The 230,686-nt window shown below is 65.0% G+C and carries 176 protein-coding genes (1 of these 176 cut by a window edge); 90 read left to right on the top strand and 86 right to left on the bottom strand.

The genetic code is table 11. The features are described from left to right. Nucleotides 1–245: 245 nt before the first annotated feature. The 5 genes from KF688_01715 to KF688_01695 all read left to right on the top strand — a co-directional run bounded on the left by KF688_01715 (nt 246) and on the right by KF688_01695 (nt 5,838). On the top strand, nt 246–1,334 hold the full coding sequence (locus KF688_01715) for an aminopeptidase P family protein (protein ID MBX3424373.1): 1,089 nt from the start codon (nt 246–248) through the stop codon (nt 1,332–1,334). 106 nt (nt 1,335–1,440) lie between these two features. Beyond that, the gene (gene accB / locus KF688_01710) at nt 1,441–1,926 is read left to right on the top strand and encodes an acetyl-CoA carboxylase biotin carboxyl carrier protein (protein ID MBX3424372.1); all 486 of its coding nucleotides are present in this window, start codon (nt 1,441–1,443) and stop codon (nt 1,924–1,926) included. A 106-nt stretch (nt 1,927–2,032) separates the two neighbouring features. Continuing rightward, nucleotides 2,033–3,379 (top strand): acetyl-CoA carboxylase biotin carboxylase subunit, encoded by a 1,347-nt coding sequence (gene accC, locus KF688_01705; protein MBX3424371.1) that lies wholly within the window; start codon nt 2,033–2,035, stop codon nt 3,377–3,379. 373 nt (nt 3,380–3,752) lie between these two features. Continuing rightward, entirely contained in the window at nt 3,753–5,087 is a 1,335-nt protein-coding gene (locus KF688_01700) for a 6-phosphofructokinase (protein ID MBX3424370.1), read from the top strand. A gap of 139 nt (nt 5,088–5,226) precedes the next feature. Further along, nucleotides 5,227–5,838 (top strand): inorganic pyrophosphatase, encoded by a 612-nt coding sequence (locus KF688_01695; protein ID MBX3424369.1) that lies wholly within the window; start codon nt 5,227–5,229, stop codon nt 5,836–5,838. 53 nt (nt 5,839–5,891) lie between these two features. Here KF688_01695 and hisB read toward each other — a convergent pair whose 3' ends face one another. From hisB to gnd, 8 genes are all read right to left on the bottom strand, one after another. Then, the gene (gene hisB, locus KF688_01690) at nt 5,892–6,485 is read right to left on the bottom strand and encodes an imidazoleglycerol-phosphate dehydratase HisB (protein MBX3424368.1); all 594 of its coding nucleotides are present in this window, start codon (nt 6,483–6,485) and stop codon (nt 5,892–5,894) included. 285 nt (nt 6,486–6,770) lie between these two features. Continuing rightward, on the bottom strand, nt 6,771–6,998 hold the full coding sequence (locus KF688_01685; GenBank protein MBX3424367.1) for a hypothetical protein: 228 nt from the start codon (nt 6,996–6,998) through the stop codon (nt 6,771–6,773). Nucleotides 6,999–7,088: 90 nt separating this feature from the next. Beyond that, entirely contained in the window at nt 7,089–7,994 is a 906-nt protein-coding gene (rsmA, locus tag KF688_01680; protein ID MBX3424366.1) for a ribosomal RNA small subunit methyltransferase A, read from the bottom strand. A gap of 89 nt (nt 7,995–8,083) precedes the next feature. Continuing rightward, nucleotides 8,084–8,683: a riboflavin synthase gene (locus tag KF688_01675; GenBank protein MBX3424365.1), complete on the bottom strand. Its 600-nt coding sequence runs from the start codon at nt 8,681–8,683 to the stop codon at nt 8,084–8,086. Between the two features lie 4 nt (nt 8,684–8,687). Continuing rightward, nucleotides 8,688–9,602 carry a CDP-diacylglycerol--serine O-phosphatidyltransferase gene (gene pssA / locus KF688_01670; GenBank protein MBX3424364.1) on the bottom strand — a complete coding sequence of 305 codons (915 nt, stop codon included), beginning with the start codon at nt 9,600–9,602 and terminating at the stop codon, nt 8,688–8,690. 89 nt (nt 9,603–9,691) lie between these two features. Next, nucleotides 9,692–10,627 carry a phosphatidylserine decarboxylase family protein gene (locus KF688_01665; GenBank protein MBX3424363.1) on the bottom strand — a complete coding sequence of 312 codons (936 nt, stop codon included), beginning with the start codon at nt 10,625–10,627 and terminating at the stop codon, nt 9,692–9,694. 153 nt (nt 10,628–10,780) lie between these two features. Then, nucleotides 10,781–12,241 (bottom strand): glucose-6-phosphate dehydrogenase, encoded by a 1,461-nt coding sequence (gene zwf, locus KF688_01660; protein MBX3424362.1) that lies wholly within the window; start codon nt 12,239–12,241, stop codon nt 10,781–10,783. 77 nt (nt 12,242–12,318) lie between these two features. Then, nucleotides 12,319–13,773: a decarboxylating NADP(+)-dependent phosphogluconate dehydrogenase gene (gnd, locus tag KF688_01655; protein ID MBX3424361.1), complete on the bottom strand. Its 1,455-nt coding sequence runs from the start codon at nt 13,771–13,773 to the stop codon at nt 12,319–12,321. 123 nt (nt 13,774–13,896) lie between these two features. Between gnd and KF688_01650 the strand changes: the two genes are divergently transcribed. Next, nucleotides 13,897–14,418 carry an efflux RND transporter permease subunit gene (locus KF688_01650; GenBank protein MBX3424360.1) on the top strand — a complete coding sequence of 174 codons (522 nt, stop codon included), beginning with the start codon at nt 13,897–13,899 and terminating at the stop codon, nt 14,416–14,418. Nucleotides 14,419–14,429: 11 nt separating this feature from the next. Here the strand turns inward: KF688_01650 and KF688_01645 are convergent, their stop codons facing one another. From KF688_01645 to KF688_01635, 3 genes are all read right to left on the bottom strand, one after another. Further along, nucleotides 14,430–16,223 carry a hypothetical protein gene (locus KF688_01645; GenBank protein MBX3424359.1) on the bottom strand — a complete coding sequence of 598 codons (1,794 nt, stop codon included), beginning with the start codon at nt 16,221–16,223 and terminating at the stop codon, nt 14,430–14,432. Nucleotides 16,224–16,280: 57 nt separating this feature from the next. Continuing rightward, entirely contained in the window at nt 16,281–17,027 is a 747-nt protein-coding gene (locus tag KF688_01640) for a transglutaminase family protein (GenBank protein MBX3424358.1), read from the bottom strand. Between the two features lie 198 nt (nt 17,028–17,225). Continuing rightward, entirely contained in the window at nt 17,226–17,921 is a 696-nt protein-coding gene (locus KF688_01635) for a protein-L-isoaspartate(D-aspartate) O-methyltransferase (protein ID MBX3424357.1), read from the bottom strand. Between the two features lie 326 nt (nt 17,922–18,247). Here KF688_01635 and KF688_01630 point away from each other — a divergent pair, with 326 nt between their 5' ends. The 4 genes from KF688_01630 (at nt 18,248) to KF688_01615 (ending at nt 24,296) form a co-directional block, all read left to right on the top strand. After that, nucleotides 18,248–18,547 (top strand): antibiotic biosynthesis monooxygenase, encoded by a 300-nt coding sequence (locus KF688_01630; protein ID MBX3424356.1) that lies wholly within the window; start codon nt 18,248–18,250, stop codon nt 18,545–18,547. A 19-nt stretch (nt 18,548–18,566) separates the two neighbouring features. Beyond that, on the top strand, nt 18,567–20,183 hold the full coding sequence (locus KF688_01625; GenBank protein ID MBX3424355.1) for a hypothetical protein: 1,617 nt from the start codon (nt 18,567–18,569) through the stop codon (nt 20,181–20,183). Nucleotides 20,184–20,270: 87 nt separating this feature from the next. Then, complete coding sequence (locus tag KF688_01620) at nt 20,271–22,220, top strand: hypothetical protein (GenBank protein ID MBX3424354.1); 1,950 nt, start codon at nt 20,271–20,273, stop codon at nt 22,218–22,220. Between the two features lie 666 nt (nt 22,221–22,886). After that, a complete protein-coding gene (locus tag KF688_01615; protein MBX3424353.1) occupies nt 22,887–24,296 on the top strand; it encodes an alpha-L-fucosidase in 1,410 nt (469 codons plus the stop codon). A gap of 103 nt (nt 24,297–24,399) precedes the next feature. Here KF688_01615 and KF688_01610 read toward each other — a convergent pair whose 3' ends face one another. From KF688_01610 to KF688_01600, 3 genes are all read right to left on the bottom strand, one after another. Next, a complete protein-coding gene (locus tag KF688_01610) occupies nt 24,400–26,562 on the bottom strand; it encodes a hypothetical protein (GenBank protein ID MBX3424352.1) in 2,163 nt (720 codons plus the stop codon). A 24-nt stretch (nt 26,563–26,586) separates the two neighbouring features. Beyond that, nucleotides 26,587–27,969: a Gfo/Idh/MocA family oxidoreductase gene (locus KF688_01605; protein ID MBX3424351.1), complete on the bottom strand. Its 1,383-nt coding sequence runs from the start codon at nt 27,967–27,969 to the stop codon at nt 26,587–26,589. Between the two features lie 162 nt (nt 27,970–28,131). After that, a complete protein-coding gene (locus tag KF688_01600) occupies nt 28,132–29,415 on the bottom strand; it encodes a formylglycine-generating enzyme family protein (GenBank protein ID MBX3424350.1) in 1,284 nt (427 codons plus the stop codon). Between the two features lie 194 nt (nt 29,416–29,609). Here KF688_01600 and proB point away from each other — a divergent pair, with 194 nt between their 5' ends. After that, the gene (gene proB, locus KF688_01595) at nt 29,610–30,761 is read left to right on the top strand and encodes a glutamate 5-kinase (GenBank protein MBX3424349.1); all 1,152 of its coding nucleotides are present in this window, start codon (nt 29,610–29,612) and stop codon (nt 30,759–30,761) included. A 194-nt stretch (nt 30,762–30,955) separates the two neighbouring features. Then, nucleotides 30,956–31,396, top strand: coding sequence for a hypothetical protein (locus KF688_01590; GenBank protein ID MBX3424348.1), 441 nt, complete (start codon nt 30,956–30,958; stop codon nt 31,394–31,396). A 44-nt stretch (nt 31,397–31,440) separates the two neighbouring features. Here KF688_01590 and KF688_01585 read toward each other — a convergent pair whose 3' ends face one another. Then, the gene (locus KF688_01585) at nt 31,441–31,845 is read right to left on the bottom strand and encodes a hypothetical protein (protein ID MBX3424347.1); all 405 of its coding nucleotides are present in this window, start codon (nt 31,843–31,845) and stop codon (nt 31,441–31,443) included. Nucleotides 31,846–32,162: 317 nt separating this feature from the next. Between KF688_01585 and KF688_01580 the strand changes: the two genes are divergently transcribed. Then, nucleotides 32,163–34,646, top strand: coding sequence for a glycoside hydrolase family 127 protein (locus KF688_01580; GenBank protein MBX3424346.1), 2,484 nt, complete (start codon nt 32,163–32,165; stop codon nt 34,644–34,646). Between the two features lie 199 nt (nt 34,647–34,845). On the opposite strand, the gene fliN is transcribed toward KF688_01580, so the two are convergent. The 24 genes from fliN to KF688_01460 form a co-directional block, all read right to left on the bottom strand. Then, complete coding sequence (fliN, locus tag KF688_01575; GenBank protein MBX3424345.1) at nt 34,846–35,493, bottom strand: flagellar motor switch protein FliN; 648 nt, start codon at nt 35,491–35,493, stop codon at nt 34,846–34,848. A 50-nt stretch (nt 35,494–35,543) separates the two neighbouring features. Further along, on the bottom strand, nt 35,544–36,089 hold the full coding sequence (locus KF688_01570; protein MBX3424344.1) for a hypothetical protein: 546 nt from the start codon (nt 36,087–36,089) through the stop codon (nt 35,544–35,546). A 120-nt stretch (nt 36,090–36,209) separates the two neighbouring features. Continuing rightward, on the bottom strand, nt 36,210–36,959 hold the full coding sequence (locus KF688_01565; GenBank protein MBX3424343.1) for an OmpA family protein: 750 nt from the start codon (nt 36,957–36,959) through the stop codon (nt 36,210–36,212). Between the two features lie 70 nt (nt 36,960–37,029). Further along, nucleotides 37,030–37,800, bottom strand: a complete 771-nt coding sequence (locus KF688_01560) for a MotA/TolQ/ExbB proton channel family protein (protein ID MBX3424342.1) — start codon at nt 37,798–37,800, stop codon at nt 37,030–37,032. Nucleotides 37,801–38,099: 299 nt separating this feature from the next. Continuing rightward, nucleotides 38,100–38,297 carry a flagellar FlbD family protein gene (locus KF688_01555; protein ID MBX3424341.1) on the bottom strand — a complete coding sequence of 66 codons (198 nt, stop codon included), beginning with the start codon at nt 38,295–38,297 and terminating at the stop codon, nt 38,100–38,102. A gap of 104 nt (nt 38,298–38,401) precedes the next feature. Next, nucleotides 38,402–40,804: a flagellar hook-basal body complex protein gene (locus KF688_01550; protein ID MBX3424340.1), complete on the bottom strand. Its 2,403-nt coding sequence runs from the start codon at nt 40,802–40,804 to the stop codon at nt 38,402–38,404. 64 nt (nt 40,805–40,868) lie between these two features. Further along, nucleotides 40,869–41,642: a hypothetical protein gene (locus tag KF688_01545; GenBank protein MBX3424339.1), complete on the bottom strand. Its 774-nt coding sequence runs from the start codon at nt 41,640–41,642 to the stop codon at nt 40,869–40,871. A 57-nt stretch (nt 41,643–41,699) separates the two neighbouring features. Continuing rightward, entirely contained in the window at nt 41,700–43,283 is a 1,584-nt protein-coding gene (locus KF688_01540) for a flagellar hook-length control protein FliK (GenBank protein MBX3424338.1), read from the bottom strand. 24 nt (nt 43,284–43,307) lie between these two features. Then, nucleotides 43,308–44,006, bottom strand: coding sequence for a hypothetical protein (locus KF688_01535; GenBank protein ID MBX3424337.1), 699 nt, complete (start codon nt 44,004–44,006; stop codon nt 43,308–43,310). Next, on the bottom strand, nt 43,997–44,446 hold the full coding sequence (gene fliJ, locus KF688_01530) for a flagellar export protein FliJ (protein MBX3424336.1): 450 nt from the start codon (nt 44,444–44,446) through the stop codon (nt 43,997–43,999). Before fliJ ends, KF688_01535 begins: the two co-directional genes overlap by 10 nt. Before the next feature lie 142 nt (nt 44,447–44,588). Continuing rightward, complete coding sequence (locus KF688_01525) at nt 44,589–45,968, bottom strand: FliI/YscN family ATPase (protein MBX3424335.1); 1,380 nt, start codon at nt 45,966–45,968, stop codon at nt 44,589–44,591. A 98-nt stretch (nt 45,969–46,066) separates the two neighbouring features. Next, entirely contained in the window at nt 46,067–46,753 is a 687-nt protein-coding gene (locus tag KF688_01520; protein ID MBX3424334.1) for a hypothetical protein, read from the bottom strand. Nucleotides 46,754–46,775: 22 nt separating this feature from the next. Next, entirely contained in the window at nt 46,776–47,978 is a 1,203-nt protein-coding gene (locus KF688_01515) for a hypothetical protein (GenBank protein ID MBX3424333.1), read from the bottom strand. A 47-nt stretch (nt 47,979–48,025) separates the two neighbouring features. Continuing rightward, nucleotides 48,026–49,693, bottom strand: a complete 1,668-nt coding sequence (locus KF688_01510; GenBank protein MBX3424332.1) for a hypothetical protein — start codon at nt 49,691–49,693, stop codon at nt 48,026–48,028. A 98-nt stretch (nt 49,694–49,791) separates the two neighbouring features. Beyond that, nucleotides 49,792–50,094: a flagellar hook-basal body complex protein FliE gene (gene fliE, locus KF688_01505; GenBank protein ID MBX3424331.1), complete on the bottom strand. Its 303-nt coding sequence runs from the start codon at nt 50,092–50,094 to the stop codon at nt 49,792–49,794. Nucleotides 50,095–50,147: 53 nt separating this feature from the next. Next, a complete protein-coding gene (gene flgC / locus KF688_01500; protein MBX3424330.1) occupies nt 50,148–50,558 on the bottom strand; it encodes a flagellar basal body rod protein FlgC in 411 nt (136 codons plus the stop codon). 169 nt (nt 50,559–50,727) lie between these two features. Continuing rightward, the gene (locus KF688_01495) at nt 50,728–51,189 is read right to left on the bottom strand and encodes a flagellar basal body rod protein FlgB (protein ID MBX3424329.1); all 462 of its coding nucleotides are present in this window, start codon (nt 51,187–51,189) and stop codon (nt 50,728–50,730) included. 174 nt (nt 51,190–51,363) lie between these two features. Then, entirely contained in the window at nt 51,364–52,827 is a 1,464-nt protein-coding gene (locus KF688_01490) for a sigma-54-dependent Fis family transcriptional regulator (GenBank protein MBX3424328.1), read from the bottom strand. After that, entirely contained in the window at nt 52,824–53,696 is an 873-nt protein-coding gene (locus KF688_01485; protein ID MBX3424327.1) for a HAMP domain-containing histidine kinase, read from the bottom strand. The genes KF688_01490 and KF688_01485 overlap by 4 nt, the downstream gene beginning before the upstream one ends. Nucleotides 53,697–53,739: 43 nt before the next feature. After that, a complete protein-coding gene (gene flgN / locus KF688_01480; protein ID MBX3424326.1) occupies nt 53,740–54,234 on the bottom strand; it encodes a flagellar export chaperone FlgN in 495 nt (164 codons plus the stop codon). A gap of 31 nt (nt 54,235–54,265) precedes the next feature. Continuing rightward, on the bottom strand, nt 54,266–56,704 hold the full coding sequence (locus KF688_01475; protein MBX3424325.1) for a tetratricopeptide repeat protein: 2,439 nt from the start codon (nt 56,702–56,704) through the stop codon (nt 54,266–54,268). A 135-nt stretch (nt 56,705–56,839) separates the two neighbouring features. Further along, nucleotides 56,840–57,097, bottom strand: a complete 258-nt coding sequence (locus KF688_01470; protein MBX3424324.1) for a DoxX family protein — start codon at nt 57,095–57,097, stop codon at nt 56,840–56,842. Between the two features lie 260 nt (nt 57,098–57,357). Next, nucleotides 57,358–58,383 (bottom strand): 3-deoxy-7-phosphoheptulonate synthase, encoded by a 1,026-nt coding sequence (gene aroF / locus KF688_01465; GenBank protein ID MBX3424323.1) that lies wholly within the window; start codon nt 58,381–58,383, stop codon nt 57,358–57,360. A 272-nt stretch (nt 58,384–58,655) separates the two neighbouring features. Then, on the bottom strand, nt 58,656–60,755 hold the full coding sequence (locus KF688_01460; protein MBX3424322.1) for a S9 family peptidase: 2,100 nt from the start codon (nt 60,753–60,755) through the stop codon (nt 58,656–58,658). Between the two features lie 480 nt (nt 60,756–61,235). Here KF688_01460 and KF688_01455 point away from each other — a divergent pair, with 480 nt between their 5' ends. From KF688_01455 to KF688_01400, 12 genes are all read left to right on the top strand, one after another. After that, nucleotides 61,236–63,815 carry a ComEC/Rec2 family competence protein gene (locus KF688_01455; GenBank protein MBX3424321.1) on the top strand — a complete coding sequence of 860 codons (2,580 nt, stop codon included), beginning with the start codon at nt 61,236–61,238 and terminating at the stop codon, nt 63,813–63,815. Between the two features lie 279 nt (nt 63,816–64,094). Next, a complete protein-coding gene (locus KF688_01450) occupies nt 64,095–65,141 on the top strand; it encodes a fatty acid desaturase (GenBank protein ID MBX3424320.1) in 1,047 nt (348 codons plus the stop codon). 306 nt (nt 65,142–65,447) lie between these two features. Next, nucleotides 65,448–65,717, top strand: a complete 270-nt coding sequence (gene rpsO, locus KF688_01445; GenBank protein MBX3424319.1) for a 30S ribosomal protein S15 — start codon at nt 65,448–65,450, stop codon at nt 65,715–65,717. A 319-nt stretch (nt 65,718–66,036) separates the two neighbouring features. Next, nucleotides 66,037–68,151: a polyribonucleotide nucleotidyltransferase gene (gene pnp, locus KF688_01440; GenBank protein ID MBX3424318.1), complete on the top strand. Its 2,115-nt coding sequence runs from the start codon at nt 66,037–66,039 to the stop codon at nt 68,149–68,151. Nucleotides 68,152–68,310: 159 nt separating this feature from the next. Then, nucleotides 68,311–69,039 (top strand): sensor histidine kinase, encoded by a 729-nt coding sequence (locus tag KF688_01435; protein MBX3424317.1) that lies wholly within the window; start codon nt 68,311–68,313, stop codon nt 69,037–69,039. Nucleotides 69,040–69,486: 447 nt separating this feature from the next. Further along, nucleotides 69,487–70,896 (top strand): sigma-54-dependent Fis family transcriptional regulator, encoded by a 1,410-nt coding sequence (locus KF688_01430; protein MBX3424316.1) that lies wholly within the window; start codon nt 69,487–69,489, stop codon nt 70,894–70,896. A 111-nt stretch (nt 70,897–71,007) separates the two neighbouring features. After that, entirely contained in the window at nt 71,008–72,927 is a 1,920-nt protein-coding gene (gene mutL / locus KF688_01425; protein ID MBX3424315.1) for a DNA mismatch repair endonuclease MutL, read from the top strand. A 92-nt stretch (nt 72,928–73,019) separates the two neighbouring features. Next, a complete protein-coding gene (gene aroE / locus KF688_01420; GenBank protein MBX3424314.1) occupies nt 73,020–74,564 on the top strand; it encodes a shikimate dehydrogenase in 1,545 nt (514 codons plus the stop codon). 133 nt (nt 74,565–74,697) lie between these two features. Beyond that, the gene (locus tag KF688_01415) at nt 74,698–75,222 is read left to right on the top strand and encodes a shikimate kinase (GenBank protein MBX3424313.1); all 525 of its coding nucleotides are present in this window, start codon (nt 74,698–74,700) and stop codon (nt 75,220–75,222) included. Nucleotides 75,223–75,406: 184 nt separating this feature from the next. Further along, nucleotides 75,407–76,768: a prepilin peptidase gene (locus KF688_01410; GenBank protein MBX3424312.1), complete on the top strand. Its 1,362-nt coding sequence runs from the start codon at nt 75,407–75,409 to the stop codon at nt 76,766–76,768. Then, entirely contained in the window at nt 76,765–77,289 is a 525-nt protein-coding gene (locus tag KF688_01405; GenBank protein MBX3424311.1) for a hypothetical protein, read from the top strand. Before KF688_01410 ends, KF688_01405 begins: the two co-directional genes overlap by 4 nt. 105 nt (nt 77,290–77,394) lie before the next feature. Beyond that, nucleotides 77,395–78,213, top strand: a complete 819-nt coding sequence (locus tag KF688_01400) for an OmpA family protein (GenBank protein MBX3424310.1) — start codon at nt 77,395–77,397, stop codon at nt 78,211–78,213. Between the two features lie 55 nt (nt 78,214–78,268). Here KF688_01400 and dxs read toward each other — a convergent pair whose 3' ends face one another. From dxs to tilS, 9 genes are all read right to left on the bottom strand, one after another. Continuing rightward, on the bottom strand, nt 78,269–80,170 hold the full coding sequence (gene dxs, locus KF688_01395) for a 1-deoxy-D-xylulose-5-phosphate synthase (GenBank protein ID MBX3424309.1): 1,902 nt from the start codon (nt 80,168–80,170) through the stop codon (nt 78,269–78,271). A 5-nt stretch (nt 80,171–80,175) separates the two neighbouring features. Next, on the bottom strand, nt 80,176–81,066 hold the full coding sequence (locus tag KF688_01390) for a polyprenyl synthetase family protein (protein ID MBX3424308.1): 891 nt from the start codon (nt 81,064–81,066) through the stop codon (nt 80,176–80,178). Nucleotides 81,067–81,178: 112 nt separating this feature from the next. Then, on the bottom strand, nt 81,179–81,544 hold the full coding sequence (gene xseB / locus KF688_01385; GenBank protein MBX3424307.1) for an exodeoxyribonuclease VII small subunit: 366 nt from the start codon (nt 81,542–81,544) through the stop codon (nt 81,179–81,181). 69 nt (nt 81,545–81,613) lie between these two features. Next, the gene (xseA, locus tag KF688_01380) at nt 81,614–82,846 is read right to left on the bottom strand and encodes an exodeoxyribonuclease VII large subunit (GenBank protein ID MBX3424306.1); all 1,233 of its coding nucleotides are present in this window, start codon (nt 82,844–82,846) and stop codon (nt 81,614–81,616) included. A 172-nt stretch (nt 82,847–83,018) separates the two neighbouring features. After that, entirely contained in the window at nt 83,019–83,846 is an 828-nt protein-coding gene (locus KF688_01375) for a lysophospholipid acyltransferase family protein (protein ID MBX3424305.1), read from the bottom strand. Between the two features lie 183 nt (nt 83,847–84,029). Beyond that, entirely contained in the window at nt 84,030–84,881 is an 852-nt protein-coding gene (locus tag KF688_01370) for a diaminopimelate epimerase (GenBank protein MBX3424304.1), read from the bottom strand. Nucleotides 84,882–85,028: 147 nt separating this feature from the next. Continuing rightward, nucleotides 85,029–85,352, bottom strand: coding sequence for a hypothetical protein (locus KF688_01365; protein MBX3424303.1), 324 nt, complete (start codon nt 85,350–85,352; stop codon nt 85,029–85,031). A 99-nt stretch (nt 85,353–85,451) separates the two neighbouring features. Further along, nucleotides 85,452–88,613, bottom strand: coding sequence for a hypothetical protein (locus tag KF688_01360; GenBank protein MBX3424302.1), 3,162 nt, complete (start codon nt 88,611–88,613; stop codon nt 85,452–85,454). 160 nt (nt 88,614–88,773) lie between these two features. Further along, the gene (tilS, locus tag KF688_01355; GenBank protein ID MBX3424301.1) at nt 88,774–89,931 is read right to left on the bottom strand and encodes a tRNA lysidine(34) synthetase TilS; all 1,158 of its coding nucleotides are present in this window, start codon (nt 89,929–89,931) and stop codon (nt 88,774–88,776) included. Between the two features lie 805 nt (nt 89,932–90,736). Here tilS and rny point away from each other — a divergent pair. The 4 genes from rny to KF688_01335 all read left to right on the top strand — a co-directional run bounded on the left by rny (nt 90,737) and on the right by KF688_01335 (nt 94,698). Further along, nucleotides 90,737–92,332, top strand: coding sequence for a ribonuclease Y (gene rny / locus KF688_01350; protein MBX3424300.1), 1,596 nt, complete (start codon nt 90,737–90,739; stop codon nt 92,330–92,332). 47 nt (nt 92,333–92,379) lie between these two features. Beyond that, nucleotides 92,380–93,198, top strand: coding sequence for a YmdB family metallophosphoesterase (locus tag KF688_01345; protein MBX3424299.1), 819 nt, complete (start codon nt 92,380–92,382; stop codon nt 93,196–93,198). 286 nt (nt 93,199–93,484) lie between these two features. Beyond that, complete coding sequence (locus KF688_01340; protein ID MBX3424298.1) at nt 93,485–93,946, top strand: DUF2752 domain-containing protein; 462 nt, start codon at nt 93,485–93,487, stop codon at nt 93,944–93,946. Nucleotides 93,947–94,026: 80 nt separating this feature from the next. Beyond that, the gene (locus KF688_01335) at nt 94,027–94,698 is read left to right on the top strand and encodes a hypothetical protein (GenBank protein ID MBX3424297.1); all 672 of its coding nucleotides are present in this window, start codon (nt 94,027–94,029) and stop codon (nt 94,696–94,698) included. Nucleotides 94,699–94,761: 63 nt separating this feature from the next. Here the strand turns inward: KF688_01335 and KF688_01330 are convergent, their stop codons facing one another. From KF688_01330 to KF688_01310, 5 genes are all read right to left on the bottom strand, one after another. Beyond that, on the bottom strand, nt 94,762–95,442 hold the full coding sequence (locus tag KF688_01330) for a hypothetical protein (protein ID MBX3424296.1): 681 nt from the start codon (nt 95,440–95,442) through the stop codon (nt 94,762–94,764). A gap of 44 nt (nt 95,443–95,486) precedes the next feature. Beyond that, nucleotides 95,487–96,395 (bottom strand): hypothetical protein, encoded by a 909-nt coding sequence (locus tag KF688_01325; protein ID MBX3424295.1) that lies wholly within the window; start codon nt 96,393–96,395, stop codon nt 95,487–95,489. A gap of 106 nt (nt 96,396–96,501) precedes the next feature. Further along, complete coding sequence (locus tag KF688_01320; protein MBX3424294.1) at nt 96,502–98,583, bottom strand: VWA domain-containing protein; 2,082 nt, start codon at nt 98,581–98,583, stop codon at nt 96,502–96,504. A gap of 190 nt (nt 98,584–98,773) precedes the next feature. Further along, nucleotides 98,774–99,226: a hypothetical protein gene (locus KF688_01315; protein MBX3424293.1), complete on the bottom strand. Its 453-nt coding sequence runs from the start codon at nt 99,224–99,226 to the stop codon at nt 98,774–98,776. Between the two features lie 134 nt (nt 99,227–99,360). Next, nucleotides 99,361–100,359: a 2-hydroxyacid dehydrogenase gene (locus KF688_01310; protein ID MBX3424292.1), complete on the bottom strand. Its 999-nt coding sequence runs from the start codon at nt 100,357–100,359 to the stop codon at nt 99,361–99,363. A 538-nt stretch (nt 100,360–100,897) separates the two neighbouring features. Between KF688_01310 and KF688_01305 the strand changes: the two genes are divergently transcribed. The 15 genes from KF688_01305 (at nt 100,898) to KF688_01235 (ending at nt 122,182) form a co-directional block, all read left to right on the top strand. Further along, nucleotides 100,898–102,154 (top strand): PEP-CTERM sorting domain-containing protein, encoded by a 1,257-nt coding sequence (locus KF688_01305; protein MBX3424291.1) that lies wholly within the window; start codon nt 100,898–100,900, stop codon nt 102,152–102,154. Between the two features lie 313 nt (nt 102,155–102,467). Then, on the top strand, nt 102,468–103,679 hold the full coding sequence (locus tag KF688_01300) for a site-specific integrase (GenBank protein MBX3424290.1): 1,212 nt from the start codon (nt 102,468–102,470) through the stop codon (nt 103,677–103,679). A 396-nt stretch (nt 103,680–104,075) separates the two neighbouring features. Beyond that, on the top strand, nt 104,076–104,540 hold the full coding sequence (locus tag KF688_01295) for a hypothetical protein (protein MBX3424289.1): 465 nt from the start codon (nt 104,076–104,078) through the stop codon (nt 104,538–104,540). A gap of 170 nt (nt 104,541–104,710) precedes the next feature. After that, the gene (locus KF688_01290; GenBank protein MBX3424288.1) at nt 104,711–105,406 is read left to right on the top strand and encodes a cation transporter; all 696 of its coding nucleotides are present in this window, start codon (nt 104,711–104,713) and stop codon (nt 105,404–105,406) included. Continuing rightward, nucleotides 105,403–105,927, top strand: coding sequence for an AbrB/MazE/SpoVT family DNA-binding domain-containing protein (locus KF688_01285; GenBank protein MBX3424287.1), 525 nt, complete (start codon nt 105,403–105,405; stop codon nt 105,925–105,927). The genes KF688_01290 and KF688_01285 overlap by 4 nt, the downstream gene beginning before the upstream one ends. Nucleotides 105,928–105,964: 37 nt before the next feature. Then, nucleotides 105,965–107,134 (top strand): ABC transporter permease, encoded by a 1,170-nt coding sequence (locus KF688_01280; protein ID MBX3424286.1) that lies wholly within the window; start codon nt 105,965–105,967, stop codon nt 107,132–107,134. 28 nt (nt 107,135–107,162) lie between these two features. Next, on the top strand, nt 107,163–108,788 hold the full coding sequence (locus KF688_01275; GenBank protein ID MBX3424285.1) for an efflux RND transporter periplasmic adaptor subunit: 1,626 nt from the start codon (nt 107,163–107,165) through the stop codon (nt 108,786–108,788). 19 nt (nt 108,789–108,807) lie between these two features. Beyond that, nucleotides 108,808–109,518 carry an ABC transporter ATP-binding protein gene (locus tag KF688_01270; protein ID MBX3424284.1) on the top strand — a complete coding sequence of 237 codons (711 nt, stop codon included), beginning with the start codon at nt 108,808–108,810 and terminating at the stop codon, nt 109,516–109,518. A 2-nt stretch (nt 109,519–109,520) separates the two neighbouring features. Continuing rightward, the gene (locus tag KF688_01265; protein ID MBX3424283.1) at nt 109,521–110,663 is read left to right on the top strand and encodes an ABC transporter permease; all 1,143 of its coding nucleotides are present in this window, start codon (nt 109,521–109,523) and stop codon (nt 110,661–110,663) included. Nucleotides 110,664–110,722: 59 nt separating this feature from the next. Further along, on the top strand, nt 110,723–112,135 hold the full coding sequence (locus KF688_01260) for a TolC family protein (protein MBX3424282.1): 1,413 nt from the start codon (nt 110,723–110,725) through the stop codon (nt 112,133–112,135). Nucleotides 112,136–112,879: 744 nt separating this feature from the next. Next, nucleotides 112,880–114,268, top strand: a complete 1,389-nt coding sequence (locus KF688_01255) for an efflux RND transporter periplasmic adaptor subunit (GenBank protein MBX3424281.1) — start codon at nt 112,880–112,882, stop codon at nt 114,266–114,268. Between the two features lie 18 nt (nt 114,269–114,286). Further along, nucleotides 114,287–117,463 carry an efflux RND transporter permease subunit gene (locus KF688_01250; protein ID MBX3424280.1) on the top strand — a complete coding sequence of 1,059 codons (3,177 nt, stop codon included), beginning with the start codon at nt 114,287–114,289 and terminating at the stop codon, nt 117,461–117,463. 62 nt (nt 117,464–117,525) lie between these two features. Continuing rightward, nucleotides 117,526–118,044 carry a hypothetical protein gene (locus KF688_01245; GenBank protein MBX3424279.1) on the top strand — a complete coding sequence of 173 codons (519 nt, stop codon included), beginning with the start codon at nt 117,526–117,528 and terminating at the stop codon, nt 118,042–118,044. Nucleotides 118,045–118,166: 122 nt separating this feature from the next. Next, complete coding sequence (locus KF688_01240; GenBank protein MBX3424278.1) at nt 118,167–119,633, top strand: trypsin-like peptidase domain-containing protein; 1,467 nt, start codon at nt 118,167–118,169, stop codon at nt 119,631–119,633. Between the two features lie 98 nt (nt 119,634–119,731). Continuing rightward, nucleotides 119,732–122,182 (top strand): heavy metal translocating P-type ATPase, encoded by a 2,451-nt coding sequence (locus tag KF688_01235; GenBank protein ID MBX3424277.1) that lies wholly within the window; start codon nt 119,732–119,734, stop codon nt 122,180–122,182. Nucleotides 122,183–122,731: 549 nt separating this feature from the next. On the opposite strand, the gene KF688_01230 is transcribed toward KF688_01235, so the two are convergent. After that, nucleotides 122,732–123,994, bottom strand: a complete 1,263-nt coding sequence (locus KF688_01230) for a hypothetical protein (protein ID MBX3424276.1) — start codon at nt 123,992–123,994, stop codon at nt 122,732–122,734. A 386-nt stretch (nt 123,995–124,380) separates the two neighbouring features. Between KF688_01230 and KF688_01225 the strand changes: the two genes are divergently transcribed. From KF688_01225 to KF688_01205, 5 genes are all read left to right on the top strand, one after another. Next, nucleotides 124,381–125,331: a ParA family protein gene (locus KF688_01225; GenBank protein ID MBX3424275.1), complete on the top strand. Its 951-nt coding sequence runs from the start codon at nt 124,381–124,383 to the stop codon at nt 125,329–125,331. A gap of 141 nt (nt 125,332–125,472) precedes the next feature. Beyond that, nucleotides 125,473–125,748, top strand: a complete 276-nt coding sequence (locus tag KF688_01220; protein ID MBX3424274.1) for a hypothetical protein — start codon at nt 125,473–125,475, stop codon at nt 125,746–125,748. A 418-nt stretch (nt 125,749–126,166) separates the two neighbouring features. Then, nucleotides 126,167–126,979 (top strand): hypothetical protein, encoded by an 813-nt coding sequence (locus KF688_01215; GenBank protein MBX3424273.1) that lies wholly within the window; start codon nt 126,167–126,169, stop codon nt 126,977–126,979. A gap of 563 nt (nt 126,980–127,542) precedes the next feature. Next, nucleotides 127,543–127,827: a helix-turn-helix domain-containing protein gene (locus KF688_01210; protein ID MBX3424272.1), complete on the top strand. Its 285-nt coding sequence runs from the start codon at nt 127,543–127,545 to the stop codon at nt 127,825–127,827. A 62-nt stretch (nt 127,828–127,889) separates the two neighbouring features. After that, nucleotides 127,890–128,294, top strand: a complete 405-nt coding sequence (locus KF688_01205; GenBank protein ID MBX3424271.1) for a hypothetical protein — start codon at nt 127,890–127,892, stop codon at nt 128,292–128,294. 380 nt (nt 128,295–128,674) lie between these two features. On the opposite strand, the gene KF688_01200 is transcribed toward KF688_01205, so the two are convergent. The 3 genes from KF688_01200 to KF688_01190 form a co-directional block, all read right to left on the bottom strand. Further along, nucleotides 128,675–129,367: a hypothetical protein gene (locus tag KF688_01200; protein ID MBX3424270.1), complete on the bottom strand. Its 693-nt coding sequence runs from the start codon at nt 129,365–129,367 to the stop codon at nt 128,675–128,677. A gap of 227 nt (nt 129,368–129,594) precedes the next feature. Next, nucleotides 129,595–129,894 carry a helix-turn-helix transcriptional regulator gene (locus tag KF688_01195; protein ID MBX3424269.1) on the bottom strand — a complete coding sequence of 100 codons (300 nt, stop codon included), beginning with the start codon at nt 129,892–129,894 and terminating at the stop codon, nt 129,595–129,597. A 628-nt stretch (nt 129,895–130,522) separates the two neighbouring features. Continuing rightward, a complete protein-coding gene (locus KF688_01190) occupies nt 130,523–131,290 on the bottom strand; it encodes a hypothetical protein (GenBank protein MBX3424268.1) in 768 nt (255 codons plus the stop codon). Between the two features lie 342 nt (nt 131,291–131,632). On the opposite strand from KF688_01190, the gene KF688_01185 reads away from it, so the two are divergent. The 7 genes from KF688_01185 to KF688_01155 all read left to right on the top strand — a co-directional run bounded on the left by KF688_01185 (nt 131,633) and on the right by KF688_01155 (nt 142,807). After that, complete coding sequence (locus tag KF688_01185) at nt 131,633–132,031, top strand: hypothetical protein (GenBank protein MBX3424267.1); 399 nt, start codon at nt 131,633–131,635, stop codon at nt 132,029–132,031. A gap of 1,786 nt (nt 132,032–133,817) precedes the next feature. Next, complete coding sequence (locus tag KF688_01180) at nt 133,818–134,105, top strand: hypothetical protein (GenBank protein ID MBX3424266.1); 288 nt, start codon at nt 133,818–133,820, stop codon at nt 134,103–134,105. Nucleotides 134,106–134,803: 698 nt separating this feature from the next. Next, complete coding sequence (locus KF688_01175) at nt 134,804–135,148, top strand: hypothetical protein (GenBank protein ID MBX3424265.1); 345 nt, start codon at nt 134,804–134,806, stop codon at nt 135,146–135,148. 5 nt (nt 135,149–135,153) lie between these two features. After that, entirely contained in the window at nt 135,154–137,979 is a 2,826-nt protein-coding gene (locus KF688_01170; GenBank protein ID MBX3424264.1) for a relaxase domain-containing protein, read from the top strand. Continuing rightward, nucleotides 137,976–140,705 (top strand): type IV secretion system DNA-binding domain-containing protein, encoded by a 2,730-nt coding sequence (locus KF688_01165; GenBank protein ID MBX3424263.1) that lies wholly within the window; start codon nt 137,976–137,978, stop codon nt 140,703–140,705. Before KF688_01170 ends, KF688_01165 begins: the two co-directional genes overlap by 4 nt. A 132-nt stretch (nt 140,706–140,837) precedes the next feature. Beyond that, nucleotides 140,838–141,425 (top strand): hypothetical protein, encoded by a 588-nt coding sequence (locus KF688_01160; protein ID MBX3424262.1) that lies wholly within the window; start codon nt 140,838–140,840, stop codon nt 141,423–141,425. After that, complete coding sequence (locus tag KF688_01155; protein ID MBX3424261.1) at nt 141,425–142,807, top strand: hypothetical protein; 1,383 nt, start codon at nt 141,425–141,427, stop codon at nt 142,805–142,807. Before KF688_01160 ends, KF688_01155 begins: the two co-directional genes overlap by 1 nt. Nucleotides 142,808–142,910: 103 nt before the next feature. Here the strand turns inward: KF688_01155 and KF688_01150 are convergent, their stop codons facing one another. After that, on the bottom strand, nt 142,911–143,381 hold the full coding sequence (locus KF688_01150; GenBank protein ID MBX3424260.1) for a helix-turn-helix transcriptional regulator: 471 nt from the start codon (nt 143,379–143,381) through the stop codon (nt 142,911–142,913). Between the two features lie 288 nt (nt 143,382–143,669). Between KF688_01150 and KF688_01145 the strand changes: the two genes are divergently transcribed. The 12 genes from KF688_01145 (at nt 143,670) to recG (ending at nt 162,213) form a co-directional block, all read left to right on the top strand. Then, a complete protein-coding gene (locus KF688_01145) occupies nt 143,670–143,888 on the top strand; it encodes a helix-turn-helix domain-containing protein (protein MBX3424259.1) in 219 nt (72 codons plus the stop codon). A 19-nt stretch (nt 143,889–143,907) separates the two neighbouring features. Next, nucleotides 143,908–146,604: a DEAD/DEAH box helicase family protein gene (locus KF688_01140; GenBank protein ID MBX3424258.1), complete on the top strand. Its 2,697-nt coding sequence runs from the start codon at nt 143,908–143,910 to the stop codon at nt 146,602–146,604. A 22-nt stretch (nt 146,605–146,626) separates the two neighbouring features. After that, entirely contained in the window at nt 146,627–147,712 is a 1,086-nt protein-coding gene (locus KF688_01135; protein ID MBX3424257.1) for a CBS domain-containing protein, read from the top strand. Beyond that, the gene (locus KF688_01130; protein ID MBX3424256.1) at nt 147,705–149,168 is read left to right on the top strand and encodes an SAM-dependent DNA methyltransferase; all 1,464 of its coding nucleotides are present in this window, start codon (nt 147,705–147,707) and stop codon (nt 149,166–149,168) included. The genes KF688_01135 and KF688_01130 overlap by 8 nt, the downstream gene beginning before the upstream one ends. A gap of 47 nt (nt 149,169–149,215) precedes the next feature. After that, the gene (locus KF688_01125; GenBank protein MBX3424255.1) at nt 149,216–149,641 is read left to right on the top strand and encodes a dual specificity protein phosphatase family protein; all 426 of its coding nucleotides are present in this window, start codon (nt 149,216–149,218) and stop codon (nt 149,639–149,641) included. Continuing rightward, nucleotides 149,638–151,572, top strand: coding sequence for a restriction endonuclease subunit S (locus tag KF688_01120; protein ID MBX3424254.1), 1,935 nt, complete (start codon nt 149,638–149,640; stop codon nt 151,570–151,572). The genes KF688_01125 and KF688_01120 overlap by 4 nt, the downstream gene beginning before the upstream one ends. Continuing rightward, nucleotides 151,547–153,505, top strand: coding sequence for a hypothetical protein (locus KF688_01115; GenBank protein MBX3424253.1), 1,959 nt, complete (start codon nt 151,547–151,549; stop codon nt 153,503–153,505). Before KF688_01120 ends, KF688_01115 begins: the two co-directional genes overlap by 26 nt. Before the next feature lie 51 nt (nt 153,506–153,556). Further along, nucleotides 153,557–156,130, top strand: a complete 2,574-nt coding sequence (locus tag KF688_01110; GenBank protein MBX3424252.1) for an AAA family ATPase — start codon at nt 153,557–153,559, stop codon at nt 156,128–156,130. Nucleotides 156,131–157,613: 1,483 nt separating this feature from the next. Next, the gene (locus tag KF688_01105) at nt 157,614–158,264 is read left to right on the top strand and encodes a hypothetical protein (protein ID MBX3424251.1); all 651 of its coding nucleotides are present in this window, start codon (nt 157,614–157,616) and stop codon (nt 158,262–158,264) included. A gap of 910 nt (nt 158,265–159,174) precedes the next feature. Continuing rightward, nucleotides 159,175–159,420: a type II toxin-antitoxin system Phd/YefM family antitoxin gene (locus KF688_01100; GenBank protein MBX3424250.1), complete on the top strand. Its 246-nt coding sequence runs from the start codon at nt 159,175–159,177 to the stop codon at nt 159,418–159,420. Next, a complete protein-coding gene (locus KF688_01095) occupies nt 159,417–159,845 on the top strand; it encodes a type II toxin-antitoxin system VapC family toxin (GenBank protein MBX3424249.1) in 429 nt (142 codons plus the stop codon). The genes KF688_01100 and KF688_01095 overlap by 4 nt, the downstream gene beginning before the upstream one ends. Nucleotides 159,846–160,131: 286 nt before the next feature. Continuing rightward, nucleotides 160,132–162,213 (top strand): ATP-dependent DNA helicase RecG, encoded by a 2,082-nt coding sequence (gene recG, locus KF688_01090; GenBank protein ID MBX3424248.1) that lies wholly within the window; start codon nt 160,132–160,134, stop codon nt 162,211–162,213. A 313-nt stretch (nt 162,214–162,526) separates the two neighbouring features. Here recG and KF688_01085 read toward each other — a convergent pair whose 3' ends face one another. Then, complete coding sequence (locus KF688_01085; protein MBX3424247.1) at nt 162,527–163,126, bottom strand: sigma-70 family RNA polymerase sigma factor; 600 nt, start codon at nt 163,124–163,126, stop codon at nt 162,527–162,529. 258 nt (nt 163,127–163,384) lie between these two features. Here KF688_01085 and KF688_01080 point away from each other — a divergent pair, with 258 nt between their 5' ends. Further along, nucleotides 163,385–165,838, top strand: coding sequence for a serine/threonine protein kinase (locus tag KF688_01080; protein MBX3424246.1), 2,454 nt, complete (start codon nt 163,385–163,387; stop codon nt 165,836–165,838). 61 nt (nt 165,839–165,899) lie between these two features. On the opposite strand, the gene KF688_01075 is transcribed toward KF688_01080, so the two are convergent. The 4 genes from KF688_01075 to KF688_01060 form a co-directional block, all read right to left on the bottom strand. Continuing rightward, on the bottom strand, nt 165,900–169,646 hold the full coding sequence (locus tag KF688_01075; protein ID MBX3424245.1) for a PQQ-dependent sugar dehydrogenase: 3,747 nt from the start codon (nt 169,644–169,646) through the stop codon (nt 165,900–165,902). A gap of 153 nt (nt 169,647–169,799) precedes the next feature. After that, nucleotides 169,800–170,591 (bottom strand): Fpg/Nei family DNA glycosylase, encoded by a 792-nt coding sequence (locus KF688_01070; GenBank protein ID MBX3424244.1) that lies wholly within the window; start codon nt 170,589–170,591, stop codon nt 169,800–169,802. After that, nucleotides 170,584–175,326, bottom strand: coding sequence for a DEAD/DEAH box helicase (locus KF688_01065; protein ID MBX3424243.1), 4,743 nt, complete (start codon nt 175,324–175,326; stop codon nt 170,584–170,586). Before KF688_01065 ends, KF688_01070 begins: the two co-directional genes overlap by 8 nt. Nucleotides 175,327–175,452: 126 nt before the next feature. Continuing rightward, entirely contained in the window at nt 175,453–176,889 is a 1,437-nt protein-coding gene (locus tag KF688_01060; protein MBX3424242.1) for a deoxyribodipyrimidine photo-lyase, read from the bottom strand. A gap of 112 nt (nt 176,890–177,001) precedes the next feature. Between KF688_01060 and KF688_01055 the strand changes: the two genes are divergently transcribed. From KF688_01055 to KF688_01045, 3 genes are read left to right on the top strand one after another with little or no spacing between them, the layout of a single operon-like run. Beyond that, nucleotides 177,002–177,769, top strand: a complete 768-nt coding sequence (locus tag KF688_01055; protein ID MBX3424241.1) for an SDR family oxidoreductase — start codon at nt 177,002–177,004, stop codon at nt 177,767–177,769. A gap of 37 nt (nt 177,770–177,806) precedes the next feature. Then, on the top strand, nt 177,807–178,217 hold the full coding sequence (locus tag KF688_01050; protein MBX3424240.1) for a hypothetical protein: 411 nt from the start codon (nt 177,807–177,809) through the stop codon (nt 178,215–178,217). Next, nucleotides 178,214–178,636: a hypothetical protein gene (locus KF688_01045; GenBank protein MBX3424239.1), complete on the top strand. Its 423-nt coding sequence runs from the start codon at nt 178,214–178,216 to the stop codon at nt 178,634–178,636. Before KF688_01050 ends, KF688_01045 begins: the two co-directional genes overlap by 4 nt. 18 nt (nt 178,637–178,654) lie before the next feature. Here KF688_01045 and KF688_01040 read toward each other — a convergent pair whose 3' ends face one another. Both KF688_01040 and KF688_01035 read right to left on the bottom strand, forming a co-directional pair. Next, the gene (locus tag KF688_01040) at nt 178,655–179,710 is read right to left on the bottom strand and encodes a TIGR03032 family protein (GenBank protein ID MBX3424238.1); all 1,056 of its coding nucleotides are present in this window, start codon (nt 179,708–179,710) and stop codon (nt 178,655–178,657) included. A 107-nt stretch (nt 179,711–179,817) separates the two neighbouring features. Next, on the bottom strand, nt 179,818–180,561 hold the full coding sequence (locus tag KF688_01035; protein ID MBX3424237.1) for an SDR family oxidoreductase: 744 nt from the start codon (nt 180,559–180,561) through the stop codon (nt 179,818–179,820). A 201-nt stretch (nt 180,562–180,762) separates the two neighbouring features. On the opposite strand from KF688_01035, the gene galE reads away from it, so the two are divergent. Then, nucleotides 180,763–181,746 carry a UDP-glucose 4-epimerase GalE gene (gene galE / locus KF688_01030; GenBank protein MBX3424236.1) on the top strand — a complete coding sequence of 328 codons (984 nt, stop codon included), beginning with the start codon at nt 180,763–180,765 and terminating at the stop codon, nt 181,744–181,746. A 297-nt stretch (nt 181,747–182,043) separates the two neighbouring features. On the opposite strand, the gene KF688_01025 is transcribed toward galE, so the two are convergent. Continuing rightward, on the bottom strand, nt 182,044–182,703 hold the full coding sequence (locus KF688_01025) for a Uma2 family endonuclease (GenBank protein ID MBX3424235.1): 660 nt from the start codon (nt 182,701–182,703) through the stop codon (nt 182,044–182,046). 182 nt (nt 182,704–182,885) lie between these two features. Further along, nucleotides 182,886–184,220, bottom strand: coding sequence for a transcription termination factor Rho (gene rho, locus KF688_01020; protein ID MBX3424234.1), 1,335 nt, complete (start codon nt 184,218–184,220; stop codon nt 182,886–182,888). A gap of 1,134 nt (nt 184,221–185,354) precedes the next feature. On the opposite strand from rho, the gene KF688_01015 reads away from it, so the two are divergent. Then, nucleotides 185,355–186,785 carry a thioredoxin family protein gene (locus KF688_01015; GenBank protein ID MBX3424233.1) on the top strand — a complete coding sequence of 477 codons (1,431 nt, stop codon included), beginning with the start codon at nt 185,355–185,357 and terminating at the stop codon, nt 186,783–186,785. A 352-nt stretch (nt 186,786–187,137) separates the two neighbouring features. Here the strand turns inward: KF688_01015 and KF688_01010 are convergent, their stop codons facing one another. Beyond that, nucleotides 187,138–187,803 carry a hypothetical protein gene (locus tag KF688_01010; GenBank protein MBX3424232.1) on the bottom strand — a complete coding sequence of 222 codons (666 nt, stop codon included), beginning with the start codon at nt 187,801–187,803 and terminating at the stop codon, nt 187,138–187,140. Between the two features lie 345 nt (nt 187,804–188,148). On the opposite strand from KF688_01010, the gene KF688_01005 reads away from it, so the two are divergent. Beyond that, nucleotides 188,149–189,210, top strand: coding sequence for a hypothetical protein (locus KF688_01005; protein MBX3424231.1), 1,062 nt, complete (start codon nt 188,149–188,151; stop codon nt 189,208–189,210). Nucleotides 189,211–189,310: 100 nt separating this feature from the next. On the opposite strand, the gene KF688_01000 is transcribed toward KF688_01005, so the two are convergent. After that, nucleotides 189,311–189,673 carry a response regulator gene (locus KF688_01000; protein ID MBX3424230.1) on the bottom strand — a complete coding sequence of 121 codons (363 nt, stop codon included), beginning with the start codon at nt 189,671–189,673 and terminating at the stop codon, nt 189,311–189,313. A gap of 480 nt (nt 189,674–190,153) precedes the next feature. Between KF688_01000 and KF688_00995 the strand changes: the two genes are divergently transcribed. The 6 genes from KF688_00995 (at nt 190,154) to KF688_00970 (ending at nt 198,188) form a co-directional block, all read left to right on the top strand. Next, a complete protein-coding gene (locus KF688_00995; GenBank protein ID MBX3424229.1) occupies nt 190,154–193,183 on the top strand; it encodes a TolC family protein in 3,030 nt (1,009 codons plus the stop codon). A gap of 226 nt (nt 193,184–193,409) precedes the next feature. Then, entirely contained in the window at nt 193,410–194,423 is a 1,014-nt protein-coding gene (locus tag KF688_00990; GenBank protein MBX3424228.1) for an aspartate-semialdehyde dehydrogenase, read from the top strand. Nucleotides 194,424–194,533: 110 nt separating this feature from the next. Further along, nucleotides 194,534–195,334 carry a tRNA pseudouridine(38-40) synthase TruA gene (gene truA, locus KF688_00985; protein MBX3424227.1) on the top strand — a complete coding sequence of 267 codons (801 nt, stop codon included), beginning with the start codon at nt 194,534–194,536 and terminating at the stop codon, nt 195,332–195,334. 199 nt (nt 195,335–195,533) lie between these two features. Continuing rightward, nucleotides 195,534–196,427, top strand: coding sequence for a serine/threonine protein kinase (locus KF688_00980; protein ID MBX3424226.1), 894 nt, complete (start codon nt 195,534–195,536; stop codon nt 196,425–196,427). A 61-nt stretch (nt 196,428–196,488) separates the two neighbouring features. After that, nucleotides 196,489–197,463 (top strand): acetyl-CoA carboxylase carboxyltransferase subunit alpha, encoded by a 975-nt coding sequence (locus tag KF688_00975; protein MBX3424225.1) that lies wholly within the window; start codon nt 196,489–196,491, stop codon nt 197,461–197,463. Between the two features lie 287 nt (nt 197,464–197,750). Continuing rightward, the gene (locus KF688_00970) at nt 197,751–198,188 is read left to right on the top strand and encodes a hypothetical protein (GenBank protein MBX3424224.1); all 438 of its coding nucleotides are present in this window, start codon (nt 197,751–197,753) and stop codon (nt 198,186–198,188) included. A 197-nt stretch (nt 198,189–198,385) separates the two neighbouring features. Here KF688_00970 and KF688_00965 read toward each other — a convergent pair whose 3' ends face one another. After that, nucleotides 198,386–199,087 carry a CvpA family protein gene (locus KF688_00965; protein MBX3424223.1) on the bottom strand — a complete coding sequence of 234 codons (702 nt, stop codon included), beginning with the start codon at nt 199,085–199,087 and terminating at the stop codon, nt 198,386–198,388. A 257-nt stretch (nt 199,088–199,344) separates the two neighbouring features. Between KF688_00965 and KF688_00960 the strand changes: the two genes are divergently transcribed. Continuing rightward, on the top strand, nt 199,345–200,244 hold the full coding sequence (locus KF688_00960) for a metal-dependent hydrolase (GenBank protein MBX3424222.1): 900 nt from the start codon (nt 199,345–199,347) through the stop codon (nt 200,242–200,244). A 43-nt stretch (nt 200,245–200,287) separates the two neighbouring features. Here KF688_00960 and dtd read toward each other — a convergent pair whose 3' ends face one another. Further along, nucleotides 200,288–200,740, bottom strand: a complete 453-nt coding sequence (gene dtd, locus KF688_00955; GenBank protein MBX3424221.1) for a D-tyrosyl-tRNA(Tyr) deacylase — start codon at nt 200,738–200,740, stop codon at nt 200,288–200,290. Nucleotides 200,741–200,916: 176 nt separating this feature from the next. Here dtd and KF688_00950 point away from each other — a divergent pair, with 176 nt between their 5' ends. Beyond that, nucleotides 200,917–201,876, top strand: coding sequence for a ZIP family metal transporter (locus tag KF688_00950; GenBank protein MBX3424220.1), 960 nt, complete (start codon nt 200,917–200,919; stop codon nt 201,874–201,876). On the opposite strand, the gene KF688_00945 is transcribed toward KF688_00950, so the two are convergent. Beyond that, nucleotides 201,798–202,892, bottom strand: coding sequence for an alpha/beta fold hydrolase (locus tag KF688_00945; GenBank protein MBX3424219.1), 1,095 nt, complete (start codon nt 202,890–202,892; stop codon nt 201,798–201,800). The two genes, KF688_00950 and KF688_00945, sit on opposite strands and share 79 nt — an antisense overlap. Nucleotides 202,893–203,204: 312 nt before the next feature. On the opposite strand from KF688_00945, the gene KF688_00940 reads away from it, so the two are divergent. Further along, nucleotides 203,205–203,891, top strand: coding sequence for a hypothetical protein (locus KF688_00940; protein ID MBX3424218.1), 687 nt, complete (start codon nt 203,205–203,207; stop codon nt 203,889–203,891). Nucleotides 203,892–204,015: 124 nt separating this feature from the next. Here KF688_00940 and KF688_00935 read toward each other — a convergent pair whose 3' ends face one another. Both KF688_00935 and KF688_00930 read right to left on the bottom strand, forming a co-directional pair. Then, nucleotides 204,016–204,198, bottom strand: coding sequence for a hypothetical protein (locus tag KF688_00935; protein MBX3424217.1), 183 nt, complete (start codon nt 204,196–204,198; stop codon nt 204,016–204,018). 221 nt (nt 204,199–204,419) lie between these two features. After that, on the bottom strand, nt 204,420–204,998 hold the full coding sequence (locus KF688_00930; GenBank protein MBX3424216.1) for a hypothetical protein: 579 nt from the start codon (nt 204,996–204,998) through the stop codon (nt 204,420–204,422). A gap of 190 nt (nt 204,999–205,188) precedes the next feature. Between KF688_00930 and pdxA the strand changes: the two genes are divergently transcribed. After that, on the top strand, nt 205,189–206,283 hold the full coding sequence (gene pdxA / locus KF688_00925) for a 4-hydroxythreonine-4-phosphate dehydrogenase PdxA (GenBank protein MBX3424215.1): 1,095 nt from the start codon (nt 205,189–205,191) through the stop codon (nt 206,281–206,283). 28 nt (nt 206,284–206,311) lie between these two features. Here the strand turns inward: pdxA and KF688_00920 are convergent, their stop codons facing one another. The 4 genes from KF688_00920 to KF688_00905 are packed head-to-tail and all read right to left on the bottom strand — an operon-like array spanning nt 206,312 to nt 214,259. After that, nucleotides 206,312–208,324: a SulP family inorganic anion transporter gene (locus KF688_00920; protein MBX3424214.1), complete on the bottom strand. Its 2,013-nt coding sequence runs from the start codon at nt 208,322–208,324 to the stop codon at nt 206,312–206,314. Nucleotides 208,325–208,345: 21 nt separating this feature from the next. Beyond that, a complete protein-coding gene (locus KF688_00915) occupies nt 208,346–209,803 on the bottom strand; it encodes an oxidoreductase (protein MBX3424213.1) in 1,458 nt (485 codons plus the stop codon). Continuing rightward, entirely contained in the window at nt 209,800–211,203 is a 1,404-nt protein-coding gene (locus KF688_00910) for an oxidoreductase (GenBank protein ID MBX3424212.1), read from the bottom strand. The genes KF688_00915 and KF688_00910 overlap by 4 nt, the downstream gene beginning before the upstream one ends. Beyond that, nucleotides 211,200–214,259, bottom strand: coding sequence for a DUF2309 domain-containing protein (locus KF688_00905; GenBank protein MBX3424211.1), 3,060 nt, complete (start codon nt 214,257–214,259; stop codon nt 211,200–211,202). The genes KF688_00910 and KF688_00905 overlap by 4 nt, the downstream gene beginning before the upstream one ends. Before the next feature lie 374 nt (nt 214,260–214,633). Between KF688_00905 and KF688_00900 the strand changes: the two genes are divergently transcribed. Then, a complete protein-coding gene (locus KF688_00900) occupies nt 214,634–215,314 on the top strand; it encodes a response regulator transcription factor (GenBank protein ID MBX3424210.1) in 681 nt (226 codons plus the stop codon). A 555-nt stretch (nt 215,315–215,869) separates the two neighbouring features. Continuing rightward, nucleotides 215,870–216,283, top strand: coding sequence for a VOC family protein (locus tag KF688_00895; GenBank protein MBX3424209.1), 414 nt, complete (start codon nt 215,870–215,872; stop codon nt 216,281–216,283). A gap of 55 nt (nt 216,284–216,338) precedes the next feature. On the opposite strand, the gene rnhA is transcribed toward KF688_00895, so the two are convergent. The 3 genes from rnhA to priA form a co-directional block, all read right to left on the bottom strand. After that, nucleotides 216,339–216,809: a ribonuclease HI gene (gene rnhA, locus KF688_00890; protein MBX3424208.1), complete on the bottom strand. Its 471-nt coding sequence runs from the start codon at nt 216,807–216,809 to the stop codon at nt 216,339–216,341. 140 nt (nt 216,810–216,949) lie between these two features. Continuing rightward, nucleotides 216,950–218,803, bottom strand: a complete 1,854-nt coding sequence (locus KF688_00885) for a HAMP domain-containing protein (protein ID MBX3424207.1) — start codon at nt 218,801–218,803, stop codon at nt 216,950–216,952. 344 nt (nt 218,804–219,147) lie between these two features. Continuing rightward, entirely contained in the window at nt 219,148–221,472 is a 2,325-nt protein-coding gene (priA, locus tag KF688_00880) for a primosomal protein N' (GenBank protein ID MBX3424206.1), read from the bottom strand. 282 nt (nt 221,473–221,754) lie between these two features. Here priA and KF688_00875 point away from each other — a divergent pair, with 282 nt between their 5' ends. After that, nucleotides 221,755–223,665, top strand: a complete 1,911-nt coding sequence (locus tag KF688_00875; protein MBX3424205.1) for an endonuclease — start codon at nt 221,755–221,757, stop codon at nt 223,663–223,665. 33 nt (nt 223,666–223,698) lie between these two features. Here the strand turns inward: KF688_00875 and KF688_00870 are convergent, their stop codons facing one another. After that, nucleotides 223,699–224,301: a hypothetical protein gene (locus KF688_00870; GenBank protein ID MBX3424204.1), complete on the bottom strand. Its 603-nt coding sequence runs from the start codon at nt 224,299–224,301 to the stop codon at nt 223,699–223,701. Nucleotides 224,302–224,381: 80 nt separating this feature from the next. On the opposite strand from KF688_00870, the gene KF688_00865 reads away from it, so the two are divergent. Beyond that, nucleotides 224,382–225,791, top strand: coding sequence for a HAMP domain-containing protein (locus tag KF688_00865; protein ID MBX3424203.1), 1,410 nt, complete (start codon nt 224,382–224,384; stop codon nt 225,789–225,791). Between the two features lie 113 nt (nt 225,792–225,904). On the opposite strand, the gene KF688_00860 is transcribed toward KF688_00865, so the two are convergent. Together KF688_00860 and KF688_00855 are read right to left on the bottom strand one after the other, a co-directional pair. Continuing rightward, complete coding sequence (locus KF688_00860; protein MBX3424202.1) at nt 225,905–226,444, bottom strand: hypothetical protein; 540 nt, start codon at nt 226,442–226,444, stop codon at nt 225,905–225,907. Between the two features lie 336 nt (nt 226,445–226,780). Continuing rightward, a complete protein-coding gene (locus KF688_00855; GenBank protein ID MBX3424201.1) occupies nt 226,781–227,806 on the bottom strand; it encodes an ABC transporter ATP-binding protein in 1,026 nt (341 codons plus the stop codon). Between the two features lie 189 nt (nt 227,807–227,995). Between KF688_00855 and KF688_00850 the strand changes: the two genes are divergently transcribed. Then, nucleotides 227,996–228,847 carry a hypothetical protein gene (locus KF688_00850; protein MBX3424200.1) on the top strand — a complete coding sequence of 284 codons (852 nt, stop codon included), beginning with the start codon at nt 227,996–227,998 and terminating at the stop codon, nt 228,845–228,847. A 9-nt stretch (nt 228,848–228,856) separates the two neighbouring features. Here KF688_00850 and KF688_00845 read toward each other — a convergent pair whose 3' ends face one another. Together KF688_00845 and KF688_00840 are read right to left on the bottom strand one after the other, a co-directional pair. Then, nucleotides 228,857–230,257 (bottom strand): 3-deoxy-D-manno-octulosonic acid transferase, encoded by a 1,401-nt coding sequence (locus tag KF688_00845; GenBank protein MBX3424199.1) that lies wholly within the window; start codon nt 230,255–230,257, stop codon nt 228,857–228,859. Between the two features lie 131 nt (nt 230,258–230,388). After that, nucleotides 230,389–230,686, bottom strand: the 3' portion of a protein-coding gene (locus KF688_00840) for an SEC-C domain-containing protein (protein MBX3424198.1). It continues 3,395 nt past the right edge of the window; the window shows 298 of its 3,693 coding nt (coding positions 3,396–3,693); the start codon falls outside the window, past its right edge — the gene reads right to left on this strand; it ends in the stop codon at nt 230,389–230,391.

Below are 230,686 nucleotides of genomic sequence, written 5' to 3'. Positions count from 1 at the left end.
CGCGCGAGCCTGGCTCCTTGTTCCACCGCGGTTTGGAGAGCAGGGTCGAAGCGAGCGGAGCCCCCGACCCTGTCGCAAGCTATCACAACTTTCCCCGGGCGACAAAGCGCCCGGCTTGTCATGGCCTGCTGGGGCATTGATACTGTGGGGCCGCCGCGGGCGTTAGCGTTCGCCGCGGGCGGGGACGCCGCGGCTCGCTGCCGCGACGGTCCTTCCCCCTTCCGCCTTTCCTTTCCCGCTTCGCTATGAATCACGCCGCCCGTCGCGACAAACTCCGCAAGTTGCTCAAGAAGGAGCAGCTTGACGCCCTGCTGGTGACCAACTTTCTGAACGTCACCTATCTGACCGGGTTTACGGGGGACGACAGCTATCTCGTCCTCACGGCGACCGACGCGATCATCGTCAGCGACATGCGCTACGACCAGCAACTCGGGGACGAGTGCCCCGACTGCGAACTGGTGATCCGCGGCCCGGGGACGAAGATCCTCGATTTCGTCGTGAAGACGGTCGAGAAGGTCCGCGCCCGGCGGCTGGGGATCGAGGGGGACTCGATGTCGGTGAGCCTGCGCGACTCGGTGGCCGAGGCTCTCCCCAAGGCGACGCTCGTCCCCACCAGCGGCTGGGTCGAGGAGCTGCGGGCGATCAAGGACAAGGACGAGATCGACCGGACCCGTAAGGCGTGCGAGCAGGCCCGGCGGGCGTTCGAGGTCGTCCGCGCCGGAATGACCCCTGAAACGACCGAGAACCAGATCGCCGCGGATTTGGAGTATCAGGTCCGGCGGTTCGGGGCCAAGGGGCTGTCGTTCACGCCGATCGTGGGGGTCGGCGAGCGGGGCGCCCTGCCGCACGGCAAGCCGACCGACAAGCGGGTCGGCGAGGCCGATTTCATCCTCATCGACTGGGGCGCCAACGAGGGGCTCTACATGAGCGACCTCACCCGGGTGTTGGCTACGGGGAAAATTTCCCCGAAGCTCCGCAAGCTGTACGACGTGGTCCTGGCCGCCCAACTCGCCGGGATCGCGGCGATTCGCCCCGGGGCGACCTGCGAGGCGGTCGACGCCGCCGCCCGCGGAGTGATCGAAAAAGCGGGCTACGGCAAGCACTTCGGGCATGGCCTGGGGCACGGCACGGGATTGGAAATTCACGAGGCCCCGCGGCTCGCCAGGGGGCAGAAAACCGAGCTCAAGCCGGGTATGATCGTCACCGTGGAGCCCGGCATTTACTTCCCCGAGTGGGGCGGAATCCGCATCGAGGACGACATTCTCGTGACCCGCGACGGCCACGAGATCCTCACCTCGGTCCCGAAAGAACTGGATCAATGCGTCGTGGGGTGAGTGGAAGAGGGTGATTGGCGACAGGCGACCGAAACCAATCGCCAGCCGCCAGTCGTCATCCTCCCGCCGCTCCCGGCGTCGCCATCGCATTCCCAAGGCCCTTTCCATGGCTGACAAGACCCCGCCTTCCAACGACGTGTTCGAAGTGGCCCGCGTGCGGCAGTTGGTCGAGCTCATGAACGAGTTCGACATGGCCGAGGTGAATCTCCGGCAAGGAGACCAGCGGATCCACTTGCGCAAGAAACAAGACGTGATCGCGTCGATGGCCCCGCTGGCGGTCTCGGCTCCCTCTCCGGCGCCGGTCACGGCCCCGACGGCTGCCGCTCCCCCGGCGGCGCCGGCCCCTGCGGCGGACGCGACCTACATCACCAGCCCGATGGTCGGCACGTTCTACGCCGCCCCGAACCCCGACTCGCCCACGTTCGTCAAGGTCGGCGATCGCGTCGGGCCCGAGACCGTGGTCTGCATCATCGAGGCGATGAAGGTCTTCAACGAGATCCCCGCCGAGTGCAGCGGCAAGATCACGGCCGTGCTCGTCGAAGCGGGCGCCCCCGTCGAGTACGGGCAGAAGTTGTTCCAAATCGAGAAGTGATCGTCGCGGACTTCCGCCCTTCGCGCCGCACCGGCGGCCGAGTCTGCGAACCGGCGCTCGGTCTCGCGGTCTTCCTCGCCACGCTCCTGGTCACGCATCAGTCGCCATGTTTCAACGCATTTTGATCGCCAACCGGGGCGAGATCGCGCTGCGGATCATCCGCGCCTGCAAAGAACTGGGGATCGAAACGGTCGCCATCTTCAGCGAGGCGGATCGCGGCTCGGCCTATCTCGATCTCGCCGACGAGGCGTACTGCGTCGGGCCCCCCAAGGCGGCCGACAGCTACCTGCGGATCGCCAACGTGATCAGCGCCGCCGAGGTGGGAAACGTCCAGGCGATCCACCCGGGTTACGGTTTCTTGGCTGAGAACGCCCACTTCAACGAAATTTGCCGCAGTTGCAACATCGACTTCATCGGCCCGATGCCCGAGGCGATGGCCCAACTGGGGGACAAGAACGCCGCCCGGGCCCTGGCCAAGCGGGCCAAGGTGCCGGTCGTCCCCGGGAGCGACGGGATCATCGAGAGCGCTGAGCAAGCCCTCAAGTTCGCCCACGAGGTCGGTTTCCCGGTGCTTATCAAGGCGGTCGCCGGCGGCGGCGGGCGCGGGATGCGCGTCGCGGCCAACGATCTCTCGCTCAAGAGCTCGCTCCAGCAGGCCCAGGCCGAGGCCCTCGCCGCGTTCGGCAACGGCGCCGTGTACCTGGAGAAGTACGTCGAACAACCGCGGCACGTCGAGGTGCAGGTCATCGCCGACCATCACGGCAACGCGGTCCATCTGTGGGAGCGCGACTGCTCGGTCCAGCGACGTCACCAGAAACTGATCGAAGAGAGCCCCAGCTCGAGCATCACTCCCGAGGCCCGCGCTGCGATGTGCGAAGCGGCCCGCCGGCTAATCCTCGAGGCCAACTACACGAACGCCGCGACGGTCGAATTTATCGTCGACAAGGACGGCAATTATTACTTCATCGAGGTCAACGCGCGGATCCAGGTCGAGCATCCGGTGACCGAAATGGTCACCGGCATCGATCTGATCAAGCAGCAAATTCTGGTCGCCTCGGGCGAACCGCTGCCGTTCACCCAGCACGACGTGGTGCAGCGCGGGCACGCGATCGAGTGCCGCATCAACGCCGAGGACCCCAAGCGCAACTTCCAGCCCTCGCCCGGGCGGATCGAGCGGATGATCGTCCCCGGCGGTTACGGCGTGCGGTTCGACTCGCACGCTCATAGCGGGTACGTCGTGCCTCCGTATTACGACTCGATGATCGGCAAGCTGATCGTCCACCAGCCGACCCGAACCGAGGCGATCGCCACGATGCAGCGGGCCCTGGCCGAGTTGCGCGTCGAGGGGATCAAGACCGTGATCCCGCTCCACCAGGAGATCCTCGGGCACAGTGCCTTCGTCGAGGGTCGGATCGACACGACGTTCGTCGAGCGGACGTTCTTGCCGGGCTGACGCCATGGCTGCGCCGGCGGATGAGGGGACGCTCCGACCTCGAGTTCTTTGCGGCAGCGGGGAGTCCGGCGTGGCGGTTGCCGCAAGCCGCAGCCATGCTTCGGCTTGGGCCTCGCACTCCCCAATCAGCCCGAGCAAGGCGTCCGAAGGGATTTCAGAACGCATTTCCCCCCACGGTTCCAAGGTCCCGGAATTCCCTGTCCCCCAGGGCCCGTTCCCAGTTGGCGCCCTCGCGTTTAGAATGGCGGCTCGCCCCGGCCAGGGGCGTCCCCGCCCGGGCCCTGCCGAGTTCGCGACCCGTGCGAACCGGCCCTGCCAGCCAGCCCGGCCTGCATCACGATGATTGTCTGCCCGAGAGTCTAGAGAGTTCGCCATGGCCGAAAATACGCTGTCACGTCCCCCGAAGATGCCCCACAATTTTCGTCGGGCGGCGATTTTGTTCGCCGGCGGTCCCGCCCCCGGGGCCAACGCCGTCATCTCGGCCGCGGCGGTGTCGTTTCTCCGCAACGAGATCGAAGTCGTCGGCGTGAAGCACGGCTACTCGAATCTCATGGAGTTCTCCTCGACGCGCCCGCTTGTCGAGGGGCAAGACTACGTGATGCTCGACCACCGCTGGCTCCGTCGCACCCGCAACTCGCAAGGGATCATGATCGGCACCGCCCGGGCGAATCCCGGCAAGAACGTGTCGCATCCCTCGCATTTGAGCGATCCCGAACGAGTCGCTCCCCTCAAGACGGTGTACGAGGCGCTCCGTTCGATTGGAGTCGACCTGCTGGTGTCGATCGGCGGCGACGACACCTTGAAGACCGCCAACAAGTTCAAGCTGTACCAAGACAGTCTGCCGCTGGACGCCCACCGCATCCCGGTGGTCCACCTCCCCAAGACGATCGACAACGACTACCGCGGCATCGATTTTACGTTCGGCTACTTCACGGCGGTCGACTTTCTGGCGACCGAGGTCCGCAATATGCTGGCCGACGCCGAGGCGAATCGCAGCTACTTCCTCGCCGAGAGCATGGGCCGCAGCGCCGGCTGGTTGGCCTACGGCGTGGCGATCGCCGGCGAGGCAAGCCTGGTGGTCAGCGTCGAGGACGTCGTCGGCAAGTACCGCGGCACGGAGGAGCGGATCGACCCCGCTACGGGCGAAAAGTCGACCCGCACCGTGATGAAGCTCGACGAGGTGATCACCCGCATCGTCGCCACGATCACCGCCCGCGAACGCGAAGGGAAGGAATACGGGGTGATCGTCATCGCCGAGGGGTTGGCCGAATATCTTCCCTCCCAGTATCTGGAAGGAATCTCGCGCGACGATCACGGCCATATCAACATCTCGGCCGTGAATCTGCACGACCTGTTCGCCGAGTTGATCGCCAAGGAATACAACCGCCAGACGGGCAAGAAGCGCAAGGTGACTGCGGTGCAACTCGGCTACGAGGCCCGCTGCGCCAAGCCCCATGCGTTCGACGTCATGCTGGGGAGCCAGTTGGGCGTCGGCGCCTACCGAGCCCTTGTCGAGAAGCGGCTCAACGGCGTGATGGTCAGCGTCAGCGGCCAGTTGAAGCTCGAGTACGTGCCGTTCGAGGAGTTGGTCGACCCCGAGACGCTGGTGACGGTGGTCCGCTACATCGAGCGGGACAGCGACTTCCAGAAGCTCACCCGGTTCCTGGAAACGTACGTCAACGAAGGGGACAGCGGCGGCCCCAACTGAGCCGAGCCCCCCTGAGCACCGCTATTCCGACCTCCCTCCCCGAGCACCCCGCGCGCCCGTCCCGCTCAAGCACTTTGCAGACTGCACTTTGCCGTCTGCTGTTCCCACCCGCCTTCCTCCCTCCCCCCTTCCGCCTTCCATGGGCTTCCCCTCGCCCTTCTATCGCTGGCGTCCCCACCCCTGGCATGGACTCGACGTGGGGCCCGATCCCCCGTCGATCGTGCACGCCTACATCGAGCTGACTCCGTTCGATCGAATCAAGTACGAACTCGACAAGAAGACCGGGTACCTGCGCGTCGACCGCCCCAATCGGACGTCGTCGTTCTGCCCGACGCTGTACGGGTTCGTCCCCCGCACCTACTGCGGCAACCGGGTCAAGGACCTCATTCCCGGCGCCAAGACGGGGGACGGCGACCCGCTGGACATCTGCGTTATCAGCGAACGGCCGATCCAGAACAGCGAAATCATCCTCAAGGCCCGCGTCGTCGGCGTCCTGCCGATGCTCGACAACGACGAGGCCGACCACAAGATCGTCGCCGTGTTGGAAAACGACAACATGTGGCACGAGGTCAAGGACGTCGCCGATCTGCCCAAGGTGATGGTCGACCGCCTGCGGCACTACTTCAGCACCTACAAGATGCTGACCCCCGAGGACGCCAAGGTCGACATCTCCGCGGCCATGGGCAGGGAAGAAGCCGAGAAGGTCGTCCAGGCGGCAATCGCCGATTACGTGGAACACTTCGGCGAGTGAGCGGAACCGACGAGTCTTCGTCTTGTGATCGACCGCGCGGGATGCCGCTCGCCCTACGTGCTGAGCGTCCCCTTCGTGCTCGGCACGCCCGGCATCCGGGGGTCGAGTTCGACCGCCATGCGAAACGCCCGGGCTACGGCTTTGAAGGTCGCCTCGGCGATGTGATGGCTGTTGCGGCCGTAGTGCAACAGCACGTGCAGGTTGCATAGGCAGTTCGCGGCCGTCGCCTGCCAGAAGTCTTCCAGCAGCTCCGCGTCGAAATCGCCGATCTTCTGCGACGGAGTGGGGGCGTTGTAGGCGAGCGCGTACCGCCCGCTCAGGTCCACCGCGACCGTCGCCAGCGTCTCTTCCATCGGCAGCGTGAAGTGGCCGTAGCGGCGGATCCCTGCCTTGTCCCCCAGGGCTTGTCGGAAGGCCTGACCGAGGCAGATCCCCGTGTCCTCGACCGTGTGGTGTTGATCGACGTGCAGATCGCCGACGGCGCGGACCCTCAGATCGAACGCCCCGTGCTTGGCGAACAGGACGAGCATGTGGTCGAAAAAGCCGATCCCCGTCGCGACGTCGGCCTGACCTGCACCGTCAAGCGCCAGCTCGAGCTCGATCTGCGTTTCAGCCGTTTGACGGTTGACGGAAGCGGTGCGCGGCATAGCGATCCGGAACGAACGTGACGACGTGCGAACCCAAAGTTCGGCGGAAGAGTCGGACCGCCACGCGGCCCGGAGTCCCCTCGGTTCTCATCCACTCGATCGTATCACGGACGCGTGCCGCAGGGAGCCGGTTCGCGGGCGGCGGATTCGGAAGAATCGGCCGCCCCGACCGCGGAATCGGTGCAAGCGGCAGATTTGCGGGAGAAGCGGGCCGGGGCGCACAGCCGCAAGCGCCGGAGTGAGCGGCGGCGGGGCGTTGCCGGGGGTCCCTCAGCCCCCTACGAATCAGGCCCAGTCCAGCCCGGTGGCGATTCGCAGGCGTTCCTCGAAAGCGCCCAGGAGGCCGCCGACGACCTCCCAACCGTCGTGCCGGCGGACCTCGATGTCCCCCTCGTGGTTGACGCGGACGATCGTGCCGTCCTCGACCCGGGCCTGATCCAGTTCGTCGGCGCTCAGTTCGTCGTCGTGCAGGATGTCGCGCAACGTGGCGCCGGTCAACTCGATGAAGCTCATGGCTCGGTCGTCCTCGCAGCCGGACGGGCGGAAACTCGACTCCGCCACGATACTCGCGCGTGGGCGGTTTGTCCAACTGCCTGCTGCGCGCTACAGCGTCCAGTCGGGCGCTTTGGCGCGCACGAGCTCGGTCAGCCGGAGCAGCGTCGCCACGTCGAGCTGTTCGGTCCGCACGTCGTCGGCGAACTCCATTTCGGCCAAGATTTCGTCGACTTCGGCCTTGTCGAGATGCCGCTTCATGGCCGCGACGACGTTGGCCCGCAGAAACTTGCGGCGATGGATGAAGATCGCCTTGGTGAATTGGTGAAAGTAATGCAGGTCGGGCACGGCTGCGCGCTTCGCCTCGTTGACCGCGATGCGGATGATCGCCGAGTCAACCTTCGGCGCAGGCCAGAAGACCGACGGCCCCATGATCCGCACGATCTCGGCGTCGGCCTGGCATTGCATCCAGACGCTGAGCCCGCTGTAGTCCTTCGACCACGGCGACGCGACGATGCGGTCGGCCAATTCCTTCTGGATCGTCGCGGTCATCGAGTAGGGGACGTGCTCGCACGACAGCAGGTTGCTGAGCACCGGCGTGGCGATGTTATACGGCAGGTTGGCGACCAGCTTGAACCGCCGGTCGGGGGCCTCGGCCAGCCGTTGGCCGACGGCTTCCATAACCGCCGGGTGGAAGCGGTTCTTGTTGTGCAGCGCGTCAAGCTTGAGCATGGTCACGTTGTCGAAATCGAGCAACAGCTCGCTCGCCAACTCGAACAAGTGGCCGTCGATCTCCACCGTGACGACTGCGGCGGCCTGACGGGCCATCTTCGCGGTCAGGGCGCCGGTGCCGGTCCCCACTTCGAGCACGACGTCGCGTTTGTCGAGCTGCGCCGCGTCGACGATCAACTGCTGCAGATTCAGATCAATGAGAAAGTTCTGTCCGTGCCGCGTCGCCGGGGCGATCCCCATCTCGCGGAACCGCTGCATCAGAAAGGTCTTGGTCTGGCGCGACATGGCGGCGGCGAGTGGTCAGGGGAGGGAGTTCGGAGGTCAGAGAAAGGAGGAACACGGCGCTGAGTCTGTTCGAGATCAACAATCAAACGTCACGCATCCCTGCGCCCCTGCAACTGCTTCTCGACGTACTTAGCCAGCACGTCGGTTTCCAGATTCACGGCGTCGCCGATCTGGCGAAGGCCCAGGGTCGTCGCCGCAAGGGTGTGGGGGATCAGGGCTACGCTGAACTCAGCGTCCGTCACGTCGACCAAGGTCAGGCTCACCCCGTCGACGGCCACCGAGCCCTTGCTCGCCATCTGCACGAGCAGCGCGCCCGGAGCGAAGAACCTCATCGTGCACCACTGGCCATCGTCGTGCCGCGCGGCCACGGCGCCGACCCCGTCGATATGACCGGTGACCAAGTGCCCCCCGAGTTCGTCCCCCATTCGCAGCGAGGTCTCCAGATTGACCCGGTCGCCCGGCTTCAACTGGCCGAGATTCGTGCGACGAAGCGTCTCCTCGCCGGCGTCGAACCCGAGTTCGTCCCCGGCAATCGTCACCGCCGTAAGGCAGCAGCCGTTGACCGCCACGCTGCCGCCGATCGCGGTCCGTGCGGAGACGTCGCGATCGGCGACGACCAGTCGCACCCCGGGACCGATGCGCTCGAGCGAGCGCACCTCTGCAAGACTTTGCACGAGCCCGGTGAACATCGCGTCAGCCCGCCCTTCCGTGGGCCAGCCGGCGCCAGCCGTGCCATTGCCAGCCGTGCCACAGAGCCGGGGCGATTGCATACGCCGCGCACATCACGGGGATGGCGTACCACCGCACCGCCACGAGCGTCATCACCGCGAACACGATCGCGACAAGTTGCGGAAAACTGCGCTGCCCGCGCAGCAGGTGGTTCACCAAGTGGGGGTAAGGGATCCGCGACACCATCAACAGCCCGATCGCCAGCGCCACCAGCGGCAACACCCGCTGCAGCCACCAGTCGAACTGCTCGAACAAATCCTTCCCGGCGTTGATCTCGTTGCGGAGCGTGTAGGAGAACATGGCGAAGCTGGCGATCACCGCCGCTGCCGCGGGGCTCGGCAGTCCCTCGAACCACGAGTGGTCGTCCTCCTCGTCGATCTCGACGTTGAACCGCGCCAGCCGCATTGCTGCACAACAGGCGAACAACGCCGCGATGCACCAAATCGCCTCGCGATGAACCTCGGCGAACTGGGGGCACATCTTCACCAGCAGGATCGCCGGCGCGACGCCGAAGCTCACGACGTCGCACAGACTGTCAAGCTGGGCGCCGAAATCGCTGGTGACCTTGGCGAGCCGGGCGACTTGCCCGTCGAACATGTCGAGCAACATCGCCGCGAAGATCAGCCCCCCGCACAGCATCAGGTTGTGGGTCGGGTCGACGCTGCGCAGCAACTCGCGGATCGAATCCAGCCGAGGCGAGGGCTTGGCTGCGTGGGGCGCCTCGGCGGAGTCGGTCGCCTCGATCCCCGGCGGCGCCACGAACGTCTCGTCGCCCGGCCGAGCGATTCGCGACGCGACGACGATCGCGAAGAAGCCGCACACGAGGTTGCCCAGCGTGAACAGCGTCGGAAAAACGGCGACGGCGCGGATGCGACGCATTGGGGGGGAGCGGTCGGAGGTCAGGGGGGAGAGCGCGGGACGCGATGGTGCGCGGGCTGAGCCCCTGCAGGCAGCGGGGCTTGGGACGATCAAACGAAGCGCGCCAGCACCGTCGTCCCGGCTTGCACCTTTTGGCCCACGGCGACCTCGACGCGCACCGCCTCCCGCGGGAGCACCAGTTCAGTTCGCGAACCAAGCTTGATCATACCAAACTTTTGCCCCCGCGCCAGCGGCTGCCCCGGCTTGAGCGCACACACGATACGCCGGGCGATCAGCCCCGAGATTTGCCGCACGGCCATCCGCACGTCGGGGCGAAGAGCGTCTTCCAAGCCGATCCACATATACTCGTTGCGAATCGCGCTTTCCGGGTTGATCGCGTTGAGAAACTCTCCCGGCTTGTAATCAAGCGCCGCCACGACCGCAGCCCGCGGCGAGCGGTTCACGTGGACGTTGAAGATCGACAGAAAGATCCCGACCCGTACGGCCGGCCCGTCCAGGAAGTCGTAGTGGTCGAGCTCCGTCACCTCGGCGATCGTGCCGTCGGCCGGCGAAACGATCGCGTCGGGATCGCCGGGGACGACCCGTCGCGGATCGCGAAAGAACCACAGCACCAGCCCCAGCAGCACCCCCGGCACGACCGCCGCCCAGCGCCACGGGCCGCAGCAGCAACCGGCCAGCGCCACGGTCGCCGCCAACAGCGGCCAGCCCATGAGTTGCAGCTCGGCCAATCCCCACCGCGTGAACGGCAGGTTGTCGCGCCACAAGAACGGGTCGTGTTCCGCGGGCCACCGCGCAGCGCACAGGTTCGAGCAATACTTGAGATCGCGCGGATCGAGCACCTCGTGCGGGGCGCCCTCGGTCGACCCTTCGCGCAGCGTCGCCATCCGCGCTACGTACCCGCGGCGAAAGGTCTTCAGCCACCGCCGCCGCCAGCGGCCCCAGGCAAGCTCGATCGCATAGCACTTCCCCCCGCCGGGCTGTACGCTGCGAATGTTGGCGGGGAGCGGAGCGGCAGATTCTTCCATCAATTTCAACCAGTCGGCAGGCCGACGCGCTGCAGGGAGCACGCCCCGCGTTCAATTGACTAATGTCCAAGTCCCAAATACCACTACCACGATTGAACCTCACGCCGATCACGGGTTCAACCCATTGGTCTTTGGAGTTTGGTCATTGGTCAATCATTTGAGCACCGGGCAGGTGTCGAACCACTCGCGCCCCTGGGCTTGCATCCATTCGGTGCATTCCGCGGGGCCCCAGAAGCCGGGGTCGTACATGTACAAGGTCGGGCGATCCCCCTCAGCCCACGCCTCGAGAATCGGGTCGCAGATGCTCCAGGCCGCCTCGACCTCGTCGGCGCGGGCGAACAGGCTGGCATCCCCCTCCAGCGCGTCCAAGAGCAGCCGCTCGTACGCCTCGGGCATGCTCTTGCCGCGGAACTCGCGCTGGTAGTTGAAGTCGAGATCCGTCTGCCGGATCTTCATCCCCGCGTCGGGGACCTTCGTCTCGAAGTGGAGCTGGATTCCCTCGGCCGGCTGCACCTGGATCACCAGCCGATTCCCCTCGGCCGCGGTTCGCGGCCCGTCGGCGAACAGCATGTGGGGCGGCTGGCGGAATTGAATGACGATCTGGGTCGTGCGGCAGCTCATCGCCTTGCCGCTCCGCAGGTAGAACGGCACCCCTTGCCACCGCCAATTGTGAATGCACAGCTTCACCGCCGCGAACGTGGCGGTCCGGCTGGTCGCCTCGACCCCGTCGTGCCGGCTGTAGCCGCGATACTGCCCGCGGAGCGTGTCGCGGCGAATGTCCTCGCGAGACATCGGCTTGATCGCCTGCAGGACCTTCACCTTCTCGTCACGCACGGGGTTGGCCGCGTATTTCACGGGGGCTTCCATCGCCGTGATCATCAAGAGCTGCAACAGGTGATTCTGCACCATGTCGCGCATGACGCCCGCGCGGTCGTAGTACCCGGCCCGCTTGCCGACCTCGACCTCTTCGGCCACGGTGATCTGCACGTGGTCGATGTAGTTGCGGTTCCAGATCGGCTCGAAGATCGCGTTGGCGAACCGCAGGACCATCAGGTTCTGGACCGTCTCTTTGCCGAGATAGTGGTCGATGCGATAGACCTGATGCTCGGCGAAGTGGTTGTGAACGAACTTGTTGAGCGCCTGGGCCGAGGCGAGGTCCGTGCCGAACGGTTTCTCGATGACGACCCGCCGCTTGCAGACGCCCGGTTCGCAGGCCAATCCTGCGTCGCCGAGTTGCTGGATCGCCTGCTCGTAAAACTGCGGCGCCGTCGACAGGTAATAGACGCGCGTCGCGTCGGCGCCCCCCTCGATCTCCTCGAGGAACGCCTTGAGCTTGCCGAAATCCTCGGCCACCCCGATGTCGCCGGCGTGATAGAAGACGTTCTGCGAGAACTGGTCCCACACCCCCGCGTCGAATTGCGCGCCGGCGAACTTTTCGGTCGTGGCGGTCAGCTCCTGCCGCCACGCCTCGTGCGAGAAGTCAGTGCGCGAGAACCCCACGACCCGCGTCTGGTCGGGGAGCCGCTTCTTGCGGTACAGGTTGTACAGCGCCGGGATCAGCTTGCGGCTGGTAAGATCGCCCGATGCGCCGAAGATGACGAAGGTGTGGGGCATGGCCGGAGTGTAGCACGGGTCCTCGACCCGTGTGAAAGGAAACGCGACGTAAATCTTGTGCGGGGCGAGGACCCGCACTACGGCTTTCTTCGCTCCAGCCACTCCGCATGGAACATCTCTCCGCGCGGCTTGTCGGTCCGCTCGAACGTGTGGGCGCCGAAGTAGTCGCGTTGGGCTTGCAGCAGGTTCGCCGGCAGCACCGCGCGGCGGTAGCCGTCGTAATACGCCAGCGCGGTATAGAACGCCGGAACGGGGATCCCGAGGGTCGCCGCGGTCGCCGTGACGTGCCGCCACGCGTCCTGAGCCTTGTCGATCGCCTCGGCGAAGTAGGGCGCCAAGAGCAGGTTCTCCAGCTTCGGATTCGCGTCGAACGCCTCCTTGATCCGGTCGAGGAACACCGCCCGGATAATGCACCCGCCGCGCCACAGCATGGCGCAATCGCCGAAGTTCAGCGGCCAGTCATGTTCGACCGCCGCCGCCTGCAACTGCACGAATCCCTGGGCGTAGCTGACGATCTTCGACGCGTACAGCGCCTGCCGCACTTGTTCGATGAACGTCTTCTTGTCCCCCTCGTACTTCGTGCCGTGACAGTGCTCGCCGTGCGGGCCTTTGAGGACCTTGGCGGCCCGCTCGCGCTCGTCCTTCAGCGCCGACAGGCTGCGGGCGTACACGGCCTCGGTCACCAGCGTGCTGGGGACGCCCAGGTCGAGGGCAAGTTGGCTCATCCACTTGCCGGTTCCCTTGGCTCCGGCCCGGTCGAGGACCTTGTCGACCAAGTGGCCGTCTCCCAGGTCGTCCTTGACGCTGAAAATGTCGCGCGTGATCTCAATCAGGTAACTGTCGAGCTCGCCGCGATTCCACTCGGCGAACACGTCGTACAGTTCGTCGTTCGTAAGCCCGAGCGCTTCCTTCATCAGGAAGTAGGCCTCGCAAATGAGCTGCATGTCGCCGTACTCAATGCCGTTATGCACCATCTTCACGTAGTGCCCGGCCCCGCGGGGACCGACCCACTCGCAGCAGGGGATGTCGCCGTTCGGGCCGACCTTGGCGGCGATCGCCTGGAAGATCGGTTTGACGATCGGCCACGACGCGGGGCTCCCCCCGGGCATCATGCTGGGGCCTTTAAGGGCGCCCTCTTCGCCGCCGCTCACGCCGCAGCCGCAGTAGAGCAGCCCCTTCTCCTCGACGTACTTCGTCCGCCGCTCGGTGTCCGCGTAGTAGGTGTTGCCGCCGTCGATGATGACGTCGCCAGGGGAGAGCAGGGGGATGAGCGTGTCGATCAGCGCGTCGACCGCCGGCCCCGCCTTGACCATCAGGAACACCTTCCGCGGCGCGGCAAGCGACCCGACCAGTTTCTCAAGCGTCTCGCACCCGACGAAGTTCTTTCCGGCCGCTCGGCCGGCGATGAACTCCTCCATGACCGAGGTCGTACGGTTGAACACGGCGACGCAGTAACCGCGGCTTTCCACATTCAGGGCGAGGTTCTCGCCCATAACGGCGAGCCCGATGAGTCCGAAATCGGCGGAAGACATGAATGGCAGCAGGGGGTGAGGGGCCAGGGAAATGACGAGCCGGCCGCGGCCTCCCAGGTCGCCGGGAGGGGCCGCGAAATGCGAATACTCGTGATCATGCGAGAGTTTATCCCCTGAGGCAAGTTGTCACAATCGGCCGCCGCCGCACGGCCGGCGGTCACGGTCCGGCAGCCGATCGTTCGCAACGTGGCCGAGAAACTTGAATTCACGGGAACGCCGGCGGCCGTCGATTCGGTCGACGTTCGGGCGCGAGTCGCCGGCTTCCTTGATCGCGTTGCGTTCGAGGAAGGGCAGGAGGTGAGGACGAGGCGGATCTGGCGCTGGCCCGCGATCGTGGAGTTCGCCGCCGAGCAGCGGCAGCGGGGGCTCGGTCTGCGCGAGGCCGCCGTCGAGGCGGCCCGGTTGCGGTTCCGCGCGATCCTGATGACCGCGTTGTCGTCGATCTTAGGATTCCTGCCGCTGTTGTTCGCCACGGGGGCGGGAGCCGCCAGCCGGCGCGCGGTCGGCAACGCGGTCGTGGGGGGCATGGCCGCCGCGACCGTCTTCTCGCTGCTGTTGACCCCGGTCTTCTTCGTCATCTTCCGCGGCCTAGGCGAATGGGCCAAACGCCGCATCGCGCCCCCCGCCGCGACCGCCAAGCCCTGACCGCTCGCGTTTCACGGCGCCTGCCCGTAAATCGGCAACGACCCGACCCGAACCTCGATCTTTTGCAGCTCTGACTGCAACCGCGGGTCGGTCGGACCGCCGAACCCGGCGCTGAATTCTGCGGCCTGCAAGCCTTCCGGCAGGTCCTCGAGCGTCGGCAACACGGCCGCGACGGTAAACTCGCGGGCGATCCGTTCGAGCGAAATCCGCCCCCCCAGCACGGCATGGGCGAAAACGATCCCCGCGCGATCCGCCATGAGATCGACGAAGCTGAAGCCGCTGCCGCCGTGCGAGTCGACGACCTCCTTGAGCAGCCCCGCGTCGCGCGCCCCGTCGCTGCCGAGGATCACCACCAAGTGGGCCGACACGAAAAAGTGCTTCGCCAAATCGCGCCGCCCGCGCATCGTCGGCTCGCCCACGATTTCAGCGCGGCGGCGGCGTTCGGCGTCGGGGCTTAATTGTCGTTCCACCCCCGACACCGTCGGCAGCCGCGTCAGCATCCCTTGGTCGTCGAGCGCCGTCCCGATCGCCAGGAGGAACGCTTTCTCGGCGTGCTCCTTGCGGACCCGCAACGCCGCAGCGGCCGCTTGACGCACGTACCACTCCAGCAGCCGGTCCCCCTCGTCGCTTCCCCCGGCTTGGGCCTGTTCTGCTATGTTCGCGAGAGCTTGCTCCTTGAATTGCGCCACGCGTTCGATCTGTGCGATGACTTTGCGAGCGTCCTCGACGATCGGCCCCGCCGCGGCGGAACCCACGAGCCGCTGATAGACGGCCGCCGCAGGATCCTCGGGGAGCGTCGGGTCAATCGCCGCATAGATCTCGGCCAACCGCCGCCGGGTGAGCGCCGTCGCGTCGCTGATCGAACTGATCCGCCGCAGCCGCATCTCGTCGGCCACCAGCGACATGGCCAACGTGTTCACCGGGTCGAATTGCACCCGAGCGCCCGCCTCGCGCTGCAACCCCCCGACCAACAGGGGTCGCATGACGCTGGTCGCCTCGGGGCTGTGCACGGCGCCAAGCAGATGGCCCAGTTCGTGGACCAGCAGTTCCAACCGTTCCGTGTTCAAAATCCCCTGCGCCCGTTCCTTGAGCAGGATGTGCGTGTGGAGCGGAGCCCGGGTCCCTCCCAAATGGTACCGGCCGCGCTCGACCGCGTACTGGCTTGAGAACCCGATCGCCACGCCGCCGGGGACAGGAGCAACTTCACGTTCAAACTCGGCCAACGTGCGGAAGAAGTCGCGCTCGTCGTTGTCGCTGTCCCAGGCGTCGAAGCCGACCAACTCCAACCGGACGCCGCAATGGGCCTCGATCACGTCCGAGGCGGCGGCGAGTCGTGCGCGCAGGGCCGGTTCCCAAGCGGCGGCGCGACGCGGTTCGTCGTCGTCCACCAAGGCCCGCACCTTGAGCGTCGGCGTCGCGACCGCCAGCAAATCGCCCCCCGGCAGAACCAGCGGCGGGCCGGGCCGGTCGTTCAGGCCGATTTGCTCCAGCTCGATCGGCTGGCCCGGCGCGGACTGTGCGAAAAAATAGGCGCATCCCGGCGTGAGTCGCGCCGTCCGCGATTCGTCCCCCGCTGACCACTCGATTGTCAGCGATTCCAAGCCGAACACCGGTCTCGAATCGCCAGGGGCCAACATCAAGCCGCTGGGAAGGTTGTCGTCGGCGGTCGTCTTCGCGACGAGCGGGGCGGAGGTCCGATTGCTGACCACTGCGACGGCGCCGTAACTGCACGCCCCGGCGGCCCACAGCGCTACAGCCAGCCCCAGGCAGGCCCTCCTGGCAAGCATGGCAAGGGTGACGAACACGCACGGCTCCGGCGGCGAGGGCGAGCAAGGGCGGGACGGCAATCGTTCCGCTCTCGATTATTCTAGCTCGCGCGGCGGATTCGGGCGAACCGGGCGCTCGGGGGGGAGTTGGGCCCCCAACTCCAGCATCGCCAGCACGTCGCGGTCCCGGCCCGCCATCGCGAGCGTCGCGTGCAGATTCGCCAGCATCCGCGCCAGCCACTGTCGCGGCGTCGCCCGCGCAAGCGGTTGCGGAAAATCGGCGGCCGACCGCCCAGACGCCTGCTCGACCCGGGCCAGCGCCTCGTCGCGAGAAAGGATTCCCCCGCCGAAGAACGGGTCGACGTACATTGTCCGTCCGTTTCCCGCTTCCGCCTCGGCCAGAAAGTGACCTGGGGCGTTCACGCCATGCACGACGAGACCGCAGCCGTAGGCCGTTCGCTGGTAGACCAGGGTCAGCGCAATCGGCAGCCCGCGACGGGTGCGCAACACCTCGGGGAGATAGCTGTTCGCCGGGGCGTAGTAGTCGTCGCCGTTGCCCGCGAATCCCGCCACCTCGAACAAAACGTCGTGCAGGTGTGCGAGCACCGCGTCGATCGACCGCGACCGGACCCGCGACGCCACGGCCGACACGAGCCGGGCGATCGTCGCCTCGCCCGCGGCCAGATCGGCCTCGGGCATCTCATGCAGCGCGATCGCCCAGGCCGCACGGAACAACCCCGGCGGCGACCCGATCTCGGGCAAGCTCCGCCGCCAGGCGCGCATCGCCTCCGGCCGGCAATGCACCGCAGGCGGCCGATCGAACTCTTCAAGCGTCGGAGACATGGAAAGGGGAGGGGGAGTAAGGCGAAAGCCATGGCGCGTAGGTCGGGTCGGCAGTGAACCGAAGCGAGGAGCAACCGATCGCAAACGCCCTAAAGGTCTGGATTGAGCCGCGTTGTTGCGAGGTCCCTCAGTCCGACGCGACGCGTGTTTCAAAGTCCCATGATCCCATCATCCTCCCTTCCCTCGAAACTCGCCACCCTATTCCCGCGCATCGTCGTTGTCGCCCGCGATCAGGGGCACGAACGAGAAGGCGCCGAAATCCTCGATCTTCAGACCGGCCCCTTGGTTGGTGAAGCGGTACATCGTCTGGCCGCGACGGAAGCGACCGACGGGGATGATCAACCGGCCCCCCTCGGCGAGTTGCTCGACGAGCGCCTTGGGAAGCGCCGTCGCACCGGCGGCCACGAGAATCGCATCGTACGGCGCCCGCTCGGGCCAGCCGCGCGTCCCGTCGCCAATCACGACGGTCACGTTGCCGAACCCTAACCGCGCCAGTCGCCTCCGCGCCCGCTCGGCCAACTCGTCGATCCGCTCGATCGAGATCACCTCCGCCGCGAGCAGCGACAAGACGGCCGCCGCATACCCCGAGCCGGTCCCCACGTCGAGCACGCGCTCCGCGCCGACGAGTTGCGCCAGCTCGCACATCAGGGCCGTGACGCACGGCTGCGAAATCGTCTGGTCGCACCCGATCGGCAGCGAAGAGTCGATGTACGCCGACTCGCGCAAGTGACGAGGCACGAACTCCTCGCGGGGGATCGCGGCCATCGCATTGAGAATCTGCGGATCGACGATCCCGTGTCCAGGGAGTTGACGGTCGACCATCCGCGCCCGCTCGACGGCCGCGTAATGTCGCTCTTCGTCGTCGGAGTCTCGCTCGCGCCCGTCTCGCGCCATGGCCGCCTCCTCGGCGCGGACGCTCGCCGCGCCGCACGCATTGTACGCCCCCGGCGTCGAACTCGCCAAACGCCGTCAGGGCCGGGCCAATACGTTCTCCCCGGAGCGCCATGCCTTCGTCCGCTGGGGCATGCCAGACGTGTCGGGGAAACATGGCCACGACGGCGGACCGTCGAGGCCATGCCGCACGTCCGATGGAACAACGGATCGGCCCTGACTGTCGCCGGGGAGCGGATTGTTGTCGACAGGCGTCGTGGCCTATAACAAGGGTTGCCGCAGTCGTTCGGCGGCGCCCGCTTTCCTCGTCACGCAGGACTCTTGCCGTCATGTCCGACGCCCCCGTGCGACTCATTGCCGAATTCGTCGCCAAGCCCGACCGCGCCGAAGAGCTCCGACAACTCCTCACTGGGCTGATCGAGCCGACGCACCAGGAAGAAGGGTGCGTCATGTACCAACTCTGGCGCAGCCGCGAACGCCCCCAGGAGTTTTCGTTCGTCGAGGAGTGGACGAGCGAAGCGCTTCTGGAACGCCACTTGACCGCTCCCCATTTGCAGCACGCGGCGAGCCGACTTTCCGAGCTGCTCGCCAAACCGCTTGAACTGCGAAAGTTCGACCTCGTCTCGTGAATGCTCGGCGGACTCGACCGTGACAGACGATTCGTTGCGAATTCAGGTCGAACCGCGCTCGCCTGTCCGGCGCAAGCCATCTCGTCGACCATGGTTGGCGTGGGGAGGACTGGTCGTCGCGCTTGTTGCGTTGGGCGCGTTTGCGCTGTTGCGGCCGCGCGGTTTCGAAGCCCCCCCGGCCGCTCCGCAGGTCGTGGCCCAGTCGGCGGTCGTCGCGCCTCCCGCGGCCGTTGAGCCCGCGCTGCGCGAACAGGTCGTCGACGACGACGGTCGGCTCTTGTGGGCGTCGCCGACCGCGGGGCCGCCGATCGCGCTCGGCTACGTGCCGGCCGGGACGCAAGTGCTCGTCCACCTGCGCCCCGCGGCGCTCGCCGCGCACCCCGAAGGCGCCAAGGCGCTTGCCGCCCTGGGGCCATGGGGCGACAACGCCAAAGGCGAAGCGGAGCGACTCCTGGGCCTCCCCTTGGCCGATGTTGAAGAGTTGATGCTGAGCGTCACGACCGCGACCGACGACTCGCTTCTGTTCTCCCTGCGAGCCAGGCTCGTTACCGGGGCGCCGCGGCCCGCGCAATCCGAGAGCGTCGGGCGGTCCGTACGCTTCGTCGCGACAAGCCGGTCAGGCGACGCCGACGCAATCGCCGCCACGGTGTTGGTCGTCTGTTCGCAGCAACTCGCCGCTGAGCTGCGCGAGGCGTCGACGGCCCCGCCGCTCGCGGCGGACCTCGAGCGGCTGGTCGCCGCGAGCGACGCCGACCGGCTGGCGACGGTGATCTTTGCTCCCCGCTTTCTTCAGGCCAGCGGCGGCAAGCTCGTGACCGGCGCGGCCGAACCGCTTCGAGCGGCGCTCCGCTGGCTCACCGAGGATCGCGCCGCGGCGGTCGCCCTGAGCATGCACTGGGACGACGACTTCTTCTCCGAACTGCGGACCGCGCCGGTGCGCAGCGCCCCCGCGCAGCCGACCAGCGTCCGGCTTAAGTCGCAGATCCTCGCCGCACCGGCGGCAGTCGAAGAGTTCGTCGCCGCGGCGCCGTGGCATTCGCACGGACGCCGGGTGCTGATGCGTTTGCCGGCGATGCTCCGCGCGGCTTCGCGATTCGCCCGCAACGGGGTCGAGCAGAATCAAGCGGTCGTCCGCTGCTATCTGCCGGCCCCCGCGGGACACAATCTGCTGCTGGCCGCGGAGTTGGCGCTCACCCTGCCTCGCAACGAAGGCGCCCGCGCCGCGACGAGCGAGGCTCCCCTCGACTCCCGCCCCGAGACGATCGACGGCAAACTTCGGCAAACCGTGACGCTGTCGTTCCCCAAGGATACGCTCTCCCAGGCGATCGAACTGTTGGCCGCGGAAATCGAAACGCCGATCGAGATCCTTGGCAGCGATTTGTTTCTCGAAGGCATCACCAAGAACCAGTCGTTCGCGATTGATCAGCGGAACCGACCCGCGGGCGACGTGCTCGTCGAGATCCTGCGGCTGGCGAACCCCGACCGCACGGCGACCGGCCCCGCCGACCCCCGGCAGAAACTTGTCTACGTGATCCTCTCGGCGGCCGACGGCCGGGCAGGACGCATCGTCATCACGACCCGCGCCGCAGCCGCCAAACGGGGCGAAGCACTCCCCCCCGTTTTCCGGGACGAGTAACCCCCCCGGGCATATACTGGAGAAAGCCCCCCCGCGACGCCCTCCTGCAGCGTCTCTCCCGTCACCCCTTGCCGAACGCCGTCTCCCGTGTCCCCCTTTCACGTCATCTGCGTCACCTGCTCGGCTCGGCTGACAGTGCGCAACGAGGCGCTGGTGGGGAAAATCTTGGCTTGCCCCAAGTGCGGCAGCATGGTGTTGGTGGAACCTCCGGCGAGAGCGGCCGCCGCCTCATCCGCAGTCGCCGCAAATCTGGCGTCGCCCAAGGTCGCCGAACCGCCCCCCGCAGCGCCGACATTTGACGAAGTCGCGGATCTTCATGACGATCCTGCGACCTCCGAGGTTGCCTCGGCGAGCTCGGCCGAGGCGTCATCCGTGGCGCAGTCGACGGCTTCGCGGTTCCCGGAGCGGGGCTCCGCGACCGCGATTATCGGCGGCGCGCTAGCCGGCGCCGTGGTCGTCGCCGTGGCGATGACGATGTGGTCGTCGCCCCCCGCGCCGACGACCAGCGCAAACGCCGCTCCGACCTCGACCAACGCACCGCCCGGCAGCGACACGGAAACGTCCCCCGCGCCGGTCGTCGATGCGATCGACCTGACCCAAGACGACGACGCGGTCCGCGCCGCCGCACCGACGAGTCCGCCTGATTCGATCGCCCCGTCGGTTGAACGGACGCCGGAACTTCCGACGATTGCCGCCGAGGCGCCGCTCGACGAGGCCCCGACAGACCCGCGCGTCGCCGACCCCGCGGAACCGCCGGCCGATCCTTTCGCAGACCTCCCCGCGCCCGCTGCTGATTCCGTCGCGCACGAGGCAGTCGGCGCCGACGCCCCGCGGATGGTCATCGAGTCGCCGCGCGGGAGTCGCGAGATCGATCCGCTCGACCTCGATCCCGAGGGACTCGATCTGGCGTCGCTGTTCGTCCCCGCGCGTCCCGCGACGCCCGCGACCGAAGTCGCCGAGCCCGCGCCGATTGCCGAGCCTGCGCCGAGCGACCCCTCGGTCGACGCTCCCGACGCCCATACAGCAGTGCGGCGCGAATCGGTCGGCGCCCCCGTGCGTCGCCCTGACGCGGCGACGGCGCTCGAGCTGCGATTTCCCTCGATCGCGGCAAGGAAGATGCCGTTGTGCCGCTTCGTCGATTTGGCGACGCAGCTTTCCGGCGCGCCCGTGAGCGTCACTCCGCAGCAGTTGCGGCTCGCGGGGATCGTTGCAAGCCGCGGCGTCGACGTCGACATGCAGGACGCGACCTTCGAGCAGGTCCTCGTCGCTGCCGCGAAACCGCTGCGACTCGCCCCGCGCATCGTCGGCGATCAGATCGTGCTCGAGCGGACCGACCTTCCCGCGCGGCGCACGATCGAGTATGCCGTGGGCGACTTGGCGACCGGCGAGTCCGACGCCGACGCGATCGCCCGTTGGGTCCGCGAGCTCGTCGAGCCCGAATGTTGGGACGCGGTCGGCGGGGACGCCACGCTCGCGGTCGGCGGCGACAAGCTTTCGATCAACGCTCCCGAGCCGGTGCAGTACGACGTGCTGCTGCTGTTGGAGCGGATCCGCGTCGCCCGCGGCCTGCCCGCCAAGTCGCGTTATCCGGCGAAGCTCGTCGCCGGCGAGTCTCCGTACCGCATTCTCGCTCCGCGGATGACGGCCTTGGCGACGTTCACCTTCACCGATTTCACGCCGCTGCGCGAGGTCTTCCGCCACTGGCAGGAGGAACTCGAGGTCGCCGTCTTGGTCGATTGGCCGGCGCTTGCCGGGCTCGATCTCACGCCGCAGACGCGGATCGCCTGCAGCCGGCACGGCGTTCCCTGGGACGAAGCGCTCGACGCGGTCCTCGCCCCGCTGGGGCTCGGCTGGGCCGCGGTCGACGGACGGACGATCGAGATTACCAGCCTCGCGACGCTCGCCGATCGCCGCGAAACCCACCTCTACCGCGGCGTCAGCCCGGCTGCTGGCGCGATCCCCGTCGGCGACGAGGTCTACGCCCTCAACGCCTCGCCAAGCGAACACCGGCGGCTTGCGCCGCAACCGGCGCGGTGAGCTCATCGCGCAGCCGGTTGACCGCGACGCGAGTCGGCGCGGTGTTTTTTTTCATTTCCGAGCAAGCCACTCGGCAAAGGCCCGTATTCTGCGAAGTGGCACAAGACTGCGGCTGGAACTTCCCCGGCCGATTGAGGATAATACCCCTGTTCGACGACGGATCCTCGGCGCGGAATGCGGCGGACCGGCGTCGGGGGAGGGCGAGGTCGAAATTGCTCGGCGACGCGCGCGTCGCCGAGTCCCGGGGACCCCGCCGCCTACCGATCAAGGTGATCGCAGACGCACCGCGTCGAGCCGGCGAAAAGCGAACGCGCTTGCGCGTTCGTTCGGACGGCGGGGCCCCGTCTGTTTTTTCTCGACACGGCTTGTGCTCGCAGGCCGCAATTCGAACTCGATTTCGCCCGGCAGGCGGAGGTCGCCCACGAAATCGCTCGCAACCGTTCGAGCAGTCCGACCCCGGCGGTCGGCGCGGGCTCGTCCGCGCGCAAGCGTTTTCCGCCGTGACCTCCGCGCCCGCCGTGGTATGATGCTCGCTGAATTTACGCTAAACAGGGACGGGAGTCGTTGCTCGTCGTGACGCCCTCGACCGACGAAAACGCTTGCGAGGAGAATCGACTCCCGTTGCTGTTTCTCTTGTTCCTTCTGACTCGACTTGGAATCACCCTTATGTTCGCTTGCTCGTCGCGGGGACGCTTGGCGATCGGCGCCCTGGCTTTGGCTCTGTGCATTTCGACCGTTCGGGCTGAAACTCCCTACGAACCGACCCCGGCGAATCTGGCCGCGCGCGAGCAGTTTCGCGACGACCAGTTCGGCATCTTCATTCACTGGGGAGTCTACAGCGTCTTGGCCCGCGGCGAGTGGGTGATGAACGTCGAGAAGATGACCGTCGAGCAGTACGAACCGCTGGCCGAGCAGTTCAATCCCGAGAAGTTCGACGCCGATGCGTGGGTGCAGCTGTTTCAACGGGCCGGCGCCAAGTACATGACGATTACCTCGAAGCATCACGACGGCTTCTGCATGTGGGACTCGCAGCTCACCGACTGGGACGTCGTCGATCGCACCCCCTACGGCCGCGACATCCTCAAGCAATTGGCCGAGGCGTGCGAGCGGCACGGGCTGAATCTGTTCTTTTACCACTCGCAGGTCGATTGGCATCATCCCGAGTACTACCCGCGCGGCTGGACCGGGCTCACCGCCGGGCGACCGGAAAGCGGCGACTTCAACAAGTACGTCGACTACATGAACGGCCAGCTCGCGGAGCTCCTCTCCGGCGAGTACGGCCCGATCGGCGGCATCTGGTTCGACGGGTGGTGGGACCAGCAGGCCAAGCGCTCGCCCGATCGCAAGGACGCCCCCCCCCACGAGACGCTCCTCGATTGGCGTCTGCGCGAAACCTACGACCTGATTCACGAACTGCAGGGGGCGTGTCTGGTCGGCGCCAATCACCACGTGGCGCCGTTCCCTGGCGAAGACTTCCAGATGTTCGAGCGCGATCTGCCCGGCGAGAACAAGGGAGGGCACAGCCGCGACGCCGTCGTCGGCCAGTTGCCGCTCGAAACGTGCGACACGCTCAACCGCAGTTGGGGATACAACGCGGGCGACCAGAATTTTCGCAGCGTGAAGGAGTGCGTTCACTACCTCGTTCGCGCGGCGGGGCGCAATGCGAACCTCCTGCTCAACATCGGCCCTCGTCCCGACGGCACGATCGACGAAGCCTCGACCGAGCGACTCGAAGGGATCGGCCAGTGGCTCGCCAAGTACGAACGGACGGTGCGTCCCACGCGCGGCGGGCCCGTGGCGCCGCAACCGTGGGGCGTCTCGACGGTGTCGCACTCGAAGACGAGAATCGCCCCCACGCTGTTCCTCCACGTGCTCGACAGTTCCGCGGCCGACGCCGACGACTGGCTGACGCTCACGGGAACGAAGGATCTGTCCGCGGATCGCGTCGCCCTGTTTGGCGAGGACGCCCCGGCGCTGGAGACCCGCCGCAACGACGCCGGCGACTTGGAAGTGAAACACGCCTGGGATCCCGACGCGATCGACCAAGTGCTGGTCGTGTTTCCGTACGCGCCGTGAGCATGCTTGCCGTCGTTCGTTCAGCGCCCGCGAATAGCGCGCATTGTTGCGAATGATTCTGCGAGCGAGGAATCGCCAAGCGTGAGAGAGGTCGATCGCCCCGCTACGGCGAGCGGAGCAACCCTTCGACGCGTACGGGCCATTCCGGGGGGAATCCCGGCGCGGATTGCTCCGGCCCGTCGTCCCAGCCGGCGGCCATCAGCGCCGTTGCGACAAGCACCCCGCCGTTGCCCGGCAGATAGACCGGCAGTCGCGGTTCCTGGTAGTTGTGCCCGTTGGGCAAATAGCGGTTCTTCGGCGAGGGGTGCAGCAAAGCGTCGACGGCCCGCACCGGATCGCCGCAGCGGGCCCAGGTCATGGCAAGCATGGGGTAATCCCAACCCCAGGTCGATTCCCACTGCCAATTCTCCTCAACCCACGCGGCGGTGCGCCGCATGGTCGCCGGGTCGATCCCCGCCGTCCGCGGCAACACGCCCAGCGCGGCGAGCATCGACGGATGATCGTCCGGCTTAGTGAACGGTTCCGCGGCGACCGCCGCGTAACGCCCGTCGCGTACCGGCGCCGCGGCCAAGTTGGCGAGCATGCGGTCCCAGTTCGCATTGCGAGCTCGCCCCGCGCGTTCGCGCCACGCTTGCGCCGTTTCCAGGGCGTAGCGCCAGTAGGCTAGTTCATACGTCGGGTCCCGCGTCGTTCGAGGGGCGTAGCACTCCTGCGCGGGGATCAAGGGGGGCCCCAGGTGCAGCGTCCCGGCAGCGTCAGGCTCGGCAAAGTCGGCCATGAACTCGGCCGTCGCCTCGACCAAGTCCCCGTACTGGGACAGCGTCTGATCGCCGGGCCGGGCGCGGTGCACCAACTCGGCCAGCGCGATGACGTGAGGCTGCTGCCAAACGAGGAACTCGCCGACCCCGCTGGGGGAGCTCACGCCGTCGGGGCCGGTCATTTTCGGCCATCGCACGCCGGCGTAACCCTGCCGCGCGGCGATCGCGCGGGCCTGCGGCAGGATCTCGCGATACCAGGCGAGGCTCCGCTCGAGCGCCTCCTCGCGTCCCCACAGCGCGAGGTGAGCCGCATGCCACCAGTGCATTTCGAGATGCTGCTTGCCGAACCACGAGTTGCAGACGAATCCCGTCTCCTGCGGGGGGAGCGAACCGTTGTGAATCGCCGCAAGGTACTGCGACAAGACGATGCGGCGCTCGAGTTCCCGCGCGCGGGGATCGGCGACGGCGCCCAAGTCGATCGCCCCGCCGTTGCTCCAAAACGATTCCCAATGCGCCGCCGCGGCGGCGCGGACGTCGGCGAACGAAGTCGTCGCGGCGGCGGGCGCGTGTTCCGCGGGGGATGCGTCGCGGTGCGAATCGTCCGCGCGGAACTCGACGACCAGTTCCCCCGCGTCGGCCCCGAGCCAGTTGATTCGCCGCGCATGTTCGTTCCACGATTCGACGACCGCGTCGGGGCCGGGATCGCACGTCGCGAGGTACTGCATGTCGTCCACCTGTCGCGCGAACGCGACGGGGCCCGCGGGATCGCGTCGCATCGTGGTGCGATGCCGCTCGGACTGCTCGAAATCGTCGACGGCCGGTCCCCATTCGCCGCGGGGGTAGCTGAATCGCACCGCGACGCCGAGTTCCCCCCGCGTCACGAGCGGCGACTCAATCCGCACTGCGATCGCGTCGCGCCGCGGATGGGCGACAGTCGTCACGACGACCGGCTCGCCGCGGAACCGGTAACGGCTCGTCGCGACGCCGCGCCACAGGTCGAGCGTCTGTTCGAATTCCGTGAAGTCGGCCGACTCGACGGCGCCCCCGGCGTCCTGTCCCCTCCACCACAATCCGATTCGCCCGAGGTTGAACCGATGCGGATTCGCCCGAAAGTGCTCGCCGGCCGGGGTGTTCTGCCGATCGGCGTACGTCGGCGTGCGACGGCCGACGACGAACTCGCTGAGCGTCTCTTCGTAGCGCCGGCCGTCGACGTTGGGGAACCGATGCCAACCCCAGTTCGCCATCGTGTGGAGCGGGATTGCGGGGGCGAACTCGCGATCGAGCGTCTGCAATCCCGTCGCGTCGAACGCGAACGCAAACTCCCCGTTGCCGACCTGCAGGAAGTTCTCGGCCGTCGCCGCGCGATGCACGACGTTGTGGCGTGCGACCAGTGCGCGGCGATCAATCGGGGCGACGTCCCTTGCTTGCTCCGCGCTTGAGCGCAGGGCCGCGACCAGCGCGCAGAAGCCAAGCACTCGCCCGATGGGCGCTAGTCGGTGGTTCGCCATGCCAGAACTCGTCGCGGTCGGCCGCTACGCACGCAGCATGTTGGTCTGCCCCGGCACGGGGACGGGGTAGTAGCCGTCGGCGTTGGGGACGACCGGCGGGGTCGTTTGGAACGTGTAGTCCCCGATCCCCGGCGCCGCGACGCGCTCGCTCGCCAGCGCCTGGTCCCAGGTGATCGCCTTGCCGCTGTAAGCGGCCATGACCCCCATGACGGCAGTCATCGTGGCGATGGCGCCGTTGTCTCCCTCGTTGTAGATCTCGCCGCGCCGCAGCGCCGCAAACAGGTCGTGGTGCTCCTGATGGTGGGCGTCGACGCCGGGGCGACGCGAACGCCAATCTCCCTGGGAACCGAAGATGCGGAACCGGCTCACCTCGGCATGTCCGTTCGTGCCGTGGGCGTGCTCGCCGACCTCGTTCCAACAGCCGTTGATGTGCCGGGCCTGGCTGAACATTTTCGTGCCGTCGGCGTAGGAATACTCGGCCGCAAAGTGGTCGAAGATCTGCCCCACGTCCTTGCCGGTGCGAACCTGGCGCCCCCCCATCGCATGGCACTCGACGGGATGAGCGCCGCCGTCGGGACCGCCGACGATCCAGTTCCCTACGTCGAGGTTGTGGATGTGCTGTTCAACGAAGTGATCGCCGCAGAGCCAGTGGAAGTAGTACCAGTTGCGCATCTGGTATGTCATCTCGGTGTCGCCCGGTTCGCGGTTGCGGATCCAGAGTCCGCCGGAGTTCCAGTAGACCCGCGTGGCGACGACGTCGCCGATGGCGCCGTCGTGAATCCGTTGGATCGTTTCGACGTACCGGGGGTCGTGGTGACGCTGCAGCCCGATGGCGACCATCAGGTTCTTCTGCTTCGCCTGTTCGTTGGCCGCCATGAACAGCCGGACGCCAGGGGCGTCGACCGCCACGGGCTTCTCGGCGAAGACGTGCTTGCCCGCCTCGACCGCAGCCTGGAAATGGAGCGGTCGAAATCCGGGCGGCGTGGCGAGGATGACGACGTCGGACTCGACCGCCAGAGCCTTTTTGTACGCGTCGAAGCCGACGAACTGCCGCTCGGGGGGGCAGTCGACCTTGCTGTCGGACAGCAGCGGGTGGTTTTCCGCCTTGCCTTGGGCGCACTTCTCCTCGAGCGCCCTGAGGCACGCCTGCAGGTTCGGCTCGAACGCGTCGGCCAGCGCGACGACGGTCACCGGGCCCTTGGTCTCAAGGGCCTGCAGCGCCGCGCCGGCGCCGCGACCGCCGCAGCCGATGACCGCGACTTTGAACTCGCTGTTCTCGGCGACGTGGGCCGAACGAGCAATTTGCGCCGAGGCGCCGAGAATCACGCCGCCGGCCGCAAGGGCGCCGGCGCCCTGCAGAAAGTCGCGACGAGGCAGGGCGGGGCGGGACTGCTGACGAGCGGACATAATCGGACTCCTTCGATGAGTGAGCGAGAGTTCGCTGCCGGGCGACGGGTTCCGTCGGATTGCTTGTGCGAGCGAATCGCGGCGATTCGAGCAACGAACATTCGGACGGGGCCGGTGTTGACGACCGGAGTGAGTGAATTTGACGAGCGGTCCGTGCTGCGGTTACTGGGCAAGTTTCTCTGCGGCATCGATCGCCGCAGGCAACTGTCGGTCGACCACCCCGCGTACGCCGCGCCCTTCCTGCAACCGGCGTTGCACCTGCCGAGCGATCGATTCGGTCTCGGCGTCCCAAACGCGAGGCCGATCCTCCGCGGGGACCCCTCCCCACGGCCGGACGACGCGCATGCCGATGCCGGTTGCGGGCTCCTCAGTATACCACCAGGGGCTGTGGGGAGCGTTGGGGTCGGAAAGTTTCCATTCGTCGTCCTCCGACGCCTGCCGCGCAGCGACGCGGAGCCGATCGGCCGTGTCGAGCCACGACCCGCCGCGGACCGCGCGGGGATAGGACTTCGTCGGCCAGCGAACCGCGCGGGCGCCGTCGACGGGCTCGGCGCCGACGCCGCGGAGTTGTTCGTACTGGTCGGGGGCGTACTCGTCGAGCGTCCATTCGGCGACGTTTCCCAGCATGTCGTGCAGACCCCAGGCGTTCGGCTGTTTCCCGCCGACGGGGTGAGTCTCGTAGTCGGCGTTGTCGTCGAACCAGGCGTAGTCCTCGAGCCCGTCGGCCTCGTCGCCGAAGGAGTACGCGGTCGTCGTTCCCGCGCGGGCGGCGTATTCCCACTCGGCTTCGGTCGGCAAGCGATAGTCGCGACCGGTCAGGCCGCTGAGCCATTTTGAGTACTGCCGGGCGGCGAACGGAGTCATCGACACGGCCGGCTGCTCGGGCGACTCGCCGGCGCTGTAGGTGAAGCTCGGATCGTAGAGCGGCGTCGGGCACGTCACGGCGTCGACGACGGCCACGCCGTCGGCGTCGACCGGCACGACGTGCTCGCCGATGATCGCATGCTCGGGCGAGGCCGCGGCAAGCTGCTCGAATTGCTTGAACCGTTCGTACATCGCCATGTACGACTGGTACTCGGCCCAGGTCACCTCGTGTCGGCCGACCCACATGGGGGCAATCCGGACGCGCACCTGCGGGCCCTCGTCCTCGCTGCGGTCGGCCTCGTCCTCAGGGCTCCCGAGCAGAAACTCGCCACCCGGGATCGGGATCATCTCGAACGTGACGTCCGTCCCGGGGATCGTCTCGAAGTAGGGCGCCATGAACTTGCCGTCGACCTCGACGTAAGGCCCCTCTGCAGGCCGGGCGTCGACGATTCCCGGCCCGGACGGCAACGGCGTCTCTTTCGCGCCGACGAACCCGCTCGTGAATCCGCCCGACGCAAGAACGAGCGCGAGACGCACGCTCGGAAGCAGCAGGCCTCGCGATCGACAATCAAGGCACGACATGGCGCAGCAACAGCGTGAGGACAGGTGCAGAGACGGCGCCGGCGATCGAGCGAACTCGATTGTTCCGCCGACGGTCCTACCAGGATAGGCTGAGCCGCGGCGGCTCGCAACGACCGCTTACTCCCCGCCGGGGGGACGTTGTATATTGACGACGCCCGTCCCCCGCGAGTCGCTCTCCTTCGGATCCGTTCGAAATGGCATCGGTCGTGCGTCAAGAAGTCGTGTCCGCCGCGGACACGGTCGTCGTCAAAGTCGGGAGCCGCGTGCTCGCGGGGCCCGACGGCACGCTCGACGATGCGCGCGTCGCGAGCATTGCCGATCAGATCGCCGTGCAGCACGCCGCCGGTCGGCGCATCGTATTGGTCAGCAGCGGGGCTGTGGCCGCGGGGATCGGTCGGCTGGGGCTCAAGCGGCGCCCAACGAACGTCGCCGAGTTGCAGGCGACTGCCGCCGTCGGGCAAAGCCGGCTCATCGAATCGTACAACAAGGCCCTCGCCGTCCACGGGCTGAGCGCCGCGCAGGTCTTGCTCACGGCCGAGGATTTGCGCGATCGCACGCGCTACCTCAACGTGCGCAACACGCTGTTGGCCGTGTTTCGCGTCGGAGCGGTGCCGATCATCAACGAGAACGACACCGTGTCGGTCGAGGAACTGCAAATCAGCTTCGGGGACAACGACCGACTGGCTGCGCTGGTGACGAACCTGCTGAGGGCGCCGCTGTTGGTGCTGTTGTCCGACGTCGAGGGGGTGTACGACCGGCATCCATTGGAGCCGGGAGCGCAGGTGCTGTCGACGATCACCAATCTTGCAGCGGCGCGCGGCGAGTTGGTGCACGACACGCTTCAGGTCGGCGGGCTGCGGCTCAGCACGGGGGGGATGGCGAGCAAGCTGCGCGCCGCAGGGATCGCGGCCAGCGCCGGCGAAAACGTGATCATCGCCGCGGGGCGACGCCCCGACGTTCTGACGGACGTGCTCGCCGGCGAAGAAGTCGGGACGCTCATCTTGCCCGAGGGACGAAGCATCGACAGCCGCAAACGGTGGATCGGCTGGAGCGCTCGACCCGCGGGCAAGCTGACGCTCGACGACGGCGCCCGCGCGGCAGTCGTCGCGCAGGGGCGCAGTCTGCTGGCCGTGGGAGTCCGCGGCGTCGAGGGGGACTTCGTCAAGGGAGACGTCGTGAGCCTGTGCGACGTCGCGGGGACCGAATTCGCTCGGGGGCTGATCAATTACGCCGCCCCCGAGATGGAAAAGATCGCCGGCCAATCGACCGAGCGGATTGCGGATCTGCTCGGCCATTGCCCCTACGACGAAGTCGTCCACCGAGACAATCTGGTGCTGGTAAGTTGACGCCAGCGGTCGCCAGCGAGGTTTGTCCGGGGCGAGGCGAACCCGTCATAGTCGGCACGACCGGACCCTCACGAGCCGGTCGGGGCCCGCGCCGGGCGAGAGTGTTGGAATCGGCGGTTCGGTCTGATTAGCGTGGACAGAAGAGCGGCGCCTCGGTCGCCGCACCCTGGTCACGCAGAACCCAAAGTGCCGCCATGCGCCGCCTGCTGCTCGCCTATGTCATGTCGTCGATTGCGACCGTCGGACGCGCCGACGAGACGTTGCCCCCGGGCCCTGCGGTTCCGACAGAGACGGCTGTCGTCGTCCCGAACGCGTCCGTCACGCTGTCGGCCGCCGAGCAGCGTCTGCACGACTACTTGTACTTCATCTATCCGCAGTACGTCGCGGCGCTGCAGGATCACATCCAACTTGCCCAGAGGGAAGTCGACGTCCTTGCGGCCCGCGTGAAGGCGTATCGGCCGTTTGAGTCGTTTCGGCAGAACTCGCCGACGTGGACCGCGGAGCAAGACGCGCGGCTGGCATTGCTGGCGGCCGAGCAGCGATTGCGGATGCTGCGGCGAATCGACGCCGACCTGTGGATCTACCACCGCGCGAACATCGCGCGACTGACGGTCGGAGCAAGTTGCGTCCAGTAACGGGCGGTTGAGCGATCGTTCGCGGGCGACTTGGCGCCGCGTCATCAAGCCACCGCTCGGCATTCAGCCTGCGCGGCCAACGCGCAGAACCGCTGCGCATCGCCGGCAAGGAATTCCGCGGCAAAGCGAGTCAGATCTTCGAGCAGCGCCTCGAATCCTTCCGACTCGATCTCGTGTCGCTCGGCGAGCAGCGAGCTCGACTCTTCGACCCCGAGCAGGCGCATGTACTCGGCATGTTCGAGGACCCAGTCGCCGACTCGAAAGCGGACTTCTGCGAGCCCCCACTGGTAGCGCAGTTCGATGGCGCGATCGCCGGCGACGAATCGACCCTCGGCGGAATGTCCCTCGTCCGAGACCTCTCCCGGCTCGAAGCCGAACCCGGCGTAGTTGAGGAGCGGAGCGAGAATCCGAGAACCGGCGAGCAGCCGGGTTTGCGGGTCGAAGGCCATGCGCGATCCTTGTCCTGAGGAAGCGTGCCGACGAGCGAGCCAAGAGGGCTCGGCTGGCGACGCCGCGGAGCGCGGGCTCGAAGGGCGTCGTGTGGTCGGTCTGGGGCAAGTTCGTCCTGCCCGTCCGCTTGGTTCGGGGTCTTAGTGTACGTGGCGCAGGCGCTTGCTCAATTACAATTCTCCGCGGTCAGCGCGATTGGTGCGCACAGTTCCTGGCCAGCGACATGGTTCAACTGACGATGCGGTTGGCGTAACATGTTGGCTTCGCTGCGGTTATCGATCTCGGCGGAGAACATCCAAAGAACGCGGAGGCGGTCATGCACATCGGAAATAATTCAGGAATTCTCGCCGTCATCGTCGCATTGGCGACGAGTTCGGCGGAGTGTCGCGCGGCTGAGGAGGGGGCGAATCATGTGCGGAGGGATTACCCCATTCGACCCGTTGCGGCCACGGCGGTGCGTTTTGCCGACGAGTTTTGGGCGCCGCGGTTGGAGACGAATCGCACGGCGACGATCCCCACCTCGTTCGCCAAGTGCGAAGAAACGCACCGCCGCGAGAACTTCTTGATCGCCGCGGGAAAAAGCGACGCCGCTTGGGAGGGAGACTACGGCTTCAACGACAGCGACATCTACAAAGTGATCGAAGGCGCCTCGTACGCGCTGATGACGCGCCCCGATCCGAAGCTTGACGAGTATCTCGACGGATTGATCGCCGACGTCGCGGCCGCTCAGGAACCAAGCGGATATCTTTACACCCTGTGGACCGCAAAGAAGAAACCCGCCAACTACGATCGCATGGTCGTGCGAGTCCGCGAGAAGCCGTTCGACAACTTGCAGCACGATCACGAACTGTACAACTACGGCCACTTGTACGAGGCGGCGGTCGCCCACCACGCGGCGACCGGGAAGCGGTCGCTGCTGGACGTGGCGATTCGCACCGCGGACCAACTGGTCCGGGAGTTCGGCCCCGGCAAGATCGAGTCGACCAGCGGCCATCCTGAGATCGAGGTCGGGCTGGTCAAGCTGTATCGCGCGACCGGCAAGCAGGAGTACTTGGACCTTGCCCGATACTTCATCGATCTCCGAGGACGCAAGACGAAGGATCGTCCCCAGTTGTGGGGCGAGTACTGTCAGGATCACGCCCCGATGCTCGAACAGGACGAAGCGGTCGGACATGCGGTGCGGGCGCTCTACCTCTACGCGGGAGTCGCCGACGTCGCGGCCCTTACGGGCGACGAGCGGTACGTCGCCGTGATGGATCGGTTGTGGCGCAACGTGGTCGGGAAGAAGCTGTACGTCACCGGCGGCGTCGGCGCCACGGGCCGGGGAGAGGCGTTCGGCCGCAATTTCGAACTCCCCAACGCGACGGCGTACTGCGAGACGTGCGCCCAGATCGCCAACGTGCTGTGGAATCACCGCCTGTTCCTGTTGCACGGCGACGCGAAGTACGCCGACGTCATGGAACGGACGTTGTACAACGGATTTCTGTCGGGGGTGGCGCTCGACGGGACGCACTTTTTTTACCCCAATCCGCTGGCGAGCGACGGGGGGGCCCAACGAAGCGAGTGGTTCGGGTGCCCCTGCTGTCCGTCGAACGTCTGCCGATTCATGCCCTCGACGCCGGGATTCGTGTACGGGGTGCGCGACGACGTGATCTACGTGAACCTGTTCGTCGCGGGGGAGGCGACTCTCGACGTCGACGGCGGCCAAGTCGTCGTCCGGCAGGAGACGAAGTATCCCTGGGACGGTCGGATCCGTTTGACCGTGACGCCGAGCGACCCAGGGCGCGAACTGACGCTCAAGGTGCGCGTCCCCGAGTGGGCCCGCAACATCGCCAACGCCGAGGGGTTGTACGAATTCGCCGACGCTGCGCCCAAGCCGGCGCGGGTGACCCTCGACGGCGAGCCGGCGTGGCGACCCGCGGACGGCGGGTACGCGACGATCTCGCGGGAGTGGAACGGCGAGGAGATCGTCGAACTCGACTTGCCGATGCCGGTGCGGAGGGTCATCGCCGACGAACGGGTCGTCGCCGATCGGGGTCGAACGGCTCTGCAACGCGGGCCGCTGGTGTATTGCCTCGAGCATCCCGACGTGCCGGACGGGCAAGTCTCGAATCTCGTCGTACCCGACGACGCCCCGTTCGCGCCGCGGGTCGAGGACTCGCTCTTGGGGGGCGTGACGGTGTTGGAAGGGACCGTCACGGCGACGCATTACGAACAGCACGACGGCGAGCGCCAAGTTGCAGCCAAGCCGGTCGCGGTCCGCGCGATCCCCTACTACGCTTGGGCCCATCGCGGGCGGGGACAGATGGCCGTATGGCTGCCGCGGACGCTCGACGCGGCCGACCCGTTGCCGGCCCCGACGGTGGCCAATCGCAGCCGCGTCACGGCCTCTCCCGGGGCGCAGGGCAACCTCGCCGCGGTGGCCGACGGTCGCGTCCCGCGACGGTCGATCGACCACGAGCCCGCTTTCATCCACTGGTGGCCCCGCAAGGGGGAGGAAGCGTGGATCGAGTACGACTTCACCGAACCGGTGCGCGTCACGGCGGTCGAAGCGTATTGGTTCGACGACACGGGCTTGGGCGAATGCCGCGTCCCGGCCGCATGGAAGCTGATGCTCAAGGACGAGGCGGGCGAGTGGGACGAAGCTCCCGGCGCCGCGGAGCACGGTTGCGAACCTGATCGGATGAATCGCTGCGAGATCCAACCGAGGCTCGCCCGCGGATTGCGGCTGGAACTGACGATGCAGCCCGGCTGGTCGGCGGGCGTGCATGAGGTGAGCGTGGAGACCGCAGAGCGGTAGTCCTCGCCCAGAACCGCGAACGGCGCGAAGAGCGCAAACAACAGGAGCGGCAGCGAACTCGATGCGACGGCAGACGACCTAAACTTGGCGCAGCTGCTCGCCGGCTCTCGTCCAGGCAAGCCGAGTACGGTTGTCTGTTCGCGTCCTGTTGCGCGTTTCGCGGTTGATTGCGACGTGCGCGAGCGACGTTTCAACGCGCTCAAGCGGCGTGGTCGCTGACGACTAGCTCCGCGACGCGGACGCAGAAGTTGTCGTTCAGCACCAGAACTTCGCCGCGGGCGACCAAGCGGCCGTTGACGTAGATGTCGGCCGGGTCGCCGGCGAGTTTGTCGAGCGGGACGACGGCTCCCTTTTTGAGTCGCAGCACGTCTTCCAGGTGCATGTGGGTGCGGCCCAGTTCGATCGTGAGATCGAGTTGCACGTCGCGCATGAGATCGAGCGTGGCGCTGTCGGGGTTGGCCGACGCGCCGGCGAAATCCTGGAACTCGAACTGCTTGATCCCGCGCGGCAAGGGGGCGAGCGGCTCGTCGAACGATTCGAGCGCAGCCTCGGCCTTGTTGAGCAGGGCTTCGACGTCGCTTTGCGAGACGATCGGCTCCGGGGCCGCGGCGACTGCGGCCGCTGGCCGGGGGGCGGGACGCGGGGTCGCCGCGGGGGCCTTGGAGGCGGGCTGCCCGCCAGCGCCGCCGGCCAACAGACGTTCGATTTCGGACTGGTCGAGCGCCGCGTCGTCGCTCCCGGCCTCGGGAGCCTTGCTCGGGGAGGGAGGGGGGGCGCCCCCCGCCGCTTGCTGGGCGCTCTTGAGCAACTGTTCGATTTCGTCTTGCCCGATTTGTTCGTCTGCCATCGGAATCCTTTCCTCGCTGCGTCGTCCTCCCGTCGGCCGGGCCGGCGCGGCTACCGCTCGATGAATGAGAACTTCGGAATCACGATCTGTCGCAGCAGGGGTTTGCCCAGGGCGCGGTTCGCCTTGTCGAGCAGCTTGCGTTTAATGACGTCAAGATCGGCGTCCGTGAAATCCGTGATCTCCATGCCGCGCATCGTCACCGTGACCTGTTCGCTGATGCGGTTCTGGTTGACGAGGAACATCTCGGTGAAGGCCGACTCCTCGTTCGCCAGCACCGTGCCGAACAGGTCGAAGTCGATGTTGACGCTGGTGCCGGTGTTGGGATCGTACGTAAGAACGTGGTAGCTGCCCAGACTGACTTCGCGGGTGTTTTCGGCGACGACCCGGGGGGTCGCGCCGTCGGTCCCTTCGCCCGCTTTGTCGCTGCTAGCGTCGGAGGCAAGCTTGACGCCGACCTTCTCCACGTCCTCGGCGGAGGGGAGGATCATCGAGGCGGCGACGATCTCCAAGAGCACGATCGTCGAAACGAACGCCAGGGCCTTGAGCAGCGTCAGCAGGCTCCGCTTGCCCGAGGGAGAGGCTGAATCTTGCGACATGGCTGGGATCCTTGGATTCGTGGATTCGCTAGCAGGGTCGTCCGGCAGGCCGGAGCGAGGCACGAGGGTCGCAGGGGAGCGGGGACTGGGGAAGGGAAGACTCGAGCGTTCGGCGAGCGTTCAAGGGGCGGATCCGGCGCCGGAGCTCGGCAACGCATCGAAGTCTTCGATCCGTTCGTCCCACATGAGCACCTGCACCCGGGCGTTGCGTTTCAGTTGGTCGGGATCGACCCCGTTGTAGATCGGCTCGGTCGCTCCGGCCGCCGTGAGCCGAATCCGCGCGGATTCGATCCCTTGTTTGACGAAGTAGTCGCGAACCGCCCGGCTGCGGGCGAACGCCAGATCGTAGTGATCGCGATAACCCGCGGCGGGATTGACCGGTGCGCTGGTCGTGTGGCCGCGAAGTTCCAGCTTCTGCGGCTTGCCGGAGATCTGGTCGATGATCACGTCGAGTCCCTTGCGGACCTCGTCGGTGATCTCGGCTGCATTGCCGTCGAAGTAGACGACGCCGCCGGCCGTGGCGTCGTCGCCGGGGCGAACGATTTGCACGCGGTCGTTTTCGCCGACGACGGCTTTCACGTCGGCGCCGCCGTTGTGCGTATCTTTCCGTTTCGCTCGTCCCATCATCATGACGTGTTCCTGCTGGGTCGAATTCCGCGGGCGGATGTCGCCGGGAATGAGCGTCGCGCTCGACATCTCGTGCCCGAACATCTCGCGAAACGACTCGACCATCGCTTGGTACTTGCGATCCTCCTTAATCTCGCTCATCGAGACGAGCATGATGAAGAAGGTCAACAGCAACGACATCATGTCGCCGAACGTGACGACCCACTCGGGGACTCCCGGCGCCGGTTCTTCTGGGATGGCCATGGGAGGGACGGGGGGGTGAGCGACTGGTGACTGGGGGGTCGTCTTCGACTTTGCCGACTTCTTCCCCGCCTCAGGCCGCGTCTTTCGCGGCGCGCAGTTTCGGCGGGACGAAGGTGTTGAGTTTCTGTTCGATGACCCGCGGGTTCTCGCCCGATTGGATCGCCATGATCCCTCGGATGATGATGTCCATAGCGAGCAGTTCTTGCTTGTTGGTGTATCCCAACTTTTCGGCGAAGGGGAGGAACGCGCAATTCGAGATGACCGCCCCGTAGAGGGTGGTCAGCAGCGCGACGGCCATCCCGGCGCCGATCTTCGAGGGGTCGCTCATGTCGCCGAGCATGATGATCAGTCCCATCAGCGTGCCGATCATGCCGAACGCGGGAGCGAACCGACCCATGCAATCGAGCACCGCTTTGCCGTCGCGGTGCCGGGTGGCGACCGCGTCCATCTCGGTGCGGAGAATGTCTTCCATCACCTCGGGGCGAGTGCCGTCGACGGCCATTTGCACCCCGAGGACGACGAACTGGTTGTCGATCTCCCCCAGTTTGCTCTCCAAGGCCAGCAAGCCGTCCCGCCGCGCGGTTTCGGCGAGGCCGACGATCTCGTCGATGAGGTTGGGGATCGAGTCGAGCTTGTAGAAGAAGACCTTCATGGTCACTTTGAACACGCTGAAAAAGCTCCCCAAGGGAAAGCAGATCAGGGCTGCGGCGATCGAACCGCCGATGACGACCATCATGGACGGATAGTCGATGAAGGCGGCGAGATTGCCGCCGCCGATAATGATGGACCCCAGAACCAGGCCCAGCGCGGCGATCAATCCGATTAGCGAAGCAATATCCATGGTCGGTCAATCGACAGGCTGCGAGTCGCGAGAACGGCGCGATCCCCCGGCGGACTCGCCCCACACGATCGGAGCGGATGCGGAGCCGGCGCAACGAACTTCTCGGCAATATTCCCGACAACCATAGCATCGCCCTGCGACGCCGGGGCGGAGTCGGCGGGGGAAGTCGGCGAAGCCGCAGCGTCGGCCGGAACCGGCGCGGCCGGCGCAGGACGCACAATCGGCACGACCGGCCGCGACGATCGGATTCTGGAAGACGCGCCGATGCGCAGAGAGCGCAAGCTGATTGAGAACGGACCCTACGCGGCGTCGGGCAAAAGTCGAATCGTCCGGCGGTACTCGAGCGTGCGGTCGAGCACTTCCTCCGGCGATTCCGCGACGACGATCCGCTCGCCGGACACGAGCGTGATGAACGTATCGGGCCGCTGCTCGACGTACTTGATCAACTCCGCGTTGAGCAGAAAGGCCTCGCCGTCGAGGTGGGTGAGTTTGATCATGGAAAAGGCGAGAAGAAAAGGAGGGAGCCGAAGGAGGAGGGGGGAAGTCGCGCTGCAGGCGCGATCATTCCCCCCAGTCACTAGTCGCCAGTCACGAGTCTCCTTTACCGCCGCAGAGCCAAGAGTTCGTCAAGCAACTCCTGGACCGAGGTGATCACTCGGGCGCCGCCGCGGTATTGGGTGGAGGCGAGGATGAGCTCGATGAGGTTCTCGCCGATGTCGGTGTTGGAAAGTTCGACGGCGCCGGCGGTGACGTTGCCGATGCCGTTGGCCCCCGGGTCGCCTTGGATCGGCAAGCCCGAGTTGACCCCCGCAGCGAACAGGTTGTCGCCGACTTGCTCCAGACCGCCGTTGTTGGCGAATCGGGCCATGCGGATTTGTCCCAGATCGCGGCTGCTGCCGTTGGAGAAGACGCCCTGGATACGGCCCGTTTCGGTGATGATGAAGCTCGACAACGTACCGGCGGGGAAGCCGTCCTGTCGGCTGGCGCTGAGCTCGTTCGACGATTGGTCGAGGCCGCTGATCTGCGAGAAATCGAGCTTGAACTCCAACGGCGAAGCAGCCGGGGTGTTGACTCGGTTGATCGCGACGCGATCGTTCGACACGCTGCTGACTTGTCCCTTGCCGTCGGTCTTGACGATTCCGGTGCCGACGACCGTATCGTAGCCCGACTCGGGGTCGTTGTCGGCCGAGGTGGCGATCCATCGGAACGTGGCCTCGGTGCCGGTGGTCTGTTCCAGGACGGTCGTGATCCGCACGCTCAGCGGGCTGCCGAGACTGTCGTACACGACGAAGTCGGCCGAAGCGCCCTGGCCGTTAGCGGCCTGAGTCGAGCTGAACGTCAGCGGAATCGACGTGCGGATCCCGCTGGCGGGAGTCAACTGAAACGCGGAAAGATTGACGCTCAGCGCGTTTTCAATCCCCATGTTCGAGACGAACTGGAGCCGGCTGCCGGAGATTGTGCCGCCGTAGTTGATCGAGTCGGGAAACGAGTCCTCGGTCGCCGTCTTGACGACCCCCATCGTGTCTTCCATGAACGACAGCAGATCCTGAACCGTCGTCGTCGAGGTGATTTCGAACGTACGTTGGGCGAGATCGCGTCCCCCTTTGGTCCCGGTAAACTCCAGCGTCCCCTCTTGGAACAGATTCGAGTAGTTTGATCCGTTGCGCGCCACGACTTGCACTAGCGGCAGGCCGAACGAGATGCTCGGCCCTTCGAGATTGATTTGCGGCCCCGTCGAGATGACCGCGTCGGGCTTGCTGTCGATGTAGGACACGTCGCCGGAGAACGCCGCAATTTGGGACGGCGAGATCTGATCGACGAGATGGAACGTCTCGCTGCTGTTCCGTAGGTTGCGGTAGATTCGGATGCCGTCGAAGTCCGCCGTCGCCGGCTCCGGCAGGCTGTCGAGCCGGATGCGAGGGCTGGTGGTGGCGTCGGCGGTGACGGGGCCGAAGCGGGCCGTGGGCCGGCTCTCTTCGCCGCTGACCGAGTTATAGTACGTGACGTAATAACTGTACCCGCCGTTGTCGAGTCCCGTGTCGTTAAGCAACGTCGTCCCCGTCGCAGCGGAGTCGACGAAGACCGTCGTTCCCGTGGCGATTTGTCCGACTTGCGTGAAGTCCGTATTCGAACCGTCGTTGCGATAGATGCGAATCTGCGTGAACTCGCTTCCCGAGGCGGGTTGCGGGATGAACGCCAGATCGACCGTCGAGCCGGCTCCCACCGTCACGCTGCCGCTGACTCTCGACGCGGGCCCTTCGTTTCCGTCAGCATCGATGAACGTGACCTTGTAACTGTAGGTCCCCGCGGGCACGCTGCCGGGGGCGGCGCCGGCCGCGACGGTCGTCGATTCGGTCGGCCGCGACAACGCCGACCAGGTGGCCGTGTTGACCGGAATTTCCTTCGATCCGTCGCTGAGCACCGGGCTTTGAATGATCTCGGGGATCGTCCCGACGTCTCCCGCGGCGTTCAGTTTGCCGTCGAAGAAAACGTTCTCAGTCGCCTGGGCGACGGCCGCTTGCCCCAGCGGAATCTGGATCGCCTGCAGGCCGGTCGGTTGGATCTCGAAATTGTCGTCGACCCCGAACCCGAGCACGCGCTGACCGGTGGTCGTGACGATTTCGTTGTTCGAGTTCGTCTTGAACTGGCCGTTGCGGGTGTAGTATTGGCCGCCGTTGGAGCCCTGGACGATGAAGAACCCTTCGCCCTGAATCGCCAGGTCGAGCGGGTTCGAGCTGATCTCGATCGTCCCTTGGGTGAACTCGGGCGAGATCTCCGCGACCTTGACGCCCAGGCCGACCTGCCGCGGGTTGGTGCCGCCGCGACTGTCGGTCGGCGCCGAACCGATGGACTGCGTTTGCAGGAACTGCGTGGCGAAGTTGACCTTCGACTGCTTGAAGCCGACCGTGTTCGCATTGGCGACGTTATTGCCCGCGACGTCGATCGACGTCTCGGCGGCGTTCATCCCGGTGAGCGCCGTGCTCAAGGCGGATTGCAGACCCATGATTCTCTCTCCGAGTGAAGGGCGGGGGGCCCGGTATGCGTGCGACGGACGGCGATCCGCGCGATTATTGCGGCGGACGGATCTCGCCGACGTTTTTCAGACTGACGACGAACGTGCGGTTCGACTCGATGAGCTGCGGCGCCGCGGTGAGCACGGCTCCCGACAGCTCGCTCTTGCTCTTAGTGTCGAGGTAGGTGGATTGATTGACGTCGGCAATCGTGCCGACGAGTTGGAACGGCCCGGTTCCCCCCCCTTCGCGACGATAGACCTGCTTCACCGCGGCGCTCTTGGGAAGGTTGCTCAGCAAGATCGCCTGATCGACCCCCGCCTTGCCGTTCGTGGCGATCGACTTGCCCGGGACATTGGCGAGCGGGTCGACGCCGAAGGTCGTGCCGTTTTCCTGCCACGTGACGATGTATTCGTAGTCGCCGGCTTCGAGAGCGCCTTCGTCGCCGACCGCCTTGGCCTGTGGGTCGAGATCGAGATGGAGCTTCGGCACGCCGCCCGTGACCGACACTCGCGAGACGACTCCGGTGACTCGTTGCGAGTCGTCGGAGATCGCATCGATCTCGGCGCCGATGAGATTCGTGGCGCTGGAGATGTTTTGTCCCAACAGCACCGCATCGAGCGTCTTCGTCAGGTTATCGGTCGAGGCGATCTGCCGAATTTGGCCGATCTGACCAATCAGCTCTTCGTTGTCGAGCGGGTTGAGCGGGTCCTGATTCTGCAACTCCGCGATCATCAACTTCAAGAAGTCGTCGACGTTCACGGCATTGAGGGTGGATCGCTCGCCGAAGGGCTCGCTGGTCGAGGCGGCAGTCGTCGTGACGCGAGACATGGCGGGTGAGGGGAGTGAGTGGTGACTGGTGATGGAGACAACTGGCGCGAACGGCAACTAGATTCTGACGTCCAAACCGTCCGTGGCGTGCGGGGCAGCGGGGAGCGGCGCGGAAGCGTCGGTCGGGGGGCGCGATTCGCGGCGGGGGACGTCGGGGCGCGGGGGGCGCTCGCCCGAGTCGTTCGCATCGCGCCACGGAGTCTGGCCGTCGCTCGGGGCTTGCTGGCCGTTGCCGTCGCGCCGGACGTCGACGTCGAACCGTTCGACGCGGATGTTCTGCTCGGCCAGCCGGTCGCGAAGCGCCGGCAAGTTGTCAAGCAGCAGGTTCCGGGCCGTCGTGGTCTCGGCCTCGATCGACGCGTGCATGACCCCCTGCTGGACCTTGAGTTCAATCCTCAACGAGCCGAGTTCGGGGGGACTGAGCCGGACGCGGACCTGTCCGTCGCGCCCCTCGGCCGTGCGGATGGCGCCGCTGACGCGCTGGACGAACCGGGCACGATCGACTCCCGCCGCGTCCCCAGCCGGCGAGTCGTTCTTGGCGAGGTGAGCGGCTCGCGGGGCGCCGATGCGGTCGAGCGTCGACGGGCTCCGCGAATCGCCGACGGCCGTCGCCGAGTTCGGTGCAATCGGCGCCGGTGCGGTCGACTGCTCGGCCGACGGGGCGGGTTCGGCCGCCGCGTTCGCCGCGTCCTCGGGCGGGGCGTCATCACTCGCGCTCGCTTCGTCCGAATCCGCCGAGGATGCGCCCTTGTCGCGCTTGGTCGAGGCGACTGGTTCCGAATCGACCGGGGGATCGTTCTCGCCGTCGGCGGCGACGTCCGCATCCGAGGAGGCAGCGAACTGGTTCGGCGACTCGTTCACGTCCGATTGCGGGAGTTGCTCCGCGGTGTGTGCGGCGTTCGCCGCGGGCGCGGACTGGTCCTCGGCAGCCTCCGCAGCGAGTGCGGGAGACTTCGTCGACTCGCCTTGCGCGTTCCGCTCGCCGATAGCGGGTACGGGGGACGCGAGCGCGTCGACGACCTCGGCAGCGAGCGGACTCTTCGGAGCGTCTTCTGCGGCAACCGCGTTCTCGGCGAGGGGATCCTCGCCGTCAGTTGCCGGCTCACGGTCCGCGGCGAAATCGGCTTGCGGCGTTTCAGCAAGCTCCGCGGGGATCGCGTCGTTCGGTTTCGTCGCCATCGGCGATTCCGCCTCGTTTGCAGGAGGCACGGTCGTAACAGCTTCCTCGGAGACGAACTCGACTGGTTCGTCGACGAGATGCGCAACGAGACTCGCCGCGGCGGACGCCTCGGCGGCAAGCAATGACGCCCCATCGCCGGCGCTGGCCGCATCGACCGCTGCCGTCGCGGCGTCGTCGACTTCGGCCGTTGCGGAGGCTTCGGGGGGGCTCGGCGCGACGGAGGCGTCGCTCAATCCGGTCTTGCGGGGCAATGCCGACGAGTTCGCTCGCTCCGGCCTGGGGCGAGCCGACTCGGCTCGATCGTCTTGCTGCTCGGTTCGCAGGGGAGACGAAGAGCGTTCGCCGGGGGAGGCCGCCTTGCGAAGGGCGGCTCCGAAACGGGGCTCGCCGACGCTGCGCAACGGCTCGGGACGCACCGGCGGAGCGAGTTGCGCAAGGGGATCGATGACGGGCGCGGACATGCGTAAGGGCCTCCTGGCCGGCGATTATTTCTCTTGATCCTTGAGCGCCTTCAGGGCTTCGATCTTTTCGTCGATGAACACTTTCGTCGGGTCGTTGGAAAGCATCGCCCGCTGGACTTGGTACAGTTGGTCGAGGTCCTCGGGCTGGTCGAACGCCTTGAGCACTTCCTCGCGGCTCCGCTTCTTCAGCAGATTGAGAATGACGATCACCTCGTCGATCCGCTTGTCGTCGATGTACTTCTTGAGAATCGGCTTAGCCTGCTTCTTGGCCGAGAACCCTTCGATCTGCTCTTTGACCCGTTGCATCGCCTGATCGGCGACGAGGCTGTTCTGCTGCTGCAGGAACTGGTTCACCTCGTCCTTGAGCAGCGAGTACTCGCGGGTGGCGATTGTCAGCCGGGCAAGCTGGTAATCGAACTGCGTCAACGAGGACTCGAGTTGCTTGCGCATGGCGTCGAAATGGAGAGCTGCCGCGTCGAGTTGCTTCTGTTTCTGTTCGTACGAGGGCTCTTCCTCGGGCACGACAGGGGTCGCTTCCTTGTCAAGCTCTTGCTGGATCTTGTCGAGGTCGACCCCGTGCAGCAGGGCGGCGATGCGGAACTTGGTTTCGTCGTCGAGCCGGCCTGACTTGGCGAGGTAACTGTAGGCAAGCGCAGCCGTGACGACGGTGCCGACGCACAGGTACGCGATGAACGGGAAGAGGACGCGCGTGATCAGGCCCATGGATCAACCGCTCCCCGCCGCTGGCCGGCGATTTCGTCCATGAGTTTGCCGTCAAGTCGCGACTCTTCGAGGAAGTATTCCGCCCGTTGACGTTCCTCAAGCTTGTCAAGGACGCGGACCTGGCGGTCGGCCTCGACCACGGCTTGGCGGCGTCGCTCGATCTCGACGGCAAGTTGGCGCGATTGATCGGCAAGAGCCGTCCGACGACCCTGCAGCAACAGCGCGTACCGTTCCGCTTCGAGCAGTTGGGTGACGCTCGGCTTCGATTGCTGAACGATCGCCCGCTGCGTGCTCCGCAGCCCTGCGGCCTCGGCATCGATTCCGGCGCGCTGCTGCTGGAGGATCTGTTCGGCCTCGAGCGCCTCGGCCAACCGGGCGCGCAGCTCGTCGCGATGCTGCTCGCGGAGTCGGCGGAGAACGGCAAGGCGAAAGCGGAACATGAAGCGGAGGGGCCAGAGGCGAGAGGTCGGAAGTCGGGTTGAAATACGTCAGGCGTTCGCACCGTCGTCAACGACGGCTCCGGGCAGATTTGATTTCATCAACGCGTGGGTTATTCAGAAGTCCAAAACGCCAGTTCGTCGGCTACGGTTTCTTCGTCGTATTGCCTGGAACTTGCTGATTGGCCGCCAGGGCCCCCCCGCCGACGACTCGACCCGGGGCTTGGCAGCGCGCCGCGAGGATCCGTACGGCAGTCAGCAGGTCGTCCAGAGCTTGCGTTTCGTCAATTTCCTGCCGCAACAGCGCGTGGATCGCGTCGCGGTGTTCGATGGCCAGATCGAGCTTCGGGTTGGCGCCTTTGCGATAGGCCCCGATCGTGACCAAGTCTTCATTCTCGGCGTAAACGGCGAGGAGCTCGCGCAGCGTTTGGGCGGCGCGGCGTTGTTCGGGACTCGACAGGTCGTGGAACAACCGGCTGATGCTCTTGAGGACGTCGATCGCGGGAAAGTGCCCGCGCTGGGCGAGTCGCCGCGACAGCCAGATATGCCCGTCGAGCAACCCGCGGACCGTGTCGGCGATCGGTTCGTTTTCGTCGTCCCCCTCGACCAGCACGGAGTAGAACCCCGTGATGCTGCCGCGGACGGTGCGCCCGGCTCGCTCGACCAGCCGAGGGAGCATCGCGAACGTCGAGGGAGGAAAGCCGCGCGTGGTCGGCGGTTCGCCGGCCGACAGGCCGATTTCGCGCTGGGCGAGCGCAAACCGCGTCACCGAGTCCATGATCAACAGCACGTTCTTGCCGGCGTCGCGGAAGTACTCGGCGACGGCGGTGGCGGCGTAGGCGGCCTGCACTCGCAGCAGGGCGGGCTCGTTGCTGGTCGCCACGACGACGACGCTGCGGGCGAGCCCCTCCGGCCCCAGATCGCGTTGGATGAATTCGTTGAGCTCGCGGCCGCGTTCGCCAATCAGGGCGATCACCGCGACGTCGGCCTGGGTATTGCGGGCCATCATGCCCATGAGCACGCTCTTGCCGACGCCCGAGCCGGCGAAGATCCCCAGCCGCTGTCCTTGGCCGCAGGTCAGCAGCCCGTCGATCGCCTTGACGCCGGTCGCCAGCGGGGCGTCGATCCGCGGGCGTTCGGTGGCGAGCACGACCTCGCGGACCAGCGGAAAGCGTTCGCGCAGCATCGGCTGCGGGCGACCGTCGATGCATCGTCCGCGCGCGTCGATCACGCGCCCCAACAGGCCAGGGCCGATCTTGATGGTGCGCGTGGTGCGAACCAACTTCACAGGCGCTCCGCGGCGAACGCCGTCGAGTTCTCCCAGCGGCATGACGAGCGTATGCTCGTCGCGAAAGCCGACGACCTCGGCGTCGATCGCGCCGCCGTCCTGGCGAGCGATCTGCACCTGCGCCCCCACGGGCGCCGGCATCCCCGCGACCGCGACGGTCAGTCCGACCGTCTGCGCCACGCTGCCGGTGAGCCCGGCGACGAGAGCGGAGTCGAGTTGCGGAGCGAATGGGGACATGGAGAGAGGCAACTGCGGTTAGGCGACTTGTGGCTAGAAATTATCAACTGGCGACTTGTGACCGGCGTTCGTATTGCACGACCTGCCGCCGCCAGCCGTCAACTGTTCGGCTGGCTCCCGCCGCCTAGTTCCTCGACCAATCGATCGAGTTGCGTCTGGAGCCGTTCGTCGACGACGCCGAATTCGGTGACGACGCGGCAACCGCCGGGGGCGACCGTCTCGTCGGCGACGATCCGCATCGTGGCCGTCGGGGCGAAGATCGTTGCCAGTTGCTCCACTTGCCCGCGGATCGTGTCGAGATCTCCCGGGGCGAGTTGCACGGTGATCTCTCCGGCGCCGGCGGCCAGTTCGAGCGCCTCGCGGACCCAGGCGAGCGAGATCGCGGGATCGGCGGCCAACTCGCGGCGGACGATTCGCTCGGCCATGGCCCGAGCCAAGCCGATCGCCTGAGCTTCCCACCATCGCTGCCAGTCGTGACGGGCGTCGGCGAGTTCCTGGGCCGCGGTCTGCAAGGCGGGGATCAGCGTCTGCATTCGCTGGCCCACCTTCTGGTCGAGCACCTTCATCGCGGCCTGCTCGGCAGCGCGACGGCCATTGGCTTCGGCCTCGGCGCGGATCGCGTCGGCCGCGGCTTGGGCTTCGGCGATCAGCTTGTGCGTCTCGACCCGAACCTCCGAGACGTAATCGTCGGCCTGGGCGGTCATATCCGCGAGACTGAACGCCACGCCGCGGGTCGCCTGGCCCGAAGCCCGGGAATCGGCGGCGGATTTGATGATCGTGGCCATGAGCGCTGCTGGCGTGAAGTGACTAGGCTGCCAAGCGGGTCAAAGGAGCGACCGGCGACGGAGCCGCGGCGAGCACGGCCCGCTGCGCGGCGACGAATTCGGCGAGCGTCGCCGGACCGATCTCGGCGACGCGACGTCGCAGCGCCGCCGCCTGTCGTCGCGGCAGTCGCGCGGCCAAGCGGTTCAGGAGCTCGTTGCCCGAAGCGGCCAGCGCCAACCGAGCCGTGCGATCGTCGACTCGGCCCAGCGCCGCGGCGATCTGGCTGGCGTCGAGCCTCAGAAGGGCGGCGGTGATCTCGCTCGGAGGGAGTTCGTCAGGGACGGTTTCCTCGGCGATGCGACTCTCGTTCGTTTCAAGGGCGCCTTCGCGACGTCGCTCGCGGCGCGGCAAACGCACCGCGGTGCGCAATCGATCGCGCAATCGGTTCAGGCGTCCCTCGGAGGCGGAAGCTGGCGGGACTGCGGTCGGGAACGTATCTCGTCCGGCCGCGAGATCCTGCTCCGAGGCGATCGACGCCTGCGTGCCGCCGTCGCAGGGGCGGCTGAGGCGGGCCAAGAGCGCCGCTCGCCGATCGGGCGGCGTCTTCGCGAGCATCTTCATCGCCAAGGCGCCGCCGGCGGCCATCCGCGCTTGCCGCTGCTGGCGGTCTTCCAACCGGCGGGCGAGTTGCTGTTCAATTTCCGTGAGAATCTCCGCGTCGGCCGCGTCGAGGTTCGCCAGCCGATCGACCGTTTCGGTCTGCAGTTCGGGGGCGAGCAGGGCGAACACGGCGCTGGCCTGCTCCTCGTCGAGCCGCGTCAACACGAGCGCCACCGTCTGCGGATGTTCGCTGGCGAGCAAATTGGCGATCTCGGTCGGTTCGGCCCGATCGAGCGGTCCGCGGCGCGTCGATGTTCGCAGGGCGAGCATCGTCGCCGGCTTCAGCGCGGCTGCTTCCGACTCGGCGGAGAACTCGGCCTCGACCCCGTCAATTCGCTCCGACGAGCCCGAGTCGCTCGTCGCCGCAAACGTCTCGCGACGCACGACGGCGCCCCGAAACTCGGCGAGCACCTGCTCGCGTTCGTCGGGGTCAATCTCGTTCAGCCGCTGGAGCTGCTCCTCGACCCGGCGGCCATCGGCCGGGGACAACTGGGCCAACAGTTGATCGGCCAACGGGCTGTCGAGGCTCGCCACGAGAATGGCGACCTTGCGGAGTCGATCGGAGGCGTGAGAGGCGACGGGCACGGGAGCGACTGGCGGTTAGTGATTGGCGACGAACAACTGACGGCTGACTAACTGGCGTTGCCGATCCAGCCGCGGAGGATGGCGGCGGCGGCGTCGGGGTCTTCGCGGACGATCTCGAGGAGGTCGTCCTTCAGACTGGGCCCCTTCTTCAACTTGAGCTTCGGGCGATCGCTGAGCTCGCTGCGCTCGTCCTGCCGAGCGGTCGAACTCCCTTTGGCGCCAAGACTGGACGCGGCCGATTCGGCCAACAAGGCCGGGGTTCCGTACGCGGTGACCGACTCGGAGGGGGGAATCGACTTGACCATCGACCGGAGCATGACAAGGCTCACCAGCGCGAGCCCGGCCATCAGCAGCGTGTTCATGTTCGCCGCCGCCCAGAACAGAGCCGAAGTCGCAGCCGACGGGGGGGCGATCGCGTCCGGCGTAAGCGATTGGAAGAAGTGGACGTTGACGTCCGAGAAAGTCGACTTGGCGAGCTCTTTCGGCAACAGCGGGGCAACGACCCCTTTGATGCTGTCTTCGACCTTGCCTTGGATCGGGTCGAGATCCTCGTTGACCGGGCGATAGTCGGGGCCCTTGTCGGGATTCCGTTCGCGCCAGACAAGTTCGAGATAGTCGCTGGGGATTGCAATCGCCACGCGGACGTGCTTGGGGACGAGTCCCGCTTCCTTGAGGAGTTTCTCGGTCGTCGGAACGAAGTTCTCGACGTCGTCGTGCTCGTTCTTGACGCTGTTTTCGCTCTTGGCGACCGCTTCGTCGCCGCCGGTGCGGCCCGGGCCGTTGGCGCGGGGGCCCACCGGACCGCGGTCCTCGACGCGGTTGTTGGCGACCTCCTCGGCCCGCTTGGTCTGGCGGATCGGCACGCCGTCGCTGGGAGCGGAGATTTCACGGGATTCCGAGCCGAGCACCGGGTCGAGTTCGGCGTTCACTTGCACGCGCAAGCCCGGGATGTCGGCCAGGAGGTCCTTGACCCCGTCGCGGAGCCGTTCCTCGTAGGCGATGCGGGTCGAGTAGTAGGGATCGTCGAAGTTGGCCGCCGGCGAGGCCCCGCTACCGTTGGCGCGCGAGCCGCCGGAGAGGTCGAGCACCGTGACCTGATCGGGCTTGAGCCCCGCGATGGCCCCCGCGACCGCTTTGCGAATCATATTGACCTGATGCGGGCCGAACGCCGAATTGCCGGCCGGCTGGACGCTGACCGTGGCGGTGATCTGCTCCTTTTCGAATCCGCGGCCGGCGCGGACGTCGTACAGCACTTTGGCGTCCTCGACCCCCTCCATCATCTTGACGATCATCGAGAGCTGGCGCTCGCGGGCGGCTTTCCACTGTTGTTTGCGAGTCGCGTCTGAAAGCAGCGGGCTTGAATCGAGCGTGTCTTGCAGCAGCGTGTCGAAGTTGGTCGGCAGGGCGCCTTCGTTGGCGACCGCCGCGAGATAGGCGGCCTTCTGCCCGCGGGGAACCCGGAACCGATTGCCGACCCGGTCGTAACCCGAGAGCCCCGACTTGGCGATCGCCGCCTCAATGCGATTCGCCTCGGCGGTCTGCAGGAAGTCGCCGTTGAACAGGTAATCGTCCGCCCCGGCCCCGTGCGACTGGACGAGGTACCCGAGGCTGACGACGATCACCCCCAACAAGAGCGCAGAGGTGATCCGCGCCGCGGGGGACATCGACAGGAACAGCTCGCGAACCTGGGCGACGGCTTGGTTGATCGCATCCATGGGCGAAAGTCTTGTGTCGGAAGTCTTGAGGTCTGAGGCCGGAGTCTTGAGACGCTTGATCGGGGGAGTCGTCTGGCTCCCCGTCGCCAATCACCCTGCTAAACTCTGATGTCCTTGATCTCCTGATACGCCGCCATCACTTTGTTGCGCATCTGGAGCATCAGTCGGAAGCCGAGGTCGGCTTTTTGGACGGCGGTCAGCACTTCGGCCGGGTCGACGTCGCCGCCGGTCATCAGCGACTCGACTGCTTTGTCGGCCTGCAATTGCATCGAGTTCACGTCGTTGATCGACTCCATCAGCATTTGCTTGAAGTCGACTCCGTCGGGGCGCGCGGCGTTCGGCCCCGCCGGCGGCAACGGCAGCGAAGACCGAGCTGTGCTGAGGCCTTGGATCGGGTTCATGGGCGAACGTGACGGGTGAGTTGCGGCAGTTCCTTGCGGCAGCCAACGGACGACTACGCCAGGATCTGCAGGGACCGGGCGGCCATGTCTTTGGTGATCTCCATGACGCCGATGTTCGCTTCGTAGGCGCGGGTCGCCTCCAAGGCGTCGACGAATTCGGTCGTCATGTCGACGTTCGGGTAGGCGACGTACCCGGCGGCGTTGGCGTCGGGGTGGCCCGGTTCGTACTTCATGCGGGGGGGCGTGTTCGCGTATTCAACCGAGCCGACCTGCACGCCGACGCCGCCGCCGCTCGTGGCAAGCTGTTCGTCTGTCTGAAAGGTGACGTACCTCGGCACGTAGGGGTCGGGCTGACCGAACTCGTTGCGAGTCGTCGACATGTTCGCGAGATTCGAAGTGATCGCGTTGAGCCGCGTGCGCTGCGCCACCAGGGCGCTGGTGCTGACGTCGAGGGCGCCGAGCATGGACGACTCCTGTTCTTGTTCGGGCGGACGACCACGGAGGCACGGAGATCACGCGGAACGGGAATTGCCTTCGGCCGGCGTCGGCCGCTGGCGAATTCGCTTTTCTGTTGACGGTCTCGCGCCTTTCGCGCCTGCGTGGTTGCCGTGGCTACGGCAGTGGACGGATTGCTTACAGTCGCTCGCTGACGATCGTTCGCAGCAGACGGTGCTGCTGGTTCATGATCGTCAGGGCGAGATTGTGCTGCGCCTGGTTCTTGGCGATCTCGGTCACTTGGCGTTCGAGGCTCGTGTCGTTGTCGTCGTGGCGGAGCATGCCCTGCATGTCGCCGCGGATCTTGTCGTAGTTGGCTTGCAGGCCGCTGGGGCGCGTGCGGTCGGCCGAAGTCGTTCGGGGCATGAGCCCGGCAAGGTGCGCGTTGTACTCGAGCGTCGACGGTTCGCGGGGACGCGACGAATCGACCGCGGCTCGCAGCCGCTCGCGAAACGCCTCAGGCGAGAGGTCGCGGGCGCGATATCCCGGCGTGTCGACGTTGGCGATGTTTCCCGCGAGCACGCCGTGACGCGCTTGCGTGAAGCTGATCACCTGTTCGAGCAGGGGGATCGTCGACGTTTCTAAAAGCGATGTGAGCATGGCAGGCGAAACTTCTATAAACTCCCGGCGATTCCCGCCAGAGCGGTCGCGCGACAACCGGGCAATGCAACGAGCATGCCGGGGCGGGGGAGAGTGGAGAAGCTCGGCAATTGCGCGAATCGGGCGCTGCTGGCGCACAGCGGTGCGGCAAGACTTGCCGATCGGAGGGGCGGGCTAGCGGCAAAAATTGCCGATCGCGTTCGTCGGCGCCGCGGCGAAGTCGCGCTGCCGAGGGGCGTAGCCGTACAATCGCAGCTTGCCGCTGAGGGTCCGCACGCCGATCCCCAGCGCCTCGGCCGCCTTGGCCCGGTGGCCGTCGAAATGTTCCAGCGTGGCGACGATCAGCGCCCGCTCGACCTCGTCCAATCGGGCGCCGACTGGCAGGCTCGCCGCAGCGTCGGCCGGATCGAGCTGCGTGGACGCGGCGGGACGAGTTTCGCGGACCGCGTCGGGCTGCTGCAGCCAGGGGCGAATCTCCGCGGCGACGATCGGCTCGCCGGCGTTCAGCACGCACGCCCGGGTGACGATGTTTTCCAGCTCTCGGACGTTGCCGGGCCAGTGGTAGGCCGAGAGCAGTTCGCGGGCGTCGTCGGCCAGGACGAATCCCTCCCGCTTGAGCCGTCGCGATGCGCGCAGCAGGAAGTGATCGGCAAGCAACTGCACGTCGTCTCCGCGCTCCCGCAGCGGGGGGAGCCGCAGCGGCACGACCGCCAGCCGATAGTACAGGTCCTCGCGAAACCGTCCCGCGGCGACCTCGGTCGGAAGATCGCGGTTCGTGCAGGCGACGACCCGCACGTCGGCGGCGATCGTCTCGCTGGAGCCGACCCGCTCGAACGAGCGCTCCTGCAGAACGCGCAACAGCTTGGCCTGGAGCGGCAGATCGATCTCGGTGATTTCGTCGAGCAGGAGCGTTCCTCCCTTGGCCGCTTCGAACCGACCGACGCGGTCGGCGTCGGCGCCGGTGAACGCGCCGCGGCGGTGGCCGAACAGCTCGCTCTCGGCCAACTGGGGCGACAGGGCCGGACAGTTAAGACTCACCAGCGGCCCGGCCGCGCGGCGACTGGCCGCGTGGATCGCGCGGGCGACCAATTCCTTGCCGGCTCCGCTTTCGCCGCAGACGAGCACCGTCTCGTCGGTCGGGGCGACTTGCAGGATGCGGGTTCGCAGTTCGCGCATCGCGGCGCTGCCGCCGACCATCCCCAGGGCGTCGTCGCCGCTTGGTCCCTCGGGCTCTGCGCCGCCGAGAAGCCGCTTGCGATTGAGGGCCCGGCCGACGAGGTCTTCCAGTTGCAGTGCGTTGAACGGTTTTTCCAAATAGTCGAACGCCCCGTGGCGCATCGCCTCGACAGCCGATTCGATCGACGCGTGGGCGGTAACCATGATCGCCTGCACGCCGAGGCGCCGGCGGTTGATCTCGCGGATGAACTCCAGGCCGTCCATTCCCGGCATTTGCAGATCGGTGACGACGACGTCGAAATCGCCCGCGGTCAGTTCCGGCAGGGCTTCGACCGCGCTGGCCAGGCCCCGCACCTCGTACCCCGCGCAGCGCAGCACATCGCTCACCGACTCGCGGGCCGGGGCGTGGTCGTCGACCACCAGCACGCGGCCGAGCGAACGGGCGGAAGCGGGGCGCGTCATGCGGCGGCTCGTTGGGCGCGACGGGGGAGTTCGATCGTGAACGCGGCGCCCCCGTCGGGACAGTTGAGCGCCGTGACCCGGCCGCCGTGCGCCTCGGCGATCCGTTGCACGATCGCCAGCCCCAGCCCCGTGCCATGGTCCTTGGTCGTGAAGAACGGGTCGAAGACGCGCAGCTTGTGCTCCTGGGGGAGCCCCGGACCGCTGTCGGCGACTTCGACCTCGAACCCGTTGGGCCCGTCGTAGGAGGTGATCACCAAATCGCCGCCGCGGGGCATCACGTCGATCGCGTTGAGCGCCAGGTTGAGGATCGCCCGGCGGAGCATCTCGCGATCGGCGGTGACGGTCGAGTAGGGGGGGACGTCGATCGAGGCCTCGATCCCCTGGGCCTCGAGCTGCGGACCGATCGACTCGCAAATCTCGTCGACCAAGTCGCGGACAATGAAGGTGGACCACCGCGGTTCGCGGTGAGCGGTAAAGTTGAGCAGGTCGTTCACGGTCGAATCCAGGTTGGCGAAACCTGCCTCCGCCTTGGCGAGGATGTCGAGACTGCCGGCGTCCCCATCCAAGCGGCGACGCAGCAGGCTCAGGTACAACGTGACGGGAACCAAGCTGTTGCGAACCTCATGGGCGATGTGCGACGCCATGCGGCCGATGTCGGCGAGGCGGTTTTGACGGGCCAACTCGCGGTTCTTCGCCTCGAGCTCGTCGGTGAGCCGGGCGACCTCGGCTTGCAGCGTTTCGTGAGTTCGCTGCAGCCGCTCGGTGGCGTCGTTCCACGCGGCAAGGATGCACGCGAGACTCGGTTCGCCCGGCGGCAGTTCGAGGCCTGGGTCGCGCTGGTCGGGATCGTCGCCGGTGTACAGTTTCATGGGTCGCGGCCGGGGCGCAAGGAGCGGTTCGACCCGGGGAATACTAAACTGGCGACTGAGCGTCCAGGCCGGCTGCCGGCGCCGGCAGAGGCACGTGGGGCGCCGGGACGCCGCCGGTCGAGCGCGCATGGCTCGCGGCCAAGTACGCCGACCGGGCCCGGCTGGCGGCGTTGAAGGACTGCAACTGCTGGCCGACCGCGTCGCGGCGCTCGGTCATCGCCGCCTCGTTCCGGGCTTCGAGTTCCATGACCCGGGCCAGCAAGGTCCGGCACTCCTCCGCTTCGGCCGCGCACGCCGCCCGGGCCGCGGGGGATTCCCAGACGCGAGCATCGGGGTCCTCGCCGTGGAACGGCGCCAGCAGCTTCTCGATCGCCTGCAGCGCCGTGATGAGCTGCGACTTGGCCGACAACAGCCGCAACACGGGCGTAATCTCGCCCTGGGCGATGAACTCGGCCTGCTGTTGGCCGACGTCGAGCAGTTGCGCAAGACAACGCAGCCGCTTGTTGACCAGATCGGCGAGGGTTCTTGTCGATGACATGGGCGCTACGTTCGTGAAAGGAGGCCGAGGCTCACCACCCCGTCATCTGATCCAGCAGCAATTCCCACTGCTGCCGGCTGAAGTTGGTGCTGGCGAGGAAGTTGGCGTCGGCCGGGAGCGCGGCGAGCAGTTGTTGAGCCTGGACGATCGCCAGCCGAGCCTTGACCGGCTCGTCGAGCCGCCGCAGACAACTGGCGATTTGCACTTGGATTTCCAGCACGAACGGGTCGTTCTGGTACAGCGACGAGAGCCCCGAGTACGCCTCGCGGGCCTCGTCGAACCGCCGCAGGTCGAACAGCACGGCCCCGCGCATCATGTAGCAGTTCCGCAGCAGCATCTTCAGCAACGGGTCGTGATCGCCGCCGCCGGCCAAGGTGATCGATCGTTGAACGTCGCCGTAAGTGGCCAGCGCCCGCTCCAGATAGTCGTTCATCGCGACCCGATTCTTCTGCCGTTCGTTCTCGGTCTTGGCCTCGCGCATCCGTCGGGCCGGGGCCTCGGAGGCGCGGTGATTCGAGCGGGCGATCGTGTAGTTGGCCAGCAGCGTCTCGCTGTGTTCGGGGTAGCGAAGGACCGCCTCTTCGATTTCGCGGATCGCGTCGTCGTAGCGGGCGGTCTGGTAGTAGAGCCGGCCGAGTTCGAACTTCGAGTCGCGCCATTCGGGGCTGGTCGGCATCAGGTTGTCGCCCGTCAGGTTGGTCCACAGCAGCCGCTCCGCCTCGTCGTACTTGCCGAGCTCGCGATGCGCCCGGGCCGATTCGAGCCGGGCTTGGAACACCGCGTCGCTGCGGGGATACGTCACGATGCATTCGTCGAGCGCTTCGACGGCGAGCGAATGTTGGCTCACGGCAATGTGAGACTGTCCCAGCCGCAACAGCGCAAGGGCGTTGCGGCTGCGCGATTCGTGCTGGAGATACTCCTGGTACACCCGGGCCGCGCTGGTGTAGCTTTGCCCGGCGAAGTAGTTTTCGGCGGCTTGCCACAGGTCGTCGGGAAATTCGCGCTGCGAGAAACGCAGTCGCGCCAAGTCCTCGAAGGCCCGCCCCGCGATGCGATAGTGGCGACGCCCTTCGCGCTGGTCGTCCGCGATGCGCCACCGGTCGCCGGCGGCCCGGGGCGCCAACAGCGCAGCGCCCCAGCGGGCTTCAGTGACGGCCTGCAGCTCGACGATCTCGGTGCGACTGAACAGGTCGCGAAACATGTCCAGCATCGCGACGGCGTCTTCGTAGCGACCGACGTCGACGAAATCCTGCTGCGCAGCCAGAAGCCGCTTGCGAAGATCGGCCAGCGTGATCAGCGGGTTGACGAAGGCGGAGGGCGGAGGCGCCAACTCCAGCAACGACTGGTAGCTGGCCAACGCGTGCTCGAAGTCGCGCTTGTCGCGGTACGTTTCCGCCGCCCCGAGCATCGCGGCGAGTCCCTCCGCCGTGTCGCCGTAGAGTTTGCCGAGTCGCTGGTACTGAGCCAACGCTTCGGCGGCTTGGCCGCGAGCGGCGTAGCAGCGCCCGAGCCAATACATCGTCTCGCGCGAGACGGCTGTTCCCCCAGGGTCCGCTTCAAGCGCCTCGCGGAGCCGGGCATCGGCCTCGTCCAGCAGGGGACCTCGCTGGGGGGCGTCGGCGGCGAGCGACTCGGCCTCGACCAGCCGAATTCGTCCGGACAGCAGTTCACGCTCGGCCTTGCGTTCCGGCTGGTCGCCGGCGAGACCGAGGGCGTGGCGCGCCGGATCGGGGCGATTCAACCGCAGCAAGACGTTCGTCAGCCGGAACACCGTGTCGCCGCGCAGCTCGGGGGCCAGCGCTGCATCGTCAAGCATGTGCTGCAAATGGGCGAGCGCCCGCTGCAGGTCCGGATCGGACCGGTCAAGATACGCTGTGGCCAATAGCGAATGGATTTCGGTGCGAGGCATGTCGGGCGACTGGATTGCCGATTCCAGCAAATCGATCCCCGCGGTCGATTGGTGCCCCATGATGAGGCTGCGGCCGAGCAGATACTGGAGCTTCGCTTCGCGATCGGCGGGGATCCCCAGAGAGCGCGCTTTTTGCAAATAGCGGGCGGCCACGGCGTGCATGGCGCGGCGCCGTTCAGGCGAAAACTCGTCGTCAGCCTCGTCCGCTTTGAGGGCGCCCATGACGAACAGCGCCGTGCCGAACTTGTCGGCCTCGGCGTACTGCTGCAGTCGACCGGCGATCTGCCGGGCGTCCTCGAATTGATTGGCGTCGTACGCGGTCAACAGGGCTTCGACGGTGGCCTGCGACCCGGCGTCGACCGCCAGTCGGACAAGATAACTCCACGCCGCGAGCGACACGGCGATCAGGGTGACCCCGCCGCTCGCCGCCACGATCATGTTGCGGCGGCTGGCGCGCGACCAGGCGACGAACTTCGCCGCTGCGTCGCCGGCACGGGCGCGCAGCGAAGGCTTGGCCGGGGTCGGCTCGGCGGGAGCGGCAATTTCGGGGGCGTCGGGCACGGGGGCGGTCCTTCGACCAAGCCTGCGCAGCAGCGACCGGCGTCGGCGCGCCGCGAGCGACAGGCGGAATCGCGCGGGCTTGTAACCCACGACCGCCCGAGGCGTCAACTGACAAGTTGGCTCCGCCTCCGCGTGCTAGCTTTGCTCGCCCTCGGGATTCGGCCCGCGGAGGGCCCGGCCGACGACGTCGGGGCGACGCAAGGCGTAGCCGATCCACGCCACGACCCCCACGAGCGGGGGCATGAAGTACGGGTCTCCCACGCGCACGTGCGTGGCCGTCGCCCCGCCGAGATAGCCGGTCACGAGAATCGCCCCGATGAACGACGTTTGCGGGATGAAGTAGAGGACGGCGACCACGATCTCCAGCACCCCGATCTTCTTGATCAATTCGATCGACTAGCCGATGTGCTGAAACAGGTCCTCCTTCCCCTCCCAGTCGACGAACTTCCCGGCGGCGCTGGGACCGATCAGGAAGAAGGTCGTCAATCCGCAGAGAATCCAACCGGCGAGACGCTGTTTGTTCATGGCAAGACCTACGAGCGGGAGCGAGCGGCCAACGCGGCGCGATTGTAACGGGCGTCGAACCTCGGGGCGACGCGAAAAATTGCCCGGCGTCGGCGGCTCAGTCGCAGTTGCACGGCCTGTTTGCGGCGTCAGGCCTCGCTCCCCAGTTTGCGGTCCATGGCAGAGGCAATGCGACGACACTCGCCCATCATTTGCTCGAACTGGGCGAAGTTGAGCGTCTGGTAGCCGTCGCTCATCGCCTTGTCGGGGTTGGGGTGAACCTCGACGATCAGGCCGTCGGCGCCCGCGGCAATCGACGCCCGCGCCAGCGCCGGCACGAGCGCCGTGTGCCCGGTGCCGTGGCTGGGGTCCATGACGACCGGCAGGTGGGTGCGCTGCTGGACGTACGGGGCCGAGGCCAGAGGGAGCGTGAACCGGGTGTGAGTCTCGAACGTGCGAATCCCGCGCTCGCAAAGCATGACGTTCGGATTGCCCCCGTCGAGGATGTACTCGGCCGCCAGCAGCCATTCGTCGACCGTGGCGCTGGGACCGCGCTTGAGAAGCACGGGGCGATCGACCTTGCCGACCGCTTCGAGCAGCCGGTAATTCTGCATGTTACGGGCGCCGATCTGCAGGACGTCGGCGTAGCGGGCCACGAGGTCGACGTCCTCGGTGGCGACCACCTCGGTCACGACGGCCAACCCCGTCTCGGCACGGGCCGTCGCGAGCATCTGGAGCCCCTCCTCCTTGAGTCCCTGGAAGCTGTACGGACTGGTGCGCGGCTTGAAGGCCCCGCCGCGGAGCGCCGAGCCGCCGGCCGCCTTGACAGCTCGGGCCGTAACGACGATTTGCTCTTCGCTTTCGACGGAACAGGGTCCGGCGATGACGCCGACCGTGCCGTTGCCTACCGCAAGACTGCCGGCCCGCACCGTCGTGCTCTCGGGCTTGAGCTCCCGGCTGGCAAGTTTGTACGGCGCGAGGATCGGCAGCACCTCGTCGACCCCGGGGCCGCTCTCCAGCGAGCTGATCCCCGCGACTCGCTCCTCGCCGATCGCGGCGATCACGGTTCGTTCGGTCCCCGTGAGGACGACGGGCTTGAGGCCCAGTTGTTCGACGTGAACGGTCATGTCTTGGATCTCCTCGGCGGTGGCCGAGCGCTTCATGACGATGATCATGAGTGGGTTCTCCGGTATTGAGCCGCCGGCCTCTGACCGGCGGCTCAATGGGTGCTGACCCGGGGGTCGACTGGGACAAGAAAAAAGCCCCGGGAACCGCAAGGGCGCCCGGGGCTTGGTGGTCGTCGTCATCTGCTCGCAAGCGTTACGCACAACCTCCGGCCCTGCCGCCCGGGCAGGTGTAGGTAAACCAGAAGCTGCGGTAAAACGCGTGAGCCATGTTCCCTATTGTCGGCACGATTCCTGGGAAAAGCAAGTGAAAATCTCGCCGCCTAACTCGCGCTCGCCGCGGGTTCCTTCGCCGCCGGTTTTGACGGCATCGCTTTGCGGTCGGCGGGGAGCGACTCGGATACGCCCGGCACCTCGTCGGCGCCGACGGGGACGTGGATGCTCGAATTCTTGAAGGCGTCCCCCACGGGCTCGAACCGTCCCCCCAGGTGCTCGGCGAGGAACGCCTCGGTCACCGCGTTGAACGACATCCGGTTCTCTTCCCCCGCAAAGCCGTGCCCCTCGTCGGGGTAGAGGACGTAGGTCACCGGGATTAGCTTTGCTTGCATCGCGTCGACGATCTGGTCGGCTTCGAGTTGCGTGACCCGCGGGTCGTTGGCTCCTTGGCCGATGAGCAGCGGTCGCTTGATCTCGTCGACCTGGGCAAGCGGCGACCGCGCAAGGAGCTCGGCCCGTCCCGCCTCGGTCGAGACGTCGCCGACGCGGAGTTTCATCACGGGCATGAACGTAGCCCAGTACGGCGGGATGTTCTCCATGAGCGTCACCAAACTCGACGGCCCGACGACGTCGACCCCGCAGGCGAACGTCTCGGGGGTGAAGGTCAAGCCGACGAGCGTCGCGTAGCCGCCGTAGCTGCCCCCCATAATGCAAACCTTGTCGCGCCGGGCGATGCCTTGCTCGACGGCCCACTCGACGGCGTCGACGAGGTCGTCGTGCATCTTGCCGGCCCACTCGCCGTTGGCGGCGTTGACGAAGTTCTTGCCGAACCCTGTCGAACCGCGGTAATTGACGCTCAGCACGGCGTAGCCGCGATTGGCGAGCCACTGGTGCGTGGAGTTGAAACCCCAGTCGTCGCGGGCCCAGGGGCCCCCGTGCACGTCGAGCACCATCGGCACGGCCTCGGCGGGGACGCCGTCGCCGTCGGGGTCGCTCCCCGGGGGGAGGGTCAGATAGCTGACCAGTTCCAGTCCGTCGCGCGACGAGATAAGCGGGGCGTGCATCTTGGCCCAGGGATAGCCTTCCATGTCGTCGCGGCTGGCGAACAGGAATCGGGCCTTCTTCGCCGGGCGATCGTACAGGTAGAACTTCAGCGGCCCGTCGTCGAGGATGTACGCGACAGTCCACTTGTCGTCGGCCAGCGTGCGGCTGGTGACGATCAGTTCGCCGTCTTCAACCGTTTCTAGGTACTCGAGATCGTCGCGGATCGACTCGTCGAGGATCTGCCACTCGCGGCGGGAATAGGTGAAGCCGACCGCCTGGATCGTATGCTTGGTCGGGTGGGCGATAATTTCGCCGACGTCGGCCTTGGCGTTCTCGGCCAGCAGTTTGATTTCATCGGTCTTCAGGTTCCACGCGAACAAGGCGCCGGTGTTCCGCTCGCGGCTGTCCTGGAAGTACAGGACGTCCCCCGATTTGTCGAATCCCGCGGGTCCGGTAGTCGTCGCGTCCTCGGCGCCGATGCGCAGGAACTCCTCCCATCCGGTCTGCCCGTCGTCCCCCGCGGCCGGCTTGAGCATGAGTTGCTCTGCCTGGGGGGTGAACGTGACCGCGAACCGCACACGAAAGTCGTCGTCGGTCACGAAACCGGCGAAGCCCTCCTTGTTCTCCTGGACGAGCGTCCGCTCGCCGCTGACGAGGTCGACGCGGTAGACGTCGTGAAACCGCGGGTCGCGATCGTTGAGCCCAACGAGAATTTCGGCGGGGAACTTCTCGCTGACGCCTTCGATGACCGCGTGCACGGCTGGGAGCGGGGTGAGGTCCTTCGTCTCGCCGGTGGCGACGTTCGTGGCGTACACGTGCCAGTTCTCGTCCCCCGCCTTGTCTTGCGAGTAGAGGATGTGCTCGCCGGTGTAGGCCCAGCGATGGCCGCGGATATCGCGCAGCTTGTCGTCGGTCACCTGCTTGGCGGCAGCGAGGTCGTCGACGGGAGCGACCCAAACGTTCAGGATGCCGTCAACCGGCGCCAGGAAGCTGATCCATTTGCCGTTGGGGCTGACCCGCGCGGAGGCCTTCTGAGGATTGCCGAACAGGACGCTGCGGGGGATCAAGGTCGGTTCCTCGGCGCGGGCGAAGGGGAGGGCGAGAACAACAGCGGCGGCGACCGGCAGGATGCGCCGGGCCGCGGAACGAACGTGTCGAGTCATACGGGGATCCGTCTCCAACGAAGTCGTAAACAGCGGCGGTTCCGAACGGGCGATCGCCGACAAGGTCGCCCCATTCTTCCCGACCCGCCTCTCCGCGGCAACATGGATGCGGGGCCGTACGAGGCCCGACCGGATCACGAATCGAGCAGCGGTCCCGCCGGGCCTGTCCGCTGGCGGCGAGAATTGTTGATCGCAATTACTTTGTCGTCGCACGCAGAGCCCGCGGAGAAACAGGCAAGTCGTCCGAGCGGCCGGGGTCGCAGCACAGCCCCCAGGGAGTCCATGGGGATCTCGCCCCGTTCGCGCCGACGCATACTCTCGGGGGGAAAACGTAGGGGCTTCCCAAACTCCTCCGCGAAATCTGCTTGTCTGCGTAAGAATCCCCAGGCATGGAGCGGCAGGAGCAGGCCCGGAGTTTGCCGTGTGCGGGCGCCGAAGCTATCGTGGCGACGTGTTGCTTTTTCCCGTTGCGGGACTGCCATGTCGGGCGAGTTGCTGCCAGCCGTTGCCGCGGAGCCGAACAGGGGCGGAGTCTATCGCCCGCTGGTCGCGACGGCGCTGGCCGTCGCGGCGGGCGTGGTCGTCGATCGCCTGGGGGAAGCGTCGGCGTCGGCTGGCATGCGGGCGGCGTTCGCGGGGAGCGCGACAACGATCCTGCTCGTCTTGGCCACGAGTCTGAAACGAGTTGGGAAACAACCGGCAATCTGGTGCTTGTTGGCCGCGCTGGCCGGCACGGGCGCGGTGCGCCACGCGATTGGTTGGTCGCTTGCCAGGAGCGACGACCTCGCGCGGTTCGCCCGGGTCGAATCGCAACCGGCCTGCCTGCGTGCCGTTCTCGTTGACTCGCCGCGGATCGCGCCGCCTCCGGCAAACTCGCTGTTGCGCGCCTTGCCGCAGGGTCATTCCAGCGAAGCGACGATCGCGATCACGGCGATTCGCGACGGCGTCGTCTGGCGTCCTGCCAGCGGCAGGTGCCGGCTGCGCGTCGCGGGGCAATTGCTTCACGCCGATGCCGGAGACGCGGTGCTGTTGTACGCGCGGATCGCCCGCCCGGGGCCGCCGCTCAATCCGGGGCAGTACGATTGGGGCGCGGCGGAACGGATCGCAGGGCGGCTCGCCGAGGCGTATTGTCGCGACCCTCAGTGCGTAATCGTCGAACGTCCTGCGGCGAAGTCAGCCGTTGCGGCATGGGGGGCGAGCCTGCGGCGCGCGAGCGAGAACTCGCTGCGGTCCGCGGTGGGGCCGAGGCAAGGCGACTTGGCCGCGGCGGTCATTTTCGGCGCCCGCGAACGCCTGCCCGACAAAACGACCGAGGCGTTCCTGCGGACCGGGACGATTCACCTGATGGTCGTGTCGGGGTTGCACGCGGGGATGCTGGCCGCGATGGCATGGGGGGTGCTGCGGTTGGCCGGCTGCGGCGAGCGAGCCCGCGTCGCGGGGACGCTTACGGCGCTAGGTGCGTACGTGCTGGCAGTCGGGCCGCAGGCGCCAGTCGTTCGCGCGAGCGTGCTGGTGGCGGCGTGGCTGGCGGCGACGACCCTGGGACGCCGGGCATCGGCGGTGAACGTGCTCGCCGCGGCGGCGCTGGCGATCCTGGCGATGAATCCGGCCGAGGCCTTTCGCACGGGGACCCAGTTGAGCTTCGTGAGCGTCGCGACGCTGGTCGGCGCGAGCGGCGTCGTAGCGCGACGATCGCGTCGGACGCCGCTGCAAGATCTGCTCGCCGAGGTCCGGCCGTGGTGGGAACGATGGGGCAGGGGGGCGTTGCGAGCGCTGGCGGTCGGTTCGTTGGCGTCGACCGCCGTGTGGATCGTCGCGGGGCCGCTCGTCGCGGCGAAATTCCACATCGTCACCGTCGGCGGAGTCATGCTGACGCCGTTCTTGATGCCGCTGGTCTCGGCGGCGATGGGTGCCGGGCTGATGGCGACGACGTTGGGGTGGGTCTCGCCCGCGCTCGCCGCGATTCCGGGGGCGATCTGTGCGGGGTGCCTCGCCCTCGTGCAGCGGGCGATCGAGCGGGCCGACGCTTGGTCGTGGAGCCACGCCTATACAGCCGGGCCGAGCGATTGGTGGCTCGTGGGGTGGTATGTGCTGGGGGGAATCGGGATCCTGACGGCGCCCCGGGCCGGCAAGCTGCCGCGGATGATCGTCGCGGCGGCGCTGTGGGGAATCTGCGGATTCGGCGCCGCCGAGATGGGGCGGCGCGCCGGCGATCAACTCGAATGCACCTTTCTGGCCGTGGGGCACGGGACGTGCGTCGTCATGGAACTCCCCGGCGGGCAGACCGTGTTGTACGACGCGGGGAGTCTCAACTCGCCGGAGAGCACCGGGCGGACGATCGCGCAGTACTTATGGAATCGCGGCATTCGTCGCATCGACGCAATCGTCTTGTCGCACGCCGACGTCGACCACTACAACGCCGTACCGACCTTGCTGGAACTGATGCCGATCGACGCGGTCTACGTCTCCCCCATGATGTTCGACCCCGTGGCGACCGACGGCCGGCTGCAGGCGCCGGACTACTTGCGCGAGCAGATCAAACTGCACGGGGCGCCGCTGCGGGAGGTGTGGATGGGAGACAAGCTGCGGCTGGCCGATCCGCGCGCGGCGATCGACATCCTCTTCCCGCCGCGAGAAGGGGTCTACGGTCGCGACAACGCCAACAGCATTCTGTTGTCGGTCGAGTTTGCCGGACGGCGGGTGCTGCTGCCAGGGGACCTCGAATCGCCGGGGATCGAACTGGTCATGGCCGACCCGCCGGTCGACTGCGACGTGCTGCTTGCGCCCCACCACGGCAGTGCCGCAAGCGACCCGCCAGGGTTTGCGGCGTGGTGCACCCCCGAGTGGGTCGTGTTCAGCGGCGGCGACGCGGAGCGAACCGCGGCGGTCGATCGGACGTATCAACGGGCAGGGGCCGTGGTGCTCCACACGGCCGCGTCGGGAGCGGTTCGATTTTCACTCTCGGCCGAAGGGGTCAAAGTCGCCCCGACCGTAAGGCCTTTCCACGATCGGGCCCCGACCGCTCCCGAGGACGACTTTACTGAGACGCCATCTCAATAGCGGCGTCCGCTTGGGCTAGTATCCGGCCGAGCAATCTCGTATCTTGGGACACTCCCAAAAAGTCAGGAATCGCTGGAAATACCGACCTTTGCACTCGCGGTTCAGCGTTTCGAATGGCAAGCGGCAACCGGGTTCGGCGGCAGCGTGCTTGGGCGGGACCTGACTTAATTTCCATTGCAATTATTTTTGGCTCCGTCGACGTCTCGCCCTAAAGCCGGCCAATGATTCGCCGTACTGTCGATCTGTAGCCCCTTTCGCGTGTTAAGGAACTGATACGCCGTGTCCACCATCACGACAAAGAAGCAGGAAAGAAACCCTCGCGTCCGTCCCGTGTCCGGCGATCCGCCGGAAAACCATGACGAGCAAGGAGCCGCGATGTCCTCGAATTTCAATGCGGCGATCGACTCGGCGAGCGAGGCCGTGTCGAACGCCTGTCGGATCGCCCGTGACACCTTCAAGGAATGGGGCGTTTCATGGCCGATCGTGTCGTGGATCGTCGTGGTCCATGTGCTGGCCTGTCTGGCGTTCGCCCCCGCGTTTTTCTCGTGGCCGGCCCTGGTCACGTGCGTGGCGCTGGCCTTCGTGACCGGCAGCTTCGGCGTCTGCATGGGGTATCACCGGCTGCTGACGCACAAGAGCTTCAGCACGTATCGGCCGGTGCGGTGGCTGCTTGCGTTTCTCGGCGGATTATCGGGCGAAGGCTCGGCGTTGACGTGGGTCGCCCAGCACCGGAAGCACCATGCGTTCAGCGATCACGACGGAGATCCCCACTCGCCGAAGCACGGCCCGTGGTGGAGCCATATGCTGTGGTTCATGCCGAATTTTGGCCGCACGTGGCGCACGGAACTGTACGAGCGTTACGCCCCCGACATGCTCAAGGACAAGGTGATCGTGGCGCTGCACTATTTGTTTCTGCCGTCGCATTTCCTGACCGCGGGGGTGCTGTGGCTGCTCGGTTATTTCGGGCCGGAATCGTGGGGCCTCGGCTCGAATTTGGCCGGGTGGGGGATGGTCGTTTGGGGGCTGGGCGTGCGGATGGTCTACGTCCTGCACGTCACCTGGTTCGTGAACTCAGCGACCCACCTGTGGGGCTATCGCAATTACGAGACGACCGACAACAGCCGCAACCTGTGGTGGGTCGGTCTGCTGGCCTTCGGGGAGGGGTGGCACAACAACCACCACGCCTACCAGCGGGTGGCCCGGCAGGGGCATCGGTGGTGGGAATTCGACATTACTTGGTGCGCCATCTGGGTCATGGAGAAGATCGGCCTCGCGTGGGACGTCGTGCGGCTCAAGGATATCCCCAAGACCATGTCCACGCAGTAGTTGCGGCGAAAGTCGCCGCCAGATTCGCCTCGGCAAGCCGGTTCGACGTCCCCGGTGCGCCTCCGTCGCGGGCATGGTCGCAAGTCGAGTTGAGATTTGCGGTTGCAGTCCGGCGCGGCGCGGGTACATTGACTGGCTTGTCGTATCGGTAATTTTCACAAGTATGTAGTAGGAGTCGTTGCAGAAGGACGGAGAAGTTCAGCCGCAAGCGTCCCCGTGGCAGCCCCCCGGTTGTTGCGTTGGCAGCGCGGTCAGGCGAAGAACACGCCCCGAAGCAGTGCGACGAAGAGACGCGCAAGGCCACAGATGTCAGTCACGAAAGAGCAGAAGAGCGCCCTGGTTCAGCAGTTCGGTCGCAACACGACGGACTCTGGTTCGCCGGAGGTGCAGATCGCGATCCTGACCAGTCGGATTGCGACGATGACCGAGCATCTGCAGTCGAACAAGAAGGACTATGCGAGCCGTCGGGGCTTGCTGGGCATGGTGAGCCGTCGCCGGCGGTTGTTGGACTACGTAAAGGCCCACAATCCCGAGTTGTATCTCGATCTGCTCCGCCGGCTCGATATTCGCAAATAGTCCTGGCAGCGCCGGCGGACAGGCCCGCAGGGCGTTTGCCTTGCCAAGCTCGGCCGCCCTTCGCCAACTTCTCGATCGTCCGCGTCACGTTCGCTCGGCCGCGCTTTCGGCGCCGAAGGCGTCCCCGCTCGGCGATGCCTCGTATAGCGGGGCCTCGTATTGCGAGCGGGTGACCTCGTTGCCGCTCGCTCGGGGTCGTCAGGCCGAATTCAGAGCGTCGCCGACGTCTCGTGCCGCTTGCTTCGAGCGGCTCACGCCGGCACGGTTCTCGGCGCGCCCCCTTCACGCAACTGACTCGCCAACCAGCAGGAACAAGACATTGAACAAAGTTCGCGTTGAACGACAAATCGGCAAGGGAATCTTCTCGATCGAGACCGGCGTGCTGGCCAAACAGGCGGCCGGAGCGTGTTTGGTGCAGTACGGCGACACGGTCGTCTTCTGCGCCGCGGCGACCGACAGACCTCGTCCCGGCATCGACTTCTTCCCGTTGACCTGCGACTACCGCGAGCGAACCGCCGCGGCGGGCAAATTCCCCGGCGGCTTTCTGAAACGCGAAGGCCGCCCCACGACCAAGGAAATCCTCACCGCCCGGCTCATGGACCGGCCGATCCGGCCCCTGTTCGCCGAGGGGTTCATCGACGAAGTGCAGATCCAGGCCTTCGTCATGTCAAGCGATCGCCAGACCGACGGCGACGTGTTGGCGATGAACGGCGCCGCCGCGGCCCTGGGCATTTCACACCTGCCGTTTATGGGCCCGCTGGCCTCGGTGCGGTTGGGCAAGATCGACGGCAAGCTCGTGCCGTTCCCCACCCATGACGAACTGGAATTCAGCACGCTCGATCTGATCGTCTCGGGCACCAAGGACGCCGTGCTGATGATCGAAGGATTCTCGCGCGAGATGCCCGAGGACGAGATGACCGAGGCGCTTTTGGAAGCGCATCGGATCGTGCGGGAACTGTGCGACCTGCAAGACGAGTTGATCGCCAAGGTCGGCGTCCCGAAGATGGAATTCCAGGCCCCGCCGAGCGACGGGCTGTACGACCTGCTCAAGAGCAAGTACGCCGGGGCGCTTAAGGATGCCAAGTCGACCGAAGGGAAGCAGGCCCGCGCCGAAGCGGTCGGCGCCCTCAAGAAGCAAGTCCTGGCCGACGTGATCCCCGACCCCGAAGCGGAGGGAGCGTTCACGCTCGCTTCCTTCGGCAAGTCGTGGCATGACCTCGAAGCGTTCGTCGTTCGCGAGTCGATTCTTGCAGGCCGCCGTCCGGACGGACGCGACCACAAGACGCTGCGGCAAATCGCCTGCGACGTCGATCTGTTCCCGCGCGTGCACGGCTCGGCGATGTTCCAGCGGGGCGAAACCCAAGCGGTCGTCACCGTCACCCTGGGAACGGGACGCGACGAGCAACGCGTCGACGGACTGGTCGAGGAATACTCGAAGCGGTTCATGCTCGACTACAATTTCCCGTCGTTCTCGGTCGGCGAAGTGCGGCCGATTCGCGGCCCCGGGCGACGCGAGATCGGGCACGGAGCCCTCGCCGAGCGGAGCCTCAACCCGGTCCTCCCGGACCACGACGACTTTCCCTACACGATCCGCGTCATCTCGGACATTTTCGAGTCGAACGGATCGAGTTCGATGGCCTCGGTCTGCGGCGGGACGTTGGGGATGATGGCGGCCGGCGTGCCGATCACCAATCCCGTCGCGGGGATCTCGACCGGCTTGGTCAAGGAAGGGGACCGCTGGGTCCTGCTGACCGACATCATCGGCGACGAGGATCACTTCGGCGACATGGACTTCAAGATCGCCGGGACGCAGAACGGCATCACCGGCATCCAACTCGACCTGAAGATCAGCGGCATCAGCGAGGAGATCATCCGCGCCACGTTGGCCCAGAGCCGCGAAGCGCGAATCGAAATCTTGCGGGCGATGCTCTCGACGATCTCGCGTCCGCGGGCCGGAGTGAGCGAGAGCGCCCCGCGGTTGGTCCGCACGCAGATCAACCCCGACAAGATCGGGTTGCTGATCGGCCCCGGCGGCAAGACGATCCGGGCGATCCAGGAAGAAGCGGGCGTGACGATCGACGTCGAGGAGGACGGCACCGTCACGATTGCCGGCTCCGACGAAGCGTCAGCCGCCGCCGGCTTGGCGCGGGTCGAGGCCCTGACCGCCAGCGTCCAGGTGGGCCGCATCTACGACGGCACGGTGACCAGCGTCAAGGACTTCGGCGCCTTCGTCGAGATCCTGCCGGGCCGCGACGGGTTGTGCCACATCAGCGAATTGTCGAACGAGTACGTCGCCAGCGTCGGCGACGTCTGCAAGGTGGGCGACAAGATGAAGGTCAAGGTGATCGCGGTCGACGAACAAGACCGCGTGAAGCTGAGCCGTCGCGCCGCCATGCAGGAAGCCGATGGCGCCGTCTCCGGCTCGCCGGCTTAATTGCCGCGAACGGACATGGAAATGAAGCGCGGCAGCGGGGTCCTCGGGGGCCCCGTTGCTTTGCGCGGAGATTGACGGCGCGCCGCCAAGTTCGCTGGGAACCGGCGGCTGTTTGTTGCTGGCGGGTCTCCTTGACTGCCGACGAACCTCTGCCGCCTCATGACCGCTCCCCCCACCTCCGCCGATGTGCAGCAGCGCCTCATTGCGCAGTACACCGAAATTGCGCAGTTAGCCGGGGCGCTTGCGCACGAGATCAAGAATCCGCTGTCGACGATCCGGCTCAACATGGAACTGTTGGCCGAGGATTTAGACGATCCGCAAACGCCGGCTCAAAGACGCGCCCTCAAGCGGATCGACGTCGTCCAGCGGGAGTGCCAGCGGCTGCAGCAACTGCTGGACGACTTTCTCAACTACGCGAAGGTGCGGCGGCTCAACCTGAAGCCGACCGACCTGAACCGCGAGATCCAGGAAGTGCTGGAGTTTTTCGCCCCCGAGGCCCAGGCCGCGGGGGTCGAGGTGTTGCGGTACTTCGATCCCGACTTGCCGACGGTGCAGCTCGATCGCGAAGGATTCCGCGGGGCGCTGCTCAACCTGCTGATCAACGCCAAGCAAGCGATGCCGCACGGGGGCCAACTCGTCGTGCGGACGACCACCGTCGCAGATCAGGCGGTGCTCCACCTCATCGACACCGGGGTGGGGATCGACGACCACACGGCGGCTCACATGTTCGAGGCGTTCTTTTCGACCAAGCCAGGTGGCTCGGGCCTGGGGCTGCCGACCGCGGGAAAGATCATCGAGGCCCACGGCGGGCGGATCCAGGTGCAAAGCGAAGTGGGCCAAGGGACGCAGTTCACGATCGAGTTGCCCGCGACGCCGCGGCTGAAATGACGATGGGACGCCCTTTCGCGAACGGCGCGAATCGACAAGGAACTTCCACCGAGAGCGAGCATGACTATCCCCGCGTGGTTGCGCAGCATTATTGGCCTACGAATAGGCATTCCCGCGCATCGAGCTTCGTGCAGCTATTGCGGCGGGTCTTACTACAAATGCGGACCGTTCGCGGAAGGTCGTCGCGAAGCGCTCATTTGCGGGCGCTGCGCCCTGGAGTGTGCGAGGCTCATCAACGAAGAGCGGCAAAGAAACCCGGTTTGGAAGTCGCCCCCCCAAGTCGGCAATCGACCAACGCCTGACGCCGAGTCCTCATGACAAGCGAGGTTGAACGAGGGGTAGTTTGCCGAAGGAACAGCTAAGAGAATCTCGAATCGGCTTTTTGGAGTAAACAGCGAGAATCGCGAGCCCCTTTTTCCCCGACAGCCAGCCCCGTATCATCGCAGCATGGCCAAGACGACCGCCGCCAAAGCTGGACCGCCGATCAAGGTGCTGGTGATCGACGACGACGAGGCGCATGCCGAGACGGTCGCCGACAGCCTGGCGTCGGTCGGGTACGACTGCACGGTGGCCGACAGCGGGACGCTGGGGCTGGCGATGCTCGAGCGGGACGCCTTCGAGGTGGTCGTCACGGATCTGCGGATGAAGGATTCGACCGGGCTTGACGTGCTGGCCAAGTCGCGCGAGGTGCTCCCCGACGCCGAGGTCATCGTCGTCACCGGGCACGGCACGGTCCAGTCGGCGGTCGAGGCGATGCAGCAGGGGGCGTTCAATTACCTGCTCAAGCCGCTCGACCTCAAGCAACTGCGGGCAGTGGTCGACAACGCGGCACGGAACCAGCACCTGCGACGGGCCAACGCGGAGCTCAATCGCCGGCTCGACGAGAAGTTCGGCTTCGAGGGGGTCGTGGGGAACAGCCCCCAGATGCACGAGGTGGTCAGCCGGCTGCAGCGGATCGCCCCGACCGACGCCACCGTGCTGATTCAGGGAGACACCGGCACGGGGAAGGAGTTGATCGCTCAGGCGATTCACCAGAACAGCCCGCGGAAGAACCGCCCGTTTGTGGCGCTCAACTGCGCCGCGCTCAGCGAGAACATCCTTGAGAGCGAGTTGTTCGGACACGTGCGGGGGGCCTTCACCGACGCCAGCGCGGACCGGATCGGCAAGTTCGAGTACGCGCACGGCGGAACCCTGTTCCTGGACGAAGTGGGAGACATGCCGCTCCCCACGCAGATCAAACTGCTGCGGGTGCTTGAAAGCCGCGAGATCACGCGCGTCGGATCCAACGAACCGATTCCCGTGAACGTGCGGATCCTCTCGGCGACCAACCGAGACCTGGAAGACGCAATCGCTGCGGGAACGTTTCGCGAGGACCTGTACCATCGTCTCAAAGTCCTGACGGTGCGATTGCCTCGGCTGGCCGAGCGGGCTGGGGACATTCCGCTGTTGATCGAGCACTTCGTCAAGATGCACGCCAGCCGGCACCATAAAGAGATCACGAGCATGAGCAACGCGGCCCGGCGACGACTGACGACGTTTCCCTGGCCAGGCAACGTGCGGCAGCTCAAGAACGCGATCGAGAGCATGGTGGTCGTCGACTACGACGGCGTTTTGGACCTGGACGACCTGCCGCCGGAACTGTCGGACGGCGACGCGCTGCCGGCGCCCCTGGAAGCGACGCCGGCCGAAGCGGCAGGCCTCGGCGAACTGGTGGGCAAGCCGCTCGCGGAAATCGAGGGGATCTTCATCGGCGAAACGCTGCTAGCGACCGGCGGCAACCGCGAAGAAGCCGCCAAACTGCTGGGCATCGGCGAACGGACGTTGTATCGGAAGATTAAGGAATTCGGTCTGAATTGAAGGAGCAAGGGAAACGTCCCTCGCGGAGTTCGTCTTCGCTTTCAGTTCGCTTCGGTTGTTGATAGTCCGTCCCTCCCCATTGCGCCTGTCTTTCTTCCCCGCTTTGCGAACATGCCCACGATTCGCCAACTCTCGTCGCTTGTGGTGAACAAAATCGCCGCCGGGGAGGTGATTGAGCGGCCTGCGAGCGTGGTCAAGGAACTCGTCGAGAATTCGCTCGACGCGGGCGCCCGGCGGATCGACGTCGTCGTCGAACAGGGAGGGACCGAGCTGATCTCGATCAACGACGACGGGTGCGGGATCGCGGCCGAGGAACTGCCGCTGGCCGTGGCGAGTCACGCCACCAGCAAGATCCGCGACGCCGACGATCTGTTCCGCGTGGCGACCTTGGGATTCCGCGGCGAGGCGCTTGCGTCGATCGCGGCGGTCAGTCGGATGACAATCCGCAGCCGCGTGGCCGAAGCGGAGTCGGCCGCGGAGTTGGAGATCGTCGGCGGGCGGGCTGAACCGATTCGCCCCGCGGCCGGACCGATTGGGACGCGGATCGAGGTGCGGCAGTTGTTCTTCAACACGCCGGTTCGGCAGAAGTTCATGCGGACCGCCCCAACCGAGTCGGGGCACATCGTCGAGGCGCTTACGCGAGCGGCGCTCGCTCACCCGCGGGTCCACTTCGCGCTCTCGCACGGGGGGCGATTGCTCCACGACTTGCCGCCGGCCGACTTGCCGCAACGGATCGCGGCCCTATTCGGCCCCGACCTGGCCGCGGCGCTGATCCCGGTCGAGAGCGTCGAGCCGGAGCTGCGTCTGCACGGGTTCGTGGCCAACCCCAGCGAGAGTCGTCCCAACAATCGCATGCAGTACCTGTTCCTTAACGGCCGGCCGATCCGCGACCGATCGCTGCAACACGCGCTGGGAGAAGCGTACCGGGGGTTGTTGCTCACGGGTCGGTACCCGGTTTGTTTTCTCCACCTGGAGATGCCCCCCGCGGCGATCGACGTCAACGTCCACCCGACGAAGCTCGAGGTGCGGTTCCAAGACGGGGGGCGGGTCTACAGTCAGTTGCTCGCCACGTTGCGCACCAAGTTCCTGTCGACCGACTTGGCGGCCCGGGGCAATCTCGCCGCGGCTGCCGGCGGAGCGGGAGTGCTGGGAGACGAAGCCGCTAACACACAGGTCAGCGAGCTGGTGGCTTGGGCCCAGCGGCAGACGACGTTCGTGGCCCCACTCGAGGAGGGGGGCGGGGCGTTCGGCGATTCGCCGATCGGGGCGCGCGACCGCGGACCGCTCGCGATGCACGCGGTCGATCCGCTGGCGACGGCGCGGACGGCGATGGGGGGCGCTAGGCCGTCAGCGACGGGCGAATCGACGGGGGCGCAGCAAGGGGGCGGCGGGGAAAACTGCATCGCTGAGCAGGAGGGCCGCGTCGACGGGGGGCACGGGGTTCCCGCACCGCAAGGGGCGACCTTGCGGGCGCTGCAAATCCACGACCGCTATCTCGTGGCCGAGACGGCCGAGGGGCTCGAGGTCATCGACCAGCACGCCCTCCACGAGCGGATCCTGTACGAGGCGCTCCGCGAGCGGGTGCTCGCCGGAGCGCTCGAGTCGCAGCGGCTGCTGGTTCCCGAGCCGGTCGACCTGCCGGCGGCCGAGGCGGCCGCGGCGCTCGAGCAGCGCGAGCTGTTGGCCCAACTGGGGATCGAAGTCGAGGGATTCGGGGGGGAAACGGTGCTCGTCTCGGCCTATCCGGCCATGCTGGCGAACCTGCCGCCGCGGGAGGTGCTCCGGAGCGTGGTGGACCAGCTTCTGACCGAAGGGAAACGTCCCGAAGTGCGGGACCTGCTGGACGAACTGTTGCACATGATCGCCTGCAAGGCGGCGGTCAAGTACGGCGATCGGCTGACCCCCGAGGAGATCGAGGCCCTGCTCGCCCAGCGGCATTTGGCCCAGGACCACCATCACTGCCCGCACGGTCGGCCGACGGCTCTGGTGTTTACCCGGGAACAGCTCGATCGGCAGTTCAAGAGGATTTGATCGCCGAGCCGCCAGAGGCGAGAATTGCAGTTTTCGCGTCCGGGGCCCTCGCCCCCAATTCCAGGCCCCCAGACCCTAGTCCCCTTCTCGCCATGATCTGCGTCGCCATCGGTCGCTCGCGTCACAAGCACATGCTCGCCGAGCACAAGCACCTTGCCGAGCAAGGGGCGAAGATGGTCGAGTTGCGGCTCGACTATCTCACGAGCAAGGTGAGCATCCGCCGCTTGCTGGCCGATCGGCCCGAGGGAACGCAGATCATCATCACCTGCCGGCGCAAAGAGGACGGGGGCAAGTGGGCTGGCTCTGAGGAGGCGCGGATGCTGATCCTCCGCGAGGCGATCGCCGAGGGAGTCGATTACGTCGATCTCGAAGAGGACGTCGCGGCGCAAATCCCGCGGTTCGGACGGACGAAGCGGATCATCAGCTACCACAACTTCCGCAAGACGCCCGACAACCTGCGCGAGTTGCACACCGAGATGGCGCGGCTCGACCCCGACATCATCAAGATTGCGACGATGGCCAACACGCCGCACGACAATCTGCGGATGCTGGAGATGATGCAGGAGAGCACCGTCCCCACGGTGGGGATGTGCATGGGGGACATGGGGACCCCGTCGCGGATTCTGGCGGGCAAGTTCGGGGCGCCGTTCACCTATGCCACGTTCCACCACGAACGAGCCTTGGCGCCGGGACAGCTCAGCTTCAAGCAGATGACCGAGATCTACCGCTACGAACGGATCGGGCACGACACGGACGTGTACGGCGTGATCGCGGATCCGGTGGGGCACTCGCTGAGCCCGCACATTCACAACGCCGAGTACGAGGAGTTGGGAATCGACGCGGTCTACTGCCCGTTCCGCGTGCCGACCGACTGTCTCGATCAGTTCATGCACGACGCGCCACGGCTGGGGATCCGGGGGCTGAGCGTGACGATCCCCCACAAAGAGGCGATCGCCAAGCACCTGACCAAGGTCGATCCGGCGGTGAAGAGCATCGCCGCGGTGAATACGGTCGTCTTCGACGGCGCCGAGCGGATCGGCTACAACACCGACTACAACGCGGCGATGGATTGCCTCGAGCACAGCCTGGGCGAGATCGGCGAACAGCCGAGCCCGCTGGCGAACAAGCGGGTGCTTGTGCTGGGCGCCGGGGGCGTGGCCCGGCCGATCGTGTTCGGCTGCCGCAAGCGCGGCGCGAGCGTGACGATCGCCTCGCGCACGATGAAGCGCAGCGAGCGGCTCGCCGAGGCGTTCGACGCCAAGGCGGTCGAGTGGGAGTCCCGCCACCGCGTCAACTGCGACGTGATCGTCAACTGCACGCCGATCGGCATGCACCCGAACGTCGACGAGTCGCCGATCGGCAAAACCTATCTCAAACCGTCGATGCTGGTGTTCGACACCGTCTACAACCCCGAGACGACGCTGCTGGTCAAGGACGCCCGCAGTCGGCCGTGCAACGTGATCACGGGGGTCGAGATGTTCGTTCGTCAGGCGCAGTTGCAGTTCTATCTGTTTACGCGCAAAGAAGGCTCGGCAGCGCGGATGCACAAGACGGTCAAGCGAGTCATCGGCCCGCTGCGCGATTGGAGCGGGGAGGATGCGGGCGAAGAGCCGAACGGGGACGGAGAGGCGTCGTAACGGGGACCATGGAAAGCAGGGACCCAGTTGGAGTTCGACGTCGAATCCTTTGGCAAACGATTCAGGACGGATTTGCGGCTGACGCTGATCGTATCTTCCTCCATGTCCTCTGTGTCCCGGTGGCAGTCCTCCGATGACCGAACCGCAACGGATTGCATTGATCGGCTACCGCGGCACGGGGAAGACGACCGTGGCGCGGCTCTTGGCGACGGCGCTTGGGTGGGATTGGATCGACACCGACGTCGAGGTCGAGTTGCGAGCCGGCAAGTCGATTGCGGCGATCTTCGCCGATGACGGCGAGGGCGCCTTTCGTGATTCGGAAGCCAAGGTCGTCGCCGAGTTGTGCGGGCGCAAGCGGGTCGTGCTCGCCCTGGGGGGCGGAGCCGTGTTGCGGAAGGACAACCAGGGGGCGATCGCGACGTGCGGAGCCGTCGTCTGGCTCCGCGCCGGCGTCGACGAGATCGAACGGCGGATTGCAGCGGATGCAACGACCGCCGGCCGCCGGCCCAATCTCACCAACTCCGGCGGTCGGCAGGAAATCGAGCGCGTCCTTGCCGCCCGGACGCCGATTTACGCGGGATGTGCTACTCTTGTGGTCGATACCGACGGCAAGGCGCCCGAAACGATCGCCGCCGAAATCGTGGCGGCGATTGGCTAGCGTTTCGGATTGAACCGCTGGGACCCCAGAGCACCAAGACACGAACCGCAACGGCGCCACGGTCGCGACGACCTGCAATTTTGGCGTTGTCCGCCGCGTTCGTCGTGGTTCGCGCGTTGTTGCCACGGACGCTGCCGGCGTCCTTGGCGGTTATTTGACGTCCTCACGATGATTCGCGCCGCGCATGATTCTATTCGCTGCCATTTCTCTGCCGGTCGTCCTCGGCGTTGCGGCCACGGCGGGGCTTCTGCTGGGCGCCGCAGTGAATTGGGCGACGTACTGGCTGTCGTGGAATCGCCGGCACGTGTCGCCGTGGTCGCCGCCGCATGCCGACGCGCCTCCGCGCCGGGCGAGCGATCGGGCGCCGCTGATCGGTTGGTTCGGATTGCGGCGGGAGCACGTGGTGCACGGACCGCGGTTCTGGGTGCGACCGCTGGTCGTCGAATTCGTGATGGCCGTCGGAACGGCGGCGCTCGCTTGGTGGGAGTTCGGCCGGCTGGGGCTCGTTCGGGGGCAGTTTGCGCATCTGGCGGGGGCATGGCCGCCGGACGGGGCATTGGCGATCGACCCCGGCGCCATCCTGCCGACCCTGGCGGCTCACGCGTTGCTCGTGGCGCTCATGGCCGCGGCGAGCCTCATCGACATCGACGAGAAGACGATCCCCGACGGGATTACGGTGTACGGGACTCTGGCGGCGCTGGTGCTGTCGGCTTGGTCGCCGTTCGCCCTGCTGCCGCAAGTCGTCGCGCGCGGCGAGGAACGAGCGGCGGTCGCGGCGCCGATCCAGTTTGAGATGCCCCACGCGGTGCGCGACACGGGCATCGACCTCGAGCCGGTCGGCAACGCGGCGCCCCACCCGCTGCCGCGCACGCGGGTCGAGTCGAGCAAGTTCGCCGATCTGGCGGTCGCCGCGGGATGTTATCTGGCGTGGTGTTTGGCGCTGACGCCGCGAATCTACCGCGGTCGTCACGGAGTCTGTCGCGGGTTGGCGATCATCGGGGCGCGGGTGCGGCGCGAGGTGGCGCGCCCCCCGCTGTTGTGGCTGTGGCTGGCGGGGTGGGGAGCGATCGTCGGCGTCTGGCTGCGCGGCGGGCCCGGCTGGGCCGGCCTCTACGCGGCGCTCGTCGGCATGCTCGGCGGCGGGGCCATGGTGTGGGGCGTGCGGCTCGTCGGCTCCTGGGCCTTGCGACGCGAAGCGATGGGCTTTGGCGACGTGACGCTGATGATGATGATCGGCGCCTTCGTCGGATGGCAGGCGTGCGTCGTCATTTTCTTCCTCGCGCCGCTCGCCGGATTGCTCGTGGGAATCAGCCAGATCCTGCTGCGTCGCGGCGACGAAATCCCTTACGGACCGTTCTTGTGCCTGGCGACGCTGGCGGTCGTCGTTCGCTGGGCCGACGTCTGGAACTTTGCGGCGCCGCTCTTCGAGTTCACTTGGCTCGTGCCGGCGGCCTTGGCCGTGTGTCTGGTCCTGCTGGGGGCGATGTTGGTGCTGTGGCGGAACATCAAGGAGGCGTTGTTCGGCGTTCCGGAGGACGAGCGATGATTCGCCGCTTGCCGCAGAAGGTCGTTGATTGGAGCCGCGACGGAGACGCGCTCCGATCCCGGCGATACGGCGTCATCGAAACCGCAGGCGGGACGGTGGTCGCGGTCTATCTGCGTCCGTGGCCCAAATTGTTCAGTTGGCCCGAGTTGGGGCTCGCCGGCTCGGAACGCCGCCCGAACGGGGCGGCCGATCGTTGCTGGCTGTACTACAACCAGCCGCGGCGGTTCTCGAACTTTCTGGCGCTGAAGTACATGGCGTCGACGCCCGGCACGTCGTACGCCACGTTCCTGGCCAGCCTGCGAGTCCTCGACGGGATCGCGGCGCTCAAGGGTTCCGACGCCCTGCTGTGCGACGCCCTCAACCGACGAATCAGCGACCGGTTGTTGGCCCGCTTGGGGTGGGAACCCCACAAACCGTCGCGCTGGCATCGCAATTATGTGAAGCGGTTTTACGGCCGGTATTCGGCGCATGCACTCTCGCTGGCGTGTCTGGCGCAAAGCGATCGGCACGTGGCGTGCTAGCATCAGCGGCGAGTCGGCCTTGATGGCATTTCGCGAGGGTGATACGGTCCCGCGCGTTCGGCGAGTCTTGCGCCGAATTTCGCGCCCTCGTTGCACTTGTCGCGTATGCTCCGGAACACGCTCTTCTTGGCCGTCGTGCTTGCCGCCGCCAGCGGTTGCGGGCGGCTTGTGTTCCAGCCGAAGAACGGCGCCCAGCAAACGGCGGCGGCGCAGCAGCAGATCGCGCAGCAAACGCAGGAGTACCAAACCCGGGCCGCGGCGCTCGATCGCGACAATCAGGAGCTTGAGTCGCTCTTGGCCCAGTCGCGACAACAGATCCAACTCCTCAACGGCGAGCTCACGGCCACGCGCGAGCAGCTTCGCACCACGACCGACCAGCTCGTTGCGATGCGAACCGACAACGAAACGCTGCGGACGCAGAGTTCGCAGTTGGTGTCGACGCAACAACAGCGAGCCGGCGCCGAGATCCGAGCGAACAATTCCCTGCTCAAGAACCTGCAGATCAAAGGACTGCCCGGAGTCGAGGTCCGGCAGGACGGCGACGTCCTGCGAGTCGAGATCCCCGGCGACAGGATTTTCATGCCGGGGAGCCCCTACCTGCAAAACGGGGCCGAGCAGCTGTTGACGACCGTCGCAGCCGACTTGCGGCGAAACTTCCCCGATCACATCATCGGGATCGAGGGGCACACCGACGACGCAGCAACTCACTCGCAACAGTTCCCGACGCATCATCACTTGTCGGCCGCTCAGGCGCTCACCGTCTCGAACCTGCTGGTGCAGCGCAGCACGATGCCCGAGGCCCAGATGTTCGTCATCGGCCACGGGGCGAATCATCCGATCGTCTCGAATGCGAGCGAAGAAGGTCGAGCCCGGAATCGGCGGATCGAATTCGTCGTCTATCCCGAACGAATCGCGCTGCGGTAAGCTTGCCGAGCTTTCTCACGCAGACGCAGATGCACAGGCAGGAGCGAAAGGCTCACTACCGGGCGGCGACCGAGCGCGTCGGATCGAGTTGCAGGCAAGCGCGAACGATCCCTGCGGCGTCGAGCCCCAAGTCGGCCAACAGTTCCTCTCGTTCGCCATGTTCGACGTAGGCGTCGGGGATGCCGAGGCGACGGACCCGACCGGCGTCGACTCCCGCGTCCGCGGCGGCTTCGAGGACCGCGCTGCCGAACCCGCCGGCCAGAGCCCCCTCTTCGACCGTCAAGACCCACGGGTGATTGCGGACGGCGGCCAGGATCGTGTCGGCATCGAGCGGCTTCACGAAACGGGCGTTGACGACCGTGACTTCCAGCCCCGCTTCGTCGCGCAGGCGCTCGGCGGCGGCGAGGCACTCGCAGAGCAGCGCCCCGCCGGCGATAAGGCAGCCGTCGGCGCCCGTGCGGAGCGTCTCGCTGCGGCCCAGCTCGATGGGCGCCGGGTCGCGGTCGACGATCGCCGCAGAGGCCTTGGGATAGCGGATCGCCACGGGACCATCGTGGGCCAGCGCAAAGCGCAGCATCTCGGGCAAGTCGGCCGCGTCGCCGGGGGCAAGCACGGCAATGTTCGGGAAGACGCGGAGGTATCCCAGATCGAACACCCCATGGTGGGTCGGTCCGTCGGGCCCCGCTAGCCCGCCGCGATCGAGCATGAACACGACCGGCAGGTTCTGCAGGGCGACTTCCTGAAAGATGTGATCGTACGACCGTTGCAGAAACGTACTGTAAATGTCGACGATCGGCCGCATGCCCCCCTTGGCTTGGCCCGCGGCGAACGCGACGGTGTGGGCCTCGCAGATGCCCGTGTCGAAGAACCGGTCCGGCAACTCATCGCGAACCTTCTCGAGCTTGTTCCCCTGACACATCGCGGCGGTGAGGACCGTGACGCGCGGGTCGGCTTGCATGGCGGCGTGGATCGCCTCGGCGGCGACATGGGTGTAGCTGCGGCCGCCCCCCGATTTGAGCGTCACCTCGTCGTCGTTCCGCTCGACGAACTGCGGCGGAGCGTGAAAGGTGACCGGGTCTTCGGCCGCAGGACGAAATCCATGCCCCTTTTCGGTCATCACGTGCAACAACAGCGGCCCGTCGATCCGCTGGGCCATCTTGAGGTACTTGCGCAACAGGCCGATGTTATGGCCGTCGATAGGTCCCGCGTAGCGGATTCCCAATTCCTCGAACATCATGCCGCCGCTGAGTCCCGCCTTGGCCGCCTCCTTGATCTGGACGAGGAAGCGTTCCGTGGGATCGCCCAAGAGAGGGACCTTGGTGAGGATTCGCTGGATTTCGCCTTTGAGCCCCGTGTACGCGGGGTTCATCCGCAGGCGATCCAGCACGTCGGCCCAACTGCCGACGCGGGGGCAGATGCTCATCCGATTGTCGTTGAGAATGATCAGCATCCGCTTCGATTGCCGACGAGCGTTGTTGAGCGCCTCGAACACGACCCCCGAGGGAAACGCCCCGTCGCCGATGACCGCGACGCTGTGGCGTCCTTCCTCGGGCCTGAGAAAGTCGTCGCCGCTGGCCAGTCCCAATGCGGTGCTGACGCTGGCCCCCGCGTGGCCGGTCATGAACAGGTCGTACTCGCTCTCGACCGGGTTGGGGTAGCCCATAAGCCCCCCCTTGCTGCGGATCGTATTGAACTCGGCGAACCGCCCGGTGAGAAGCTTGTGGGGATAAATCTGATGGCCAGTGTCCCAGATGAGCCGATCGCGGCTGAAATCGAAGGTCTGGTGGAGCGCGATCGCAAGCTCGACCACGCCCAGGTTCGAGGCGAAGTGCGCGCTGCGGCACGCGATGAGATTGCACAGGACTTCGCGAATCTCCGCGGCGAGGCGTTCCAATTGGGGCAGGGTTAGTCCGTCGAGATCGCGCGGCCCGGCGATCGTCGGCAGGATGGCCGTCATCGGCATTAGTGGATTCTCCGCCTCAATTGCTCGGCAAGTTCGACGAGCGGTCCGCCCGCTGGGCCGAAGACGACGACCGCCCCCACGGCCGCCGCGGTGAGCTCGTCGGCCTTGGTCCGGCTCGCGGCGACGCCGATCAGGGATGGGTAGGTCATCTTCCCCCGATCGCGGTCCTTGCCCAACCGTTTGCCGACTTGCTGCTCGTCGCCGGAGACGTCGAGCAGATCGTCGACGACCTGAAAGGCGAGCCCGAGATTTCGGCCGTACAGGTCAAGGGCCGCGATCTGCGGATCGCTCCCCCCCGCGGCGATCGCGCCGAGCCGGAGCGAAACGCGGAACAACGCGCCCGTCTTGCGTTCATGAATTGATTGTAGTCGCTCGACCCCCGCGTGGCGAAACTGGGCGGCCAAGTCGTCGGCCTGCCCGCCGACGAGGGCCCCGGGGCCAGCCGCTCGGGCCAGTTCCCGGCAGCAGCGGGCCGCTATCACGGGGTCGGCCAAGCCGGCGGCCAGGGTCTCGAACGCCAGGGCCTGCAGGGCGTCGCCCACGAGGATCGCGGTGGCCTCGTCGAACTGCCTGTGGCAGGTGGGCCGACCGCGGCGGAGGTCGTCGTCGTCCATCGCCGGCAGGTCGTCGTGCACCAGCGAGTAGGCGTGGATCATCTCGACGGCCACGGCCGCGGGCATCGCCGTCGCCTCGTCGCCGCCGCAAGCCGCATGGGCCATGAGGACCAGTTGCGGCCGCAGCCGCTTGCCGGGGGCGAGCAGGGCGTAACGGATCGCTTCGGCCAACTGGGGCGGACAACTGTTGTCGAATTGCGCCGCCGCGGCGAGGGCCGACTCGATCGCCTCGAGTCGCGGGGAGGCCGCTGCGGTGGTCTGAACCTGCTGAGTCATGCGGTGCGTCAATTGGCAGTCTGTTGTCAAAGGGGACAGGCACGCCCGAAAAAGCTATGTCCGGGACATGATTGGCAATGGTCGGCAAGCCAGTCCCATGTTCGACAGTCGGTTAGAACAACGTGCCTTCGTCGTCCAGGCTGCGCCGCGGCGGGCCGGCCGAACGGCGCTGGCTGCGGGCAGCGGCTTTGTCGGCGAGATCCCCGGCGGATTGTTCGTCGAAGCTCGTCGATGCGATCCGACCCTGCGGGTCGATGTGCGACACGAGCTCGATCCGGCGCTCGGCGTCTGCGAGTTGCCGGTAACAGGTCTGCAGCCGACGGACTCCCAACTCGTACTGGGCAAGCGCGGCTTCGAGGCCGAGCTGCCCCCCCTCGAGCCGCGCGACGATCTGATCGAGTTCGGCAAGCGCATGCTCGAACGACGGCTCGTCGGCCTTGGCGGCGGGGGACTTCGCTTTGACTTTCTTCTTGGCCACGGCGAGGAGACGGCTTGCTTCTCTTGGATGTACGAGACTCAGGATACGGAACTTGGCATGCCGTCGGAGCTACGGGCTGCGCAGCGACGTCGACTCGACCGTGCTGATCGCGACGCCGTCGGCAAGCGTCGTCGTCAATCGGTCGCCAGGAGCGAGTTGGTTGACGGACGTCGTCAGCCGGCCCTCGCGGCTGGTTAGGCTATACCCGCGACCGAGGACCGCCAAGGGGCTGAGGGCGTCAAGCTTGCCGGCCGTCGCGGCGAGTCGGGCCTGATGAGCGCGAACCGAGGCGCCAGTTGCCGCATGAAGCCGTTGGGCCCAGTCGTCGACCCGGCAGGCGAGGTTGCGGATCGCGTCTCCGGGCCGGGCCAGAGCGGGGCGGGACGCCAGCGCGTCGAGCCGCTGCCTCAGTTGTGCACTCCGCCCGGCAACGGCCCGCTGCAACCGACCCTGCAGACTGGCGACCAACTCGGCCATCTCCTGCGCCGCGGGAACGACCCGTTCGGCCGCTTCGCTGGGGGTGAGAGCCCGCACGTCGGCCGCGAGATCGGCCAGCGTCACGTCGATCTCGTGGCCGATGGCCGAGATCGTGGGGATCGGCGAGGCGGCGATCGCGCGGACGACCGATTCCTCGTTGAAGCACCACAGGTCCTCGAGGCTCCCCCCGCCGCGCGTCACGATCAACACGTCGGGGGCGGGCCGCATCCGGGCCCCGTCGCGGATCGCGGCGACGATTTCCTGAGCGGCTCCGTCGCCCTGGACACGAGTCGGGAGGATGAACACCTCGACCCCGCGCCACCGGCGACGCAGCACCTCGAGAAAGTCGCGCACCGCGGCGCCGGTCGGGCTTGTGACCACCGCGATGCGCCGCGGCATCCGGGGCAGGGGGCGTTTGCGTTCGGGAGCGAAGAGCCCCTCCGCGGCCAGCTTGTCGCGCAGCTTGCGGAGCGCCGCTTCGAGGGCGCCCTCGCCCTGCAGACACAGTTCGTCGACGACGAGCTGGTAACTCCCCCGCGGCGGGTACAGATCGAGCCGCCCACGGCAGACGACCTCCAGCCCGTCGCGCAAATCGACTCGCAACCGAGACGCCGTGCCGCGCCAAATGACGGCTCGCAACTGGGCCGCGTCGTCCTTGAGCGTCAGATAGCAATGCCCGGATTGCGGACGCGAGAAGTTCGAGATCTCGCCCGCAACCCGCACATCGTCGAAGCTGGATTCCAGGAGCGACTTGATCTGGGCAGTCAACTGCGAGACCGACGGCGCCGATTCGGCGGCAGGACGAGTTTCGGTCGGGCGAGACATGAGCGAGACTTGCGGCAAGTGCGTCCGTGCGTGACGCCCGCATTCTAAGCGAACTGCCGGGGGACTTTATAGGCCGAGCCCGGCGAGTTCGCCTTCCGGCGAGGCGGGGCCATGGCCCGCACCTCGCCAAGACGGCAACCGCCGCGGCATCGCAAGATTAACGCCGAAGACGCTACCCGGCGATCTTGTCTTCGGCGGCGCCGCTCTCTTCGGGATTCTCGCCTGGGTCGTCATCCAGGGGCGCCGCGTAGAGCCGCGGGCGGTCGTCGAGGCGGCGAACGCTTCCCGGGGCGTCGAGCAGCAGCCCTTGTCGCCGGGCGGGGATGGAGCCGGCGACGTCGCCGCCGTTGTCGGCCCAGGCTTCGGCATGAGTCGTCAGGTCGTTCAGCAGTCGTTCGACCTGCTGGCGGCGCAACTCCAATTGGGCGCGGTCGAGCCCCGGGGCGATCCAAATCTCGGGGCCGACCATGGCTCGTGCGCGGGTAAAAGGGCGCGGCACGGCAAAGCGATCCCAACTGCGGGCCCGCCAGGGACGCTCGAGGCCGAACCCCAGCGGGACGATCGGCAATTGCAGCCGCGATGCGAGGAAGATCGCCCCTTGGGCCAGCGTGCGCCGCGGGCCGCGGGGACCGTCGGGAGTGATCGCAATGTGCATCTGCCGGCCTCGACGGGCCAGCTCCATGAGCGCCGAGGTCGCCCCGTTGTACGTCGACCCGCGGACGCAGTGGAAACCCATGTGAGACGCCACGCGGGCCAGTACGTCGGCGTCGCGATGCTTGCTCAGCAGCATCGAAAGGTTCGTGTTGCCGCGCAAATACAGCGGCAGCAGGAGATACTCGTGCCACAGGACGTAAATCCGCGAGCGCTCGGCCGGATGGATCAAATCGACGGCGGGGTCGAAGAAATGCCCGCGGTAGTCAAGCGTGCTCATCCACGAACGGATCGCCGTGGCGGCGGCGAACCCGGCGAAGCGGTTGACCAACGTTGTTTCACGCGACATGCCGGACGTCCTTGTCGGCTTGGGAGGGGCTGGGCGCGATGCCCGAGGATCGGGAGGTTGAAAGCGGAGGGCGTTGCACGAAACTCGAATCGCGAAGTTCGATACGGCCGCGATCGTCGATCGCCTTGGTTCTCGTCTCGGTCGTTCGGTATCGAAATCGTTTCGAATTTCGAGCTTGAGGTCTCACCGTTCCGGCCATTCGCCATTGAACACTTCCGCCGCGGGGCCGGTCATGAACACGTGGTTGTCGGTTTCGTTCCAATGGAGTTCCAACTCGCCGCCGCGGAGTTCGACGTGCAGCCGTCGTTCGGTGCGGCCGGTGAGCACGCCGGCGACGCAGACGGCGCAGGCGCCGCTGCCGCAGGCCAGGGTCTCGCCCGAGCCGCGCTCCCAGGTGCGTTGCCGGACGCGATCGCGCCCGAGGACCTGGACGAACTCGACGTTGACTCGCCGCGGAAACTCAGGGGCGCGCTCGACGAGCGGCCCGTATCCCAACACGAGGTCGTCGGACAACTCCTCGGCGTAGATCACGCAATGGGGATTGCCCATCGAAACGCTCGTCGCCGAAAAGGTACGATCGCCGACGGCCAGCGGGACCGCGATCGGCGGATCGCCGGACAGCGTCGTGGGGACGTCGCGAGCCGTGAGGATCGGCTCGCCCATGTCGACGCGGACCCGCTCGACCCGCCCGGCGGCCGTTTCGACCTCAAGGGCGAAGGTGCGCCCCCCCGAAGCGATGCGAAGCACGTCGCGCCGAGCGATGCCATGGTCGTACACGTACTTGGCGACGCAGCGGATGCCGTTGCCGCACATCTCCGAGTAGGAACCGTCGGCGTTGTACATGCGCATCTCGGCGTCGGCCTCGCCGGCGGCGAGATCAACGGGGCAGATCAGGATCAACCCGTCCCCTCCCACGCCAAAGTGCCGATCGGAGATCGCCCGCGCCAGCGCAGCCGGGTCAGGCGGCGTCGGTTGCGAAAAGCAATCAACGTAGACGTAATCGTTGCCGGCGCCGTGCATTTTGGTGAATTTCATTGCGGCGATTGTAGTGCAGAGGCCCGCGAGGAGGAACGGCTGCGGGCAAATGCTCCGCGTCCGCTGCAACTCGGTTCTCGTGCTTTGACGCAGCCCAAAATACTCGAGCTGTCAAAGCACGAGATTTCGGGGTTGGCGAGATTCCGCTCAGCCCATCAAGTCGAGCGAGTTGCCGCTGGTCCCGGTGGGGTCTTTGGCTCGGTGACGGAGGGCCTCCTCCTCGGCTTCTTGCTGCTGCTTGCGGCGCTTCTCTTCCCACAGCCGGCGACCGTCGGCGTCGCGGTCGCTGGTTTCGGCGTCCTCCTGCGTCTGGCCGATGCCGGCGGCCTTTTCGCTGCGGTCCTGGCCGTCGGTCTGCCGCAACTGATCGGCGGCGTCACGGCCTGACCGTTCCGTCTCCGACCCCTTGGTCTGCGACAAAGGCGCCCCGGCGGCGCTGCCGGCAATGCCTGCGGCGGGTCCGACGTTCATGGGAGCATCCTGGGGAAGGGGGATTGGTGAGTGAAGTGCTGGGCGGCGATTGGTTGGCGGTTCCTTGCGACTCTCGACTCAAATCTCACGTGTTCCTGGCTACTGCGGGGGCATCGGTTGGGGGCGGGTCGCTTGCAGGGGGGGGGATTGTTCGCCGCGGAGGGTCGTGCCGATCTGTTGCACCATCTGGCTCAGGCCCGGAAGGGCCTCAGTCGTCACCACCGGATTCGAGAACGTCCCCGCGACGTTCATCTGCATGATCTGCTGACTCGCTTGGCCGACGAACTGCTTCACGAGCGGCAGGTGAAAATCGTGACGCCCGACCACGCCGTGAAACTTGAGATTCAGTTTCTGGTCGAACCCGGTGTAGCCGACGCCGTACAGGTTGACCACGTCTCCCAGGAAATCGAGCTGGTCGAGGTAGATCGTCTGGTTTTCGAGCTTGAACCGGATGTCGCTTTGGTTGAACGCGGTCGAGTCGCGGCCCCCTGTACGGACGCGTTGCAGGAGCGACGCCAACAGCGGGAGTTCGTAGAGTTGGGCTTCGCGAATGTGAATGTTTCCCTCGCCCCCAAGGGCGTGCTCGCTTCGCCCAGCGCCGCGCAACAGCACGTTGCCGTCGAGCTTGCCGCGGAACTCGCGGCTGCCGCCGAACCGCTCGGCGACGAGCCGTTCCAGACTGACGCCGCTAAAGTCGATCTCCGTGAAGTACTGCGGCACGGGCCCGTCGTATCGGACCTGGGCGTCGAGCGCGAGGCTGCCGTCGAACATATTGGCGGTCAGTCTGCGAGGGCCCTGCCGCTTCTGCAGGTCGATCGCGTGCCTCCCGAGCAGACACTGCTGCTCGTCGACCCAGATCGGCGACCGAACATTGGTGAACATGACGTCCTGGAACACGACCGAGTCGAGATTCAGCTCTCCGGCTGACACGGCGCGCAACCCGTCGTGACGGCCTTCGAGCCGCACCATGCCGAAGATGTTCGTCAGGTCGACGCCGCACTGGAGAGTGGCCTCGTGACATTCGAGCTGGACGTCCCACTGCGTTTCGAGCGGAGCCAGCGGCGAAGCGGGTTTGTTGAACGCGAGCATTCCGTCGTGAATGCCGAAGCTGCCGCGGGGACGAAGCTGCTCGAGCAACCGGCTAAGCTGCCGGGGCAAGGCCACGAGCAGATCTTGCCGCAGCACGACTCGATCGGCGGTGAGGCCGGTAAGGGTCATGTGCCAACCGCCGTCGGGACCGAAGAAACCGCGTCCGTCGGCGGACATGGAGGTGCGGTCGTGCACCGCGCGAACCCCGGCGAGCGTCACCTCGCCGTCGTGGTAGGTGATTGCCCCGCTGACCCGCTCCATGAGGTAATCGAAAAACGTGGGACGCAGCAGGGTCGTCTCGGGGCGCGGGTAGATCGTCGCCCGCACGCTGGGATTCGCCAGATCGGTGCGATAATAGACGTCGGCCACCAGATCGACGTGACCGCGGGGACGCAATTCGGTCCACGCCTGCTGGACCGCTTTGGGGAGGGCGTCGTAGAGATCGTCGTCAAGCGGCGCCTGCTCCGCGGTGAACTGCAACACCAGCTCGGCGCCGCTCGGAACGGGATCGAGGCGCCCCTGGCCGCGAACCGTGCGCCGCTCGGCGGAGACGAGGTTGGTGAATCGCCAGTGATCGTTCTGAGCAGTGATCAACCCGCTCACGTGCCCCAGCGGGTACTTGAACCGGTCGTAGAGGACCGCGACGTCGACCAATTCCAGGCGCAGCGCCGTATCCGGCTTGTCCTGTCCCAGGGCGCGACGTTCGAGAGTCCACTCAAAATGGAACCGCCCCTGCGGATGGAGCGACCCGATGACTTCGCGCGGCTTATCGGGCAGCGCGTCGATCATCGCGGTCTCGATGCCGACGTCGCGGCCCGAAATGGTCACCCGGCCGATGGCGCCGGGGCGAGGGTCGATCACCTCGCCCACGATCCGCAGCGGCTGTCCGCCCCCGTGGCCGATCATGTCGATCGCCAGCCGCGCGGGTTGCTCGGCATCGGCGGGAGTGAACTTGAGCGTGCCGCTGCCGTTGCGCAGCCGATAGCGGAACTTGTCGGAACTAAACGCGAGTTGTTCGCCGCGGAGATGGGCCGACTCGGGTCGCCACTGCGCGCCGTCGAACCGGGCTTGGAGTTCGCCATGAACAAGCCCGGTCGGTTGGAACTGATCCCATTGGTCCTGCAAAAACGGCGGGAGCACGCGGTACAGCTCCGCGTCGAGCGGCATCCCCGCCACGCGACCGGCCATCGCGATCGGCGCCGCGACGTGCCAACCTTGGCGAACCAGTGAGAGCGAGACGTCGCTGGGGCCGCACTTCGCCTTGAAGTCCTCGATCCGCAAGCGAGCGGCGTCGGCGGTCAGTCGGGCCGTGGCCTCGGTGAGCGGGCGCGGCAGGCGCGGGTCGGAGATCCGCCCCGCGGTCCAGTGCAGGTCGGCCGCGACGACCGCCTCGCGCCAGCGCTCGGCGACGAGCGAGACCGAGACCGTGCCGCTCAGCTCGCCGCGAACCTTGGCCCCGCGGGTCGCGGGGCTCATGCGGGGTTGCAACCACGCAATGAGCGTCTCGTTGACGTGAACGCCGCCGACCTTCGCCGTGGCGCCGAGCTCATGCGCCAGCGGAAACAACGTGGCGCGGAATTCGACTCGATCGACCAGCGGCCCGCCGGCCGTGCCGTCGATCCGCACGGCGACGCCCCGCTGCGGATCTTCGGCGGTCGGGTCGACCGCGGCCGTGGCGTTGAGGTCGCGAATCACCAGCGGCTCGGCGCCCGGGTTGGCTTCGTCGCTCACCGACAGCCAACCGTCGCGCACGACGATCGGCGGCAGCGAGTTTTTGTAGGGAGGCAACGGGAACAGCGTGGCGATGTTCCATGTGCCGGTTGAACTGCGCGACAGCCATGCTTGCGGATGCTTCACCTCGATCCGCTTCACGTCGAGGTTGCCCTGTACGAGCTGCGTCACCTTGGGATTGCACGCCAACAGCAGTTCGTCGACGTGCAATAGGCGGCGTTCGTCGCGCGCAGCTCCGGGGAGCGAAAACTCGATGTCGTAAACCGCGATGCCTCGCTCGGCGATGAGCCGCGCACCGCCGACGCTCACCTTGAGCTGCGGGAAGCGCTCGGCGAGGACCGACTCGACGTGCTGCCGAATCTCGTCTGCCATGTGCGCGTACAGATACGCTCCGCCGCCAACCGCCGCGAGGAGTGCGACGACCAGGACGATCTTGAACACGGACCAGCAGGAGTCGATCAGCCGCGCGAGGATGATTCGGACCTGGGATAGACGCGAGGGAATCGGAGGCGTACAACCGCCGCCGGCGCGCACCGTGAGCGCAAACCGGGCGGGGGATGGTAGATACGCCGGCAAGGGGCGGTCAAGGCAGACCCGGCAGCTAGCGGCCCTGCGCGTTGATCGCCAGCACGTCGCCCGCGACGATCGCCCGCAGGTTGCCAGGGAGGTTGAGGGTCGCGCCCGACTTCGACTCGGCAAGCTGGGCAAGCTGCTGCCAATGCCGGCGGGTCATCGCTTGCTCGGGCAGAGCGACCTCGCGCCAAGCGGCTCGCAAGACCTCTGCGCGCATCCAAGGCGACTCCGCAGCGAGCCGTTCGCGATCCAAGCGGATCAGACGACGCTCACGATCGTCGTGGCGGGTTAATCGGGGAATGCGAGGCTCTGCGGCGCCAGCGGCGCACGGGCTGGGCCGCGCCGCCTCCTCCCGCGTCCTCACGGCGTCCTGGCTGCAGCGGCATTCTGCAAGCACGACCTGCGCCTGCGATTCGACCAGGGAGCACGCCTCGCGGGCGTCGTCGGCCAGTTCGAGAATCGCCGCGTCGAGGTCCGGCCCCGCGACGGAACGAAGCGCCGGCAGCAATTCGTGCCGCACCCGGTTGCGGGCGTACAGCGGGTCGTCGTTCGAGGAATCGTGGAACCACTCGAGTCCCGCCGCTTCGAGCGCGGCAAGCAATTCCTGCCGCGTTGCAGCGAGCAGCGGGCGAACGAGCGACACGCTAGGGCTCAGGGGCCGACATCGCTGCATCCCCCCCAAACCGCGCAAGCCCGCGCCCCGTTGCAGCCGCATCAACACGGTTTCAACTTGATCGTCGCGGGTATGGCCGACGGCCACGTACCGCGCACCCCGGGCCTCGGCCATCTCGGCAAGCGCGGCGTACCGCTCGGCCCGCGCCGCGGCCTCGACGCCATCACCATCGCGTCGGGCGCGCTGGCTCACGGGGCGCCGCTCGACCGCGAGCGGCGTCTGAAGCCGCCCCGCGAGTGCGGCGACCCACTGTTCCTGCCGGTCGGATTCGGCGTCGCGAAGCTGGTGGTTGACGTGCCCTAGCCAGAGTCGACCCGCCCCGCCAGCCGTGCGCTTGGCGGCAATCAGCCCCGCGGCGAGAGCCAGGCTGTCGACCCCGCCGGAAACGGCGACGACGACATGCACGTCGCGCCAGGCCGCGGCGGGCCACGAGCGAGTCGCGATGCGGCTCAAGTCATCCATCGGGCCGGCGTGGAGTTCATGGACGCTGGGGTCGGTGCAGAGCGGAGGCAAGTCGGTCGCCAGGGGGGGAGTGCGCGGTTCCGGCGGACCGGCGCGTCACTCTCTCGCGGGAGCAACGAACTCCCCTTGAATGGCCAAGTCGCGTTCTCCGCCATTTGCAGCCGGGGGGAGATTTGATATTGTACAGATTCGACGCAAAGGCCGCCCTGCCGAGCATTTGCGAGCCGGCAGCGAGAGGTTCTGAGGCCCTCCGCGGGCCCCGCCGCTTGCGCCGCTATGAGCATGCGTATCCACTACGCGTCCGAACGTCCGCGACCCCGCGGCGAGATCGGGCCGTTGCGATTGTTTTGAGTCGTTCGTTCGAGAAGTCAACCAGGGCAAGCGTCAGGTTCCTGCGACGCGGCCGAGGTTTCGAGATGATGGCGTTGGTGCTGGTCCTTTTGGCGATGCTTGCGTCCGCGGCAGGGCTTTGGCTTGCCGTCGGGGGAAACGTGCGCCGACCAACCGTCGCTTCGCTCGGGGTCGCGGCTGCGATGATCGCCGCGCCGGTGCGGGGGGCCTTTGCGGCCGTTCCCGAGCTGCGCGGTCCGCCTCTCCATCCTTGCGATCGTCGAGGGCGCGGCCGACTGGCCGCAGCGACGGTCGCCGGGGGGCCGCTGTCTCACGGCGGTCGGTCGGAGCGCCGCGGGCGTTAACCTGAATCTCCGCTTCGTCTTGTCGGGTCGCCGGCGCTGGTGCGCCGTCTCGCGATCCCTTCTCGTCGACCGGCTGGCAATCGCGCCGGTTTCCGCTCGCTCGGTCTTGGACGCCGCGGATCCGCGAGATTCCCTGCGGTTCACCTGCTGGAACATAGGCCATGATTGTCGCTGGACTTGGAACGCTTCTTCCTGGGCTCTTGGCCCTGACCGACGGGCAGACCACCGCCGCGGTGCTTGCGGCGGCTCTGCTGGGCATGGGCGCCGTCAAGGGGCTCGACTACCTCCGTCGCCGCGACGCCGACAAGGAGGCGGCGCTGATCCTGCAACGGGCCGAGACTGAGGCCGCTGCGCGCCGCAAGGAGGCCCAGATCGAAGCCCGCGAGATGGCCCTCCAAGAAAAGGCCAAGCTTGAAAAGGAAAACGAGGAAATCCGACGTCAACTCCACGAGCGGGAACGGCAGCTCGACAAGCTCGAAGACGCACAAACCGTCCGAGCCGAGCAGCTCGCCAAGCAGGAGAAAATGGTCGAGGGGAACCAGCGCCGCCTCGCCGAAAAGCTGGAGGACGCGGGCCGGCGGCAGAAGGAACTGGACGACCTGCTGGATCTCGAACGCCAGACGATGCACCAACTGAGCGGCCTGAGCCCCGCCGACGCCGAGGCGAGGCTGCTCAGCCGATTGGAGAAGGAGCTCGTCAAGGAACAGGGCGCGCTTGTGCTTCGCTATCAGCGCGAGGCGGAGCAAAAGGTGCAGGAACAAAGCCGGGAAATGCTGATCACCGCGATCCAGCGGTTCGCCGCGGCTCATACGGCCGAATCGACGACCAGCACGGTCGACATCCCCAACGACGAGATGAAGGGTCGCATCATCGGCCGCGAAGGGCGGAACATCCGGGCGATCGAAAAAGCGACCGGCGTGGACGTCATCATCGACGACACTCCCGGGGTGGTCATCGTCAGCGCGTTCGACCCCGTGCGGCGGGAGATCGCCCGAATCGCCCTGTCGAAGCTGATCGCCGACGGGCGGATCCACCCGACCCGAATCGAGGAGCTTGTCGCCGAGACCGAGAAGGAGGTCGAGGCCGCCATCATGAAGCACGGCGAGGAGGCGATGCAGGAGGCCGACGTGTTCGGGCTCCACAAGAAAGTCGTCGAGTTGCTGGGGCGGCTCCGTTATCGCACCAGCTACAGCCAGAACGTGCTGCGGCACTCGATCGAGGTCTGCTTCATCGCGGGCATGCTGGCCGAGGAACTGGGGATGGACGGAGACCTGGCGCGGCGGGCCGGGCTGCTGCACGACATCGGCAAAGCGGCCGACCACGACCAGGAGGGGGGGCACCCGAAGATCGGCGCCGATTTGCTCAAGCGGTTCGGCGAAGGGCCCGAAGTCGTCCACGCGGCCCTGGGGCACCACGACGACATCCGACCCGACATGCCCTACACGGTGCTGGTGGCGGCGGCCGACGCGTGCAGCGCGTCGCGTCCCGGCGCTCGGCGGGAGTCGCTCGATCGGTATATCAAGCGGATGGAAGAACTGGAAACGATCGCCACGAGCTTCTCTGGGGTGCAGCAGGCGTTCGCAATCCAGGCCGGGCGCGAGGTGCGGGTGATCGTCAGCGCCGACGACACGACCGACGAATCCGCCGCGAAGATCTGCCGCGACATCGCCAACTCGTTCGAGCAACAGCTCACGTATCCCGGCGAGATCAAGGTGACGCTCATCCGCGAGACGCGCGTGACGGAACTGGCGCGATAGCGATTATTGGCGAATGCAGAGTCTCACTCAGCGTTGAAGAGACAGCCGTGCGGGTATTGTTCATTGGCGACGTCGTCGGACGGCCCGGGCGCGATATTATTTGCGACGCCCTCCCGGGGCTGATCGTGCGCGAGCGACTCGACGCGGTGATCGTCAACGCCGAGAACGCGGCCGGGGGGTCGGGACTCACGCCGCAGATCTACAAGGACCTGATCGCAGCCGGGGTCGACGGGATCACGCTGGGGGACCATGTCTACCGGCGGCGAGAGATCCAATCCGTGCTCGAGCGCGAAGCGAACATCGTGCGCCCCGCCAATCTGCCCGAAGAGGCCGTGGGCCGCACTTGGGCGACGGTCCCGGCTCGCAACGGGGGGCAGGTGGGGTTCTGCTGCGTGCTGGGGCAGTTGTTCATGAACCCCGTCGACAATCCCTGGCGAGCCGCGGATCGGGCCCTCGCTGCGATGCCGGGGGACGTGACGGTGCGGATGGTCGACATCCACGTCGAAGCGACCAGCGAGGCGCAACTCTTGGGCCGATACTTCGACGGCCGGGCGACGGCCGTACTGGGGACCCACACGCACGTCGCCACGGCGGACGAGCAGATCCTGCCCGGCGGAACGGCGTTTCAGTGCGACGTGGGAATGACCGGCCCGCACGACAGCATCCTCGGGCGGCGGATCGACCGCGTGATGGAGACCAAGTTGACGGCTAACCCGACGCAATTCGAAGTCGCCAGCGGCGACGTGCGCATCAACGGCGCGGTGATCGAGGCCGACGATGACACGGGCCGAGCCGTGGCGATCGCCCGGTTGTGCGTGTACGAAGCGGACGTGCCGGCGCTCGCAGCGCTTGCTAGCAAGCGGTAAACCGGGACAACGTCGGCACACGACTGCATGCTTGAAGTTCGCGATTAGACGGACTTGCAGCCCCCGATTGCAGCCAAGAAGCGGTCAGGTCGAATTGTTGATTCCAGACAGCCCCGAACTCGCAGCAAGCAGGAATGCATGCTGTTTGCGGTTCTCGGAAGGAAGGCGGTTGTCGTCGTGAGAGCGCCGCCGAGGAGGGCGAGCCACTCGGCGCCACCGCTCGTTTGATTCGCCTTGCAGTTTGGGCGACCGTTTCCTACTCTCCGCGCGGCTAGGTAGTCCCTCCGTGACGCCCGAGCAAACCGAGATCGCCGAGATTCGAGCTTCGTCGCAATCGATGTCGCGGCGCGACCGTTGGCTGGCCGCCCTGGGGGCGGCCGTCCTGGCCGCGCTCGTGGCTGCCGCCGCGACGGCGACGCCCGACCCCCGCGGTTACGGAACGCACGAGCAATTCGGGTGGGGGCCGTGTTCATTTCGCGATTGGACGGGGTTCGCCTGTCCGTCGTGCGGCATGACTACGGCCTGGGCCTGCCTGGTGCGCAGCGACGTCGCGCGAGCGGCGGCGGCGAATCTGGCCGGCGCCGGGCTCGCCGTGGCGGCGCTCCTCGGTGCGCCGTGGCTCGCGTGGGCCGCGGCCCGCGGCGCGTGGCCGTGGCGCCGTCCGCGATGGGACGGCGTCGTGTATGCCGGAACTGTCCTGCTGGGGGTCGCCGCCCTGGACTGGGTGCGACGCCTGGCCGTGGGTTGACGACCGACTGCCGCGAGTTGACCGCTCGCTCGAACCGAAACACCTCCTCCGTCGCGGGCCGCGCCCGCAAGGATCGACGCATGGATCGCACATTCGCCCACGCCCCGACTGTTCATCGCGCGGCCTTGCTCGCTGCCGCGATCCTGCTGGCGACGGGAACCGGATGCATCGGCTCGATCATCGCCACGGGGGTCTACCTGTTCCAGGGGGGCAACGTCGTTCCCGCGGAGTGCAGCGATCTTGAGAATCAGCGCGTGGTGGTCGTCTGCCGGCCTCCGTCGTCGCAAGAGTATCGCCACGCCGGCGCCGCCCGGGCCGTCGGCGAACGAGTCGCCAATTTGCTCGAACAGAACGTCAAGAAGATCGACGTGGTGAGCCAGCGCGAGGTCGACAACTGGATCGACGAGCAGGATTGGGAGAACTTCAAGGACCTAGGCCGCAGCGTCAAGGCGACCCGCGTCGTGTACATCGAGCTCGACGACTTCGAGCTGTACAAAGGGAAGACGTTGTACCAAGGCAATGCGGACGTTACGGTGTCGGTGTACGACATGAACGAGCGCGGCAAGCTGATGTGGGATCGGCAACTCGGTCAGGTCCTCTTCCCCCGCAACAGCGGCATCCCCGCGGCCGACAAGCCGGTGCACGCGTTTCAGCGACAGTTCGTCGAGGTCATCTCGACGAAGATCGCCGAGCACTTCTACAAACACAACCCGAACAGCGAGTTCGCGCTGGACGCGGTGGCGAATCAGTAGCGTGCGACGGGCTCCCCGTGAGCCCCCGGGCAATGACCGGGGGCAAGAAGCGACCGATCGGGATCAGAACCCCAACGCCCTCCAGGCAATCTGGACGATCTTGACGTAGGCGTTGTCCCACGCCTCGGGCCGGAAGAACTGAACTTCCCTGTCCGGCGCACCCAGGAAGGGGCGCAACAGCCAAGCGAGTTGGATCGCCACGAGTACGTAGATCGCCGCCCACGCGACGAGCAATTTGCGGTGGCGCGGATCGCGCCGCACGAGGGGCCGAAAGAACGCCCGCAGCAAGAATTGCGCAGCGAGACTGGCGACGGCGAACATGGCGCCGTTGAACGCGAGCGCCTGATCGTAGCGTGCGGACGAAGCGTACCAGGTCATCGTCAACGGGCTGAGCGACGCGAGCACGATCGCCAGTCCGGCCTGAGCGGCGATCAGGGCACGCAGCGCTTCGCCAAAGTCGCGTCGCAAGCCCCACAAGGTGCACAACACAAAAAAGCTGGGGAGCCCGATGAGAAACGCCCCCGACAACAGTAGGGGGACCTTCACTGCGGAATAGAACGTCTGCAAGAGCCACTGGTCTTGGCCAGTCAGTCCGCGGAACGTCCCCATGGCCGCCCCGTACCACAGGGAAAAGACCAGCAAGCAAACCGCGAGCCGGGCGACGGCCGGACCCATCCGCTCGGAACGGGTCGTCCACTCCGCTCGTCGAAGCACGTCGTCGGCAGTGCCCAGGAGCGAAACCATCGTCCGCCAGGGTCCTTGAGTTCGCGTCGATGCGTCGGAAAGCGTCATTCGCCGAAAAGCAGCTTGCCGAGGGCGTGGAGAACGGCCGTAAAGAAGTTCGACTGCCGCTCGCGGAACCAGGTGAACGGCAAGTCAGGCGAGCCGATGAACGGCCGCATGACCCACCCCATTTGGGCGCCCACCAGCGCAAACAGGACGACCCAGCAGCGGAAGATCAATCGCGTACGCTGCGCAAGCGATTGACCCGCCGGCATCTCCAGCGGGCTGGAATCAAGGGACTTCTTTTCGAGCAGCGCCGCGCTTGCAGCGTCGCTCGGCGAATCGTCGGGAGATTGGCCTGCCGTCTCAGGGCCAAAGTGCGATTGACTTGCCTCGACTCGCTTCGCCGGGAGGTCCCGGGCGACTCGCGACTCGACCAGGACCGTGAGTCGATGCAATGTCTGCAACAGGAACGCGAGTCCCAGGAACCCCGCGATCGAGAACATCGCGACGTTCATCACCACGACGAACGGGTGACTGTTCGTGCTGACCGAGAAAAAGGCGACGATCGGGCCCAAGGAGGCGAGCACCGCAGCATTCACTGCGACAGCCGCCGTCAGCAATCGGCACAAGCCGTCGGCGCGCAGCCTTGATCCGATCAATGCGTTGAGCACGTACAGCGAAGGGAACGTCACCAGGAGAGTCAGCAAAAACACCAGCGGCGTCTTCACCATGGACGCCACAAGCTGCCAACACCGGTCCGCCCCGCCGGCCAATTCGGGGGGCGTCGCTTTCAGCAGCGAGTAGCTCCCCATGCATAGTCCGTAGATCATGCACAAGAGAATGATGGCGCCCAGCGTGCGGCGAACACTGACGGAAACGTCGCCGGTTTTCGCGAGAAGCTCAGGCGCCGTCGATTCGCCCCGCAACAAGCCGTCGACTTCGGCAAGCCACGTTCTCAGTTTCAGCCACATATCACCGTCTCGGGGTGCGATCGAGCGACGCTCACGCTCCTATCATCGCTGGCGGCGAAAACCGGGGCAATTGTCCCTCGGTCCCCATGGCGCGAAAACTTCGTCATCACAACGGCGGCGGGTCGCGGCGGGGCGGGCCTTCGGGGATCGGCCGGTCCTGCTGCGGGCGGGGGGGGCGATTGTTGTTCGGCGGGTTCTGTCGGGGCAGGGGGGTGTAGCCTTCGGTCCATTGCCAGCCCAGCGGCACGGCCAGTTCGCGCTGGGCGAGGTAGTGCCACGGAGTCCCCGGGTGCTCGGCGACGACCCGGTCGAGATACTCGCGCGACCGCTGCGCCGTCTTCTCCAGCGCGCTGTTGGGAAAGTCCGACCCCGGGCGCAGGATCCAGGTGTTGTTCCGCTCGCTCTTGAAGGGCATCCCCTGCTTCGCCTGAGCGAGCATGGCGTTGTAGCCGGCCGTGCGAACCTGGACCGCCAGGGCCCGCCCCATCGCCAAGTCGTACCCGGCCTGCCACCGCGGCTCGGCAAGCCGGTCGCGATCCTCGGCTCCGGTCGCGAGGATCTGCACGACGCGGTCAATCTTCGGCTGCAACACGGCTGCGGTGCGTTGAGCGGTCGTCAACGCTTGGGCGAGCTCCGCTTCGTCCCGTTTGGGAAAGCGCAGACGGACGTTCTCCATCGTCGCGGTCCAAGTGAGCGCGGCCGCCTCGACGAGCGCTCGCCGGGCGCGATTCGATCCGATCAGCCGTTCGTACTGCGCGACCGAGACGTACTCGGGCTGATAGCGGACCATGACGTCGGGATCGAAGAACCTCGCAAAGTGAACCGCCAACGTGTCGATCTCGCCCGGGCCTATCGAACGTCCCAGCGTGCGGTTAGGGTGGACGGTGAAGTAGATGCCGCCGGTCTCGAAGCAGAGCCGCGTGAGGGCGTAGGGACCAAACCCCGAATCGAGCAGTTCCTCGATCTCGCCCCGGTCGCGGCCGTCGGCGAACGACAGCTTGAGCCGCTCGGGCAGGAGCGACTCGGGTCCCAGCCGCACCGGGGGCCACTGCGGTCGCTGGTCGTACCGCGGGTCGGGATCGACCCATTTGACGCGGGCGAACTGTCGCCCGAACGGCGCCGGTCGGCCCACGACGTAGACGGGGATCGCGCTCTTGCGGCACAGATCGACCGCCTCGTCGAGCGCCGCGGCGTCGTCCCCCGATTCGTCGGTGAACACGACGATCATCACGTTGCGGCCTCCCTGACTCGCCGAACGGTATCGGCGGTACTTCTCCGCGGCCATGGCGACGGCGGTGAACACGTTCTCGACCTGCGTGTCGGCGTCGCGCATCGACTTGATCGCGAGCTCGATCGCGGCGAAGTCGTCGGTGGGCTCCGGGGTAAGGGCGCGGGGTTCGGCATCGAAGCCGACGACCGCCGTCAGCAGCGGCTTGTCTTTGTGTCGTCGGAACGCGGGATTCTCGGCCGCCTCGATCACACCCAGTTCGTCGTAGATGCGTCGAAATCGTTTCAGCACCGCCTCGCGCTCAGTGCGCATGCTGCCCGATTGGTCGAACATCCAGACGACCAGCGTGGGGCGCTGCTGCAGCGAAGCGAGGATCTCGTGGGTGATCCGGTCGATGGCGCCCTCGGCCCCTGTGGCGCCGACGCTGCCGACCCCCTGGGCGAGCGGGGCGTCGAACTTCTCCGGCGCTTCAAGGGCGTTGCGCATCAAATCGAGCGGCGCCGCTTCGGCGACGACCGGCGTCAGCGGCTCGTCGATCGACACCAGCGACTCGAGCGACAACTGCGGGGCCGAGGCAAGCGCCGAGTCCATTCCGCCGGCGCTCAGCGCCCCGAGCGCGTCGTATTCGTCGTCAGCCGAGGCGAACTCCTCGGCAATCTCGACCTCCTCGGGCAGATCGAGCGGTTCGAAAGCGAGCCCCAGGTCGGCCTCGCGCGCCGGCAGTGCGAGGGACGCCGCAGCCAGTGCGACCATCAGCACGACATGCACGACTAAGCTGGCCACCCAGGCGACCGACTCGGAATCGACGAGCGCAGGAGACGGACCGTCTAGGGGGGGGTCGGCAACCGGGAGACTGCCGAACGCCGGCCCGGCAACGGCGCGATCGTCGGCGATGAACGGTTCGGTGACGGTCGCCATATCCAGCCCGGCGGCAGCAAGAAGGGCGGAGGAGGTGGCCAAAGCGGCTCTCTCTGCCATTCTCGCTTGAGACGGAGAATCCGGCAACCAAGCTTCACGGCGGATCGTGGTGATACCGTTTGCGCCCTTGGAAGGACGCCTGGGGGCACAGTTCAGCGGAGCCCCTCGGAGATCGCCTGGGGGCTCACTTCGTTCGACCCCAGCCACCCGTCGCAACCGGTGGACTCGGGAATCATTCGCCGGGCCGCCGCAGACTTCTCCGCGTCGCCAGCTTGCGGTAAGCGAACATCAACCTCAGGTTCGGCCGCGCGAACAGCAGCCGGGTCACGAATCCCCAGAAGCCCGACCGGTGCGCGTACACGATGTGCTCGTGAATCTCGGTCACCGAGTCCGACACCGGGGTAAACGTGTGGGTGTGCTCCCACTTGAGGGCGGGGCCCTCGGTCTGGACGTCGGTGAACCCGCGGTCGGAGACCCCGCGATGGACTGCCGTCCACCGCAACGGCAGCGGTCCGACCCACAGCGTGAAACGCGAGGTCGACCCCTCGCCCAGCGGTTCGACGTCGTGCAATTGGACGAGAGTCGGCGGCGGAGTGAGGGTTTTCAGCGCACTGGTATCGCGATGAAACTCGCCGACCGCTTTCAAAGGGGCGTTGACGGTAAAGCGGTAATCGAAGACCGGCATCGAACGCGTCTTTCCATCGCGGGGCGGCGGATTCGGCGCCAAACATGGAGAGCGAGGCTCCGTCGAACTCGCCTCGCCAAGCCTCGCCCATTGAAAGCTTAACCGCAGTCAGCCGCCAGCGTACACGGCCCTTCTCACGGCGCCCGCACCAAGTTCGCCGGCTCGATCCGTCCCGCGGCGAATCCGCTGACGTTGGCGAGGGTCGTCTCGGCGATCTTCTCCATCGCCTCGCGCGTGAAAAACGCCTGATGGCTAGTGATCAGCACGTTGGAAAACGTGAGCAATCGCGCCAGGGTGTCGTCTTGCAAGACCTTGTCCGAGAGATCCTCGAAGAAGACGTCCTCCTCCTCTTCGTAAACGTCGAGGGCCAGTGCGCCGATCTTGCCCGACTTGAGCCCGGCGATGACCGCCTGCGAGTCGACCAGCGGGCCGCGACTGGTGTTGACGATCGTGACGCCGGGTTTCATCCGCGCGATCGCCGCGCCGTCGATGACGTGGTGCGTCTGCGGCGTCAGGGGACAATGAAGCGTGACGACGTCCGCCGCGGCGAGCAACTCAGGCAACTCGACGTACTCGACGCCCAGGACGAGACACTCGGGATTGGAATGCACGTCGTACGCCAGGACGCGGCACCCGAACCCGTGCAAGATCCGGCAGACCAGGGCCCCGATGCGTCCTGTGCCCAAGACTCCGACCGTCTTGCCCTGAAGATCGAATCCCAGGAGCCCGTCGATCGCGAAGTTCCCCTCGCGGACCCGGTTGAACGCGCGGTGGATGCGGCGGTTGAGCGTCAGCAACAACGCAACCGTGTGCTCGGCCACGGCATGGGGCGAATAGGCCGGCACGCGGGCGACGGCGATGCCGTACGTCTTCGCGGCGGCCAGATCGACGTTGTTGAACCCCGCGCATCGCAAGGCGACCAGTTGCGTGCCGTGGGCGGCCAGGACTGCGAGCGTCTGACCATCGAGCCGGTCGTTGACGAACGCGCAGACAACCGGGAACCCCGCCGCCAACGCGACCGACTCGGGACTCAGCCTCGCTTCAAGATAAGTCAGTTCGTGGCCATGCCGCCCGTTGGCGGCGTCGAAAAAGCGGCGATCGTACGGTTTGGTGCTGAAGACGGCGACGTTCATCGAGGGGTTTCCTTGTCAAATAATGCGGAAACAGCGAGGTCGCCCGCAGAAACTTGACCGTCCTGCTCCGTCCGAGCGAGCGTATCCGAAACTGACCGTTGCACGGAACCCCACGGAACCCGTTCGAGACGGTCTCGACGGCACGGATCGCCCGCCCCGCGCGACGGCATCTTGGACGCAAGCCGCTCATTGGAAACGATTTAGGTCTGCTTTTCGTTCGGCGGACGCTGGTAGTTTCCCATTGGTCAACCAGCCGCAGGGTCGCGAGATCGCTCCGACTGCTGGCGCTCGTCGATGAAGAATCGATCCGCGTACTGCGAATTTGCTTGACTGCGCGGCAGGGGCCGGTAGCTTGACGGTTGCGGGGAACATGCTACGGATTTTAACCCCCGTGCTTGCTTCTCTCGTGGAATGCGTCTGGTTCAGCATGTCGCCGACGGAACGGCCCGTACATGGCGCCGCTCCGCCCGGGGTTTGCCGGCGCCCGTGCGCCTGCCGGGCGAATCGTTTTCTCTTGCTCTGACGACGGGAGGGTCTCATGAGTCGGTACATTGTTTCCGGACGGTGGCGCCAAGCGCTCGCGGCGGTATGCGTCGCCGGCGCCGCCATGCCGGCTTGGGCGGGCGATTACTACACGACGGTCCCTTTCCCCGCAGGGATCTTCATCGGCGGAACCGGCGCAACGCCGGCGCATGTCGTGATCGGCAAAGAGTATTCGCACAACCGCGGCATCCCGGGAACCGATCCGCGGATCGTCAGCTTCGACGATCACGACGCGTTCGGCGCCCCCGACCCGCTGCAGGTGGTGTCGTGGGACGGCATTCCCCGCGCCGGCGTGGGGGGCGGCAACAGCGGTTCGAACGACGCGTTCGATTTCGGCGTGCCGGGGTTCAACTTTCCTCAGGGACAAGTCGACGCAATCGCCAATCGGGGCGACTTTTTGTTTCGCGAAGTGATTGAGAACAAAGCGTCGCTGTTGTTCTCGTCGACCCTCGACACGAGCGTTGTCGGCGGCGTGCATGTCTGGTGGGAAGATCCAACCGGCGCCTTCGGCATCTGGGCCGATGCCGAAACGCTTGGCATCGCCCATCCCCCGGGCCCCGGGCCGGGCGTCAATCATCACCCCGTGTTCGACCTCGATGGCCTGGAAGTGTGGGGGCCCGAGCCCCCCACGCATCTGCCCGGCGGCAATGTGGTCGTCGAGGGCTATCTCGGAGGCTTGCATGTCGCCGACTCCGATCGGTTCTCGCTTGACAACGATTCTGCTTCGGGCGTCTCCGTCTGGGCCTACGACATCGCCGCCAAAGCCATCGCCCCCTGGGTGCTGCACGCGGACGTCGTCGCGGCGGTCGAACACGCTTTCCTGGGCCCGGGGGCCGCGTTCCCGAGGGAGATTCGCGACTTGATTGATCTCGATGCCCTGATGGCACGAGACTTGGGACCGATCGCGGCCCATGGACTGTTCGCTCCCGGCGACGAGATCCTGTTCAGCATCGACCCGATCGACGCCGTCGGCATCGACGGCGGCGAGATCATCCACGCCTACTTCGACGCGGCCGGCGGAATCGTCGGCGCGTTCCTGTCGCACGGCGGCCACTTGTGGGACACCGCCTTCGACATTCGCGGGAGGTTCGGCGTGGAGTTCGAGGACATCGACGCGATCGAAGCGGTCGGCACGCTCACCGGGGACCCGATCGACGTCCCCGACCCCTACATCCCCGAACCGGCGACAATCTGGCTGGCCGGCCTGGGGCTGGCAGGAATCGCCGCCCGGCGGAGACGACGTTCGATCTGACGCAATCACGAACTGCACGTGGTGCGGCGGGGCCTCGATGTCGGGGCCCCGCCGCAACGTCTTTTCATCGGGCGTGACGCTGCGTCGGCGCCGTCAGCGCGGCCAAACGCGTCCGCGGCCCGCGCCAAGTTCCAGCCGATCTCGACGAGTAGTCCGGGTAGGATTCGAACCTACGACCAAGGGATTATGAGTCACATGCTGACGCATCTCTTTCACGGAGAATAGTGGTCTTGCACTACATTTCTGGCCGGTTTTGCACTACATTTCTGGTAGTGACTCGCCCCGAAGCTTCCTCCGTCGGGATGGCCAGACCATGCAAGGCAAGACCCGCAAGCGGCGTGTGCCGCAGCTCAAATATACCGAGACCCGTGGAATCGGTTGGCACGTATCGTACCGCGACCCCGCCACGGGGACGCCCCGCAAGCATCGCTTCGATGCCGCCAGCAAGGGCGAGGCCGAGAAGCAGTACCACGACTGGGTCGCTTCGTTCCTCCAGGGAGTGGTTCCCGAGAAGAAGACGCGTCCAAGGCCGAACCCGGCGGCTCAGAAAGCTCGGCTGGTGCAATCTGATGTGCGGACGGGTAGCTTGCTACACGTTGCGTCGAGCCTTCTGCACTTCGAGGAGGCTCGCGTGAGGTCTGAGAGTGAGCCACGACGGCCGGGCACGATCACGAAGAACCTTTACGAGCGAAGGCAGCTTTATTCCAAGGAGTTCTTGGCTTACCTGAATTCCCGGTACGGTAACGGCGCCGTCGGGCGGATGGAGTTGGCCGACCTCCAGATGCTAGACGTCGAGGCGTACAACCGGTCGCTTGTCGAATCAGGCTACTCGCATTCTCAGGTCTCCAAGCGGATGCGATTCTTGAAGACGATAATCGACCGAGCCGGGCGGCCGGAGCACGGCAGTCAGATGCTAACGTGGAACTGGGACTCGCGCGACCGCTTGCACGGCAAGCCAGCCGTGAAGCGGACGCTGCCGTCGCTCAAGCAACTCAAGCTGGTTCTCAAGGCCTGCGGTGTTCGCGAGACCGCAATGGTCTGGATGGCCATCGGATGCGGATTCGGTCAGAGAGACCTTGCCGCAGTACGGGTCGGCCAGATTGACCGCAAGAGCTACGACCTACGTCGCGGCAAGACCGGGGTCGATCGCTATGGCGAGACGCCGCCGCTCGTGTGGAAGTCGATCGCCGCCTATCTCAAGTCCGCAAAGCGGTCATCGGGCGAGTTGATGTTCCTGACGCGAAAGCTCCAGCCGCTTGTCCACGACAATACGGACTCGGTTGCGCAGTGGTGGGGCGGGCTGCGTGATGACCTTGGCGCCGCGGGAGATGGCCTGGGAGGATTCTACGTCTTGCGCCACCTCGGAGCGACCGAGTTCGGGTCGCGTCCGGGTTGCTCTATTGGAGCGATGCGACGCTGGCTGGGTCACTCCGCGAGTTCGCAGATGGCCGACGTCTACATGAAGCCCGTATCGCCCGAGGACAAGCCTGTAGTCGAGTGGGTCAGGAAGAACCTGGCGAGCTGACCCTCCCTATACAACGATTGCTGCCTGGTCACCGCCTCGATAGAGACTTGACGCTTCTACTGGTCGGAAAGCGGCGGTGGGAGCCACCTCAGCGAGTTCGCCCGAGGCCAAAGTCCGCGAAGTCGATGCAACTTCGCTTAGTTCGCGGCTCAGCAAACTGCTAGAGGCGTCAGCTCCACTGTGGTCGCCTGCGCGGGGCTTTGCAGCGAGGCCCAGACTTGGACCTTACGCCGTAACCACGTCCTTACATCTACTCAAGGGGGGATGATTGCACCGCCATTTTAGGCGTTCCGGGTTGACTTTGCGGCCAGAAGCCGTTTCGGATAAACTGATTAGCTCGAAGTTGCCGAGTACTACTCACTGTAGTCGTAGTCAGAAGTTCGTTTGGGCTTACCCATGTTTCCACGTGTCGACAATCTGAAGCAGCAAATCGCCGTCGCGGCGATCCTGCTATCATTGTCGACGCTGGCCCAGAATGCTGGGCTTTATTGCGCCCTTGGGGCTTGCGGCACAGGTGGGGTTGCTAGCTCGGCCGAGCCTGAATCTTGCTGTCACAAGCATGTTTGTGATTCAGACGAGGAGCCGGCACCTCAGCAAGATCAAGAGCACCAGCATCGCCACGATTCATGCCCTTGCCCCGATAGCTGCTGGTGCCATCAGGTCCCGCAGCCATTCGAGTTGCCGAGATCGTTCGACAAGCCCTTTGAATTGGCGTTCGTCGGCATCTTTGCTATTAGCAATGACCTTGTTCCCGGCGGTGCGTCCGATCATTCGGCGTTCGTAACTTGGTCCGCGCCTCCTAATCTGGATGACGAATCGGCCCTTCGGCGCTGCGCGAAGTTTTGCCGCTTCTTGATTTGAGTTCTCTTCTGCGCGGGGCACTCTGCCTGCGCTATGCAAGCCTGATCGGTCGCTGTTAGGTGACCTGTCGCTGTCAGGCATCTGTCGTCTTCCCACCTTCGGTTGCCCCTGCGCTCAGCGCGTAGGCATGCGGCCGCCAGGAGTATCCACATCAATTCCATGGAGGAGCTATGCGCATAAATACCAATTACCTGATTGCAGCAGCCATCACGATCGCCGCCGCATCTTCAACCGGCTTCGCCCAAACGGCCGCACTCCCACCGGGAGATAGCGAAGTACAGGTCATCGCAGAAAAAATGTGCTGCAAAGGCTGCGCCCAGAAGGTTTCTGGCCAGCTCTACACGCTCAAGGGCGTCAAATCAGTAGGAGTTGACCTCTCGACGCACACGGTGAACGTCACGCTGCCCGTCCCAAGCGCAACGACGCTGGGGCGCATCTGGCACGCCGTCGAGCAAGGGGACGGAGGTCCCACCTCGTTGAGCACGTCAACCGCCGCGTATCAAATCGTTCGTCCGCAGAACGAACAGGAACTGCGCGCTGTTCAGCAGATGGGGGCCACGCAGCATATCGTCATTGATAACCTGCATTGCAAGGGATGCGCTCAAAAGATCGCAGCTCAGCTCTACGGCCTGAAAGGGGTTACTAAGGTGAGTGTCGATATGGAGCGCGAGACCTTGATAGTCGAAACGAACCCGAAAACGCCGGTCTCTCCGTGGCTCGTAATCGATGCGGTCTCCGCAGCCAAGGAACGTCCGGTCGCGATTCGTGGAAACTACGGAACTTTGGCGATTTCCTGGGCCACTGAAGCCGCGCCGAAGTCAAACCATCAAGCTCAACAACTCATAAATGGAGGAATCCAAAGATGAATTGGACATACCTAGCACTCTTGGCATTAGCCTCTACGTTGGTTGGCCTTTCCGGTTGCGGCAGCACGCCAGCTGAGGAGTCGACCGCGCAATCTGACATTGATGGAACGCAATTCCTGCTGAGCGCAGAACCCGACGGCGCAGTGGGCGTCATTGCTGCCCGCGAGTCCGCCGAGGATGGTGCGCCCTTGGTGCTTGTCGGTCGTGTCGGCGGCTCAGCCAATCCGTGGATCGACGGCCGGGCGGCGTTCATGCTGCTCGACGCATCGATGTCAGTGGTTGCCGAAGGGGAAGACTCTGCTGAGGGCGAACTCTGCACGGGCGATTGCTGCGCCACGGAACGTCTGGCTTGCACGACGCTGGTGAAGGTCGTGGACGCCGGCGGGCAGGTGGTGCCGGTCGATTCACGCAAGCTGCTCGGCCTGAAGGAGTCCGACATGGTTGTGGTCGAAGGCACCGCCAAGAAAGACAAGAGCGGCAATTTTTCGATGCTCGCCAACCGCGTGTTCATTCGCAAATAGAGGCAGCCGCGTCGGCTGCCAATTGGAGACTCTCACCATGCTCGCATCAAAACTCCTGCCCTGGGACTATGGCGTGCGGAACCTGTTCCGCCGCCCCTCCCGCAGCGCATTGACGTTCGGCGGTCTGACGATCGTCGTGCTGCTGGTGCTAGTAGTCGTGGGATTCATTCGCGGTCTGGAGAAGTCTCTCTCGGCAACCGGCAATCCCAACGTGGTGCTCGTGTATTCGCTGTCGTCTGCGGCGGACATTGAGAACTCGTCGATTCCAGGCAGCACGGCCTCACTGCTTTCAGCGAGCGTCGATGGCGTTCGTCAAGGTCACGGCGTCGAGTACATCTCGCCGGAGTTGTACTTGGGCACGCGGATCACGACAGAAGGCCTTGAAGAACCTGGGATGGGATTGGTCAGAGGGGTCACGACAAGCGCCCCCTTGGTGCGTGACCGGGTTCAGATTGTGGAAGGCAGTTGGCCGCAGGCAGGCGAAGTCTTGGTAGGTCGCCTCGCACATTCCAAGCTAGGAGCACGAGACGAGGACCTGGCAGTTGGCAGCGAGATCGCATTCGACGGCAAGATGTGGAAGGTCAGCGGGAGGTTCACGGCCGCTGGCTCAGCGTTTGAGTCGGAGGTGTGGGCCCCGCTCGCGGACTTGCAAACGACGCTCAAACGCCAAGACCTGAGCCTGGTCGCGGTCGCCATGGAGTCACCTCAACAGGTCGCCGATATCGACATGTTCTGTAAAGAACGCGTCGACTTGGAGCTGAAAGCGGTGGCCGAAAGTGCTTACTACGCCGCTCTGCAGAAGCACTACAAACCGGTTCGCATGTTGGGTTGGGTTGTAGTCGCGCTGGTGGCAGGTTCCGGTATCTTTGCCGGGCTGAACACTATGTACGGCGCAGTGGTGGGCCGCATACGCGAACTGGCGACGCTGCAGGCGATGGGCTTTCGGCGGCGCGCGATCCTGCTCACGCTCGTTCAAGAAGCGACGCTGCTCGCGTGTGCTGCCGCCCTAGTAGCATGCGTATTGGGGCTGCTGTTGGTCGATGGGGCCGCTGTGCGGTTCACGATGGGCGCGTTCATGCTGCGCGTCGATAGCGTCGGCATCTCGGTGGCCTGCACCGTTGCGGCGCTCCTGGGCGTCGTGGGAGCGATTCCTCCGGCGGCGAAGGCAATGCGGCTCCCGGTTGTGGAAGCAATCAAGGCAATTTAGCGGCAGGGAAACTAGCCGGAGCGTTTATATGTCAGAAGAATCTTCAAAACTCGACCTCAGTCAACTGGCTGTCGACCGCGGCGCGCCGAAAGCGGCGAAACTGAGGCAGAATCGCTCGTGGCTGACGCGGTATGTCTTGCCGCTGGCGATCCTCGCAGGGTTCGTTGGGCTGTTCGGTTGGGCGGCGCGCGAGAGTTTCCTGCCGGCCCACCCGATTACAATCACGCCCGTGGTCGTCAGCAGGGCGGAGATCAAGCAGGAGGGCACGCCGCTGTTCCAGGCGGCGGGTTGGGTCGAACCGCGTCCCACGCCGGTGCTCGCCTCTTCGCTGGCTCCAGGCGTGATTCGTGAATTGCTCGTCATCGAAGGCCAGCACGTGGATCAAGGTGAGCCGGTGGCGACGCTTATCGACACCGATGCGAAGATCGCTCTTGCGGATGCCCAGGCCCGTCTCGAAATGCAGAAAGGAGAACTGGACCGCGCCGAGGCCACCTTGGTGGCGGCTCAGACGAACTTAGAGAGGCCGGTCGTCTTACAGGCGTCGCTGGCGGACGCCGACGCGCTACTGGCCAAGACGCGACGAGAACTCGATAACCTGCCGTACGCAATCGAGGCCGCGAAGACCCGTCAGTCTCTGGCCGCCGAGAACGTCCGCCGTAAAGAACTCGCGGGGGACGCCATCACCGGCCGCGTCCTACGCGAGGCCCGGGGCGAACTGGCGACCGCCAACAATGCTGTCGAAACGCTCGTTGCGAGGCGTCCGACGCTGGAATCTCAACTGGAGTCCCTCCAGCGAAAACGAACGGCGCTCGCCGATCAACTCACGCTTCTCACCGAAGAGAAGCGAGGGGTTGCCGAAGCGAAAGCAATGCTCACGATCATCCGCTCTCGCGTCGAACAGAGTCGCCTCGCGGTAGAGACAGCCCAGCTGCAGCTTGAACGTATGACGGTCCGCTCACCCATTGACGGCTGTGTCTTGAGCCTGGAGGCTCGCCCTGGTCAGTGGCTGTCTGGAATGGGCGCATCGTCGCAGCAAGGCTCAAGCGCCGTCGTCGGGCTCTATGATCCGCAGAGCCTGCAAGTGCGGGTCGACGTGCGGCTGGAAGATGTGCCCCAGGTGCAAATCGGCCAGCCGGCGCAGATAGAAACCGCGGCCCTGCGCGAAGCCATCGCTGGAGAAGTCATCTCGGTCACCACCCAAGCAGACATTCAGAAGAACACACTGCAAGTGAAAGTCGCGGTGCAGAATCCGCCCACCGTCATCAAGCCCGAAATGCTCGCCAAAGTCACGTTCCTTGCCCCACCATCACCGGTCGTCGAGGAAGAGCCGGGCGAGTCGCCGCTAAGGATGTTCGTTCCGCAAACTCTCGTTAGCGCCGCGAAAGGCAGCGCCACCGTCTGGGTAGCCAACCTGACCACGGGCCTAGCTGAGCAGAAGTCGGTCGAGGTTGGGCGCGGTGCCACCGAGGACGGATTGGTAGAAATCATCAACGGACTCGTCCCGACAGACAAACTGATCGTCGGCGGCCGAGAATTGCTGTCCCACGGCATGCGGGTGCGCGTGACCGGTGAAGATCGTTCTGCACCCGGCAATTGGTCACCGCCGAGCGGCTCCGCTGCAAGAACCGCACAGGTCGCTGAAACAAATAGCTAGTTGAATAAGGAGCCCTGCCATGTCCCTAGTTGATGTGCTGCACGTCACAAAAGAATACGCCAACGGTGAGGAGACGATTCGTCCGCTCGATGGAGTCAGCCTGTCGATCGAGGAAGGCGACTACGTTTCGCTGATGGGCGCGAGCGGCTCCGGCAAGAGCACGCTGCTGAACCTTATCGCCGGCATCGACCAGGCGACCTCGGGTGAGATCAACGTCGCCGGAACGGAAATCACGAAGCTGTCGCGTGGGAAGCTGGCCGATTGGCGGGCTGCGCACATCGGCTACGTTTTCCAAACGCACAATCTCATTCCTGTTCTCACTGCCTACGAAAACGTGGAACTGCCGCTGCTGCTGTTGTCGATGTCGGCGGCGGAACGCCAGAAGCGAGTTGAGATCGCCATGGAAGCCGTCGACCTCACTTCGCGGGCTTCTCATTACCCGCGTCAGATGTCGGGCGGACAGGAACAGCGGGTCGGCATCGCCAGGGCCATCGTGGCGAACCCGACCGTCGTAGTCGCCGACGAACCGACAGGAAGCCTGGACGACGAAACAACCGAGCAGATTCTACAATTGCTTAGTCGCGTCAACGACGAGTTGGGGATGACGCTGCTGATGGTGACCCACGACGCCGACGCCGGAAAGCGGGCCAAACGGCAAATCCGTTTGGAACGTGGGCGGCTCATGGAGAACGGCAAAGAGACGACCTCCACTCACTTGAGGACGGCCTAAAGATGTTCAAATTCGTTCCCTACGTACTCAAAAGCCTCTGGCGGCATCGCGCGCGCACGCTACTGACCGTGAGCGGTACAGCCGTTGCGCTGCTCGTGTTCTGCTTCATCGGCTCGGTGCAACAGGGACTGCTAGCGCTTACCTCCGACGCCAGCGCTGACCGCACGTTAATTGTCTTCCAGGAAAATCGCTTCTGTCCGCAGAGCAGTCGCTTGCCGCAAGACTACGGCGGCACAATCGCCAAGGTGCCGGGGGTCCGCGACGTGGTGCCGATCAAAGTGTTTACAAACAACTGCCGGGCGAGCCTGGATGCGATCGTGTTCCAAGGGATGCCGCCGGAAAAACTCACCACGGCGCGAGACTTGTCACTCACCTCGGGGAGCATGGGCTCGTTTGCTCAGCAGGACGATGCGGCGCTAGTGGGAGCGGACGTTGCGACACGCCGTGGATTGGCCGAGGGCGACAAGTTTACCATTGGAGACGTGTCGGTTGTGGTAAGAGGCGTCTTTCGGTCCAGCGTTGCGGCCGAGAACAACCTGATCTACACGCACCTGGAGTTCCTGCAACGAGCCAGAGGCGCCAACGACGTGGGAACCGTCACGCAGCTAGAAGTCCACGTGGCCGATGGAGTTGACGCCGACAATCTGGCCAAGCAGATCGACCAGGAGTTTCGCTCTGGGCCGGTGGCGACTACAACCAGGACCAAGGGCATGTTCCAGGCGGACACGCTCGGCGACCTAGCGGAGTTGATCGGCTTCGTCCACTGGCTGGGCTACGCCTGCGTCGGTTTGGTGCTCTCGCTGGTAGCGACGACAACCGTCATGTCGGTCCAAGACCGCATCAAGGAGCACGCGGTGCTGCAGACGTTGGGACTGCGTCCGCAGCGGGTGTTTCGTCTGGTGCTCATCGAGAGTGTGGTCCTCAGTACGCTCGGCGGAATTCTGGGAGTCGTCGGCAGCATCTTAATCCTCTCATCCACAGGCATGTCGGTCGCCGCCGAGGGCGTCACCATAGCGTTTGAGCCGTCGGCTGTGCTAGCAACCCAAGGGCTGCTGGTTTCCCTGGCTGTGGGGATTCTCGCGGGGCTGGCGCCGGGCTGGCATGCGTCGCGAACCGAAATCGTCCCTGCCCTTCGGCACGCATAACAAGACTCGGTGGTCAAAGAATGCTGGCAACACCGATGAATAAGGTAAGGAGGTCAAGGATGACCGCAAGCCATATATCAATCCCAATCGCTCTGCTGGTTGCTGCGGGCTGCGCATCAGGTCCGCGCGAGGTAACATCAAGCTCGCCGGCTTCGGTTACCACAAATGAAACGCCGCAAGTCGTGCAGACGAGCTACCAGGATAAGGGCGATTCCGTCGAGCTAGCTATGCCGCCGAGCGTTGAAGGGCCTTCGCAAGTGGCGGAGGAACTCGTGACGCCTACGCCGGTAGCTCAGAGTGAAGGGCTTACGCTCCAAGCCCTGGAGCAAATGGCGATGTCCAATAACCCGGCCGTTGCTCAGTCTTCGGCTCGCGTGCGAGCGCTGCGGGGGAAATGGGTGCAGGCTGGGCTGCCGCCTAATCCGACGGCCGGCTACACCGCTGGCGAAGTCGGCAACGATGGACGCGCAGGCCAGCAAGGCGGATATGTTGGGCAAACATTTATCACTGCAGGCAAACTTCAGCGTGACCGGGCCGTCGTCGCGGCGGAGATCACGCGGGCTGAACAACAGCTTGCCGCAACCCAGCGACGGGTGCTGACAGACGTTCGCAAAGCCTACTACCAGGCACTCCTAGCACAGCGTCGCGTGGAACTTGCCGAAGAGTTGCTCCAGGTGACATCCGACGCAGCGGAAGCTTCCAAGTCGCTTGTCGAGGCGGAAGAGATCCCAGTCGCGGGTCTGTTGCAGACCGAAATCCGTCAAGAGAATTCCCGTGTGTTCCTAAGGACGGCGAAAAACGCTCAAGAACAAGCTTGGCGACGTCTCTCCGCGGTGGTAAGCGGACCAGTACTGCCCCAGCAAGCATTGGAAGGCGACGTAACGAACCTACCCGAGCAACTGGACTGGCAAGATCAACTGGTCAGACTCCAATCGGAAAGCCCAGAGATAGCCGCTGCGGTAGCCGACATGGAGCGCGCGCGTCGCGCACTCAACCGCGCGAGCGTCGAAGCCGTGCCCGACATAAGTACGCAGGTGAGTGTGCAGTATGATGCGTCGTCAGAGTATACGATTGCTGGCGTGCAGGTTGGCATGCCGATTCCGCTGTGGAACCGGAATCAGGGCGGTATACGGCAAGCCCAGGCTGAGATAACGGAAGCGGAACGGAATATTCAGCGTATCGAGCAAAGCCTAGGCCAGAGACTGGCCGACGCTTTTCGAAGCTATTCGGATGCACAAGTCACCGCGACGAATTACGCGGCGGATGTCCTGCCGCGTTCTCAGCGCACCCTCGACTTGGTGCGTAAAGGCTATGAGCAAGGAGAAGTGGGGTATCTCGATCTGCTCGCTGCCCAGCAGACCTATTCGCAGACGAACCTGGCCTACTTGGACGCTCTCGGAGAGCTTTGGCAGAGCTACGCCCTGATCGACGGGCTACTGCTCGACGGGAGTCTTGCAAATGTACCGCAGTAAAGGCACGAGGTAGCTGCCGCAACGAGCCGCGATTGCCCGAAGTCGTTCTGTGGGATACACTTGTGAGTTCGAAGGCTATCACTAAATAAATCGATCAACGCCTATCCAGCGAGCAACTAATCCGTTTCCTTCTTGCCATCGCCGTTTTGACGCACGCACTGTTGGGTTGCTGCGCCCACCATGCGCATGGCGAGAGTACGTCGTGTGCTTCAGGCTGTCGTCATGAAAGATCCGTTGATGAGCGTTCGTCTGCGTGCGGTCATAATCATGCCGGCGCTACCGGTCATTCGACAAGCGAAGGGAACGTCTCGTTCGCTAGCGAAGCAGACCAGCGAGGACTCGAACCCGACTTCCCTTCCCGTAGCTGCGAAGAAGAGCAGTGCAACTGGCTTGCGCCTGGTGTAGGCTTCGACCTTGCTGAGATAGCTTTGTCCGAGTTCGACATGTCGGCAGCACTACCTGAGTCGCTTGCGCCTCCCGAGGTTCTGCGCGGCCATCTTGAGTGGCAACTCTCCTCGTGCGGACGCCGACCGCTACCGGTGCGCGCGCATCTCGCCAAGAGCGTTCTTCTTATCTGAATCGCTCCAGCTTGCCGCCGAACGGGTAACCACCCGATTCTCACGACGGCTTCTTGTTGGCAACGCGGACTACAAGTTCTGTCCGCTTCACAACGGACTCGATTGGCGCGCCCTTTTACTTGGGCGGCTTCTGCCTGCGGGTGCAGGCATTTCTCGGAGTACTAATATGTCAACACATCCTAAGAAGAAGTTATGGCTTCTAGCCGCATTTGCGGCCGCTGCCTTGATTGCAGGCGGGGCCTTCGTCATGAGAGACACGTGGCTGCCCCTGCTGCAAGCGGCGACTCGGGTGGACGGTGCCCCGACAAGCTCGCCAGCAGAAGACTCCCACGACGATCACGCTCACGACCATCCTGGACACAGTGAAGCGTCGTCGATCACGCTGAGCGAACGTGGGCTCAAGAATATCGATTTTGAGCCATTCGCGATCGCCCCTAGTGACTATGCACGTCGACTCAATGTGCCCGCCGCCGTGGTTGAAGTTCCGGGACGCTCACAGGTCCACATTACCACGCCGCTCACAGGAGTCGTCGAAAAGGTCTTTATTACTCAGGGAGAGGCCGTCGAAGCCGAACAGCCCTTGTTCGAGATGCGGCTCACGCACGAAGAACTTGTCGCGGCCCAGCGTGAGTTTCTAGAAACCCTATCGCAATTGGGAGTGGTTGAGCGTGAGCTTGCGCGTCTGAACGCGCTAGAAACAGGCGTAGTGGCGGGTAAGCGAATTCTTGAGCAACAGTACGAGCAAGACCGGATCAAAGTTGCACTAGATGCCTCCAGGCAAGCCATGCTTCTTCATGGCCTCACCGAAGATCAGGTCGAAGAGGTTCGCCGGTCCGGCAAGATGTTCCGTGAAATCACGGTACGCGCGCCCGAGCATGCTGAGACAGAAGAGGCGTGCGAAGCGCCACATCTTTTCACAGTGCAGAGCCTAGGGATTGCACTTGGAGAACACGTTGAGATCGGACGCGAACTGGCGCTGCTTAGCGACCACTGCGAACTATTGATCGAAGCTTTGGCATTCGAGGATGACGCAGCTTCCATCCGACGCGCCGCTGAGGCGGGCCTTCCCGTTGAGGCGAAGCAGCTCGGCCAGTCGTCGCCGGGCGGACAACCAACAGGGTTGGAGATTCTTTACGTCGCTGGCCAGATCGACCCGGAGTCCCGCGCTTTCAAAGTCTATGTCCGCTTGCCGAACCGCATTGCACTGGAGAAATCCGGTCCGCGTGGCAAGAAGTTCCTCGAATGGGCTTTTAAGCCGGGGCAGAGGATGGAACTCAGCATCCCTGTCGAGACCTGGGAACGCCAGATCGTCGTGCCGACCACGGCTGTCGTCGATGAGGGCGCTGAAGCCTACGTCTACCGGCAGAACGGCGATCATTTTGATCGAGTGCCGGTCCACATCCGTTACCGGGATCAGAACGCTGTGGTAATCGCCAACGACGGAGCCGTCTTCAAGGGCGACATCATCGCGGGCGACGGCGCGTACCAGATGCATCTCGCGCTAAAGAACAAATCGGGCGGCGCCATCGACCCCCACGCCGGCCACAATCATTGATCGGAAAGGACTCCACTAGTGCTCAACACAATCATCCGATTCTCGCTCCACAACCGGGTGCTCGTCGCCGCGCTGGCGGTGTTCCTGGTCGGCTACGGTGCCTGGCAGGCGTCGCGGTTGACAATTGACGTGTTTCCCAACCTCAACCGTCCGAGGGTTGTCGTCATGGCCGAGGCGCCGGGCATGGCGCCTGAGGAAGTCGAAACGCTCGTCACGTTTCCGATTGAAACTGTGCTTAACGGGGCGACAGGCGTACAGGCGGTACGCACGTCGTCGGGAATTGGCTTGTCTGTCATCTATGTCGAATTCGACTGGGGCACCGACATCTACAACGACCGGCAGATCGTCGCCGAGCGATTGGCGTTAGCCAATGACAGGCTTCCCCCCAATGTGAAGCCTCAATTGATGCCCATTTCGTCGATCATGGGCCAGATCATGATCATCGGGATGACGGCCGAAGAGGACACAACTCAGCTTGAACTTCGTACGCTGGCCGACTGGGTCGTCAGGCAACGGCTCCTCACGATTGAGGGTGTCTCCCAGGTCATTGTGATGGGGGGCGATCGGAAGCAGTTTCAAGTTCTGGTCGATCCCGACCTCATGCTGAGATACGGCGTAACGCTGCATGAGGTGAAGCAAGCGCTCGAAGAGAGCAATCAAAACACTGCTGGCGGATACCTGGACGAGCAAGGCCCCAACGAGTTTCTCGTCCGCTCGCTCGGGCGTGTCAAAACGGTCGAGCAAATCAGGGGCATCGTCCTCAAGCAGCGTGACAACCAATCGGTCACGCTATCGCAAGTCGCCAATGTGGTCGAAGGGCCGCAGGTCAAGCGGGGAGACAGCGCGGCCTTCCAGCGCGACGACGAGGGGCAGATCAACGGCGGACCGGCCGTCGTCTTGACTGTCCTTAAGCAGCCCCAAGCCGACACTCGAGTCGTCACCGACAAGGTGACCAAGGCCCTAGAAGAAATGGCCCCTTCTCTGCCAGGCGATGTCCGCATCATGCCGGAGCTGTACCAGCAAAAGGAATTCATCGATCTGGCAATCGAGAACGTCTTTGAAGCACTCCGCGATGGCGGTGTGCTGGTCGTGATCATTCTCTTCATCTTCCTAATGAACCTGCGAACAACGCTTATCACGCTCACGGCGATTCCGCTTTCCATCGCCATCACGGCGATAGTATTTGCGGCGTTCGGACTGTCGGTCAACACAATGACTCTCGGCGGTTTGGCCGTCGCGATCGGGGAACTTGTCGATGACGCGATTGTTGACGTCGAGAACATCTTCCGCCGGCTACGGGAGAACCGGCATTCCGAGTCGCCGAAGAACCCGCTGTTGGTGGTGTTTCAGGCGAGCGTTGAGATCCGCAACTCCATCGTCTACGGCACACTCATCGTCGTGCTTGTGTTCGTGCCTTTGTTTGCTCTGACCGGCATGGAAGGCCAGTTGTTTCGGCCGATGGGCGTCTCGTACATCGTCTCACTCGTCTCGTCGCTGCTGGTATCCCTGACGGTCACGCCCGTCCTGAGCTACTGGCTGCTCCGCCATCAAGGCGGTTCCGGAGAAGAGAAAGATGGGCTCGTGCTGCGGGTTCTGAAAGCCGTTGCTGATGGCGTTATCCGAATCAGTCTTCGGCTGTCGTGGATGGTGCTGATGTTAGCGCTGGCGGCTGCTGCCGTCGCCGGTTGGGCCATGTTCCGACTAGAAAGCGACTTTTTGCCGCCGTTCAATGAAGGAGCGGTGCAAATCAATGTGCTCTTGCCCCCCGGAACTTCTCTCGCGACTTCCAACCAGGTCGCAAAGAAGGTCGAAGCGAGACTTGTCGAGTTTGAGGACCTCAAGACGTTTGTACGCAAGACGGGACGGGCGGAACTCGACGAGCACGCCGAAGGGGTGAACGTCACGGAAGTCATTGCGACGGTCAGCCCCGACTCCGAGCGGTCGCGAGAGGAGGTTATCGAGAAAGTGAGCGATGCCCTCGCAGACATCCCCGGCATCGTGGTATCTGTGGAGCAGCCTCTTGCCCACCTGATTTCTCACATGCTGTCAGGCGTCAAAGCGCAAGTCGCCATCAAGCTTTACGGCGACGATTTGGATGAACTGCGTCGTCAAGCAGAAGGCATACGGGGTGCGATCTCCGGTATCGAAGGCATCCGCGACCTCCAGGTTGAGCAGCAGGTCATCATTCCACAGCTACGCATTGAGGCGGACGGCGACAAGCTGCGAATGTTTGGACTGCGACGCGCTGACGTAAACGAGTTTGTAGAAACCGCGATGCAGGGAGAAGTCGTCTCTGAAGTGCTCGATGGTCAACGCACTTTCGACTTGATGGTTCGGCTGGGGGAGGATTCTCGGGAGGATGTCGAAGCGCTGCGGCGACTGCGAATCGAATTGCCGCAGGGCGGCACGGTCAAGCTCGAAGACGTGGCTCGAATCTACAAGGCCGCTGGTCCTAACACGATCAACCGTGAGCAAGTGCGACGACGGATCGTCGTCCAGTGCAACGTTTCAGGTCGTGGCCTAGTCGATGTGGTCGGCGACATCCAGCAAAAGCTTCAGCCCGTCGTCGCGGAGTTGCCCACTGGGTACTTTGTCGAGTACGGCGGACAGTTTCAGAGCCAGAAGTCGGCGTCCCGGATGATCGCGATCTTGTTCGGCATCTCGCTCGTGGCCATGTTTTTGGTGCTCTACAAGCTCTTCCGGTCAGCCAATCTGGCCCTGCAAGTCATGGTGGCGTTGCCTATGGCGTTCATTGGCAGCGTGGCGTCGCTGTACCTCACCGGCCAGACGCTCACCATTGCCAGCATGGTGGGGTTCATTTCGTTGTGCGGTATCGCGTCCCGCAACGGCATCTTGCTGATCAACCACTACCTGCACCTAGTCAAGTACGAAGGAGAGTCGTGGTCGCGGGACATGGTAGTTCGCGCTGGCAAAGACCGACTGGCCCCAGTGCTAATGACGGCATTGACCTCGGGCATTGGTCTGATACCGCTCGCTCTGTCAGCGGGCGAGCCTGGCAAGGAAATCCTCTATCCGGTGGCGACCGTCATCATCGGCGGTTTGGTCACCAGCACGCTGCTAGAGTTCCTGGTGCGTCCCGCGCTGTTCTGGTCTCTGGGAATCGGGGCCGCACAGCGAGTCGTCCAAGTCGGCCAGCAGCAAGTCGAGCTAGTAGCTGAAGAAGAGGAAAGCTGAGACAAGGGTGCCCATGTCGGGCAGAGTATTTTATTTGTTGACTAACACGAAAAGGAGTAGCCATGAACTTGTATTCTCACATTTCTGCGAGTGTCGCGTGCTTAATTATTGCCGCAGCCGTCACCCTCAGCGGGTGTGGACAAGGCCAGAGCGGCGGTCAGTCGTCAAAATCAGCTGCCACAGGCGAGTCGCACGAACATCCCACGGAGGGCCCACACCACGGCTCTCTCATCGAGTTGGGCAACGAAGAGTACCACGCCGAACTCCTGCATGATGAGCACGCTGGGACCATCACCGTGTACATCCTAGACTCTGCCGGAAAGCAAGCCATTCCCGTGGACACCAAGGAGTTGACGATCAATCTCAGCCACGATGGGCAAGCAGAGCAGTTCTCTTTGGCTGCGAGCCCAGAGGCTGGCGATCCCCCAGGTCAATCGTCACGGTTTGTGTCGTCCGATGCAGAGCTTGCTGAAGAACTCGACCACGAGGGCGTCCAAGCCCAGTTGGTCGTTTCTGTTTCAGGCAAACAGTTGCGAGGGGTCATCGAGCATGACCATGACCACGAAGGGCATGATCATTAGTTCGATATCACTCAATGGTCTTGCGACTACGGCGGGAGAGCGAGACTGCGGTGGATGCCCCCCGCTCGTTGCCGCACTCGCTTTCCCGTTTTTGATTCACCCAATGAAATGGATTGCCGACGATGAACTACTTGACGGTTAATGCTTCGGTGCCGCTGTTATCCGCTATGATGACGACTGTGCTCCTCTCCCACTATACAAGGGCGGAGGAAGCTAATAGTCAGCACGAGAATAGCAAAGTGTCCCACGCAAAAGAGCTGTCGCAAGAATTTCGCAGCGCAGCAGAGCTGGTATCGCCTAGTGTCGTTCTTGTCGAGACACTGCGAGGGCCGCGTGAAACACCCCAATGGCGACTGCATGAACAACGGCAAAGAAACCAAGATATTTGGCAAACGCACTCCTCGCCAGATTTTCCTTATGTATCAGGCGATGAACGTGGTTCTGGGATCATTATCGACCGCTCTGGTGTCATCCTAACTTGCAATCACGTGGTTGCCGGTGCAGATGTCATCTTTGTCACCCTGCCGGATGGTCGCCGATTCGAGCCTGTCGAGGTCCTTTCCGACTCTGGTCGCGATGTGGCCGTTCTGAGGATAGAAGCCGGTGCAGAACTGCCTGCCGCAAGCCTTGGGAATTCCGATGCCTTGCAATTGGGAGATTGGGTTGTCTCAGTCGGCAATCCTTACGGTCTGGAGAGGTCGGTTAGTACGGGCACAGTAGCGGCAACCGAACGCCACACCCCTCTCAACTCCACGCCGTTGATTCAAAGCGACGCCTCTTCCAATCCAGGCAGCTCGGGTGGGGCACTTGCGAACTTGCAGGGGAAGATTGTGGGAATGCTCGCAGGCAGCATCGGCGTCGATGACGGGTTCCAAGGCATTGGACTAGCGATCCCAATTAAGGCGGCTAAACAAGCTGCGGATAAGCTGATGCAACAGGGTGCCCCAGAAGGCGCCTACATGGGCTGCGACATACAGCCTATCTCCCCCGCGATGGCCCGTCAGTTAGAGCTGCCCAAATCGGGTGGCCTCTACGTAATGTACGTGGCGGACAACACGCCAGCCGCGAATGCAAAGTTGCAGGTGGGCGACCTGATTACGCATTTCGACGACCAGCCGATCGACGAGCAATCTCCGTTGCGACAGGTCGTTGACGAACCTGCACCAGGCGAACCGCATCGGATGACCGTTTTTCGCGATGGACACGCAGAAGACGTAAGCATCGTTATGGACCATCGGCCTGAAGGTCAACATCCCTCGAGACATGTTCAGCAGGCTCACCAACATGAACCGCCGCAGGAATTTTGCAAAAGGTTCGGGCTGTGTGTCGATGAGCTGCATCCTGACACCACAGAGCTGCTGGGCTATCAACCGGATACAACGGGAGTGCTCATCACGAATGTGAAGATCGCAGGAGTAGCCTATAAGGACGGGATCGCTGCTGGGATGGTTGTTCTGCGACTCAATGACCGCGCGATCCGCAACATGGACGATTTTCTGCGAGTGACGGAGGAACTACCTAGAGACAAACCCGTTTTGATGCTTATCGAGTCACCCGAGAGACGCTACCTAACGGTGCTTGGTAGATGATACGTAATAGAGACATCGTGATTGGCCCACTTTCTTGAGAGTCCTTGGGGAACTGGCGGATGCGGTAGTCTCAAGAACACGTAATGCAGGAACGCTAGATGCCACAGAAAGCTCGACTTAAAATTGATTTCGTCCTGCCAGACGTGCCCGATTCACAGGACGCTTGCGTTGATCGCCTGAGAAGATTGCTAGATGCAAAAAAGGGAATCGACTCAAGTCATGTGGTCGAATCATCAGAGGACACCAATGGCGAGTTCTGTATCCACTACAACCCCAACGTATTGTCGCTGGCTGAAGTCCGAGACCTGTCTCAACAGATCGGACTGGAGCTGGGACAGCGATTCGGCCACTACCACACAGAACTTCAACCGATGCACGCAAGACGGGCGAGTGCCATCGAGTCGCGTCTGGCGCGAGTCAATGGCGTACTGGAAGCGGCCGTGTCAGTAGAAGGTGGCGTGCGAGTTGAATTCGATCGAACCATCGCAAACGAAAGCGTCATCCGCGAGGCGCTTGGCAACTGGTCGAGGTCGCAGCCAGCGATCGCTGGAGAACGATTCGATGAAGGCCATCAAGAGGACCACGATCACGCAGATCACGACCACGCTCACGGTGGCATCTTCGGACAGAAGACCGAGCTATTCTTTGCAATTCTCTGCGGTCTATTCTTGCTGATTGGCTGGCTGCTTAAAACATTCACTGGAGTAGATGAATGGATTCCCGTTACTACGTTCATCATTGCGTACTTCTTTGGCGGCTACTTCACGGCCAAAGAGGCAATCGAGAAGATTCGTAGCGGCAAGTTCGAGATCGATTTCCTGATGCTAATCGCAGCCGCAGGCGCCGCAGCTTTGGGGGCCTGGGCGGAAGGCGCCTTGCTGCTCTTTCTGTTCAGCATCGGTCATGCCCTGGAAGGCTACGCGATGGGTCGAGCCAAACGGGCGATCGAAGCCCTTTCGGAGCTGGCCCCACGAACAGCGCGCGTCCGTAGAAATGGACAAGAAACAGAAATCGCCGTCGAAGAGCTTCAAGTCGAAGACATTGTGATCGTGAAGCCCGATGAACGCATTCCTGCGGATGGATTCGTCATCGAAGGCGAAACGAGCGTCGATCAAGCGCCTATTACCGGCGAGAGTGTGCCCGTGGACAAGCAACCAGTGGGCGATCGTGATGACGCCGCCGCCGATCCCGAGTCGGTTGCCGCCGAGCATCGGGTGTTCGCAGGCACGATCAATCAAGCGGGAGCCATCGAAGTTCAAGTCACCAAAACGGCGGCTGAGAATACACTTGCCCGTGTGGTAACGATGGTGAGTGAAGCGGAAACACGGGTATCACCGACTCAAAAGTTCACCAAGCGGTTTGAACGCTACTTTGTGCCGTCGGTTATCGCTATCGTCCTGCTACTCTTGTTCGCGCCTCTTGTGCTGGACGAGTCATTCAGCGAATCGTTCTACCGGGCGATGGCGGTCCTCGTCGCCGCCAGTCCGTGCGCATTGGCGATCGCAACGCCAAGTGCGGTGCTGAGCGGCGTAGCGCGAGCTGCGCGAGGCGGCGTCCTGGTTAAGGGCGGCGGTCCGCTGGAAAGTCTTGGCAGCCTCGACGCGATCGCTTTCGACAAAACCGGCACGTTGACCGCGGGAGAGCCAAAAGTAACCGATGTCCGACCAGCCGAAGGCGTTGACGCAAGTGACTTGTTGCTGACAGCCATTGCTGTGGAAAGCCTCAGCAAGCACCCCTTGGCGAAAGCGGTGGTTCGTGACGGGCGATCGAGAATTGACGAGTCACGAGTTGCAAACGCCACTGACTTGCAAAGCGTCACAGGTCGTGGCATTCATGCGAATGTCGAAGGGGAGGCTGTTTACATAGGTAAAGACGAGCTGTTCAGCGAAGTCGGTGGCGCTCCAGTTCCTGACGCCATCCGTCGAGTGGTCGAATCGCTGGAGAGCGATGGCCGCACCACGATGATCGTGCGTCGCGGCGACCGTTACCTGGGCGTCATCGGGCTGATGGACAAGCCGCGCGAAGCGTCCAAACGCACGCTGCTCCGACTGCGGGAACTGGGCATCAAACGGATGATCATGATCTCGGGCGACAACCAGCGAGTCGCCGATGCCGTCGCTAAAGAGGTAGGGGTCGACGAATCCCGTGGCGACCTGATGCCCGACGACAAGGTCGCCGAGATCGAGCGCCTGCGAGGCGAAGGGGGTGTCGCAATGGTGGGAGACGGAGTCAACGACGCCCCCGCCATGGCATCCGCGTCGGTAGGCATCTCGATGGGGGCGGCCGGTAGCGACGTGGCTCTCGAAACAGCCGATGTCGCCCTGATGGCCGACAACCTCGAACACCTCCCGCTAGCAATCGGACTCAGTCGGGCCACTCGGCGAATCATCCGTCAGAATATATGGATGAGTCTCGGCATGGTCGCGTTCCTCGTGCCTGCGACGATATTCGGGCTCAACATTGGTCCTGCAGTGGCCCTCCACGAAGGCAGCACGCTAGTGGTTGTCTTTAACGCGCTGCGATTACTCGCTTACCAATCAGAACGCTGAGAAAGGACTCATAGTATTCCCTGCTGCTGGAGCAGGTGACTTCGCCGCATCGGTGAGGACACCGATGCGAGTTCACTATCACTTCAGCTGAATGAAGTTGGACCAGCTTCGGCGTCTTTGCCGAACCGCCAACTTGCTGAGGTGGCCGCGAGTCCAGGACACCGTTGCAGGTACGCGACACCGCTAAAGCCTCTCGCCAAGAGGGAAGGAAGGTAGGCCCGGAGGGACTCGAACCCCCGACCAAGGGATTATGCTTACCAGCTACGGCTTTCGCCGCCCCTTTCGGGTTTGTGGTCTGGACTGTCTCTTCTCTTTACGAGTTCGCCGTACAGTCTCTACACCTTCCCACCCCCACACCTTGCGTGTGACGGCGGGCTTGGCTCGGGATTAGCCTATCGCTGCGGCATCCAAGACGACGCTACGACTTAGCCTTCCCCGAATTTGACGAATTCTACCAAAGCCCTCCCAAGGGAAGGCCAAGGCAACCCAGTTGCTTCAAGCCATGCGACCGGTTGGTCGTTTAGGCTCCTTGCAGTTAAGTCCCCTGCTCTAACCGACTGAGCTACGGGCCCATCCTTTCTTCAACTCGCTGAACACTGTTCCGGAGCGGTCGCCGCTCGGGAAGCCCCGATTGTAGCCGATTCCGACGCTGTCGGCATCTGCCCCCGGCGCCACGCGTGCCGGGGAGCCTTCCATTCCCTTCCAAGGCTGTCGCTGATTCCGGCGCGGACCTTCGTCGAGCGGCGCGTAGGCCGCTGCGATCTGTTTACGGGCCCGGTCCTCGTCCACGCCCGCGATGTGCCGCCACAGCCCTCGCCGCACCATGGCCGCGAAGAACCCGCACGGGTTCTCGGCGCCGCAACGCTTCGCCCGCTCGGCGGCGGCGAAGAACGAGAGCTTTCCCGCCTCGGTGCGACTGACCAAGCCCGCCTTCCCCGCTTCTTCAAACAGCGCTTCGAGTCGCCTCGGGTCGGAGAGGTCCGCAGGGACCACGTTTCTCAGAATCGGTTTCGTAGAAACACCAGCATCGAGTTCTGGTCTTTGAATCCTCAAAGAGGGTTCATGGTGAATAGTAGGGGCTGCCGAATCGGCGTCATTTCCCTCGCGTTGGGCTGCCGTTTCGTGACCTCGGTCGGGCCGTCGCCAGGCGAGGTCGATGACAAACCGCGCCCCCAGACGGCCCCCTTGTCGGCCATCCTCGACCGGCCTGAGCCAGCCTAGCTCGATGAGCCTCTGACGGCTGCGATGCACCGAACGCTCGCCAACGCCGAACTGTTGGGCGACCCATGACGCCGTGCAAGCGCCGCCCGACCGAAGCTGCTTCGCGTCACGTTGATAGTAGAGGCAGCGCGCGGCGTGCCCGATAACGGTCGCCACGTCGGCCGCCGTCCCTTGCCGAGCGAGATGACGCAGCACTCGTCGCGGCACGGGAATGCGGGCGCGGCCGCCAATGACTTCGCCCTCGCGCCGTCGGAAGCGAACCGTCGATTCGCTCCACTCAATCGACCCACAATGAATGAGCCGCCTGCGGGAGCTGCTGGCTCTCCGGGCTTCCGGGGTCCCGGTGAGCCGGGCCAGTTCCAGGTCCGAGTAGGTGGGTCTGCGTCGCTCGGTCGCGGCTCGGCGTCGCGCCATCATCTCGTGCAGCGCCAGCCACGAGCGGACATCCACGAGTTTCAGGTCGTTTCGCTCGTAGCTTCGCCAGACGTTGGCCAAGGCGGCCGAGTCGATGAAGGCGAAGCCCCCGGCGATTCGGCCTTCCTGCATCCACGGGGCGGGACGGAATTGGCCGCGGTTGGTTGATTTATTCATCTCTGCTCCTTGCACAGAACAGAGTCGGCGCGGACGTGCGGTCGCTGCTTGACGACGCCCCGCAAAATGTGCGAACGTCGAAGCGTCAACTGAGGACCACGCAGCGGGAGCGCTCGACGGCTCCTACCCGCTCGCTCGGGCCTGCTCTGTTTCGTTTCCTTCAAAATGCATCAGCACGCGACGTCCCCAAGGGCGTCGCGTCTTTTTCTTTGATGCGCAGTCTCTTGCGGACGATTGAAGAACGTCTCGCATCCCAGCGCAAGAGGTCAACTTGCTCCGGGACTCCGGACCCCCGTCGCGACCAGCGGTCCGGGGTTCCGTTTCGCCTGTTGCCATCCGGCCCGCGGTCGTGCTACTCACTCCTCAGGCATTGAAGGAGAACCAGTATGGGAGAGCACGACTCGATACTTCACGACCCGTTGGCGACCACCATCGTTATCGGCAACCAAAAAGGGGGCGTCGGCAAGAGCACCAACGCCTGTCACCTGGCGGCGGCGCTCGGGGAGCGGGGCCGGATGGTGCTGCTTATCGACCTCGACCCGCACGCGGGCGCCACCAAGCACCTGGGCGTCCCCCCGGCGAGCTACGCCGGAACGCTGGAACTGCTCTGCGGCGAAGACGACTTGGCGTCGCTCGCCATCCGTGAGGGGATGCCCGATGGGGTGGAGCTGGTCGCCGCACGCACCGAACTGGCGGAGCTCGAGAAACGGGTCTCCAAGTTCGTCGACACGACGCGGCTCTTGGAGCAGCCGCTGCGCGACGCCCGCAAGTCGTACGACTACATCCTGCTCGACACGCCCCCGGCGGCCCGCTCGATCGCCACCATCGCCGCGTACTCCGAGGCGGAGTGGATTCTGCTCTCGGCCTTCCCCCATCACCTGTCGGTCGAGGGGCTGACCGAGGCGTTCCGCGACATCAACGACGTGCGTCGCTACCGCAACCACAAGCTCGAAGTGCTCGGCATCCTGCTCTCGTGCGTCGACCGCCGGGTCCGTCGCAGCCGCGAGGAAGTCGAACGGCTCGTCGCTTCGGCGCTGCCGGGGAGGGAACTCGACACGTCGATCTCGCAGGCGGCCGTGTTGCCCGAGTCATCGGCGATGGGCAAGACCGTCTTCCAGCGTTACGAGTGTCGGGGGCACCTAATCGTGCGGCAGTATCGCCGCCTGGCTGCCGAGGTCGAGCACCGCGTCGCGAACCGCCCGCAGTTCCTGGCGGGCCAGCTCGACCCGCTCGCTTTCCGCATCCCAGAGCACGTCCGTTCGCTGGTGCGTCCTGCGGTTGACCTGCTGCCCGCTTTGGAGGTCAACGCCCCCGCCAAACTTAAAGTGCTGAACTAGGGGGTGCGTATGGCCAAGGGTCTTTCGAATGGGACGCCGTCGAGCGCCGTGGCTTCCGACCTGCTGCATGCGGCGCGTGCTTGCGTGGCGCCGCCGTCATCGCCGCCTGCCGAGTCTCCCACGAGGAGCAAGCCGTGCAACGTGCGTCGTGAGTTCGCGATCCCGCCCGAGCTGGATGAGTTGCTGGGCTATGAGATCGTGCCCGCCATCCGGCGGCGGACCGGGCTGCCGGTCAACCGGAGCACCGTGGTGCGGGGACTGCTCACAACGCTCGCCGAGCTTTGGCGAGAGCGGCGGCGAGTAAACGCTTCACTCCCTGTGCCCACCAAGGACGCCGACCACGCGGCCGCCCTGGTGTTGGCTGAACTCTTTTCAACTGCTTCCGCATCCCCTGGGGAGCGGGAGGAAGTTGAGTAGCTCGATGAAGCTGCTAGCCTTCCGCCGTGGTTGCAGGTTGTGGGCTGATCGTCCCGCTTCCATTTTCTTGTTGCGAGTAGAACCGACACCGCTGGCGAGTCTCGCCGAGTCGCCGACCGATGGCGATTGCACGAGGCTGGCGGCGTGCAGCACCTAGCTAGCTTTCGAAGGTTCTGAGCGTTCGCTCAGAAGGTTCTCTCTGACGTCCGTCTCCGGCGTCTGGCCCATCGTGCCACAAGGGTCAAGGGCCGCTCGGCCCTATCTCTCTGTCGAGAGGGGTCTCGCTGCTGCTTGGGCCTGCGGCCCAAGGCTTCCCCTTGACCTCTTGTGCCCTCAGGCCAGGCGAACGCCGCCGACGGGCTCTTTCCTTACTCGTTTTCGTTGAGTCTGTCGGCTCAATGAGAAAGGAGCACTTGCGATGAAGAAAGATGATGCGAAGAAGATGAGCGACCAGGCCCTGGCCGAGTTGGCGAGCCAGCTTGAGCAGGGGCGCACCGAGGAGTACGCAAAGTACCTCGATGCGATGAGCCGGTTCCACAACTACTCGTTCGGGAACTGCATGCTGATCGCTCGGCAGAAGCCGGACGCGACCCTCGTGGCGGGCTTCCATGCTTGGAAGCGGCACGGGCGGAGCGTCAAGAAGGGTGAGAAGGGGATCTGCATCCTCGCCCCCATGGTCGGCAAGAAAGACGCGGACGAGAGTGACGAGCGGGAAGTATTTGGCTTCCGCGCGGTCCATGTGTTCGACGTCTCGCAGACCGACGGGGAGGAGATGCCCGAGCCGAACCGGCTCTCCGGGGAACCGGGCGAGCTACTGGCTCGGCTCCACCAGGTCGTGATGTCGTTTGGCATCGCGGTCTTCTACGACTTCTTCCCAGACGCCTACGGTGTCTCCCTCGGGGGACGCATCGGGTTACGGGAAGGGCTTTCGCCCGCGGAGGAGTTCAACACCTTGGCCCACGAGCTGGGGCACGAGCTGCTTCACAAGAAGGTGGAACGACTCCAGCTCTCTCGTGGCGTCAAGGAGTTGGAGGCCGAGTCGGTTGCTTATGTCGTGACGCGGGCCGCCGGGCTTGCCAACGCGATGAAGCACTCGGCCGACTACATCTGCTCGCACAAGGGGGACGCGGAGATGCTCTCCAAGTCGCTCGAACGGGTGCAGAAGGTCTCGACGCTCATTCTTCAGTCGCTCGAATCGGTCGAGTTGCTCGAAGTGAGTGAGGTCGCCTGAGGTTCTCTTCCCTTGAGGTTCTGGAATTTGGCTGCACGCCGCCGGAGCCTCAACCTTTTCGCTTCGCCCCCTACGACCTCGGCGTGGCGCTCGACCCGAGGAGAGTTGCTGTTTCGCGGCTCAGCGGGCGTCGGCAAGAGCATTCTTGTTTTGGGTTGCAAGTCGTTGTAGCTCATCTGTTTAGGCGGATGTCGGCGCTCTGGGGCGTCATTTTCCGCTAGGCGTCAGCCCTTCGGCGAACGCCTTTATTCGCCGTGTGAAAGCTCTCTTTCACGGTCTCGGCCGCCGCTCGATGCGGCCTGGCGGTAAGCACGGGCGACGGGGTCGCTCGCGAGTAGTCTTGCATCAGCCGCGAGCTGCGGTCGCCGCCCCTCGGGACTCGCACTGCAACGGCAGGTTGGGAGGGGGGGGTGGCGAGACGGTGTGGCTCGATGACGGCCTGGCCGTCTTTCGCGTTTCGTCCGCCGGGGGCCCCTGAGGTGAGCCCCGACGGACGAAACGCTGCGACGGCAGGCGAGAAGCCTTTGGCAAGACTCCTTGTTGAGAAGACGGCGCCCGAGTTGATGCGTAGCTCAAAGCACAACGCGAACCACGCTCAGCCGCCCGCGAAGGCGGACGGGGAAGGTTTGCCGCGTTGGCTCACGGTCGAGCAGATCCGCAAGTTGCAGCGGATGCGGCGCGAGAACGTGGTCGAGGCGATGGAGTCGGGAGAGTTGCCGTATGAGCGGCGGGGGCGGATTCGGTACGCAAGGCTCACCGACGTGCTCGCGTGGGAGGAGCGGCGGCTCAAGCCGGAGGCGAAGCCTTGCTCCGCAAACATTCACAGCTCACTGCTCGACCTGGCGTAAGCACGGCGCAGGCCGTTCGCCGCCGAGCGAGTATTCGGGCAACGACCGGAGGAACTCAGACGATGCAAGAACCGAACATGGTCTATCACGCTTGTCACCGCTGCACGGCGAAGTTCTACAGCCCCGTCGGTCTCGACTCGTGTCCGCGCTGCGGCGCGTGCGACTTGCTAGAGGGACCGTCGGAGCCGCCTTGGCAGAGACCGCCTACGCCGCCGCGCGAAAGCTCAGAAGCGGCGGAGTCATGCGACCACACGCCGCAAGCTTTCAATGAACAGGGCGGGCTGGTCGGGAGCTGGCGCATCGACGACTCCCAGCGTCCGCCGAGGGTCGTCTGCTCCCAGTGCGGCAAGTTCTACGGCTACCTCCGCGACGACCGGCGGCTGCAAGAGCGTCTCGAAGCGGCGTATCGCCAGCAGCAGCAGCGCCTGTCGTGTCCGGGGTGCGGGGAGGAGCCTTTTGTGGGGTGAGTCGTACACGACTTACGGAGAACAGTCAGGGAAAGAAGGACTAGCGCCTTCTTTGACAAACCAACCCTTTCACGCCACATTTTCGTTTCGCAGGTGGCTTGAGGTTCTCTTTCCTTGAGGTTATGGAATTTGGCTGCACGCCGCCGGAGCCTCAACCCTTTCTGCTCAACTCGTACGCGGGTGTACCCCCACAAGTAGCAGGAATATGCGGCACTCTTCAAGAACTGAATCTCGCGAAATGACGCGTCGCGATGATGTTACCCCCAGAAAACGCAGAGGATTATGGCCCTCGACGTTAAAGACTTTCCGAAAACGGGTTAGGAGCGGGAGAGTTTCCGGCTCACTAATGCACGTTCTGACAGCACGTCGATGAGTGCATCCTATGCAGAGCGATGTCGCATGCTCATGCCTAGAAAGCCAATGAAAATCAGCGTGAGTGAAGTTGGCTCTGGGATTGGCACCGTACCGGTTCGGATGACCATACCATCCCCAGCACCACTTACAACGTCGAGACGTACGGCGTCTAAGGCAATATCTGTTTGCAATCTTGCTTGTGTCGAAATTGCTGAACTCGATGTGACATTTCCAAACAGCGTATTCGTTGCGTCGTTCCACGTAGGAAGTGGGACTGAGAGGCCATTGACCTCAAAGATGTCAACTGACCAGTCAACGGCGGTCTCAACTCCCCCGACAAGTCCCGTGAACACGATTGACGACCCGGGCTCAAGATCACCAATCTGAAAAATCCCCTCTGCCGGAAGGCCACCTAGGTTCACAAATTCATAAAGAAGCGTAAACGTGTTTTGGCCACTTCCTACAGGATTAGTGGCGAGCCCGTTACTCATAGCGAACGGAGTGCCACTCAGGAATGCTCCCGACAATAAGTCGAATGAAGCATTTACCGTTAACTCGCTGGAGCTACCTTGCCCCGAACGGTCACCGGGTGACCAGTTAGGGAACACCACCCACTCAATTGCTTCGGAGTCGATATTCTGCGCCAAAGCCGGCTCGACCCAACAAACAGCAAACAATAATGCAGGTACGTACAGCAACACTAGTTTGGCGTTATCCATGAGATGTTACTCCCGTTCATCGATGTTCACATCGTAGTGGTGATGGCTCACCGTGAATATTAGCGCTGGGATAGTCCCCACGTTAACACATCTGGCAGCAGGGCCGACTTTTTTCGTTGTCTTTGCTGTGGCGACGGTCAGTTGGAAGCGCTGAGTCTGTATCAACGTGAGCGACCCGGCAAGCCATCGCGAATGATGACATCACTCACGTGTCATTGCTGGCAATGTCACTTGCGGACCGCGGCCTCTTCTACGGCCAGTGCGAAAACCTGGAGCACGAGGTCCATGCGGTCGGTGACGCCGACCCGCGCGAAGACCCGCGTCAGGTAGGTCCGCACCGTAGGAACCGTAAGCCCCAGGGTCTCGGCGATATCGCGGTCCTGTTTGCCGCAGAGGATCAACTCGACGATCCGCTTCTGCTGCGGCGAAAGAGCGAGCCGCTCTGCCACCCGCTTCCAGGTGGCGGCGTCACAGGGGAGTTTTGGGGGCGGCGTTTTCTTGCCAGTGGCAGGACGGCGGGCGGACATCGAACAGCTTCCCGAAAACAAAAACAGGGCGCCGAACCAAGTACGCTCCGCGAACCCCCGCCAAGGGGTATAGAGAACGTGCCCTGGCCGGCGCCCCTTTCGGGGCGCGGCTTCAAGGCACTGCCTCTCTATTGAGAATTTGGCGGTTTTCGCGGAAGCAGCGCTTTGACGCTCGCGCGTCAGTTCGGATTGTCGGCCCAGGCGCTTTCGCGCGAGGGCTGCTGTCATTCTAAGCGATGTCATCGGGAGCGTGAACGCCGCAGTGAGGACCTGCGGGGCAGGGCCGGGATCTCGGACTGGGTGGCTGCCGCCCTCGCGCTGGCACGGACCGGGCCGGGCGGGCGCCGCGGGCCCCTCCCGCGGTGGCCATCCTGGACGGCGACCCGCCGCTTGGAAGGGGAGCTTTCACGCCGACTTCACCGAAGAACCGGGTTGGGCGGCCTTCGCAACTGGCGGGAGCGGCGGCTCGTTGGCCGTCGGTGGCGATCGCTGGCCGGGGAATCGCAACCGGGTGTACTCACGAGACCGTTGCTAGACGGTCAGAGACAAGAATGGTCGAAGACGCATCCCATATATCGCAGTGTTAGCGACCACAACTTCCCGGTTGCATGCCGTCGGACCCGGCTCTTCAGCTTCGTGACAGCTGGTTGATGTGCCCTCGCTGAATGGATCTTGTTTCGATGACCTCCGCCAACTCCGCCGTGCTCGCGACCGTTGACTCAAACGGCTTCACGATCCGTCGACGAAAACGGATGACGTCGGCGGGGATGATAGAGAGTCCCGAAGCCTTTCGCTTCGAGTTCACGCGACGGAGCAGTTCGAGCATCTGCTTGCGGACCGGGGCGTACGGTTCGAAGCCGAGGTTCCAGAATCGCCAGCGGAACCATTCTTCTCGTCGGCAGCAGGCCTGGCCGACCAACTCCGCCGTGAGCTGTGTGTAGAGACTGCGGGCAATCTGAACACGCACGCGGTGCTTCCGGTCTCGCTCGGGGCTACCAAGTGGGTTCGCCTGAGTCCGTTTCAAGACGTTCCCGCCCTGCACGTACTTGATGGAGTAGCCGAGGGCGATAATGGGTACCTTCCAGCAATCGCGGATGTTCCCCGCCTCGCACTCGAAGAACTCGTGCTGGCCTTGCGTTGCGAGTAGGAGCGCGAAGCGACCGAAGCGGATGTACTGGAGGTTCGCCAGGCCCTTGTCCTTGCGGCGGAACCGTTTGCCGGAGTCCATCGCCACGCCGTACCAGCCGATGAGCTTCTCGTCGACTCGCTCCGGTTCCTTGCCGTCGGGAATCCAGACGGGCACGAAGAAGCGGTAGCCACGGTTGACGTAGCTTGTCGCCACTTGCTGAATGAAGCCTTCCCGGCTCGCTGCCAGGTAGCGATAGTCTTCTCTCAATCATCATCCTTCGATGGCGGACGCCTTCCGGCACTTTGCTCCTACTTCGGCGGCGGTTCGCCCGCAGCCAATGGCGTGCAACGCTGTTATGGCTCCATCGCCCTCTACGGTGACTAATAACCGACCGGAGCCCTCGGCCAAGTCACTTGGATTCTTCGGGGCGTTCAGAACCTGCTGTCTCATCTTGTTCCTCCTCGGTCACGACGTGGAGGGCTGTGGGACGAGAGAACCCCGGAATTGGTCAAGAGCTTTCCTCGCTTCGCTCAGACCTCTGCTCTTGACCAACTCCGAGAACCTTCTCGTTACCCGCCCTCCATAACGTCGTAACCGAGGAGTAACCCTATGCAAAGACAAGCAAGTCCTGAACACCCCGAAGCACTTTCCGCCGAGATGCTCTCGGCCCACCAGCCGCTGCCAGCGAACGTGGAGATCCGATGCCTCTCTGGCATAGAAAGCTATATCGACTACTGGGCTGAGGTCGCAGCCGCCTCCGCTGGGGAGCTCTTCGCCATGACCGTCGTCGCCATCCGTAAGCACCACGATGCGGCTCAAGTGCATCACCGGCTGGCCCCAGAGCACGGCAGTATCTATTCGCTTGGGGTTGGCAAGCTCATTGCCTTCTACAGCTTCCACCAAGGCGTGGTGCATGTCCGCGGGTACGCACCGAATCTGCCGGACCACGAACTGCCGAACAACGTTTCCGACTGTGACGCGATGGCGTTTGGTGGGTACTACTCCTGAGGCGCCATACCGCCCGCAACGGAAACGGAGGTGCGTTTGTGTTCCGGCCCAAACGCACAAAGACCGCTTAGAAAACCTTCGGTCTGCCAACCCTCCTTTCCATCACACGCGTGAGCCTTCCCTCGCTCCCGTGTGTGTTTCCTATGGAACTTCGTCCAAATCCATACTGATTCGCTCCGCGAATCAAAACCCTATCCTGCTTGCGATACCATTGCTCGTCGCACTCGGTCGCTCGCTATCGGCTCGCCGACACTCGCTAGCAACCCACCAGGGAAGCTCGCACGCGTCCGCGTCGCTCCTCGCTCCGCCAAGAAGGGCCCCGGTGTCCTGAGACTCCGGGGCCCTTGGCGAACTCACTGACGGCCTCGGCTCGATTGCCACTGGCCGGTCACGCCTTTCGTCGTTGAGGACTCCTTCCGGTGACTAGCCGGAAGCTCAAACGGGTCTGGACCTGCTCCAGCCCATCCTCCGCCGGTCGTTTGCTCGAAGCGCTGCTTCGAACATTCGACCGCTTCTACTTGGCGCCCACTCCCACGGTTCTCTCTGACTCGACGCCGGTTACGCGTCGCCCCGCCGTCACCACGACGGCGGCAAGGGAACCGCTTCCCGCATTAGTCTTGCCATCTGCATCTCGACTCACGTGGCTAGCTGCCCGTTAGACAGCGGACCTGAACCTCCGCAGAGGTCTCAACGGTGCGTGCCGGGTCCCCCCGGTCGCACTTTCGTTGACTCCAAAATGGGAGCCAACATTTCAGCGGCCAAAACACACAAACTGCCGCTTACCGTCCCGTCGAGGGCTGTTCGCCGTCCGGGGTCGCCTGTCGGCTGCCCCGAACCTACTGGCTGCGTCTTTCGAGATACTGACCGAGAAGGGGTTGCCCCCCTTTCTCCGCTTGAGCTCTTTCCGCTCCGGGCTTTTCTCCCGGATGCCCGCTCGCAACCTACGAGCGGCGGCGTTCGTCGCCGAACGCCGGGTCCACGGCTCGGCCGAGGTTGAAGGAGGCCAAGGGCCCCGTCATCCCCCTCGGGTGGATTAGCCGGTCCGTTAGACCGGGTCACCACTTCCAGCAAGACGGCCTTGCGTTGAGCGACAATCTCAACGCCAGGTCTTTCTGCGTCGCCCGTGTCTGGACCGTCCTGGCGGACGGTCGGGCGAATTGGGTCGAACCACTGGATTACTCTTGTGCGATACAAAGGCACAAGGATTAGTCAGCGGAGCACCCATCGAGCACGGACAAGCCCCTTTCGAGGCATCCGGCTCTACCGGCGAAGAGCGGTCGAGAACGACCTCGGCTGGTTAGGCCAACACGCTTAGGGAGGGGAGTCACCCGCTCCTTTACCGCGGTCTCTTCCGCCGTCAGTGAGTGCGTCACGTTTGGTGAGCACGACATGAGCGACCAGGCACGTCGGCCTCGTCGCGAACCCCCAACCATGCCCTTTCTCCCCCTGCAAATCAAACGGCGTCCCACCGGCTCGCCCCGCGTGACGTTGGCCCGCTCGTTCCCAGGGTTCGCCTAGGCGGCTCGATGGACTCTTGCGGACGCCGATTCTTGGTTTGCAGGCCATCTTCTTCGAACGTTCTTGCTAAAGAGGCTCCCTAGCCCGCGGAGCAACGGCGTCGCCAAGGGCCTCGCTGCGCTCCCGGCCCTTGTCACCCCCGCTGCTATTTTCCGCGGGGGAGCCGCTCTGTTCGTTTCGTTCTCAAGTTTCTCCTCGTGGGCGACGCCATTGCCCTCATCGATTACGAAGGGCGAATGGGTCGCCCACTTTCTAAGGAGAAACAAAGATGACTGAGCAAACCAAGAACCAGCCCATCCACGAAGTCCGACTCGGCCGCATCAAGGCGACCATCTGGCGGAACGAGACCGAAAACGGCGAACGCTTCAACGCGACGCTGACCCGGCTCTACCGCGTTGATGAAGAGCAGCGGGAGGGTCCGAAGGACAAGGGCTGGCGAGAGTCCACGAGCTTCGGCCGCGAAGACCTGCTGTTGGTCGCCAAGGTCGCGGACCTCGCCCACACGTGGATGCACTCGCAGAACGGCGAGTCGAACGGCGAGAACGGAGCTTCGTAGCCTCCATGCCTCAGCCAGACGGCCTCGACCAGCTCGGGGCCGTTTGGCTCACTTCCTGCTAGTGAACCCTTCTCTCACTGGCCCCCCATGCCAGCCTTCAAACACTGCTTGTTCGGCCGCCGCGCCCTACGCCATCCGGCGTCGGGCTCATCCTCTTTCATACAAGCCTCGACCCTGCCGGAATCTTGCGGTCCCTCCCAGGCCTCGGCATGTGGATAACTGGATTGCTGTCAGGCCTGTCCGCTCTTTGAGCGGCGGTCCTGTCTGTCCTTTCTAGGGCGGTACTCAGCAAGCTTCCTACCGCTCACCAAAACGTCACTCGCTATTAGGCTAGGGCCTGCGAGTGGCTTCGTGGCCCTCTTGGGAGGGCCACTACGAAAAAAATGACAAGCTGGTCGGGCCCGGCTAGGGCCGAGCTGTTCCGACCAGCTTGGGCGCCTCGGCGTCCAGGGCCGCCGAGGTTTTCCGCTGCACGCGTCAAAGTCTCGCTCATCGCTCGACCGCAAGAAGTGCTCCGAGTGTCTCACCGAAGAAGGCATAAATGCCTCCATCGTCGAGCCTCTCTCCGCTGCACACCCGTTGCACCTGCCGGTATGCCGGGGGGCCAGTGATTGCCTAAGAGGCCCTGCTTCCCAAGGTCGAATACGCGGATACAATGCGTATACGCCGACACGCTGGCAACGCGGTAACCTGTTGCCATGATGGGCTTTGCCACGTATCTAATGGAGAGCGTTTTTCAGATGGAACCGATGGAGAACGTCCAAGGCAAGCTGCCGCTGGAAACCTATCGGAAGCTCCGCGCCTACATGGAGCTGCACGGCATTGAGACCCGTAGCGACGCGGTCAGGAAGCTCATCGCGAAGGCCCTCGCGGACGAATCGGTCATCGAGAGCGTCCGCTTCGAGCACCAGGAGACCAGAAAAGAGATGGAGCGGCTGGCGGCCTTCCTCGCCGGGAACCTGCACGCCACCAAGCCGCTCGATTCGGCCGAGACGAAGGCGGTCATCGACCGGATCGCCGCGAAGACCAAGTCGATGGAGTAGCCGCCATGCTCTCTGCGAGCGTCGTAACTGGAGACGGGAAGTACTTCACGGACCTCGCCCGAGACGAGTACTACACCAAGGGGGGCGAGCCGCCCGGCCGCTGGTTGGGGTCAGGGGCTGTGCATTTCGCCCTGGACTGCAAGAAGGTCCACCGCGACGCGCTGAAGTCGTTGCTTCGCGGGTTCTCCCCGCTCGACCACGAGACCAAGCTGGTCCAGAACGCGGGCAAGCCGACTCGGCAGTCGGGGCTCGACTTCACCTTCTCGGCCCCCAAGTCGGTGTCGGTGTTGTGGGCGGCCGCCCCGCAGGAAGTCCAGCAAGAAATCCAGAAGTGCCAGGCCGAAGCGGTTCGGGCGGGCATCGAGTACCTAGAGCGGAACGCCGCGTATACCCGGCGAGGCAAACAAGGCTCGGAGGTTGAGCACGCGAAGCTGGTCGTTGCGACTTTTGAGCACGCCACTTCGCGAGCGGGCGACCCGCACCTGCACACGCACTGCGTCATCGCCAACGCTTGCGTCCGAAGCGATGGCACGACCGGCACACTCTACGGCCGCGTGGTCAAGGATGACGAAGGACGCATCCTCGACGTAGAGAGCCCGCTGTTCGACCACAAGATGGCGGCCGGGGCCATCTACCGAGCCGAGCTGGCGGCCCAACTCGCCCGGCGGCTCGGCGTTCAGCTCTCGATGGACGACAACGGGTTCTCGTTTGTCATCGAAGGCATCGCGAAGGAGGCCTGCGAACATTACTCCAAACGGCGCGAGAAGATCGAGGAGCAGTTGCGGCAGGTCGGATTCGAGACGGCTGAAGCCGCCGAGATTGCGACCCTATCGACTCGGACGGAGAAAGCAGAAGTCAGCCGCCCCAAACTCTTCGAGGAGTGGAAGGAAGAGCTGAAAGCGTTCGGCGTCACCACCGAGACCCTCAAAGAGGTCACGGGCAAGATGCTAGCAACGTCCTACACGCGGGAGGACTCTGCCCTGGCTCTGCGTGAGGCGGCCGAGGAGCTTGCGGGCGAGATGGGCTCGTTCCCCGTCCGCGAGCTGCACCGCGAACTCGCCAATCTGCTCCAGACGCAAGGGGTTTCCGCGAAAGAGATCGAGACGCTCGTCCAAGAAGAAATCGTGTCGGGGGAGCTGGTGAGCTTGGGCGAGGAAAAGCTATCGCGGGTGCTGTCGACCCAAGGCGTGCTCAAGGGGGAGTGGGAGTACTCGTCGCTCGTCCAGCAGAGCGCCAGCGACCCGCACCATCGCCTAGAGAACTCGACGCTCCGCACGGTGTTCCGCGAGAACGAGGAGTCGACCACGGAGCACACGCTCTCCGAGGAGCAGCGGTTTGCGGTCTCTTACCTGACCCAGGGTCTGACCCGGCGCGGCGAAGTGGCGGGTGGCGTCCGTGTGCTGACGGGGGACGCGGGGACCGGCAAGACGACCGTGCTCCGCACGGCGAAGACCGCGTGGGAGAAGGAGGGATGCCGGGTCGTCGGCGCCGCCCTCGCCGGGCGAGCTGTGCTTGAGCTGGAGAACAGCTCGGGGATCGAGTCGTTCACCGTCGCGAAATGGCTCCACGACAACGCGAAGGCTGCGAGCGAGCCGCATCGCGACTCAGCCGACCAGAAGAAGACTCCCCAGCTAGACGCCAACACGGTGCTCGTCATCGACGAAGCCGCGATGGTCGAGACCCCTTCGCTCTACCGATTGGCGTCCCTGGCGCGCGCGAAGGGGACGCTCGTCTGTCTTGTTGGCGACGAGAAGCAATGTCAGGCGATTGGCCACGGCGGGGCCTTCACCGTCACAAGCCGGGCTGTACCGGGAGAACGCTTGACCGAGGTCTGGCGGCAGAAGCAAGCCGAGGACGTGGAGGTCGCGGTGAACCTGGCGAGCGGCAAGGCGGACCTCGCCCTGCGGAGTCTCGCCGAGCGGGGACGCGTCCACGTCCGCGCGACCGAACGGGAAGCGATGGAAGAACTCGTCTCGCGGTGGAAAGAACAGGGGGTGAGGGACCCGGCGGAGAACCAAGTGCTCGTCGGCACGCACGAGCAACGCAGGTCGCTCAACGAGATGCTCCAGGCCGAGCGATTGGGCGCCGTTCAACGGACCTTGGGGGCGGCCGTCACGAATCACGAGGGGCAGAAGTTGTACGCCGGTGACCGCGTCCACTTCCGCGAGTCGCTCCACTTCTATAGAGACGCCGAAACGGTTGGCGAGGTCGTGGAGGACTTCGCGAAGAACACTTGGCTCAAGAAACAAGTGTCGCGTCGCGAGCAAATCAACCGCGGCCAGTTCGGCACGGTTCTCTCCATCAATCCGTTCGCCAAGTGCATCCGCGTGGCGATGGACGACGGCCGGACGCTCGACGTGCCGTTGGAGGTGATGACGCGTCCCGAGGAGGGACGACCCCCGCTTTTCAAAGCGATTCGCAAGGCGGAAATCGCCTTGGGGTACGCCGTCACGACCCACGCCGCGCAGGGCAGCACGTTTGAGAACATCTACGTACTGGCCGGAGGACCCGCTCAGGACCGTGAGCTGTCCTACGTGCAGTTCTCGCGAGCATCCGAGAAGACTGAGCTGTTCACCAGCGAAGGTGAGGCGGGCGCCGAACTCACGCTGCTGTCGCTCCGCAGCAAAGCCGAGCTTGAACGGGACGACCAGCAGCAAGAGGAGTACGACAAGAAGCTCAAGCACGTCTTCGAGGGAAAAGAATCCTTGAAGCAGTGTCACCTCACGCGAGTGATGTCGCGGACGCGACGGAAAGTGTTCGGGCTCGACCGCGAGAAGGAGGTCGCAAACGAAGAGCAGGAGAAAGAGCGGTCGCTGGAGCTTGAGCGATGAGCGCGCCACCACAAGTTGCTTCCGACACTCGTTTACCCATCGAGCTTGTGGCGTATAGCAGGCGACTTCACGCGCGCTGGCCGGTCACCTCGGCTGTTGAGCCTCAACTACACCTGCACGCCGACGGCCGCGTCGAAGTTGAAACCAAAGCGGGTCGCGTTTCACTTGGCCGATTGCCTTCGCACGCTCTACTTACGGACGGCGCCGCCGTGATGGCGGGTCCTCGGGGCGATGGTCGGTATCAGATCGACGTTCACCGCTCGGACTCGCACGAGGCGGTCACCTATCTTCACGAGTTCGGAGTGTGGTATCGCATCGAGTATGCGCCTATCGGGGCGAAGCATCCGCCGACGAGTTCGACACCGAAGCCACACGGCACGGAGGAAGAGGGAGTCGCGAGATTGATCGTCGACCCCGACGCTGTCGTCGAGTTGTTTGGGTCCCATCAGGCGGACTTATACGACTACCCGATTAGGCTTGATCGAGGCGGTCGAGTCGTCCTTTCCGACGACGAGGCGAGAGTCCTGGAGTTTGGAAGGACCTACACGCTGGCCGACGGGTCCGAGCTGTTCTTGACTAAGTCGGCCCCCGATGGCTTCGTCGCTCAATTGAACCTGAGACTGCGAACCTTCGACCGCTTCGGTGAAAAAACGGCTATCTGGGTCTACGACGAAAACCGGGGCTGGGCTGAGGTTAGAACCTCTCCGGAACCTCTATGGAGTAAACACCAGCCGTTTCGCCCGCTTAATCTCTCCCAGTATCACTGTACGACGCACGCACTAGGTACCAGCGTCATCCTCGACCACATCAAGCTGGGGGGGTGGCTGCTAGGAGACCGGCTGCCGATTGAGTCGGTCGAGCTGACGGAAAGCAGGCAGGTGACGCTTCTGGGGCGACACTACCTGCTGCTCAACCCGGGGGGCGTCCAGAAATTCACGTGGGGACAAATCGTCGTCTCGCAGTGGGGCAACACCGTTCAGGTCGATTTTCTCGGCTACTACTGGGAGCGCCATTTTGCATGGACGGTGCTTCATACCGGCGACGAGTGGAAAGAAGTCCGCTACTCGTGGGAACCAATCCACGACGGCGCCCCTGATGGGTTCGGTCGGTTTGCGTACGTCGCGAAACTGGAGGAGGACTTTCGTCTCAACCGTGGAGACCTAGCCGAGCCCATCCCTGGCGAGCTTTCGCTTGCCGACCGGCAGCGTGCGGACCAACTGATCGCCTCCGACTATCGGCGCCCCGTCAATCTCCCTGCGATTCGGTTCGGCGGGGCCCCTCTCCGCGAGTCGCATGTCGCGCAGCACTTCTTCTTTCACGGGAATATCGGCTCCGGCAAATCGGTCTTCATGAAGGAACTGCTGCTGCAAGTCCTCGAACGGGCGTTGCAGGACCCGCGTGTGCGGGTGCTGATCCACGACCCCAAGGGCGACTTTGTGACCATGCTCGACGACTCGTATGGCGCCGCTAATGAGTCACTGTACAAGATCATCAATCCGTTTGATGACAGAGGAGCCGCTTGGAATATTTCGCGTGACCTCGGGGTCCTCTCCACCCGACGCTTCGCCGACATGCTCTTTCCGGACGACTCACGGGACCCCTTCTGGCCGAAAATCAGCCGGGTCCTGTTCCAGGCCATCGTCGAGACGTTCTCCAGACAGGCCGAGTCGTGGGGGTTGCGGGACGTGCTTACCGCCTGCCTCTGCTGCGACAGCCTTGACGCGGTGCTTGGCCAAAGCCCCGGTGGCCGCCGCTTCAAGCGGCTGTTGAGCCAGACCCGGACGACGAAGGGGAACATCGTCCAGACCTTGATTGCTTACCTCGATGACTTCGTTCCCCTGGCGTGCGCTTCGAAGGAAGCCGAAGCGGAAGGTCGCTACTTTTCCGTTCTGGATTGGGCCCGTCGCGTCCCGAGCGAACCCCCGGTCCTGCTGATGACGGGGAGCCATCAGGCGGCCGACGTGCTGGCTTCGTACTATCGCGGCCTGATCCGCCTGGCGGCCGACAAACTGCTCGACGGTCCGGAGGTCGAAAATCCGATCACTTGGCTGTTTATCGACGAGGCACAGATGATGGCTGACCTCGACGAGCTGAGCGGCATCGCGGACAAGGGACGCTCCAAGGGGCTAGTGCTAGTGCTCGCGACGATGAACGCGCTGAAGTTTGAGCAAAAGGCGGCCGCCACCAACGAGAAGCACGCAGGCTTCTTGATGGGACTTGGCAACAAGGCGCTGCTGCGGTGCGACAGCGAGTTGGCCACCTGGTCGTCGAAGTTCTTCGGTAAAGGCTGGCGCACTAAGACCAACCTGACAACCGGCTCGACCTTGAACGCGGGACGCGACGCCAGCACCTCGGCCAGCTCCTCGGAGACAACCAGCGACCACGAGACCGACCTGGTGCCGCCGAGCGGTTTTGCGGACCTGCCGAGCGGCTCGCCTGAAGGAGGTTTCCACGCCTTCATTAAGTCCGACCCTGAAATTAACGGCGGCATGTGGAAGGACGTGCTCGCGGGCGACGGCAGGCAAGATCCGCTTCCTCCGCCGCCTCGCAACGAAGAACACGAGAAGACCGAGGAGCAGCTCGACTATCTTCCCGAGTGGGAAGCGCAAGACATCAGCCGCCTCCGGCTGCCGCCGAAGCTGCTGGCGACCCTGCGTGGTGACGCGGAGCCAGAAGACAAGTCTGACGACGCAACCGCACACGAGATTGTCGAACCCGACTTCTGAGGCCCATCGGTAGCAAGGCGGGGATGGCTACATGCGTGAGTCAACAACTATTACAATTCATTACGTGCAACCGTCGGAAACTCGGCGAGCCGCTCGTGCGCCGCTGAATCTTGCTTGGAGAAAGCGATCGTAATGCGAGTCATCCTCCTCAACGACATGAAGGACCCGAAGGCCCAACGCTTCAAGCTTGTGCTCTTGGTGTTGTTTCTGTTGCCTGTACTCGCAGTTCTGTACTACTTCACTGCCGACTACATCGCGTCACATAAGCGGCACGATTCCACGCAGGAAGATGAGATTGAGCTGCGGGCGAAGCAGGCCGCTTATAGCGCGAACGATGGCCTGCTCGAAGTAATTCAGATTGTCAAGCAACTCGACCGCGATGCAAAGCGATACTTCGGGCCCACTCACGAGTGGCCCGAGGGGCGTCCCGAGACGCACCCATCGATCATGAAGTGGGTTAACGTCAGCGAAGACACGGAGCCTTTGCGAGAGTACCACGAACTAGACGCCAGTCGACTCGCACTGGAGAAGACGCTCGCGGAGCTGGCCGAGCAAGTCGATCAGGCGGCGTCCCGTTCGAGCGGGTCGGTCGCGTCCGAGCTACGAGTCAAGCGGCTTGCAGAGCAACAACTCACCCAGGCGATCGCCGACGCCCAGGCACTCGCCGCGAGTCTCGACGATCTGGGAGCAAAGTACCTCTCATTCAAGGAGACGCAGTAATGCCCCGAGCCTTGTCCGCGTTCACCCTCAGCGGCTGCTTCATCAGCCTTCTCGCTGTGAGCAACTTGTACGCTCAGGAAGCGAAGGGACCCGCCACGTTTGCCGACCGGTTGGAGAACTACCGCCAGTCGATGTTGGAGGAGCAGAAGAACCTGCTCGGGAGCGACCCAAAGCTCGCCGAGTTCGTCGCCGTGGCCGAGCAGGCCAGGAGCCTGGTCAACGCTTCGGACCCGGCGCCGGGCCAACCGACGCTGCTCAAGCTCCATCAGGAGTTCAGCACCCGATTCAACGAGCTGCTCCAGAGCAACCTGGGGCGCTACGTCGCGACCGAACAAGAGGCGGTGCAGGCGTGCTTGCGGTTGGAAGAGGTCAAGAAGGGCTTCTCACCGGAGGCCATCGCCGAACGCTATCGTCGCCTCGGCAAGAGCATCGAGGTGCTGCAAGGGTACAACGCGACGCTCGGAGAGTTCGACCCGGAGAACAACGAGACCGCGAAGGCGATTCTCGCCGATGCGACGTGGGTGAATGACTACTACGCGAAGGTCAAGAAGCAGGTCGCCCTGCTCAACGCCTTCGAACAGACGGCGTCGGCAGACGCAGCGGCGAGTAGCGCCGACGCGGTCGCGACGAAGGCGACTCTTCGCCAGGCGATGGACGCTTATCAGGCGGAGCAGCTCTTGGAGAAGCTGGACCAGGACACGTCCGCCATTGAGAAGGCGACGGTGGAAGCCGAAGCGGCCCAGCGGGCGGCCGACGTGGAGATCATCAAGAAGCGGGCCGTGGTCGAGGTGGAAGCGAAGAAGAAGTTGGCCGCGGTGGCTCGCGAACTTCTGGCGGCCGAAATGGACTTTAAGGCGGCCGAGCAGCGGCTAACGACCGCCAGGGTGAGGCGCCAGGAGCAGGCGACGCTCGACGCCGCTGAAATGGAACGAACCCTGTCGGGCATCGACAAGGAAGGGGCGGAGCAAGAACGGCTCGACGCGGAAGAATTGGCGGCCAGGGCTCGCCTCATCAAGTACCTGCAAAGTGCGCGGGTCAAACAGTTGCTCGCACCGTTCTGCTCCCCCGGCAGCATGGCCGCCTCGAATGCGCTGGGCCAGGGAAGGAGAATCGAGGAGATCGGCAAGCATCCCATGTCGCTTTCGCAGCTCGCGAAGTGCGAATGCCTGGCGAGCACTCGTCAATCAATGGAGTATCTGATTACCGTAGCGAACGATGAGAACGACCGCCCCGGATGGCCCGTGACTCACGAGTCGTGGGAGAGACATGGGGAGACTTTCCGTGACATCGACGGAAAGAAGGTCAACCCGTGCGTCGAAGGCCAAAGGATTCTGCGCGAACACGGAGGACTGCTCGTCGAACTGAAAATGTTGAGGCCGTAAGCTTGAGCAACGACCGATGGGGGCGGGTTCCTTCCGAGAACCTGCTCCCTGCCGGTCGCGAGGACGCCTGGGCCGTTCGGTCATGTCGGGTACCGTGACTTGATCATGGATGTCCCGAATCGATGGACAACAGCTTGCGGAATCGCAAGGTTTCGAGCGTCGATTCGAGACTCCCTGGGGCGGAGTTGGAGGTCTGGGCGAGGTATCGAAGCGCCGCGTCGTGCAGCTCGTCCGCTTCCTCCTCCACGAGGCCGACCAGCCGCAGCAGCTTCTCGAACGAGAGTTCCATCAGTTCGCTGAGCGTCAATAGGTGCCTTGCGGAAGGCAGGCCGCTCCCCTTCTCCAGCTGCTCGATAACCTCGACGCTGAAGCCCGCGTCGTCGGCGAGTTCTGCTGTCGAGAGCCCGTGTTCGAGCCGCCAGTCGACGATGAGTCGTCCCAACGCTTCGCGCCCGAAGGTCGAAAGGTAACGCGGCGTGCGGAGCTGCTTCAACTCCTCCGACGGATCTGGTTTCGGTCTCAGTTCCACCACTTTGGCGCCGCGACCAGGCGCAGCGCCGTTTCTCTGTTTCATAATCAACTCCTGTCACATTGCACCGCCTCGAAATTGAAACGGCGTTTGAGCGGGAGGATGCCACAAACAGCCGCCCTAAGCGAACCCCCCCGACCAGTCGAGCCCTTTGCCTCGTCGAGTGAAGAGGCTCCCGGCGTTCTTCAACCGTTATGGACCGAACGCACGTTCGGTTGCCGCGCATTCGCGAGTTGGCGGCTTGACCCTGTGGGTGATTCCATCGCGTAGCCACGTTTGGTAAGGTTAGCTAACCTACTGCGACAGTCCGACCTGACGCCAGGAAGCGAAGCAATGCCCAAATTGGATGGCTACCTCCGAATCAAGGAGGCCGCAGAGTACCTCGGCGTCTCGCCGAACACGCTGCGGAACTGGGGACGGAGTGGCAAGCTGGCGGAGCGTCGCCATCCCATCAACCGATACCGGCTCTACGCCAAAGAGGAACTCGACGCACTGCTCAGCGAAGCCGAGACACCCGAGAAAAAGACCAGGAAGCGACGCAAGCCGAAATAGACCTCGACGGAGGGCGAACGTGCCCGACTCCTCTCACGAATCCGAATGGCTCACCCGCAAGAAGCGGATTGACCCCAAGCTCAAGGCATTGGGTTGGGAAGTCGTTCCATTCGTGGAGGGCCACGAGCTATCTGAGTACTCCCATCACGCGATTGAGGAGTATCCTACGGCCAACGGTCCCGCCGACTACGCCCTTGTCGTCAACGGTCAATTGCTTGGCGTCGTCGAAGCAAAAAAGCTCTCCCTCGGCCCGCAAGGTGTTCTGCTGCAAGCCGAACGCTACTCAAAAGGCGTCGCCGACAGCCCATTGGAATACCGTGGCTTCCGCGTCCCGTTTCTCTTCTCAACCAATGGGGAGGTCGTCTACTTCCATGACGTTCGCCACGAGCTAGAACTCTCACGCAAGCTTGCCGATTTCTACACGCCATCGGCACTCGCGGAACTCATGGCGACCGATATCGAAGCAGCTTACCCCAGGCTTCAGCGGCTTCCGAACAATCACCCCCGGCTGCGGCCATACCAAGGCGAGGCGAACGCCGCCGTTGAAGAGTCCATCATCGGCCGCAAGCGACAGATGCTAGTCGCCATGGCGACCGGCACCGGCAAGACGTTCACGACCGTCAATCAGATTTACCGGCTGATGAAGTCGGGGGCGGCCAAACGAATCCTCTTCTTGGTCGACCGACGTGCCTTAGCCGCCCAGGCGGTGAGGGCGTTCGCAGCCTTTGAGCCAGAGCCGGGCCTTAAGTTCGACCACATCTACGAAGTCTACAGCCAGCGGTTTCAAACGGGCGATTTTGGCGACGACGAGCCGTTCGACCCCAAGGTATTGCCCAAGAACTACCTGGAGAACCCGACGCCAGGTCATGCTTTTGTCTACGTCTGCACCATCCAACGGATGACCATCAACCTCTTCGGGCGGCAAGCGGTGTTTCAGACCACCTCGGAAGAGGAAATCGACGACGATGCCGAGCAACTCAAAATACCGATTCACGCCTTCGACCTCATCGTGGCGGACGAATGCCATCGCGGTTACACCACTGGCGAGGTCTCTGTATGGCGGGATACGCTCAACCACTTCGATGCGATCCGCGTGGGGCTCACGGCGACGCCCGCCGCCCACACCAAAGCCTACTTCAAGGACGTCGTCTACCGCTACGAGTACGAGCGGGCCGTCCGCGAGGGCTTTCTCGTCGATTACGACGCCGTGCGTGTGAAGTCGGACGTGCGGATGAATGGAGTCTTCCTCGACGAAGGAGAGGAAGTCGATATCATCGACCCGGACAGCGGGGCCGAGACTCGCGACGCCCTTGAAGATGAGCGCCAGTTTGCGAACACCGAAGTCGAACGCGTGGTGACCTCACCTGACTCCAACCGCAAGATAGCTCAAGAGCTGAAGAAGTACGCCGACGAGCACGAGCAGGCGACCGGGCGATTCCCGAAGACGCTCATCTTCGCCGCCAACGACCTGACCCACACGTCTCACTGCGACCAATTGGTCGAAGTCTGCCGCGAAGTCTTTGGGCGTGGCGACGCCTTCGTTCGCAAAATCACAGGGCGAGTCGACCGGCCGTTGCAGCAGATACGTGAGTTTCGCAATCGAAAGAATCCGGGGATTGCTGTCACGGTCGACTTGCTCACCACCGGCGTCGATATCCCGGACCTGGAGTTCATCGTCTTCCTGCGACCGGTGAAGTCACGCATCCTGTTCGAGCAAATGATGGGTCGCGGCACCCGCAAGGGAGAGCACCATCCCGATAAGTCGCACTTCGTCGTCTTCGACTGCTTCGACGGCACATTGCTCGAATACTTCCGCAAATCGACCGGCATCACGGCGGAACCGCCCGATAGGCCCGCTCGCACTATCCAGCAGATCATCGACGACATTTGGAGCAATCGCGACCGCGACTACAACGTCCGCTGTCTGGTGAAACGCCTGCAACGGATTGAGAAGGAAATGGATGCCTCGGCCCGCGAGACGTTCGCAGCATTCGGCATTGCCGATGGGGACGTAGGCAAGTACGCCCGTGCGTTGCCACGGAATCTGAACGACGACTTTGTTGAAACGATGAAGCTGCTCCGTGACCAGGGGTTCCAAGACCTGCTCGTCAACTACCCCCGCCGCAAGAAAATCTTCGTGCGGGCAACGGAGCACGAAGACACGGTCACCAGCGAATACCTCATCCGCGACGGCAAGGGGAACGAGTACAAGCCGGAAGACTACCTCGCCGCCTTCGCTCGGTTCGTCGAAGAGAACACCGACAAGGTGGACGCCATCGGCATTCTGCTCGACCGGCCTCGTGACTGGAACACGTCAGCCCTCTCGGAACTCAAAGACAAACTGGCCACTGCCCCTGAGCGGTTCACCATCGAGAACCTTCAGCGGGCTCACGAGCTGCACTACCACAAGGCCCTTGTGGAGATTATTTCGATGGTCAAGCACGTGGCCGACGAAGCCCAGCCGCTGCTGACTGCCGAGGAGCGAATCAACCGTGCCTTCTCGAAGCTGACCAAAAACAAGTCATTCACCGACGAACAACAAAAGTGGCTCGACCGTATCCGCGATCACTTGGTAACTAGCCTCTCAATTGACGAAGACGACTTCTCGTTCATGCCTGTCTTCGAGCAGGCAGGCGGTTGGGTGCGTGCGAATCGGGTCTTCGAAGGCAAGCTCAAGGAACTCCTCGCCGAACTTAACGCAGCCATTGCGGCCTAACTTACCTACTTCGAGAGTCATGATGTCTATTCACAAAGAGAAACTCGACCTCGCAGAGGAACAGGCTGATAAGAATGAGCCTCTGCAAGCAACTGTGCGTGAATTCCTGGGGTGGTTTGGTTTCGAGCGACGCGGTTGGCGAGTTGTACGCGACATCAGGGCAACCCTACGAGAACACAACCTCACCACACAGCCCGACTTTGAACACACGTGGTTTGATGGATCCGTTGCGTTTGTACGACCTAGTACTGAAGCAGAAAGGGTTCAGACAGCTAATGCTGAATCGGTTCTAAATATGGAGGATGTGGCGGATGCTACCATTGTCAAAGCCCTAGTCGGAGGAGCGGTTGAGGACCCAGCCTTTCGGATTGGCAAGTTAGATGCCGCAAACACTGCACCAGCGAGTATTCCTCCAACAGCGAATCTCCAGGAAGCGATAACAGTGATGCTTCGTGATAACTTTTCACAACTGCCGGTAATGACAAGTGAACGAGAGGTTAAAGGTGCAATCACATGGCAGTCGATAGCAAAGCGCACGGGGTTGGGGCACCAATGCGAGACTGTGCAGGACTGCATGGATTCTTCCGTCGAGATCGTTACTGAAGATGACTCGCTATTCCGTGTAATCGAGCGAATAAGAGAGAACGATTTTGTTCTTGTACGTGCAAAGGACAGACGCATATGCGGAATTGTTACTGTGGCGGACCTGAGCGAGACACTTGATGAACTTGGTCGACCATTTCTACTACTGAGCGAAATTGAGAACCACATTCGTGGCCTAATCGATGGGAAGTTCTCACGAGAAGAACTCAAAGCTGCCAAGAATCCAGGAGATGAGGAGCGTGAAGTAAGCGATGTGTCTGACTTGACGTTCGGCGAATACGTCCGGCTTCTCCAGAATCCAGCTAACTGGCAGAAGCTAGGTCTGCCCATTGACCGGAAGACTTTTGTCGATGACATGGAGCGAGTGAATCTAATACGCAATGACGTAATGCATTTCGACCCTGACGGTATTGGTGAAGATGACCTTGAGACGCTTCGAAAGAGTTCACGGTTTATTCAAGAACTTCGCGATTTAGCCGTGAGCCAGGAACAATGTGATGAGTGACGTTGTCCAAAAACTCTGGGGCTTCTGCCATACGCTTCGCCATGACGGCATCGACTATGGAGACTACATCGAGCAAATTACCTACTTGCTCTTTCTCAAGATGTCGAACGAGCGGGGCATTGACCTGACCAAGGTCAAGATGCGGGCGGTCGACGACCCCAAGAAAACAACCGTACTCGACTGCTCTTGGCCAGCCCTCACGTCCAAGGCAGGCACCGACCTGACCGACTACTACGCGAACGTATTGCGGGCACTCGGTCAACAAGAAGGCTTGCTCGGCGATATCTTCTCGGGGGCACAGTCGCGTTTCAACAAGCCGACCAGCCTCAAGCAACTCTTGACCACCGTCGACGAGACCGAGTGGACGACGCTCGAAGTCAACGTCAAGGCAGACGCCTTCGAGGGACTGCTCGAAAAGGCGGCTGCGGAAGGGAAGAAGGGAGCCGGGCAGTACTTCACGCCGCGACTGCTCATCCAGTCCATCGTCCGCTGCATGAAGCCCGATCCTCGCACAACCAAGGACTACAAGATTTGCGACCCCGCCTGCGGCACGGGCGAGTTCCTTGTCTCGGCGTATGAGTGGCTGCTGAGCGTCACGAAGAACGGGGCCGACCTCGACCGACCGACCGCCAAGCGGGTGAAGGCCTCCACCTACTACGGCCAAGACCTCGTCGCTCGCCCTCGCCGTCTGGCCCTGATGAATCTCTACCTGCACAACCTGGAGCCTCATGTCGGCCTGGGCGACTCCATCTACGACCCACCGCCGGGTGACCGGTTCGATTGCATCCTCACCAACCCGCCCTTCGGCACTCGCGGGGCGAATCAGGCACCCACGCGAGACGACTTCACGATCGCCACGAGCAACAAGCAGCTCAACTTCTTGCAGCACGTACTCACCACGCTCAAGCCCGGTGGTCGGGCGGCGGTCGTCGTGCCCGATAATTGCCTGTTTGCCGACCAGGCAGGCGAGGTCTTCAAAATCATCGCCGAAGACTGCGACCTGCACACCGTGCTCCGGCTCACCAACGGCACCTTCACGCCGTACAGCCCCGGCACGAAGACGAATGTCGTTTTCTTCACCAAGGGCTACCCGACCGAGACGGTTTGGATTTACGACAACCGCACCAACATCCCCGGCCTCACGAAGAAGGACCGCCCTCTCACCGCAGAGCATTTCGCCGCGTTCGAGAAATGCTATGGCAACGACCCCAATGGGCAGGCGAAGCGAAAGGCGAGTGACTCGAAAGAGGACCGCTGGCGAAAGTTCAGTATCGCCGAAGTAAAGGAACGCGACTTCAAGCTCGATAGCCTCAAGTGGCTGCGAGATGAGTCGCTCGACGACGCCGACGACCTTCCTCCGCCGGAGCAGCTCGTCACCGATGCAATCTCGGAGTTGGAGAGTGCGATACTGGAACTCAATGGCGTTGTCGCTTTGCTAGAGAATGGTGGTTCGTAGTGCAACAAGTGCTTCCCAATCTGCTCTTTGGCAACGAATCGGCTTGTATGCTCGACACGAGCGGTGCGGTGGCGGTGGTGCATGCCTGCAAGGAACCATGCCATCGTGCCGCCGTCGGCTACTCCAGCCGTAGCTTGCCAAACACGCACCCGAACTACCTGGTGTTGGAGCGAGACTACCACTTGTTCTTGAATCTGATCGACCCACCGGCTCCGCTCTTCATGATGCCGTCATTCGAGGCCTTTCTTGCGTTCGTCGACAAGCACATTGCCGAGCGACGAGTCGTCATTCACTGCAACCAAGGCGAGTCGCGTGCTCCCTCACTGGCATTGCTCTATCTAGCGAAACGGACGGATGAGTTGCCGAGCGACTCTTACGAAGCAGCGGCACAGGCTTTCCGTGAACAGTACCCCTACAATCCTGGGCGTGGCATCCAGTCGTGGCTCTCGCAGCATTGGGAGGAAATCCAATGAGTGATGGCCATGAAGGCAGCAACGGGATACTGCCAGAGGGTTGGGGCACATTTCCGCTCGGACAGTTAGTTTCTCCCTCGAAGGAGAAGATTGAACCATCCCGGTGTCCAGACGCCCCCTATCTCAGTCTTGAGCACATCGAGTCTGGCACAAATCGAATCGAATCAAAAGGAGTAGCGTCAGACGTGAAGAGCACAAAGGCCGTGTTCCATCGCGGCGACGTGCTTTACGGAAAGCTCCGTCCCTATCTGAACAAAGTCACCATCCCAGACTTCGACGGAGTGTGCTCGACCGACATTCTCGTCTTCCGCCCATCTACTGGCGTTCTTCCCGAGTACCTTCTGCGATTCCTTTCTGAGTCATCGTTTGTGCAATACGCCACAGACCATCAGAAGGGGAACAGTCTGCCACGAGTGGCATTCGGCGACTTGGCGAAGTATCCCTTGCCACTACCCCCATTCGCCGAACAGAAGCGAATCGTGGCGAAGGTCGAGGCTCTGCTCGCGCGGGTGAACAATGCCCGCGAGCGGCTCGACCGCGTGCCCGACATCCTCAAGAAGTTCCGCCAATCCGTCCTCGCCGCCGCCTGCTCGGGTCGTCTCACCGCCGACTGGCGTGAGGAAAATCCCAATGTTGAGTCAGGCGAGTCGTTGCTCTGCCTAATGCGGAAGAAGCACAAGGCGGCCTGGGAATCCGCAGAGTTGGCGAAGCTAGCTGCAAAGGGCGGAGCCCCACGGAGTGACGGTTGGAAGAAGCGATACAAGGCAGAATCAGACATTGAGCTGACTGGTCTACCGGAGGTGCCAGAAAGCTGGGCATACGGTCGGACAGATGAACTTGTCGAGCCTGACACTGTTATTACCTACGGCATCGTTCTGCCAGGCCCACAAGTCGACGAAGGAATTCCCTACATTCGCGGGCAAGACATCGACGACCGAGGGCGAATCCTTGTTGAGCAACTCGCGAGGACTGCCCCGGAAATCGCAGCGAAACATTCTCGCTCACAAATCGCAGAGGGCGATGTGCTTCTGTGCGTAATCCGAAATCTCAGAGTGGCGGTTGTGCCACCTGGGCTCGATGGCGTCAATCTGACACAGGGAACTGTGCGACTCCGTCCTTCCGATGTGGTTTCCGCTACATACTTAGCCGCCTACCTCGCAGGCCCGTACGCACAAGAGTGGATGAAGCAACGGTACGTTGGTCTCGACATGCCACGAATCAACGTACGCGATTCGAGGGCCATCCCAGTGCCATTGCCCCCTAGAGAGGAGCAGGAAGAGATTGTCCGACGAATGACGCGGTTACTCGGCGTCATCGATTCGGTCGAAGACCGTGTGAGGGAGGCTACCGCTTCAGCAGAGAATATCTCGCATTCAGTCCTAGCCAAGGCATTCGCCGGAGAGCTTGTGGAAACCGAAGCCGATCTGGCCCGCCGCGAAGGCCGTGAATACGAACCGGCTTCGGTGCTGCTGGAACGCATATTCGGGCAACCAGCAAGAGCCGCTTCGGCGGTCCAGGTGGAGAAGGGACGTGCCATCCTCGACATCCTGTTACTCCTTGAGGCATGGGGCAAACCCGTTTCAATTTCGGCCCTTGAGCCCGCTCTCGTCCTGATGAGAAACGAAGCCGCAAGGCAAACTCTGCTCAAGGGAGTCGCTACCCCAGGCCAACGGCGGTCGATGGCAAATGAGCCCGAATTTGTCGACGGACTGGACACCATTTACCAAGGTCTCATCGCAAACGGAGCCGTTCGGAAGGCAGGCAGGAGCGGCTTAAAGCTGGCGAACTCCCAACTACTGGCCAAAGCAAGCAAGGCCGACCGAGCCCGAGCCGCAGAAACACTTCAGGCAATCCGAGCCCTCAGCACTCTACGAAGTCTACCCAAGGTGGTCGCTGCAATTACCAATGAGCGATACGAGATTACCGTTTGACGAAGCGGACGAAGGAATTCGCCCGGCTGCCGACCGATTGAATCCAATCCTGTGGATTCGTCGGCTGGTCATCGTGGAACGGCTCGCTCCAGACGCTCAGCCCATTCGGGAGGTCGAGTTCCGAAGAGGTTTGAACATTGTCGCAACGGCACGCCCCGATGAACTTGTGGATGGCCCCGTGGGGCACAATGTCGGCAAGACGCTTCTCACCCGGCTGCTGCGGTACTGCTTGGGCGAGCAGCATTTTGCGAGAGAGGCCGTACGGCCTGCAATCTCGGCAGCCTATCCAGAAGGCTTCGTAATTTGCGAAGTCTTGGTTGACGGGAGCTGCTGGGTGGTGGCTCGACCAATCGGGGACACACGATCCTCCGAATCGAAGTGCCTCCAAGTCAATGACTGGCGTTCCATCCTCGAAGAGCAGAACGGCGCAGAGCGATTCGCCAAGCTCGTGGAGACGATTGAGAAAGCGACCATCGCCCGCTTTTCCGCGACGTTGTTGCCCCACGTGAATCGGCCCGTCCGTTGGCTTGACCTGCTTGCCTGGCTCAGCCGCGACCAATACTGCCGATACCGTCATCCGTTGGAATGGCGGGTAGCGTGGACGGAGTCGGGCACGGCAGATCTGCACAATGAAGACGCGAGCATTCTGATTCGCCTCGTCATGGACTTGCTCGACGACGAGGAGGCCAAGCTCATTCACCGACACAAGCAATTGCTCACCGACAAGAACGCCAAGGACGCAGAGGTTGCCAAACTGGAACAACGACTTTCGCAAACGCGACGCTTCCTCGAAGAGCGTCTGCATATCGGGTCCGAGATGCTGACCGACGACCTCTTCGGAGAAGCAGCGAGGGGACAAGCGGAGGGAACCAGAACCGCCTTGCAGAAGCAACTGGCCGATCTAGACAAGGACAGCGAATGGAGTTCTCTGCTGGAAGAGTTGGAGGTCGCCAAACAAGCCGTCGCTCGCAAAGAGCAAGAAATCGCAACCCGCACGGCGGACCGCCAAACGAAGGAAGGGGAATTGAAGCAGCACGAAGCCGCTTCAAGTGACGACCTTGCTGCATCCCTTGCCAACCTGGGCGTTCCTTGTCCGCTACCGGCTGATTCCTGCCCCATGAAGAACCCGGCACGTCAACCGGGAACGATTGAGCCCTTCAGGCAAGTACGCATTCAAGAAGCCACTCAAGAGCTACAGTCGCTCGACCAATTGCTGGCGGGCTTGGAGGAAGAGAATAAGAGCCTGATTCGCCAACGCGAGCGACTACAGACCGAGGTCGATCAGCAGCAGGCGACGCGAAGGCAGCAAGAGCGGCGAATTCGCGGCGAACTGTCGGTGCTGGACGCCGTTGTCCAAGAAGCAAAGGACTTTGTGGATTCGCAACGGACGTTGCGGACTGCAACCGGGGTACTGGCACGACTCGAACGCGACCTTTCGCAATCACGCGAGTCGCATCACTCGGCTCGGAGCCAGTTGGTACAGCGGAATGCCATACTGAACCATCACTTCAACCTCGCGTTGCGGTCGCTCGTCGCGGTGGACATTGCTGGTTCTGTGCGGATGGACATGCGAGGGCTGCACTTGTCGTTCGGCGACAAGGAGCCCGCTCTCGGCGAAGCCATGGCGACCTCAGAAACAGTGCTGAGTCTCGACATTGCCTGCCTGAGTGCAGCAATCTGCGGTCTGGGGTACTCGCCAAGGTTCGCAATTCACGACAGCCCGCGTGAGGCCGACCTTGAACCGCATATCTACGCTCGGCTCTTCGTGTATCTCAAGTCGCTCGAAGATGCGTTTGGCGGGAGTGAGCCTTCGTTCCAGTACATTGTGACAACGACGACTCCTCCGCCGCCAGACATGGAGAAGCCGCCGTATTTGCGGCTGGTGCTTGATGCCAGGAGCGATGAGGGATTGCTACTGCGTAGGCGATTCTGACAATTGGCAAGGACGTTGTTAAATACTCCCTCTTGAGATCGGCAGAAACTGATGAAAGCATCAAAAGTCTTATTGCGATGGTACAAGTCGTTCAACGTCAACTACATGAACTATGCCGACAGGAGACAAGGCATTCTCCCAAGGCCGTGGAATTCGTTGCACGTAGACGGAGGTGGGGACACTGACTACGAATTCATCGAGATTCCGATCGAGAAAGACATCACAACAATTGTCGGGGCGAACGAGAGTGGCAAGTCGCATCTCATTAGCGCCATCAGCAAGGTTATCAAAGGCACGGGCATTCCCGGTGCATGGGACAAAGGACGCGAGTTCGGCTTGACTGACTTGTGTCACTATGCGTCGGTACGTTCCAAGAATGCGACGGTCTGGCCGAACATTGGGATGGAGTTCGCCGAACTGTCGGAGCAAGAGAAGAACTCGATAGGCGAAGCCCTCGGAGCCAAGGGGGCGTCGTTGGATTTTGGGGATGCATCGCGTTTCACCGTAATCTTGGGACCGAAGAGCGACGAAGAGTTTGCATATGTCTACGTCGGGAACAGCACTACTCCCGTTACTCTTGACAAGAGCACCTTCGGTGCCCTGCGAAAACTACTGCCGACGGTCAAGTTCATACAGTCCAATGTCGCTATCTCGGACCACGTGCCTATCTGTGATCTGCTGGCCGAAATGGGCGGTAAATCCGCCGAAGGCGAAGAGTTCTTTGGCTTCGAGGCGGCGCAAGCAGCCGTGCGGTTTCTAAAGTCGCTGACGCTTACTGCGAACCAGCAAGTACCCGCGGACATCGTAGGTAAGCTTTCCACCCTACAGCAAGGGCTAACCAACTCGGCCAAGAAAAAGTCCTCGGCAGTGCTTGAGACCCTGCTGTTCCGGGATGTGCTCGAAGTCACCTCCGATACCGTTGAGTTTCTTGCCAAACTGGGCGAAGAAGACCGCAGCTACGCGGAAGGCTTGGTGGAGACTTGGAACGACGAAGTCGAGAAGACGCTCAACCTATCGCACTACTGGCAGCAAGACGACCTGTTCAAGCTCCGCATGGATTTCAAGAGGGGCATCATCTTCTTCGAAATCTCGGACAAGACCGGCGCCGTCTACACATTTCGCGAGCGAAGCTCGGGGCTTCGGTTCTTTCTTAGCTACTACATCCAGGCAAAGGCGTTGGAGATTGCCACAAGAGAGAATAACTGCATCATACTGATGGACGAGCCCGATTCGTTCCTTTCAATCATTGGGCAACGGAACCTCTTGGCAGTTTTCGAGTCCCTGGTAAGCGCCGATACTTCCCGGCGGAATACACAGTTGGTCTACACGACCCACTCGCCATTCTTGATCAATCGGAACTTCCCTCGCCGCATTCGATTGGTGCGGAAAGGCGATGCCGAAGAGGGTACCCAGTTCGTGGACGAGTCTCGATTGCGGCGTTACGAGCCGGTTCGGTCTGCGTTAGGGATTGACTGTGCTCAAACTCTGTTCATGGGCGTGACCAATGTCGTATTGGAAGGGCCGACGGACCAATTCTTGGTAAGCGAGCTTATTCGTCTCTTCGTCACGCCCGAGAACGTTAGCGACTTTCTCGACCTGAATGCGGTAGTTCTAGTTTCTGCTGACAGCGCCCCTGGCATAGAAAAACTTTTGGCGGCTTCACGATGGGGCGATGAGAAGAATCCCGCCACGGTTGTCGTAGTGGATAATGACGATGCTGGGGAACTGTGCCGAAAGCGGATCACTGGAGTTGAACGCCATCGAGACGAACTCATCAAGAATGAGTTCGTCCTGACCATTAACGAAACGCATGAAGCGGATGAGAACCAGCAATGTGTCACGACCGAAGACCTGGTGCCTACTCGGCTCTACGCCAAAGCGGTCTGTGCCTATGTAGAGCGCTGGTTCCCAGATGAATACAAGGCAAAGAAGGCAGAACTTACCGAAGCCATTGAGAACGACGAATACGGTCAAAATGGCCTGGTCGCGGACACCAAGGAAGTGATGACCCAGTTCATCCATCCAGGTCGAAACGGTTACGACAAAATGGGCGTGCTCCACGAAGTTGTGCGATTGGCGACGGTGGCGCAAGCCGAGACAGTGCCAGATGAGACATTCAAGCTGCTGCGAAACCGCATGATATCGTTTTGCAGGGCACTACGGGAGAGAATTGAAGCTAGCGAGCAGGCCGAGCGTCGCACGACGGGCAAACAAGCAGTCGTACGCGTCGTACGCGACTTCTTTGTCAAGCACAAGGAATCGACGGGTGTCTACGACCTGGAACTCGTGCTCAAACGTTTGGAACGCGAGGTTGAGCTTCTGGGAGACGATGGCGAACCGCTCAATAACTACCTTCGACATTGCCTTGACGATGTGCGGAACTTGCGTTCGTCGAATCAGCAGAGAATTGTCGAGGATGAATGGGCACAGTGGCGGGCTCGGCTCGAACGTGTTCGTAAGAACCCGTTGAATCCGAACGGCGAGGGTGGTTCCAGTCAGAATAACGAAGATGGCAAATCAACGACTGCCGGAGTTGACAGGGAGGCGACTACGACTGCGCCCACCGAGATAAGCGAAGCAGCGAGTGCCGACAAGGAGAAGGCTAGCGCAACGAGGCCGAAGTGATGCGACCTGAGACCTGCGTCGGATACCTGCTTCACTACATCGTTCACTACAAAATCGGTCGATCCTGCACTACAAAGGGCGATTATGCGTCCGTTCACTACAAAAAAAGTTTCTCGAAAGCGCTTGCCATGCAATGACTTACGGCGATTACGGCAAGGGACGCGGGGGGCATTCGGGGACTTATGAGTCCCCTGCTCTAACCGCTGAGCTACCGGACCGTACAGCAAAGTCATCCTATTTTTACAGGGTTTGTCAAGTCGTAACCGCTCACGCCCCGGGGAGGAGTGAGGGTGTCGTTTGGCCGGTGATTCGCGCTTCGAGGCCCTGCACGATGCAGTCGAAGCCGGCGCGGTTTTGTCGGCGGCAGGTTTCGACGATGGTGAGCATCGCCTCGACGAAGCGGCTTCCCGCGGCGCTTTGCGTGCCGAAGGAGCGTATTCTCCAGATCACCGCGTCGCGGCGCGCATTCTAGCGAGCGGCCCGAGCTTCTCGACCACGAGCCGCCGCCCAGGTTCAAGAACGTAGTGCTTTGTCAACTCGATTATTTCGGGTTGGCGACGATGCAACCTGCTAACAGAGTGAGATGTTGCGTCATCGCCAACCCGAACTCTAGCCAGCGTCAAAGCACTAGTGCTTTGTCAACTCGAACTCTAGCCTGTGTCAAAGCACTAGGCCATCCGTCGCTCGGCGCCCGAGTGCAAAACTATCTTGTTGTTTCGTGCAAAACTCCCGCCGGCGGCGGGGATGCGACGCCCCGTAATGGATTGCCTGCCATCGACTTGCGCGCGTTCCGCCGGAGTGCGAGCGGGCGAGTTTTGCCAGCAAAACTCCCCTCGAGCGAGCAAAACTCGCGGCCCCCTCCCGGTTCTCTCGCCTTGTGCGGGGTGCCGCCATCGCGTCCCCCAGGCCCGGAGGGCCTGACTCGCCCGACGAAGCTCGATTGAGGCCTTGGCGGCTAGTCACCGGCGGCTAGCGCCGTCCGCTCATGGTTTGGGACACAGCCTGACGTTCGTTCTACACGATGCGGCGGCCCATTTTCTACAAGAATCTTGCTGGGCTCGCCGGGTTGGGCGCGGTCGTTATCGATCTGTTCAGCCGCAAGGTCGTCGGCTGGACGCTGGGCGCCTCGCTGGCGGGAGAGCGACGACAACGCCGTCGCCGAGCGAATCTTCTGGTCGGGCACGCACGAACGGACCAAGCGCGAGACGCCCGCCGACCTCGAAGCGGCGCGGCTGAGCGTGTTCAAGGACGTCGAGACCTTTTACAATCCCGTCAGACTACATCAGTCGCTGGGCTACAAAAGCCCCGACAAGTTCGAAGCTGAACACGCCCCCGGTCTTAGCGGCGTAAACTCAAGCCCAGCCGCTGTCCGAAAGCCCTGGGCCATCGCAGTCCTATCGAGTGCGTTAGGCTACCGCATTCAGGCTAAGGGCCGTACCATATTTGGCAGGTATTGATTCACTCCGCACCATAGGCCAAAGCCATGAACGTCTATCCCGATATGGATATTCGCTACCCGGAAGGCTATGAACCATCGCTTGCAGAGAAGATGGTTTCTCGGGCAACCGGAATCTGGCGGAAGTCTGGCAGCCCGGTGAATCGGCCAATCGAAGATGGCCAGTATTTTTTTCACCGGGATGCGAGCGGCGGAATTGTGCCTTGTATTGTCTGTCTTAATCGCAGCGAGCCAGGTCACTTGGTTGTGGTTAACATCGTTCCCGACAAGATGGGCGACCAGATTTCAATTGACCAGTACGTCACGATTCTACAAGACTTCAACAGCACGATTGCAGAACCGGCAGCGGATGAAGTTGGCGGGGTGACTTCGATTGATACCAGCAAGCGGACGTTGGAGGATTACTACTCCAAGGAATCGCTGCAACTGCTGGAATACTTTTGCAAGTCGTCCAACGGCTACGGCTCGCATCCATCGGACCAAAGGAAGTGGCGGGCTTTCCTATTGCACGTTCATCGCAACGAAAAGGAACGTCCGCACGGCGATACTCTTGGACGGCTGCTGGCCGCGACCGATTGGTTTCCTCAAGATGGAATCCGAAACTTGGCAATGGAATACAACTTCGCAATGGAGTTGCTTGACCAATTTTGGCTAACCCCGATGAAAGCTAAGCCGTGACCACAACAATTCTCGCCGTAGTTAGTGTACCCTCTGTTCTGTAAAAGGGACGCGTAGCCTTCGCTGGAGCGGGGGGAGCGCAGCGACCGTAGCGGAAGCGGAATCTACGCGTCGCGGATGGCTTGAAAGGGGCGGGCCAAGACGGTTTCCTATTCGTTGTTCACTAAGCAATGAAAGGAAGCGCGCACGACCCGCCTGACGCAATCTACCGAACTCGACGCGATTGTCCAACTGCTCAGCGACCACGGCTTCGACGGCATGGCCAAGCCATCGAGACGCTCTTGAACGAGGCCATGAAGCTGCAGCGAAACTCTGGGGGCCGGTCCCTGTCAGAGCACCGCCGAGCGCCGCGGCCGCGCCGACGACTTCAAGCCCAAGACGGTGCTGAGTCGGTTCGGCAAGTTCGAACTCGCCGTGCCGCAGGTCGGGAACTTGTTTTATCTGTCGGCCCTCGAACGGGGCGACAGGTCTTCCGACCGTTTCGTCGTGTCGCCCCTCCGGGGCTGCGCATCGCGCGCGTCCTCCTTCCAGGGGCTTTCGCCCCTGGCGACAACCTGTCGGCCCTCCGGGCCTGAGGCGGCCGGGGCCCCCTCTTGCCGTCGGGTCTTTGAACAAGACGGCTGAACCCCTTGCACGGTTGTTGGGCCTTGTCCCGCAACTCAAGAATGGGAGGCCGGCGCTCGTCACCGAGGAAGCGACGTCTCTTCTGAAATCTGTCGGATGCGTTGGCGGCAGTTTATCGGCGGTTAGCGCCGTCCGCTCATGGTTTGGGACCAAGCGCGAGGCGTTCGCTGATCACGGGCGCGACTTGTTTCCTGCTGGGGGCGCCGTTTTTTCTTGACTTTCCGCGATCCTGGGGCGACACTTTGACTAGTCAGACTAGTTTTTTTGCTCGTGCCAGGAGGTCGCCGTGCCGCACGCCGAGTGGTCCATCGCCGACGCCAAGAGCAAGCTCAGCGAAGTGCTCAATCTGGCGGAGCGCGAAGCCCAGATCATTACCCGCCGGGACCGGCGGTACGTCGTCCTGGACGGGGACGAGTATCGCCGCCTGACCGGCGCCGCCCCCAGTCTGAAGGATTTGATTTTGAGCGGCCCAAGCCTGGAGGGGCTCGACCTGCTGCGCGACCCCAGCCCCGGTCGGGAGCTTGAGTTGTGAGAACCCTGATCGACACCTGCGTCCTTTCCGAAGTTCAGCGCAAGCAGGGACACCCGCGGGTTCGCGAGCGTTTTGCAGCCCTCGCCGCCGAGGACGTCTTTCTCAGCGTGCTGACCCTTGGCGAGCTGCGAAAGGGCATCGACAAGCTCAAGGCGAGCGCTCGAAAGCGAGCGCTCGCCTCGTGGTTCGACCGAGTCGTTGTCGCCGCTGGGGACCGCATCTTGTCCATTGATTTGGAAACGGCCGCGATCTGGGGCGAGATCGCCGCGAAGTCGGAAAAGAAGGGGAAGCCGATCCCCGCCATCGACGGCTTGATCGCCGCGACGGCGCTCCGCCACGGGCTTCATCTGATGACGCGCAACGTGGCCGACTTTGAAGCCACCGGAGCGATGCTGATCAACCCGTGGGCGGAAAGCGCGGACTGACTCTCCGCGATCGCCCACGCTCCAAGACGAGCGGGTGGGAAGGCGGGATCGAATCGCATTCCCGCCGGGGGGGGGACGCGACCCGTCGTTTGATCCGTCGGCCCTTGAACGGGGCGACAGGTCATTCGACCGTTCCGTCGTGTCGGCCCTCCGGGCCTGAGGCGCCCGATGAAGCTCGATTGAGGCGTTGGCGGCAGTTCATCGGCGGCTAGCGCCGTCCGCTCATGGTTGGGGACGCCGACTCGACACGGAGAGCGTCGCGGCGTGATTCGCTACAATCCATGGCATGGACCCCTCCGCCCGAGAACGCCTGACCACGCCCGTGGAATTCGTCCGCGGGGTCGGCGCTGCGCGGGGGGAGTTGCTGGGCCGGTTGGGCATTCGGACCGCGGCCCAGTTGCTGTTCCACTTTCCCCGCGATTATCAGGACCTGTCCGACGAGCGGCCGGTCGCGGAGCTTGAGGAAGGGCGGCTGTTGAGCGTTCGCGGCGTGGTGCAGGAGGTCGCTGCGGCGTCGAGCGGGTTCGGCAAGAGCCGCGTGTCGGTGCTGCTGTTGGACGGCGCCGGTCACGGGCTGCGGGCCACGTGGTTCAACCAACCGTTCATGCGCGACAAATTCCAGAAGGGGCAGCACCTGCTGCTGACGGGTCGGCCGACGCAGAAGCGGCTGATGTGGGAGATGTCGCACCCGCAGGTCACGCAGTTGGCCGACGAGGAGGCGCCGCTCGACACGAAGCTGCTGCCGGTCTACCCGCTGACCGAGGGGATCAGCCAATATGCGATGCGGAAGTGCGTGGCGGGGGCGGTCGAGGGATTCGCCGAGTTGTTGGACGAGGCGTTCCCGGCGTCGCTGCTGGCGCGGTACGACTTGATGCCGTTGGTGGAGGCGGTGCGCAAGATCCACCACCCGGCCGATCGCGCCGAGATGGAGCGAGCCCGACGGCGGTTCGTGTTCCAGGAGTTGTTCATCCTGCAACTGGCGCTGTCGATCCGGCGAAGCGAGCAACGGGCGCTCCCCGCACCGCCGCTGGAGGCGACGGCGAAGATCGACGCGCGGATCCGCCGGCTGCTGCCGTTCGAACTGACGCCGGGGCAAAACCAAGCGATCGCCGAGATCGCGGCCGATATTGCGCTCGCTCGGCCGATGAACCGGCTGCTGCAGGGAGACGTGGGGAGCGGCAAAACGATCGTGGCGTTGTACGCGATGCTGGCGGCGGTGGCGCACGGCTGGCAGGGGGCGCTGATGGCGCCGACCGAGATCCTCGCCCAGCAACACGCTCAGACGCTCGCCAAGCTGCTCGAAGCGAGCCGCGTGCGGTGGACGCTGCTCACGGGGGGCGTTTCCAAGGCCGAGCGCGACAAAGCGCTCGCGGCGATCGGGGCGGGGGAGATCGACGTCGTCATCGGGACGCATGCCGTGGTGCAAGACGCGGTGAAGTTCGCCAAGTTGGGACTGGTGGTCGTCGACGAGCAGCACAAGTTCGGCGTGCGGCAGCGGGCCGCGCTGCGGCAGGGGGAGATCGCTCCCCATTACCTGGTGATGACCGCGACGCCGATCCCGCGCACGTTGGGGATGACGCTGTTCGGCGACCTCGATTTCTCGACGCTGCGCGAGTTGCCGCTGGGGAGGCAGCCGGTAAGCACCTACCTAGTCGATCCCGACAAGGAGGCCCGTTGGTGGGCGTTCGTCCGCGATCGGCTGCGCGAGGGTCGGCAGGCGTACGTCGTGGCGCCGCTGGTCGACGAATCGGAGAGCGTGGCCGCCCCCAGCGTCGCGGCGGCGTTCGAGCAACTGACCAACGGGGAACTCGAAGCGTTCCGGCTGGGGGTGCTGCACGGGCGGATGAGCCCCGCCGACAAGGCCGAGGCGATGGACCGGTTCCGCGCCGGCGCAACGCAGGTGCTGGTCAGCACGACGGTGATCGAGGTGGGGGTCGACGTCCCCAACGCCTCGGTGATGACCGTAGCCGGGGGAGAGCGATTCGGTCTGGCACAATTGCACCAACTGCGGGGTCGCGTCGGGCGGGGCGCTCATGCGGGGTTCTGCGGGGTGCTGGTGGGCGAGGCGACCGAGCAAGCCCGCGCACGACTGCAGGCGTTCGCCGACAAGACCGACGGGTTTGAACTGGCGGAACTCGACTTCGCGCTCCGCGGCCCGGGGGACCTGTTCGGCCAGCAGCAGCACGGCCTGCCGCCGCTGTTGGCGGCCGACCTGATGCGCGACCGCGACGTACTGGAGGAAGCCCGCCGCGAAGCGCAACTGCTGGTGGCGCGCGATCCGGGGCTCAAGCACGCCGACCATGCGGCGCTGCGGCAGCAGATGCTCAAGCGGTACGGCGAGGCACTCGAGTTGGGAGACGTGGGATAGCGGCCTGGCGATCGCGCGAGACGGCGCCACGTCGTCAGCGGCAATTTCGAAGGCTCGTCGTTCCCTGCCGCTTGGAGCAATTGGAGCACCGGTCTCGGCAATCGCGGCGACTTCACGAGCGTGGCGGTCGGCGTCACGGTCGGCGCGGTTCCCGAGCCGGGGGCTTGGGGGGCTGGCGGCGTTCGCAGCCATCACCCTGTTAGGCGTCCGTGGTCGGGTCGGTTGAGGAAGGGGAGAGGCAGGCTTACGGATTCCTGCTTTCGGACGACGTGCGGCGTGGGTCCGCGCGTCCGGCCCCTGTTTCAACCGTCTGCTACTGCTCTTCGGCCAGCATCTCCTGCAGTTTCGCCAGCGATCGGGAGAGCATGACTCGCACGGCGCCATCGGTCTTGCCGAGCTTGTGGGCGATTTCCTTCGAGGGGAGCCCCACCAAATACCGCAGCCGCAGCGCTTCGCGCTGGTCGGGGGGCAGCAGGTCGAGGGCCGCCAGAACGCGCAACTGACGTTGATCGCGCGAGAACGCCTCGCTGGGAGTGGTCATGCTGGCGGCGAGCAAGTTCGCCAGACCGACCCCGGCGGCCGAGTTCTCGGGGAGCGCGGCCTCGCGCGAGGCGGCGCGCTTCTGGCTCTCGAAGAATCGCCGATGGGCGTCGATGATCTTGCGTTCGGCGATCTGAAACAGCCAGTGGAGGGGATCCCAGTTCTCCAGCGGCGTTTTCTCGAGCGAGCGAATCGCTTCGATGCTGGCGTCTTGGAGGATGTCCTCGGGCTCGATCTTCTTGGCCAGATGGGCGCCCGTCCGGCTGCGGATGAACGCCAGCAGAGCGGGGCGATTCGTTTCAACGAACTCCGCCAGGGCCGTTTCGTCGCCGGATCGAAGCCGGGCGACTATTGTCGTATCATGGGAACTCACGACGACGATCCTTGCAGTCAGCGGCAGTTGGCAAGTCGGCAGGAACCACGGAGTTACGGAGCAGGCGGAGTCGAACCACGGCGTGAGGGGCGGCCCCCACCGAGCGACCGCCCGGTTGGGATTCACCGAGTTCTCGGCGCCTCGCGACTCGGCACGGTCAGTTCCCTGGGCCCTCCGCGCCTCCGTGGTTAAGATAGAGCGGCAAAATCCGTCGGGAGCGTTTCCCCGGCTTGGCAGCGGTTACTTTCTGTTTGCGCCATGTCACCTAGCGACGGTCATTCTAGCTCACTCGGCGGCAGTTCTCCTACCATCGAGCCGGCGTGGGATGCGATTGCCGAGCGGCTCGACGCCTTTTCGGCGACCTGGGCCGTGGCGCTCGAGGTGCAGGGAGAGCCCCCCGCGATCCGCGATTTTCTCGGCAATCTGGCCGATGGCGACGCCGCGGTGCTGGCGGTGGAACTGGTGAAGCTCGACCTGGAGCACCGCTGGCAACACGGCCGTGAACCGCGAAAACTTGAACCGTATCTCGCCGACGTGCCCGAACTGGGGCCGGCGGACCAGTTGCCGGTCGAGCTGATTTACGAGGAGGTCCAGGCCCGGGTGCAGGCCGGCGACGGGGTCGACGACCTGGAGATTCGTCGCCGCTTTCCGCGGCAGGCCGACGCCGTCTGCAACCTGCTGGGCGGGATGTCGGCCCCCGGGAGTCCGACGAACACCTATTACAACGACACGGTGGTCGCGTCGGGCAAGGAGCGACGCGAGCGACCGAGCGGTCCGCCGCTGGGCGAGCTCAAGCCGGGAGACGTGATCGACGACTTTCACCTGATCACGCCGCTGGGATCGGGGGCGTTCGCCAAGGTCTACCTCGCTCGACAGCAGTCGATGGAGCGGCTGGTGGCGCTGAAGATCTCGCGCCACGTCGGCAGCGAGCCGCAGACGCTCGCCCAGCTCGATCACCCCCACGTGGTGCGGGTGTACGACCAGCGGAGCAGCGTCGACCCGCCGGCACGGCTGTTGTACATGGAGGTCGTCCCCGGCGGGACGCTGCAGGACGCGTTGTCGCGGGTCCGCGACAGTTACGACGGTCGCCCCGCGGGCGACATGATGCTGACCGCGATCGACGCGCGGCTGGCTGCGGCGGGAAGCCTGCCGCCGTCGAGTTCGGAGCGCCGCACCTGGTTCGCCGATTCCCCCTGGGCCGACGTCGTTTGCAAGTTGGGGGCCGAGTTGGCCGAGGGGCTCGCCTACGCCCACTCGCGGGGCGTGCTCCACCGCGACATCAAGCCGGCCAACGTGCTGCTGACGGCCGACGGGACGCCCAAGCTCGCCGACTTCAACGTCAGTTACAACGGCGGCCGGGCCGACGAGGACCCGACCGACACGTTCGGCGGTTCGCTGGCGTACATGTCGCCTGAGCAGCTTGAGGCGTGCCACCCGCTGCTCGGGGGCTCGCCGCACCAAGTCCGCGAGCCGAGCGACGTGTACTCGTTGGGAGTGCTGTTGTGGGAAATGCTCGTCGGCCGGCGACCGTTCGCCGACGAGGCGATTCCCGGCGGCGGCGGGACCCTTGCCCGACTGCAGCGGATGATCGACAGCCGGCGCGGAGTCGACCTGAATCAACTTGCCGCGACCCTGCCGGCGGACTGCCCTGCGGCGCTGCGTCAGACGTTGCAAAAGGCGCTCGCGCCCGACGTCGCGGAGCGCTACGCCTCGGCCCGCGAGTTGGGTCAAGCCCTGCAGCTGTGCCTCAACAAGCGCTGCTGGAAGCTGCTGCAACCGCCTACGAGCCTCGTCGGACGGATCGCCTTGGCATGGCCGATCGTCACCGTCGTATTGGCGGGACTGATCCCCAACGCCCTCGTCGCGGCGTTCAATTACCACTACAACCTGCTGCGGCTGTCGGATCCGGACTTGGAGATTTCGCATCCCGAGATAAACGACGTCCACTCGGCGCTGATGAAGACGTTCGATGCGGTTCAGTTGTGGGTCAACGGGCTGGCGTTCCCCATCGGCATCGGGGTGGGCGCTTGGTTTGCCTGGAAAACGCTGCGAATGTTGCGGCCTGATGCGCCGCGCTCGGCGAGCGTCGGGTGTTCTCAACTGCTGATGTTCGGCGGCTTCGTGTCCAAAATGCTGCTGGTCATTTGGGCGATTTCGGGAGCCGTGTTCCCGATCGCCTTGGCCTGGGAATACGCCGACCTTCGCGATGCGGAGTTCCAGATTCATTTTTTCGTGTCGCTCGCGCTGGCCGGGTTTGCGGCGATTGCATACCCGTACCTGATGATCACGGCGCTTGTCGTGCGATACTTCGTCCCCGACCAGATGCGACGAGGGGTGATCGCCGGGCCGCGCAAGTCGACGCTTGCACGGGTCGGCCGGCTCAACCGATTCCACCTCGCGTTGTCGGCCTTGGTGCCGCTGTTGGGGGTGCTGCTGATCGTGCTCTACGGCAAGCAATACGACTGGCTGCTGAAGGCGGTCAGCGGCGGGGGACTGGTCGCCTTCGCGGCAATGTTCTTCCTGGAGCGCGAGATCGATCTCGACATGCAAGCCCTCGCCCATGTCGCCGTCGACGACCGGGCCAACGCCGCGTGGATTCAAAGCGTCGAAGACTCGCAGGATCTTGCCCGGTCGAGCGCCGCGGCCGCCGGCCTTCGGCAAAGCGACGTCCGGCTGGCGTCGGGGCAAACGCCGTCCTCGCGCTCATCGTGACGAGCCGGGCGATGTTCGAGATTGAGCGGCGCAGCCTCGAACGCGTTCCCCCAGTCCAAGCCTAGAACGCCGTGAGCACAGCGGCCCCGACTTCGTCGTCGCCGTAGAGCGCGAACGCCTCGTCGGTCGCGTCGGGTTCTGCGGACCAACGTTGGTCGTCGATTAAGTCGTCGTCGCTCGCGGGAATCTCGTCGTCGAACAAGGTCTCGACCGACGGCTCCCAAGACGGCAGCTGTGCGATCGGCGGAGCAACGAACGACTCGTCCTCGTCAACCGGCGCCGAGTACGCCAGCCAAGCGAGGGCCGGATCGCTCGCCGGACCGACGCCGAATTCATTGCGCCAACTTTGCAGTTGGTCGGCCGCCAGCGCCGGTTCGACGGCGGCGGCTTCTCGTTGCCACGCCAGGAAGTCGCCGCCGTCGACCGCGCCGTCGCCGTTCGCATCGCCCGCCGATCCTGGCAACGCCGCCGCTGCGACGGCGGTCGTCGGCGTGAAGGTCAGCCGCCCGATCTTGCCGCTGATGTCGACGTAGTACATGAACCCGTCGGGACCCATCGACATTTCCACGACGGGGCCGACGTTGAGATTGAGCGGCGCGATCGAACGGAGCGAACCGTCCTCGTTGACGCGCAGATATCGCAACTGGTTGTCGCCGAAATCGGAGAAGAACAGGGCCCCGCGGTATTGCTCGGGGTAGGCGGTTCCCGTGTAGAAGTCGCCGACGACGATCGCCACCCCGCCGGCCGCGTGCGAGCGCGACCACAGCGGCGGGACGGCGTTGTTGTTGGCGTAAAACGCCGCGGCCGTCGCCAGCGTGTTGTAACCGCCCGTCTGAGCGTTTTGTCCTTGGATCCCTTCGTAGTAGGGCCAGCCGAAGTTCTTTGCCCAGCCCGAGTTGATCTCCTCATGAGTGTTCCACCCGACGTCGCCCACGAACAACGTGCCCGAATCAGGCTGGATGGCGAAGCGGAACGGGTTGCGCAGCCCGTAATTGACGACCTTCGAGCGATTGGCGTCGGGATCGCCGTTGTAGTAGGGGTTCGACGGCAGGCCCTGGCCGGTGATCGGGTCGACTCGCAGAATCTTGCCCGACAGGCTGTCGATGTTCTGTACGCGGACCGCGCGGGGATCGACGCGGCCGTACGAGGCCCCGTCGCCGTTGGCGACGTACAGCGCCCCTTCGGGGCCGAACACGAGATTGCCGACGGCGTGGGTCAAGGTGTCGATGATCAGGATGTCCTGCATCGAGCCGTCGGGGCCGCCTGTGGCAGGAATGTTGATGTCGTTGGTGCTGTCGAGTTCGGGGTGGCTGATGTTGTTCCACGTGCCGTTTGCGCCGATCAGCACGACTTCGCTCCCCGGGACGGCTCGGTTGTATCCGGCCGCGGCGTCGGCGGTGAACCGGCTGACCCGCGAGACGCGGTTTCCTCCCCCGTCGCGCCCGGCGAGCCCGGTGAAATTCGCGGTCTCCGGCGGGTCGTAGACGTAGGAGACGTACACGTACGGCGTGGCCGGAAAGTCCGGGTGAACTGCCAGACCAATCATGCCTCGGTCTTGGATAAAGTTGACCTGCGGCTGAATGTCGAGGAACGGCTGGGCCAGCAATTGTCCGTCTTGCACGACACGGACCACGCCCCGTTGCTCGGCGACGAACATTCGCCCCGTAGAGTCGAAGTCGAGCGCCGTGGGTCCCGACAGTCCTGTGGCGATCGTCTGCCCGGCGAACGTGCCCGGGATCGTGATCTGCGGCGGCGGGCTGTAAAGCTGGCTGGCGGGGATCACCTCCCAAGGGGTGCTGGGGCTCGACCATTCGAGCTTGGCGAGGGCGTAGCCGGTTTTTTCGTAGTACTCCATCATCAGGTCGTACTTTTGCCCCTCGACCAGCGCGATCGACCCTTGATGGCTGGTCAGCGCCTGATCGCGGTACTGGGCCACCAACTGGACCCCGTTCACCCACAGATTCACGCCGTCGTCGGTGCTCGTGCGGAACGTATAGGTCTCGCTGAACCGGGCCTCGACCTGTCCGACCCAGCGCACGGAAAACAGATCGGCCGCAACCCCCGGTCCGGGCGAGCCGAGGACCCAGTCGAAGTCGATCGTCGCGTCGGTCCGCTCGAAGACAAGGGACTGGTGGTACTGACCGTTGTAGTAGGCGCCCAGAAGCCCGTTGCCGCTGCCGGGAGGCGGGGGACCGTCGTCGTCGACGATGGTGATCGTCGCGGTGCGCGGCTGGCCGAGGACGGCTCCCCCCAGCACGCGATCGGTCGCTAGGTTGAACGTTTCGTTGAGTTCGTCCGTCGCGTCGTCGAGAATCGAAACGACGATCGATTTGCTCGTTTCGCCGGGAGCGAAGACGAGCGTGCCGCTGGCGGTGACGTAGTCGACGTTCGCGGTCGCCGTGCCCGGAACGGTCGTATAGTCGACCGCCACCGTCCCGGCGCTGCCGCCGGTTCGCACCACAGGAATCGACACGGTCCCGGCATTCTCGTCGACGCTGATCAGCGACGTCCCCAGGGCGATCGTGCCGGGATTGCCGGGGGTCGCATAGCGAAACTCGCCGTTGCCGTGAAGCCACTCGGTGCGCCAGTAGCCGGGCCGGATGCCGACGCCGCTGACGAACGTCCCGGTCGAATAGACGTCGGCCGCCTCGGACTGGTAAACGACTCCGCCGATCGAGACCCAATCGACCCGCAGGTTACGATCGTAGGTGTAGCTTCCCAACTCGTTGGTCAAGGCGACGCTCACCTGCGACGGCGACACCGTGCCGGTCAACGTGTAACGAAACTCGTTGAAGACGCCGGTCCCCGCGCTGCCGCCGACGTTGACGAACGTGGCGAACGTGACGCCTCCGATCCGCAGTTCCATGGTTTCATCGCCGATCGAGCCGGCGGCGCGGATCACGATCTGAGTCTGGTTGAGCTGCGGGGCGACGGCGGTGCGGTTGTCGCCGTACTGGAAGTACCCGTTGATGAACATCTTGTCGACTTGCAGAAACTGCGGCACGCCGCCGTAGCCGGGGCTGCCGGTCGTCAAGACGCCCGGAGCCTCGGATTCGTGCTTCACGTTGTCGAGCAGGATGCCGTCGATCCGCACGTTGCGATCGCCCGTCTCGGTGACGGCGTCGTTGATGAACGCGACCCGGACCTGGTTCTCGGACAACGGCGCCGAATGGTGATAGGTGAACCGCTGGTAGTTCGACCCGCCGAGGTAATCGCCGCCGGTCACGTCGTACGTGGCGACCGTGGCGCCGTCAATCTGCAGCGCAATCCGTTCCTCGCCGAGTCGCCCCGCGGCCAGCACGTCGATCGTCGAAGGGGCTTGGCCGTAGCGGAACTGGCCGTTCACGTGGAGCCAGGGGCTCTGCTTGTACCCCGGCGTCACTCCGATCCCCGCCATCCAGGTGCCGGTCGAAAAGACGTTGTCGGCGCGGGTGTCGTATCGCTTGCCGTCGAGGACGACCGAGTCGACCAAGAGGTTGCGATCCGCCCCTGCGCCGTTGAAGGCGTCGTTGGTGAACGCGACCCGCACGCGGTCGATCGTCACCGACGTGTCATGATCGTAGGCGAAGCTGGCGTAGGCGCCGGTCGACGTATTCCCCCCCACGCTGTTCCAGATCGCGACGGGAGTTCCGTCGATCAACAGCTGCATCGTTTCCGAGCCGGTCTGCCCCGCGGCATTGATCTGGATCCGAGCCCCCGCGAGCAGACGCCGATCCTCAAGGGTTTCGAACGCCAGCCGACGACGGCCAAGCGGCGAGCAGGACAACGACGTCATCAGGCGACGAGAGGACTTGAACAATTTAGCCATGATGGAGAAGAATCTCGGGCAATGCGATCTCGGCGATTTGGGCAATATGCGATATTACCCTGGCTTGATCTGCACCTAAAGCAGATCCCCGAAAAATCGGGCGGCGGCGTATGTTTCCGGAGATTTCGAGCTTCAACCCGTCGAGCCCGGCCGTCACCGCGGCGGTTGGCACGACGGGCACCAGTAGGTTGACCGGCCCGCGTCCCCTTGGCGGCGCATCTCGATGGCGCCGCGGCATTTAAGACAAGGCTGTCCGCTGCGGTGGTAGACCCATTGTCGGCTCCCGGAGCTGAGGCGGGTCTGCCGGGGGCGGCCCAGTAAATTCCGCAGCATGAGCTGCCGAGCCTCCGCGAGCAGCGCTGCCAGTTCCTGGTCGGAGTACGCCGCGACAGAGGCGAACGGATCAAGCCCGCGGATAAACAGAACCTCGGACTTGTAGATGTTGCCGATGCCGCTCACGACTCGCTGGTTCATGATCGCTTCGCCCAGCGGCGCGGCGTCCACGGCGCGGAGCCTCGCGAGCGCCTCCTCGCCGGCGAACTCCCCCGCCAGCAGGTCCGGACCCAAGTGCTGCAGTTGGGAATGCCGTCGCAGCGCGTCAGGGGATAGCAGTTCGAGCGTCTTGGGGGTGAAGCAGACTGCGTCCACTCCGCGGACCGTCAGCACCAGCGCCGCCAGGCGGGGGGGCTTTCGCCACGGCTCGCCCGGCGGGTAGAGATGCCACGAGCCGGTCATCCCCATATGCGAGTGAATGGCGCCCGCAGCGCCCAGATGCATCAGCAGGTGCTTGCCGCGGGCCTCCACCGCGACGATCGTTTCGCCTGCGAGCCCGGCGAGCGGCGAATCGCGCAGCCGGTCCCACGCCGCCGCCCGCTCGACGACGCCCCCGGCCAAGGCTCGGCGAAGCTGGGTAGCCGAGCGGAAGATCGTGTCCCCTTCAGGCATCGTCGGCGTCCTGGTCGAGGGGCTCGTCGCTCAACTCGGCCGCCAAGGCGTCGTCGCTGGCCGGCGAGGCGGCGTCGAGCGGAAATCGCCGCCGGTCGGTCGCCATCCGATCGAACCGCGTCGTCCGTCCGACGCCGCGATGGAGCGAGCCGCGCGACGTCGGCACGAAGCCAGCGCGACGCAGTTCGTCGGCCAACGGAGCGTCGCCGACCGGAGCGCCGTCAACCTGCTCCACCAAGAGCGGCCCCGCGTCGCAGGCGAGTTGAGCGAGCCGCTCGGCCAATCGTCGTCGCCAGAGCGGTTCGTCCTCGAGAGTCGGCGCGGAGAAGGTCGACAGCTTTCGCGCACCGCGGCTGAGGTATCCCAGCAATCGGCCCGTCGCCGCGTCGACGATCACCGCGGCCGAGCCGGTCCGCTGCAGCGCGGCGCCGGGATCGTTCGACGCGGGCCACTTGACCTGCGCCCCGTACGGATTGGCCGGGTCGACCGCGCTGAGCACCAGGGCGAGTTCCTGCACCGGAGCGTCGTCGCGCAACATTGGGGCTCGACGTAAGCCGTCGTCGGCGCCGGGAAGGGCGAACTGCGCCCCGCCGAGTCCCTCGATGAAATACCCTCGGCGGACCCGCCCCGCCTCTTCCATCGCTCGCAGCACCGGGTAGAGAGCCCCGAACCCGCCAGCGAGGGCCTCCCGCCCCGCGATGGTCCGCGTGACGACGCCGTAGCGTTTGAGCAATTGTTCGGCCAGCGCGGTCTGCCGCTGGGTCGGCGAGGGAACCGAGTCGCCGCCGTAGTCCAGCAACGACCAGCGACCCTCGGCGCCAGGGATCGTGGCCATGCGGCGCGAGCGAAACCGACGCCCGGCGTCACGGCCGCGTCGAGGGCGTCGTTCTCCGCTGCGCGGCCGACGAAGCCGGGAGCGGAGCGGGGCCAGCGTGTCGTTTGTCACGACGCCGGCCCACGCCAACTGCCACAGCATGTCGAGCACGTCGTGCTGAAACCCGCCCGCCTTGCGGGCCAACTCGTCGAAGAACATGGCCCCGCGCTCCCCGAGGGCGGCGACGATCCGCTGAGCCAGCGGCTCGTCGACAATTGCCGGCGGCGGTGCGAGGAGCGGAAAGCTGTCGGCCAGGTAGAGCGCGACGCGGCCATCGTGGGGGCCGCTCGCCTCGATCCCGCGCCACACGACCTCTCCCACGGCGCACAGTTCGTCCAGATCGGCGGCGAAGTAGTCGATGATCCGCCCCGGCAGAATCGCCGCGTCGAGGGCCGACGCCGCCAGCGGGATCCCCTGCAACTGCTCGACGACGTCGAGCAATCCGTCGAGCCCCCGCCGCGGTTGCGTCACCCCCTGCCACACCGGGAGAAACCGAGCGAGCGTCTCCGGCGACACGGGCTCGACTTGTTTGCGCAACCGGGCGAGCGACAACCGCTTGATCCGCTTGAGCACGCCGGCGTCGACCCACTCCTGTCCCGCAGCGCCGGGCAGGAACTCGCCGACGAGGATCCGGCCCTTCTCGGCGAGCCGTTCGAGCGCCGCGCGAACAGTCGCCTCGCCGAGTCCGAATCGCGCCGCGGCGTCGGCGACGGTGAACGGCCCGCGCGTCCTTGCGAATCTCGACAACAGGTCTCCCAGCGGATCGGCGCCTGATTCGAGGAAGGCTTCCGGCAGTCCCGGCGGGGGCTGCACCCCCAGCGCGTCGCGGAGTCGGGCCGCGTCCTCCGCCGCCGCAAGTCGTAACTCGCCCCCTAGCCGGACGCACATGATCCGTCGCACGGCGAGGAGCTGCTCGACCCACGCGGCTGCCGTCCCAGCGGCGACCGCGGTCGGGTCGACGCGGGCCTGCAGTTCGTCCTCGGCGAGGTCTCCCAGGTGGAGCAGCAGGTCGTGGATCGCGTCGGGATCGCGGACGCGCCGCTCGTCAAGCCGCTGCAGTTCCCGCTCGACTTGGTCGATTGCCGCCGGGTCGAGCAACTCGCGATAATCCGCGGCGCCCAACAGTTCGCGCAACTGACCATGATCGAGCGCAAGCGCTTGGGCCCGCCGTTCGGCCAGCGGGGCATCTCCTTCGTATAGAAAGTTCCCCGTGTAATTGAACAAGAGCGAGGCCGCGAACGGCGACGGAGCGTCGGTCTCGACCTGATGAACGCGGATCGCCTGCCGGGCGACGTCGGCCAACACGGTGCGCAGCCCGGGCACGTCGAACACGTCGCGCAGGCACTCGCGGTAGGTTTCGAGCAGGATCGGAAACCGCTCGTACCGCGCCGCCACGGCGAGCAGGTCGGCCGCCTTGCGGCGCTGGAGCCACAGCGGGGTGCGGCGATTCGGTTGCCGACGCGGCAAGAGCAGGGCCCGCGCGGCGTTCTCGCGAAAGTGCGAGGCGAACAGCGCCGTCGACCCCAAATGCCGAACGACCAGGTCCTCGACCTCGTCGGCCGCAGGGAGCAATTGGTCGACCCCTGGGGGCCGCTCGCTCTCGGGAAGTCGCAGCACGATGCCGTCGTCGGCCCACATCATGTCGATCTCAAGTCCCTGCTCGTCGCGCAACCGTTGGGCGATGGCCAGGGCCCAGGGGGCGTGAATCCGAGCTCCCAGCGGCGAGAGGATCACGATCCGCCAGTCTCCGATCTCGTCGAGAAACGACTCGACGACGATTGTCCGATCGGTCGGCGCCTCGCCGGTCGCGGCGAGTTGGTCGTCGACGTAGGCCAGCAAGTTTGCAGCGGCCCGCTCATCAAGGCCCGCTTCCCCGCGGAGCGACTCTGCGATGGCCGCGCGATCCTCCCTGGCGAGTCGTCGCGTCAACTCGCCGACGGCGCGTCCGAAGTCGAGCGGTCTCCCCGGTCCGTCGCCGCGCCAGAACGGCATCTTCCCCGGCTCCCCCGGCGCCGGAACGACGATCACGCGGTCGCGGGTGATTTCCTGCACCCGCCACGACGAGGCGCCGAGCAGAAAAATCTCGCCGGGGCGCGTCTCGAAGACCATCTCCTCGTCGAGTTCGCCGACGCGCAGCCCCGTCGCCCCCGGCTCGGCGGCGAGGAAGACGCCGTACAACCCCCGATCAGGAATCGTCCCCGCGTTCAGCACGGCGATCCGCTGCGAGGTCTTTCGCGGGCCGACCGTGCCGGCCAGCCGATCCCAATTCAGCCGCGGCCGCAGTTCCGAAAACTCGTCGCTGGGATATCGCCCGGCCAGGAGATCGAGCACGCCTTCGAACAGCGACCACGGCAACTCGGCCAGCGGGGCGGCCCCGCGCACCGTGGCATACAACTCGTCGACCGACAGCGTCTCCATCGCCGCGATCGCGACGATCTGTTGGGCGAGGACGTCAAGCGGATTGCGGGGATAGCGCGTCGATTCCACGTATCCGACGCGCATCCGTCCCGTCGCGGCGGCGCAGGCCAACAGGTCGCCGCGGTACTTGGGGAAGACGACGCCCTTCGAGGGCGCCCCGATGTGATGTCCGGCGCGGCCGATCCGCTGCATTCCCGAGGCGACCGAGGGGGGCGCCTCGATCTGCACCACGAGGTCGACCGCGCCCATGTCGATGCCCAGTTCCAACGACGACGTGGCGACGATCGCCGGCAGTTGCCCGCGCTTGAGTCGGTCCTCGATCGCCGCGCGTTGCGGCCGGGCGATCGAGCCGTGATGAGCCTGGGCGATCTCTTCGCCTGCCGACTCGTTGATCGCCGTGGCGAGACGCTCGGCAAGCCGACGGCTGTTGACGAAGATCATCGTCGCGCGGTGCCGCCGGATGAGTTCCACCAGCCGCGGGTGAATCGCCGGCCAGATCGACGGCGGCTGCGAAGGGCCCGCCGTCGGCCCCGGGGTGAACTCCTGCGGGCGCGACAGGTCCGTCATGTCGTCGACCGGCACTTCGACCGAGAGCTCAAGTCGCTTCGGCTCGCTGGCGTCGATGATCTCGACCGGGCGCCGGCGCGGCGGCTCGTCGGGGTTGGCCGTCGCCTCGCCGCCGCCCAGCAGCCGAGCGATCTCTTCAAGCGGTCGCTGCGTGGCCGACAAGCCGATCCGCTGCAGCGGACAGGCGGCGGGATTCGCTTGCCGCCGCAACCGTTCGAGACGCTCCAGCGAAATGAACAGATGCGCGCCCCGCTTCGTCGCGGCAACGGCGTGGATCTCGTCGACGATCACCGTCTCGACCCCCGCGAGCACATCGCGGGACTTCGACGTGAGCATCAGGTAGAGCGACTCGGGCGTCGTGATGAGAATGTCGGGGGGACGTCGGGCGATGTCGCGGCGATCGGCCGGCGAGGTGTCTCCCGAGCGCACCGCGACCCGCGGCAGGCAGTGGGCCGCGCCCAACCGATCGGCAGTAGCGTGAATCCCCGCCAGCGGCGCCCGGAGGTTGCGATCGACGTCGACGGCCAGCGCCTTCAGCGGCGAGACGTAGACGACGCGCACGCCGGGCGCAGGCGCGCGCACAGGCTCTCCTCGCTGCCGACGAGAGGTTCCTCCGGCCGCCGGGTCGCCGGCGGGGGAGGGCGAACCTTCGTGAAAGATCAGCCGGTCGATCGCCGCCAGGAACGCCGCGAGCGTTTTGCCGGATCCCGTGGGCGCGAGCAGCAGCGCACTTCGCCCTGTCGCGAGCGTCGGCCAGGCGGATCGTTGGATCAGGGTCGGCCCGTCGAACGAATCGGCAAACCACCGTCGCGTGCAGGGATGGAACGCATCCATGCCGGAGAGCGAGTCGACGGCGGGGGCCTCGGGAGCGGGCACGGGAATTGGCAGGGGAAGACTCGGGAGAGGCTGACGGGGCGCGACAACCGAGATTGTACCGCGCTTCGTGCCGAGGCGGCGAACGGCCCGCGCCAGCTCAGCGACCCGCTCGTGGGCAATTGGCAGCTATCCCTTGATCTCTTCGTACGCCGCGAGGGCTGCGTCGCGGGCTTCGCCGTGGTCGACGATCGGCTCCGGGTAGTCGTCGCCCAGCCTCACGCCGGCGGTTGCAAGGTCCGCCTCGTCGGCGTTCCAGGGTTCGAAAATCGCCGGAGTCTCAAGCCGGGCAAGCTCCGGAACCCAGCGGCGGATGTAGTCCCCTTGCGGGTCGAACTTCTCGGCTTGGCTGGTGGGGTTGAAGATCCGGAAGTAGGGCGCCGCGTCAGCCCCGCATCCCGCGGTCCATTGCCAACCCAGGCTGTTGCTCGCCAGATCGGCGTCGACCAGCGTGTCCCAGAACCAGCGGGCGCCGTCCTGCCACGGCACAAGCAGGTCCTTGGCAAGGAACGACGCGACGAGCATCCGCGCCCGGTTTGGCATGAACCCGGTCGCCCACAGATCACGCATCGCCGCGTCGACGATCGGGTACCCGGTCCGCCCGCGCTGCCACCGCTGCAGCTTCTCTCGACTTGCTTCCCAGGGGAACTCCTGGAACCGCTCGCGCAGCGGGCGCTCGGTCGTGTGCGGAAAGTGATAGAGAAGGTGGTAGGCGAATTCGCGCCAACCGAGTTCGCTGAGGAAATGCGATCCCCCCCGTTCAAGCGACTTGTCGCCGTCCATCGCGGCTCGCGTTGCGGCGGCGATCTGCCGGGGGCTGATTTCGCCGAAGTGGATGTGGGGAGAGAGCTTCGAGTAGCCCTCGACGTCGATACGATTGCGGTCGTCTTTGTATTCGGCGAGTCGGTTGCGGAGAAAAATATCGAGCCGCCGCTCGGCAGCAGGGGCTCCGATCTCCCAAGTCTCATAGAACTGCCGATCCCAGGGAATCCGCGGCAGAAGTTCCAGCTCGTCGAGTTCCAAGCTCGCCGGCCATCTCGCCGGCGCCGGGATCTCGCGGGGCGCCGGGGCGGGGGTCAGGTCGGCCCCGCTCGCCAAACATCGTTTCCAGAACGGCGTGAAGACCGTGTACGGCTCTTCCTTCTGCGTGCTGATCGTCCACGGCTCGTGGAGCAGACTGCCGTTGTCACTGCCGACGTCGATGCCGCGTTCCGCGAGCGCGGCTTTGATCCGCTTGTCGCGTTGTATGACTGCCGGCTCGTAGCGCCGGCACCAAACGACGCGCTCGGCGGACGTTTCCTCGACGAGCCGTTCGAGTTCGGCGAGCGAGTCGCCGGCTCGGAGCACCAGCCGCGAGCCAAGTTCACGGAGCTGCCGATCAAGACTGGCCAGCGAGTGGTGCAGCCACCAGCGGCTCGCGCCCCCGGGGGCCCAGGGGGCTTCCTCGTCGGGAGCCCAGATGAAAACGGGGATCACCGGCCCGCGTTCGACCGCCGCCGCGAGGGCCGGCTGATCGGCAAGCCGCAAGTCGAGTCGGAACCAAACGATCGTCGGACGAGCAGACATCGTGCTTGCGAGTGATCCCAAGGGGCAGCTTGCGGTTGGGCGGAGGGGGGATGCTCTGCATCCGGCTGAATGTGACCGCAAAATGTCCGCAAGACCAACCGGGATTCTGACCATGGAGGCAAATTCTTCGGCCCCCGGCGGGGTCGTCGTCCTTGGCGCCACCGGGAGCGTCGGAAGCGAACTGGCCCGCTGGTTGCGTGCCGAGGGACGCCCCGTGCTGCTGGCCGGCCGCGACGCCGAGCGGCTGGCCGCACTGGCCCACGAATTGGACGCGCCCGCGGTCCCGCTCGCGGCGACGGATTCGGCCTCGGTCGACGGGGCGATCGCCGCGGCCGTTGAGGCATTTGGCTCCGTGAGCGGCGTGGCCCATTGCGTCGGCTCGCTCCTGCTGCGCCCCGCCCATGCGACCTCCGACGATCAATGGCGCGAGACGATCGAGATTAACCTATTCTCTGCATTCGCCGCCGTTCGGGCCGCCGTACAAGCCATGCGAAGCGGGGGAGGATCGATCGCGCTGGTCTCTTCGGCCGCCGCCTCGATCGGTCTGGCGAATCACGAGGCGATCGCCGCGGCCAAGGCGGGCGTCGAGGGTCTGGTTCGCGCCGCCGCGGCGAGCTATGCTTCGCGCGGCGTCCGCGTGAACGCCGTCGCTCCAGGACTGGTGAAGTCGCACCTGAGCGCATCCTTGTGGCAAAATGAAGCGGCCGCCGCCGGATCGCGACAGATGCACGCGCTTGCGCGACTGGGCGAGCCGGCCGACGTCGCCGCCGCTCTTGCTTGGCTGCTGTCGTCAGAAAGCTCCTGGGTCACCGGGCAGGTGCTGGGAGTCGACGGCGGCTTGGCCACCGTCCTGCCGCGTCCCACGACTCGGCCCGCGTGATTGGGTCTTCGCCGCTTTCCTCGCACAGGCAGTTTGTATGTCCGCTTCGGCCGGCGCCGCGACTCCCCGGTGGATGAAGTCCGTCTTGTTGGCGGCGGCCGCGTACAACCTGGCGTGGGGCGCCTGGGCGATCGCCGCCCCGCAGGCGATCTTCCGCTGGGCGGGAGTCGATCCGCTTCCCAACTACCCGCAGCTCTGGCAATGCATCGGGATGATCGTCGGCGTCTACGGCGTCGGCTATGCGATCGCGGCGTTCGACCCGGTCCGTCATTGGCCGATCGTGCTGGTCGGACTCTTAGGCAAGATCCTCGGCCCGATCGGGTTCGCGGCGTCGGTCGCGCGGGGCGAATTTCCCCTGGCCTTGGGGTGGACGATCGTCGCCAACGACCTGATCTGGTGGATTCCTTTCGCCGTCGTTCTACGGCATGCCGCCCGAGCCGCGCGATGAACGCCGTCCTCCTCATTCACGCCGCCAGCACCTGGGCCATGGCGGGGCTGATCTGGTTCGTCCAGTTGGTCCATTACCCGCTGTTCGCCCGCGTCGGGGCCGCGGGGTTCGTCGAGTACGAGCGGCTTCATTGCCGACGGACGACCTGGGTCGTCGCGCCGCTGATGCTCGCCGAGTTGGCCTCGGCCGCGTGGCTGGCCTTGGCGCCGAGTTCGCCCGCGCCGGTCGCCGTCGCTTGGCTCGGCCTGGCGTTGGTCGTCGCCCTCTGGCTCTCGACCGCCCTGGTGCAGGCGCCGCTGCACGGCAGGTTGTCGCAAGGCTACGACGATCGGACGGCGCAAAAACTCACGACAAGCAACTGGTTTCGGACCCTCGCGTGGAGCGTCCGCGGGCTTATTGCGTTGTGGTGTTTGGCGTGAGCGACCGACTTGCGGCGGCTATTCGGCCGGCGGCGGGTCGGTCGGCGCTACGATCGTCGCGTGTTCAATCCCCGGCAGGAACGCGGTTTCGAACACCTCGTTTCCGCCGCGGACGAACTCCAGCGAACCGGTCTCGCGCCCCGTGGCGAGGTCGACCAGCGTTACCCCGGCGCGCAGCTCCCCATGCCGATCGCGCACGGGGGGGGCGTCGAGGATGTGCTCGGGGCGAATCTTCGAAAGCCCGACGATCGCTCGCCCCGCAGCAAAGCACAAGCCGCGCGTGAACCCTGGCAACGAGGCGACGGGATCGCACACGCCGGGCTCGGCGAGCCGGCAGAGGGTCCCTTCGCCCGAATTGCAGACCCACCACGCCCCCTCGTGCCGCCGCGGGGAGTGGGGCATGCAAAGTCCGCGCGCCACCGTCTCGCCCCCGGGAACCGCGACCATGACGCCGCTGGTGAAGCGATCCGCCTCGCGCCACCCTCCTTTGCGGCCCGTGGCGCAAAACGCGGTGATCATCGCCGGCTCGCCGTCGCGCATCCCCAGCCCGTTCAGGTGGCAGCGATCCTGGGGGACCGTCTCGGCGATAAACGGCGGCGTCCAGACGCGGCGAAAGCTGACCCGCTCGCTCGGTCGAGCCACGCAGTTGTAGCGCGTGTTGGCGAAGTGGATCCCGCGCCGTCCGAACGCGACGTCATGTACGTTGAGCTTGCCTGTTGCGCGACTCTCAACCAGCGCGTAGATCGCCGGCGCGGAATCGGCGTGATTCGCTTCGCGTCGAAACACGAGGAGCCGCTCGCGGATCGCGAGCGCCAATTGAGCGCCGTCGACCGCCATCCCCATCGGCCGGGCAAACTTCGTCTCGCGGATCGTCAACTCGCCCCGCGGTGCGCTGGCCAGCAGGAGTTTGCCCGAGGTGTAGGTCGTGACCGCCAGCGAACCGCCCGTCGCAGCAAGCCACTCGACGAAGTCGCCGTGCACGCGAACGCGCACCGGTCCGGCCGCGGGGCGTTGAGCGTCGGCCGAGCTCCGCTGGTCCTCGTCATCGCGGCGGGGCAGGGCAGGGGAGGACATGGACAACGACCGGCTTAGGAATTCGGAGAGACCAACCACAAGATCGCCGACGAGCTGCCTCAGCCCCCCGCTGGCCGGCGGAATCGCGCGCCGGCTCGTTCGCATGCTTACGACACCGTGTTGCCGCCGTTGACGGCGATCGTTTGGCCGGTGACGTAGCTCGCCTCCTCGCTCGCCAGAAACGCAACCGCGGCGGCGACTTCCTCCGGCGTGCCGAACCGTCGCGCAGGGACTTGCGCGGCGTAGGCGTCGCGGGTCGCTTGCGACTCGCCCGCGTGGCGCTCGACGGGAATCCACCCCGGGGCGACCATGTTCACGGTAATCCCGTAGGGAGCCAGTTCCCGCGCCAAGCTGCGCGACAGTCCCGTTTGGCCTCCCTTGGCAGCGACGTAGGCGCTGAACGGGGCCGTCCCTTGGGAGAACACCTCGCTGGTGATTTGGATGATCCGCCCCCACCGCTGCCGCTTCATATGGGGCAGGCACGCCTTGGCCAACAGGACGGGACTCTTCACGAAATAATCGAGCATCCGCTGATAGTATGCCCAGTCGGACTCTTCGATCGGCAGTTGCGGCTGGTCGCAGGTCGCGTTGATAACCAGCACGTCGATCGGCCCCAGCGAATCGGCGACGTGTCGGCAGACGTCGGGGGCCTCGGACTCGCTGGTGACGTCGCCGGCCACGAGCCACGACTCGCGGCACGCCCCTTGCAGTTCGACGAACGCCCGCTCGGCGGTCTCGCGATCGTGGACGTAGTTCATCGCCACTCGTTTGCCGCGGCGCCCCAATTCCAGGGCGATCGCCTTGCCCAGTCCGCGCGTACTGCCGGTCACCAGGGCGACGCGTGGGGACATGGACGACTCCGAACTTGAGGGGGTTTGAGCGGCGAGACCGGGATGCCCGGCGTCGTGAAACTTCGCCCGATTATGCCGCTTTCTCCCGGCCGCCGCAAACTGACGCCGCTTGACACCTCCCCCGAGCACAAGGGAACATCGCACCTGCCGGGCGTCGTGGCGTCGGCGCGGTCGCTTTCCAGCACTTCGGGATCCTGTCTGATGAACATCCTCCTCACCGGCGGCGCCGGGTACGTCGGCTCGCACGCGGCTTGGGTCCTCGCTCGCGGGGGGCACGACGTCTGGGCGTACGACAACCTCTCCTACGGCCACCGCGCCGCGGCCCCGGCGGGGAAACTCGTCGAGGGGGATCTCATGGACGGCCCCAAGCTGGTCGAGGCGATGAAGTCCCGCGGGATCGAGGCGGTCATGCACTTCGCCGCCTTCGCCTATGTCGGCGAGAGCGTCACCGACCCCGCAAAGTACTACCAGAACAACGTCGTGGGGACGCTTTCGCTGTTGGACGCCATGCGCACCGCCGGGGTCCGCAAGCTCGTCTTTTCAAGCACCTGTGCGACCTACGGCGTCCCCGACGTCGTGCCGATCACCGAGACCGAGAAGCAATCGCCGATCAATCCCTACGGCTACACGAAGCTGGTCATGGAACGGGCGATGGCCGACTATGCCCAAGCGTACGGCTTGGGGTACGCGGCCTTGCGGTACTTCAACGCCTCTGGCGCGGCGAGCGACGGTTCGATCGGCGAGGACCACGACCCCGAGACCCACCTCATCCCGCTGGTGCTCGACGTTGCGCTGGGGAAACGCCCGGAGGCGCTTGTCTTCGGCGACGATTACCCCACCCCCGACGGCACCTGCATCCGCGACTACATCCACGTCGAGGATCTGGCCGAGGCCCACATTCTGGCGCTCGAGAAGATCGTCCCGGGCGAGGGGCTCAAGCTGAACCTCGGCACAGGGCACGGTGCGAGCGTGCAGGAGGTGATCGACGCCTGCCGCGAAGTCACCGGCCATCCGATCCCGGCCCGCATCGTCGAACGCCGCGCCGGCGACCCGCCGATGCTGGTGGCCGACGCCAGCCTCGCTCAAAAGACGCTCGGCTGGAAACCAAAATTCGTCGGCATCAAACCGATCGTCGAAAGCGCCTGGGCGTGGCACAAGGCGCACCCGAACGGGTATGGGGAGTGAATCCAATTGCCCTGCTCATCGGTCAACGGACCCTTCTCATGGGAGATCGCTTGAATGTCCAAGAGACTTGGAGATCAGGGCGATTGCACCACAATGGCTACGGTTCGGCAAACTACTTTGAGGTTCAGGTTGCCGGGTCCCGCTTGATCGATATCGAAGGATGGAGTCAACGAATTGCGATTTTTCCGCTAACGACAGAATGCACGTTTTGAGTCTCACCTAGCTAGGCAGGCTCGCTGCCGACCCGTCCTGCCTGATCGGATGCAATGTGATGCAATCGCCCTGCCGGGCATGCGTCTACTGCGGGATCTCCGGCGTTTCGAAGTATTTCGCCAAGTCGATCACGAGCCCCGGCAGAACCTCGCCGCCGGTCAGTTGATCTTGCTCTCCGAGCACCGTTTGATTGTCTACGGCAGTGAAGACGTGAACGTTTTTTGTCTCGGGGTACACGTACCACACGAGCCGCGTTCCCGCCGTGAAGTAATCGCGAAGCTTGCGATCCATTTCCTCGCGGGTGTTGCCCGGGCTGATGATTTCGACCGCCAAATCGGGAGCGGCCCGAAGCACGGCAGCTTGCGGAAAGCCCGACGATTTCAAGCGCAGGTTTGACAGAAACGAAACATCGGGGAGGCGAACCTGATCGGGTTGCAGGCGGAGCATTCCGTCGGGTGCAAGCACGATTCCCAATTTGTTCTCTCTCACGAACGTGGAGAGCAACGCGATCAGTTCGACGGCAAGAAAGGATTCATAGGCTCCCATCGCTTTCCTCACCAACGTTCCGTCAATCAATTCGCATAGCGAGTCGTGGCGCTCGTTAAGCTGCAACGCGTCTTCCACGGTCGCCGTTCCCGGCGGCGGGTCGAACACGATGCGCGACAACGGCATCGGTCCCAATGCAGCGACCAGTTGATCGGCCGTCCAGACAAGCGAGGGATCGCCCAGATAAGGCATGGACATGGCGCAGCGCTCCAGGACAGGGGGACCCCTTCAGTTTATCGCAGCCGGCGCAATTCGCCAAAAGCGGCGCGAAATAGGAAGCGAGCGCTTCCGGGGCGAGCATCGGCAGGGTCCGCCCAAGGCGTTTTCCCGCTCGCTCCGAACAACGGGCCGCCGGGCCGCCGGCTAGGAACGCCCCGGCCTCAATCCACCCCCGCGCCCTTAATCAGCGAGACGAACTCGGCGTTCGACTTGAACTTGCCGAGCTTCGTGGTGAGCTGCTCCATCGCGTCGACGTGGTGCATCGACGACAGCGTGCGACGCAGCATCGTGGTGGCGTGCAGCGTCTCGGGGGGGAGCAACTTTTCCTCGCGGCGGGTGCCGGACTGCTCGATGTCGATCGCCGGAAAGACGCGGCGGTCGGCCAGCTTGCGGTCGAGCACCAACTCCATGTTGCCGGTCCCCTTGAACTCCTGAAAGATGAGCTCGTCCATTCGGCTGCCGGTGTCGATGAGCGCCGTGCCGCAGATCGTCAGCGAGCCGCCTTCTTCGAACGCCCGCGCCGTGGCGAACAGCTTTTTGGGGATGTCCATCGCCTTGATGTCGACGCCGCCGCTCATGGTGCGACCTGTGTTGCCGACCCACTTGTTGAACGCGCGGGCCAAGCGGGTGATCGAGTCCATGAGCATGAACACATCCTTGCCCATCTCGGCCAGCCGCTGGCAGCGAGCGACCACAAGCTGAGCCAACCGGACGTGACTCTCGACGTCGCGGTCGAGGCTGCTGGCGAACACTTCGCCGTTGACGTTTCGCTTCATGTCAGTCACTTCTTCGGGACGCTCGTCGATGAGCATCACGACCATGGTGACCTCGGGGTAGTTCTGCGAGATTGCCTGGCTGACCTGTTGCATGAGCACGGTCTTGCCGGTGCGCGGCGGGGCGACGATCAGCGCCCGCTGCCCCTTGCCGAGCGGGGTCAACAGATCCATCACGCGCGTGCTGAGCGGCTGCTGGCCCGTTTCCAGGCGGAACCACTCTTCCGGCGAGATCGGGGTGAGTTCGTCGAACGTCTTGACGTTGACGTAATCCTCCGGCGCCATGCCGTCGACGTCCAACAGTTCGCGCAGCCGGGGGCCCTGTTGTTTGCGTTGCGGCTGCACCAACCCGCTTAAGAGGACCCCTTCGCGGAGACCGAACTTCTCGATCATCGTGCCGGGGACAAAGGGGTCGGTCCGTTCGCGCGTGAAGTTGGACGCGGGGTCACGGAGAAAACCGTAGCCGTTGGGATGCATTTCAAGCACGCCCGAGCCGGCAAAGAGAGCGGAACCGTCGCCGTTGTCGGCGGCGAAATCGTCCTGGCGGGGCTCGTTCGCGTAGTTGCGGCGACGGTTCTGATAGCGATTGCCGCCTCCTCCGCCGCCGCCTTGGCGATTGTAACCGCCGCGGCCCCCTTGGCCCCCCTGCTGGCCGCCTTGGCCGCCTTGGTTGCCGCCTCGACCGCGATACCGGCCTTGGTTCCGCTGTTTCTTCTTGCCCATGTTGTTCTTCAAAATCCTGATCCATTTCTGGTCGCGACCGGCAAAGGTCGAGACCGACAGGCGACGTCCAAAGGCGCGCACGAACGCGCGCTGCGGGAGGTGTCGCCGACGAACGCTCCGAGAATCGAGCTGGCGCGGTCCCGAAGGGGGACGACGCGTTGAGTTGCATCCTGCTGCGGCTGGCAGCGGGCGCGACGCCCGGCAGCACAAAAAAACTGAGTCACTCCCAAGTTAGGAGGCGCGAGCATCCGCGTCGCAGCGGCGCGCACCATGCGCCCGTGCGCCGTCGCCGGTCGTCAGCGCGGGCAAACTCCGCCAATCGCTGCGACTCGGCCGCGGAAACCCCGCAACGCAAAACGCCCTGTCGCTCAACCCGTGTCGACCGCTACGGCTGGTCTGTGGCGAATGACGCCGCCGGAGCAAAGGCTGACGACAGACTGCAATCAACGGCGAGACCGCCATCGACTGGAAACTGCCCCTCAAAACAACGTGGCGCCGCGGCAAGTCTGCTGCTGACGGCTGGGCTGCCAGCAAATCGCTTGGTACGGGTCGAACTGCCAAGCCTCAGCCTTGCAAGTTCGCCAAGCGACGATCCGAAGAACTGCACCGCCAAGGGGCGCCGTAATAGGCCCAAGATCCCGTCGATCGACGGGGCGATGACCTCACTCTGCGGTAGTATTCGCCGCTGGCGACGTTCTGTCAAGCTAGCTTCTCGGATCCGCCCGAGCCGCCCTAAGTTTTTCACGGCGGCAAGATCCTTCGTTCGGCCGTGCTGGCGCCGCCAGGGGGCCGGGCCTCCTCGTTGCGGCCGAGAGCGTTTCCGCTTGGCGCTCCAGGAGGAGCCCGCCGAAGTCCGCAACTTGCTGTATGACAAAGTGTTACGGAAATTCAGCCATACTCTTCCCGCATCCGTTTGGCAGCCAGTCGCGGGGCGAGAGTCGGCACGACGTCAGCACGACAGCCCAGGCCTTCTCTCCCCCCCCGAACAATCGAAAGAATCGGCAAACTCGCCTCAATTTAGCCGACCCTCCCGGTCGATAAGTCGAACACCGACGCACCTCTGCGCCTAGCAGGCTCGGGGCCCAGTCCGCACGTTTCGGACGGGGACGACTTCGTGACTCAGCGGACATCGCCATGACCATTGCACGCCCCGGAATCTTTGTCGCCGCGATCGCTTGTTTGTTCGCCGCCGCATGGTCGCCCTCGGCGATTGCCGAGGGGGTCGCTTGGCGCACGAATCTCGACGCCGCCAAGGTCGAGTCGGCCTCGACGGGCAAGCTGCTGCTGATTCACTTCTACACGACGACCTGCGGGCCGTGCAAAGTGCTCGACAACGCGGTGTTCAGCCAGCCGCACGTGGGGCCCGCACTGGAACAGAACTACGTCCCCGTCAAGATCGACGCCGACTCCTCCATGGCGCTTGCGGGGATGTACCGGCTCAAGTCGGTTCCGACCGACGTCGTGCTCGATCCTCAGGGTTCGCCGCTGGCGTCGCTGAACTGTCCGCAACAGGCGGACAAGTATTTGGAACAACTCAGCACGCTGGCGGCACATTATCGGCAGACGATGCAGCAACAGGCGGGTTCCGGCGGCCAAGCTTCGACGAACCGAGCCTATGCGGGGCTCAACATCGCCCCGCCGCAACTGCCAGCCGCGCCGGCCGCTGGAGCCGTAAGCCCGTACGGGCAGACTCGACCCAATTACATGGCCGGGACGACGCCGGAGACAGGCTACGCCGCTCAGTACGCTGCGGGGCCATCGCAGGGCGGCGCTCCCGGCCAATCCGTTGCGAACCGGTACGCTCCGGCGCCGACAGGACCGGCTGCAGACAGTCCGCAAGTGGTGCAAAACAACTTCGTGAACGCTGCCGCGCCGGGCGGTTCTGCCTCGACGCCCGTGGCGCCGACGGGCTCGGACATGGCTGCGGCGGCGAATGCCTCTGCAGGGCGGTACGCAACTCCTCCGGCACAAATCGCCGCGAGCGCCGACGCCCAGTTTGCGGCTGCAACCTTTCCGCCCGGATCCCCTGCAGGGGGAATCACCGGGAACGGGGCTGCCCCGGGTTACGCAGCCGCCTCGGCGCAGCCAAGCACGCCGGCGCCGGGTTCGCACTTCGCCCCGCCCCCGCAAGTCGCGGCCGTCGCGCCGCAAGCTCCCGGACAATCGCAATTGCCGGCCGGCGCAGCGCCGGTCGGGCTGGACGGCTACTGCCCCGTCACGTTACGCACCGCCGGCAAATGGGTCGCCGGCAACGCCGTCGTCGGCATGGAACACCGCGGCCGCACTTACCTGTTCGTCAGCGACGTCGAGCGGCAGCAGTTCGCGGCCAACCCCGACGCATACAGCCCCGTATTCGCAGGTCAGGACCCCGTCGAGTTGCTTGACAACGGCCAGGAAGTCGTCGGGACGCGGCGACTGGGATGCCACTACGCCGGGCAGATGTATCTGTTCAGCAGCCCCGCGTCGATGCAGAAGTTCGCCGACAACCCGGCCAAGTACGCTGCCGCCGTGCGGCAGGCGATGAGCCGCATGGACGCCGCCGGCGGAGAGACGATTCGGCGGTAACGAGTGAGGACGGGCGACCGACGATTCGGCGACGAGTGCTGCCGCAACGGTGCGTCCTTGTTTCGATCGAGCGATTCCTCGGCGAATTCGCGGCTTGCTCGCCCCGGGACGCCTGTCTCGGCTAAGCTTCAGACAGTGCCCTTTCGACCGGGCATTGCCGCTGGCCAACTGAACCGAAGACTCAGTGCTGGTTCCGGCGACTCGAGCGCCTGGAGCGTGCAAAGCGCGGCACGGTCGAAAGGGCCTCTTTCTTGAGAGGCGCACAGGGAGAGGTCCGAGTTCAGGACCGGCTCCGCAGCCCGAGCATGGCCTTCGTCGCGGGCAGCAAAGCGTAGGCGTGCGCCGCGGCCGGTTACTGCTGCTCTTTCAGCATCCGTTGGAGTTGGATCATCCGGGCTCGGATATCCTCGAGTTGCGGGTTGATCCGCAAGGCCCGGCGGTAGCATTCCAACGCCGCGACAAGATCGCCGGCCAGTTGCCGGGCCTGTCCCATGGCGGCCGCCGCGCGGAAATGGTAGGCGTTGATCTCGAGCGCCTGGTGACAGTCTCGCGTCGCGGCGTCGTACTGGGCAAGATTGAAGTACGCCTGCCCCCGCTGGAACCACGCGTGAGCGATCCACGGGGCGTCCTGAATCAGCTTGCCTGCGAGCATCGCGGCCCGTTCGTAATCTTGGTCGTCGAGCTGCTCGGCAATGGCGGTCAGCCGGCGTTGCTGGGCGGCCGTGCCGACGCGCAGCCACAACTTCGCCAGCGCGTTCTCGGCCAGGGTCCGCACGCCGCGGTCCGAGTCGCACAACGCACGGCCGACGACGGTGTTGGACCGGTAATCGGCCAACCGCCCGAGAGCAATCACCGCGGCCCGACGGGCGGCTCGCTCGCCGGTTTGGGCCAATCGTTCCAGCGTGCCGACGAAATAACGCTCCGACGTCTGCCGGAGAAACGCCGCCATGTCTTGGTCGATGAGATACTGCTCGTAATAATCGACGAGCAGGGACGTCCAGGCCGGTTGATCGTGCATGGGAAGGCGCTCGTGGTAGTCGACCGGACGACGGCAAGGGTGGCGGAAGCGACGAGACGTCTCGCCGCACGGCAAGCCGGGCCTCGCGTTGCCGATCGAGCGATGCCGACGCGTCTGCAGTTCGGCAAGAGATCGGTTGCGGTTGACGGCTAATCCTGAGTGTAATTGGGGGCCGGGATCATACAAACGATTTTGAAATTCCGCCGAATTCCGCCCAGCATTCGCTTGACGCCCCCGTGGCGGCAATTACGCGCGCGCCGCCTTGCCGTCTGCGCGGCGGTCGTTGCGGCCGGACTGGCGACGGCCGGGCGCCCCGTTGCGCGCAGCGAGGACTCGCTCCGCGGAGTGCCGAACCTTGCGCGCCCGTTCGCCGCAACATGGCGCGATCAGCAGTTGGAGATCGTGCTCCAGCGGACCCTCGAAACGGCGCACACGCCCTTGTGGATCGACCGCCGCGTCGATCGGCAGCGACTCGTCTCGCTCGTCGTGCCGGATACGTCCGTTGCGGAAGCGCTGGAATTGATCGCTCGCGAAACCGGGTCCGAAGCGGCGGCGTGGAACGGCGTCGTGTGCTTTGGTCCGCCTGGCGCCGCGGACGAGATTGCCACGCTTGCGCTCCGGCTGCGCGACGATCTGCAACGGGCGCCTGCCGCGGTGCGCAAGCAGTGGCTGACGCCTCGCGCCGTCAGTTGGCCGCGACTTTCGGAATCGCGGGCGCTGGCGACCGAGTGGCTCGCGCCTGTGGGCCTGACGCCGGCGACGGCGGAATTGGCGCCGCACGACTTGCTCGCCGCGGGAAAGCTGCCCCCCCTGGCCGCAGCCGATCGCGCGGTCTTGCTGCTGGCCGGGTTCGAGTTGGCGCTCTCCGCGGATCGCGCGGGTCGGCCCGTGATCGGACCCGTGGAGCGTCCGGTCCGCGTCACGCGCGAGTACGCGGTGCAAGCCCGCAACCGCGCGGCATTCGACGAGTCGCTCGCCGAACTTGTCGCGACGGAGCTCGCGGCCGTCGTGCCGCGCGGCGGGGCAGGGCAGGGGAGCGTCGTTCGCGTCGCCGCGACGGCCGCCGGACACGCTCGGCTCAAGACCGCGCTGCGGGGCGCTCCCGGATCAGCCGCAGCCTCAACATCGCGCCCCGCTGCGGCCCCAGCCGAGCGACGCTATTCGCTCCGGCTGGAGAACCAGCCGCTGGGGAGCGTGCTCGATCAACTCGTCCGGCAGATGAACCTGCACATCAAGTGGACGGAACCAGAGCAGGCGACGGCGCTCCGCGCGGTGCGCGTCTCTTGCACGGTCGAACAAGCGACGCAGCAAGAGCTCATCGACGCCGTGCTGGCCGACGCCCGCCTGCAAGGCGAAATCCACGCCGGTCGATTGACGATCCGTCCCGCGGAACGAAGCGATCGTTGAGCACCAATCCCGAAAACGACAGCAGGCGCCCTGCGCTTGCGAGCGCGGGACGCCTGCTGATGTGCGGCAGGTTGGCTGCAGAGGCCGGCAGCGCGGCGCTTCAGCAGCCGTGCTTTTCGAGCTTCTCGCGGAGCGTGTCGGCGGTGAACGGCTTCACCAGGTAATCGGAGACTCCGGCCTGGATCGCCTCCAGCACTCGCGACTTCTCCGCTTCGGTGGTGACCATGATGATCGGCACCTTGGGATCCTGCTTGCGGATCTCTTGGATCACTTCCAGGCCGTTCTTGCCCGGCATGTTCCAGTCGGTCAGCACGAGGTCGAAATCGCCGGGATTGAACAGCTTGATCGCTTCTTCCCCGTCAGCGGCCTCAACGGCGGTGGGAACTCCCACGGCGCTGAGCGACCGCAGAATAATCTTCCGCATCGTGCTCGAATCGTCGGCAACCAACACGCGTGCGCTCATGGCGGCGGGCTCCTCACGTAGATCGCGGTTCAATCCTATTGGCGCCGGCGGCAAGTGCTCCGGCTGACATTCCTGGTCTGCCGAAAGCTAGGTCGGTCGTAGCGTATGTCAAACCCCGTCGTGAGAGGGGGGCCGTCTCGGCGGACTCCTCGGGGAGGGTTTCGCGCGTCCTGTCCGTCGTGCGGTCGAGCGGTGCAGCCTGTAGCGGTTGCGCATACATCGTGCCCGCCAGGGAATCGCCGCTCGCGGGAACCCGCCATGTCCGCCTCGGACGATCCGATCGGACTCGCCCCGGGAGGCGGGTGAGACTGGCGAGGCTGCGGGCTTCGGGAAAGTGCTGGCAGGGGCTTCGGTGGGCTGACCAACGGCGCAGGAGAGTGAATCCCCCGGATCGCTTCAAGGGGGCCCGCCGACGTGCCGAATTTGGACATAGCCGCCTGCGCGGCGCCCTTGTCCTTACGTCTTTTCCCCCGGCCCGACATGTCCGACCATCCTGCGCCGCCGCAGTCGCGGCGGTCTCTGCAGCCGACGCTAGCGGCGGGTCGGATCGCCCGTGCGCGACGCTGCGCCGGTTGGACCGCGGTCGCGGGACTCGTGGCCGTGGCGCTCGCGACGCCGGGGTGCAAGACCTCGGACTATCGCCGACGGGCTGACGCGGAAGCGAACTGCATCATCGATCACAAGGCCGCGGCCGTGTGCGTCGATCCCGAACCGCTGCGGATCGACGTCGACCCGCGCTCGCGGATGGCGGATCCCTACGATCCCGACCTTGAGCCTCAACCCCCCGACGATCCCGCGGCTCACAAGCTGATGGAGTACGTCGACTGCAAGAAGGGCTCGAAGCTGTGGAAGCGGCTCCCCAAGACGCCGTTCGTCGACAATCCCGACTGGCAGGCCCATTTGCCGCGCAATTCCCGAGGCGAGGTCGAACTCGATTTGGAAACGGCGGTGCGATTGGGACTGCTTGAATCGCCCCGCTACCAAAACGAATTGGAGGACTTGTACCTGTCGGCGCTCGACGTCAGTTTCGAGCGATTCCGGTTCGATACGCAGTTCTTCGGCGGGTCGCAGATCTTTTACACAGCCGACGGACGGGTTCGGAGCGGCACGGGCAATTCATCGAGCCAGTTCGAGGTGAGTCCCTTCTCGCCGGCGAATCGGCTGCGGCTGTCGAAACTCAACACGACCGGCGGCACGCTGGCGGCCGGCATGGCGAACTCGCTCGTGTGGCAGTTCGCCGGCCCCGACGACTACGCCAGCACGACGCTGTTGGACTTCTCGCTCGTGCAGCCGCTGTTGCGCGGCGCAGGGCGAACCCGCGTCATGGAGCGGCTCACGATCGCCGAGCGCGCGCTCCTGGGCAACGTCCGCAGCATGGAGCGCTTCCGGCAAGGGTTCTACATGAACGTCGCCGTCGGACGCGATCCGGGGCAGGGACCCTCGCGCCGCGGCGGATTCTTCGGCGGCAGCGGGTTGGAAGGCTTCGCCGGCGTCGGCGGCGGCGGCTTCGGCAACGTCGGCTTCTTCGGCGGCGGGTTCGGGGGAGGGCAGGCGGGCCAGGGCTTTACCGGCGGCGCCGGCGCGGCCGCGGCCGGCGGCTATCTCGGTCTGCTGCAATCGGCACAGCAGATTCGCAACCAACGGGCCAACGTCGCCGCTCTCAACGACAGCGTCGACCAACTGCAAGCCACCTACGAGGCGGGACGCATCGATCGGTTCCAGGTCGATCTTGCGCGGCAAGCCCTCTACAACGCCCAGAGCCAGTTGCTCACCGCTGAAAACCAGTACGAAGGGGCGCTCGACGAGTTCAAGGTCTCGACGCTAGGGCTCCCGCCGGAGATCCCGGTCAAGATCAGCGACGACATTCTCAACGAATTCAATCTGCTCGATCCCAAGCTGGAGACTGTTCAGGCGCACGTCACCGTGGTGCTGGGGCAGCTGCGCGAGTTGCGCGACGAACTGAATCGCCGCCGCGACGAGGCCGCCGCCGCAGGTCGGCAGGGCGACGAGCTCGCGATGTTGCCCGACAACTTCGAGTCGCGGCTTGAAACCTTGCTGGCCTCGGCGCTCGCCGCCGAGACGGCGATCAGCGAACGCTTGGCGGCGATCGACGCCGACTTCGCCAAGTTCGACGCCGCGGCCCCCGCACGCAAAGAGGAACTGGCGGCTCTCTCCGCCCGACCCGAGCTGCAGGCCGCCCGGCTCGACCCGGCGCTGTTCGATTTCTCCGCTCTGGAAACTCGGGCCGAGTCGCGACGCCGCGAGTTCGCCGAACTGCGCCGCCGGCTCGAAACGGAATGGCAGCGACTCGACGATCTCGGGGAGCGACCCAACTTGACTGCGGCCGAAGTGCTGTCGCCGCTGGTCGAGACGCTGACGAACGTCTCGGGGCAATTGCTCGAGGCGTCGCTGGTGCAAGCAGGCGCCCGGCTTGACGCGATCACGATCGACCCGGTCGACCTCAACTCGGAAGAGGCCTTGCAGATCGCCGCCGCGTTCCGACCCGACTGGATGAACGCCCGCATGCAACTGGTCGACACGTGGCGGTTGATCTACTTCAACGCCAACGACCTGCGGAGCGGATTGAACCTCGTGTTCAACGGCGACATCGGCAACGTGGGAGACAACCCGTTCAACCTGCGCAACACCAATGGCCGGCTGCGGGTCGGGGTGCAGTTCGACGCCCCGCTCACGCGGCTTGCCGAGCGGAACGTCTACCGGCAGTCGCTCATCGAGTACCAACAGGCGCGGCGCAACTACTACCAGTTTCGCGATCGCATCGCGCAAGGACTCCGCAACGAGTTGCGGCAAGCGCGACTCAACGAAATCAACTTCGAGCTTCGTCGGGCGGCCGTGCTGGTGGCGATCTCGCAGGTCGACCTGACGCAACTGCGGCTCTCGGAACCCCCCAAGCCGGGCGAAGAGCAGCTCTTGAGCAACACGACGGCCCGCGACCTCGTGCAGTCGCTCTCCGATCTGCTGAACGTGCAGAACGATTTCTTGAGCGTATGGGTCAATTACGAAGTGCAGCGGCTCAACCTGGAATTCGATCTGGGGGTCATGCAACTCGACCCGACGGGCGTGCGCGTGGAAAACAACATGCCGCTGCGCAACTATTTGTTGTGCCCCGAGGTGGCGATGGGGCTTAAGTGTCGGCCGAGCGACTACGTGGCGACGGTCGAGGGGCTGGAACTGCCCGAGGAGATTTCGGCGGGCGAGGCTCTGGGGATTCCCGACGGGGATGCGCCGGCCGGAGGCGACGACGCAGCGCCGCGGTTGCCCGAGGCGCCGACGTTCCCGGGAAGCGAGGCCGCGCCTGGCGAGCCGTTGCCGCCGCCGGCCGTCGAGCGGATCTCGCGCCGCGAATCGCAGCAACTGCAGGAAGACACAATTCGGGCCGCCGCGGCGCTGATCGATTGGCCCGTCGAGAAGACTCCGAGGGGCGAGACGCTGGTCTTGCCAGTGTCGGTCCGCCCCCTGCCGCCGGTCGACTCCCAGCCGGCGAAGTAGCAGGGCCGCCGCCGTCGCAGGCAGCAGGCTGGGCTCGCACCGGGAACTCCCCGCGGCACTGCAGCTCCTTTCGGGCGTCGACCGCGACGGCGCGAACATTGTCCCTTCGCGGCGAGTCGCCTATACTGCGAGGTTTACCCAAGCCGGGCCGCCGCAACTGTCTGCCGAAGCCCGCGTCCTGCCGTCGGCGCCCCCTTGCGGGGCGCCATTTCGGAGACCCCTGGCCGTGTTCGATTCGATCGCCATCGTGGGCGCCACTGGCGCCGTGGGCCGCATCATTCGTCAACTGCTCGAGGAGCGCGACTTCCCGTACAAGAAGATCACGTTCCTCGCCTCGAAACGGTCCGCCGGCACGACGATCACGTTCAAAGGGGAAGAGCATCAGGTCGTCGAGGCGACCCCCGAGGCGTTTCAAGGAATCGACTTGGCAATCGGCAGCACTCCCGACGAGACGGCCGCCGAGTTCGTCCCCTGGGCCAAGGCGGCCGGCTGCGTCGTCGTGGACGAGAGCGGACACTTCCGCATGGATCCGACCGTGCCGCTGGTGATCCCCGAGGTCAACCCCGACGACGTGCAAAAGCACCAAGGGGTGATCAGCAGCCCCAACTGCTCGACGACCCAGATGGTCGTGGCGATGAAACCGCTGCACGACGCGGGACGAATCCGCCGCGTGATCGTCAGCTCGTACCAGGCCACCAGCGGCGCCGGGGTCAAGGGACAAGAGGACCTCACGGCCGGCAGCCGGGCGGCGCTCGACGGGGCTTCGTACGACTATCAAGCCTTCAAGCACCCGATCGCGTTCAACCTCATCCCGCAGATCGGCTCGCCTAAGCACCAGGGGTACACAAGCGAAGAGATGAAGATGGTCTACGAGACCCACAAGATCTTCGGCGACGACACGATTCGCGTCTGCCCCACTTGCGTGCGCGTCCCCGTGGTCAATTGCCACAGCGAGAGCATTTTGGTCGAGACCGAAAAGAAGATCACGGCCGCCGAGGCGCGCGAGCTGTTCGCCGCGGCCGAGGGGATCAAGCTGATCGACGATCTAGCGGCCGGGGCCTACCCCATGCCCAGCCTGTGCGACGGCGACGACGCGGTGTTCGTCGGCCGGATTCGCGAGGATCTTTCCTGCGACAACGGCTTGGCGTTCTGGTGCGTGAGCGACAACCTACGCAAAGGCGCCGCGACCAACGCGGTCCAGATCGCCGAGTTGCTGGTGCGAACGGCCGCGGGGGTGTGAGCGAAGCGGGACGTTTGATGCAGGATTGTTGACGTGACTACGCTGGAATGCGAGCGGAAGCGACAGTCCTTCCCATCAACGATCGCACATCTCGCTTTCGTTTTTTGTCGATGTCCTCGTTCAAGCTGACCCTGGCCTACGACGGCGCCGAGTTCTGCGGCTGGCAGCGGCAACCAGGACGGCGGACGGTGCAGGGGGAGCTCGAGCGGGCGTGGCGCGAAACGACCGGCGAGGATGCGACCTTCGCCGCTGCGGGCCGCACCGACGCCGGAGTTCACGCTGCGGGGCAAGTTGCCAGCATCGACTCGCCGACGACGATTCCCGCCGAACGGCTGGCCGACGCTCTCAACTCGCGGCTCCCCGCCGATATGGCGGTGCTGACGGTCGAACACGCCCCCGAGGGTTTTCACGCCACGCACGACGCGCGGCAGAAGACCTATCGCTACACGCTGTACCAGGGGCGCACGAGGCCGCTGTTCGCCCGCGGGTTTGCGTGGCATATCCCGGGCGCGCTCGATCTGTCCGCTATGCGCGCCGCCGCGGCGCACCTGCTGGGCGAGCAGGACTTCGCGAGCTTCCAATCGGTCGGCAGCCCGCGCGAATCGACCGTACGGACGATTCTGAACGTGAGCGTGAGCGGGGCAGGGGAGCAGGGCGCCGACGCCGGGGACGCGACGCCCCCCGTCTGGAACGCCGCCCTGCACGAGGCCCCGGGGCTGGTCGCCGTCGACGTCACCGGCGACGGCTTTCTCTACCACATGGTCCGCACGATCGCCGGCACGCTGGTCGACGTGGGCCGCGGCCGTCGCGAGCCGCAGTGGGTGGCCGAAGCGATCGCCGCCCGCGACCGCCGCGCCGCCGGTCAAACCGCCCCGGCCCACGGTCTGATGTTGATGCGCGTCGAGTACTGACGAGCCCGACTCAGCGGGTCGCAAAGGCACGCGGAGGGAGCGGCGCACGCCGCCCGGACAAGGCGAGATCCGTGCAGTCGAGCGGCTCGTTCTCCGCTCTGACGCCTCAGCCGCGGTTTCCCGCGGAGGCGCGGGCGACTACACTTACTGGCACGATTTTTCCGATTGCCCCGCCATTGCTTTCGCCCCGTCTTCGCCCATGTCCGCCGGTCGCGAATTCGTCGGTCCTTACCGCATGTTCCATCTCATTCGCGCCGGGGCGCTGTTTGAGATTTGGGCGGTGCGACCCGTGGCCGAGCAGACCGCGTACGCAATGAAGTGGCTCCCCCCGGGAAGCCGCCACAACCGCGCCTCAGCCGCAGAGCTCAAGCACGAATTCGCCGTCGGCAAGACGCTCGATCATCCGTCGATCATCAAGACCTACGACTACGGCACGGGCAAGGACGGCACCTACCTGGTGATGGAACTGTTCAAGACGCCGAACCTGAAACAGCAAATACAGTTCGGCATCGAGCGGCTCCATTGGCGGCTCGATACGATCCTCGACGAAGCGGCCCAGGCGCTCGATCATTTGCACCAGAAGGGGTGGGTCCATCGCGACATCAAGCCGGACAACTTTCTGGTGAACGACGATAATCATGTGCGGCTGATTGACTTCAACTTAAGCCGCAAGATCAAGAAAGGGCTCGGCAAGCTGCTGGGCGGCAAGTCGCCGGTGCAGGGGACCTACAGCTACATGGCCCCCGAGCAAATCCGCGGCTTGGCCGTCGACGAGCGGTCCGACGTCTACAGCTTCGGCTGCATGGTCTACGAGCTCATGAGCGGCAAGGTGCCGTTCACCGGGACTAACATGGCCGACCTGCTGAACAAGCATCTCAAGAGCAAGCCGACGCCGCTGGGGATGCTGCAAAAGAACGTGCAACCCGAATTCGCCGAGTTGGTCCATCGGATGCTGGCCAAAGACCCGAAGGATCGGCCCGAGACCTTGCGCGAATTCCGCCAGGCGCTCAAAGCGGGCCGCTGTTTTCACATCAAACCCAAACGCCCGGTCGAACCCGACCAGCCGGCGCCGACGGATCCGGAGAAACGCTGAACGGCCCTCGAAACCGTCGCTCGTTCCTCACGCCCCCAGTCCCCAGCCCCAGCGCTTCGTTATGGCTTCCGCAAGTTTTCAACTGCCGTTCGAGCAGCCGATTTACGAGCTTGAAGAGCAGATTCGCGATCTGGAAGGGATCGAGCCGCGCACGCCGGAACTCCGCGAACAGATTCGCGCCCTCCGCAAGCAGCTCACCGAGACGATGCGCTCCATCTACAAGAACCTCGACGAATGGGAAACCGTGCGCGTCGCGCGGCACCCCGATCGGCCGATGTTCACTGACTACGTCGATCTGGTGTTCGACGAGTTCGTCGAACTGCACGGCGACAAGTTCTTCGGCGACGATCGGGCGCTCCGCACCGGGTTCGCCAAGCTCGACGAGTTCAAGGTGATGCTCGTCGGCCACCACAAAGGCAAGACGCTCAAAGAACGGAACGAGTGCTTCTTCGGCTGCGCCCATCCCGAGGGCTACCGCAAAGCGATGGAGAAGATGCACTTGGCCGCCAAGTACGGGCTGCCGATCGTCACGCTCATCGACACCCCCGGGGCCTACCCGGGGATCGGCGCCGAGGAGCGCGGCCAGGCCCAGGTCATCGCCCAGAGCATGCTCGAGATGTCGCGGCTGGCGACCCCGATCGTCTGCGTCGTCATCGGCGAAGGAGGCTCGGGAGGCGCCTTGGGGATCGGCGTCGGCGACCGCGTGGCCGTACTCGAGTACTCCTACTACTCGGTCATCAGCCCCGAAGGCTGCGCCGGCATCCTCTGGAAGAGCCATGACTTCGCCCCCCAGGCGGCCAAGGCGCTGAAGATCACGTCAAAGCACCTCAGCGAACTGGGGGTCGTCGACGACGTCGTCGAAGAACCCCTCGGCGGCGCCCACCGCGACCATCACCAGATGGCGACCCGGCTGAAGATGTATCTGGTGAAGACCCTGCGCGAACTGGCGCGGCTGTCGCCGGACGAGTTGCTCGCCCAGCGGTACGAGAAGTTCCGCAAGATGGGGCCGTACTTGGAAGCAGCGACGACGGCGTGAGGCCTAGTTTGCATTCACTGACGTGCGGCAGGGTTACCATGACCCATCGAATCCTCTTATGCTCACTGCTAATCGTCGGTATTTGCCCTTCGCCCGCCCCTGGCGAGCAACGTGGGGACGTCCGTCCCATCCAGATCCAGAATTGGGCGGCAAAGGTTCGAACCCTTGTTGCGAGAAAGGACGTTCTTCCTAAAGACACCGGTCCGCAACGAGACAAATACCGTCGAGTCCAAGAACAGACGGTCCGCGAGGCGATTTCCGGCGCTCGCGTTCGGTACAAAGTTCCAATGAGCCACCTGACCTGGAAGGACGGCGTCGCGACAGTCTATGCTGAGAATCCCTTGGCAAATCGACCTGGCCAACCGACCCCGCGGCTGAGTTTCATTCGCAGCAAGCCGCTCGAACTGCTCATGTCCGAAAAGTCGGCCTCTAAGATACGCAAAGGCGCGATCGTTTACGTCGACGCGCTCCTGATTGCTTGTCCGCCCACTTTATTTCCTGACAACGCAAGAACGAATGCGCAAGTCCTGTTCTCGCTTCAACATAGCCGGATCCCCGGACAGCCGATCGGCGTCGCCGCTTCGCGCGACTTGGAAGTCACCATCGACAAAGTCCTGTATCCATGCCGGTGGAATGCCCCAGAACAAGAGAAGGGCGAGGACAAGGACAAGGGCAAGACTGACGCTGATCCCGGGGCCGTGAGCCCCGCCGGCAACGTCCGATAATCGTTCTTATGTTCGTTTCCGGGCCGTTTTCCGCCCCGATTGGCCCCCCTGCCCGCAACGGCCGGCGTCATCGCAAAGATCGCAAAGTGAGCCGCACGGCGCTGGCCGCGGGTCGAAGCACGCTGGACGAAACTTCGCGCGCCGTGCGATCCGCGGCTGACGTCGTGCGGCTCATTACATCGGGGCGATGAACTTCGCTACCGCGATTGCGTCGACGCCGGCCAGGCCGGGGTGCTCGGCCACGTCGCTTGTTGGCTCGGCTGTTGGGCGGACGGCTGCGAGGTCGGCCAGGCGGCGCCTCCCCCCTGCTGGCTTGCGGCGGCCGATTGTTGCCGCCACAGGTCGTTGAGCTGCTGCAGGTCGCCGGACGGATTAGGACGGAAATTCGGGTCGAGCCGCTCCTCGACCTTCTTGATGTACGGATCGATCACCTTGTGGATTTCCGGCGGCGCCACGGCGTCGGCCTTGTCCAACAGCGCGACGATCGCCTGCCCGCTCTTGGAGCCGATGATCGACTCCCGCTGACCGTCCCCCAGCAGGCTGACGGCGAAGAACGTGATCGCGATGCACAACAGGACCCCCTTGGCGAACCCGACCAGGGCCCCCATCTGACGGTCGAACTCCTTGAGCTTCACGCGGTCGATCGTCCCGGCGACGATCCGAAACAACATCCAGACGATCAGCGACGTGCCGGCGTAGATCAGCAGCATCGCGAGGAATTTGTTCCAGGGGGCGTGATCGCTGACCATGGGCGCCACTTGGTCGGCGAACTTCAGCGCAACGACGTAGCTGACCACCAGCGAGGCCAACGACGCGACCTGCCAAGCGAGCCCTTTCCAGAATCCAAAGATGGTGGCGACGGCGAGCACCGCGACCATGATCATGTCGTAAGGCTGCATGGCGGAGGCGGGGGAAAGAGGCGAGAGGTCGGGGGCAGGAAATTCGCGGCGGGGAGTATATCCGTGGAGCAGGGTGCGGCGAAGGGCAATTGTGCTAGCACGCATGCTGCGCCGCAGCCGAGGCCGGCGCCAGCAACGCCAGCACCCGGCGAGATTTGTCTTGGCAAGGCAGGGGGCTTTTGCGACAGTCCGCCGTCGCGCCGCCTGCGGATCGAGCGGCTCTTCGGCGGACGTTCTTGGACTTGGATGGCGACGCCATGGCAGGTTTTCGCACTCACATCACGACCAGCACGGTGGTCGGAATCGGCTACGCGGGGTTGGGCGTCTATCGCGGCGTGCCGATCGAGAGCGCGGCGATCGCCGGCATCATGTGCAGCGTCGGCGGGATGCTGCCCGACATCGACAGCGACTCGGGCGTGCCGCTGCGCGAGGTGATGGGCTTCTTCGCCGCCGTGGCGCCCGTGTTTCTGGTCGGACGGTTTTCGCAGTTGGGGCTCAACCACGAGCAGCTCGTGCTCGCGGGACTGGCGATCTACTTGTTCGTTCGGTTCGGGGTCGCGCGGCTGTTGGCGCGGTACACGGTCCACCGCGGCATGTTTCACAGCATCCCGGGACTGTTGGTGTTCACCGGCGTGGCGTTCTTGATCACCGACTACGCCGATTTGCAGCTTCGCTACTTCAAAGCGGGGGGCGTGTTCTTCGGAGTGCTCAGCCACTTGATCACCGACGAGATCTACTCGGTCGAGTGGGCCGGCGGCCGATGGCGGTTCAAGAAGTCGTTCGGCACGGCGCTGAAATTGTGGGGCCCGTCGTTTCGCGGCAACATGTCGGTGTACGCCAAACTGGGTATCGTCGCGGTCCTGGTTCTGAGCGAGCCGGCGATGATGGATCGCTACGGCCAGCTCTCGCCGATCGTGCTCGACAAGGACGCGTTGCGCGACCGCCTGCGGACCGGGCTGAACGACGGACTAGGGCAGCGAACTCCCGCGCCGATGGTGGCCGGCGTGCAACCGACGACGCCGGAGATCACGCAACAAGGGTTCGACGTCGGCCCGGTGACGGGTCCCGACCATCCGGAAGTCGTCCCGCAACCGCCGCGGCGCGACCGCACGATTTACGACACGGCCCGCCGGATTTGGCGCCGGATTCATGAGTGAGAGGATCGGCGACGGGGCGCGAACGGGCCTCGCCGGTCGCCTGTCACTCTCCGTCCCCTCGCGCCTCCACCATCAACGTCACAGGGCCGTCGTTCACGAGGGCGACCTCCATGTGGGCGCGGAACGTCCCGGTCGCGACGGCGACGCCGCGGCGGCGAGCGAGCTCGCAGAACCGCTCGTACAGTCGCTCGGCCATCTCCGGCGGCGCCGCGGCGATGAAGCTGGGACGCCGGCCCTTGCGGCAGTCCCCCAGCAGAGTGAACTGGCTGACGACCAACAGCGCCCCGCCGACGTCGAAGACCGAGCGGTTCATCTTGCCGGCGTCGTCCTCAAAGATTCGCAGGTCGACCACCTTGTCGACAAGCCTCCGCAGCTCGTCCTCGCCGTCCTCGACGGCGACCCCCAACAGCACGAGCAACCCGCGACCGATCTCGCCGACGACGCAGCCGTCGACGGTCACGCTGGCTCGGGAAACGCGTTGCAGGAGGGCTTTCATGGGGCGCTATGGGGCGTTGACCGCCGGCGGTCGACCGAAGGAAGCGGACGTGCACTGACTCGTCGGAGACGGGCCACGGCGCCCCCGCGCCGCTCGCCGCTTGTTGCCTGGGGTCGCGGCAGACATACTACACGGCCCTTTCCTCGCCCTTCCAGCCCGATCCTTGCGCACGTGCCGTGACGTCGCCGCTTGTTCCGCTGACTTGGTACTGCGTCCTGATCCTGCTGGCGTCGCTGGCCGGGGGGATGATCCCCGTGTGGTTTCGGCTTACGCACCGGGGGATGCAGATCGCGGTCAGCTTCGTCGCGGCGGCGATGTTCGGCGTCGGCATGCTGCACATGCTGCCCCACGCCTTGATCGAGGCCCGGGCCGCGGCCGCAGGGGCCAATCCCGGCGCCGACGCGGGAACCGTCGAGAACGTCGAGTTCGGCGTCATGCTGTGGGTCCTGGCCGGCTGGCTCACCATGTTCTTCATCGAGCGTTTCCTCTGCTACCACCACCACGACTTGGAGACGGAGCCCGACGGCTCGCTGCACGAGCACGAGTGCACCGACCGCGGCCACCATCACCACGACGTCACCTGGGCCGGGGCCGCGCTCGGGCTCACGCTCCACAGCGTCATCGGCGGGGTGGCGCTCGCGGCAAGCGTATTCCACCGGCACGGCACGCTCCCCCTGGCCGGGCTGGGGACGTTCCTGGTGATCGCGCTCCACAAGCCGTTCGATTCGATGACGATCGCCATGCTGATGACGCGCGGCAAGCGGTCGCTCGCCTGGCGGCAGGGGATCAACGCCTTGTTCTCGTTGTCGATCCCCGTGGGGGCCGCGATCTTCTACGCCCTCTCGGCGGCCGGGGTCTCGCAGGACGAGGCGACGGGGAGCACGCTCTTGGCGTCGGCGCTCGCCTTCTCGGCCGGTACGTTCCTGTGCATTTCGCTCAGCGACCTGCTGCCGGAACTGCAGTTTCACCACCATGACCGCGTAGCCCTGTCGGCGGCGCTGGTGGCGGGACTCGTCGTGTCAGTGGCGGTGGCGAAGCTCGAGGGATTGGTCCACCGTCATCCCGCGTCGCCCGCCGCTTCGGCGCCGACAGAGACGGAGTCAGCTTCCGCAGACATCGCGTTCGTGCTTCGCTGATCGACGGGCTCGCGGTCCTCGACCCAATCGAGAATCCGCCAGTCGAGCCACCGCGAGTCGGGATCGCCGCTGCCGCGGGTGGCGCCGATGAAACCCAGGTGCCCTCCCCCCGGGACGACGATCACCTCGACCGAGTCGCCGCGGGGATACGCCAACAGCGGCGCCGTGGGGACGATCGGGTCGTCGACGGACGCGATGATCGTCGCCGGCTGTTCGATCTCGCTTAGCCGCGGGCCGACCTGCGTGTGAGCGTAGTAATCCTCGGCGCTGGCGAACCCGGCGGCGGGAGCGACAACCGTCTCGTCGATGATGCGCAGCCGCTTGGGACGCTGCGGGATCGGGTTCGGGGCAAGGTCCGGGTGGCGCTGCCAACGATCAAGGATTTGCTTCCAAATTAATTTAACGAAGAACTTGTCGTACGGTCGCCCGCCAGGCTTCTGAAAACGCCGCTCGACGTCGAACAGATCAATCGGCGGGCAGACCGCCAACGCCCGCTCGAGGTTGCCGGCCCGACAAGGTCCCGCGTCGGCAAGCAGCCCCAGCACGAGGGCCCCGCCCAGAGAAAACCCGACCGCCCGCACCGGGGCGTCGGGGTACCGCTCGGCGAGAAAGTTGACCGCCGCGCCGACGTCGGCGTACGCGCCGCAGTGGGTCGGCTTGCGAGCCACGTGTCGCCCTTCTCCGCAGCCGCGCATGTCCATCCGCACGACGCAGTAGCCGCGTTCGACGAGCCGCTCGGCGGTGCGGACCATGTAAGTGCTCAGGGCGCTTCCGGCAAACCCATGGATCAAGAGCACCACGGGCTCATGCTCGCGCCAGCATGCCGGGCGATCTTCGTGGAGGACGAGTTGGTCCCCCCCCTGCTCCGGCGACACGGCGTCGCATGGCACAAAGTGGCGCCGCGCCGCGTAGGGTTGATCGCGCCGCGGCAGGTAGATCCCGGCCACGGTCTGCAGATGCCCGTTCCGCAACAGCGGGTGGGGCCGAAAGGTCCATCGATCGGTTCGGGCGGGCATGGGCGGGAAAACGGGGAGGTTCGAGGCGGGGCATGCTGGCGGGAACTGGGCGACTTCGGCGCTTGGCGACGAAGTTAGCAGAAATTCCCGCGGGAGTCAGCCTCGCGCTCCCCGGCGATTTCGGGCCGGCGATTTCGGGCGTCTCGCGAGAGTTTCGCCAATCAGAACAGTTTGCCCAATTGCAGCGACCCTGACGGCGGCACGATTCGATCGAGCCGCCCCGGGGCTGATCCCGATTTTTGTTGAGGAGCCCGTCGCGGTCATTGCCGTTGAAGTCGCTTCGATTCCCCCCTAGCCACGGACGGCACGCTCATGACTCGCCCCGCTGCGGCTCGATCGATTGCCTTGGTCGTCGCCTGCGAACCCTCCGACGTCGCCGCCGACAAACTCCACGCGGCAATCCGCTCGGTCGTCGCCTCCGGGTTGCCCCTGACGCTGGCGGCCGACGAAGCGGCGATCCTCCTGTATCGCGGGCTGGGCGAGTCGGTGCGACGCACCGTGTCGCTCGTCCCCGTGATGCCGGGAGCAAAGGAATCGGCGTCGCTCGAGTCGCGGCTCGCCGCCTGCCGCGCCGCCGCCGGGGACGTCCATGCCGTCTATCTCCCCACCGGAGGGACGTTGCACGGAGCGATCGCCGATCTCAAACGGCTGGGAATCCACGCCGTGATCGATGCCGAGGGCTCCGGCCGGCGAGTCGTCCCGATCCATGTCCGCCGCGTGAACGTCGACCTAGCCCTGCCGTCGTCGAGCGTGTGGCGCCAACTGCTCGGAGGGGGTCTCGCCGCGGGTCCAACCGCCGGCCACGCCGAGTGGACCGTCGTGATCAGCGCTATGCGGCTCGCCGCTGCGGGCTTTGTGGGACAACGGCAGGTGCGACAAGCGATCGCCGCCCTGCAACGAGCCCGCCAGGCTGGCGCCGTGCAGCTTGGCGCAATGCACACCGGGGCCGCAACCGCCCGCCGCTCCGCCCCGCAGCAATCGATCCTCCGCGCCGCCTAAACAACGCAAACAACCTATTCATCCCACCCGACGGCGAAAGACGGCATGCCAGCAGCAGGCGGCCGCCGCCATAGGTTTCGGGCGACCAGCCTGACGGAGTGAGGCGCGAGGCGCAGGTGCGAGGTTACTTGACCTCGCGGAAGGCCTCGAAGCTGGCATAGCCGAGCATCGCGGCGCCGATGATGGCGCCGACGTCCATCAGCGTACTGGCGCCCTGAAACGGGATGCTGATCAGCAAATCCAGCGTGAATACCAGCGCCACGAGGCCCGCGACGACCAATCCTGCGATCGTGAGGGCCTTGGACATGGGCGACCTGGCGGCGTAGCGAACGGCTGGCATAGGGAACGGGGGGCGAAGCCCCGGGGGTCCCAGGGGGGCCGAAACCCTCAGTATAGTTGCTCATCATCGGCTGTCATGCGGGCGGACTGGGCTAATTAGGCGGATTTCCGGGGAAACGCCGGCGAAAACCTACCGCCGCGGGACGGCCGCTCCGGCAAGAGCGGTCGCTGCGAGCCCTTTTCCCGCCCTCATTGGCGAGCCGGCTCGGCCGTCGGGGCCTCGTCGACCGACAGCCCTTTGGCGATCCGAATTTCACGCACCCGGTTCACCATTCGCGCGATAACCGCTTGATTGTCGACGATATTCAGCCAAGCCCGATAGTAGGTCCAGCCTACGAGACCAATCCCAGCCAATGCGCCGGCCAAGTGAATCGAGGCCATCGACTGGGTCCCTGCTCGCCCCGTCCCCGGGTCCGACGCGGCGCCCAGGGCCACGACCCCGACGACCGAGAGCATGCCGACGACCGCCAGCGGAAACGTCCGGCGTTTGAGACGGGTACTCTCGACGAGATCGTCCACGGGAAGCGCGTAGGTCTCGGTCACCTCCTTGCACCACCGGCTCGTGCCGACGAAGTAGGTCACCACGATGCTCTCGACGAACACCACCGCGAGCGCCGCCGCAGCGCCAGCCAGCAGGTGGGTCCCCTTGTGATTGACCATCTCTTGCGTCGGCTTGTCGTAGAGGTCGCCGATCGACAACCCCAACAGCATCGCCCCCGCGTAGAGCATGAGCGACAACGAGGCGAGCGTGGGGAAGATGCGAGACATGATATCGCGTCCAGCGAGACGACGGGCCGGCGGGAGAGTATGCTGACCGACCGGCGGAAAGCGGTTCATTGTAACGGGAACCGGAGCCGTCCGCAGGGCGTTGCTCGCCGCGTGACGTCCTCGAGAATTCGCCCAGAACAGGACTCCCCCGGGGCGTTTCCGCACGTCCGCCCCCCCTCCCCTGCCCCGCATGCGAGACGGCGATCCGATGACGACCGACCCGGCTGAGAAACCGATTCTGGCCCTGACGCTCGGCGATCCCGCGGGGGTGGGCCCCGAGGTCGTCGTACGCGCCTGGGGGGACCCGCGGGTCCACGCCTGTTGCCGGCCCGTGGCGGTCGGACGCCCCGAGCATCTCGCCCAGGCAGCCGATCTTCTGGGCGTTACGGCCCATGTTCGCACGGTCGACTCGGTGACGGCGATCCGCATGCTCGGCGAAGAAACGGGGGACCGGCTCCACATCGCCTGCCTGCCGGTCGGCGACGACGAGTCGCTGGCCGCCCCTCGGGCCCAAGTCGATTCTCGCACCGGTCACGCCGCGTACGAGGCGGTTTGCCGGGCGACCCGCGGCGCGCTGGCCGGCGAGTTCGCAGGGATCGTCACCGGCCCCTTGAGCAAGGCGGCGCTCCATGCTGCGGGGCACGACTATCCGGGGCACACCGAGCTGCTGGCCGAGCTGTGCGGCGTGGACGACTTCGCAATGATGCTCTACCTGCCGCCGGAGGAGTTGCCCGGTTCGCGGTGCGGGCTGGGAGTGGTCCACACGACGCTCCACTGCGCACTGCGCGACGCGATCGATCGGCTGTCGACGGCCGAAATCCTGGCGAAGTGCCGACTCGCTCACCGGGCGATGAGCGACGGGTTCGGGCTCACAGAACCGCGGATCGGGGTTTGCGCCCTCAACCCCCACGCCGGCGAAGAAGGGTTGTTCGGCGAGGAAGAACGAACCCTCATCGCTCCGGCCGTCGAGGCGGCGCGATTCGCCGGGATCGACGCCACGGGACCGTTGCCTGCCGACACGCTGATGGTCCGGGCCCGGGCCGGCGAATTCGACGCGGTCGTGGCGATGTACCACGACCAGGGGCATATCGCGCTCAAACTCCTGGGGATGCACCGGGCGGTCAACGTGACCCTGGGGCTCCCCATCGTCCGCACGAGCGTCGCCCACGGCACGGCGTTCGACCGCGCCTGGCAGGGAACCGCGGAGTCGTCCGGCATGGTCGCCGCGATCACGACCGCAGCCAGGCTGGCGCAGCGCCGCAGGACGGCTGGCCAGGAGGCCTAGCCCGGTCGCGGCCGCGCGCGACCGGCGCTCAATGAGCGACCGCGTGTTCAACCGGCGCGCCGGCGTCGGCAAGGCGGCCGAGGAGGTCCCCCGCAGCCTCGACGGTTTCGACGCACAGAACTCCGCCGCCGACCAGCAGGGACTCGCGTCGCACCGCTGCGAGCAGTTCGCCGGACGATTCCAACGGAACCACGATTTCGATCCGCACGCTCGCGCCGTCCTCGCCGGCGCCCTGAGCAAGGCCCTCGAGGCGGCGACAATCGGCGCTGGCGAACCCAACCGCTCCCGCGCGGCGAACATGCTCGGCGATCCGCCCCTCGGCCGACGCCGCGACGTACAACGTGATCCGGCGCATGGTCGGCAGGCCCTGCTTCCGTGCGGCCAGCGCATGCCGCGACATCTGGCGGTGGGCGTCGAGCCCGGTGATCGTCAGGCGGAGCCCTTCCTGCTCGAACTCGGTCTGCACCTGTTCGAGCTTCTCCATGACGCTGTGGTCGACGAGGCGGGCGTCAGCCAGATCGATGACGAGATTGCGCCGCTGGACAAGACCGACGTCTTCGATCTGCCGCCGAAAGGGAATCCAATTGCTGAACACCGCCGAGCCGCGGGCGACGATCCGGCTCGTCTGCTCGTCGACCTCCTCGATTTCGAGATACGGCTTGAACAACGCCCGCAGCGGGACGCCGTTGACGCGGTGAATGAGCATTTTCAGGACGATCCCCGCGGCCACGCCGATCAACAGGTCGGTCGCCAGGACCATGAGCAACGTCGTGACGAAGATCGCGAGCTGCTCCTTGCCGATGCGGTAGATGTTGAGAAACTCGTGCGGGTGGGCCAGGCGAAAGCCGGTGTAAACAAGCATCCCCGCGAGGGCCGCCAACGGAATCCTGTGGAGCAGCGTCGGGATCAACGCGACGCACAAGAGCAGGAACAAGCCGTGCCACATGTTGGCGAAGCGAGTCCGGGCGCCATTGTCGACGTTGGCTTTGCTGCGGACGATCTCCGAGATCATCGGCAAGCCCCCGACGCAGGAGGCCGCCAGGTTAGCCGCTCCCACGGCCAGCATGTCGCGATTGAGATTCGTGCGGCGTTTCCACGGATCGAGCACGTCGACCGCCTTGGCGCTCAACAGCGATTCGAGGCTGCCGATGGCGAAAAACATGAAGATCCACTTCCACGCCTTCGGCTGGGCGAGCGCCCCCATGTCGGGCAGGGTCAGTTCGCGAAACATCCCCAGCGGCTTGTCGGGCATCGCCACGAGGTATTGCTCGCCCAGCTTGTATTTGTGGTTCTGCAGGGTGTAGGAGTGGGGGTGAAGCAGATCGAACGCCGACCCCATGGCCACCGCCGCCGCAAGCACGATCACCGGCGCCGGGACGAGGCCGAGGATGCGGAAGCGCCGCTTGATCGCCGGCCAAGCGAACATGATCGCGATGCTCACGAGCCCGATCGCGGCGATCGCCGGGTTCGCCTCGTGGACGTACTGCGGCATCTCGCGGAGCATCTCCAGCGGCTCTCCCTTGGCCGACACTCCAAGCGCAACCGGCAGTTGCTTGATCATGATGATCACGCCAATTGCGGCGAGCATGCCGTGGACCGCGGCGGTCGGGAAGAACTCGCCGAGGATCCCGGCGCGAAACAACCCGAAGCAGATTTGCAGCACGGCTGCGGCGACGCCGACGGCGAGTGCGGCGCGATATGCGGCGCCATCGGCGGCGGAGAAGCCTCCGACCATGCCGTCGCCGCCGAAGTCGGCCACGCACCCGGCGACGATCACGATCAACCCGGCGGCGGGGCCCTTGATCGTCAGTTCCGAGTTGCTGATGAACGTCGTGACGATCGCCCCGATGATCGCCGTGAACACCCCCGCCAGCGGCGGATACCCCGACGCCAGCGAGATGCCCAGACACAACGGCAGCGCGATCAGGAAAACCAGGAATCCCGAGAGCAGGTCATGCTGGAAATGCTTCGAGAACCCCGCGGCATTGCCGACGGGAACGTCCCCCAGGGGGACCGCGGAGAGCTTTGCAGAGGCGTTCATGTATTTGCTTTCCCAGCGTGGTCAGCGTTGCGACTCGCCGGCGGCGGATTTGGCCGCCGGACGACTCGCGGCGTCTGTGACATTCTGTTTGAGATGTTCGTTTCGCTGGTCGAGCAACGCTGCGGCCGCATGCCGGCGCGAGGAAACGCCCGGCTGCGGGTAGAGCCCGCCTCCCAGAATCAGCAGCGACAGCGCCAACACGGCCACGCGCTCCGCCGGGCGGATTCGCAGGTCGATCGTGCCGGCGTGCTCGCACCCGGTGAAGATGCGGAAGTACGCGTGCATCACCGCCAGTCCGTTGAGGGCCGAGGCGAACAACACGATCACCCCCACCAACGGCGCGGCATCGATGGCTCCCTCGATCAACAACTCGGCGGCGACGAACCCAAGCGTGCCGGGGAACCCGATGCTCGCCAGCCCGGTGAGCAGAAAGAACCCCGCCAAGGTCGGCGTCGCACGGAACATGCCATGGTAGCGGGCCAGATCGATCCGCCCGCAACGGCTCTCGATCGACCGGAGCGCCAAACCGAACCCCGTGAGAGCCAGACTGACCGACAACCACACGCACAGCGCCCCGACGAGCCCCAACGGAGTGACCAGTTCCAACCCCACGAGCACCAGCGAAGAGTTGCTCAGCAGCAGAAAACTGAAGAACCGCCGGGCGTCGCGTTGCACGAGGGCCATCCCGGCAGCGTAGACGGCGGTCGCCAGCGAGGCCAAGGCGATCAGGTGCAGCACCCAGGCCGGTGCGGTCGGCAACACCAACCGCAGCGCCGCGTAGGCGCCGGTCATCGGAGTGACGAACAAGATCGCGGCGCCCAGGCTCGCCCGTTCGAACAGGTCGGCGTGCCAACAGTGCAACGGCGCGGCGCCGCTGCGAACCAGGGCTGCGACGCCGAGCATCGCCAGCCCGCAAATCGCCGCATCGCTCCCCGGCGCCGCCCCCGCGACGATCGCCTGTCCGCCGACCAGCAAGATCGCGAACAAGGCCATGTGCAGTACGAAGACTCGCGGCGACTCGCCCCGGCGCACGAGTTCGACGGCGGGAAACACGGGGGCCGCCGCCAGCAGTGCGACGAGCAGCCACGGTTCCTTGCACGCCAACGTGGCGAGCGTGATCGACTCGGTGGCCAGGGCCATGGTGAACGAAAACCGCGACGCCTTGGTCCGCAGCGTCGCGAGGAACGTCACCAGGAACTGCAGCGCGACAAGCGGCAACAACGGGGCGCTCAATTCGTCGACCACCAACAGGTCGCGATGAAACAGCCGCTCGGCAAGATCCCACCGATCGTGAGCCTCGAAGGCGTCGAGGACGGCCAAATCGATCCACGCCCCGACCGTGCAAGCCAGCGCAATCGCCGACGCGACGAGGCTGCACCGCCGGGCCCGGTCGGGATCGCTGCGCAGCGGGATCAGGGCGGCCCCGACGAGCGGCGCCAGCACCGCGGCTTCAATCCAGGAGAAATGGAGCTCGTTCATGCGGCGTCGGACTCCAGGTCCTCGGCATCGCACGGATCGGCCTCGCAACGGGGCGGGCCGCCGGCGAGCCAGTTCGTCCACTGCCGCTCGCGACGGTGGCACCATCGAAAGAGCTCCAAGAACGGCGTCACGACGAACCGATCGAGCATCGCGTCGAGGCGGCCTCGCTCGAGCGCCCACCGATAAAGCCGGCGCCGGGCCCCCAGGGGCAACCGCACGCGGGACGGCGCGGCCAACTCGCCCAGGCGCCTGCCGATGGCGTTTTCCAGCGTCGAGTGGTCCTGCAGCAAGCTTGGCGTGCGGAGCAGTTGCAGCGTGCGAAAGCAGGCGTGGCCGATCATGTGCACGAGCGGCACGTAACGCAACCCGCAACCGATCTCAGCGGTGATGAGCCCCACTTGGGTGAGCGAGGCGAAGGCGAGCGCCGTCTTCACGTCGGGCTGCACTCGCGAGACGACCGCCCCGTAGACCGCCGTGGCCAGTCCCAGGCCGATCACCAGCACGCGGAGCGCAAGCGAGAGTTCCAACACGGGGCTGAACCGCAACAACAGGAACGTCCCCAGGTGGACCGACAACGCGCCGTAAAAGACGGCGCTCGACGGGGTCGGCCCTTCCATCGCGCGGGGCAGCCAACCGGAAAAGGGAACCAGCGCGCTCTTCCCCGCCGCGGCGGCCAACAACAAGACGCCGATTCCCAGCGCCGCTTGGGAACTCAACAGCGCCTGGCCGTGCGGCCACGGCTCCGATCCGGTCATCGCAGCGAAGTCGCCGGCGCCGGTCGCATGGTGAAGCGCCACCGCCGCCACGAGGAAGGCGGCGTCGGCGACGCGATAGACGGCCCAGACCCGTTGGCCGTTTTCGACCGGGGCGGGTCGTTCGTGAAAGAACGCCACCAACAGCGCCGACGACAAGCCGACCAACTCCCACCCCAGAAACAGCGTCTCGACCGTTCCGGCCATCACCGCGACGACCATCCCCGCGAGGAACACGCTGTAGAGCAGAAAGAACCGAGCGAAGCCCCGCTCGCGGTGAAGGTACCGCGTTGCAAACGCGCCGATCACGCCCACGAGCACGTAGCTGAGGATCACCAGCGGAACGGAGAGCCGGTCGAAGACGAACTTGAGGTGAAAATGAAACGGCTCGCCGAAATGCGATTTGGAGACCTCGACCCAGTGGCCGAACTCGATCTCGACATGGCGGGCGCCGGACAGCAACATCAACCCTAGCACCCCGATGGCCGCCAGCAGGCCGACCGACACCGACGCCTGGGCGAGGCGGGCGGTCCGCTTCTCGCCGAGCGGGCGCCCCGCGAGCATCGCGGCGCCGACGACTCCCAACTGCACGGCCGGGGCGAGCATGACGACGCGCCCCAATTGCTGCATCCACCAGGAATCGCTCATGCCGCCCCCCCCTCCCCTGCCCCGTCGCCGGGAACGCCGGTCGGCGCGACGCGAGCAAAGCCGAGGTGGTCGCGTTGCCCGCGATACCAGGCCGCCGACGAGTCGACGACCGGCAACGTCGCGGCAGAAACTGCGTGGGGCTCGAATCGCCCGCGGCGGTGCAGATGCATCGCCCTCGACTGCGGATCGAACGCGGCCAACTGCACCCACTCCCGCCCGACGAGGGCCGCGAGTTCCGCATTGGAGGCGATGATGCGCTCGAGCGTCTCGGGAGTCGTCTCAACGACGAACAGGATCCGAACCGGCTCGTGGATCTCGACCATCTGCCACGGCAACCCGGTGCGGAGATCGCTGCCCGCGCCGTCCATCACCCCGAGCATCGACGTGATGTTGTGCGGCAGCTTGGTTCCGCAGCCGTAACCGTTGTTGTCGATCCGCGAGAAGTAGTATTCCAGATTGATCCCCCCGCAGACCGGGATCACAGCGGCAAGCACCCGCGCCAGGATCGATCCGTCCTCGTCGTCGATCCGGGGGTCGTACGAGGCCAAGAACGCGCGGCGATCGAGGAACAGTCCGCGGCTCCACGCACGACGCCCGACGAGGCAGTAGGCGTTGGTCGCGTGGCCGCATTCGATGCGCACCTGCGAGAGATCGGCGGCCCGGCCCTCGACGTGTCGCAGCGCCGCCGCCGGCGAGAGCGACAACGACGCCGATTCGAATCGCCGGCACCGTTCGTGAGCGTTGCGGGTGCGGGCCTCCTCGATTGCATCGCGGGCCGTCTGGAACGCCGCGCGACGAGTCGCGGGCAGTTCGTCGAGGTCGTAGTACTCGATCCCGTCGTCCCCCGTGTTGTGGTACGCTCCGAGAAACCATGTCGATTCGGGGACCTTCAACCCGCGAGCGGCAAGCGCGGCCCGGAGCCGCGGGTCGTTGGCCATCTGAGCGAAAGCGCGGGCGTTGGGGCCCCCTCGTCCGCCGCCGCACGCGCCGCAGTCATAAGCGGCGGCGTGGGGATTGTTGAGGCTGCTTGAGCCGTGCCCCGCGACGATCACCAGCGGGGCGAAACGCTCGACGAGCCCGATTGCTCGCAAAGTCCCTTCCACAATCGCAGCCATCTCGTCGACGTGATAGCCGAGTTGATCGACGCCGCTTCCCGGCAAGGGATGGGTCCGCTCGATCGTCAATTGGGTCCGCCCCGGGACGACGATCCGTCCGAACAACTTCTGGAACTGGCCGGCCGTTCGCGGCGCCACGACGCGCAACACAAGCGGCAGCGTCGCCGCAGCGCCCATCAGGCTCGCCACGGCGCCCCCCAGCAGCGTCCGAGCCCCAAGGTTCGCCGCATGGATCACGCGGCCAATGGTGCGCCGGGCTCGCGCTTGCCGGCGGCTCGCCTCCTCAGCCGACAGCGCGGGTTTCTCCTGCAGGTAATGCCGCGGCTTGACGTTGACCGGGCAGAGCGGACGAAAGTGCGCCTCGCTGACGCCCCGATAGTACATCGCCACGCCGAAGAACCCGGCGTAGCCGAACGTCTCGCACTCCGGAGCGACCTCCTCGAGGTGACGGCGAAACGACTCCTCGCGATCGTCGATGCAGGCGACCAGTTGGAACGCCGGCAGAGCCGCAGGGCTCGTCGGGCGCGCGATCGCGCGAGCGTTCTCGCAAATCGCCCCGAGGACCTCCTCGCGCAGGCGGCGTTCGTACGCTTGGTGATAGATGCGTCGTCGTTCTCGGCTGGAGAACGCCTCGACCTCGCGCAGCAATCGGCGCCACTCGGCCGGCCGCAGACGCAGCAGATCAACCGGCGTCCACCCCCGGACCTGTGCAATCTGAAACACCCGAAACGCCTGCAGCAGCGGACTGCGGCCAGCGAGCTTGGGCTCCGCCGGAGGCGAATCGGCTGCATCGGCGCGAGCCAGAAATTTCTCGGCGAACTTCGTCAACAGCAGGCGAATGGCCGCGTACTCGAGCAGAGTTCCCGGCGGCGCGGGACGGACGGTCCACTCGGCGTTGGTTTCCATCTGCCACAGCATGCCCGCCCACCCGGGAAGCGCCAGCAGCGCGTCCCGCAGCGTCGTTTCGCGCTGCGTGTCGTCGACCGCGACTGCCGCGAGGGCCCGTTCGAGGCACTGCTCGGGCCCCAGTCCGAGTCGCCGGATCTCGGCGAGTTCCTCCGCGAGGCCGACCATCCACGGGGCGTCCGCCGGACCGTCGCCGCGAAGGTCCAAGTACGATGCGAACAGGCCCCGCTCGCGCTCGGGCAGGTCCCACACCGCAAACCCTTGATCGAGAAACGCCCCGCAGAGGCGAATCAACTCCGCATCGACCAACCGCTGCGCTCGACGATCCTTCGCAGGGATCGGCTTGGGGCGCTTTGCACTGCCTGAGTTCATGGCGACGCCGTCGCGGCAGATCTGCCATAGCAGGTGCAGCGTGAACGCATCCCACGTCCTGGCGGACCACGACTCGACGTCCTGCGGGCCGAACTGTTTGATCAACCGCGCCGTCTGCTCACGCAACCGACCTTCAGTCGCGGCGTCGGCGGCGTAGTCGCGAACCAGCCACCGGCGGGTCTGTTGGACCGAGTTTGCACAGGCCGCGGCGCTCGCTTCGGGGCGAAATCGGTACAGGGCCTCGGTCTCGTCGATGAACCAGTGGATTTCCGCGTCGGGTCCTTCACGGAGCGGACTTCCGAGCATGCTCAACCACAACTCATGTCGAGTCCCCAACGACCCGATGAGCTCGTCCCCCACCTCGTCGAGTTCGTCGATCAACTCGTGCGACAGATCCTGCGGTCGAATCCGACCGCGATTGAGCTCCGTGCGGTAGTCCTCCTCGGGGAGGTAAGGATGGCGGTCGAACAAGTCGGCCGCCTGGACAACCGCCTCGGCGAACGTCAGGTGCTCGAAGGCGTGCAGCGTGTTGTGATGCACGAACACCGTGATCGGCCCCTGCGACGGCAGCAGATGCGCAAGCCGGGCGACGGTTTCTCCGACCGAGGGGATCGACTCAGTCGCCGCCGCATTCGCGGGGCGTTCGAGCGAGAGGTGCGTCACGGGGCGGGGTCGCAGGCGGGCGAGGGGGCGGGGCGGGCTTCGCGTCAGGTCTTGGCGCGTCGTACTGCGGCGAGGCGCACAGCAGACTCACGAAGGCGCCGCCTGCGGTGGTTCTACGTCGGTTTTCGGTCTGCGGCAAAGGCGCGAGGATTACAATTCGGTAAGACCTGCCTGTGTAAGGCGGAAACGCTAGAGCGAATCATGGAGCAGCCCATGCTGTTCCGATACAATTCACCGGCTTCCCCGCCTGCGACGGATGCACTGATCCGAAACTGAACAATTGCGGCGACAGCGCGTCAATTTCGCGTACAGTCCGACAAGTCGTTTTTCGTCGCGTCGTTCCTCCCCAAGATCCCATTGAGTTCACCCGCGGCATGAACGTGCTGGTCATCGAAGACGACCCCGTCCTCGGCAAAGCGATGCAGCAAGGACTGCTCGAAGCGGGACACGATTGCACCTGGACTCGCGGCGGCGAACGCGGGCTTAAGGAAGCGCTGGCCCAGTCGGCCGACGCGATCCTGCTCGACCTCATGCTGCCGGGCGTGCCGGGGCTCGAAGTCCTCTCCCAAGCGCGGGCCCAAGGGGTCAAGACGCCCGTAATCGTCGTCAGCGCGCTGGGATCGGTCGAAGAGCGAGTCGCAGGACTCGAAGCAGGGGCCGACGACTATCTCGTCAAGCCATTCGCGTTCGCCGAGCTGCTGGCCCGGCTGCAGGCCGTCGCGCGCCGGTCGCTGCACGTCACCGCCCAACGGAGCGAGGTCGGGCCGCTGTCGCTCGATCTGGCGGTGCGGCGCGTGACGCGGGACGAGGTCGAGATCGTGCTCACGCCGACTGAGTTCAGCCTGCTGGAGTTCCTGATGCGGCACGCCGGCCAGGTGGTGACGCGCAAGATGCTGTGCGAGCATCTGTGGGACGCCGATTGGGAAGGGGTCACCAACGTGATCGAGGTCCACGTGAACCGCCTCCGCGGCAAAATCGACCGGGGCTTCGACGAACAGTTGCTGCACACCGTTCGCGGACGGGGCTACGTGCTGCGAGCCGCGGCGAACGCTTGACGCGACTGCCGCCTGACTTCCACGTCGGCTAACGTCGCATGCTCGGTCCGTTCGTGTTTGAGCGACCCGCTTCTGGTTCGACCGCTTCGCCGCGAAGTCCCGGTCGGGCGCGTTGATCGCGTTGATCGCCGACGAGATTTTTCGGTGGTATTTGGGCCGCCGCATCGAGTAGAACGAACGCTCGCCTGCGCCCAAAACCATGAGCGGCCGGCGCTAGCCGCCGGTGAACCGCCGCCAACGCTGTGACGGCGGCTCCCGGAACAAGGCGATGGAACCAGGCGCCGGCCGCGAGTATTGCTCGCCGGATGGGAATTTTGCTCGCAATATTCGCCGGACCGCACTCCGGCGGCGTCGCGCAAGTCGATGGCAGACAATCGCTTAGGAGCGTCTCGCCTCCGCCGCCGGCGGGAGTTTTGCACAAAAGACCAAGTTGCTTTTGCACGCGGCACGTTGCACATGCGGCTCGTGGTCGAGAAGCTCGGGCCGCTCGCTAGAATGCGCGCCGCCGACGGGGACGACGCCCAAGCTTTCGAACCTCTCGGGAATCCAGTCGCCATGAAATCCCGCATCAGCATGATCACGCTCGGCGTGCGCGACCTGCCCGCGGCCGTGACGTTTTACGAAGAAGGGCTCGGCCTGCCGCGAATGGAGTCGCCGCCGGAGGTGGCGTTCTTCACGCTCAACGGAACGTGGCTGGCGCTCTACGGGCGCGAGGCGCTGGCCGAGGACGCGACAGTGCCGGCCGAAGGGCGGGGATTTGGGGGAGTCGCCCTGGCCCACAACGTCGCCAGCAAAGCCGAGGTCGACGCCGTGATCGCCGAGGCGGCGCGGGCCGGGGCGACCATCGTCAAACCGCCGCAGCAGGCGTCGTGGGGCGGCTACAGCGGTTACTTCCAGGATCTCGACGGCCACCTGTGGGAGGTGGCGTACAATCCGCACTTTTGGGTCGGACCGGCGGACGAGGGGTGAGCGAGCTGCGATCGTCGGGACCGACGGGGCGCCGCTCGCATCGGGAAGGCCTGAGCTACAGGTATTTCTGATACGCGGCCACGGCCAGTTCGTCGCAGCGGTCGTTTTCGGGGTGGCCGCTGTGGCCGGCGACGCGGGTGTATTTCACGTGGTGCTTGGCCAACAGCGCGTCCAGCCGTCGCCAGAGGTCTTCGTTCTTCACGGGGACCAGCTTCGACCCCTCCTTGCGGCGCCAACCGTTGGCTTTCCACTTGGGCATCCACTCGCTGATCCCCTTGCCGACGTAGACGCTGTCGGTGAACAGCTCGACCCGCGAGCGACGTTTGAGCGTCTCCAACCCCGCGATCACGGCCATCAGCTCCATTTGATTGTTGGTCGTGTCGCGTTCGCCGCCGCTCCGTTCGATCGACTTGCCCGAGGCCGGGTGCTTGAGAACGAACGCCCAGCCTCCCGGCCCCGGATTGCCGCTGCAACCGCCGTCGGTGTAGAGGTGAACCACGGGAGCGGCGGAGGAGGAGTCGGGCATGGGGGGTGCGAAGCGCGTCCGGCAGGACAAGGCGGAGGGGACGTGGCGGAGGGGGGAGAGGATACGGCCAAGCGAGCTTCGTGGCAATCGGCTTGCTCGCGGGAATCGACGACAATCCCCGTATTGCCTTCCCCCGTGTTCTAGAACCTGCTCCCCGTCGCCCCGTTGCCGCCGATGGCGCGGAGCTCGGCCAAGTCGGGGCGGTGCTTGGTCAGCTGGCGCAGTTCCTCGGCGATCGGGGACTCGAACCGCATCGGCGCCGGGGCGTGCCAGGGGAGCAGCACGACGAACTCGCTGCCGCGGCCCAGTTCGCTGGTCACGGTGACGTCCCCCCCCAGCAGGCGGCACATTTCGCGGACGATCGACAGCCCGAGCCCCGTCCCGGAAAACTCGCGAGTCATCGCGCTGCCGGAGGGCTGCACAACGCTTCCCTGCCGAAACTTTTCGAAGATGACGGTCTGGTCCGCCTCGCTGATGCCGACCCCCGTGTCGGCGACCGTCAGGCGCAAATCCCCCGATTCGTCCTGGCGAGCGGAGACTTGGATCTGCCCGCCGTCGGGGGTGAACTTGATCGCGTTTGACAGCAAATTATTGAGCACCTGCTCGATCTTGCCGCGGTCCTGCTTCATGAGCGGCAGCCCGGGGGCGACCTCGCAATCGAGATCGATCCGCTTGCGTTCGCTCAAGGGGCGGGCCATGTCGCACTGCATCAACACGACCGACCCGATGTCGAATTCGGTCGCGCGGATTTCCATGCGGCCGCTCTCGATCTTGGCCAGATCGAGAATGTCGTTGATCATCTCGAGCAGTTGCTTCCCGGAGCGTTCGATGTTGCCGGCGAAACGCCGCTGTTTCTCGTCGAGCGTGGCGATGTTGGCCAGCAGATCGCTGAACCCGATGATGCTGTTGAGCGGCGTGCGCAGCTCGTGGCTGACGGTGGCCAGGAAGTCGCTCTTAATCTGGTTCATCTCGTACAGGCGCATGTTCACCTGGGCGAGTTCGTCGATTTTGCCGTCGAGCTCGCCGTTCACGGCGCGCAGCTCGTCCTGCTGCCGCAGCAGTTGTCGCAACATGCGATTGAACGCGGCGCCGAGCTCCTCGAATTCGTCTCCCGTTTGGATGACGGCCCGCGTCTCGACCTCGCCGCGGCGGACCGCGTTGCTGACGTCGCGCAGATGCTTGAGCGGCTTGACGATCACGTAGCGAACGATCGCGTACAACGCGGCCATCGCCAGCGCCACGGTGACGATCGCCGAGAACAGCAGCAGCGAACGGTTCTTCGCCTGCTTCTTGAGCGTGCGATCCATGTCCAGATCGACGCGAATGACCGCCAGCAAATCGCCCGCCTTCATGTTCGGCCACGCAGGGTACGTGTCGGTCAGCTGGACTTTGTGGCAGTCCACGCATCCCTGGCGGGCGAACAGCGGCTGGTAATAACGGTAGTAGTTGCGCTCGCGCGGCTCGCTCTTGGCGGCGTCGCTCACCTCGGCGACGCCGTCCTCCGGCTCGATCTTCTTCACGATATTGGCTTGCGCCCAAGTTTCGTCAGTGTGCTCGGCCTCGTCGATGTCTTTGTCGGTCTTGAGCGTTTCCCCCAGACGCTGCCAGCGGAGCATCAACTCCCACTCGAAATTGCTGGTCGGCCGGCCGATGTTCCGCTCGTTCTCGGGATGGAGGATCTGCCATTCGAAATCTTTGGTGCTCAGCAGCCGTGCGAGGGCGGCGTTCGTGTGTTTGTCGATCTCCGAGACCTGCAGATTCGCTTGCGGAGTCAGCCGCGTCTGGAACACGTTCATGTGTTCCTTCATCAGCGACTGGTTCACGAGAATTCGCGCGACGAACGAGTTCGTCTCGAACACGATCCGATCGGTCCGCGCGCCGTACCACCAGAAGCTGCTGGTGATGAGGATCAACAGGCACGTGCCGAAGAGCAGCCGGCACTTCCGCTCGAGATTCGTCTCGCCGAGCACGCGTTTGAGACCGGTGTAGCTCATGGCGAGACGGCAGAGGGGCAAGTTTCTCGGGAACTTGCGGGCAGGGGGAGTTTGCGGCGACGACCCGTTATTCTAGGGCTGCGGCGCCGGGGCGTCCAAGTGCAGGTTGTTCGGGCAGTGATACCATTTGCGCCCTTGGATGGGCGCCTGGGGTCGCAGTGCAACGAAGCCCCCAGGGAATCCGCTGGGGGCTCACTTCGTTCGACCCCAGCCACCCGTCAATTTGGCAAATGGCGTCACTACCGTTGTTCGCACCCGCGCCGCCGGCGGGGACGCCGCGACTTGCGACGCACGCTCAGCCCCCCTGCCCTCCCCGTTTCCGCCGACCTCCGACCTCTCCACCCTCACAGCATGTCCCACGGGTCGACGTCGGCGATCCAGCGGACCTCCTTCGGCGGGGCGAACGTCGCGGTCGCCGTGCGGATGATCGACTGCAGTTGCTCGACCTGGGGGGCCTGCAACTGCAGATGAAAGCGATGCTCCCCCCGCAGGCGCGGAATGGGCGCCGGCCCCGGGCCGAGGATGCGGATCGTCTCGTCCCCCGCTGCCGCGCTGCGGAGCCGCTCGCCGAGGTGCTCGGCCGACTCACGGGCCGCGATTTCGCTCCCCCCGCGGACGACCATCCGGGCCATCGAGCCGTAGGGAGGATAACCCATGGCCCGCCGCTCGACGATCGCCGCCGCGGCGAAGGCGTCGTAGTCGTGCCGGGCCGCGGCCGTGATCGCCGGATGATCGGGACTGAGCGTCTGGACGAGCACCCGGCCCCCGCGCTCCCCCCGCCCCGTGCGCCCCGCGACCTGGGCGACCAGTTGGAACGTCCGTTCCGCAGCGCGGAAGTCGGCCAAGTGGAGCGCCGTGTCGGCGTTCACCACCCCGACGAGCGTGACCCCGGGGAAGTCGAGTCCCTTGGCGATCATCTGCGTTCCCAGCAGGATTCGCAGTTCGCCGCGGCGAAACCTCTCCAGCACGTCCTCGTGGCTCGTCCGTCCGCGCATGCTGTCGGTGTCCATCCGCGCGCAGGCGTAGTCGGGGAATCGCGCGCGGATCTCCGCCTCCAGCTTCTGCGTGCCCAAGCCGCCGTACCGGATTGCGCCGCTCTTGCAGTCGGGGCAGAATTCCGGCGGCGCCTGCTCGAAGTCGCAGTAGTGGCACAGCACGACGTGCTCCTGCCGATGGAACGTCAGCGACAGGTCGCAGTGCTCGCACTTGGCGACGTAGCCGCAGGCCGGGCATTGCAGGTGCGTCGAGAACCCCCGGCGGTTGAGCAGCAGGATCACCTGCCCTCCGTCGCGCAGCGCTGCGTGCATCGCTTGATGAAGCCGCCGCGAGATCGCCCCGCTGGCGAATCGCGATTCGGCGCCCTCGCGCAGGTCGACGATCGCCACTTCGGGCATCGGCCGATCGAGCACCCGCCGCGGCAGTTCCAACAGGGCGAACTCCCCCGTGCGAGCTCGTTGCCAGCTCTCGAGAGCGGGGGTCGCGCTCCCCAGCACCAACGGCACGCCCTCGGCCTGCGCTCGACGCCAGGCGACGTCGCGGGCGTGATACCGCGGCGCCGAGTCTTGCTTGAAACTCGCCTCGTGCTCCTCGTCGATGACGATCAACCCTAGGTGCGGCGTCGGGGCGAACACCGCGCTGCGGGCGCCGACGACCACTTGCACCTCGCCCGCGGCGATCCGTCGCCAATGGCGTTGCCGCTCGACGTCGGTCAGCCGGCTGTGGAGCACCGCGATCCGATCGAACCGCGCCCGAAACCGTCGCACCGTCTGCGGAGTGAGGCTGATCTCGGGCACCAGCACGATCGCCTGCCGACCGAATCCCACCGCGTGTTCGATCGCCTGCAGATAAACTTCGGTCTTGCCGCTGCCGGTCACGCCGTGCAGCAGCATGCCGCGGGCCTCGCGAGCGTCGAGCGCCGCGACGATCTGCTCCAAGGCCGAGCGTTGATCGGCGTTGAGCGCGAGTCCCGACTCGCGCGGCGGAGCGTCGTCGACCGCTTCGCCCGTGTCGACCCGCTCGGTCCGTTCTTCGAGGAGTCCCTGCTTGAGCAGCGTACGAATCGGCCCTGTCGTGCAACCGGCCCGCTGGGCCAGTTGGGCCGCGGTCATTGGTCGCCGCGTCGCCGCCAGCGTTTCGAGCGCCTTGCGTTGCTGGGGCGAACTGAGCGGCAGCGCATCGACTCGCCGCAACTGCTGCCGAACGTCGTCCGGGAGCGACAGCAACTTCACCGCGCGGGTCCCCGCCCGGCCCCGCACCCCGGCTGGGACGACCGCGTCGAGCACCTGCCCCCACGGGCACAGATAGTAGTCGGCCATCCACCGCGTGAGCCGCATCATCGCCGGGGAGACCAGCGATTGCTCGTCGAGCACCGCCGCGACCGCCTTGAGCGCACGCCCGGTCGCCGGCTTGTTCTCGATCGCGACGCAGTAGCCGACGACCTCGCGATTCCCCCGGCCGAAGGGGACCCGCACCCGCCGACCGACCTCGAGCAGTCGCTCCGGCCGATCGGCGTCGCGAAATACGGGGGGCGCCTCGTAATCGAACTCCGCATCGGGCCCCTCGGACAGCACGATCGTGGCCACGCACTTCAGAGCGGCCGCGTCCTGCTCCCACGGCTCGGGATCGTCGGCGAACAGGTCTTGCTGCCGCGTTGAAGTCCGTTTCGTCATGCTGGATCCCGGTTTCCGTAACCCGAGGGCGTGATCGGCCCGCGAATGTCGCGAGTCGCGGCCGACCGAAATCGCATCGATTCGCGCCATTCGCGGGCCGATTGGCATCCTCCGGGCGAGGCGCTCCTATTATTGCGGAATTCCGCCCCGTTCCCAGTCGTGGCGGGATTTGCCGCGGGTGCTTAGGATAGGTGCATCGTGACCGCCTCTCGGCATCGCCCCGCGCGGGCGTCTCAAGCCGCCCCAATCGCCCCTTCGCGTCGCCCCGCCTTGCCCCGCCGCATGATCTTCCTGTCTCGTGTCGCCGTCGCGGCAGTCGTCGCGCTGCTCGCGCTCCGGCCGGCAGCCGCGCCGGCCGACGCGTACGATCCATCGCCGACCTATTACTCCACCGCGACCGGCACAGGCGCTACGCTCAAGAATCAACTGCACGACATCATCGACGGGCACACGGTCCACTCGTACGATGCTGCGCGCACGTTGCTTCAAGTCACCGATCGCGATCCGACCAACGCCAATCGCATCATCCTGGTCTACAACCGCGTCTCGCTCGACATTTCCAATCTGGGGGGCAGCATCCCGGGGTGGGACAGCGGCGTCTCGTGGAATCGCGAGCACGTGTGGCCGCAGGCCCGCGGGGTCGGTTCCAGCGGCCCGGATTCGAGCGATCTCCACATGCTCCGCCCGAGCAATCCGCAACTTAACAACGATCGCGGCAACCTCAACTTCGGCGGCGCCTACGGACAGGCGTACGGCGTGAAAATCGACGGCGGCAACCAAGTGTGGTACCCCGGCGACGCCGACGCGGGGATGATCGCCCGGCAGTCGTTTTATATGGCGGTGCGCTACGACGGGTCCGACGGCAGCACGACGAACCTGGAACTGGTCAACGGGGCGCCCGCGCTGACCGGTTCCAGCACCACGATGGGCGACTTGGCGCGCATGTTGGAGTGGCACTATCTGGTCCCTCCCGACGAGTTTGAACGCCGCCGCAACCAAACCGTCTTCGGCTACCAGAACAATCGCAATCCGTTCGTCGATCGGCCTGAGTACGCATGGTCGGTCTTCGCCAACCAGAACAACGACAGCCAACTCGCGCTGGCCGGCGCGACCCTCGGCAGCAACGGCGGTTCGACGTTGGCGGTTGATTTGGGACGGGTGCTCGTCGGCGCCCCGACCCCCGCCGCCCAGACGGTCACGCTCAACAAGACCGGCGCCGCCGGGACGTATTTCGAAGTCGTCGCCAGCGGCGCCGCGACCAGTTCGGTCACGGGACGCTACAACGCCTTCGCGACGGGAGGCGCCGGCAGCCGCTCGATCTCCGTCGGGCTGAGCACCAGCACGGCGACCGCCGGACTGAAGTCCGGGACCGTCGTGGTCGACAATCTCGACGTCACGACCGGCTCCGGACTCGGCCGCGGCGCCCAGGACGCCAACGACGTGGTGCAGATCTCGCTGGCCGTGCTCGACCACGCGAAGCCGTCGTTCCAGGGGCTCGCCCAAACGACCGCCCTCAGTTACGACTTCGGCTCGATCATCGCGGGAGGGCCCGCCCCGACGTTCTCGTTCGACATCTTCAATCTCGCGTCGACCGCCGGCTACACGGCCGCCTTGGAACTCGATCAGATCTTCGGCAGCGGCGATACGGCCGCACTGACCATCAACGCCGCCCCCTTCACCGGCGCCGCTGCGCTCGCCGCGGGCGAACACCGCTCGTTCCTCGCCGCGCTGAATCCCGCCGCAGTCGGCGACTTTGCCGTGACCTACACGTTCAGCTTCTCCGACGAGAACCTTCCCGGCGCCGTCAACCTCGGCACGATGCAACTCATGCTGACCGGCTCAGTCGTCGTCGCCGCGGATTCCGCCGATTTCACCGACGACGGCTTTGTCGACGGCGCCGACTTCCTCGTCTGGCAGCGCCATGCGGGGACGCTCGCGGGCGCCACGCGCGCCCAAGGCGACGCAAACGGCGACGGCAGCGTAACGGCCGACGATCTGGTCGTATGGCAATCGCAATTCGGCGACTCCCCGGACAGCTTGGTCCACGCCGCGGCCGTCCCCGAACCCGCGACGCTCTCGCTCGCGGCCCTGTCCCTCTTCCTGGCCCCCTTCGCCGCCCGTCGCCGCCGTCGTACGCCGACCTGCCGTTGTTCGCCTCTCCGTAGCCGTTCTCGGCTTTCGAAACTGACTTAGGAGGAATTGGGATCGGTGAGATATTTTGTCGCATCATGGGATCGCGACGGGGAGCGTGTCGGAATTGCGAACGGCCGGAGCTTCTGCTGGCTGAGCAGGAGCGTCAGTAGGCGCCGTTTCCGCCGAACAGATCGATCGCACTTGGACCGGCGAGTGGTCGAAGCCGGTCCAGGGCTGGCATCCCCTCGACCCGTTCCGCGTGGTGCAGCAAGTCGAGCTCCGCGACCAGCTCAGCTGTACGACGTCGTCGAGCATCGTGCGCCGTTGTACCGGCATGAGCCGAGCGGCCGCATCGAAGCTGCGCCGCTGCCTGGCGAGGCCGTGCACGGGGGCCTGATCGGCCCGCGCCTGGCGGCGTTGCTCGCCGATCAGCACGGGCGAATTGGCGACGGTCGTGCAAAAGGCGAGCGCGGCTTTGGCGGCGTCCCACGACGAGGGTCGCCGCGCGCTCCCCGTGCAGAGCCGACGAACAACGCGATGGAGCGGCGGTTCCGCTTTGCGGCCCAAGATCGCAAGCTGACGCGAGGAACCCGCGACGACGCCGGCCAACGGCGGTCCGAACGCATCTGGACCGTCCCGGCCGCCTGCGACCAACGAGGACGCTCCGCCTTCCGGTTCCTCGAACAATCCGTTCACGCCCTCTTCCAAAGACGCCCGTTCCACACGCTGTTGATACAAAATCCGTGAACGGCTGCTCCGAGGGTTGACTCCGTATCATGCCGACTCCCGCCATTCTCCATTCGCTGTTCCGCTCGATTCGATTTCGGATCGCCGGCTGGAACGCGCTGGCGGTGGCGGCGATCACGCTGCTGGCGCTCCTCGGCTTGCGTCAGGCCGTGAAGTGGACGTTGCTGCGCGAGATCGATCAGATTCTGGAGGAAGACGTCCGCATCATCGAGCTGGCCGTCCGCGAAACGCCCGCGGGTGATCTCGAGTCGCTCCTCGACGAGTTGCGACGCAAGACGGTCGGGCACGCGAAGCACGGCTGGTTCGTCTCGCTCACCGACGTCGAGGGGCGGACGGTTTGGAGCAGCGAGGACGAGAGAGCCGAGAAATCGAACAACGCGGAGCGCCCCTCGCGAGGCGCCGACGAGCACGAATCGCTGCGGGTCACTCGCACGGCGGCCCCGGCGAATGCGCTGGGAATTGCGGACGTCGAACTGGGATGCTCGCTCGATATGTTCCGCCAGGACTTGTCGAGGCTCGATCGGATCCTCGGCGGGATCGCGGCGTTGATCCTGCTGGCCGCCCCGTTTTGCGGGTATTGGCTGGCGGGGATCGCCACGAAAGACCTTGAGTCGCTGACCGCCACCGCCGCTCGGCTGAGACCGGCCCGACTCGACGAGCGGCTCCCCTACCACGGCGCAAATGACGAGTTCGACCGGCTCGCGCTGACGATCAACGGTCTGCTGGATCGGATCGCAGCGTATCTCGCCGAGAAGCGGTCCTTCCTGGCCAATGCCGCCCACGAATTGCGAACCCCGATCGCGGCGATCCGCAGTTCGATCGAGGTCGCCCTGGGAGCCGATCGCTCGAAGGACGACTATCGCCATTTGCTCGAGGAATTGATCGAGGAGACCGCCTCGCTGGAGACGTTGGTCAATCAGGTGCTGCTGTTGTCCGAAGCGACCGGTGCGCTGGAGCGGGACGTTCGCGGCGAAGCCCCGCTCAGTTCGATCGTCGCCAAGAGCGTCGAGATGTTTCACGGAGTCGCCGAGCAAAAGGGGGTGCGGCTCGCGGCGTCGATCGCCGAGGGGATCGTCGTGCCGGGGGACAAGCAGCACCTGCGGCAAGTCGTCAACAACCTGGTCGACAACGCCGTAAAGTACTGTCGCATTGGGGAAGAAGTGATCGTGTCGCTCGCCGACGACCCGGCGCGACGAGCCGTCGTGCTGGAGGTCCGCGACACGGGACCGGGCATCGTCGCCGACGACGTTCCCCGCGTCTTTGAGCGGTTTTTTCGCGGCGATCGCGCCCGCCAGCGCAATGAGACCCGCGGCACGGGCTTGGGGCTGAGCATCTGCCAGACGATCGTCGAGGCCCACGGCGGCACGATTCGCTGCGACAGCCGCGAAGGCGCGGGGGCGACCTTCACCGTCTCGCTGCCCAGCGGCCAGCGGACGTAAGACGGCGAGCAGGGCGCGCGAGCCCCGTGCGAGAAGCGTTCGCACATCCGTCCAACCGGAGGCTCGCGCTCTCCGCTTGCCGTGTGTTCGTGAATTCGACTCGCTCGCGGCGCTCAACCAAACAGAATCGGAGCGCCGCTCTCCCCTTCGCGATCTTCCCACGTTTTGCGCACCTCGCCGAGGCCGTAGACGCACAACTGGAAGTTGTCGCTCAAGCGGGCGAGCACGTCGTCCGGGGGGGAGGCCTCGTCCGCGGGGAGTTGGCTGGCGAGGTAGTAATTCCGTCGCCCTTGATCCTCGTAGTCGAGCAGGCTGTCTTTCCACGACGCCTTGCGCATCCGCTCGGCAATCTCGGGGTAGACTCCCGACCAGAACAAGGTGAAGTCGCCGATGTGCCGATGAACGCGTCGCCGCGCCGGGCCCTGCCGCGCCTGGGCCTCGGCCAGCATGTCGGCGACCAGGGCGAGCCGTTCGCCGCGGGGGGTCCTCAAACCGTAAACCGCGTCGCAGGCGACGAACCGCACGAGCAGTTCGGTCAGATAGTCGATCAACGGCGGATCGGCCACGCCCAACCGGCCGGCGAAGGCGTACTCAGTGACCCCGGCGAAGAAGCGACGCACAAGGTCGCTGCGGCTCGAATCGGCTGCGGTCATCGGCGGCGGGCTCCTGGGGCGGCGGGACAGGGACCGCGACCCAGGTTGCCGACGACTCGGCAACGCCCGGCGGAGAGCTCCGCGCATGCTCTCCCCCGAACAATTTCGGACGAAGGCACAGCACGCGGCGGGGCGACCCATCCACCGGACGGTTGGGTCGCATTATATGGCGGGAAAGACGCGGCCTGCGGCGGCCTGCCTTGCCCGCTCAATTTTAGTTTGCGACGCACCGGCGGGTCAAATCGAGTTCGACCCGCGACGTGCGTCGGCCGCCAACTCCTGATATCGGCTGCCGGCGGGGGCGAGCTTGACTCTCGCTGCGACGGAAGCGAAAGATCAGGTTCGCGCCGGTTCCTGCGCGGCGTCGCGCTCGCCCGCGTGCGACTGCTCGCTGCGAGCGAACATCTCGGCGATGACCTCCTCGAGCGGCGGGTCCTCGACGCTCACGTCCTCGACCGCGTGGGCTGCCAGAACGGCCGACAGCGTCTTGGCGATCGACGCCCGCTCGACCCGCAACCGGGCCTTGGGAGCCGCGGTTTCCAGCACCTCGCCGTAACGCGCGAGATCGCCGGGAACCTCGCCGTCGGCGAACTGCACGGTCAGCACCTTGTGTCCGCTGAACCGGTCGACGATCCCCGCCAGCGACCCGTCGTACACGATCTCGCCGCGGGCGATGACGACCACCCGCTTGCAAAGCGCGGCGACGTCCTTCATGTAGTGGCTCGTGAGCAGGATCGTGATCTTCCGCTCGCGTTGGTAGTGCTTGAGGAATTGTTGGATGTTGTGCTGGGCGATCACGTCGAGCCCAATCGTCGGTTCATCGAGAAACAGCACTTCGGGCGAGTGGAGCAGCGCCGCGGTCAGCTCCATCTTCATTCGCTCGCCCAGCGACAGTTCGCGCACCGGTTGCGACAGCAACCGGCGAATGTCGAGCAGGTCGCACAATTCGTCGCGAGACCGCTCGAACGCGGCGGGGTCGATGCGGTAGATCTTCTGATGAAGCTTGAACGACTCCTGGGCGGGGAGGTCCCACCAGAGTTGGTTCTTTTGCCCCATGACCAGCGCAAACCGGCGGCGATAGTCGTTTTCGCGTCGCCACGGGACGTGCCCCAGCACGGTCGCCTCGCCCCCGGTGGGGCTGATCACTCCCGACAAGAGCTTGAGGGTGGTCGTCTTGCCGGCGCCGTTGGGGCCCAGGAAGGCGACGAACTCCCCTGCCGCGACGTCGAGATCGATCCCCTTGACCGCCTCGACGGTGCGATACTCGCGGCGGAACAGCCCGGCCAGCGAAGCTCCCAGCCCTTCCTTTTTCTGATAGACGCGGTAGGACTTCTGCAGGTTACGGATCTGGATGGCGTTCATGGCGAGGGGGATTATACGAGCGGAGCCCGCCGGGGGACAGGACGCCCGGCGGGCTCCGGCGACCGCCCCGGCGAGGCGCTTGTTTGCGGGCGAGAGATCGCGACGGGGTTGCGGTAGTCAAGTCGGCGCGAAAACCGGATAATTGCTCGAAGATCATGCCGTTCGAACGCACTCGACGACCGCTCCCCAATGCCGCTCCTCAAACGCCTCGAAGCCCGCTTCGGCCGTTACGCCGTTCCTAACTTGACGCTGGCGCTGATCGCGGGCCAAGCGCTGCTGTACGTGCTGACGAGCCTGCCGCAGGGCGCCCATATCGAAAACGTCATGCTCGTCCCGGCCAAAGTGGTCGACGGCGAAATCTGGCGATTGGCGACGTTTCTGTTCCTGCCGCCGGCGATCGGCCCCCTGTTCGTGCTGTTTCACTTCTTGCTGTTCAATTTGTACGGCACGGCTGTCGAACACCACCTCGGACGATTTCGGTACAACCTGTACTTCGCAATCGGCTATCTCGCCAACGTCCTCGCCGCGTTTGCGGGGGCGGCCATCTTGGGAGGATTCGGGCCGGACGGCAAGTTCGAGTTGGCCCCGATCGCCGCGTCCAACTACTTTCTGTACGGCACGGTCTTTTTGGGTTTCGCCCGGTTGTTCCCCGAGTACACGATTTATTTGTTCTTCGTCCTGCCTGTGAAAATTCGCTGGCTGGCATGGCTGGCGTGGGCGATGATGGCGTACGCCGTCTACATTGGTGGCTGGCTCGCTGCGCTGTTGGTCGGGGCGTCGGTGCTGAACTACTTCCTGTTCTTCGGGCTGGATCATGTGCGCGAGGCCCGCGCCGCCCATCGCCGGATCGCCTTCGAGGCCAAGGCTCGCTCCGCACTCAAGCCGCCGCGGCACGAGTGCCGGGTCTGCGGGCTCGACAGCGACGAATCGCCCCGCACGCTGTTCCGGTACTGCTCGAAGTGCGCAGGGCAGGTCTGCTACTGTCCCGAGCATATCCGCGACCATGAACACGTTGCGGAGGAGGCGAAGGCGACGCGCTGAGCGGCGACCCTACGCCGCTTGCTCGCGGGCGTCGACCGCCGAGGCGATGGGCTCGGCGACGAGCGGCCCGAGCAGTTCGACTGTTCGCCGCGTCGCCCCCTGTTGCGACAAGACGAGTTGTCGCGCCCGTGCGCCAAGCGCCGCGGCCTCGTGCGGCTCGTCGAGCGTACGGTTGACGAACTCCTCCAGTTCGCCGGCGTTGCGGACGACCCGCGCACCATCAACGGCCAGCAGCCGTCGCACGATGTCGCGGAAGTTCCAGGTGTTGGGCCCGAAACAGGTCGGCACGCCGTAGGCCGCGGGTTCGAGCATATTTTGCCCGCCGCGGCTGCCGAAGCTGCCCCCCACGAACCCGACGTCGGCCGTCCCCCACCACGCGCCGAGCTCGCCGATCGCGTCGACCAACAGAATTTGCCACGGCGGGCCGCTATGCCGGCGACTCTCTCCGAGAGTTGCCGGCGACTCTCGGAGAGAGTCGCCCACGGGGCCCCCAAGCTGCGACCGCCGCGTCCAGGGCAATCCGCTGGCCGCAACCAACTGCGCGACGTCCTCGAACCGTTCGGCATGTCGCGGGACGAGGATCAGCCGCAACGAGCCCTCCCCTGCCCCGTCGACGCCGGTCGCCATTCGCCGGCGGAGCACGTCGATCGCATACTGTTCCTCGGGAGCTTGCGTGCTGCCGGCAAGAACCACCCGATCGGCGTTCCTGATCCCCGCGAGCGACTTGAGCGCCACAGTTCGTGGATTGCCTCGATTAGTCTCCGCTCCGTCGAATTTCACCGAACCGGTGACGAAGAGCGACTGCGGCTTGGCGCCCAGCGTCGCGAACCGCGCACGAGTCTCCTCGTCCTGCACCGCGACCAGATCGAGTTGTCGCAGCACTCGGGCCACGAGCGGCCGCAGGCGGCGGTATCCGCGAAAACTGGCGTCGCTCAATCGCCCGTTGACGATTGCGACCTTCGCCCCCCCGCGCTTTGCCGCCGCGATCAGGTTGGGCCACAACTCAAGCTCCGCCAGCACCAACAAGTTCGGCCTCAGGCGGTTCACCGCCGCGGCGCACGCCCAAGAGAAATCGAGCGGGCAATAACACACCGTGTACGCGGCATATTTCTTCCGCGCCAGCTCGAACCCAGTGACTGTCGTCGTCGAGACGACGATGTCGCAATCGGGTCGCTGCCGCCGCAACTCGGCGATCGTCGTGGCGAGCAGGTTGACCTCGCCGACGCTTACCGCATGGAGCCAGATGCAGGGCGCCTCTCCGCTGCGCACAGGAACGCGACCCAAGAACTTGGCGGCAAACCCCGTGCGGTATTTGCCCTGCCGCAACATGCGCCAAGAGATGACCGGCGACGCCATCATGATGACGGCCGCGTAGCAGCAGTTCAGCAGCCAACCGATGGGGCGCGACATGGGAATCCTTTCCCGAGAATTTTCGATCTAGCCGAGGAGGAGCAAGACGCCCCATAGGACAAGGGGAGAATGAAGGACTCGGGACGCCCCGTTCTGCGATCTCCGTGCCTCTGCGATAAACGACCGTCTGATCAACCGCCGCGGGCGCCGCAGCAGTTCTTGTACTTCTTGCCGCTGCCGCACGGGCAGGGGGCGTTGCGGCCCACCTTTTCCTCGCGATTGCGAATCGGCTCGACCTTGGTCTGCCCCTCGCTCCCCTCGATCGCGGCCCGCTGCTGCTCGGACATCTGGGCCGCGGCGGGAGCCTCTTCGTGAATCGCGGCCGACTCTTTCCAGGTGCTGCCGACGAAACCCTCGTCGAGTTGTTCCATTTTGAAGATGAGATCGGTGACGTAGTTCCCCACCGAACGCCACATCTCCTCGAACAGT

Source organism: Pirellulales bacterium (assembly GCA_019636345.1).
GTDB lineage: Bacteria > Planctomycetota > Planctomycetia > Pirellulales > Lacipirellulaceae.
This window is presented reverse-complemented; position numbering and strand designations above follow the sequence as displayed.

Excerpts from the sequence above, each read along its gene's own strand:
- KF688_01715 (MBX3424373.1), top strand. The coding sequence starts at position 246 with ATGAATCACGCCGCCCGTCGCGACAAACTCCGCAAGTTGCTCAAGAAG.
- accB (MBX3424372.1), top strand. The coding sequence starts at position 1,441 with ATGGCTGACAAGACCCCGCCTTCCAACGACGTGTTCGAAGTGGCCCGC.
- accC (MBX3424371.1), top strand. The coding sequence starts at position 2,033 with ATGTTTCAACGCATTTTGATCGCCAACCGGGGCGAGATCGCGCTGCGG.
- KF688_01700 (MBX3424370.1), top strand. The coding sequence starts at position 3,753 with ATGGCCGAAAATACGCTGTCACGTCCCCCGAAGATGCCCCACAATTTT.
- KF688_01695 (MBX3424369.1), top strand. The coding sequence starts at position 5,227 with ATGGGCTTCCCCTCGCCCTTCTATCGCTGGCGTCCCCACCCCTGGCAT.
- hisB (MBX3424368.1), bottom strand. The coding sequence starts at position 6,485 with ATGCCGCGCACCGCTTCCGTCAACCGTCAAACGGCTGAAACGCAGATC.
- KF688_01685 (MBX3424367.1), bottom strand. The coding sequence starts at position 6,998 with ATGAGCTTCATCGAGTTGACCGGCGCCACGTTGCGCGACATCCTGCAC.
- rsmA (MBX3424366.1), bottom strand. The coding sequence starts at position 7,994 with ATGTCGCGCCAGACCAAGACCTTTCTGATGCAGCGGTTCCGCGAGATG.
- KF688_01675 (MBX3424365.1), bottom strand. The coding sequence starts at position 8,683 with ATGTTCACCGGGCTCGTGCAAAGTCTTGCAGAGGTGCGCTCGCTCGAG.
- pssA (MBX3424364.1), bottom strand. The coding sequence starts at position 9,602 with ATGCGTCGCATCCGCGCCGTCGCCGTTTTTCCGACGCTGTTCACGCTG.
- KF688_01665 (MBX3424363.1), bottom strand. The coding sequence starts at position 10,627 with ATGGAAGAATCTGCCGCTCCGCTCCCCGCCAACATTCGCAGCGTACAG.
- zwf (MBX3424362.1), bottom strand. The coding sequence starts at position 12,241 with ATGCCCCACACCTTCGTCATCTTCGGCGCATCGGGCGATCTTACCAGC.
- gnd (MBX3424361.1), bottom strand. The coding sequence starts at position 13,773 with ATGTCTTCCGCCGATTTCGGACTCATCGGGCTCGCCGTTATGGGCGAG.
- KF688_01640 (MBX3424358.1), bottom strand. The coding sequence starts at position 17,027 with ATGTCTCCGACGCTTGAAGAGTTCGATCGGCCGCCTGCGGTGCATTGC.
- KF688_01635 (MBX3424357.1), bottom strand. The coding sequence starts at position 17,921 with ATGGCGCGAGACGGGCGCGAGCGAGACTCCGACGACGAAGAGCGACAT.
- KF688_01630 (MBX3424356.1), top strand. The coding sequence starts at position 18,248 with ATGTCCGACGCCCCCGTGCGACTCATTGCCGAATTCGTCGCCAAGCCC.
- KF688_01615 (MBX3424353.1), top strand. The coding sequence starts at position 22,887 with ATGTTCGCTTGCTCGTCGCGGGGACGCTTGGCGATCGGCGCCCTGGCT.
- KF688_01610 (MBX3424352.1), bottom strand. The coding sequence starts at position 26,562 with ATGGCGAACCACCGACTAGCGCCCATCGGGCGAGTGCTTGGCTTCTGC.
- KF688_01605 (MBX3424351.1), bottom strand. The coding sequence starts at position 27,969 with ATGTCCGCTCGTCAGCAGTCCCGCCCCGCCCTGCCTCGTCGCGACTTT.
- KF688_01600 (MBX3424350.1), bottom strand. The coding sequence starts at position 29,415 with ATGTCGTGCCTTGATTGTCGATCGCGAGGCCTGCTGCTTCCGAGCGTG.
- proB (MBX3424349.1), top strand. The coding sequence starts at position 29,610 with ATGGCATCGGTCGTGCGTCAAGAAGTCGTGTCCGCCGCGGACACGGTC.
- KF688_01590 (MBX3424348.1), top strand. The coding sequence starts at position 30,956 with ATGCGCCGCCTGCTGCTCGCCTATGTCATGTCGTCGATTGCGACCGTC.
- KF688_01585 (MBX3424347.1), bottom strand. The coding sequence starts at position 31,845 with ATGGCCTTCGACCCGCAAACCCGGCTGCTCGCCGGTTCTCGGATTCTC.
- KF688_01580 (MBX3424346.1), top strand. The coding sequence starts at position 32,163 with ATGCACATCGGAAATAATTCAGGAATTCTCGCCGTCATCGTCGCATTG.
- fliN (MBX3424345.1), bottom strand. The coding sequence starts at position 35,493 with ATGGCAGACGAACAAATCGGGCAAGACGAAATCGAACAGTTGCTCAAG.
- KF688_01570 (MBX3424344.1), bottom strand. The coding sequence starts at position 36,089 with ATGTCGCAAGATTCAGCCTCTCCCTCGGGCAAGCGGAGCCTGCTGACG.
- KF688_01565 (MBX3424343.1), bottom strand. The coding sequence starts at position 36,959 with ATGGCCATCCCAGAAGAACCGGCGCCGGGAGTCCCCGAGTGGGTCGTC.
- KF688_01560 (MBX3424342.1), bottom strand. The coding sequence starts at position 37,800 with ATGGATATTGCTTCGCTAATCGGATTGATCGCCGCGCTGGGCCTGGTT.
- KF688_01555 (MBX3424341.1), bottom strand. The coding sequence starts at position 38,297 with ATGATCAAACTCACCCACCTCGACGGCGAGGCCTTTCTGCTCAACGCG.
- KF688_01550 (MBX3424340.1), bottom strand. The coding sequence starts at position 40,804 with ATGGGTCTGCAATCCGCCTTGAGCACGGCGCTCACCGGGATGAACGCC.
- KF688_01545 (MBX3424339.1), bottom strand. The coding sequence starts at position 41,642 with ATGTCTCGCGTCACGACGACTGCCGCCTCGACCAGCGAGCCCTTCGGC.
- KF688_01540 (MBX3424338.1), bottom strand. The coding sequence starts at position 43,283 with ATGTCCGCGCCCGTCATCGATCCCCTTGCGCAACTCGCTCCGCCGGTG.
- KF688_01535 (MBX3424337.1), bottom strand. The coding sequence starts at position 44,006 with ATGGGCCTGATCACGCGCGTCCTCTTCCCGTTCATCGCGTACCTGTGC.
- fliJ (MBX3424336.1), bottom strand. The coding sequence starts at position 44,446 with ATGTTCCGCTTTCGCCTTGCCGTTCTCCGCCGACTCCGCGAGCAGCAT.
- KF688_01525 (MBX3424335.1), bottom strand. The coding sequence starts at position 45,968 with ATGTCCCCATTCGCTCCGCAACTCGACTCCGCTCTCGTCGCCGGGCTC.
- KF688_01520 (MBX3424334.1), bottom strand. The coding sequence starts at position 46,753 with ATGGCCACGATCATCAAATCCGCCGCCGATTCCCGGGCTTCGGGCCAG.
- KF688_01510 (MBX3424332.1), bottom strand. The coding sequence starts at position 49,693 with ATGGATGCGATCAACCAAGCCGTCGCCCAGGTTCGCGAGCTGTTCCTG.
- fliE (MBX3424331.1), bottom strand. The coding sequence starts at position 50,094 with ATGAACCCGATCCAAGGCCTCAGCACAGCTCGGTCTTCGCTGCCGTTG.
- flgC (MBX3424330.1), bottom strand. The coding sequence starts at position 50,558 with ATGCTCGGCGCCCTCGACGTCAGCACCAGCGCCCTGGTGGCGCAGCGC.
- KF688_01495 (MBX3424329.1), bottom strand. The coding sequence starts at position 51,189 with ATGCTCACATCGCTTTTAGAAACGTCGACGATCCCCCTGCTCGAACAG.
- KF688_01490 (MBX3424328.1), bottom strand. The coding sequence starts at position 52,827 with ATGACGCGCCCCGCTTCCGCCCGTTCGCTCGGCCGCGTGCTGGTGGTC.
- KF688_01485 (MBX3424327.1), bottom strand. The coding sequence starts at position 53,696 with ATGAAACTGTACACCGGCGACGATCCCGACCAGCGCGACCCAGGCCTC.
- flgN (MBX3424326.1), bottom strand. The coding sequence starts at position 54,234 with ATGTCATCGACAAGAACCCTCGCCGATCTGGTCAACAAGCGGCTGCGT.
- aroF (MBX3424323.1), bottom strand. The coding sequence starts at position 58,383 with ATGATCATCGTCATGAAGCGCTCGGCCACCGCCGAGGAGATCCAAGAC.
- KF688_01460 (MBX3424322.1), bottom strand. The coding sequence starts at position 60,755 with ATGACTCGACACGTTCGTTCCGCGGCCCGGCGCATCCTGCCGGTCGCC.
- KF688_01455 (MBX3424321.1), top strand. The coding sequence starts at position 61,236 with ATGTCGGGCGAGTTGCTGCCAGCCGTTGCCGCGGAGCCGAACAGGGGC.
- rpsO (MBX3424319.1), top strand. The coding sequence starts at position 65,448 with ATGTCAGTCACGAAAGAGCAGAAGAGCGCCCTGGTTCAGCAGTTCGGT.
- KF688_01435 (MBX3424317.1), top strand. The coding sequence starts at position 68,311 with ATGACCGCTCCCCCCACCTCCGCCGATGTGCAGCAGCGCCTCATTGCG.
- KF688_01430 (MBX3424316.1), top strand. The coding sequence starts at position 69,487 with ATGGCCAAGACGACCGCCGCCAAAGCTGGACCGCCGATCAAGGTGCTG.
- mutL (MBX3424315.1), top strand. The coding sequence starts at position 71,008 with ATGCCCACGATTCGCCAACTCTCGTCGCTTGTGGTGAACAAAATCGCC.
- aroE (MBX3424314.1), top strand. The coding sequence starts at position 73,020 with ATGATCTGCGTCGCCATCGGTCGCTCGCGTCACAAGCACATGCTCGCC.
- KF688_01415 (MBX3424313.1), top strand. The coding sequence starts at position 74,698 with ATGACCGAACCGCAACGGATTGCATTGATCGGCTACCGCGGCACGGGG.
- KF688_01410 (MBX3424312.1), top strand. The coding sequence starts at position 75,407 with ATGATTCTATTCGCTGCCATTTCTCTGCCGGTCGTCCTCGGCGTTGCG.
- KF688_01405 (MBX3424311.1), top strand. The coding sequence starts at position 76,765 with ATGATTCGCCGCTTGCCGCAGAAGGTCGTTGATTGGAGCCGCGACGGA.
- KF688_01400 (MBX3424310.1), top strand. The coding sequence starts at position 77,395 with ATGCTCCGGAACACGCTCTTCTTGGCCGTCGTGCTTGCCGCCGCCAGC.
- dxs (MBX3424309.1), bottom strand. The coding sequence starts at position 80,170 with ATGACGGCCATCCTGCCGACGATCGCCGGGCCGCGCGATCTCGACGGA.
- KF688_01390 (MBX3424308.1), bottom strand. The coding sequence starts at position 81,066 with ATGACTCAGCAGGTTCAGACCACCGCAGCGGCCTCCCCGCGACTCGAG.
- xseA (MBX3424306.1), bottom strand. The coding sequence starts at position 82,846 with ATGTCTCGCCCGACCGAAACTCGTCCTGCCGCCGAATCGGCGCCGTCG.
- KF688_01375 (MBX3424305.1), bottom strand. The coding sequence starts at position 83,846 with ATGTCGCGTGAAACAACGTTGGTCAACCGCTTCGCCGGGTTCGCCGCC.
- KF688_01370 (MBX3424304.1), bottom strand. The coding sequence starts at position 84,881 with ATGAAATTCACCAAAATGCACGGCGCCGGCAACGATTACGTCTACGTT.
- KF688_01365 (MBX3424303.1), bottom strand. The coding sequence starts at position 85,352 with ATGAACGTCGGACCCGCCGCAGGCATTGCCGGCAGCGCCGCCGGGGCG.
- rny (MBX3424300.1), top strand. The coding sequence starts at position 90,737 with ATGATTGTCGCTGGACTTGGAACGCTTCTTCCTGGGCTCTTGGCCCTG.
- KF688_01335 (MBX3424297.1), top strand. The coding sequence starts at position 94,027 with ATGGATCGCACATTCGCCCACGCCCCGACTGTTCATCGCGCGGCCTTG.
- KF688_01330 (MBX3424296.1), bottom strand. The coding sequence starts at position 95,442 with ATGGTTTCGCTCCTGGGCACTGCCGACGACGTGCTTCGACGAGCGGAG.
- KF688_01325 (MBX3424295.1), bottom strand. The coding sequence starts at position 96,395 with ATGTGGCTGAAACTGAGAACGTGGCTTGCCGAAGTCGACGGCTTGTTG.
- KF688_01315 (MBX3424293.1), bottom strand. The coding sequence starts at position 99,226 with ATGCCGGTCTTCGATTACCGCTTTACCGTCAACGCCCCTTTGAAAGCG.
- KF688_01310 (MBX3424292.1), bottom strand. The coding sequence starts at position 100,359 with ATGAACGTCGCCGTCTTCAGCACCAAACCGTACGATCGCCGCTTTTTC.
- KF688_01305 (MBX3424291.1), top strand. The coding sequence starts at position 100,898 with ATGAGTCGGTACATTGTTTCCGGACGGTGGCGCCAAGCGCTCGCGGCG.
- KF688_01300 (MBX3424290.1), top strand. The coding sequence starts at position 102,468 with ATGCAAGGCAAGACCCGCAAGCGGCGTGTGCCGCAGCTCAAATATACC.
- KF688_01295 (MBX3424289.1), top strand. The coding sequence starts at position 104,076 with ATGTTTCCACGTGTCGACAATCTGAAGCAGCAAATCGCCGTCGCGGCG.
- KF688_01290 (MBX3424288.1), top strand. The coding sequence starts at position 104,711 with ATGCGCATAAATACCAATTACCTGATTGCAGCAGCCATCACGATCGCC.
- KF688_01285 (MBX3424287.1), top strand. The coding sequence starts at position 105,403 with ATGAATTGGACATACCTAGCACTCTTGGCATTAGCCTCTACGTTGGTT.
- KF688_01280 (MBX3424286.1), top strand. The coding sequence starts at position 105,965 with ATGCTCGCATCAAAACTCCTGCCCTGGGACTATGGCGTGCGGAACCTG.
- KF688_01275 (MBX3424285.1), top strand. The coding sequence starts at position 107,163 with ATGTCAGAAGAATCTTCAAAACTCGACCTCAGTCAACTGGCTGTCGAC.
- KF688_01270 (MBX3424284.1), top strand. The coding sequence starts at position 108,808 with ATGTCCCTAGTTGATGTGCTGCACGTCACAAAAGAATACGCCAACGGT.
- KF688_01265 (MBX3424283.1), top strand. The coding sequence starts at position 109,521 with ATGTTCAAATTCGTTCCCTACGTACTCAAAAGCCTCTGGCGGCATCGC.
- KF688_01260 (MBX3424282.1), top strand. The coding sequence starts at position 110,723 with ATGACCGCAAGCCATATATCAATCCCAATCGCTCTGCTGGTTGCTGCG.
- KF688_01255 (MBX3424281.1), top strand. The coding sequence starts at position 112,880 with ATGTCAACACATCCTAAGAAGAAGTTATGGCTTCTAGCCGCATTTGCG.
- KF688_01245 (MBX3424279.1), top strand. The coding sequence starts at position 117,526 with ATGAACTTGTATTCTCACATTTCTGCGAGTGTCGCGTGCTTAATTATT.
- KF688_01240 (MBX3424278.1), top strand. The coding sequence starts at position 118,167 with ATGAACTACTTGACGGTTAATGCTTCGGTGCCGCTGTTATCCGCTATG.
- KF688_01235 (MBX3424277.1), top strand. The coding sequence starts at position 119,732 with ATGCCACAGAAAGCTCGACTTAAAATTGATTTCGTCCTGCCAGACGTG.
- KF688_01230 (MBX3424276.1), bottom strand. The coding sequence starts at position 123,994 with ATGAATAAATCAACCAACCGCGGCCAATTCCGTCCCGCCCCGTGGATG.
- KF688_01225 (MBX3424275.1), top strand. The coding sequence starts at position 124,381 with ATGGGAGAGCACGACTCGATACTTCACGACCCGTTGGCGACCACCATC.
- KF688_01215 (MBX3424273.1), top strand. The coding sequence starts at position 126,167 with ATGAAGAAAGATGATGCGAAGAAGATGAGCGACCAGGCCCTGGCCGAG.
- KF688_01210 (MBX3424272.1), top strand. The coding sequence starts at position 127,543 with ATGCGTAGCTCAAAGCACAACGCGAACCACGCTCAGCCGCCCGCGAAG.
- KF688_01205 (MBX3424271.1), top strand. The coding sequence starts at position 127,890 with ATGCAAGAACCGAACATGGTCTATCACGCTTGTCACCGCTGCACGGCG.
- KF688_01200 (MBX3424270.1), bottom strand. The coding sequence starts at position 129,367 with ATGGATAACGCCAAACTAGTGTTGCTGTACGTACCTGCATTATTGTTT.
- KF688_01195 (MBX3424269.1), bottom strand. The coding sequence starts at position 129,894 with ATGTCCGCCCGCCGTCCTGCCACTGGCAAGAAAACGCCGCCCCCAAAA.
- KF688_01185 (MBX3424267.1), top strand. The coding sequence starts at position 131,633 with ATGCAAAGACAAGCAAGTCCTGAACACCCCGAAGCACTTTCCGCCGAG.
- KF688_01180 (MBX3424266.1), top strand. The coding sequence starts at position 133,818 with ATGACTGAGCAAACCAAGAACCAGCCCATCCACGAAGTCCGACTCGGC.
- KF688_01175 (MBX3424265.1), top strand. The coding sequence starts at position 134,804 with ATGATGGGCTTTGCCACGTATCTAATGGAGAGCGTTTTTCAGATGGAA.
- KF688_01170 (MBX3424264.1), top strand. The coding sequence starts at position 135,154 with ATGCTCTCTGCGAGCGTCGTAACTGGAGACGGGAAGTACTTCACGGAC.
- KF688_01165 (MBX3424263.1), top strand. The coding sequence starts at position 137,976 with ATGAGCGCGCCACCACAAGTTGCTTCCGACACTCGTTTACCCATCGAG.
- KF688_01160 (MBX3424262.1), top strand. The coding sequence starts at position 140,838 with ATGCGAGTCATCCTCCTCAACGACATGAAGGACCCGAAGGCCCAACGC.
- KF688_01155 (MBX3424261.1), top strand. The coding sequence starts at position 141,425 with ATGCCCCGAGCCTTGTCCGCGTTCACCCTCAGCGGCTGCTTCATCAGC.
- KF688_01150 (MBX3424260.1), bottom strand. The coding sequence starts at position 143,381 with ATGAAACAGAGAAACGGCGCTGCGCCTGGTCGCGGCGCCAAAGTGGTG.
- KF688_01145 (MBX3424259.1), top strand. The coding sequence starts at position 143,670 with ATGCCCAAATTGGATGGCTACCTCCGAATCAAGGAGGCCGCAGAGTAC.
- KF688_01135 (MBX3424257.1), top strand. The coding sequence starts at position 146,627 with ATGTCTATTCACAAAGAGAAACTCGACCTCGCAGAGGAACAGGCTGAT.
- KF688_01130 (MBX3424256.1), top strand. The coding sequence starts at position 147,705 with ATGAGTGACGTTGTCCAAAAACTCTGGGGCTTCTGCCATACGCTTCGC.
- KF688_01125 (MBX3424255.1), top strand. The coding sequence starts at position 149,216 with ATGCTCGACACGAGCGGTGCGGTGGCGGTGGTGCATGCCTGCAAGGAA.
- KF688_01120 (MBX3424254.1), top strand. The coding sequence starts at position 149,638 with ATGAGTGATGGCCATGAAGGCAGCAACGGGATACTGCCAGAGGGTTGG.
- KF688_01115 (MBX3424253.1), top strand. The coding sequence starts at position 151,547 with ATGAGCGATACGAGATTACCGTTTGACGAAGCGGACGAAGGAATTCGC.
- KF688_01110 (MBX3424252.1), top strand. The coding sequence starts at position 153,557 with ATGAAAGCATCAAAAGTCTTATTGCGATGGTACAAGTCGTTCAACGTC.
- KF688_01105 (MBX3424251.1), top strand. The coding sequence starts at position 157,614 with ATGAACGTCTATCCCGATATGGATATTCGCTACCCGGAAGGCTATGAA.
- recG (MBX3424248.1), top strand. The coding sequence starts at position 160,132 with ATGGACCCCTCCGCCCGAGAACGCCTGACCACGCCCGTGGAATTCGTC.
- KF688_01080 (MBX3424246.1), top strand. The coding sequence starts at position 163,385 with ATGTCACCTAGCGACGGTCATTCTAGCTCACTCGGCGGCAGTTCTCCT.
- KF688_01075 (MBX3424245.1), bottom strand. The coding sequence starts at position 169,646 with ATGGCTAAATTGTTCAAGTCCTCTCGTCGCCTGATGACGTCGTTGTCC.
- KF688_01070 (MBX3424244.1), bottom strand. The coding sequence starts at position 170,591 with ATGCCTGAAGGGGACACGATCTTCCGCTCGGCTACCCAGCTTCGCCGA.
- KF688_01060 (MBX3424242.1), bottom strand. The coding sequence starts at position 176,889 with ATGTCTGCTCGTCCGACGATCGTTTGGTTCCGACTCGACTTGCGGCTT.
- KF688_01055 (MBX3424241.1), top strand. The coding sequence starts at position 177,002 with ATGGAGGCAAATTCTTCGGCCCCCGGCGGGGTCGTCGTCCTTGGCGCC.
- KF688_01050 (MBX3424240.1), top strand. The coding sequence starts at position 177,807 with ATGTCCGCTTCGGCCGGCGCCGCGACTCCCCGGTGGATGAAGTCCGTC.
- KF688_01045 (MBX3424239.1), top strand. The coding sequence starts at position 178,214 with ATGAACGCCGTCCTCCTCATTCACGCCGCCAGCACCTGGGCCATGGCG.
- KF688_01040 (MBX3424238.1), bottom strand. The coding sequence starts at position 179,710 with ATGTCCTCCCCTGCCCTGCCCCGCCGCGATGACGAGGACCAGCGGAGC.
- KF688_01035 (MBX3424237.1), bottom strand. The coding sequence starts at position 180,561 with ATGTCCCCACGCGTCGCCCTGGTGACCGGCAGTACGCGCGGACTGGGC.
- galE (MBX3424236.1), top strand. The coding sequence starts at position 180,763 with ATGAACATCCTCCTCACCGGCGGCGCCGGGTACGTCGGCTCGCACGCG.
- KF688_01025 (MBX3424235.1), bottom strand. The coding sequence starts at position 182,703 with ATGTCCATGCCTTATCTGGGCGATCCCTCGCTTGTCTGGACGGCCGAT.
- rho (MBX3424234.1), bottom strand. The coding sequence starts at position 184,220 with ATGGGCAAGAAGAAACAGCGGAACCAAGGCCGGTATCGCGGTCGAGGC.
- KF688_01015 (MBX3424233.1), top strand. The coding sequence starts at position 185,355 with ATGACCATTGCACGCCCCGGAATCTTTGTCGCCGCGATCGCTTGTTTG.
- KF688_01010 (MBX3424232.1), bottom strand. The coding sequence starts at position 187,803 with ATGCACGATCAACCGGCCTGGACGTCCCTGCTCGTCGATTATTACGAG.
- KF688_01000 (MBX3424230.1), bottom strand. The coding sequence starts at position 189,673 with ATGAGCGCACGCGTGTTGGTTGCCGACGATTCGAGCACGATGCGGAAG.
- KF688_00995 (MBX3424229.1), top strand. The coding sequence starts at position 190,154 with ATGTCCGACCATCCTGCGCCGCCGCAGTCGCGGCGGTCTCTGCAGCCG.
- truA (MBX3424227.1), top strand. The coding sequence starts at position 194,534 with ATGTCCTCGTTCAAGCTGACCCTGGCCTACGACGGCGCCGAGTTCTGC.
- KF688_00980 (MBX3424226.1), top strand. The coding sequence starts at position 195,534 with ATGTCCGCCGGTCGCGAATTCGTCGGTCCTTACCGCATGTTCCATCTC.
- KF688_00975 (MBX3424225.1), top strand. The coding sequence starts at position 196,489 with ATGGCTTCCGCAAGTTTTCAACTGCCGTTCGAGCAGCCGATTTACGAG.
- KF688_00970 (MBX3424224.1), top strand. The coding sequence starts at position 197,751 with ATGAGCCACCTGACCTGGAAGGACGGCGTCGCGACAGTCTATGCTGAG.
- KF688_00965 (MBX3424223.1), bottom strand. The coding sequence starts at position 199,087 with ATGCAGCCTTACGACATGATCATGGTCGCGGTGCTCGCCGTCGCCACC.
- KF688_00960 (MBX3424222.1), top strand. The coding sequence starts at position 199,345 with ATGGCAGGTTTTCGCACTCACATCACGACCAGCACGGTGGTCGGAATC.
- dtd (MBX3424221.1), bottom strand. The coding sequence starts at position 200,740 with ATGAAAGCCCTCCTGCAACGCGTTTCCCGAGCCAGCGTGACCGTCGAC.
- KF688_00945 (MBX3424219.1), bottom strand. The coding sequence starts at position 202,892 with ATGCCCGCCCGAACCGATCGATGGACCTTTCGGCCCCACCCGCTGTTG.
- KF688_00940 (MBX3424218.1), top strand. The coding sequence starts at position 203,205 with ATGACTCGCCCCGCTGCGGCTCGATCGATTGCCTTGGTCGTCGCCTGC.
- KF688_00935 (MBX3424217.1), bottom strand. The coding sequence starts at position 204,198 with ATGTCCAAGGCCCTCACGATCGCAGGATTGGTCGTCGCGGGCCTCGTG.
- KF688_00930 (MBX3424216.1), bottom strand. The coding sequence starts at position 204,998 with ATGTCTCGCATCTTCCCCACGCTCGCCTCGTTGTCGCTCATGCTCTAC.
- pdxA (MBX3424215.1), top strand. The coding sequence starts at position 205,189 with ATGCGAGACGGCGATCCGATGACGACCGACCCGGCTGAGAAACCGATT.
- KF688_00920 (MBX3424214.1), bottom strand. The coding sequence starts at position 208,324 with ATGAACGCCTCTGCAAAGCTCTCCGCGGTCCCCCTGGGGGACGTTCCC.
- KF688_00915 (MBX3424213.1), bottom strand. The coding sequence starts at position 209,803 with ATGAACGAGCTCCATTTCTCCTGGATTGAAGCCGCGGTGCTGGCGCCG.
- KF688_00910 (MBX3424212.1), bottom strand. The coding sequence starts at position 211,203 with ATGAGCGATTCCTGGTGGATGCAGCAATTGGGGCGCGTCGTCATGCTC.
- KF688_00900 (MBX3424210.1), top strand. The coding sequence starts at position 214,634 with ATGAACGTGCTGGTCATCGAAGACGACCCCGTCCTCGGCAAAGCGATG.
- KF688_00895 (MBX3424209.1), top strand. The coding sequence starts at position 215,870 with ATGAAATCCCGCATCAGCATGATCACGCTCGGCGTGCGCGACCTGCCC.
- rnhA (MBX3424208.1), bottom strand. The coding sequence starts at position 216,809 with ATGCCCGACTCCTCCTCCGCCGCTCCCGTGGTTCACCTCTACACCGAC.
- KF688_00885 (MBX3424207.1), bottom strand. The coding sequence starts at position 218,803 with ATGAGCTACACCGGTCTCAAACGCGTGCTCGGCGAGACGAATCTCGAG.
- priA (MBX3424206.1), bottom strand. The coding sequence starts at position 221,472 with ATGACGAAACGGACTTCAACGCGGCAGCAAGACCTGTTCGCCGACGAT.
- KF688_00875 (MBX3424205.1), top strand. The coding sequence starts at position 221,755 with ATGATCTTCCTGTCTCGTGTCGCCGTCGCGGCAGTCGTCGCGCTGCTC.
- KF688_00865 (MBX3424203.1), top strand. The coding sequence starts at position 224,382 with ATGCCGACTCCCGCCATTCTCCATTCGCTGTTCCGCTCGATTCGATTT.
- KF688_00860 (MBX3424202.1), bottom strand. The coding sequence starts at position 226,444 with ATGACCGCAGCCGATTCGAGCCGCAGCGACCTTGTGCGTCGCTTCTTC.
- KF688_00855 (MBX3424201.1), bottom strand. The coding sequence starts at position 227,806 with ATGAACGCCATCCAGATCCGTAACCTGCAGAAGTCCTACCGCGTCTAT.
- KF688_00850 (MBX3424200.1), top strand. The coding sequence starts at position 227,996 with ATGCCGCTCCTCAAACGCCTCGAAGCCCGCTTCGGCCGTTACGCCGTT.
- KF688_00845 (MBX3424199.1), bottom strand. The coding sequence starts at position 230,257 with ATGTCGCGCCCCATCGGTTGGCTGCTGAACTGCTGCTACGCGGCCGTC.